This is a genomic window from Bacteroides sp. 3_2_5 (assembly GCF_000159855.2).
Taxonomy (GTDB): Bacteria; Bacteroidota; Bacteroidia; order Bacteroidales; family Bacteroidaceae; genus Bacteroides; species Bacteroides fragilis.
On record NZ_JH636044.1, the window covers coordinates 2,783,541 to 3,014,226 of the forward strand.

At 42.9% G+C, this 230,686-nt stretch carries 183 protein-coding genes, 8 tRNA genes, 5 pseudogenes, 1 CRISPR repeat array and 2 riboswitches (1 of these 199 running past the window's edge); of the genes and pseudogenes, 88 read left to right on the forward strand and 108 right to left on the reverse strand.

Annotated features, from left to right (window positions below; translation table 11 throughout):
• Positions 1-324 precede the first annotated feature (324 nt).
• Positions 325-397 (reverse strand) — tRNA-Lys (locus BSHG_RS06765).
• 522 nt (positions 398-919) lie between these two features.
• Here BSHG_RS06765 and BSHG_RS06760 point away from each other — a divergent pair.
• Entirely contained in the window at positions 920-2,062 is a 1,143-nt protein-coding gene (locus tag BSHG_RS06760) for an OprO/OprP family phosphate-selective porin (protein WP_008660247.1), read from the forward strand.
• Between the two features lie 144 nt (positions 2,063-2,206).
• On the opposite strand, the gene BSHG_RS06755 is transcribed toward BSHG_RS06760, so the two are convergent.
• The 7 genes from BSHG_RS06755 to BSHG_RS06725 all read right to left on the reverse strand — a co-directional run bounded on the left by BSHG_RS06755 (position 2,207) and on the right by BSHG_RS06725 (position 9,658).
• The gene (locus BSHG_RS06755; RefSeq protein WP_005793942.1) at positions 2,207-3,418 is read right to left on the reverse strand and encodes an MFS transporter; all 1,212 of its coding nucleotides are present in this window, start codon (positions 3,416-3,418) and stop codon (positions 2,207-2,209) included.
• 255 nt (positions 3,419-3,673) lie between these two features.
• Positions 3,674-3,746 (reverse strand) — tRNA-Lys (locus tag BSHG_RS06750).
• Positions 3,747-3,834: 88 nt separating this feature from the next.
• Positions 3,835-4,638 carry an MBL fold metallo-hydrolase gene (locus tag BSHG_RS06745; RefSeq protein ID WP_008660251.1) on the reverse strand — a complete coding sequence of 268 codons (804 nt, stop codon included), beginning with the start codon at positions 4,636-4,638 and terminating at the stop codon, positions 3,835-3,837.
• A gap of 78 nt (positions 4,639-4,716) precedes the next feature.
• Complete coding sequence (locus BSHG_RS06740; protein ID WP_005803520.1) at positions 4,717-6,105, reverse strand: MFS transporter; 1,389 nt, start codon at positions 6,103-6,105, stop codon at positions 4,717-4,719.
• Positions 6,106-6,254: 149 nt separating this feature from the next.
• On the reverse strand, positions 6,255-7,661 hold the full coding sequence (uxaC, locus tag BSHG_RS06735) for a glucuronate isomerase (RefSeq protein WP_008660254.1): 1,407 nt from the start codon (positions 7,659-7,661) through the stop codon (positions 6,255-6,257).
• Positions 7,662-8,052: 391 nt separating this feature from the next.
• Complete coding sequence (locus BSHG_RS06730; protein WP_005793935.1) at positions 8,053-8,586, reverse strand: FHA domain-containing protein; 534 nt, start codon at positions 8,584-8,586, stop codon at positions 8,053-8,055.
• A gap of 10 nt (positions 8,587-8,596) precedes the next feature.
• Positions 8,597-9,658 carry an SPOR domain-containing protein gene (locus tag BSHG_RS06725; protein WP_008660255.1) on the reverse strand — a complete coding sequence of 354 codons (1,062 nt, stop codon included), beginning with the start codon at positions 9,656-9,658 and terminating at the stop codon, positions 8,597-8,599.
• Between the two features lie 158 nt (positions 9,659-9,816).
• Between BSHG_RS06725 and rfbC the strand changes: the two genes are divergently transcribed.
• From rfbC to BSHG_RS06710, 3 genes are all read left to right on the forward strand, one after another.
• Entirely contained in the window at positions 9,817-10,365 is a 549-nt protein-coding gene (gene rfbC / locus BSHG_RS06720; protein WP_008660256.1) for a dTDP-4-dehydrorhamnose 3,5-epimerase, read from the forward strand.
• Between the two features lie 23 nt (positions 10,366-10,388).
• Positions 10,389-11,702, forward strand: coding sequence for a UDP-glucose dehydrogenase family protein (locus BSHG_RS06715; RefSeq protein ID WP_005787721.1), 1,314 nt, complete (start codon positions 10,389-10,391; stop codon positions 11,700-11,702).
• 141 nt (positions 11,703-11,843) lie between these two features.
• On the forward strand, positions 11,844-12,647 hold the full coding sequence (locus BSHG_RS06710) for a DUF4738 domain-containing protein (RefSeq protein WP_005787724.1): 804 nt from the start codon (positions 11,844-11,846) through the stop codon (positions 12,645-12,647).
• Positions 12,648-12,717: 70 nt separating this feature from the next.
• Here the strand turns inward: BSHG_RS06710 and BSHG_RS06705 are convergent, their stop codons facing one another.
• Both BSHG_RS06705 and serB read right to left on the reverse strand, forming a co-directional pair.
• Entirely contained in the window at positions 12,718-13,974 is a 1,257-nt protein-coding gene (locus BSHG_RS06705) for a DEAD/DEAH box helicase (RefSeq protein WP_005787725.1), read from the reverse strand.
• Between the two features lie 79 nt (positions 13,975-14,053).
• Positions 14,054-15,277 carry a phosphoserine phosphatase SerB gene (gene serB / locus BSHG_RS06700; protein ID WP_005793930.1) on the reverse strand — a complete coding sequence of 408 codons (1,224 nt, stop codon included), beginning with the start codon at positions 15,275-15,277 and terminating at the stop codon, positions 14,054-14,056.
• A gap of 271 nt (positions 15,278-15,548) precedes the next feature.
• Here serB and BSHG_RS06695 point away from each other — a divergent pair, with 271 nt between their 5' ends.
• Complete coding sequence (locus BSHG_RS06695; RefSeq protein ID WP_008660257.1) at positions 15,549-16,058, forward strand: thioredoxin family protein; 510 nt, start codon at positions 15,549-15,551, stop codon at positions 16,056-16,058.
• A 165-nt stretch (positions 16,059-16,223) separates the two neighbouring features.
• On the opposite strand, the gene BSHG_RS06690 is transcribed toward BSHG_RS06695, so the two are convergent.
• Genes BSHG_RS06690 through lon form a run of 3 tightly spaced genes read right to left on the reverse strand, consistent with a single transcriptional unit; the run spans position 16,224 to position 20,921 of the window.
• A complete protein-coding gene (locus BSHG_RS06690; RefSeq protein ID WP_005787732.1) occupies positions 16,224-17,321 on the reverse strand; it encodes an LptF/LptG family permease in 1,098 nt (365 codons plus the stop codon).
• Positions 17,322-17,325: 4 nt separating this feature from the next.
• Positions 17,326-18,456 (reverse strand): tRNA guanosine(34) transglycosylase Tgt, encoded by a 1,131-nt coding sequence (gene tgt, locus BSHG_RS06685; protein ID WP_005787735.1) that lies wholly within the window; start codon positions 18,454-18,456, stop codon positions 17,326-17,328.
• Positions 18,453-20,921: an endopeptidase La gene (gene lon, locus BSHG_RS06680; RefSeq protein ID WP_005787738.1), complete on the reverse strand. Its 2,469-nt coding sequence runs from the start codon at positions 20,919-20,921 to the stop codon at positions 18,453-18,455. Before lon ends, tgt begins: the two co-directional genes overlap by 4 nt.
• A gap of 184 nt (positions 20,922-21,105) precedes the next feature.
• Here lon and BSHG_RS06675 point away from each other — a divergent pair, with 184 nt between their 5' ends.
• Positions 21,106-21,819, forward strand: coding sequence for a tRNA1(Val) (adenine(37)-N6)-methyltransferase (locus BSHG_RS06675; protein ID WP_008660259.1), 714 nt, complete (start codon positions 21,106-21,108; stop codon positions 21,817-21,819).
• Positions 21,820-21,929: 110 nt separating this feature from the next.
• On the opposite strand, the gene BSHG_RS06670 is transcribed toward BSHG_RS06675, so the two are convergent.
• From BSHG_RS06670 to BSHG_RS06660, 3 genes are all read right to left on the reverse strand, one after another.
• Positions 21,930-22,004: transfer RNA gene (locus tag BSHG_RS06670), tRNA-Pro, on the reverse strand.
• 30 nt (positions 22,005-22,034) lie between these two features.
• Positions 22,035-22,109 (reverse strand) — tRNA-Pro (locus BSHG_RS06665).
• A 210-nt stretch (positions 22,110-22,319) separates the two neighbouring features.
• Positions 22,320-22,538 (reverse strand): hypothetical protein, encoded by a 219-nt coding sequence (locus tag BSHG_RS06660; protein WP_005787741.1) that lies wholly within the window; start codon positions 22,536-22,538, stop codon positions 22,320-22,322.
• 185 nt (positions 22,539-22,723) lie between these two features.
• On the opposite strand from BSHG_RS06660, the gene BSHG_RS23330 reads away from it, so the two are divergent.
• From BSHG_RS23330 to BSHG_RS22230, 3 genes are all read left to right on the forward strand, one after another.
• The gene (locus tag BSHG_RS23330) at positions 22,724-22,876 is read left to right on the forward strand and encodes a hypothetical protein (protein WP_162837734.1); all 153 of its coding nucleotides are present in this window, start codon (positions 22,724-22,726) and stop codon (positions 22,874-22,876) included.
• An 8-nt stretch (positions 22,877-22,884) separates the two neighbouring features.
• A complete protein-coding gene (locus BSHG_RS06650) occupies positions 22,885-23,226 on the forward strand; it encodes a DUF1622 domain-containing protein (RefSeq protein ID WP_008660261.1) in 342 nt (113 codons plus the stop codon).
• Between the two features lie 68 nt (positions 23,227-23,294).
• The gene (locus BSHG_RS22230) at positions 23,295-23,468 is read left to right on the forward strand and encodes a hypothetical protein (RefSeq protein WP_005777810.1); all 174 of its coding nucleotides are present in this window, start codon (positions 23,295-23,297) and stop codon (positions 23,466-23,468) included.
• 6 nt (positions 23,469-23,474) lie between these two features.
• Here BSHG_RS22230 and BSHG_RS06645 read toward each other — a convergent pair whose 3' ends face one another.
• Positions 23,475-24,752, reverse strand: coding sequence for a sensor histidine kinase (locus BSHG_RS06645; protein WP_008660262.1), 1,278 nt, complete (start codon positions 24,750-24,752; stop codon positions 23,475-23,477).
• Entirely contained in the window at positions 24,749-26,113 is a 1,365-nt protein-coding gene (locus BSHG_RS06640) for a sigma-54-dependent transcriptional regulator (protein ID WP_005793798.1), read from the reverse strand. The genes BSHG_RS06645 and BSHG_RS06640 overlap by 4 nt, the downstream gene beginning before the upstream one ends.
• A 362-nt stretch (positions 26,114-26,475) precedes the next feature.
• Between BSHG_RS06640 and BSHG_RS06635 the strand changes: the two genes are divergently transcribed.
• The 26 genes and pseudogenes from BSHG_RS06635 (at position 26,476) to BSHG_RS23120 (ending at position 61,290) form a co-directional block, all read left to right on the forward strand.
• On the forward strand, positions 26,476-27,948 hold the full coding sequence (locus BSHG_RS06635; protein ID WP_005787747.1) for a TolC family protein: 1,473 nt from the start codon (positions 26,476-26,478) through the stop codon (positions 27,946-27,948).
• 38 nt (positions 27,949-27,986) lie between these two features.
• On the forward strand, positions 27,987-29,237 hold the full coding sequence (locus BSHG_RS06630) for an efflux RND transporter periplasmic adaptor subunit (RefSeq protein WP_005787749.1): 1,251 nt from the start codon (positions 27,987-27,989) through the stop codon (positions 29,235-29,237).
• Positions 29,238-29,380: 143 nt separating this feature from the next.
• Positions 29,381-31,804: an ABC transporter permease gene (locus tag BSHG_RS06625; RefSeq protein WP_008660265.1), complete on the forward strand. Its 2,424-nt coding sequence runs from the start codon at positions 29,381-29,383 to the stop codon at positions 31,802-31,804.
• A gap of 149 nt (positions 31,805-31,953) precedes the next feature.
• Complete coding sequence (locus BSHG_RS06620; protein ID WP_008660266.1) at positions 31,954-34,299, forward strand: ABC transporter permease; 2,346 nt, start codon at positions 31,954-31,956, stop codon at positions 34,297-34,299.
• A 16-nt stretch (positions 34,300-34,315) separates the two neighbouring features.
• Complete coding sequence (locus BSHG_RS06615; RefSeq protein WP_008660267.1) at positions 34,316-36,643, forward strand: ABC transporter permease; 2,328 nt, start codon at positions 34,316-34,318, stop codon at positions 36,641-36,643.
• A gap of 14 nt (positions 36,644-36,657) precedes the next feature.
• Positions 36,658-39,060 (forward strand): ABC transporter permease, encoded by a 2,403-nt coding sequence (locus BSHG_RS06610; RefSeq protein ID WP_008660268.1) that lies wholly within the window; start codon positions 36,658-36,660, stop codon positions 39,058-39,060.
• A gap of 193 nt (positions 39,061-39,253) precedes the next feature.
• Positions 39,254-41,482 carry an ABC transporter permease gene (locus BSHG_RS06605; protein ID WP_008660269.1) on the forward strand — a complete coding sequence of 743 codons (2,229 nt, stop codon included), beginning with the start codon at positions 39,254-39,256 and terminating at the stop codon, positions 41,480-41,482.
• Between the two features lie 10 nt (positions 41,483-41,492).
• The gene (locus BSHG_RS06600) at positions 41,493-43,829 is read left to right on the forward strand and encodes an ABC transporter permease (RefSeq protein WP_008660271.1); all 2,337 of its coding nucleotides are present in this window, start codon (positions 41,493-41,495) and stop codon (positions 43,827-43,829) included.
• A gap of 28 nt (positions 43,830-43,857) precedes the next feature.
• Positions 43,858-44,532, forward strand: a complete 675-nt coding sequence (locus tag BSHG_RS06595) for an ABC transporter ATP-binding protein (protein WP_005787762.1) — start codon at positions 43,858-43,860, stop codon at positions 44,530-44,532.
• A gap of 170 nt (positions 44,533-44,702) precedes the next feature.
• Positions 44,703-45,869, forward strand: a complete 1,167-nt coding sequence (locus BSHG_RS23115; protein ID WP_005787764.1) for a TlpA disulfide reductase family protein — start codon at positions 44,703-44,705, stop codon at positions 45,867-45,869.
• Between the two features lie 133 nt (positions 45,870-46,002).
• Entirely contained in the window at positions 46,003-46,671 is a 669-nt protein-coding gene (locus tag BSHG_RS06585; protein WP_005787766.1) for a CRISPR-associated endonuclease Cas6, read from the forward strand.
• A 17-nt stretch (positions 46,672-46,688) separates the two neighbouring features.
• A complete protein-coding gene (locus tag BSHG_RS06580; RefSeq protein ID WP_005787769.1) occupies positions 46,689-47,315 on the forward strand; it encodes an NYN domain-containing protein in 627 nt (208 codons plus the stop codon).
• On the forward strand, positions 47,291-48,070 hold the full coding sequence (locus BSHG_RS06575; protein ID WP_005787771.1) for a hypothetical protein: 780 nt from the start codon (positions 47,291-47,293) through the stop codon (positions 48,068-48,070). The genes BSHG_RS06580 and BSHG_RS06575 overlap by 25 nt, the downstream gene beginning before the upstream one ends.
• 44 nt (positions 48,071-48,114) lie before the next feature.
• Positions 48,115-49,542: a CorA family divalent cation transporter gene (locus BSHG_RS06570; RefSeq protein WP_224223244.1), complete on the forward strand. Its 1,428-nt coding sequence runs from the start codon at positions 48,115-48,117 to the stop codon at positions 49,540-49,542.
• The gene (locus BSHG_RS06565) at positions 49,539-50,018 is read left to right on the forward strand and encodes a hypothetical protein (RefSeq protein ID WP_005815846.1); all 480 of its coding nucleotides are present in this window, start codon (positions 49,539-49,541) and stop codon (positions 50,016-50,018) included. The genes BSHG_RS06570 and BSHG_RS06565 overlap by 4 nt, the downstream gene beginning before the upstream one ends.
• Positions 50,019-50,031: 13 nt before the next feature.
• Positions 50,032-50,283, forward strand: coding sequence for a hypothetical protein (locus BSHG_RS23555; protein ID WP_008660279.1), 252 nt, complete (start codon positions 50,032-50,034; stop codon positions 50,281-50,283).
• Between the two features lie 614 nt (positions 50,284-50,897).
• Positions 50,898-51,440 carry a hypothetical protein gene (locus tag BSHG_RS23560; protein WP_225550653.1) on the forward strand — a complete coding sequence of 181 codons (543 nt, stop codon included), beginning with the start codon at positions 50,898-50,900 and terminating at the stop codon, positions 51,438-51,440.
• Positions 51,441-51,444: 4 nt separating this feature from the next.
• Positions 51,445-53,247, forward strand: a complete 1,803-nt coding sequence (gene cas10 / locus BSHG_RS06560; RefSeq protein WP_008660283.1) for a type III-B CRISPR-associated protein Cas10/Cmr2 — start codon at positions 51,445-51,447, stop codon at positions 53,245-53,247.
• Positions 53,240-54,379, forward strand: a complete 1,140-nt coding sequence (locus tag BSHG_RS06555; RefSeq protein ID WP_008660284.1) for a type III-B CRISPR module-associated Cmr3 family protein — start codon at positions 53,240-53,242, stop codon at positions 54,377-54,379. The genes cas10 and BSHG_RS06555 overlap by 8 nt, the downstream gene beginning before the upstream one ends.
• A gap of 19 nt (positions 54,380-54,398) precedes the next feature.
• A complete protein-coding gene (gene cmr4 / locus BSHG_RS06550; RefSeq protein WP_008660286.1) occupies positions 54,399-55,238 on the forward strand; it encodes a type III-B CRISPR module RAMP protein Cmr4 in 840 nt (279 codons plus the stop codon).
• 12 nt (positions 55,239-55,250) lie between these two features.
• Positions 55,251-55,661, forward strand: a complete 411-nt coding sequence (locus BSHG_RS06545) for a type III-B CRISPR module-associated protein Cmr5 (RefSeq protein WP_005787785.1) — start codon at positions 55,251-55,253, stop codon at positions 55,659-55,661.
• A gap of 2 nt (positions 55,662-55,663) precedes the next feature.
• Complete coding sequence (gene cmr6, locus BSHG_RS06540; protein WP_005787787.1) at positions 55,664-56,608, forward strand: type III-B CRISPR module RAMP protein Cmr6; 945 nt, start codon at positions 55,664-55,666, stop codon at positions 56,606-56,608.
• 19 nt (positions 56,609-56,627) lie between these two features.
• A complete protein-coding gene (gene cas1 / locus BSHG_RS06535; protein WP_008660287.1) occupies positions 56,628-58,898 on the forward strand; it encodes a CRISPR-associated endonuclease Cas1 in 2,271 nt (756 codons plus the stop codon).
• Positions 58,892-59,182, forward strand: coding sequence for a CRISPR-associated endonuclease Cas2 (cas2, locus tag BSHG_RS06530; RefSeq protein WP_005787793.1), 291 nt, complete (start codon positions 58,892-58,894; stop codon positions 59,180-59,182). Before cas1 ends, cas2 begins: the two co-directional genes overlap by 7 nt.
• A 447-nt stretch (positions 59,183-59,629) precedes the next feature.
• A CRISPR array of direct repeats spans positions 59,630-60,368; the repeat unit is 35 nt; unit sequence ATGTAGATGTATTCCAGTATAATAAGGATTAAGAC.
• Between the two features lie 371 nt (positions 60,369-60,739).
• Positions 60,740-61,121: pseudogene (locus tag BSHG_RS22245) on the forward strand (transposase); the annotation flags it as partial.
• A 13-nt stretch (positions 61,122-61,134) separates the two neighbouring features.
• Positions 61,135-61,290: a hypothetical protein gene (locus BSHG_RS23120; protein WP_008660288.1), complete on the forward strand. Its 156-nt coding sequence runs from the start codon at positions 61,135-61,137 to the stop codon at positions 61,288-61,290.
• Between the two features lie 55 nt (positions 61,291-61,345).
• Here the strand turns inward: BSHG_RS23120 and spt are convergent, their stop codons facing one another.
• Entirely contained in the window at positions 61,346-62,530 is a 1,185-nt protein-coding gene (gene spt, locus BSHG_RS06520; RefSeq protein ID WP_005787799.1) for a serine palmitoyltransferase, read from the reverse strand.
• Positions 62,531-62,749: 219 nt separating this feature from the next.
• Between spt and BSHG_RS06515 the strand changes: the two genes are divergently transcribed.
• The 3 genes from BSHG_RS06515 to BSHG_RS06505 all read left to right on the forward strand — a co-directional run bounded on the left by BSHG_RS06515 (position 62,750) and on the right by BSHG_RS06505 (position 66,031).
• Entirely contained in the window at positions 62,750-63,808 is a 1,059-nt protein-coding gene (locus BSHG_RS06515; RefSeq protein ID WP_005793782.1) for a diacylglycerol/lipid kinase family protein, read from the forward strand.
• 81 nt (positions 63,809-63,889) lie between these two features.
• Positions 63,890-65,647 carry an aspartate--tRNA ligase gene (gene aspS, locus BSHG_RS06510; protein ID WP_008660289.1) on the forward strand — a complete coding sequence of 586 codons (1,758 nt, stop codon included), beginning with the start codon at positions 63,890-63,892 and terminating at the stop codon, positions 65,645-65,647.
• Complete coding sequence (locus BSHG_RS06505) at positions 65,648-66,031, forward strand: GtrA family protein (protein ID WP_005787805.1); 384 nt, start codon at positions 65,648-65,650, stop codon at positions 66,029-66,031.
• Between the two features lie 79 nt (positions 66,032-66,110).
• On the opposite strand, the gene BSHG_RS06500 is transcribed toward BSHG_RS06505, so the two are convergent.
• The 3 genes from BSHG_RS06500 to BSHG_RS06490 all read right to left on the reverse strand — a co-directional run bounded on the left by BSHG_RS06500 (position 66,111) and on the right by BSHG_RS06490 (position 68,731).
• The gene (locus tag BSHG_RS06500) at positions 66,111-66,995 is read right to left on the reverse strand and encodes a carbon-nitrogen hydrolase (protein ID WP_008660290.1); all 885 of its coding nucleotides are present in this window, start codon (positions 66,993-66,995) and stop codon (positions 66,111-66,113) included.
• 11 nt (positions 66,996-67,006) lie between these two features.
• Entirely contained in the window at positions 67,007-68,122 is a 1,116-nt protein-coding gene (locus BSHG_RS06495) for an agmatine deiminase family protein (protein ID WP_008768885.1), read from the reverse strand.
• 81 nt (positions 68,123-68,203) lie between these two features.
• Positions 68,204-68,731, reverse strand: coding sequence for a ferredoxin domain-containing protein (locus BSHG_RS06490; protein ID WP_005803563.1), 528 nt, complete (start codon positions 68,729-68,731; stop codon positions 68,204-68,206).
• A 94-nt stretch (positions 68,732-68,825) separates the two neighbouring features.
• On the opposite strand from BSHG_RS06490, the gene BSHG_RS06485 reads away from it, so the two are divergent.
• The 4 genes from BSHG_RS06485 to BSHG_RS06470 all read left to right on the forward strand — a co-directional run bounded on the left by BSHG_RS06485 (position 68,826) and on the right by BSHG_RS06470 (position 70,999).
• Entirely contained in the window at positions 68,826-69,446 is a 621-nt protein-coding gene (locus BSHG_RS06485; RefSeq protein ID WP_005793776.1) for an ATP-binding cassette domain-containing protein, read from the forward strand.
• Positions 69,447-69,449: 3 nt separating this feature from the next.
• Positions 69,450-70,244, forward strand: coding sequence for an ABC transporter permease (locus BSHG_RS06480; protein WP_008660291.1), 795 nt, complete (start codon positions 69,450-69,452; stop codon positions 70,242-70,244).
• Between the two features lie 7 nt (positions 70,245-70,251).
• The gene (locus tag BSHG_RS06475) at positions 70,252-70,524 is read left to right on the forward strand and encodes a hypothetical protein (protein WP_005815829.1); all 273 of its coding nucleotides are present in this window, start codon (positions 70,252-70,254) and stop codon (positions 70,522-70,524) included.
• Positions 70,525-70,615: 91 nt separating this feature from the next.
• On the forward strand, positions 70,616-70,999 hold the full coding sequence (locus BSHG_RS06470) for a VOC family protein (protein WP_005793774.1): 384 nt from the start codon (positions 70,616-70,618) through the stop codon (positions 70,997-70,999).
• Here BSHG_RS06470 and BSHG_RS06465 read toward each other — a convergent pair.
• On the reverse strand, positions 70,992-71,405 hold the full coding sequence (locus BSHG_RS06465) for a DUF4891 domain-containing protein (RefSeq protein ID WP_008660293.1): 414 nt from the start codon (positions 71,403-71,405) through the stop codon (positions 70,992-70,994). The two genes, BSHG_RS06470 and BSHG_RS06465, sit on opposite strands and share 8 nt — an antisense overlap.
• Positions 71,406-71,511: 106 nt before the next feature.
• On the opposite strand from BSHG_RS06465, the gene BSHG_RS06460 reads away from it, so the two are divergent.
• The 5 genes from BSHG_RS06460 to BSHG_RS06440 all read left to right on the forward strand — a co-directional run bounded on the left by BSHG_RS06460 (position 71,512) and on the right by BSHG_RS06440 (position 79,365).
• Entirely contained in the window at positions 71,512-72,606 is a 1,095-nt protein-coding gene (locus tag BSHG_RS06460; protein ID WP_011202852.1) for a Nif3-like dinuclear metal center hexameric protein, read from the forward strand.
• Between the two features lie 5 nt (positions 72,607-72,611).
• Positions 72,612-73,436 (forward strand): zinc ribbon domain-containing protein, encoded by an 825-nt coding sequence (locus BSHG_RS06455; protein ID WP_005787827.1) that lies wholly within the window; start codon positions 72,612-72,614, stop codon positions 73,434-73,436.
• 237 nt (positions 73,437-73,673) lie between these two features.
• Positions 73,674-75,080 (forward strand): efflux transporter outer membrane subunit, encoded by a 1,407-nt coding sequence (locus BSHG_RS06450; protein ID WP_008660299.1) that lies wholly within the window; start codon positions 73,674-73,676, stop codon positions 75,078-75,080.
• Positions 75,081-75,098: 18 nt separating this feature from the next.
• On the forward strand, positions 75,099-76,238 hold the full coding sequence (locus tag BSHG_RS06445) for an efflux RND transporter periplasmic adaptor subunit (RefSeq protein ID WP_005787831.1): 1,140 nt from the start codon (positions 75,099-75,101) through the stop codon (positions 76,236-76,238).
• Positions 76,239-76,242: 4 nt separating this feature from the next.
• Complete coding sequence (locus BSHG_RS06440; RefSeq protein ID WP_008660301.1) at positions 76,243-79,365, forward strand: efflux RND transporter permease subunit; 3,123 nt, start codon at positions 76,243-76,245, stop codon at positions 79,363-79,365.
• 344 nt (positions 79,366-79,709) lie between these two features.
• Here BSHG_RS06440 and BSHG_RS06435 read toward each other — a convergent pair whose 3' ends face one another.
• Positions 79,710-80,159, reverse strand: a complete 450-nt coding sequence (locus BSHG_RS06435; protein ID WP_005793759.1) for a type I restriction enzyme HsdR N-terminal domain-containing protein — start codon at positions 80,157-80,159, stop codon at positions 79,710-79,712.
• A gap of 64 nt (positions 80,160-80,223) precedes the next feature.
• Between BSHG_RS06435 and BSHG_RS06430 the strand changes: the two genes are divergently transcribed.
• From BSHG_RS06430 to BSHG_RS06410, 5 genes are all read left to right on the forward strand, one after another.
• Positions 80,224-81,000 carry an AMP nucleosidase gene (locus BSHG_RS06430; RefSeq protein WP_005787839.1) on the forward strand — a complete coding sequence of 259 codons (777 nt, stop codon included), beginning with the start codon at positions 80,224-80,226 and terminating at the stop codon, positions 80,998-81,000.
• A gap of 18 nt (positions 81,001-81,018) precedes the next feature.
• Positions 81,019-82,038 carry a DNA polymerase III subunit delta gene (gene holA, locus BSHG_RS06425; protein WP_005787842.1) on the forward strand — a complete coding sequence of 340 codons (1,020 nt, stop codon included), beginning with the start codon at positions 81,019-81,021 and terminating at the stop codon, positions 82,036-82,038.
• Between the two features lie 1,204 nt (positions 82,039-83,242).
• Positions 83,243-83,698 carry a helix-turn-helix domain-containing protein gene (locus tag BSHG_RS06420; RefSeq protein ID WP_005793753.1) on the forward strand — a complete coding sequence of 152 codons (456 nt, stop codon included), beginning with the start codon at positions 83,243-83,245 and terminating at the stop codon, positions 83,696-83,698.
• A 72-nt stretch (positions 83,699-83,770) separates the two neighbouring features.
• Positions 83,771-84,547 carry a dihydroorotate dehydrogenase electron transfer subunit gene (locus BSHG_RS06415; RefSeq protein WP_008660309.1) on the forward strand — a complete coding sequence of 259 codons (777 nt, stop codon included), beginning with the start codon at positions 83,771-83,773 and terminating at the stop codon, positions 84,545-84,547.
• Positions 84,535-85,446, forward strand: a complete 912-nt coding sequence (locus BSHG_RS06410; protein WP_005787859.1) for a dihydroorotate dehydrogenase — start codon at positions 84,535-84,537, stop codon at positions 85,444-85,446. Before BSHG_RS06415 ends, BSHG_RS06410 begins: the two co-directional genes overlap by 13 nt.
• A 217-nt stretch (positions 85,447-85,663) precedes the next feature.
• Here BSHG_RS06410 and trmD read toward each other — a convergent pair whose 3' ends face one another.
• Entirely contained in the window at positions 85,664-86,341 is a 678-nt protein-coding gene (gene trmD, locus BSHG_RS06405) for a tRNA (guanosine(37)-N1)-methyltransferase TrmD (RefSeq protein WP_005787862.1), read from the reverse strand.
• A 76-nt stretch (positions 86,342-86,417) separates the two neighbouring features.
• On the opposite strand from trmD, the gene ligA reads away from it, so the two are divergent.
• Both ligA and dapA read left to right on the forward strand, forming a co-directional pair.
• Positions 86,418-88,415: an NAD-dependent DNA ligase LigA gene (gene ligA, locus BSHG_RS06400; protein ID WP_008660312.1), complete on the forward strand. Its 1,998-nt coding sequence runs from the start codon at positions 86,418-86,420 to the stop codon at positions 88,413-88,415.
• A gap of 103 nt (positions 88,416-88,518) precedes the next feature.
• A complete protein-coding gene (dapA, locus tag BSHG_RS06395) occupies positions 88,519-89,412 on the forward strand; it encodes a 4-hydroxy-tetrahydrodipicolinate synthase (RefSeq protein ID WP_005787869.1) in 894 nt (297 codons plus the stop codon).
• A gap of 151 nt (positions 89,413-89,563) precedes the next feature.
• Here dapA and BSHG_RS06390 read toward each other — a convergent pair whose 3' ends face one another.
• Positions 89,564-90,190, reverse strand: coding sequence for a chloramphenicol acetyltransferase (locus tag BSHG_RS06390; protein WP_008660317.1), 627 nt, complete (start codon positions 90,188-90,190; stop codon positions 89,564-89,566).
• Positions 90,191-90,212: 22 nt separating this feature from the next.
• Positions 90,213-90,573 (reverse strand): annotated as a pseudogene (locus BSHG_RS0220570) (MmcQ/YjbR family DNA-binding protein).
• Positions 90,574-90,872: 299 nt separating this feature from the next.
• On the opposite strand from BSHG_RS0220570, the gene BSHG_RS06385 reads away from it, so the two are divergent.
• Positions 90,873-91,766 (forward strand): formylglycine-generating enzyme family protein, encoded by an 894-nt coding sequence (locus BSHG_RS06385; protein WP_005787878.1) that lies wholly within the window; start codon positions 90,873-90,875, stop codon positions 91,764-91,766.
• A gap of 93 nt (positions 91,767-91,859) precedes the next feature.
• Here BSHG_RS06385 and BSHG_RS06380 read toward each other — a convergent pair.
• The 6 genes from BSHG_RS06380 to BSHG_RS06355 form a co-directional block, all read right to left on the reverse strand.
• Positions 91,860-91,933, reverse strand: a tRNA-Arg gene (locus tag BSHG_RS06380).
• Between the two features lie 22 nt (positions 91,934-91,955).
• Positions 91,956-92,029: transfer RNA gene (locus BSHG_RS06375), tRNA-Arg, on the reverse strand.
• Between the two features lie 18 nt (positions 92,030-92,047).
• Positions 92,048-92,121: transfer RNA gene (locus tag BSHG_RS06370), tRNA-Arg, on the reverse strand.
• Positions 92,122-92,201: 80 nt separating this feature from the next.
• Positions 92,202-94,502, reverse strand: coding sequence for a patatin-like phospholipase family protein (locus tag BSHG_RS06365; protein WP_008768894.1), 2,301 nt, complete (start codon positions 94,500-94,502; stop codon positions 92,202-92,204).
• Positions 94,503-94,671: 169 nt separating this feature from the next.
• On the reverse strand, positions 94,672-96,717 hold the full coding sequence (gene htpG, locus BSHG_RS06360) for a molecular chaperone HtpG (RefSeq protein ID WP_005793737.1): 2,046 nt from the start codon (positions 96,715-96,717) through the stop codon (positions 94,672-94,674).
• A gap of 130 nt (positions 96,718-96,847) precedes the next feature.
• Positions 96,848-99,382 (reverse strand): ATP-dependent Clp protease ATP-binding subunit, encoded by a 2,535-nt coding sequence (locus BSHG_RS06355; protein ID WP_005787884.1) that lies wholly within the window; start codon positions 99,380-99,382, stop codon positions 96,848-96,850.
• A 391-nt stretch (positions 99,383-99,773) separates the two neighbouring features.
• Here BSHG_RS06355 and gyrA point away from each other — a divergent pair, with 391 nt between their 5' ends.
• Both gyrA and BSHG_RS06345 read left to right on the forward strand, forming a co-directional pair.
• Positions 99,774-102,311, forward strand: coding sequence for a DNA gyrase subunit A (gyrA, locus tag BSHG_RS06350; protein ID WP_005787886.1), 2,538 nt, complete (start codon positions 99,774-99,776; stop codon positions 102,309-102,311).
• Between the two features lie 32 nt (positions 102,312-102,343).
• The gene (locus tag BSHG_RS06345) at positions 102,344-103,555 is read left to right on the forward strand and encodes a tetratricopeptide repeat protein (RefSeq protein WP_005787888.1); all 1,212 of its coding nucleotides are present in this window, start codon (positions 102,344-102,346) and stop codon (positions 103,553-103,555) included.
• A 349-nt stretch (positions 103,556-103,904) separates the two neighbouring features.
• Here BSHG_RS06345 and BSHG_RS06340 read toward each other — a convergent pair whose 3' ends face one another.
• The 19 genes from BSHG_RS06340 to tsaD all read right to left on the reverse strand — a co-directional run bounded on the left by BSHG_RS06340 (position 103,905) and on the right by tsaD (position 121,600).
• Positions 103,905-105,026: a universal stress protein gene (locus BSHG_RS06340; RefSeq protein WP_005787896.1), complete on the reverse strand. Its 1,122-nt coding sequence runs from the start codon at positions 105,024-105,026 to the stop codon at positions 103,905-103,907.
• 78 nt (positions 105,027-105,104) lie between these two features.
• Entirely contained in the window at positions 105,105-105,389 is a 285-nt protein-coding gene (locus BSHG_RS06335) for a hypothetical protein (protein WP_005787898.1), read from the reverse strand.
• Between the two features lie 209 nt (positions 105,390-105,598).
• A complete protein-coding gene (locus BSHG_RS06330; protein WP_005803584.1) occupies positions 105,599-106,435 on the reverse strand; it encodes a tetratricopeptide repeat protein in 837 nt (278 codons plus the stop codon).
• Positions 106,436-106,453: 18 nt separating this feature from the next.
• A complete protein-coding gene (locus tag BSHG_RS06325; protein ID WP_008660327.1) occupies positions 106,454-108,277 on the reverse strand; it encodes a BatD family protein in 1,824 nt (607 codons plus the stop codon).
• 35 nt (positions 108,278-108,312) lie between these two features.
• Positions 108,313-109,023 (reverse strand): tetratricopeptide repeat protein, encoded by a 711-nt coding sequence (locus BSHG_RS06320; protein ID WP_008660329.1) that lies wholly within the window; start codon positions 109,021-109,023, stop codon positions 108,313-108,315.
• A gap of 8 nt (positions 109,024-109,031) precedes the next feature.
• Complete coding sequence (locus tag BSHG_RS06315; protein ID WP_005787920.1) at positions 109,032-110,057, reverse strand: VWA domain-containing protein; 1,026 nt, start codon at positions 110,055-110,057, stop codon at positions 109,032-109,034.
• Between the two features lie 13 nt (positions 110,058-110,070).
• A complete protein-coding gene (locus BSHG_RS06310) occupies positions 110,071-111,054 on the reverse strand; it encodes a vWA domain-containing protein (RefSeq protein WP_005787921.1) in 984 nt (327 codons plus the stop codon).
• A gap of 51 nt (positions 111,055-111,105) precedes the next feature.
• A complete protein-coding gene (locus BSHG_RS06305) occupies positions 111,106-112,179 on the reverse strand; it encodes a hypothetical protein (RefSeq protein WP_005787923.1) in 1,074 nt (357 codons plus the stop codon).
• An 8-nt stretch (positions 112,180-112,187) separates the two neighbouring features.
• Entirely contained in the window at positions 112,188-113,057 is an 870-nt protein-coding gene (locus BSHG_RS06300; RefSeq protein WP_005793731.1) for a DUF58 domain-containing protein, read from the reverse strand.
• 56 nt (positions 113,058-113,113) lie between these two features.
• Entirely contained in the window at positions 113,114-114,109 is a 996-nt protein-coding gene (locus BSHG_RS06295) for an AAA family ATPase (protein ID WP_005787927.1), read from the reverse strand.
• Between the two features lie 243 nt (positions 114,110-114,352).
• On the reverse strand, positions 114,353-115,804 hold the full coding sequence (locus BSHG_RS06290) for an HU family DNA-binding protein (RefSeq protein ID WP_008660336.1): 1,452 nt from the start codon (positions 115,802-115,804) through the stop codon (positions 114,353-114,355).
• Complete coding sequence (locus tag BSHG_RS06285) at positions 115,797-116,087, reverse strand: HU family DNA-binding protein (protein WP_008660338.1); 291 nt, start codon at positions 116,085-116,087, stop codon at positions 115,797-115,799. The genes BSHG_RS06290 and BSHG_RS06285 overlap by 8 nt, the downstream gene beginning before the upstream one ends.
• Before the next feature lie 74 nt (positions 116,088-116,161).
• Complete coding sequence (gene rimO / locus BSHG_RS06280) at positions 116,162-117,460, reverse strand: 30S ribosomal protein S12 methylthiotransferase RimO (RefSeq protein WP_008660340.1); 1,299 nt, start codon at positions 117,458-117,460, stop codon at positions 116,162-116,164.
• Positions 117,457-118,416: a signal recognition particle-docking protein FtsY gene (gene ftsY / locus BSHG_RS06275; RefSeq protein ID WP_005787934.1), complete on the reverse strand. Its 960-nt coding sequence runs from the start codon at positions 118,414-118,416 to the stop codon at positions 117,457-117,459. Before ftsY ends, rimO begins: the two co-directional genes overlap by 4 nt.
• Before the next feature lie 149 nt (positions 118,417-118,565).
• Positions 118,566-118,724, reverse strand: coding sequence for a DUF4295 domain-containing protein (locus BSHG_RS22260; RefSeq protein ID WP_005777897.1), 159 nt, complete (start codon positions 118,722-118,724; stop codon positions 118,566-118,568).
• A 19-nt stretch (positions 118,725-118,743) separates the two neighbouring features.
• Positions 118,744-118,932, reverse strand: coding sequence for a 50S ribosomal protein L33 (gene rpmG / locus BSHG_RS06270; RefSeq protein WP_002560155.1), 189 nt, complete (start codon positions 118,930-118,932; stop codon positions 118,744-118,746).
• 26 nt (positions 118,933-118,958) lie between these two features.
• Entirely contained in the window at positions 118,959-119,219 is a 261-nt protein-coding gene (gene rpmB, locus BSHG_RS06265) for a 50S ribosomal protein L28 (protein ID WP_005787937.1), read from the reverse strand.
• Positions 119,220-119,340: 121 nt separating this feature from the next.
• Positions 119,341-120,573 carry a CinA family nicotinamide mononucleotide deamidase-related protein gene (locus tag BSHG_RS06260; protein WP_008660345.1) on the reverse strand — a complete coding sequence of 411 codons (1,233 nt, stop codon included), beginning with the start codon at positions 120,571-120,573 and terminating at the stop codon, positions 119,341-119,343.
• A 7-nt stretch (positions 120,574-120,580) separates the two neighbouring features.
• Positions 120,581-121,600, reverse strand: coding sequence for a tRNA (adenosine(37)-N6)-threonylcarbamoyltransferase complex transferase subunit TsaD (gene tsaD / locus BSHG_RS06255; protein ID WP_005787941.1), 1,020 nt, complete (start codon positions 121,598-121,600; stop codon positions 120,581-120,583).
• 32 nt (positions 121,601-121,632) lie between these two features.
• Between tsaD and BSHG_RS06250 the strand changes: the two genes are divergently transcribed.
• Positions 121,633-126,237: a translocation/assembly module TamB domain-containing protein gene (locus BSHG_RS06250; RefSeq protein WP_008660348.1), complete on the forward strand. Its 4,605-nt coding sequence runs from the start codon at positions 121,633-121,635 to the stop codon at positions 126,235-126,237.
• Positions 126,238-126,332: 95 nt separating this feature from the next.
• Here the strand turns inward: BSHG_RS06250 and BSHG_RS06245 are convergent, their stop codons facing one another.
• From BSHG_RS06245 to BSHG_RS06225, 5 genes are all read right to left on the reverse strand, one after another.
• Positions 126,333-126,713, reverse strand: coding sequence for a YccF domain-containing protein (locus tag BSHG_RS06245; RefSeq protein WP_005787945.1), 381 nt, complete (start codon positions 126,711-126,713; stop codon positions 126,333-126,335).
• Between the two features lie 92 nt (positions 126,714-126,805).
• Complete coding sequence (gene proS / locus BSHG_RS06240) at positions 126,806-128,299, reverse strand: proline--tRNA ligase (protein WP_005787947.1); 1,494 nt, start codon at positions 128,297-128,299, stop codon at positions 126,806-126,808.
• 294 nt (positions 128,300-128,593) lie between these two features.
• A complete protein-coding gene (locus BSHG_RS06235; RefSeq protein WP_005803598.1) occupies positions 128,594-129,328 on the reverse strand; it encodes a TIGR02757 family protein in 735 nt (244 codons plus the stop codon).
• Positions 129,329-129,459: 131 nt separating this feature from the next.
• The gene (locus BSHG_RS06230; RefSeq protein WP_008660351.1) at positions 129,460-132,693 is read right to left on the reverse strand and encodes a S41 family peptidase; all 3,234 of its coding nucleotides are present in this window, start codon (positions 132,691-132,693) and stop codon (positions 129,460-129,462) included.
• Between the two features lie 153 nt (positions 132,694-132,846).
• Positions 132,847-132,919 (reverse strand) — tRNA-Gly (locus BSHG_RS06225).
• Between the two features lie 64 nt (positions 132,920-132,983).
• Between BSHG_RS06225 and cobU the strand changes: the two genes are divergently transcribed.
• From cobU to cobC, 4 genes are read left to right on the forward strand one after another with little or no spacing between them, the layout of a single operon-like run.
• Positions 132,984-133,583, forward strand: coding sequence for a bifunctional adenosylcobinamide kinase/adenosylcobinamide-phosphate guanylyltransferase (gene cobU, locus BSHG_RS06220; RefSeq protein ID WP_008660354.1), 600 nt, complete (start codon positions 132,984-132,986; stop codon positions 133,581-133,583).
• Between the two features lie 22 nt (positions 133,584-133,605).
• Positions 133,606-134,643 (forward strand): nicotinate-nucleotide--dimethylbenzimidazole phosphoribosyltransferase, encoded by a 1,038-nt coding sequence (cobT, locus tag BSHG_RS06215; RefSeq protein ID WP_005793623.1) that lies wholly within the window; start codon positions 133,606-133,608, stop codon positions 134,641-134,643.
• Positions 134,644-134,655: 12 nt separating this feature from the next.
• Entirely contained in the window at positions 134,656-135,399 is a 744-nt protein-coding gene (locus tag BSHG_RS23130) for an adenosylcobinamide-GDP ribazoletransferase (RefSeq protein ID WP_005793621.1), read from the forward strand.
• Positions 135,400-135,401: 2 nt separating this feature from the next.
• Positions 135,402-135,947 carry an alpha-ribazole phosphatase gene (gene cobC, locus BSHG_RS06205; RefSeq protein ID WP_005793614.1) on the forward strand — a complete coding sequence of 182 codons (546 nt, stop codon included), beginning with the start codon at positions 135,402-135,404 and terminating at the stop codon, positions 135,945-135,947.
• Here the strand turns inward: cobC and cbiB are convergent.
• From cbiB to BSHG_RS06190, 3 genes are read right to left on the reverse strand one after another with little or no spacing between them, the layout of a single operon-like run.
• Complete coding sequence (gene cbiB, locus BSHG_RS06200) at positions 135,925-136,881, reverse strand: adenosylcobinamide-phosphate synthase CbiB (protein ID WP_005803605.1); 957 nt, start codon at positions 136,879-136,881, stop codon at positions 135,925-135,927. The two genes, cobC and cbiB, sit on opposite strands and share 23 nt — an antisense overlap.
• 35 nt (positions 136,882-136,916) lie before the next feature.
• Positions 136,917-137,930: a threonine-phosphate decarboxylase CobD gene (cobD, locus tag BSHG_RS06195; RefSeq protein ID WP_005803607.1), complete on the reverse strand. Its 1,014-nt coding sequence runs from the start codon at positions 137,928-137,930 to the stop codon at positions 136,917-136,919.
• Positions 137,923-139,410 carry a cobyric acid synthase gene (locus tag BSHG_RS06190; protein ID WP_008660359.1) on the reverse strand — a complete coding sequence of 496 codons (1,488 nt, stop codon included), beginning with the start codon at positions 139,408-139,410 and terminating at the stop codon, positions 137,923-137,925. Before BSHG_RS06190 ends, cobD begins: the two co-directional genes overlap by 8 nt.
• 618 nt (positions 139,411-140,028) lie before the next feature.
• Between BSHG_RS06190 and BSHG_RS06185 the strand changes: the two genes are divergently transcribed.
• From BSHG_RS06185 to BSHG_RS0220580, 7 genes are all read left to right on the forward strand, one after another.
• Positions 140,029-140,673, forward strand: coding sequence for a hypothetical protein (locus tag BSHG_RS06185; RefSeq protein ID WP_008660360.1), 645 nt, complete (start codon positions 140,029-140,031; stop codon positions 140,671-140,673).
• A 741-nt stretch (positions 140,674-141,414) separates the two neighbouring features.
• Entirely contained in the window at positions 141,415-141,762 is a 348-nt protein-coding gene (locus BSHG_RS06180; RefSeq protein WP_005793606.1) for a hypothetical protein, read from the forward strand.
• The gene (locus BSHG_RS06175) at positions 141,759-142,082 is read left to right on the forward strand and encodes a type II toxin-antitoxin system RelE/ParE family toxin (RefSeq protein ID WP_005793605.1); all 324 of its coding nucleotides are present in this window, start codon (positions 141,759-141,761) and stop codon (positions 142,080-142,082) included. Before BSHG_RS06180 ends, BSHG_RS06175 begins: the two co-directional genes overlap by 4 nt.
• A 127-nt stretch (positions 142,083-142,209) precedes the next feature.
• On the forward strand, positions 142,210-143,658 hold the full coding sequence (locus tag BSHG_RS06170) for a TolC family protein (RefSeq protein ID WP_371325557.1): 1,449 nt from the start codon (positions 142,210-142,212) through the stop codon (positions 143,656-143,658).
• Between the two features lie 30 nt (positions 143,659-143,688).
• On the forward strand, positions 143,689-144,687 hold the full coding sequence (locus BSHG_RS06165; protein ID WP_005777960.1) for an HlyD family secretion protein: 999 nt from the start codon (positions 143,689-143,691) through the stop codon (positions 144,685-144,687).
• A gap of 143 nt (positions 144,688-144,830) precedes the next feature.
• Entirely contained in the window at positions 144,831-146,003 is a 1,173-nt protein-coding gene (locus BSHG_RS0220575) for an ABC transporter permease (RefSeq protein ID WP_005803619.1), read from the forward strand.
• Positions 145,987-147,177 carry an ABC transporter permease gene (locus tag BSHG_RS0220580; RefSeq protein WP_032497425.1) on the forward strand — a complete coding sequence of 397 codons (1,191 nt, stop codon included), beginning with the start codon at positions 145,987-145,989 and terminating at the stop codon, positions 147,175-147,177. The genes BSHG_RS0220575 and BSHG_RS0220580 overlap by 17 nt, the downstream gene beginning before the upstream one ends.
• Here BSHG_RS0220580 and BSHG_RS06160 read toward each other — a convergent pair.
• From BSHG_RS06160 to BSHG_RS22275, 8 genes are all read right to left on the reverse strand, one after another.
• Complete coding sequence (locus tag BSHG_RS06160) at positions 147,140-149,578, reverse strand: ATP-binding protein (protein WP_008660361.1); 2,439 nt, start codon at positions 149,576-149,578, stop codon at positions 147,140-147,142. The two genes, BSHG_RS0220580 and BSHG_RS06160, sit on opposite strands and share 38 nt — an antisense overlap.
• Before the next feature lie 110 nt (positions 149,579-149,688).
• Entirely contained in the window at positions 149,689-150,261 is a 573-nt protein-coding gene (locus BSHG_RS06155; RefSeq protein WP_008660362.1) for a cob(I)yrinic acid a,c-diamide adenosyltransferase, read from the reverse strand.
• Positions 150,261-151,595, reverse strand: a complete 1,335-nt coding sequence (locus BSHG_RS06150; RefSeq protein WP_005803626.1) for a cobyrinate a,c-diamide synthase — start codon at positions 151,593-151,595, stop codon at positions 150,261-150,263. Before BSHG_RS06150 ends, BSHG_RS06155 begins: the two co-directional genes overlap by 1 nt.
• 71 nt (positions 151,596-151,666) lie before the next feature.
• Entirely contained in the window at positions 151,667-152,401 is a 735-nt protein-coding gene (locus BSHG_RS06145; protein ID WP_005803628.1) for a DUF6064 family protein, read from the reverse strand.
• Between the two features lie 34 nt (positions 152,402-152,435).
• On the reverse strand, positions 152,436-152,921 hold the full coding sequence (locus tag BSHG_RS06140; RefSeq protein ID WP_005787995.1) for a threonine/serine exporter family protein: 486 nt from the start codon (positions 152,919-152,921) through the stop codon (positions 152,436-152,438).
• Positions 152,918-153,685, reverse strand: a complete 768-nt coding sequence (locus BSHG_RS06135) for a threonine/serine exporter family protein (protein ID WP_005787997.1) — start codon at positions 153,683-153,685, stop codon at positions 152,918-152,920. Before BSHG_RS06135 ends, BSHG_RS06140 begins: the two co-directional genes overlap by 4 nt.
• A 126-nt stretch (positions 153,686-153,811) precedes the next feature.
• Complete coding sequence (locus BSHG_RS06130; protein ID WP_008660368.1) at positions 153,812-155,500, reverse strand: putative transporter; 1,689 nt, start codon at positions 155,498-155,500, stop codon at positions 153,812-153,814.
• A 32-nt stretch (positions 155,501-155,532) separates the two neighbouring features.
• Positions 155,533-155,784 carry a cysteine-rich CWC family protein gene (locus BSHG_RS22275; RefSeq protein WP_008768918.1) on the reverse strand — a complete coding sequence of 84 codons (252 nt, stop codon included), beginning with the start codon at positions 155,782-155,784 and terminating at the stop codon, positions 155,533-155,535.
• Between the two features lie 64 nt (positions 155,785-155,848).
• Positions 155,849-156,060: riboswitch (cobalamin riboswitch) on the reverse strand.
• Positions 156,061-156,343: 283 nt separating this feature from the next.
• Positions 156,344-156,591: riboswitch (cobalamin riboswitch) on the forward strand.
• Positions 156,592-156,646: 55 nt separating this feature from the next.
• On the opposite strand from BSHG_RS22275, the gene BSHG_RS06125 reads away from it, so the two are divergent.
• From BSHG_RS06125 to BSHG_RS06065, 13 genes are all read left to right on the forward strand, one after another.
• Complete coding sequence (locus BSHG_RS06125; RefSeq protein ID WP_008660371.1) at positions 156,647-158,719, forward strand: TonB-dependent receptor plug domain-containing protein; 2,073 nt, start codon at positions 156,647-156,649, stop codon at positions 158,717-158,719.
• Positions 158,720-158,722: 3 nt separating this feature from the next.
• Positions 158,723-159,640 carry a sirohydrochlorin cobaltochelatase gene (locus BSHG_RS06120; protein WP_005793582.1) on the forward strand — a complete coding sequence of 306 codons (918 nt, stop codon included), beginning with the start codon at positions 158,723-158,725 and terminating at the stop codon, positions 159,638-159,640.
• Positions 159,637-161,991 (forward strand): TonB-dependent receptor, encoded by a 2,355-nt coding sequence (locus tag BSHG_RS06115; RefSeq protein ID WP_008660373.1) that lies wholly within the window; start codon positions 159,637-159,639, stop codon positions 161,989-161,991. The genes BSHG_RS06120 and BSHG_RS06115 overlap by 4 nt, the downstream gene beginning before the upstream one ends.
• Positions 161,991-163,463: a PepSY-associated TM helix domain-containing protein gene (locus BSHG_RS06110; protein WP_008660375.1), complete on the forward strand. Its 1,473-nt coding sequence runs from the start codon at positions 161,991-161,993 to the stop codon at positions 163,461-163,463. The genes BSHG_RS06115 and BSHG_RS06110 overlap by 1 nt, the downstream gene beginning before the upstream one ends.
• Before the next feature lies 1 nt (position 163,464).
• Positions 163,465-167,403 (forward strand): cobaltochelatase subunit CobN, encoded by a 3,939-nt coding sequence (locus tag BSHG_RS06105; RefSeq protein WP_008660378.1) that lies wholly within the window; start codon positions 163,465-163,467, stop codon positions 167,401-167,403.
• Between the two features lie 4 nt (positions 167,404-167,407).
• The gene (locus BSHG_RS06100; RefSeq protein WP_005788013.1) at positions 167,408-167,968 is read left to right on the forward strand and encodes a hypothetical protein; all 561 of its coding nucleotides are present in this window, start codon (positions 167,408-167,410) and stop codon (positions 167,966-167,968) included.
• Positions 167,969-167,987: 19 nt separating this feature from the next.
• Positions 167,988-168,605, forward strand: a complete 618-nt coding sequence (locus BSHG_RS06095; protein ID WP_005793570.1) for a MotA/TolQ/ExbB proton channel family protein — start codon at positions 167,988-167,990, stop codon at positions 168,603-168,605.
• Complete coding sequence (locus tag BSHG_RS06090; RefSeq protein ID WP_005788017.1) at positions 168,571-168,897, forward strand: DUF2149 domain-containing protein; 327 nt, start codon at positions 168,571-168,573, stop codon at positions 168,895-168,897. Before BSHG_RS06095 ends, BSHG_RS06090 begins: the two co-directional genes overlap by 35 nt.
• A gap of 100 nt (positions 168,898-168,997) precedes the next feature.
• Positions 168,998-170,407, forward strand: coding sequence for a precorrin-3B C(17)-methyltransferase (gene cobJ / locus BSHG_RS06085; protein ID WP_008660382.1), 1,410 nt, complete (start codon positions 168,998-169,000; stop codon positions 170,405-170,407).
• A gap of 56 nt (positions 170,408-170,463) precedes the next feature.
• Positions 170,464-171,768, forward strand: a complete 1,305-nt coding sequence (locus tag BSHG_RS06080; RefSeq protein ID WP_008660385.1) for a bifunctional cobalt-precorrin-7 (C(5))-methyltransferase/cobalt-precorrin-6B (C(15))-methyltransferase — start codon at positions 170,464-170,466, stop codon at positions 171,766-171,768.
• A gap of 6 nt (positions 171,769-171,774) precedes the next feature.
• The gene (gene cobM, locus BSHG_RS06075) at positions 171,775-173,574 is read left to right on the forward strand and encodes a precorrin-4 C(11)-methyltransferase (protein WP_008660387.1); all 1,800 of its coding nucleotides are present in this window, start codon (positions 171,775-171,777) and stop codon (positions 173,572-173,574) included.
• Positions 173,575-173,576: 2 nt separating this feature from the next.
• Positions 173,577-175,505, forward strand: coding sequence for a cobalt-precorrin-5B (C(1))-methyltransferase CbiD (cbiD, locus tag BSHG_RS06070; RefSeq protein WP_008660388.1), 1,929 nt, complete (start codon positions 173,577-173,579; stop codon positions 175,503-175,505).
• A 266-nt stretch (positions 175,506-175,771) separates the two neighbouring features.
• Entirely contained in the window at positions 175,772-176,188 is a 417-nt protein-coding gene (locus BSHG_RS06065) for a hypothetical protein (RefSeq protein WP_005788028.1), read from the forward strand.
• 227 nt (positions 176,189-176,415) lie between these two features.
• Here the strand turns inward: BSHG_RS06065 and BSHG_RS06060 are convergent, their stop codons facing one another.
• The 20 genes and pseudogenes from BSHG_RS06060 to BSHG_RS23570 all read right to left on the reverse strand — a co-directional run.
• On the reverse strand, positions 176,416-177,624 hold the full coding sequence (locus BSHG_RS06060) for a hexokinase family protein (protein WP_008660391.1): 1,209 nt from the start codon (positions 177,622-177,624) through the stop codon (positions 176,416-176,418).
• 345 nt (positions 177,625-177,969) lie between these two features.
• The gene (locus BSHG_RS23775) at positions 177,970-178,131 is read right to left on the reverse strand and encodes an AAA family ATPase (RefSeq protein ID WP_080559960.1); all 162 of its coding nucleotides are present in this window, start codon (positions 178,129-178,131) and stop codon (positions 177,970-177,972) included.
• Positions 178,106-178,294 carry a hypothetical protein gene (locus BSHG_RS23780; protein ID WP_005815735.1) on the reverse strand — a complete coding sequence of 63 codons (189 nt, stop codon included), beginning with the start codon at positions 178,292-178,294 and terminating at the stop codon, positions 178,106-178,108. Before BSHG_RS23780 ends, BSHG_RS23775 begins: the two co-directional genes overlap by 26 nt.
• Positions 178,295-178,388: 94 nt before the next feature.
• Positions 178,389-180,599 carry a DUF4906 domain-containing protein gene (locus tag BSHG_RS06050; RefSeq protein WP_008660393.1) on the reverse strand — a complete coding sequence of 737 codons (2,211 nt, stop codon included), beginning with the start codon at positions 180,597-180,599 and terminating at the stop codon, positions 178,389-178,391.
• A 35-nt stretch (positions 180,600-180,634) separates the two neighbouring features.
• Positions 180,635-180,916, reverse strand: coding sequence for a hypothetical protein (locus tag BSHG_RS0220585; RefSeq protein WP_232282869.1), 282 nt, complete (start codon positions 180,914-180,916; stop codon positions 180,635-180,637).
• A 7-nt stretch (positions 180,917-180,923) separates the two neighbouring features.
• Positions 180,924-183,386, reverse strand: coding sequence for a DUF4906 domain-containing protein (locus BSHG_RS06045; RefSeq protein WP_008660396.1), 2,463 nt, complete (start codon positions 183,384-183,386; stop codon positions 180,924-180,926).
• Positions 183,387-183,562: 176 nt separating this feature from the next.
• Positions 183,563-184,774, reverse strand: coding sequence for a DUF4906 domain-containing protein (locus BSHG_RS06040; protein WP_008660397.1), 1,212 nt, complete (start codon positions 184,772-184,774; stop codon positions 183,563-183,565).
• A complete protein-coding gene (locus tag BSHG_RS06035; RefSeq protein ID WP_008660399.1) occupies positions 184,758-185,765 on the reverse strand; it encodes a hypothetical protein in 1,008 nt (335 codons plus the stop codon). The genes BSHG_RS06040 and BSHG_RS06035 overlap by 17 nt, the downstream gene beginning before the upstream one ends.
• 60 nt (positions 185,766-185,825) lie before the next feature.
• The gene (locus tag BSHG_RS06030; protein ID WP_230582655.1) at positions 185,826-186,701 is read right to left on the reverse strand and encodes a fimbrillin family protein; all 876 of its coding nucleotides are present in this window, start codon (positions 186,699-186,701) and stop codon (positions 185,826-185,828) included.
• Positions 186,702-186,714: 13 nt separating this feature from the next.
• Positions 186,715-186,864 carry a hypothetical protein gene (locus BSHG_RS23565; RefSeq protein ID WP_230582656.1) on the reverse strand — a complete coding sequence of 50 codons (150 nt, stop codon included), beginning with the start codon at positions 186,862-186,864 and terminating at the stop codon, positions 186,715-186,717.
• Entirely contained in the window at positions 186,864-187,715 is an 852-nt protein-coding gene (locus BSHG_RS06025; protein WP_008660402.1) for a fimbrillin family protein, read from the reverse strand. Before BSHG_RS06025 ends, BSHG_RS23565 begins: the two co-directional genes overlap by 1 nt.
• Positions 187,712-188,650: a fimbrillin family protein gene (locus BSHG_RS06020; RefSeq protein ID WP_008660404.1), complete on the reverse strand. Its 939-nt coding sequence runs from the start codon at positions 188,648-188,650 to the stop codon at positions 187,712-187,714. The genes BSHG_RS06025 and BSHG_RS06020 overlap by 4 nt, the downstream gene beginning before the upstream one ends.
• A 63-nt stretch (positions 188,651-188,713) precedes the next feature.
• On the reverse strand, positions 188,714-189,856 hold the full coding sequence (locus BSHG_RS06015) for a fimbrillin family protein (RefSeq protein WP_008660405.1): 1,143 nt from the start codon (positions 189,854-189,856) through the stop codon (positions 188,714-188,716).
• Between the two features lie 27 nt (positions 189,857-189,883).
• Positions 189,884-191,056 carry a fimbrillin family protein gene (locus tag BSHG_RS06010; protein ID WP_008660407.1) on the reverse strand — a complete coding sequence of 391 codons (1,173 nt, stop codon included), beginning with the start codon at positions 191,054-191,056 and terminating at the stop codon, positions 189,884-189,886.
• A gap of 31 nt (positions 191,057-191,087) precedes the next feature.
• Complete coding sequence (locus BSHG_RS06005; protein ID WP_008660409.1) at positions 191,088-192,074, reverse strand: fimbrillin family protein; 987 nt, start codon at positions 192,072-192,074, stop codon at positions 191,088-191,090.
• A gap of 15 nt (positions 192,075-192,089) precedes the next feature.
• Positions 192,090-193,109, reverse strand: a complete 1,020-nt coding sequence (locus BSHG_RS06000; protein ID WP_008660411.1) for a fimbrillin family protein — start codon at positions 193,107-193,109, stop codon at positions 192,090-192,092.
• 34 nt (positions 193,110-193,143) lie between these two features.
• Positions 193,144-194,091 carry a fimbrillin family protein gene (locus BSHG_RS05995; RefSeq protein WP_005793536.1) on the reverse strand — a complete coding sequence of 316 codons (948 nt, stop codon included), beginning with the start codon at positions 194,089-194,091 and terminating at the stop codon, positions 193,144-193,146.
• A gap of 15 nt (positions 194,092-194,106) precedes the next feature.
• Entirely contained in the window at positions 194,107-195,264 is a 1,158-nt protein-coding gene (locus tag BSHG_RS05990; protein WP_008660413.1) for a DUF3575 domain-containing protein, read from the reverse strand.
• A 23-nt stretch (positions 195,265-195,287) separates the two neighbouring features.
• A complete protein-coding gene (locus tag BSHG_RS05985) occupies positions 195,288-195,680 on the reverse strand; it encodes a hypothetical protein (protein WP_005793534.1) in 393 nt (130 codons plus the stop codon).
• 386 nt (positions 195,681-196,066) lie between these two features.
• Positions 196,067-196,252 (reverse strand): annotated as a pseudogene (locus BSHG_RS23570) (recombinase); the annotation flags it as partial.
• 284 nt (positions 196,253-196,536) lie between these two features.
• Here BSHG_RS23570 and BSHG_RS05980 point away from each other — a divergent pair.
• Complete coding sequence (locus BSHG_RS05980) at positions 196,537-197,766, forward strand: site-specific integrase (RefSeq protein ID WP_004311259.1); 1,230 nt, start codon at positions 196,537-196,539, stop codon at positions 197,764-197,766.
• A 19-nt stretch (positions 197,767-197,785) separates the two neighbouring features.
• A complete protein-coding gene (locus BSHG_RS05975) occupies positions 197,786-198,997 on the forward strand; it encodes a site-specific integrase (protein ID WP_004311260.1) in 1,212 nt (403 codons plus the stop codon).
• A 64-nt stretch (positions 198,998-199,061) separates the two neighbouring features.
• On the opposite strand, the gene BSHG_RS22285 is transcribed toward BSHG_RS05975, so the two are convergent.
• A complete protein-coding gene (locus BSHG_RS22285; RefSeq protein WP_004311261.1) occupies positions 199,062-199,355 on the reverse strand; it encodes a helix-turn-helix domain-containing protein in 294 nt (97 codons plus the stop codon).
• Between the two features lie 12 nt (positions 199,356-199,367).
• Positions 199,368-199,571, reverse strand: a complete 204-nt coding sequence (locus BSHG_RS22290; RefSeq protein WP_032849094.1) for a helix-turn-helix domain-containing protein — start codon at positions 199,569-199,571, stop codon at positions 199,368-199,370.
• A 661-nt stretch (positions 199,572-200,232) separates the two neighbouring features.
• Here BSHG_RS22290 and BSHG_RS05965 point away from each other — a divergent pair.
• The gene (locus tag BSHG_RS05965; protein ID WP_004327088.1) at positions 200,233-203,781 is read left to right on the forward strand and encodes an Eco57I restriction-modification methylase domain-containing protein; all 3,549 of its coding nucleotides are present in this window, start codon (positions 200,233-200,235) and stop codon (positions 203,779-203,781) included.
• Here BSHG_RS05965 and BSHG_RS22305 read toward each other — a convergent pair.
• Positions 203,753-204,439 (reverse strand): annotated as a pseudogene (locus BSHG_RS22305) (transposase); the annotation flags it as partial. The gene BSHG_RS05965 and the pseudogene BSHG_RS22305 overlap by 29 nt on opposite strands.
• Positions 204,440-204,671: 232 nt before the next feature.
• Between BSHG_RS22305 and BSHG_RS05960 the strand changes: the two are divergent.
• Positions 204,672-204,845 (forward strand): annotated as a pseudogene (locus tag BSHG_RS05960) (transposase); the annotation flags it as partial.
• Positions 204,846-204,848: 3 nt separating this feature from the next.
• Here the strand turns inward: BSHG_RS05960 and BSHG_RS05955 are convergent.
• From BSHG_RS05955 to BSHG_RS05925, 7 genes are all read right to left on the reverse strand, one after another.
• Positions 204,849-207,041 (reverse strand): hypothetical protein, encoded by a 2,193-nt coding sequence (locus BSHG_RS05955; protein WP_004311265.1) that lies wholly within the window; start codon positions 207,039-207,041, stop codon positions 204,849-204,851.
• A 2-nt stretch (positions 207,042-207,043) separates the two neighbouring features.
• Positions 207,044-209,245, reverse strand: coding sequence for a HEAT repeat domain-containing protein (locus BSHG_RS05950; RefSeq protein WP_004311266.1), 2,202 nt, complete (start codon positions 209,243-209,245; stop codon positions 207,044-207,046).
• A 6-nt stretch (positions 209,246-209,251) separates the two neighbouring features.
• Positions 209,252-211,426 (reverse strand): HEAT repeat domain-containing protein, encoded by a 2,175-nt coding sequence (locus BSHG_RS05945; protein WP_005651733.1) that lies wholly within the window; start codon positions 211,424-211,426, stop codon positions 209,252-209,254.
• Between the two features lie 30 nt (positions 211,427-211,456).
• A complete protein-coding gene (locus BSHG_RS05940) occupies positions 211,457-213,019 on the reverse strand; it encodes a DUF6850 family outer membrane beta-barrel protein (protein WP_004327091.1) in 1,563 nt (520 codons plus the stop codon).
• Between the two features lie 23 nt (positions 213,020-213,042).
• Positions 213,043-214,314, reverse strand: coding sequence for a DUF4876 domain-containing protein (locus BSHG_RS05935; protein ID WP_004312956.1), 1,272 nt, complete (start codon positions 214,312-214,314; stop codon positions 213,043-213,045).
• A 13-nt stretch (positions 214,315-214,327) separates the two neighbouring features.
• Positions 214,328-217,198, reverse strand: coding sequence for a TonB-dependent receptor (locus BSHG_RS05930; protein WP_004311273.1), 2,871 nt, complete (start codon positions 217,196-217,198; stop codon positions 214,328-214,330).
• Positions 217,199-218,108: 910 nt separating this feature from the next.
• Positions 218,109-219,989, reverse strand: a complete 1,881-nt coding sequence (locus tag BSHG_RS05925; protein ID WP_004327093.1) for a carboxypeptidase-like regulatory domain-containing protein — start codon at positions 219,987-219,989, stop codon at positions 218,109-218,111.
• A gap of 987 nt (positions 219,990-220,976) precedes the next feature.
• On the opposite strand from BSHG_RS05925, the gene BSHG_RS23575 reads away from it, so the two are divergent.
• Positions 220,977-221,138 carry a hypothetical protein gene (locus tag BSHG_RS23575; RefSeq protein WP_153862836.1) on the forward strand — a complete coding sequence of 54 codons (162 nt, stop codon included), beginning with the start codon at positions 220,977-220,979 and terminating at the stop codon, positions 221,136-221,138.
• Between the two features lie 108 nt (positions 221,139-221,246).
• Here BSHG_RS23575 and BSHG_RS05920 read toward each other — a convergent pair whose 3' ends face one another.
• From BSHG_RS05920 to BSHG_RS05910, 3 genes are all read right to left on the reverse strand, one after another.
• Positions 221,247-222,035 carry a ParA family protein gene (locus BSHG_RS05920; RefSeq protein WP_008660421.1) on the reverse strand — a complete coding sequence of 263 codons (789 nt, stop codon included), beginning with the start codon at positions 222,033-222,035 and terminating at the stop codon, positions 221,247-221,249.
• A gap of 75 nt (positions 222,036-222,110) precedes the next feature.
• Positions 222,111-222,515, reverse strand: coding sequence for a DUF3408 domain-containing protein (locus BSHG_RS05915; RefSeq protein WP_004315818.1), 405 nt, complete (start codon positions 222,513-222,515; stop codon positions 222,111-222,113).
• A 29-nt stretch (positions 222,516-222,544) separates the two neighbouring features.
• Positions 222,545-222,961, reverse strand: a complete 417-nt coding sequence (locus BSHG_RS05910; RefSeq protein WP_004327094.1) for a DUF3408 domain-containing protein — start codon at positions 222,959-222,961, stop codon at positions 222,545-222,547.
• Between the two features lie 121 nt (positions 222,962-223,082).
• Between BSHG_RS05910 and BSHG_RS22880 the strand changes: the two genes are divergently transcribed.
• On the forward strand, positions 223,083-223,292 hold the full coding sequence (locus tag BSHG_RS22880; protein WP_005829337.1) for a hypothetical protein: 210 nt from the start codon (positions 223,083-223,085) through the stop codon (positions 223,290-223,292).
• Between the two features lie 583 nt (positions 223,293-223,875).
• Here BSHG_RS22880 and BSHG_RS05905 read toward each other — a convergent pair.
• The 7 genes in view from BSHG_RS05905 to BSHG_RS05875 are tightly spaced (at most 28 nt apart) and all read right to left on the reverse strand, a layout consistent with a single transcriptional unit that may run on beyond the window.
• Positions 223,876-224,442 (reverse strand): DUF2284 domain-containing protein, encoded by a 567-nt coding sequence (locus tag BSHG_RS05905; RefSeq protein WP_004289236.1) that lies wholly within the window; start codon positions 224,440-224,442, stop codon positions 223,876-223,878.
• Entirely contained in the window at positions 224,439-225,197 is a 759-nt protein-coding gene (locus BSHG_RS05900; protein ID WP_004289235.1) for an ABC transporter ATP-binding protein, read from the reverse strand. The genes BSHG_RS05905 and BSHG_RS05900 overlap by 4 nt, the downstream gene beginning before the upstream one ends.
• The gene (locus tag BSHG_RS05895) at positions 225,194-226,174 is read right to left on the reverse strand and encodes a FecCD family ABC transporter permease (protein WP_004311292.1); all 981 of its coding nucleotides are present in this window, start codon (positions 226,172-226,174) and stop codon (positions 225,194-225,196) included. The genes BSHG_RS05900 and BSHG_RS05895 overlap by 4 nt, the downstream gene beginning before the upstream one ends.
• On the reverse strand, positions 226,175-227,314 hold the full coding sequence (locus BSHG_RS05890) for an ABC transporter substrate-binding protein (protein ID WP_004289233.1): 1,140 nt from the start codon (positions 227,312-227,314) through the stop codon (positions 226,175-226,177).
• Between the two features lie 11 nt (positions 227,315-227,325).
• Complete coding sequence (locus BSHG_RS05885) at positions 227,326-229,404, reverse strand: TonB-dependent receptor plug domain-containing protein (RefSeq protein WP_004311295.1); 2,079 nt, start codon at positions 229,402-229,404, stop codon at positions 227,326-227,328.
• Positions 229,405-229,422: 18 nt separating this feature from the next.
• Positions 229,423-230,523, reverse strand: a complete 1,101-nt coding sequence (locus tag BSHG_RS05880; RefSeq protein WP_004293828.1) for a YncE family protein — start codon at positions 230,521-230,523, stop codon at positions 229,423-229,425.
• A 28-nt stretch (positions 230,524-230,551) separates the two neighbouring features.
• A protein-coding gene (locus BSHG_RS05875; RefSeq protein WP_004311297.1) for a lipoprotein crosses the window boundary here: on the reverse strand, positions 230,552-230,686 show its end. The gene runs 1,956 nt beyond the window's last position; 135 of the gene's 2,091 nt are visible here — the last part of the coding sequence; its start codon lies off the right edge, out of view — the gene reads right to left on this strand; it ends in the stop codon at positions 230,552-230,554.

Here is a 230,686-nt window from a genome sequence, read left to right on the forward strand (position 1 = left end):
AACGTATAAAATCAATTTTTGCCTCATTCGTTCTATTGCTCCTCTGTTCGGTTTTACACCTGTCAATCAGACGATACTCCCATTTAGCGAACTGGTATGTGTACTCCTTTATGGCTAGACTTAGAGAAGTGATATATAAGAAGAAATAAAACAACTTCTAGATAGCAAATGGACGTACTTGTATAGGGCATTTAATTGAACTCATTTGGATTTTTGTATTATCAGAAAAGAGAAATTCTCCTCAGATTTTACATTATATCCTGAAATAATTAAAAAGGAAAAGCTCTAAAAAATGATTTTCAGAGCTTTTCCTTTTTTAACTTGTACACCCTCAGGGACTCGAACCCTGGACCCATTGATTAAGAGTCAATTGCTCTACCAGCTGAGCTAAGAGTGCATTGCCATCAAGCGTTCTTGATTTCGGGTGCAAAGGTAAACCTTTATTTTTAAATGGCAAATATTTAAGAGACTTTTTTAATACGGAATAATGTCTTTTATTCCGTATAAAGAATAAACTGTTGTTTTTAAGTATCAAGTTACAAATAATCACACAAAACAAATGATCTCATTCACAATGATGTATAGCAAAGAAAAAAATTTCAGATTAATATTTAGTAAAAAACAAATTATACTTTGAATAAAGAAAAATATCCTAAGGAGTTTTTTAGATAGGCTTTATAATACTCTCTATCGAATAATTCACGTAAACTATTATAATCCAACAGATATGGATATAATATTTTATAAGATCCACTATGCTGATAATTCTCCACATCAATTTTATTACATTAATATTATAATATTTCAAGCGGTTGGGCATACCATTATATCAATAATTTATAATATTCATTTCATCTATATTTCTTTTGATGTATTTTTGTAGTCGAAATAAACAGCAAAACTAAAAATCTAATAACGAATGAATTTATATTTAAAACACACCTTATTTTATCTATTAGGTATATCTTACGCTTTGATATCTTCAGCACAGTCTAATCCGGATAAACTACAATGTAAAGTGACAGGACGCATGCTTCTGGATGGCGGTGTTTATCTCAAAAATGATAATAATTTTGGTAATGGAGTTGAATTCAGTGATCTTCGGATAGGTGCAAAAGTCGCATATCAAAATTGGGATATGAAACTTGAAATAGGCTATACCGGCAATAAAGCGACAATAAAAGATGCTTTTGCAACGTACACATACAAGAACCATTCTATACAAGTCGGACAATTCTACGAACCGTTTAGTTTAGAAATGATGTGCAGCACTTTCGACATTCGCTTTAATCAATCTCCAGGAGCTGTTCTTGCATTAACAAACGGCAGGCGAATGGGAATCACTTATAGTTACCGAAACAAACGTCATTATATGTCAGGAGGGGCATTCATGGATAATGAAGTCAACAACCTAAAAAAAGCGTCACATGGATATGCTTTGGATGGCAGGGTAGTATATCGTCCGGTTTTAGATAGCAAGAAACTTATTCATATAGGTTTTGCGGCCAATTACCGCACCCCTAACGAATCCTTAAATGAAGAAGATAAAAACATATTTATCTATAAATCTCCTGGTGTGAGTACGATTGATAACCGAAATATTGCAATGGCTACTATTGATCATGCAGCGTATCAGATAAAATTTGGCACAGAATTACTGGTTTATTATCACCGTTTCTGCCTGCAAAGTGAATATATACGTACTCATGTGGAACGAGACAATGCTTTTAAGAACTATGTGGCACAAGGAGCCTACCTTCAGTGCTCTTGGCTTTTATCCGGAGAAACTTATCTGTACGATGAATCTATTGCATGTGCTGGTCGTCCGGAAGGAAAAAGTTTGGAGGTTTGTTCACGATTTAACTATTTGACACTCAACGATGAGGATGCCGCCATTTGGGGAGGAGAACAAAAAGATATCTCCATCGGACTCAACTATTATATTAATAAATATATAGGTATAAAATTAAACTATAGCTATCTGATGCCCGGAGCCAATATAAAAGAGATCAGCCGTAAAAACTTTAGTGTTTTTCAAGGACGATTTCAATTCATTTTTTAATTGGCTATTGCTTCCATCGTCTGATCATATTTCCTATTGTAATCCTATAGAGAGGCTGGATCACCATTTGCGATTCTTTACCGATGATAAGTAAAGAAGCACGAACGGTGATCAGCTTTTTATTTAGGATAACCAATCCCATATCTATTTACTTTGCTTTTCCAGATCTCTGACAGCCGGAATGCACATCATCAAAATTGAGGTAAATACAATTGCTATCCCACAACAGATAAAAATATTGGCTATTCCTAAACTATCAGCAATAAATCCGGTAATGAACAACCCAATGATAGAAGGCAATAAGCTCACGCTGTCAAAAAGGGAAAACACACGTCCTAAATATGCCGGTTTAAACTGAGTTTGCAGTAATGAGGTAAAAGGCCCGGAAAAAAATGGGACAACTATACCTTGTGCCACTGTTAATGCTGCAAAAAGTACAAAACCATCAGCCGGAAGTATTCCACAAAATGCCAATGCCGCACCAAGCAAAAAATAGGAAATAGCAATCAGCAAGGTTTTACGTATCTTTGGATTCCATACACCCAATAAGGCACCACCGGCCAACATGCCAGCACCGAAAAGAGTTTCTATCAAACTTACTTGATACGCTGTTCCCGAGAAATTTTTCAAAGTCATCAACGGCATCAATGCCACCATTGGCATAACAAAAAATGTAACCAGAACTTCAGTTACCATTACCCAACTGACTCCTTTATTACGCATAATTACATTAAATCCATCTCGCATATCATAAAGTACATTTTTAGCTGAGGTATTTTCTTGTTTAGGATTGGGAATATACACAAAAAGTAAAGCTGTACAAGCTATTATAGCTCCCAATACATCTAGAAGCATGACAAGACTCATGTCAAACGCAAGAAGCAATATGGCTCCAAGAGCCGGACCACCAATGTTACAAATCGACTGGATAGCTTGATTGATACCCGCAATGCGCATAAGCTCTTTTTCCGGTGCCAACAATGGTACAGAGGATTTCATGGCAGGCGTATGAAATGCACCGCCAACCGAACGCAACATAAGTAAAAGATATATATGCCATAATTCGATTATATCCAAATAGAACAGTAAAGCGATCACTCCGGAACAGAGAGCGACAAAGCTGTCAGCACCAATCATAGTCCATTTGCGATTCCAACGATCGACAAAGACGCCGGCAAAAGGGCCTAATAAAGCTTGTGGTAATAAAGCAGCGATAGTTGCAAATGACAATACCTCCGCAGATCCCGTTTTAAGACTAATCCACAAAACAATAGAAAACTGGGCAATAGAACTACTTAGTATAGAGAATAGTTGCCCTGTCCATATAATGATAAACTTTTTCTTCCAATTATTCATAATAAGTTTGATAAAGAATGAAATTATTTCCCTGTTGCATCTATACAGAAGAAGAAAGAATAGGATACCTCCCTGAAAAACCTAAGGTATATCTAAAATAGGATGGAACTGTAACTAAGCCAGCTCCAAATGATTGACGAGTATGTTAAACTGATAAGTTGTTTTCATCAAATTAATTTTTGCGGTGGCAAAGATAAAACAATATTTCAAAATGCCACCAAAAACAAAAAGGAGATTATTTATAATCTCCTTTTGTACACCCTCAGGGACTCGAACCCTGGACCCATTGATTAAGAGTCAATTGCTCTACCAGCTGAGCTAAGAGTGCTTGTTTCTCGTTTGCGGTTGCAAAAGTATGGCTTTTATTTTATACTACCAAATAAACAGACCTGTTTTTTACTCTTTTTTTCTCACATTTATTCAAACTCATAGAGCTCCGAAGGCGTATTTCTCTTTAAAGCAAGTAGTTGCACATCTTTCCCGACAATAATACCTTTACTCTTCAATTTCCACTCAACTGTCTTATATGCTAACTCCGGATGATTATTATCTTTACTCAGATGGCAAAGCCAAATATAACGAAGATGCTCCATTATGTTTTCCGCAAGAAAGTTGGCGGTATCTATATTACTCATATGACCTGTTTTACTTGAGATACGCTCTTTCAGATATGTCGGATAAGGTCCCATACGAAGCATTTCTTCATCATAATTAGCCTCAATGATCAGATAGTGGGCTTTGCAAATATATCGGGCAGCAGTTGGAGTAATCTCTCCCAAGTCGGTAAGGAATGAAAAAACCTTTCCGTCAATTTCTATACAATAACCTACATTATCTGTTCCATCATGCGGAACTTCAAAAGACTCGATACGAAAATCTTCCAATTGCATCGGTTCTTCTTTCTCCAAATAGCGTACAGAACCATGCAACTTTTCTGTCATACAATAGCTTTTATTGATTCCTGCATGTACACGTGCCGTAGTATATACCGGAATATTCAATTTCTCACCTAAATGTCCTACAGCTTTAATATGATCGGCATGATCGTGAGTAATAAATACTGCACGTATTGAGTCCATAGTCACATTTATGTCCTTCAGTGATTTTTTAATGGTACGAATTCCAATACCCGCATCAATCAGTATGCCATATTTTTCGGTACCTAGATAATAGCAGTTTCCACTACTGCCACTGGCCAGGCTTATAAATCTAATCTTCATTATTCTCTTCTTTTTAATGCAAATTGCCGGCAACTTTTATGGCAAATTGTCGGCAAATATACATAAAAAAGGAAACAATCAGACGTTAGTTTTCTTCTTTTTATCGATGAAATCAGTGATTTTTGCAAAAATAAGCAAAGCAATTGCTGCAACCAAACCGATTGCCGCAAAGTAATACCAGATGTAATGTGCATTCACACTGGCAACTTCCCAGGCCTCTCTGGATTCAAACAAAGTTGGATCCGGACAATACTTGGTCAGCAGAACGCCGGCAAGACCAAATCCGAAAATGGAAGATAAAAAAGAATGAAGATGACTAAACCCTAAATACATACCTTCCTCACCTTTGGGAGCCTGTAGAGAAAAATATTCCAGATAACGGGGAGATATAAAACATTCTGCCAAACCTTGAACTACAATACCGGCAATCATCATCAATGTAATGTTGCTCATTCCAGAAACAACTTCATTATCCAAAAGATTGCCGCATGCCATCAATAGAGCAGAGACCGGAATCAGAAACATACCAATATTCATTGAGGTAATAGCACTTCGTTTTGCCATCCAACGAGTTACAAAACTAACGCAACATACTACAACAAAAGGATTTACATTAGCAATCCATCCCGGTTTGGCTGTTTCACCTGCCATACGAATTACATACTTTGGCATCGTGGCATAAAGTTGGTGCTGCACCATCCAAAATCCCGTGATAATAAGTATTAGAATCAATAAACGCCAATTGGTGACAATACGCAAGAAACCTTGTCCGATCTCACGCATACTTTTTCCTTCTCCTACGGTATGAGTTGATTTATACAAAAAGAAAACAGCCAACAAAGCAATGAGAGTCATAAATCCGGAGAAATAGTTTATGTAAATATATGCCTGATCACCAATCATATTTCGGAGAGGATCGATAACTGTTTTTCCGGTAAAAGCACCGATGTTAACCATCATGTAGAAAATAGAATATCCACGTGCACGGGTAGCCTCGGTTGTTTCCTTGGCAACAGAAGCCGAAATAACAGACTTAATAAATGAGCCGCCTATCATGATTATAAATAAAACCGGCACTATCAACCAACGGAAAACGCTATCTGTCAATCCACTAAAATGGGTACTTGCCCCATAGCTCACCAACCCGGTACTTTCAAGCAATGTAGGCAATACTCCTAAACCAAAGTATCCGGCAGTTAATAACGAAAAGGCAACAAGCATTGATTTACGAAAACCAATCTTATCGGCATATGCTCCGGTAAAAATAGGAAGCAAGTATAATCCACCGGAAAAAAGACCGGAAATCATACTTGCTTCGAAATCATTAAAACCTAAAATAGTAGATAAGTAAATAGTGAGAACGATAAACACAGCATAGTAAGCCATGCGTTCAAACAGTTCGACTGTGTTGCTGACATAAAAGGCTCTTGTGAACCCTTTGGCAGCAGGCTGAGGGGAATTGTTCATTTATGTTTTTCTTTTTTTAAATTGATAATAGGACGCAAAGATAAGATTTTCTGCCAATGCGACACCCACACATCTAAAATAAAAGCCGGAAAAAGGCTTGCAAAGCGAATTCCCGACTCAGTTTATTGTAACAGATAAGATGACACTAATTAAAAATGAAAAAAGTTTTTAGCATTAAAATAACTGATATCTTCAACCATCTGACAGACACGCTCCATTTCCGATAAAGGTATCTCACCGTTTTCCACATCACACCCCAATAAATTACATAAAGTACGACGAAAATATTCATGACGAGGATAGGAGAGGAACGAACGAGAATCCGTCAACATTCCCACAAAGCGGCTCAATAATCCAAGAAGAGAAAGAGCATTTAATTGCCTTTCCATTCCATCCTTCTGATCAAGGAACCACCATCCCGACCCGAACTGAATCTTACCAGGTATACTCCCATCTTGAAAATTACCTATCATGGTGGCAATTACTTCGTTTGCACAAGGATTCAGATTATACAGAATTGTTTTAGTCAACTTACCTTTTGAATTCAGCCGATCCAGGAATTTACTCATGGCTTTAGCCGTAGCAAACTCACCTATTGAATCAAATCCCGTATCAGGACCCAACAGCTTGAACATTCGGCTGTTATTGTTCCGAATAGCACCGTAATGAAATTGTTGTGTCCATCCTTTTTCCCAGTCCATTTCACCGAGCACAATTAACATTGCCGATTTAAACTTCAAAACTTCTTCTTTTGTCAGTTCCGAACCGCCGTATATTTTATTGAAAATAGTTTTAATCTCACCTTCCGTATAGTCCTCAGCATAAAATTCTTCGATCCCGTGATCAGACAGCTTACACCCTTGCTCTGCAAAATAGTCGTGACGTTTACGTAAAGCTAAGATCATATCATTATAGTCAGAAATAGTAATCTCACTTATTTCTGACAATTTTTCTATATAAGTGCGAAAATCTGAAGGAACTTCCACAGCCATAACTTTATCCGGACGCCATGTGGGAAGCATCTTGATTTCAAATCCACTTTCGCGAGTTCTAATATGATATTCCAATGAATCGATAGGATCATCCGTTGTACATACGGTTTCCACATGATAACGTCGCATCATTCCGCGGGCAGAATATTCCTGAGAAGAAAGTTTCTCATTACATTCATCATAAATTTCACGTGCTGTTTTCGGATTTAGTACTTTATCAATACCAAATGCAGTTTTCAGTTCCAAATGCGTCCAGTGGTACAGTGGATTACGGAAAGTATATGGGACCGTTTCTGCCCATTTCTCAAATTTCTCCCAATCTGACGTTTCTTTACCGGTACAAAAGCATTCATCCACACCATTGGAACGCATGGCACGCCATTTATAATGATCACCGCCTAGCCATATTTCAGTTAAGGACTTAAACCGATAATCATCCGCTACCATTTGGGGATTTAAATGACAATGATAATCAATAATTGGCATCTTAGCCGCATGATTATGATATAATTCCTGAGCCGTTTCGGTTTGAAGCAGGAAATTTTTATCCATAAAATTTTTCATTCTTTTGTGCTTTTATTGTATAGAATAATTATCTAAGATATAACCAAGATTACACTATTGATTATAAGCAAAATACCTTCTATTTATATTTTGATTTCATCAATCGTTATCGAACACAAAATTAAAAAAATTACTTAGAGATACAAAAATAAACCGGATATTTATAGGATTTTGGTCTTAAAATAAGAAAGGAAAAACGTTTTATCAGAATGAAGGTTACAGGATGTTAACTTCCTACCTCCAATGAAGTTGACTTCCTATTTCCAAGAAGTTAACTTCCTACATATAGGATGTTAATATCGTATTCTTAAGATGTTAACTTCTTAAAATACGGATATCCCAAATGTTTGGTGTGCACCGCATACTACTGCTTATACCTTCTAATAGGAGGTCAAATTTCTTCTTTTTTTGCAGCACGAAGGATAAGAGTAGTGGCTCCAATAGTAATAATGGCTCCGTCATCAATGCGAATACGGTCTTTATCCCCCAAGATCTCGTTCATCAAGAAAGTTCCGGTCAGGCTTGGGGCATCACGAAGAGTATAAACCAATTCTCCTTGTCTGTTACGCTTCACATTAATAATACAGTGGCGTCTGTCCATACTCATATCACCGGTTTCAATCGGAGTATTAATATCTGTACCTACACAACGGCGGCCAATGATATTATCACCTTCTTGCAGAGGTAAAACTTGCTTGAAACCGAAGACATTTTCAATGACAACGATACAGCCAAACTCTTCTTTATATACATCTTCATCCAATTTCTCTTCCTTACGAGGAGCCTTCATCTTACTCTTCCCCAGACGAATACTGAATTGCTTACCACAGTGTTCACATACAAAAACCAATGACTGGCCTTCGCTATATTTAGTTTCATCAAAAGAAAGATAGTTCTCACATTTAGGACAAAGAATTCTTTTCATTATAAAATATTTATTTAGCTAACATCCAGGCGTTCTTATAAGCCTCGTTCTCTCTTAATTTCAACAATTGACGGTTGGCATCTTCACGATCGGCACATGACATAATACTCACGCGAATCTTACCGTCACCCGTCAATACTTTGGCACCTGTATATCCCTTGGCTTTAAGTTCACCTGCCATCGCCTCCGCATCTTTCGTATTAGCTACGCTGGCAATAATTATATGATATGGAAAAGTTTTTTCCACAACCTTAGTTTCGGTTGCTTTCATTGTCTTTTCCGGTTGGTTAACTTTCACTTCTTTTACCGCAACCGGCTTTACTACAGATACTTTACGAACAGTGGACGACTTTTTCTTCGCAGTTGCCGGTTTGGTTTGTGGGATGGCATCAACTGATTTTAGCATAACCGGAGTCATTGCCACCGATTGTTTCTCTATCTTTTCAAACAAATCAGTTGGCAGTAGCCGGGCATAATTTCCTTTTTCAATATATGTATTCTCTACCGGTGTTGACATAAAGAAAAACAATGCAACCGCTGCAATCATAGCTACGGCATTTCTCAAAAAGGCCCAGTTCGCTCTGAATTCATAACTTGTCTTTTTCTTAAGAACAGTCGGAAGAATTTGTTCTTTCTCCGGACGTCGCAAAGCCGACAACTCCTTCATCTCAAACGAGTCGAGCCCATAGAGGTAAGGAGTGGTAATTTTATTGTCGTAAGGAACAAACTCGTAAGTATTATGAATGGTATAGCGGATTTCTCCAATATTAGGAAGATCAGTTTTTCCATCCTCATGCAGAGCGGAGATAAGTTCTGCCACCTCTTTTTCTACCATTTTGGTAGCATCCGAGAAGTTAGTATCGTACACAGCCATATAAGATTGTACTAAGACACCATCATTCAACGTCAATTGAGGATTGAAACCAATAGTACGGGTAGGCGGGAGGAATAAATTCTCTTCAGCCACTCTCATAGCAGGAGCGTAGTGAGCTATAAATCCACCAAAACCGGGAACGATCACACAATCATTCTCTAATAATAATACTTCAATATGCTGTGCCAATTCAATCATGTGTGCAAAATTAACTGATTAATTCAAGATATGCCATAAAACCGCACATTTTATTATTAACAAATGCTAAACGCTGGCTTCCTTTCTTAGCCATCTATAACTGTCATATTAGAAAAAATGCCTACTTTTGCGCTACTTAATAATATCATCAGAAACGAATGAATTATATACAAACAGAAATAGATGGTGTGTGGATCATTGAACCGAAGATTTTTTTCGATCCGCGCGGATATTTCATGGAAGCATTCAAGCAACAGGAATTTGATGCTACTATCGGACAGATAAATTTTATACAAGATAATGAATCTCAATCTTCATTCGGCACGTTACGCGGACTCCATTATCAAAAAGGAACCTATAGCCAAGCCAAACTAGTGCGTGTCATCAAAGGTGAAGTGCTGGATGTGGCTGTCGATTTAAGAAAGTCATCACCTACATTTGGAAAGCATATCAGCGTATTGTTAAGCGACGAAAATAAACGCCAGCTTTTTATTCCCCGTGGGTTTGCCCATGGATTTTTAGTGAAAAGCGAAATAGCTATCTTTACTTATAAGGTAGATAATATATATGCCCCCCAATCTGAGGCTTCTATCCTATACAATGATCCGGCATTGGCTATCGACTGGCCTATTGCCGATTCTCAACTTGTCATGTCAGAGAAAGACAAGCAGGCAGGAGCCTTTCGGGAAGCAGAATATTTTGAATAGAAACCCTCAATAAATAAAAGAACATGAAAATTGCAATTGTCGGAACCGGATACGTAGGTTTGGTCACAGGAACCTGTTTTGCGGAAATTGGCGTGGATGTTACTTGTGTTGACACCAACAGCGAAAAAATAGAGGCGCTTAAAAAGGGGATTATCCCCATTTATGAAAATGGATTGGAAGAAATGGTCATCCGCAATACCAAAGCCGGTCGACTAAAGTTTACGACTTCACTGGAAAGTTGCCTGGATGATGTAGAAGTAGTGTTCTCTGCTGTCGGAACCCCACCTGATGAAGATGGAAGTGCTGATTTGAGTTATGTACTCGCTGTGGCACGTACCATTGGACAAAACATGAAGAAATACAAACTTGTAGTCACCAAAAGTACCGTACCTGTAGGTACAGCATGCAAAGTTCGTAATGCCATTCAGGAAGAATTAGACAAACGGGGTGCCAAAATAGAATTTGATGTAGCTTCCAATCCTGAGTTTCTGAAAGAGGGTAATGCAGTCAATGACTTTATGAGTCCTGACCGTGTTGTAATCGGTGTGGAATCGGAACGTGCAGAAAAATTAATGACTAAGCTATATAAGCCATTCATGCTAAATAATTTCCGCGTGATATTCATGGATATTCCCTCTGCCGAAATGACCAAATATGCCGCAAACTCAATGTTGGCTACTCGTATCAGTTTCATGAACGACATCGCTAATCTGTGTGAGTTAGTAGGAGCTGATGTAAATATGGTGCGTAGCGGTATCGGTTCGGATACTCGTATCGGACGTAAGTTCCTTTATCCAGGCATTGGTTATGGTGGGTCATGTTTCCCCAAAGACGTAAAAGCTTTGATAAAGACAGCAGAACAGAATGGATATCAGATGCGTGTGTTACAGGCAGTAGAAGAAGTGAACGAAAATCAGAAAAGCCTGTTATTCGACAAACTGGTAAAACAATATAATGGAAATCTGGAAGGTAAAACAGTTGCATTGTGGGGATTGGCATTCAAACCGGAAACAGATGATATGCGCGAAGCACCTGCATTGGTCCTAATTGACAAACTGTTGAAAGCCGGCTGCAAAGTACGGGCCTATGATCCCGCAGCAGCAAATGAATGTAAAAGACGAATCGGCGAAACCATATACTATGCACGCGACATGTATGATGCGGTTTTGGATGCTGATGCTTTGATGCTGGTAACCGAATGGAAAGAATTTCGTCTGCCTTCGTGGGCCGTTGTGAAAAAAACAATGTCACAACAGGTAGTCATGGACGGACGTAACATTTATGATAAAAAAGAAATGGAAGAACAGGGTTTTATTTACCATTGTATCGGCAAATAATACCTTATACCACCGCATCCTCACAAACCTGATAACAGAGCTGAAAAGTTAAGAGTTTTTTTGTAACCCCCAATTTACTTTTCAGCTCTTTTTTTATATCTTTATCGATATAAATGAGTAATTTTGCACAAAATTAAACAGATGATAAAGTACATTGCAACATTGTTACTGACGGTCTTATTCGTAGCATGCAATAATGGCAAAGGACAACAGCCCTCTGAAGAAAATGAAGACCCCAAGGCCAAAGAGATTCTCCAAGGCATTTGGCTTGATGATGAAACTGAAACTCCCTTGATGCGCATAATAGGAGATACGATTTATTATTCCGATGCTCAAAGTGCTCCGGTTTATTTCAAAATCCTAAAAGATACGCTCTATACCTATGGCAAAGACGTAACCCACTATCAAATTGACAAGCAGAGTGAATATTCTTTTTGGTTCCATTCTCTGGCTGATAATATTATCAAGCTCCATAAGTCGGAAGATCCTAATGATACATTGGCATTCTCCTTTAAGTCGGTTGAAATTATTCCGACCTATACAGAAGTCACTAAGAAGGACAGTGTGGTAATGTTCGATGGCGTCCGCTACAGAGCCTATGTATACATCAACCCCTCACAAATGAAAGTAGTGAAAACAACTTATTCGGAAGATGGTATCAGTATGGACAATATTTACTATGACAATGTAATGCATATATGTGTGTATGAAGGCAAGAAAAGTTTATATGCCAAGGACATTACCAAGCAAATGTTTGTAGATGTAATTCCAACAGATTTTCTGCAACAGGCCATTCTATCTGATATGAATTTTACGGGAATTGACCGCAAAGGCTATCATTATCAAGCACTCGTCTGTATTCCGGAAAGTCCGGTATGCAATCTTGTGAATCTTACCATCAGTTTCGATGGAAAACTAAATATAACGGCTGCAAAATATAAATAAACCGACCTGACCGAAGAATTACAAATAGCAAAAAGAGTATTAAGAGAAAAAGGGCAGAAAAGCTTTACGCTTATCTTCTGCCCGATCTGGGTGCCGTAGAACGTCCACCGTTATTATTTTTTCTATTTCCGTTCCGGAAGTTTCTTCCTCCTCTTCCTGCGTTAGTATACGAACGAGGATTATATTGAGGAGCTTCCCCCAATTCAGCCGGTACCGGTATCTTATAAATTTCTTTTTCGAGGAAATTCTCGATATTCTTAAAATTAGTTTGTTCTTTCTCATTCACAAACGTGAGGGCAACTCCATCATTGTTCGCACGTGCAGTACGTCCGATGCGGTGAACATAATCTTCACTGTCATGTGGAACATCGAAATTAATCACCAACCGGATATCATCAATATCTATCCCTCTGGATACAATGTCTGTAGCGACCAAAATGTTGATACGTCCCGATTTGAATTCATGCATAATAAATTCACGCTGTACCTGCTCAAGATCAGAATGCATTTCTCCAACATTCAACTTCATCATTTTCAGCGCCTTTGCCACTTCTTTTACTTTTATCTTTGAAGATGCAAAAATGATAACTCTTTCGGGCACCTCTTCCGCAAACAAGCTTCTTACAATACCCAATTTCTGATTTTCGTAACAGACATAAGCAGCCTGAACAATTTTTTCAGCAGGTTTCGATACGGCCAGTTTGACTTCAGCAGGGTTATTCAGGATAGTATTGGCCAATTGCTGAATCTTAGCTGGCATGGTAGCGGAAAACATAATCGTCTGGCGTTCTTTTGGCAAATATTTTACGATCTGCATAATATCCTCGTAGAACCCCATATCAAGCATACGGTCTGCTTCATCAAGAATAAAATAAGAAACCCGGGATAAATCAACGTATCCCAGACTCAGATGTGCAATCAGGCGTCCCGGTGTAGCTATAACCACATCGGCACCAAGCATCAAGCCTTTTTTCTGCTGCTCAAAAAGTATTCCGTCATTTCCTCCGTAAACAGCCACACTTGAAACAGGCATAAAATAAGAGAAGCCCTCCATTTGTTGATCTATTTGTTGGGCCAGTTCACGGGTAGGTGACATAATCACACAGTTGATGGCATCTTCCGGATGTCCACCTTCCGACAATTTATTCAATATAGGCAACAAAAAGGCAGCCGTCTTACCGGTTCCTGTCTGCGCTACAGCGATTAAGTCTCTACCTTCGAGTATTACTGGGATCGCTTGTTCTTGTATAGGAGTACATTCCTCAAAACGCATAGCGTCGAGTGCTTCAAGTACATTGTCATTTAATTGTAATTCGGAAAACTTCATCGTTTATTTTATTTGCTCGCAAAGATAGAAAATTCACTACGTAGTACAAATTTTTCGGGTTCTTTTATTCTTTCCACTCTTACATATTCAAATAAGAGTCCTTAAATCCCAGGAAGTAAAGTACGCCATCAAGCCCAATCGTATTAATAGATTGTTTGGCATTGGCCACAACTTTGGGTTTTGCATGAAAGGCAATGCCAAGACCGGCAACTCCCAACATAGGAAGATCATTAGCTCCATCCCCAACAGCAATGGTTTGAGCGATATCTACTTTTTCTACCTGAGCGATCAATCGCAGCAGTTCCGCTTTACGCTTTCCATCTACCACATCTCCCAAATAACGCCCCGTCAGCTTGCCGTCTACAATCTCAAGTTCATTGGCATATACATAATCAACACCGTATTTCTTCTGCAAATACTGTCCAAAGTAGGTGAAACCTCCCGAAAGGATAGCAATCTTATAACCATACTTCTTCAGAACATACATCAAGCGATCCACCCCTTCAGTTATTGGCAGACTCTCGGCAATTTCCTGCATTACAGATTCGTCCAGTCCTTTCAGCAGTGCAACCCGCTCACGAAAACTTTCCGTAAAGTCAATTTCTCCCCTCATGGCACGTTCCGTAATTGCTTTTACTTCAGCACCTACACCGGCACGTATAGCAAGTTCGTCAATTACTTCGGTTTCTATTAATGTAGAGTCCATATCGAAACAGATCAGGCGGCGCATACGGCGATACATATTATCCAACTGGAAAGAGAAATCCATTTCAAGTTCACTGGCCAATTTCATCAACTGTCCCTGCATAGCTTCTTTATCCCGGGGAGTACCGCGAACCGAGAATTCAATACAGGCTCGGGTATGCATTTTACGCTCATCCAATGGAATACGTCCGGTCAGACGTTTGATGGCATCAATATTCATGTCCTGCTCAGCTAAAATACGGGTAACCGCCGCAATCTGACGAGCCGTAAGTTTACGTCCCAGCAATGTAAGGATATAGCGGTTCTTACCTTGCATATTCACCCAGCTTTCATACTCTTCTTCGGTAATCGGATAGAAACGAATGGTTACTCCCAAGGAAGATGCCTTAAAAAGCAACTCTTTCATCATAAATCCCGAGAGTTGTTCCTCAGTCATACAGAGAATGCCCAGTGAAAGGGTGTTATGAATATCTGCCTGACCAATATCCAGGATAGTGGCATCGTATTTTGCCAATATCTCTGTTACGGAGGCTGTAAGTCCCGGACGATCTTCACCGGTAATACGAATCAGAATTAATTCTGTTTTTGATGGTTGCATAGCTGAATGTTCATTAAGTATCCTGCAAAAGTAGGGGAAAATTCCCAGTATTTATGCTAAATAACATAAAAAACTGCACTTAAAAAGAGAGAAAATTACTTGTTTATTTGGAAGTTGGAATAATATTTACTTACCTTTGCACCCGGTTTCTGAATTAAAGGCCTTGACAGTCAACAGATTCCTCTCTGTTGTGCCTAAAAAGACGATGTTTCGGGGAGAGACCACTGTTTTAGAGGACAGTCCCGGATAGTATTAACTAAAACCGAATTACATGAGGCATGTAAAATGGATTTTTGTTGTATTACTAATTAGTTCCTTGACTTCTTTCGTAGAAAAAGACAAACCCACCGGAGGTTTGAATGTGGGTGACGTAGCCCCTGATTTCACAATCGAATCTACGTCAGATGCACAGTACAATTTTGATTTGACCGACTTAAAAGGTAAATATGTGCTGCTTAGTTTTTGGGCAAGTTACGATGCACAGTCCCGGATGCAAAACGCAAGTTTGAGCAATGCGCTTCGATCAACTTCTCAAGATGTGGAAATGGTTTCCGTTTCATTTGACGAATACCAGTCGGTATTTCAGGAAACCATTCGTAAGGACCAAATAGTTACGCCCACCTGTTTCGCGGAAACTAAAGGCGAAAGCTCCGGCTTGTTTAAGAAATACCGTTTAAACCGGGGTTTCACTAACTATTTATTGGATGGAAATGGTGTGATTATAGCCAAAAACATCTCTGCTGCAGAACTTTCTGCTTATGCAAACAAAATCAAAGGTTGATTTTAAAGCGTAAGAAGAGAGTGGGGGTTCCCAACAGGATTTCGATCCCGGGAACGAGACAAAAGAGGAAATGAATACAACAAAAAATTCCGCCCGCACTTGTGGATTTCACAGGAGCAGGCGGAAATTCTTATTTTTAGACCCTTTGAATTCAAATGCAATCCATTATTTGGGAGCCTTTCTATATAGGTAAAATGCAATCAGCGCATACAGTAAATTAGGAATCCACATGGCGATCATCGGAGGCATATTTCCATTTACCGCAAAAGTAGATGCCACGGTCTGGAACAGGATATATGAAAAGCTCAGTCCAAGTCCTATTCCCAAATGCAATCCCATTCCCCCCTTTGTTTTTCTTGAAGAAAGAGATACTCCGATCACAGTCAGGATGAATGATGCAAATGACATGGCGATTCGTTTATGATACTCTATTTCAAACTCTTTGATATTGGCAATACCCCTTTGTTTCTGCTTATCTATATATGCACTAAGCTGAGGGCTGGTCAACATTTCCTGTTGATTACGCATAATCATGAAATCGGCAGGTTCCATCGGTATAATGGAATCCATCTTATCTCCACGGACAATAGTTTCCTTTAATCCGTCGAGATTACGAATCATATAATCCTTAATGGTCCATTTATTAACCGCAGTAGTATCATAAGTAATGCTACGGGCAGTCAAATGGGATACCAGTTTCTTATCTACGAATTTATCCAGCGAAAAACGGTTTCCTGTCTTATTGTAATCCTGATAGTTATCAATATAAGCAATCACGCCTGTGTCTATCTCCAACTGTATATTGTGTACATAAGTGGTCTTTTTCTTTTTCACGTATTTATCTTCAAAGTCCAGACGAGTCACACTGCCTCTTGGAATCACATACGATCCTAATATAAAGGTAGAAATCGCAATGATACCGGCCGATATCATGTAAGGACGCAACATACGTTTAAAACTCATACCGGTAGAAAACATTGCAATAATCTCGGAGTTCTCAGCCAGTTTAGAGGTGAAGAATATGACAGCAATAAATACAAACAACGGACTGAACAGATTCGCGAAATATGGAATAAAGTTCATGTAGTAATCGAAGATGATTGCCGACCACGGCGCACTCCGTTCCATAAACTTATCCATCTTCTCGTTGAAGTCGAATACTACTGCGATGGAGATAATCAATGCAATAGCAAATACATACGTCCCCAAGAATTTCTTGATGATATATAAGTCCAGGCGTTTAATAAAACGATTGCTTCTCATAAATTTATAGTCTTGTTGACACTCTTTTCACCATCATAGGTTTCCAGGTTGAAAAGTCTCCTGCGATAATGTGCTTGCGTGCTTCTCCTACCAGCCACAAATAAAACGCCAGATTGTGGATAGATGCAATCTGCATGGCCAGCAACTCCTGCGCATGGAATAAATGGCGCAAGTATGCTTTGCTGTACAGTGTGTCTACATACGAAGCACCGTCAGCTTCAATAGGAGAGAAGTCTGCTTCCCATTTTTTATTACGCATGTTCATGATACCGTCTTTCGTAAACAACATTCCGTTTCGTCCGTTACGGGTAGGCATCACACAGTCGAACATATCTACTCCACGTTCAATACCCTCAAGAATATTAACCGGTGTGCCGACTCCCATCAGATAACGTGGTTTGTCCTTGGGAAGTATCTCGTTCACCAACTCAATCATCTCGTACATCTTATCTACCGGTTCGCCTACGGCAAGTCCGCCAATGGCATTACCGTCTGCATCTTTCGAAGCTATGTATTCTGCAGATTGTTTACGCAGGTCGGGGTATACACATCCTTGCACGATAGGAAAAAGAGACTGGCTATAACCATATTTAGGTTCCGTCTCATTGAATCGTTGAATGCATCTGTCGAGCCAGCGGTGTGTCAATCCCAATGACTTTTTGGCATATGCATAATCCGAATCCCCCGGCGGGCATTCGTCAAATGCCATCATGATGTCGGCACCTATGATACGTTCGATATCCATAACCTTTTCAGGAGTAAAGATATGCTTGCTGCCATCAATATGCGAACGGAATTCGGCCCCTTCTTCACGCAATTTACGGATACCGGACAAAGAAAACACCTGAAAACCACCACTATCGGTCAGCATCGGACGGTCGAATCCATTGAACTTATGCAATCCACCGGCTTTTTCGAGTACATCCAGTCCCGGCCGCAAATAAAGATGATATGTATTTCCCAGAATGATCTGTGCCTGAATATCCTCTTTCAATTCAGTCTGATGTACTCCTTTCACACTGCCGATTGTACCTACCGGCATAAATATAGGGGTTTGTATTTGCCCGTGGTCTGTTGTAATCAGACCGGCACGGGCATTACTTTTTGCGTCTGTATATTGTAATTCGAATGTCATTCCTGGTTGGCTTTCTTTACGGATAAATCAATGGCATCGGCAACCTTCTCTTGAGTCAATGCAATGGCAAAGACCTCTTTTACATCATTCACATAATGGAAAGTCAGTCCTTTCAGATATATATCCTGTATTTCGTCAATATTCTTTTTGTTCTCGGCACTCATAATAATTTCTTTGATGCCGGCACGCTTAGCTGCCAGAATCTTCTCCTTAATACCACCTACCGGAAGTACCTTGCCACGTAACGTGATTTCCCCGGTCATAGCCAGATTAGCCTTCACCTTACGTTGTGTCAAAGCAGAAGCCAACGAAGTAGCCATTGTGATACCCGCCGACGGACCGTCTTTCGGAATAGCTCCTTCAGGGACATGGACATGGATGTTCCAGTTATCAAAGATCTCTTCATCCAGATTTAAGAGTGAAGCATGTGCTTTGATATACTCAAGTGCCAGCATAGCAGACTCTTTCATCACTTCACCCAAATTTCCGGTTAATGTGAGACGTCCGCCCTTGCCGCGGCTCAGACTGGTCTCAACAAATAAGATTTCACCTCCAACGGCTGTCCATGCCAATCCTGTCACCACACCGGCATAATCATTGCCTTGATATTTATCACGAGTATATTCCGGAGCACCTAGGAAGTCATACAAATCAGTCGGTTTGATTTCTGTTTTTAAGAAGAAACCATCTGTTGCATATTGGCGAGCCGATTTACGAAGAATCTTACCGATTTTCTTTTCCAACTCACGCACACCGCTTTCACGTGTGTACGATTCGATAATAGCTTCCAGCGTATCTTTTGGAATTTTAATGTCGGTCTTCTTCATTCCGTTTGCTTCCAGCTCCTTCGGCACTAAATGCTTTCGTGCTATTTCCACTTTTTCTTCCGTGATATAACCACTCACTTCAATCAGTTCCATTCGATCGAGCAATGGTCCGGGAATGGTATTCAAGTTGTTTGCCGTAGCAATAAACATCACTTTGGACAAGTCGTAATCCACATCCAGGAAATTATCATGGAAAGCCGTATTTTGTTCCGGATCAAGCACTTCAAGCAAAGCCGATGAAGGATCTCCCTGACGGTCGGCACTCACTTTATCTATTTCGTCCAGAATAAATACCGGATTCGAAGAACCCGCTTTAATCAGGTTTTTGATAATACGTCCCGGCATTGCACCGATATAAGTTTTACGGTGTCCGCGAATTTCCGCTTCATCGTGCACACCTCCCAATGACATACGGATATATTTCCGCTTCAAGGCTGCGGCAATCGATTTTCCCAGTGAAGTCTTACCAACTCCCGGAGGGCCGTATAAACAGATAATAGGAGACTTCATGTCACCCTTCAATTTAAGTACGGCTAAATGTTCCAGAATGCGTTCCTTTACTTTCTCCAGACCATAATGATCCTTATTCAGCGTTTTCTCGGCATTCTTTAGGTTTAAATTGTCGGTAGTATAAACTCCCCACGGCAGATTGAGCATTGTCTGCAGATAATTCAACTGCACACTGTAATCCGGCGATTGAGGATGGGTACGTTCCAGCTTGGCAAGCTCTTTCAGGAAAGTTTCCCGCACTTCGGTACTCCACTTCATGTGTTCTGCCTTTTGGCGCATCTCTTCTATTTCCTGTTCCTGGCCGCCGCCACCCAGTTCGTCCTGGATCGTTTTAATCTGCTGCTGCAGGAAATACTCACGTTGCTGTTGGTCAATATCCTCACGGGCACGCATCTGGATAGATGCCTTTATTTCGGCCAACTGCACTTCACGATTCAGGATTTCAAGCAACCGATAGGTACGTTCACGCAACGAATCAATGCGCAACAGTTCGATTTTCTCGTCCTTCTTCAACGGAAGGTTCGTACAGATAAAGTCCACCAGGAACATGTGGTTCGTCAGGTTTTTGATGGCAAACGCTGATTCCTGATGTAAAGTGTCCGATGATTTAATATATCGTATTGTCAAATCCTTGCAGGTTTCCACCAATGCCTGAAACTCCTTATCATCTTTTGAAGGGATTTCTTCTTCAATAATGTTCACTTCACCCTTCAGGTACGGATGTGTTTCAGTAATATTCTTCAGCTCCAGGCGTTTCATTCCCTGAATAATGACTGTTGTTGTCTGGTCGGGCATTTCGAGTACACGCACAATCTTACCTATGGTTCCGATCGGGTGCAAGTCCTCAAATGCCGGCTCGTCCGTTTCCGCCATTTTCTGGCAAACTACTGCAATATAGGATTTTTTCTTATCGGCTTCCCTCACCAATCTCAAAGATGATTTTCTGCCAACAGAAACAGGCATAAATACTCCGGGGAACAATACCATATTACGGAGGGGGAGTACCGGAAGAGTTTCACCAACCTTTATGTCAAACACTTGATCTTCGTTTCCGTCAAAATCGGCAATTAATGAAAATGCGTTATCATTCTGGTCATCCATCTCTCTTAAATATCTTTCTTTCTTCATTTCGTATAAATTAGTTTATGTCATATCAGCGAACATAAAACGTTCGCAAAGTTAATCGATTCTTCATTAAGAATAAAACATCTATTCGATAAAAACACAAAAACAATGCCAAATAATAATGTGGACGGAATGTCATATCACAATATTTACCTATTTTTGGCGAACTTAATTATTTCTTAGCTAAATGAGCCAACCTTTTTTTCAGTTTAAACAGTTTACTGTCTGGCACGATAAATGTGCCATGAAAGTAGGCACAGACGGTGTCCTGCTCGGAGCTTGGACCCCGGTAGAGTCCTCGGCACGTATTCTTGATATTGGTACCGGTACCGGATTGGTGGCACTTATGCTGGCCCAACGCTGTTCCGCTTCCGTTATTGCTCTTGAAATAGACGGAACAGCCGCACAACAGGCTGCAGAGAATATCACCCGTTCACCTTGGGGAAGCAGGATAGAAGTCGTTTGCCAGGATTTCAGGTTATACAGCAATAAGAATAATAGCCTGAAATATGATACAATCGTATCAAATCCTCCATATTTCACAGACTCCCTGAAGTGTCCGGACAGCCAGCGCAACACAGCCCGACATAACGATAACCTGTCTTATGAAGAGTTGCTGAAGGGAGTATCGAATTTACTTTCGCCAAATGGTACTTTTACAGTAGTCATACCGATGGATGCAAGTGATTCTTTTAAAGACATCGCATCTTCACAAGGCCTGTATCCATCCCGCCAGCTCTTGGTCATCACTAAACCGGGAGCACCCCCAAAACGTACCTTGATCTCATTTACATTTATAAAACAAGACTGCAAAGAAGAGAAATTATTAACAGAAGTTGCTCGCCACCGCTACAGTGATGAATACATTAAATTAACCCGGGAGTTTTATTTGAAAATGTAAAAGGCGTCGCTCTGTTCCAGTTGCATTATTCCGTATTATCGGAATTCCACCATAGCACAAAATGAAATAAGAGTAACCACATTGACATGTGCGATTACTCTTATTTCCTGTCGGGGTAGCGGGATTCGAACCCACGACCCCCTGCTCCCAAAGCAGGTGCGCTAACCGGACTGCGCTACACCCCGAGTGCTTTTTTCACAAGAACTTCATTTTCGTCGGGGTAGCGGGATTCGAACCCACGACCCCCTGCTCCCAAAGCAGGTGCGCTAACCGGACTGCGCTACACCCCGTTTTATAGGGAAGTTCCTTTCAAAAGCGGTGCAAAGATAGGGACTATTTTTTAATATACAATAGTGGAGGAACGTTTTTTTGATATTTATTTTTTAACACCCTGTCCGTCATATATTTGAATATGAAATAAAAAAAGAGGATTACTCATTAAAAGAGTCCCGGTTCTGATGGAATCGGGACTCTTTTACCAAACAAACGACAGAGAACAGTTACTCAAGATCCTCTTTTACTACTTCATCTATCTCCTTGAGCTTCTTCTCCTTTGACTTTTTGTTGCCGGCAGATTTCTTTTTGGTATCATCATACACATTGTCTGCACGGTCTTCCATCTCTTCACTCCAGTCGTCATACATATTTGTTGCCGGCTGGCCGGTAAGAGTGGTATTCTCTTCTGCGATAGGTACATCTCTGTTAATTACTTTTGCCATATGTTCTACATTTTATTATTATGCTATAAAGACAATAAAAAATAGAAAAAGTTCTCCGTGTTAATGAAGTTTGATACTATTAGATAGATTTTAAAGCGGTATTTCAAGTTATATTTCCGAAAGCAGTGAACTAAATGCCGTTTCAAATGTATAATACAGAAATATCACCATTAAAAACGAATGTCATGAGATTGAAAACTCCCAAACCGATACGGCTTATTGCCCTTGCCGGCATAGCCTTGTTTATAGACAGTTCTGTTTCCATTCCCTCTGTCAGCGTAAAGGACTGGACCGAAATAGACGAAACAGGTAACCCACTTTATCCACTACCCAAATAACAACTCTTATGCTTACACAATTTTTAAATCTACTTGCTACTATCATCAGCGTCATCAGTTTGCTGATCGTAACTTATGGCGCGCTTATTGCCATTATTTCTTTCATTATCAATGAACTGAAGAGAGTAACCGGAGCTTACACCCCGACCAATATCCGAAAGTTGAGAGCCGTGTTCGGCACTTACCTGCTATTGGGGCTGGAGTTCCTTATCGCTTCGGACATATTGAAAACGGTATTGGAACCTACAATGAACGAACTGATTATTCTGGGAGGTATTGTCGTTATAAGAACCATATTATCGGTATTCCTCAACAAAGAAATCAAAGAATTAGAAACAGAAAATAACTAAAACATAGTGAACCAACCATCTGTAATGGCGTTTATATCATTATTAATAAAAGAAAGGAGATCGGACTTATGAATACCGAAAAAGAGAAAACTTCATCAGAAGAACAAAAAAAGGCTGAAAAAGTGCTTAAAGACAAAGTTCCCGTACAGCAAACCGGAACCTACAGCGAAGCCACCAAGAAAGAAGTGCGCGACGCAGTAAAAGAGCTCAATCCGGACATGAGCGGATTGGATAGGGGTTAACAGCCCCTATCTTCCCGGAAACATCAGTGTAAAGCAGCTTCCTTTCCCTATCTCTGAGGAGACTGTAATGGTGCCGCCATGCAGATTCATGATCTGCTTACATAAACTGAGTCCGATGCCGGACCCCGATGGCTTGGTCGTAAAGAACGGAACAAATACTTTGTCTATCACTTCCGGAAGAATGCCTTCGCCGTTGTCACGCACCGTGAGACTGCAAACTTTTCCGGGGACCTGTTCCAACTCTACTTCTATCTGCGGTGCAGTATTTTGTCCGCAGGACTCTTTGGCATTTTTAATCAGATTGATCAGCACCTGCTCTATCTGGGCACGATCAATGTACAGAGTGGCCCCCCTGTGTGTTGCCGCAAAATGAATGAACGAATCAGGGAAGAGTTTCCTTAGGTCGGAAAAGAGTTCGTCCACCGCTACCGATGTGCAGGCAGGAGTGGGGATACGAGTCAACCGACGGTAGTTTTCCACAAAACCGAGCAGCCCTTTACTTCTCCGATGGATGGTCTGCATGGCTTGCAACATCACTCCGTATTCTTTCTCACTGAGCCGTTCGGGTATTCCGCGTTCACTCAATGTTTCGGATAATGAAATGATAGGAGTGATAGAGTTCATTATTTCATGGGTCAATACCCGTATCAACTTCTGCCAGGCTTCCATCTCGTTACGTTCCAATACCGAATGGATGTTTTTCAGGCTGACCAACAGCCTTTCCTTATTTTGTGCGGCAAACAAAGTACATGATACCGCCATCTCTACCGAGGCTCCTTGCTGCCGGATACGTACCACCTGCGTCTCGTTCCAGGAGGTGGTCAGCCACTCCTGAGGCAACCGGGATTCTTGTCCGACCAGTGCCACGGCCGCACGGTTCATCCATTCCACCCGGCCCGAACGGTCAGTCACCACCACAGCCGTATCTACCTTATTTAAAAGGTTCTCGTAATACTGGTGCTTGATCTCTTCCTCGAGCAGGCGTCCACGGAACAACCTAAGCGTCTGAGAAAGTTCGTCCGCCAGTTCAACCATCATCTTGCTTTTAAACGGCGGCTGAAAGTTCTGCGTCATGTCATTGAAGCGGATGCAGTCTGTCAGTCGTCTCATCATGCCTGCCAATTTCATCTGGATGGAATAGAGATGAACGCCTGTAGCGATCAGCAGGATGCCCACAATCAGAGTGCTGAACCATAATTCGTAACAGAACAGCAAGTATCCTCCGATGGAGAGCACCACCAACAATAAAATGTGCAGCACCACACTGATGGAATAGCGTTTCATAAGCCCAGTTTTTCAAGTTTGCGATAAAGAGCAAAACGGGTGATACCAAGATACTCGGCTGCCCGGGTGATGTTCCCCTCGCTCAGCCGCATGGCTTTCTCTACCGCTTGCCGTTCCAGCAATTCCAGATTGAGTACCTCTTCCTCTTTCTTTTGCCGGACAGAAGAGTGGAAAAGAAAGTTCTCAGGCTTCAGCAGGGAGCCGTCACCCAAAATCACGGCACGCTCTATGGTATGCTGCAACTCGCGTACATTGCCCGGCCAGTTATACTTCAGTAACTTATTCTTTGCCTCGCGCGTCAGCCCGTGCATCTCCTTCTTATATTTGCGGGCATAGCGCTCTAAAAAGAACTCGGCCAGCAGAATGACATCGTTACCACGCTCCCGTAGAGGAGGAATATGAATTTCTATCGTATTGATGCGATAGAGCAGATCCTGACGGAAATTACCTTCATCCACCATTGCCCTGATATCGGCATTCGTCGCACAGATCAGGCGGACATCGATAGGTACCGACTGAGTAGAGCCTAACCGGCTGATCTGCCTTTTCTCTATCGCAGTGAGCAGTTTCGATTGCATAGGGAGCGAAAGGTTACCTATTTCATCCAGAAACAGAGTACCCCCTGTCGCCACTTCCATGCGTCCCGCCTTTGCTTTGCGTGCGTCGGTGAAAGCACCTTTCTCGTATCCGAATAATTCGCTTTCGAACAACTGTTCGGGAATACTGCCCAGGTCGATCGTTACAAACGGTTTACCATATCGGGGAGAACAACGGTACAGCAAGCGGGCAATCACATCTTTTCCGGTACCGTTTTCACCCAGAATCAGGATATTGGCATCCGTCTCGCTTAACTTGTTGATGGTTGAAAACACCTCTTGCATAGCCTCCGATTCACCGATAATCTCATTTTCCGGTCCACCCTGTCCGCTCAGCACTTCTACCTGCTCCTTCAGCATATTCACTTCATGACGTGACTGCCGGAGTTTCATGCCCGAAGAGAGTGTAGCCAGCAGTTTCTCTTTTTCCCATGGTTTGGGGATAAAGTCCGTTGCACCTGCTTTGATGGCACGCACAGCCTTGTCCGTATCGGCATAAGCCGTCATAAAAATCACAATGGCCTGCGGATCGATCTTCAGAATCTGTTCCAGACTCTCAAATCCTTCCTGCCCACTGATGGCATCACGACTGAAGTTCATATCGAGCAAAATGATGTCCGGACCGAACGTGGTCATGAAGTATTCGATGCGATCGGGAGTAGTAGCCACCTTAATCTTCTCAGTATAAGGTTCGAGCAATAGATTGAGGGCGAACAACACATCCTCGTTATCGTCTACAATTAATATTTTTCCAAGCTGTTCCATGTTATATTACGAGCTAATTTACTTTCCTTTAAAGGATAAGATATACCAGTTGTACAACTCGTTGTGTACCAGTTGTACATCTCGTCATGCACCAGTTGTACAACTCGTCGTGTACCGGTTATACATCTCGTACATCTTATCTTACCATGTAATGATGCTAAAGTAAGCCGGATATATTCACTTACCTTTAGCCTGAGGGCAAAGGTACATATTATATCCATGTGTTGTGTGTGCTAATTCGCACTATTTTTGTGCGTATATGCACACGAAAGCAATAGGGAATAAAGATGCAAACTATTAATAAACAAAATATTACACGTATGGCACGGCTTTTGAATGGTTTATAGAAAAAGAAATGCACAATGAACTTGAAAACGATACTTATCATTGCCGGATGCAGTTATATCTTTCCGGCAACTGCACAGGAACGCACGATGGAGCTCTCGCTGGACGAAACCGTAAAGCTTGCCAAGCTTCAGTCACCCGACGCACAAACCGCACGCCACAGTTTCCGCTCAGCCTACTGGAACTATAAATATTACAGGGCGAACTATCTGCCTGCCTTGAGCCTGACCTCGGACCCGAACCTGAACCGGGCTATCAATAAGGTAACACTGGGAGACGGAACCGTGAAGTTTGTAGAACAAAACATGCTCAGCACCGACCTTACTCTGAATTTAACACAGAACATTCCATGGACCGGCGGTTCACTGTTTGTGGAAACGGCAGCACAACGAATGGATATCTTCAGCGACCACACGACAGCCTGGCAGACTTCACCTATTAATATAGGCTATCGTCAGTCGCTCTTCGGATATAACAGCCTGAAGTGGGATCGCCGCATCGAACCGGTCCGCTACCGGGAAGCAAAGAAATCGTATGTAGAAACACTGGAACTGGTAGCCACGCGTGCTACTCAAAAATTCTTTAACCTTGCCACCGCACAGAGCAATTACGAAACCGCCACTACCAATTACGCTAACGCAGACACACTCTATCAATATGCCCAGGGACGCTACAACATCGGTACCATCACCGAAAACGAAATGCTGCAACTGGAACTGAACAAACTGACCGAAGAAACCAACCGAATGAATGCCCGTATCGAGATGGACAACTGCATGCAGGAGCTACGCTCGTATCTGGGCATTCAGAGTGACGAGGAACTCAAGGTGAAAATCAACGACCACGTACCCGACTTCAGTGTAGAACTGCACGAAGCCTTATTACTGGCCAACGAAAACAGTCCGGAAATACAAAACATGATACGCCGGAAACTGGAGAGCGAAAGCAACGTGTCATACGCCCGTGCCAATGCCGGACTGAAAGCGGATATTTATCTGCGTTTCGGCCTGACACAAACTGCCGACAAGCTGGGAAGCGCCTACAAGAGGCCATTGGATCAGCAGTACGTCAGCCTGAGTGTAGCACTACCCATCCTCGACTGGGGACGGGGCAAGGGCAAAGTGCGCGTGGCACGCTCCAACCGCGACCTTGTGTACACACAGGTGGAACAAGACAAGACCGATTTCGAACTAAACATACGCAAACTGGTGAAACAATTTAATCTTCAGGCCCAGCGGGTCAGAATAGCCGCGCGAACCGATGAAACAGCTCAACGACGCAGCGACGTGGCCCGCAAACTTTATCTGCTGGGCAAGTCTACCATTCTCGATCTAAACGCTTCCATCACCGAGAAGGACCAGGCACGCCGCAACTACATAACGGCTCTTTACAACTACTGGAGTCTGTATTACACGTTGCGCAGCCTTACTCTTTTCGACTTTGAAGGCAAAACGCCGCTTACCGAGAATTATGACCTGCTGATAGACTGACCGGAATTATAAACTACAAATCGAAAAAACAAAATAATATGGATATTAAAATTGAAAAGAAACCCTGGTACATCCGCTATAAATTCTACATAGCCGGAGGAATTGCATTTGTCGCTTTCCTTGTTTACGTCATCATTCTGTCGGCCGGGCCGCGCAAGCTCCGCATCGAGTCGGAAAACATACAGATAGCCGAAGTCAAAGATGACAAGTTTATGGAATACGTCGATGTGGAAGGATTGATACAGCCTATTCTCACCATTAAAGTAAACACCCGTGAAGCGGGAAGCGTAGAGCGTATCATAGCCGAGGAAGGCAGTTTGCTCCAGAAAGGAGATACGATTCTGACCCTCTCGAATCCGGACTTGCTGCGTAGCATCGAAGACCAGCGGGACGACTGGGAGAAGCAACGCATCACTTATCAGGAGAAAGAAATCGAAATGGAACAGAAAAGCCTGAGCCTGAAACAACAGACGCTGGAAACCAATTACGAACTGGCACGCCTGAAAAAAAGTTTCACGTTGGACAAAGAAGAATTCCGCATGGGCATCAAGAGTAAAGCACAACTCGAAGTGTCGGAAGACGAATACAATTACAAGGTGAAGAATGCCGAACTGCAACGCGAAGGTCTTCGCCACGATTCGGCCGTGACCATCATCCGCAAAGATCTGATACGAACCGATATGGAGCGGGAGCGTAAGAAGTATGAACGGGCCACAGAGCGTCTGGGCAATCTGGTAGTGAAAGCACCCATCAGCGGACAGCTGAGCTTTGTGAAAGTTACTCCGGGACAGCAGGTGGGCTCCAGTGAAAGTATCGCCGAAATCAAAGTACTCGATCAATATAAGATTCATACTTCATTGAGCGAATACTACATCGACCGCATTACCACCGGACTGCCTGCTACTGTCAACTATCAGGGTAAAAAGTATCCGCTTCGCATCACAAAAGTTGTGCCCGAGGTAAAAGACCGCATGTTCGACGTCGATCTGGTCTTCACCGGCGAAATGCCCGATAACGTACGTGTAGGTAAGAGTTTCCGTGTCCAGATTGAATTGGGACAGCCTGAACAAGCCATCGTCATCCCACGCGGTAACTTCTATCAGGCCACCGGCGGACAGTGGATTTACAAAGCCAATGCATCTAAAACCAAAGCCGTACGTACGCCTATCACCATCGGACGCCAGAATCCGCAACAATATGAAATTACCGGAGGATTAGAGCCCGGAGATTATGTCGTTACAACAGGATATGATACCTTTGGCGAGGCAGAAGAATTAATACTTAAGTAATATAAAAATGAATCGAACTCACCACAGAATGGCACAGGGTTACACAGAGATAGTTCTCTCTTAATATCTTAATAAGCAAGAGGTTAAAACTCTTTCAGACTCTGTGTTACTCCGTGGTGAATCAAACTCAAAATCATACAAACATGAAAACCATAAGGCTGGCCTGGAAGGCTCTGGCACGTTTCAGAACATATACATTCATCAATATACTGGGCTTGGCCTTGAGTCTGGCTTGTGTACTTATCATCCTCCGGTATATCCATCAGGAGGTTACCGTAAATCATTTCTGCAAAGACCTTGAAAACACCTATCTGCTATATATCGAGTACGAAGATGGAAGGCGGACAATAAGCAGTAATGAAGATAGGAATAACGACCCCAACTTTATCGATCCGCTGAACGACCCGTCTGTCCTGAAAAGTACCCGATGGATTAACTTTCCGGAAGACAGGATTACAGTAGGGAAACAGATATATAATGTAAAAACCGTAGTGACCGACAGTGTGTTTCTGCAGATATTACCCTATCCGTCCGTGTCCGGCATTTCATCTCTGAAGTCTCCGAATGACGCCATCATCACCCGGCGATTGGCTGAAAGATTGTTTGGAAAAGAGAATCCTATTGGGAAAACAATGACTTACAGCACGGGGGACATCGTCACAGTTACGGGAGTAATAGGAGAGCCGACGACGAAAAGCTTTTTAGATTTCGACCTTATTATATCCGAACGATTGCAACATTCATGGTCGCGTTTAAGCAATAGTCTGGTACAACTGATACCCGGAACGGACTTTAAGAAACTGAACGTCAAGAACGAGAAGTTTATGAAGTTAAGGTGCCATATGGATGCACCGACCCGCCTGCAGTTCTTTCCATTAAAAGATTTCTATTTCGATAAGACTGTCCGCGTTTATAATAACAATATCCGGAAAGGCAACTACAATAATATCTTAGTACTTGCCGTTGTCACCATTGCTTTGTTGATAATCGGCTTGTTCAATTTCATCAACATCTATACGGTGATGATGCTCAAGCGTGCCAGAGAGTTTGGAGTCAAAAAAGTATATGGTGCCGGCGCAAAGGATGTATTCGCACAGATTTTCACTGAAAACTTTATCCTGACAGGCATGGCTCTATGCATATCCTGGTGCATTATCGAAATAACCGGTGGCATGATGGAACATGTGCTCCGGATACCGCAAACCTCCAATACGGAATTTAGTGCCACATTATCCGTAGGAATCCTGATTCTGTTGCCATTATTGACTTCTATTTATCCATTCATCAGATACAACTACGTTTCACCTTCCGTATCTATCCGTTCGGTAAATGCGGGAGGACATTCCATCGTATCCCGTGTGCTGTTTTTATTCGTTCAATACATCATCACCTTTGTACTTATTATTGTTTCCCTCTTTTTCACGAAGCAAGTCCGCTTCATGCTGTCTGCCGATCTGAACTATACCACCAAGGACATCATTCAATGTCAGTTATACGCCGAACGCTCTTCGTATGATATAAATATATCAGACGAAGAGTGGGAGAGACGGAAGCAGAGAGAGAAAAGTAATCTGGCCTACATCAAAGAAGAGATGGATCATTCCCCGCTCTTTATCCGTTGGGAATATGGAGAGAACCCGAATCAGCTGGATGACAATTATATCAATGTGCGGAATGCACAGCGGGACGAGTTCAAGCAAGTTATTTACAGCAGCCTGAGCAATAAATATATTGAACTGTTCGGCTTTCAGCTAAAAGAAGGCCGCCTATGGAATGATTCTGTCGACCAATGGACTGATTATAAAATGATCATCAACGAATCGGCCAAATCACTTCTGGAAATAGATAATATAGAAACAGCCCTGATTCAGCCTGAAAGGAGATTGTGGTGGTCCTTGTCAAAATCCGAAGAAATGAAGAAGAATCCTCCATATCAGGTTATCGGAGTGATCAAGGACTTCAAAATCGGCCATTTATCGAAAGCCACTCCTCCGCTCTTTATCGTTTACGAAGATCCGCGGGGCAGCTACAGAGACCGGTTGATGGCACAAATCGTTCCCGGAAAAAAGCAAGAAGCCATTGCCTTCCTGAAAAAGCTGCGCGATGAAATACTGGGCGAAGGTGAGTTTGAATACAGCTTTTTAGAAGACGAGATAGCGACCATGTATCAGGAAGACAAGCGAACTGCCGAGATATACTCCCTGTTCAGTATCATTGCCATTCTTATATCTTGCCTGGGACTGTTCGGATTGTCCATGTTCGACATCCGTCAGCGATATCGTGAAATAGCACTACGCAAGGTAAACGGCGCTACCCTGAAAGAGATCTATCCGCTTCTATTAAAGAAATACTCGATTATCCTGGGAATGGCATTCATCATTTCGGCACCTCTGTCCTGGTATATCATTTCGAAATATCTGGAAGGATTCGCCAACAAAGCTCCTATATCCTGGTGGCTGTTTGCAATTGCCGCCATAGTGACTGCTTTCATATCACTGGCCACTCTGATATGGCAAATACGGAAAGCTGCCAATATCAATCCGGCCAAAGTATTGAAAGGAGAGTAATAAATTTGTATTTTTGTGCGCATGCGCACTATGATCGTGCTAATTCACACAGTGTGTTTTAATATCACAAGCACATAAATAATAGTGTTTCAACAAGTTGGCTTTTTGGCATACTTCTTGAAACACTATTTGTAAAAACAAGAACCCGAATGATACGACATTATTTTAAAATCGCTTTCCGCAATCTGCTGAAATATAAAACCCAAAGTATTATCAGCATTATCGGACTAGCTGTAGGAATCACCTGCTTTGCCCTTGCTACACTATGGATACGCTACGAGATGACATACGACACCTTTCATCGGAGAGCCGACGACATCTACCTGGTAAGAGCACAACTCACAATCACAGACGGCACGCTCAGCAACTCAATGCCTTATCCGGCTATAGAGTATCTACGGAAGAACATATCTGAGATTGAAGATATATGTGGCATATCTCCGTTCAAAACCAATCTTCGATTCAAAGACAAGGGTGGGGATTTATTGGCCATTGAGGTGGACTCTGCGTTTATACGCATGTTTGATGTGCGTATCCTGCAAGGCAATGTCAATTTTCTAAAGAAAAAGAGCAACGAGATAGCCATAACCGAAGCGGTAGCGAAAGAATGGTTCGGCAACGAAAGTCCTCTTGGAAAAGAGATTGAGTTGGGAAGCCGGCCATGTAAAGTGTGTGCCGTTGTCAGCGGATGGTCGCAACATTCAAATCTTTCATACGGGGCCTTGCTTCCGGCACGCCACCATCCAAGCTGGCAAAGCAATTCAGCACAGATATTTGTCCGCATCTTGCCGGATACCGACAAATCAGCTCTTCAAAAAAGGATAAGCAGCCTCGATGCTTCCTCACAGGAGAAAGAGAGTACATTAGGTAAATTGAATTTTACCCCGATTACTTCGCTCCGCTATTCTGATTATCTGCAAAAAGACGAGATCGTTATTTCATTCAACTACATTCGCTATTTTGCAATGGCAGGAGTATTGGTCATTGTATGTTCATTATTCAATTATCTGACCCTGTTTGTCAGCCGTCTTCGAATGCGCGGTCGTGAACTGGGACTCCGAAAGGTTTGTGGATCTACCAACCGTTCGTTGTTCGCATTGCTATCTGTCGAATACCTGATTGTCTTGCTAGCCGGTTCTCTGCTGGGCATGGCTTTCATCGAGGCCTGCTTACCCCATTTCATAGAACTGGCTCAGATATCAGAAGCTACCCCGCTGTATACAGAAGTCATCATTTACATACTGGCAGTCATCGTTTTATCTTTCGGTATTTCACAAATTCCTCTATATTACTTCAGAAGCCGTACGTTACAGAGTAGTATTCGCAATAAAAAAGGAAGTCCCCAGCGCGGAATATTCCGCCGGCTCGGACTGATAGCACAATTGATCATCAGTCTGGGCTTCATCTTCTGCACCACTATCATGATGAAACAACTCTATTATCTGAAAAACACAGATCTGGGAATAGAACGCCACAATATAGGCAATGTTGCTGTCTGGATGAAAGGAGATATTAATGAATGGAGTTCTAAGATCGCCAATTTACCTATGGTGACTGAAGCTCTGCCTCCTCACTACTTCCCGATAGTCCCTACAGGACCTATGATGTATACAGATATTAACGGCTGGGACGGACTCAATGAAACCACTGATGAAACATATTCCGTCGGCCTGATACCTTCGGGCAAAGAGTTCTTCGACTTTTATGGATTGCAGTTGACAGAAGGGGAGTGGCTATCCGAAAAGAACTCTCCCGGAGATGTCATCATTAATGAAACGGCAGCACTGACGTTCGGATGGAGAAATCCAGTAGGAAAACAGTTCTACTCAGAATATGAACACAATCGGACATATTATACAGTAGTAGGAGTGGTGAAGGACTTCAGCTACCTGCCACCCACTATCGCTCCACGCCCTCTCGCCTTTGTCCGCACTGAAGAGCAGAAATATCTATGGTCTCGTGCCAGTATTCTTTTTAAGTTTACGGAAGGGAGCTGGGAGGCCTGCAAAGATACGATCCGGAAAATGAAAGAAGAAGATTTTCCCTCTTCGTTCTTGAGACTTTATAACGAGGAAGAGGAGTATAATAAATATCTGCGTTCCGAAAGTGCGTTGATGACCCTGTTGGGGATCGTTTCTATCGTATGCGTCATTATCTCTATTTTCGGCATCTTTTCGCAAGTAACTTTGTCGTGCGAACAAAGACGCAAAGAGATCGCTATCCGCAAAGTGAATGGAGCCACCATAGGAAGTATCCTGCAGATGTTCATCAAAGAATATTTCGTCCTTTTGCTTGTCGCGGCTCTTATAGCATTCCCGGCAAGCTATGGAATGATGAGAGTGTGGATAGAAAGTTACGTCAGACAAACTTCCACCCCATTTTGGATATATATCGTCCTGTTTGCAGGTATCGGTATCATCATCGTCATCAGTATCTTCTGGAGAGTGTGGAATGCAGCCAAACAAAATCCGGCGGAAGTAGTAAAAACAGAATAAAAAAGGATCTAATAATATGATACGACATTATTTGAAAATTGCATGTAGGAATTTGCTGAAATACAAGACTCAGAGTATCATCAGCATCCTAGGATTAGCTATCGGATTTACCTGTTTTGCGCTTGCTGTCTTATGGATACATTACGAAATGACATACGACACCTTCCATGAAGGTTTTGACCGTATTCATTTGGTGTATCAGAAATCGGCATTAAGTGACACAGGCGTTACAACAACAATTCCATATCCGGTATCCACTTCTTTAGAAAAGCAGTTTCCGGAAGTGGAAGATGCCTGCGGTTTTCTTTTTTATGAACAGGAAGTGACAGTAGACGATGGCGCTATCCGGCAACTGTATGAAATCAATGCAGACTCTTGCTTCATGCATATGTTCGGGATACAAGTACTCTCCGGCAGCCTTGATTTCCTGGAATCGGAAGAGCGGATAGCACTGACAGAGCATGCGGCCAAGGAACTTTTCGGTACGGAAAATCCGATCGGGAAGGAAATCAAACTGTATGGTGCCCCTAAAACCGTATGTGCGATCGTCAACGGATGGAACCGTCATACCAATTTACCTTTTTCTATTTTAACGGGAGGAATACGTCAATGGCATAATGCATGGTATCACGGAGGATTCCATGTATTTATAAAATTGCACAAAGAAGTAAATGCCGAAACTTTTCAGAAAAAACTGGAACAAACGAAACTCGAAGCAGACGGCAAGGGCGGCATACAGAATCTGATGGTTATGCCCATCAGTAAGTGCCACTATACTGTACTGGCCGACCAAAATGCCATCCAGTTCAGCTATATCCTATTCTTCTCGATTGTAGGCGGATTAGTTATTCTTTGTTCGCTGATCAACTACCTGTCTTTGTTTGTCAGCCGTTTACGGATGCGAAGCAGAGAATTGGCATTACGCAAAGTATGCGGTTCATCAGACCTCCATCTGTTCATCCTGCTTGTTACAGAATATCTGCTGATCTTGTTGGCCGCAGGACTTATGGGAATGGCCCTGATAGAATTGGTATTGTCTCCGTTCAAAGAATTGTCGGGAGTAAAAGAAGGAGATGTTTACTGGGAATCTTTTTTATACTTCGCCCTCGTCATCGGATGTTCTCTTGCCACATTCCTGCCTGTAACTTTCTACTTCAACAAACAAACGCTACAAAGTAACATACAGCAAAAGACCGTAAACAGATACGGGTATCTGGGACGTAAGATAAGCATTGTTTTTCAACTTTCTATCAGTATCTGCTTTATCTTCTGCATCAGTGTCATCATGAAGCAACTCTATTATCTCAGCACCACAGATATTGGTATAGAACGCAAAAATATAGCGACTCTAAGCATGTATCCGCAAAACAATCTATTGCCTGCCGCTGATAAAATAGAGCAGTTTCCTTATGTCACTCAGGTTCTGAAAGGACACTTTTCGCTGCTACCCAAAACTGCATCCATGGCTATGCACTTCAAGGATTGGGACGGAAAACAACCCGGAGATGCAGAGATCGATATGGAAGTACTGATGGAAAGTGAAGAGTTAGCACAGTTCTACGGCATCCGCCTTTTAAAAGGAAAGATGCTGAAAGAAGGAGAGAGGGATGCCGGCACTATTGTAATCAATGAGGCAGCGGCCAAAGCACTCGGATGGAATGATCCGATTGGGAAAAAACTAATCAGACCCAACGGAACAGGGACAACCGTTATCGGTTTGGTAAAAGACTTCCATACGACATCGCCTACCACTCCCATAAAACCTATCGCATTTATAGCCAAAGGCTTTTCCGGATTCGACCTGGGCAAAGGTGATGTACTGATAAAGTATAGAGAAGGCGAATGGCCCAAACTTAAAAAAGACATTGAACAGCTATGTCAGAAAGAATATCCGGAAAATAAAATCAGATTATCCAATATGGAGGAGACCTATGACAACTATCTCAAATCGGAGCAGACCCTTTTGAAACTACTGAGTCGTGTAGCTATTGTCTGTATTCTGATTGCTGTATTCGGAGTGTTCTCTTTAGTGACATTGGCATGCGAGCAACGGCGTAAAGAAATCGCTATCAGGAAAGTAAATGGTGCAACACTTGGCAACATCCTTTCGATATTTATAAAAGAGTACCTGATATTGTTACTCTGCGCCTCGTTCCTTGCTTTCCCGGTCAGCTACATGATCATGAAAGCATGGCTGGAGAATTATGTCGAACAAATCAGCATAGGCGTTTCGATGTATGTCACTATCTTTACGGGAATCGGTATCATCATAACCGCCTGTATCGGCTGGAGAGTATGGAAAGCCGCCCGTGAAAACCCGGCGGAAGTAGTAAAAACAGAATAAAAAAATCTAATAATATGATACAACATTATTTTAAAATTGCATGTAGAAACCTTTTAAAACATAAGGTACAGAATATCTTAAGCATTGTAGGCTTGTCTATCGGTTTTACAGCTTTCTTGTTAGGCGGGTATTGGCATCACTGGGAATATCATTTTGATAGTTTCCACCCTCAAAGTTCAAGGACTTATGCCTTGACTACCACCGGTATATTTAAAACAGCCGACGGATCTGTCGGAGAATTAAACCAGATACATCAGATGGTGGAAAAAGATCTGGTTACTTTCCCTGAAATAGCTAAAGTTTGCCATGTCAGCGAAGTAAAATACGAATTTGAGAAGGATACAAAAAGTTGGATCGGAATGAAAATAGACTCCACTTTCTTTGATATCTTTCAATGTAAACTGATCGAAGGGAGCTATTATAAAGTTCCATTTAACGTAAATCATGTGATTCTGACTCAAAAAATGGCCAACTTCTACTTTGGTGACAGTAGTTGCGTAGGGAAAGAGTTGAAAATCAACGACAAATTATCATATACCATTGCGGGAGTAATGGAAAATTATCCCCAAAACAGTGATTTCAAATTTGAATACCTGATTCTGGCCACTCCATCCCCCAATCAAGTCAAAAGAAATACGACTTATGTATGGTTACACCCTTCGGCCGATGCTGCACATCTAAGTAAAAAGATAGCAGCCTACAGAGTCAAAGAACCCGATACCAAATGGAGTAAATATTCTGAATGGCGCTTTCATTTGCGTCCGTTACCCGAAATTCATACCCGCTGCTCTCCTGAGCTGAAAGGCAGGCTCCAACATATCCGGATTTTGGCTACGGCGGGAATATTGGCCTTTGCCAGTGCATTAATGAATCTGCTTGTTCTATTCATTGGCCAGCAACAACGAAAAGCGCGCTATAATGCCACTTTTTCCACTCTTGGTGCTTCCATCTACAGTTTGATAGGGAAAAACTTACTTGAATTGACCCTCCCCCTGTTCATAGCATTTTTGCTTTCAATGGCATTTATCGAATTCCTGTTTCCGTTTTATAAGGATTACACCAGTTTGGTAGCAGAGAGCAGTAGCTATTATAATGGAGTCATCCAGAGTATCACCCGGCAAGAAGTACTGAAAGCATCCTATTGGATTTATCCGTTATGCTGCCTGATATTTCTGGTTTTAAGTACGGTTCCCATCGTCGGTCTGCTGAAACGAAACAGTCGGGGAACTTCGCTGGCACTTAGAAACGGATTGATAATCGGACAAATCTTCATCGGCTCTTTATTCCTCCTGACTTCTTGCATGTTCTACAGTCAGTACCGATTCATGAGCCGTACAGACAAAGGACTGGTCACCGATCACATCTGGCAGATCGACCTCGGATTCGATGCAACCTACAATACTGATTGTACCCCTTTTATAGAAGCACTAAAACAAAACTCAGCCATCGATGACGTAACGGCCCTGACACAGCCTCTCCTTGTTTTAAGAGGAGAGTGGTATTGCAGTTTTATCACTCAATTTCCCATAGAGGGACGTAATAATGTAGATGAAGCAACAGAAGATAATTGCATCGTTGTGCAAAAGAATTTCCTTTCCTTTTTCGGAATGAAGATGAAAGAAGGAGAATGGATACAGGATCAGGGGACAAGAGATATAGTTATCAACGAAACCGGTGCCCGCGAACTCAACATTCCTTCACTGACAGGACGTCTTATACTCAGTGATGACGAAGATTCGGAGAATCATGCAGTACCCACCAGAATCAGCGGTATTTTACGTGATTTCTACTACTGTCCGATGCAGTACCCGCTGTCGAAGGTCTTCTTTATGTATCAAAACAATGCTGATGCAGCAAGGGGGTACAATGGATTCAGGTATTTCTATATAAAGGTACATCCGGATAATGAAAAACAAGCACTGCAATACGCCAGGAGAATCTATTCTCAATACAGCAAAAAAGAAATCTCCGAGGATATGCAGATCATTCAACTTTCCACCTTAATGGAACTGTTCAATCGTCCGGAAAAGACGATGTTCCGTATCTTCCTGTTATTGGCAGTACTCTGTATCCTGATTTCTTCTTTCGGCGTTTTCTTCCTGGTATCGCTCTCTACCGAACAGCGTAAAAAAGAAATAGCCATCCGAAAGGTAAACGGAGCACAATTTTCAGATATCCTATACTTATTTCTGAAAGAATATTTATGGCTGACACTGGTCAGTAACGCAATTGCTCTGCCTTTAGGATATTTATTTATCAAAAGGTGGTTGGAAACCTATGCGTACCATACTGATATTCACGGATGGCTGTTTGTATGTGTATTCCTCTTCACCTGCATCATCGTTATTCTCTCGGTCATGCGACAAGTGGTAGTAGCTGCCAAAATCAATCCGGCGGAGTCGGTGAAAAGTGAATAAATGATTGCAGTGCGTATTCGCACTGCAATCGTGCAATATCACACAGAAACAGAGATAACAGAGAGATCCTAACAATCAAAGATACAATCATTTAGCAGTTTGGCATATTTATTGAAACTATAAAAGAGAAGTTTAACGGTAAAACACACGGTATTTACACAACAATAATTAAAACGAAGAAATCAATATATCTATGATACTACATTATTTAAAGATTGTTTTCAGGCAGATGGCTAAACGCAAAGCACAAACTGCTATATCTATATTGGGAATCACTGCCGGTTTGCTCTGTTTCAGTGTATGCAACTATTATAATCGTATTTTCAGTACAGGTAACAAGGATTTGGCAACTTACGAAAATCAAGCAGAAATATGCATAAAAGAAAGATCTTACCAAGTAAATATTCCGATAGAGGATTTTGAAAAGAAAATAGGTAAAGACAAATTTGAAGCAGTTGCTTTTTATGTAAATTCTTCATCTACAATCACATTAGATGAAACGGTATATTGTAAAGTGGACAAAACAGAATGTAATGCTGATTATTTCAAAGTATTTCCTACAGAATGTATAGACGGCTCCTTAAAACAGTTTGGTATTTCGGGTAACGAAGCTGTAGTAACGACTGAGTTTGTCAAACAATTCTGTGGAGGCGTCCCGCCGCTGGGAAAAACGATCCTTGACCAGAGAGGCAAAATACATACCATTATTGCCGTTATCAAGCCCTATCCGGCAGGGATGAATAATTATCACAGCAGCTACGATGTTTTTCTTCCACTACCTGAAAATGCTTCATTTGGGATACACAAACTACTGCTCAAACGCCCGGAAGATGCCGAACACATTTCACAATTACTGCCTAAATTGGGACTTTTTCCCAACCATCCGGAATGGATACCACAAATAGTGCTGGATAGCCAGACAGAACATAAGGCAGGCGCTGAATTATGGGTGGCTATTTTGGGGCTATTGGTTTTATTGGTAGGCATGATCAACTATTTCTCATTCAGTATAGGAGCATTTGCCAACCGTTACAAAGAGATCAGTCTACGTAATACGCTGGGTTCTACTTACTGGGGACTTTTCATATTGCTATTCCTTGAACAGGCTGTCATCATCCTGATCTGTGGAATAATTACCCTGGCCATTACTGAGAGCTTGCTACCTTGGTTTATAAGTACATTTTCTAATGAAATACAAAGAAACTTATACATAGATACACATCGATTGTGGGTTTATGAATGTCAATATATAGGAGGCTTGTTGCTTATCAGCTTACTGATCTCATTCATCTCTTCCTGGCACATTGCCCATAAGACAATAGCGCAAGGATTGAGGGGGGGGACAACTACCGGACAACGTCACATAATCCGTAACACGTTACTGAGCGTCCAGCTACTCTTCTCTTTTCTATTCATTGTAGGTACAGTCGGCATCCGTATGCAAATGAAAGAATACGATCTCTCAGCCAATCCCAATCTGAGCACAGAGGTAAAAAAAGAAATTATGGTAGTAAATATAGGCAGATACGATCGTATTCGAGAGCATCAACCGGAACTGATAAACTTCCTGCGCTCACGCCGTTGGAATGCCGAAACAGCCTACACTAACAGGGATTACAGCCAAGAGTATGGATTTACCGAACTCTGCTTCGTTTCGGATGATTTTTTTAATTTAATGAACATCAAATGCCATCACAAACCGGGAGAACCTTTTTGTTACGTAAACGAACAATTATACCAAACTTTGCAAGCTGATTCTACCTCCGAGTCTTTTCGCTTTCAAAACCAAGTATATCCGGTTAAAGGTTTAGTCCATATAGGTCCCGATTCTCCAAGTGCAAAGCAATTGGCTCTTTTACCACTTTCTGCCATGAATGACGAAATCGGGAAAATATATATACGATTGGTCCTTGATGCTCCTCGCAAGGAAGTAAAAGCAGAAATGAGCAAGGAGATGAATCAATATCTACCACAGAACGAACCTTTCGAGTTCATCAGTTTATATGAGGAACAAACCGGATTAGGAACTATCTCGGTGATGTGGCTGTTCGTTGTCTGCTCTTCCATTTGCTTAGTGATTACGGTACTTGGCGTTTATGGAGCTATCAGCATTGACACTATCCGTAAACAAAAAGAAGTTGCCATCCGTAAAATTAATGGTGCACGTTTACCGGACATCTATTGGTTGTTTGCTAAAAATTACCTGATTTTATTTTTAATAGCTTCGGTAATAGGAGGTTTAATTAGCCTCTTCGTCATGGTCATCGGCAGCCAGCATCGAGTCATATTGTTTGATTATGCCGATCCATGGCTTTGGATGGGTCCCCTCATGCTATTAATAGGCATAATAACAGCTACAATCAGCTGGCAGATATATTATATTGCACGGACTAATCCGGCAGAAGTAATTAAAAACGAATAAATCAGAGAAAATGAACTATATGATACAGCATTATCTCAAAACAGCAATACGCAACCTGCTGAAGTATAAGACACACAGCATTATTTCTGCCATTTGTCTTTCCGTTGGTATGACTTGTTTCAGCATCATCCACTTTTTTATCAATGAAATAGATGGAGCATCACGTAACATGCCCAATTTCGAACAAAGGATTTCAATCCGGATGATCAATTCCAACCATGAAGTAGGAGGATGGGGGTGGAGTCTCAATTCTTCTGAGATCCAGACCCTGACAGAACATCCCATACCGGGTATTAAGCAAATCTGCTTCCACTCTTTCCAAAGAGAAGCCGAAGTTGTATTCATCAATAGGGAGCAGGAAGAAAAGCCTTACATTATTTCATATATGGATACTGATCCTAATTTCTTTTCACATTATAATGCATCCTTCTTATATGGCAATGTTCTTCCCACAACTCCGGAAGAAGTTGTGTTGTCCGAAAGTTGTGCCCGTAAAGTATACGGAAAGAGCAACCCGGTAGGCACATTACTGAAAATAGTCAAGTTGAAGGAAAGCGAAAAAGATAAAAGCACATACTATAAAGTTGTCAATGTTATCAGGAATCTTCCCAAAACACTAAATGTTGAAACAGATATCTATTTCTCTCATTTGAGAGAAGAGAACAGACAACAAGGATACATCACAGAAGGTACACTGGAAACAGCAGACGGATTGAATAAAGCCAATGAAAGCCTAAAGGGGATAACAACTCTTCATAATAATGAAATGGCATATTTCATTGCGAACAAAGAAGCTGACTCGTATCACGATCCGCAGCGAATGATAGGCATAGCATTCATTACCTTCTTATCCTCTCTGATTCTGTTATCGGGTATGATAAACTTTCTAAAGTTCATCATACAGTCATTCTACAACCGTAATCGTGAACTGGCCCTGCGGAAAAGTCTGGGTGCCAGCCCCAAAAGTTTATTTGCCCTTCTATTCACCGAAGCTTTCTGGATGCTGACATTTTCTTTATTGCTCTCGCTGGTCTTATCCGAATGTACCTGTTTACTACTGACAACCTATATTCCGCCCAAAGAAATGATTCCAATAGATATCCAAACTCTATATGGCATTCAAGTTAAACTTTATATAGGGCTGTTACTGATCTGCACCCTTGTAATGCTATATCCCATCCAGCGTTTGCAACGGTCCGGTCTTGCCAGGCACATGAAAACTAACAGCCACCGGCACCTCTTTCGCAACATCATGATGTGCGTACAGCTATGTGTATGTATCTTTTTTCTGGGTATGAGTATCGCTATACATTTATTCAATAGTGTAGGAAGCGTTTTGTACCTTCCTCTATCAGACAAAGAAACAAATTCCACGCTTTGCCTTGAAATGAATAGTGTTACTCTCGGCAAAAATAAAGATGCGATTTTATCACAAATAAAGATGTTGCCGGGAGTGGAAAATATCAGTTCAGCTTTGATGAGCGGCAACTATAATTCGTTTCTGACCAGTGACTATGAGTCTGCCGATCACCGTACTCTCACTATCAGAGTCAGACAAGGAGATCCCAGTTACTTCCAGTTCTTCCGGATTCCTTTCCGGGGAGAGATCGTCGAACCTCATACAAGTAACGTGGTTTACATCAGCGAAGCCTTTCAAAAGCAGTTGGAAAATGATTCTGTAAGCGGAAATGTAAAATTAGGTAAAGAGAACTATCGGATAGCAGGTACATACAAGGCTTGTTACGGGGAGAACATTTCAGAACACAATCAATACAATATTTCTGTTTTCTTCCCGACTGAAGAGGCATCCGTAATTTATATCCGTTTTCGTGACGATATCAGTTTTGGTAAAGCCAAATCAGAAATAGAAAGGGTATGCCGTAATTACGTCCCAGAGTCATTGCCACTCGATATACAACGACTGGATATAAGAAGAAGTACAACACAAGGTATCAGAGACCTGATGGGCGATGCCTCACTGCTATTAGGCATCATAAGTGCTCTTCTGGTTATACTGAGCATATACTCAGCTATCTCTATGGACACAGTCAGCCGGCAGAAAGAAGTTGCTATTCGCAAAATAAACGGTGCAACTCCGAAAGTAATTGCTTTGATGTTCGGAAAAGCATATATAATCCAATTCATACTGGCCTATACCATCACTTATCCATTATTAAGGTTGCTTGTGATAGACATAACCAAGGATAGCCCGATCAGCAGTATTACCGGATTTACATGGGGGATTTACCTCTTCATTCTGATAGGTTTACTTATCTTTGTAACAACAGCCTATAAAATCTACAGAATCATGCATCTCAATCCGGCAGAAATAATAAAAAACGAATAATAATATAAACTCTTAAAAAATTACGATTATGATTAAGACAATCAATTTGCAAAAAATCTTCAAGACCGAAGAAGTTGAAACATGGGCATTAAATAACGTCAGCGTAGAGGTAAAAGAGGGCGAATTTGTCGCCATCATGGGACCTTCCGGTTGTGGAAAATCTACTCTTCTCAATATTCTCGGTTTACTGGATAATCCTACAGGAGGAGAGTATTATCTGAACGGAAAAGAAGTATCCAAATATACAGAATCGCAGCGCACCAATCTCCGCAAAGGAGTTATTGGCTTTGTATTCCAAAGTTTCAATCTGATTGATGAACTGAATGTATATGAAAATATTGAATTGCCCTTACTCTACATGGGTATTCCGGCCTCTGAACGTAAACAACGAGTGGAAAAAGCAATGGAGCGCATGGCCATTACCCATAGAAGCAAGCATTTTCCACAACAGCTTTCCGGAGGTCAACAACAACGTGTTGCCATTGCCCGCGCCGTAGTAGCCAACCCTAAACTGATTCTTGCCGATGAACCTACCGGTAATCTTGACTCTAAAAATGGTAAAGAGGTTATGGGACTATTGAGCGAATTGAATAAGGAAGGCACTACCATCGTTATGGTAACTCACTCTCAGCATGATGCAGGTTTCGCAGACCGGGTAATTAATTTATTCGATGGTCAAGTTGTAACAGAAGTTACTATTTAACACTCCTCAGACAGAATTACTCAGATTAACACGGATACGCAATTAAAAGAGATGTACCCGGTAAATCTGAGTAATTCTTGATTCATTTTACTTCTTGACACATTTGCATAATTGAGTGCTATATTCATGCAAATGACTTCCATATCACCTTTTACAAATTTGCATTGAATATGAAAACACAATTCTTCACATTGTTCTTCACCATTATATGTTTATCACTCCAAGCACAACAACCCTGTATTATTGAAGGAAACATCAATGGGATTCCTGATGGGACCGTTATCAGTTTGATGCGTCAACAGGGAACAGGTATGAAACGAATTGCCAACGATACAATCGATAATGGAAAGTTTAAGTTCATTATACATACTCTTAATAATCAGACTGAAGCTTTGAGAATAGTAAGTAAAGGAGAAGGCTTTCCCAATACATGGCTGGACGTATATGCCTCTCCGGGAGAAACGGTATCCATCATCGGCAGTGATAAACTACTCCGTACATGGAATATAGTAAGTAACATCAAAGAGCAGCAAGAAGAAAATCAATACACAAATGAGGGTTTCCGCAATTTGACAGACCAAAGACAACGATTACAAGCTTTATCATCAGATATGTGGAAAAAGATAGCTATATCGGATTCACCTAAAGAGAAAATACAAATGACGGACAGCATCCAAAATATACTGTATCCCCAACTAGACTCCCTCGAGCTGTTACTGTCCAAAGAAGAAATCAATTTAATGAAGAATCTTCCTGTTACCTCTATTTGGCTAGATCATTTGGAAGCATTAAGCCGTCAATCTGTCTATCTAAAAGGCTTTCCTATCTCAGAAGCTCAAGTATTGTATCAGCAACTAACATCAACACAACGCAACTCACAAATAGGAAAAAAGATAGAAGCTTGTTTAACGCCTACAAAAGCTAAGATAGGTGATGACATGCCGGATACCGAGCTGTCAAATATCGATGGAAACCACCACCGTCTATCCGATTATAAAGGAAAATACCTTTTACTTGATTTTTGGAGCAGAAGTTGTGGACACTGTATTGAATCACTTCCTGAGATGGAAATCTTATCCGATATGTGGAAAGAAAAAGTAACTTTTATCGGTATAAATATTGATGATGAGAAATCATGGAAAGAATTCTCTCAAAGAAAGAATATCAAATGGATCGACCTAAATGATCCCAAAGGGGCATTCGGATTGTATATCCGTTACAAAGCAAATGGCACTCCCTTTTATGTACTTGTAACGCCTGATGGAAAAATTACTGATATTTGGTACGGATATAATAAAGATAGCCTCTCCGAAAGACTGAAACAAGGGATAAAATAAGATATGTCACGGTATACCGTGACAAGAATCGTCCCCATGTAAAAAAGCAAGAAAATAAACATCGATTTTCTTGCTTTTCTGCTTTTTATTACCGAATATTGCTATCATTACAACCATAACAATTACAAATGATATGAAAAACACACATGTACTTCTTATAAAATTTAAAAATAAAATATCTGATGATGAAGTTCAATTCTTTAGAAGTTCAATTATACAAAAACTGGGTGACCAGCCAGATATATTATACCACAATCATGTAGAGAAAAATAAATATCGCTACTCTTATCCCTTAATACAATACAAGAATATCGAACAACAAGCAACAATCGTATGTATTGATCAAGGAACAAAAGCAATTGAGAAATTCTTTTCACAATGTGATTTCAACTTTCAACTGGGAAATAGAAAAGTCAATATGAAGTTTGCCTCTGTAACTCCTTACAAACTATTGATTGAACGACAATCAAAAATGATAAATTATCATATTCATAACTGGTTGCCTTTAAATTCGGATAACTACAAAAAGTATCAAAATATTAGCATTCTTTCAGAAAGAATTAATTTTCTGGAAAAGATTTTGATAGGTAATATATTATCATTTACAAAAGGAGTCAATTATTTTATTGACTTTCCACTACAATGTAAACTCCTTCAACTTAGTTTTGCCAAACTAATATCTAATAAAAATATTAAATTAATGTCGTTTGATGCAGATTTCCAATGTAATCTAAATCTTCCGGATTATATTGGAATAGGCAAACATACAAGCATTGGATATGGTACGATAACTCGAAACTAATACAAAAAAGACCAAAAATGATTGAATCTATCACATCAATAGGAATATTCATTGACGGAGGATATTTCACAAAAATAAATCAGGCTCTTGAGGAAAAATTGTCACTGAATATCGACATAACCTTTTTCTTTAAATTTATAAAAGAGAAAATAGCCTATGAATATAATTTAAACACTGAATTCTGTCAAATAACAGAAAGTCATTATTTCCGTGGACGGTACCGTGTTAACGATGCTAATAACAAACATTTGTTATTCAGTGAACGTAAGTTTGAAGATTCACTAATTGAAAATGATGTCATTTTTCATTACAAGCATTTACGTGAAATACAAAAGGAAGGTGAAATTAACGTTATAGAGAAAGGCATTGATGTATGGTTCGCTCTTGAAGCATACGAGTTATCACTCTTTCGAAAATTTGATTTTGTTATTCTGATTACAGGTGACGCCGATCACGAAATGTTAATAAAAAAATTAAAAGCTCTCAAAATCCATACAATTCTTTTAACATGGGATTTATCTCCAGAATCTGCAACTGCACGGCTGTTGCGGGAAGAAGCATGTAAACATATAGAATTAAGTGAAATCGCTATAGAAGATAAGGATCTAATAAAAAAGATATGCAGAAGCAAGCAAAAGAGATAAAAAAACATCTTTTCCTTTTGGGAGGACATGATTTAGAGATGCAAACTATAGTCCAGATATTGACAGATAGAAACGTCATATTCAAGGACCGTTATTTACAATGGGATAATGCGTTATTAAGTCAATACGAAGAAGAGATACAACAATATGGTAATAAAGAGCCGTTTATTATCTATGGTGTAGAATTGAAAGAGGACATCACGCCCCCCACTAACTATATTCGAATTGATCACCATAATGAATATGCTACCTATCCTTCGGCATTGGAACAAGTAGCTTCTATTCTTGATCACCCTCTCAATCGATATCAGACATTAGTTGCAGCAAATGATAAGGCTTATATTCCAGGAATGTTAGAAATAGGAGCCAGTCATGAAGAAATAAATCTAATCAGACAAGAGGATCGAAAAGCACAGGGAGTAATAGAGGATGACGAAAAGTTGGCTCAAGAAGCAATTACAAACGGAACAGAAAAAATTGGTAGTTTATATGTTGTGTTCACTACAGCGAACAAATTTTCACCCATATGTGACAGATTATATCCTTATGAAAAATTACTAATCTACACTCCGAATGAGTTAATATATTATGGAAAAGGGATAAATTCTATCCAGAAGATATTAAAGCGATACACCCCAATAAGTAATATCTTTTGGGGAGGCGGTATTAATGGATTTATCGGAACCGTACGCAACCGCCTAACAACAAATGAAATACTTAACATAGTCGAACAGATAAAACTATTAGAATTATGATATATAGTTATCACATATTTTATTTTCCATTTAAATGGGAAATTATGGGATTAGAAAATCAAGCATTTTCTGACCAAGTTAATTTGGACAACATTCAATATAACCGGAATTCTCATTGGGAACGCTCACAAAAGCCAGATCCTGGAGAAGAGGAGTCATTATATAACGAAAAGAACTATTATTATACATTTGTACACAATATATTATATGATGAAGAGCACAGTCCATTAAATCTAATTCACCATTTCGAACGCAAAGAACCTAAGCTAAGTAATCACATTTACTATTATATAAAGAAAAAAGGGCGTAATAATCCATATAAACTCATTGTAGACGCGATGAATATTAATCTATATGCTACAGGTGTCGGATTCTTGTCATTTTATCTAAAAAATGAAGATTGCACTCAAAACAGCCCGGAAGACATATTGGCTATCAATCAATATGGGCGCCGTATCATGCCCCCCTTTTTCAATGATACAAGACTACGAAATGAGATTTCAGAATACATTCGGATAGAAGGTTTAAATCAAACAGTTTATTTTGAAGATTTCAAATCATATACTCCCTATGACAGCTGGCAGCCTTCCTCGTCCATAAAAAAGCTAATTTGTGAATTAGTTACCAATTTATCAATTGACCCTATTATAGATGATCGTATGTTTGTGGCAACATGGTACAAAAACAATCAGCTATCTCAACAATTTACAAATAATGCGAAAGCTTACTTTGATAGCCAGGATCCATTTTCAGATTACTGGTATCGTTTTCTGTTTATAGATGGAAGTAATGCCACTTGCCAAAATGAGAAAATGAAAAAAGAACTATTGGAGGAACATACCTATTATCGTTGGCAACAATGGAGTTCACTTTATGGTATCAGTAAATATTCATTAGTATACCTTACTAATAATGAAGTACCCGATTACCTGATAGAATATTTTCAAACGATCTATGCACGTATGGCCGAACTAGTATTAGTTCAACGTGCTTCCATGTTAAGATTTTCCGGAGAAATCACTAAAGTAAGCCAATTATCCAATCAGGATGTAGAAGCCGTATCTAAACGGGTTAGTTCTTTATATAAAGAATATATTCGTTTCGTAAATCAAATCTATTTCCGTGAGATTACAGCTCAAGACCAAGGAATCGAAATGTACAACAAGCTTCACTCTTGCTTGCAAATGGAAAGTTATATAAAGGATTTAGATGGAGAAATAGAAGAACTGCATCAATACATTTCTTTAATGGAAGATCGGGAGCGAAACAAAAAAGCAAGTTTGCTTAATGATATTGCTACTTTATTTTTACCCATTACAGTAATTACCGGTTTTTGGGGAATGAATCAAATCAGTGAAGTGATGGAAGAAAATGGAGAACTCTCGACCGGCTTTATCATTCAATCTCTATTATTAATAATAGGTACACTTTGTGCCATATGTATAATCTATAAAAGAAAAAGAAAACTATGAATTGGAAATTAGTAGAATGTGAAATTGCACTAATCGTATCTTTGACAGTAATTGAGTGTGTGAATATGGGACAGAATTCTCCTAAAGACATTACATGTCTTACTGTGTTTTTTTGCATTATGATTGTTCTGTTGCCACTTATTGGTGTATTGCAACAATGGCATCTCTCATGTTTTCAGAATCGCCAGAAAGAAAAAGAGTATCAGGCTAAACAAGAAACTGATGAAAAGATGAAAACATGGCTACTCGCCCGTGAAGCAATTATCAAGGATAAAGAAAAAGAAGAGCTAACGAATAAGGTAAATGGACTACAACAAAAATGTGATTCCTTGATAGAAAACCAAGAAAATGAATTAAAAAAATTTTATCTTTCTATTCTTTCTATTATTGGCACTAAAGACGATCTGAAATCGATTGAGGAGAACTTCAAAAAGATGAAGGATTTCTTTGAAGAATATAAAAAGATAACTAAATAGAAAAAAGAATATTATGAATCAGTTAACCGCTATACTAAAACAACACACTCCAATGATCCATTTTCAACATAATGAATCAGGAGCAACCTTACGAGCATCAGAAGTTAAACCATTATTAGATAAATTCATTCTTACAAAACTCGGAAATGGAGATATTAGAGAAGGACGGCTTTATGCTAAAAAAAATAATTGGTTAATAGATAATGAAAAAAATTATGCATTAAATTATAAGTTAAGTATATCTCTACAAAAAAAAGTAGACTAGAATATTTAATAACTTCTAGTACATTTCCTCTACCAACTGAGCGTCCCTCTAATTTCTTTACGATCCAAAATAGTCCATATTTTGCTCAAGAAAAGTGCGTTGGTATAAATACAAACTCTACCATTATCTTAAAAAAAAGCAATAGTGACCCTCGTAAAAAAGAGGCTGAGTTTAAAGAAAAAAATTGGAGTCAAATAGACAAAAAAGGACTGGAATGGCAAGACTTTACTATAAAAATATTCTCTCTGAAAGGTGATTTAATAAATAAAATCCAAACATATTTACCAGCTTTCTTTATATGCCACAATTTTGGTACAAGAAACAACAAAGGTTTCGGTTCTTTTACTGTTGAATATATCAATAATCAAAAAAATATATGCAATGTAGAAGATACCTTGAAAGAAAATTTTGCTTTCGTATATAAGAAAAAAATAGCTTTGTCACGCCAAAGTACATTGGATTTTATCTATATCTACAATCAGATATTTTCAACAATAAAAAAGGATTACCAGATTCTAAAATCTGGATATAATTTCAGAAACGAATATATAAAATCACTTCTATTTTGTTATTTCGTTAGCAAATATCCTAATTATAGATGGGAAAAAAGAAAAATGAAGCAATTAATTAAAGCAAGAGGTTATGAATTGAAAGGCGATCATTCTCCCATTTCTGGAATAAGAGAGAACGACAACTCCTGGAATGATCCTAATCCTAATGGATATAATTATGCTTATATAAGAGCAATCTTAGGATTAGCAGAACAATATGAATTTCAATTAGAAACACCATATCAGAAAGCTATTGTCAAGATAAAATCGGCAAACAATTGTATCAGTCGTTACAAATCTCCTTTATTATTTAAAATAATAAACAACAGCATTTATTTGGTTGGTAATGAAATAAATACTGAAATACTAAATAAACCATTTCAATATAGCTATATAGAACAAACTAAAAATAAAAATATGAGAACAGGAAAGAGTGAAATAACAGAGCGGACAATGCATATAAATGAGATTGAAATGAACTATAATAATAGAATTAATTATCATTATACGCCAACCTCCTTTTCATTAATCGATTTTATGCAATATGCAATGTCTTATAAAAAAAATGGGAAAAACATTTTAAATTATATTCCTTTAAAACAATAACGCCATGAAATACATTGCAATCACTTTAGGACCAATTACCCGTACAATCGAAATGGCTGAAAGCACTAAAGAGCTTTGGGCAGCCAGTTATTTCTTCTCTTATCTTGCTAAAAAAATAGTAGAACCATTCGTGAAAAAGAATCGTACCTTTCAGCTACCTCTTATTAATGAAGAGATGCAAAAGCCCCATTGTGGTGCCGGTTTGTTTCCTGATCGATATATCTTTAAGTCTGAGCCTGGAGATTTGGAGCTGCTTAAACAACACTCAGATCAGGTATTAATAGAAATAGCCGGTCATATAGCTTCTCCTAGCTTGCCGGGCACAGCTAAAGATGTATCTCAAATATATCACTATTTAAAATCATATATTAAAATATATTTTATTGAACGCACATTAGAGTCGGACGATCCTTATGTAGTAATTCCGGCTTGTGAAAAATACCTTAATATTATTGAGAATCAAGAAACATTTCCTGAGCAGGAAGAAACCATGATATCCCATCAAAAAAGCGATTTCTTAAAATTTTTAATAACCAACGTCAACGGTAAAATATATCGAAAAGACAAAAATTCAATTCCTCGTTTTACTGGATCTTTTCTCACAAGAGATGCATTTGGTGATATGAACGGAGAAAGATTGTTTGAGTCCATCCTTGAAATATCAGCATCCGAATTAAACATAAACATCCAACAAAAAGCATTAGAAGTAATTACAGCAAACGAAAAAAACAAAGGTGAAAAATATAGCGATCAGATCTGGGATGCGGAAGAAATTATCCTAAACGACAACAAAGCACAACTGAGACCATATCATAAATATATTGCTATTATTAAGTCAGATGGTGATTCAATGGGGGAAACTATAAAAAGCATGGGAGCGTACAACATCCCTATAACCCAACTTAGTAAAGCTTTACTAAGCTTCAACATCGAATCTATTAACGAAATCGTAGCTTATGGAGGAAAGCCAATATTCATTGGTGGAGATGATTTACTATGTTTTGCACCTGTATGTTGCAATGGTAATAATGTATTCAATCTTGTCGAAAAACTGAGTACTTGTTTTGACCAATGCATAAATCAACACTTACAGCAATACATCAACGCTTGTTCAGAAGCTCAGAGGCCTTTACCAAGTCTGTCATTTGGCATTTCAATTACTTATCATAAATATCCCATGTTTGAAGCATTGCATACAACGGACTATTTATTAGAGATGGTGGCCAAAGATAACTTGTTTAAATATACATTAAGCAATAAGAATATACTTAATGAAAACATGAAGCGTTTCATTCTTAAAAATAAATTAGCTTTCTCTTTACAAAAACATAGTGGACAAATCTATCATACCGCAATGTCTAAGAAAGGAAAAAGCTATGTAAAGTTTAATATGTTACTTCAAAAGTACATACTGAAAAACAAAGATATGAGCAAGACGCAGGAATCAGAAAAGTTCCTCTCATCTGTCATCCAAATGATCAGAGCACATGCTGAAATATTACAAATCATTCTTCAGAATGAGGACAAGCGAACTGAAATGTTAAAGAACTATTTCGATAATAACTTTAATGAGTCTTGTCACCTAGGTTACACCGGTTTATTCGAAGATATCCAAACGCTTCTTTGCCTTAGATATCAAGAAAACATTCAAGATTATCAAAATAGAAATGAAATTATCCAGCAAAACACGATTCTGACATCAGATGAAAAAGAAATATTAATAGTTTCTCCTGCCATGGATGCTATCCATACGATTTTCACAGCTTTACAATTTATTCACTTCATAAATTATAATAAAGATGAATAGACACTATTTAATAACATTGACTCCGATGGATTGGTTTTTCTTTGGAGGAGAAAGAACATTGGATGATGGAAAGAGTGCAGATTATATATCGCATTCAAATAAGTTCCCTCAACAATCCGCTCTTTTAGGCATGATCCGTTACCAATTGCTGAAACAGCACAATTTACTGTCCCAATTTCCTTACACAGAGAATAAACCGACAGAAAAAGAGATAATGAAAACACTTATTGGAGAACAGAGTTTCAGGATGACCGAAAGAAAGGCTAAATCACTTGGCTTAGGCGTCATCAAACAGATTTCCCCACTCATGCTTATAGAGTGCAAGGATGATACCTCGTCACGCTCTATCTACTTTCCATTGCCATTAGACGATGGATACAAAGTATCATTTAATGAAACAAATAATGAAGACAAAGTTTTCTACAATGGAATTGAATGCCCGATTCCCAATGTTTACCCGGCTTCCGAAGAACAAGATTCCGGTAATCAAAAAAGAAAATTTTTCGATCATAAAACATACAATAATTATCTTTTCTGGTGCACCCAAGGAAATAATCAGATAAAAAAATTACTATCTGATGAAATATGGATTAGTAAAATGCAGATCGGCATTACCAAACATGTGGAAGAAGGTGAGGATAACAACAAAAGCTTTTATAAACAGGAGTTCCTTCAATTGAAAAAATCATTTATATATGCTTTTTATATCACCTTATCGGGAGAATCAGAGCTATCTTCCGATATTATACAATTAGGAGGTCAACGTTCTGTATTCCGCATGGAAGTAGAATCAATAGAAGAGAATAGCGATATACAAGAAAAATACCAAACAGCTGCTCAGTTCCTGACTCAAAGCGATCGTCTTCTAATATTGAGTCCAACTTATGTAGATAACCTAAAGGAACTTTCTGCTTTATGTAACTTTATGTGGAGCGACTCCATTGTCTTTCGCAATATTCAAACGACTAACGCAAGTAACTTTTATGGTAAACCTATCAAAAGCAGTAGTAAATACCACTTCTTAAAGCCGGGGTCAGTACTTTATTTTAAGCAAGGGAAACGCAAAGAAGTCGAGAAACTATTGATGGATTACACTTATCTTCGTTTATCCGGTTATAACATATATATATAAAAACTAAAAAACAAATCATATGACAACAAGAATGTATGTAATTAATACCTTGAGCAACATGCACGTAGGCAGTGGTGAGGTCAATTATGGAGTGATAGACAATCTAATTCAGCGTGACTCTGTCACTAATCTACCCAATATCAACTCTTCCGGTTTGAAAGGAGCTATACGCGAATATTTCAAGGAGAATGAAAATTTAGTAAGAGAATTATTCGGCAGTGCTCCCAAAGACGAAAAAACACTCCCCGGAAAAGTGCGTTTCTTTGAAGCCAACCTCCTGTCGATGCCAGTAAGAAGTGACAAGGTGCCCTTTCTGATGGCTACCTCAGACGAAGTACTTCAAGAATTGATAACCAAAATGAAGTTTTTTAATTGCGAAGAAGCCACTCAATACATATCCCATCTGTCCACATTGCTTGATAATATAAAAACACAAGCGCAAGGTACTGATTTTGCGTACGTGTTTGACCCTTTACTGCAAGGTGCAATCATTGAAGAAGTTTCTATACGGGCTACTTGCCCAAGCCACATTCCTCTTCAACCGTCTCTAAAGAAACTTTTAGGCGATAGACTGGTGATTTTATCACATAAATATTTCTCTATCCTATCCGATGACAATCATCTTCCAGTCCTGTCACGCAATAATCTTGAAAACGGGCAGAGCGCCAATTTGTGGTATGAACAGGTTTTACCGCGCTATAGCCGACTTTATTTTATGTTAATGGACGGAAATGCACAAAGTGAGTATCTGAAAAAATTCAGAGATACCCTATGTACCCCTTCTACCATTATTCAAATAGGAGCTAACGCCAGTATAGGGTACGGTTACTGCCAAATATCAGAATTATCACCTTTTTAATAAAAGCTAGAAATGAAAATCAGTAAGAAGCAAATTGAGTACGCTATTGAAGCACTCAGAGCGAACAATATTATCACCAACGACAATCAATATCCCAAGGTCTTTAAGGGATATATCTCTTCGTTTGGAGCAGCTGTCATCCAATCCGGCCTGATTCCGGCTATTATATTCTTTGAAAACGAAGATAATGATGCCAACGCTGACAGACATAAAATCATTGGAGTTTTAAAAGATATCATCAATGCTATGCGTCAGCAATATACCGTAACCGATGCAACCATACTTGTGTCAAGTCAGATTCCTGCAAATTATTCTATGGCACAGTATATCATAGAACATGGAAACACTGATCAACTGCTAAAAGAGATAACAGAAGCAGCTGTTGCCATGAAATTAGCATTAAGAATGTACAAAAGTGAATGATTATGCCTAAAAACTATACTTTACAAAACGCCTCCAATTTAGGTTGGCTATTCTATAAAGACTATTATAGACAAGAACCGAATGTAGATTTCATTTCTACACAAGGAAAAGAAAGTGATACAACTGCTGATTTTTTCAGAAAAACCAATCAGAGAATCACTGCTTATCAATTAAATTCCGAATCACCATTAGTTGCAGCATTCAACAACCATTTTGGTACACCGTTGCAACTAAAAACCATTTATCCGGGTTTAATAACAGGTAGCGGACTTCCGCATCAGACAGGTAGTAAAGGAGAATTTAAATTAGGATTTCAATTTGATTATACTACCGGACTTCCCTATATTCCCGGATCATCTATCAAAGGAACTTTGCGCAGTATGTTTCCTTTTTCATTGAAAGATAAAGGCTCTACTAAACGTATTCTACCGGAATATAGAAAAGAACGTATGGAATATATCCGAGACTTAATAATAGAAGTAACCAATATAAATGAAATTTCAGACACAGAAATTCAGGCATTAGAATATGCCATATTCACTAACAGTACTCCATCTGGCAAAACGATAGAATTCTCTCTTGAAGAAAAAGATGTCTTCTATGATGCTTTTGTTGCAGATTCAAAGGATGGAGTAATGTTAAGCGATGACTATATTACTCCTCATGGTGAGAATCCATTAAAAGATCCCAAACCTATTTTGTTCTTAAAGATCAGACCTGATGTAACAATAAACTTTTATTTCAAATTGTGTACTACTCACTTATACAAAGAAAAGGTATGTAGTTCAAAACAAATAGAAGAGATTAAAAAACAAAATGATTTCTCTTCTTCGGACTACAAAATGATTACGGCACACCAGAAGCGAAACCTATTTGAGAAAATTCTCCTTTGTATCGGAATCGGAGCTAAAACCAATATAGGATACGGACAATTAAAGAAACTCTAAATGAATTTATAATTTAAATATGCCCGATTATTATCATTCCATTACCACCCTCCATGCTCTACAGAATGCATGGAGGGCTGTGCGAGCCAAAAATGCGGCAGGAGGGATTGATGGATTCACTTTATCTCATTTTGAGAAGCGTTTGAACGATAATTTGATTGAATTACAACATGAACTTATTTCCCAAACATGGAATCCCGAACCTTACCTACGAATAGAAATTACTAAGAATGAAACAGAAAAACGTAAATTGGGATTATTGTGCATCAAGGACAAAATAGTACAACAAGCCATTAAAACAGCCATTGAACCTCAGTTAGAGAAAACCTTTTTAAATCTCAGTTACGGTTACCGCCCCAACAAAGGTCCGGAACGAGCTATCAAACGGGTCGTACACGATTTAAAGAAGTTAAAGAGTGGTTATGTAGCCAAATTGGATATAGACAACTATTTCGATACGATCAATCATGAACGGCTTTTCACTCGTCTTGCCAATTGGTTAAAAGATGATGAAACACTCAGGCTGATCCGCCTATGTATCCAAACAGGAATAGTTACTCCGCAACTGCAATGGCAAGAAATAAATAAAGGAGTACCTCAAGGAGCTATACTATCTCCTTTATTGGCAAACTTTTATCTTCACCCTTTTGATCAGTTCGCTGCCAATAAAGTCCCTATGTATATACGCTACGCAGACGATTTTCTAATCGCTACATCCACAGAAAAACAAATAAAAGAAGCTGTAGAATTAGTAAAAGAAGAATTGGAAAGCCAATTTTATTTACAACTCAATACACCGATAATACATAATTTCCATGATGGGATAGAATTTCTTGGAATCACAATCTCTGATACAGGTCTATCCATCACAGAAAAAAAGAAAAAGACGTTACAAGAGAGAATCAATTCAATCAAATTTATAAAATCGTCATTGTCCTCTCAAAGTAAAGAGACGCTTCAAGGTATAAAAAATTACTATGCCAAGTTGCTTCCTGAAAGTACTTTAAAGGAATTGGATTGCTTCTTAATGAACCGCCTCAATGCATTGATTATCCGAAACCAAAACTCTATTAATAACAAAAAAGAATTAGTTTCGAATCTTCAAAAAATAGAATTCTATTCAGAAAATAGTAATAAAAATAAATCTCAACTGATACAACAATTATGTAGTACATATATCGTACACTCTACAAAATCAAAGACTCGGTTAACCAGTACCCATATTGATAATACAAAGCTAATCACACAAAAAAAGAAAGAATATCAGAAACGTGAAAATGAAGGTGCAGAATTAGTGATAAGTATCCCAGGTAGCTACATAGGGGCCACTTATAAAGGAATTACGGTAAAATTACAAGGTAAGATTATTAATAAACCTTCTCCTGCTTTGAAACACATTACGGTAGTAGGTAAGGGGATAAGTCTCTCAAGCAATGCAATTACGTATTGCATGAACCACAAAATCCCAATTGACTTTTTCGATGGTAGAGGAAAACAATATAGTACTGTACTAAATCCTGTATTTTTGGATGGAACTTTGTGGAATAAACAAGTAGAACTTCCTTTGGAACAAAAAATAAAACTTGCTACTCAAATTATTATCGGTAAATTAAAAAATCAATTAAATCTGATTAAGTATTACCATAAATACCATAAAGATATTTTAGGAGGAAAGTTATCTGAAAAATATGTGGAAGTTGTATTAAAGATAGACAAGCTAATAGAGAAAGCTAAAAATTATTCTCAGAGAAATGAAAAATATACTGCAGAATTAATGGCCATTGAGTCACAGGCTGCTATAGCATATTGGTCGTACATACGAGTTTTAACAGCTGATGACGGGATTGATTTTATCCGCCGTGAGCACCAAGGTGCCACCGATTTACTTAATTCTTTATTAAACTATGGCTATGCTATTCTATATGCTCGTGTCTGGAAAAATATTCTTGCGGCCAAACTAAATCCATCCATCGGGGTACTTCATGCAAAGCAAGATGGCAAACCTACTTTAGTATTTGATGTTGTGGAGCTATTTCGTGCTCAAATGGTAGATAGAGTAGTAATTAGTCTTATTCAAAAAAAAGTCTCTTTAAAAATGCATGACGGTCTATTAAATGAATCATCCAAACGAGTTTTGATCCGATATATATTAGAGCGACTCAATCGGTATGAAAAATATAGAGGAGAAGAAATAACCTTCTCTCAAATAATTTTAAGACAAGCCCAAGAAATAGCACTTTTTATTTCTGGAGACAATTTAATATTTAAACCTTATGTTGCGAAATGGTAAAAGCTAAGAAAATTTTCTGTGTTGTAGCATACGATATTCAAGATGACCGAAGTCGTATACAAATATCAAAAATATTAGAAAAGTATGGAACACGTATCAACTATAGTGTTTTTGAATGTATGTTTACAGACAGACAATTTCAGAAGATCCAAATTAATTTAGAAAGATGGATTAACAGGCGTTATGACACTGTGGTATATTATCCGATGTGCATCAATTGCTATACAAGAATTATATATCAACCTATACGAAAAAAGATAATTAAAACCGTCGAAATAGTCTAAACCTCTTGCGAAAATCAGAATTTGTTTAATTCATTGATTTTCTGCTTATTCTTTTAAATGAAAAATAATATATAATGTATAAAAGCTACGAAAGAACTAGCTTTTTTGTATATTAGTAAATCATTTGCGAAAAAAAACAAATAAGCAATTCGTTCTTTGACATAATACAGTTATTATCTGATAATTATAAATATAAGATTAATCTTATTTTCGAAATAGGCTATAATATAACAAATGAAGCAGGCATTTGCGAATAATGAATCGATCATATCAAAGTGATAATCAATTAAATATCTCTATATTCTACAAATTATTTATTTAAATTACAGAAAAAAAGAGTACATTTGCGAAAATCAGTTCAACACTTCATCTATCTAACTGAATAATAAGTTATTATATATTTATACAGATAGAATACATATTTTATAATAATCTGATTATCAATATATGTAGATGTATTCCAGTATAATAAGGATTAAGACATAAAAGCATTCTCAATCATAAACGGAAAACCGTATGTAGATGTATTCCAGTATAATAAGGATTAAGACGCATTTTGGGCTTTTTCTGCTCTCTTTCTTCTTTTATGTAGATGTATTCCAGTATAATAAGGATTAAGACTTCAACAAATCGAATATCTCCATTCTTCTTTATTTCCGAATGTAGATGTATTCCAGTATAATAAGGATTAAGACGCTTGTTCTGTCATAATATTTCCCGATTTTGTCATGTAGATGTATTCCAGTATAATAAGGATTAAGACAAAAATTGTTAAATAATGCTTTTCAATTTGTCTTCGAATGTAGATGTATTCCAGTATAATAAGGATTAAGACCATTGAGGCATTCTAATTCCTCTTTGCTGAAAGGAATGTAGATGTATTCCAGTATAATAAGGATTAAGACAACTCGGCATTGGTTAGGAATTCTTCACATTTTATGTAGATGTATTCCAGTATAATAAGGATTAAGACAATGTTTCTCGGCCATAGTTTTCGCTCCATACTCTATGTAGATGTATTCCAGTATAATAAGGATTAAGACAGGACGCAAGATTTTCTACTTGTTCGCGAACGAATCATGTAGATGTATTCCAGTATAATAAGGATTAAGACTTTCCTGTCCCGGTGTGAGCTTGACGCGAACTTTCATATGTAGATATATTCCAGTATAATAAGGATTAAGACCAATGCCCAGAAATACTGCAAACTTTCCTTATTAGCATGTAGATGTATTCCAATATAAAAATTTAACTACATTAAATAGAATAAGGGGAGAAGTTCAGACATAACGGCTTGGATAAGATCGTCATGGACTTCGGTATTGCTTTTAACATTGGGAAAATGATCAATAAGCAGGAAAAGAAGAAGAGAGGCAGAACTAATTTATTGGTAACTATTTTAATAAGCTGTGGAATAGCTTACCAAAAATACACAAAGGCGATAATACTACGGGGCTGTCCAAAAAGCAAAGTGCCCCCCAAAAGTCGGATAGCCCCTTTTACCATTGTTTATTTCGGTGAAAAGCCTCATATTACCGTTGTGAAAAATTAACAGTAATAGTTAAGATAGTATTTAGAGAGTTAACCTCCAGCCAAAATGTTCTTTTCCGGTTCGTTTATCGGAAAAAATATCTCCCAACCATCTTGTTCGTGTTGTAAGTTACATTGTAGATGCTTTGGATATTAGTTACCTGCTCTCGGCTTATAATGGAGGAGGCACCAACAGCTATCATCCCCGTATGATACTCAAGGTCCTGTTTTATGCTTATCTGAACAATATCTATTCCTGCCGCAAAACCCAAAAGGCCTTGCAGAAGAATATTCACATCATGTGGTTGTCCGGTAATAGTACACCCAATTTCCGCACTATCAATGATTTCCGTGGCAAGGTTTAAAAGAACATATAAAATCATTGTTTTCTGCCCTTATTCTTCTGCTGTAAGAATCCGGCTATGTCAGTTTGGATGTACATAGCAGTCACCGATCCCGGTTATGGCAACGAACAAAACGATGAGTTTATGAAGAATATGGGTATAGAGGCTTTTATCAAGTACAATTATTTTCACAAAGAGCAGAAGCGGACCTGGAACAAGGATGCTAAAACCTAAAGAAGGCATCCATTGCTGGACACCTTCCTTCTATATTTATTCTTAATCGTTATTTTTATAAAAGATCAAGCGCCTTGAAACATTTCACTAACTTACCGATAGCAAAATCAATCTGTTCTTTAGAGTGTGTAGCCATCAACGAGAAACGAATCAACGTATCGTTCGGAGAACATGCGGGAGGCACAACTGGATTTACAAACACACCTTCGTCAAATAACATCTTAGTTACCATAAATGTCTTCTCCATATCACGTACATATAGAGGAATGATAGGAGTGGAGGTATGTCCGATCTCAAAACCAAGTTCACGGAAACACTTTAAAGAGTAATTGGTTATATCCCACAAATGCTCAATACGTTCCGGTTCGTTTTTCATAATCTGAAGTGCAGCACGAGCGGCAGCTGTAGCAGCAGGCGTATTACTTGCACTAAAGATATATGAACGTGAATTGTGACGCAAATAATTAATGATGGACTCGTCTGCTGCAATAAAGCCACCGATAGCGGCCAATGACTTACTGAATGTGCCCATAATAAGATCCACTTCTTTAGTCAATCCGAAATGATCACAAGTACCGCGTCCGTGATTACCCAAAACTCCCAGTCCATGCGCTTCATCTACCATGATATTAGCATCATATTTTTTAGACAAACGGACGATCTCAGGCAAATTGGCAATATCACCCTCCATACTGAATACTCCATCTACTACAATCAGTTTCACTGCATCAGGACGACATTTCTGCAACTCTTTCTCAAGAGATTCCATATCGTTATGCTTGAACTTAAGAATGGTAGAAAAAGAAAGGCGGCGTCCTTCAACAATAGAAGCGTGGTCAAGTTCATCACAGATCACATAATCTTCACGACCTGTCACACACGAAACCACACCCAGATTTACCTGAAATCCGGTAGAATAAATGATAGCATCTTCTTTACCAACAAATTCGGCCAATTCTTTCTCCAATTGAAGATGGAGGTCGAGTGTACCGTTCAGAAAACGCGATCCGGCGCAACCTGTACCATATTTGCGGGTAGCTTCAACAGCAGCTTCAATTACTTTCGGATGATTAGTCAGGCCTAAGTATGAGTTTGAGCCAAACATTAACACCTTTCTGCCACTCATTATCACCTCTGTGTTCTGTTCACTTTCGATACAACGAAAGTATGGATATACGCCTTTAGCCTTTATCTGCTGAGGGAGGTCGTATTTAGCTAACTTCTCTTGTAATAATCCCATGAATAGTTATTTATATAATTCGCTTATTGACTATCTTTTATATAATAGTCTAAATCCTTTTTCCTTAACAAGTGTTTAAAACAGGGGGCAAAGATAACAAAATATGTTTTTAGCTGTTCTTTTTCTATGAAAAAATATACTCTTTATAGTTTTAGAAAGCTGTGAAAGGGCAAAAATTAAGATATTTATATTACTTTTGCCGACCACAACATATAAATGATGGAACCAACTTGCATGAGCGAAAACAAGAAAAAAATAATATTCATCGTTAATCCAATTTCGGGTACACAAAGTAAGGAACTTGTTCTGAGTCTACTGGATGAAAAGATAGATAAGGAAATGTATACTTGGGAAGTTGTGTATACCGAAAGAGCCGGACATGCAATCGAAATAGCAGCAGATGCGGCAGATAAAAATACAGATATAGTAGTTGCTGTAGGAGGAGACGGAACAATTAATGAAATTGCCCGTTCATTGGTACACACCAATACAGCATTGGGAATTATCCCTTGCGGCTCTGGAAACGGATTAGCACGGCATCTTCAAATTTCAATGGATCCGCGTAAAGCACTTGAAATTTTGAATGATGGGATAATAGATATCATAGATTACGGAAAAATAAATGGTACAGACTTTTTTTGTACTTGCGGAGTAGGGTTTGACGCTTTTGTAAGTCTGAAATTTGCTAATGCCGGCAAACGTGGACTGCTGACTTATCTAGAGAAAACCCTGCAGGAAAGTCTAAAGTATCAACCTGAAACTTATGAATTGGAAACAGAAGACGGTACTTCCAAATATAAAGCCTTTCTCATTGCTTGCGGCAACGCTTCTCAATACGGGAACAATGCTTATATAGCCCCACAGGCCACTCTGACAGATGGTTTGTTAGATGTAACCATTCTCGAACCGTTTACGGTATTAGATGTTCCGGCACTAGCCTTTCAGCTCTTCAATAAAACAATTGACCAAAACAGTCGCATTAAAACTTTCCGTTGCAAAAAGTTATGTATTCATCGCAGTTCGCCGGGTGTTGTCCATTTTGACGGCGATCCGATGCAGGCTGACGAAGATATCAAAATAGAACTGATTCAGAAAGGACTGCGGGTCGTTGTACCTGGTGATAAAAAAAAAGATAATCCCAACGTATTACAAAAAGCACAAGAATATGTAAACGGTATTAAATTGATAAACGAAGCTATAGTAGAAGATATAGCACATAAAAATAAAGTTATTCTGAAGAAGAATAAGCAGCTGATACAAAAACTTACTAAAAAATAGACCTTTGGAAATAACACGGAATCCGAATTAATATGTACTTTTGCAGACTACTTTAACAAAAATATAAATAATATATTAAATATGTTCAGAACGCACACGTGCGGAGAGTTAAGAATCTCCGATGTTAATAAACAAGTCAAGCTGTCGGGATGGGTACAGCGCAGCCGTAAAATGGGAGGTATGACTTTTGTTGACCTTCGTGATCGCTACGGTATCACTCAATTAGTATTTAATGAAGAAATAGACGCTGAGCTTTGCGAACGTGCCAATAAATTGGGTCGTGAATTCGTCATACAGATTGTCGGAACCGTAAACGAACGTTTCAGCAAAAACAGTCATATCCCGACCGGTGACATCGAAATCATCGTTTCGGAACTGAATATCCTGAACTCAGCCATTACTCCTCCTTTTACTATTGAGGACAACACCGACGGTGGTGATGATATCCGCATGAAATACCGTTATCTGGACTTACGCCGTAGTGCTGTTCGTTCAAATTTGGAATTACGTCACAAAATGACGATCGAGGTTCGCAGTTATCTCGATAAACTAGGTTTCTTGGAAGTGGAAACTCCGGTATTGATCGGTTCAACTCCTGAAGGAGCACGTGACTTTGTAGTTCCTTCCCGCATGAATCCGGGACAATTCTACGCATTACCGCAATCTCCGCAGACACTGAAACAGCTATTGATGGTTTCCGGTTTCGATCGTTATTTCCAGATAGCCAAATGTTTCCGTGACGAAGACCTGCGTGCCGACCGCCAGCCTGAGTTCACTCAGATTGACTGCGAAATGAGTTTCGTAGAGCAGGAAGATGTGATTACTACATTTGAAGGAATGGCCAAACACCTGTTTAAGGTGATCCGTAATATCGAACTGGCCGAGCCATTCCCACGTATGCCTTGGAGCGAAGCAATGAGATTGTACGGTAGCGATAAACCGGACATTCGCTTCGGTATGCAATTCGTCGAATTAATGGATATCTTAAAAGGGCACGGTTTCTCTGTATTCGATAATGCCACATATATTGGCGGTATTTGTGCCGAGGGTGCAGCCGGCTATACCCGTAAGCAACTGGATGCCTTGACCGAATTTGTGAAAAAGCCACAAATCGGTGCAAAAGGTATGGTCTATGCCCGTATCGAAGCTGACGGTACTGTGAAATCAAGCGTTGACAAGTTCTATACACAAGAAGTTTTGCAACAATTGAAGGAAGCATTCGGTGCCAAACCCGGTGACCTAATCTTGATTTTATCGGGAGATGATGCCATGAAAACTCGTAAGCAGCTTTGTGAATTACGTCTAGAAATGGGTAATCAATTGGGATTACGGGATAAAAACACATTTGCATGTTTGTGGGTTGTGGACTTCCCTCTATTTGAATGGAGCGAAGAAGAAGGCAGATTAATGGCTATGCACCATCCGTTTACCTCACCCAAACCGGAAGATATCCATCTGCTGGATACAAATCCTGCTGCTGTGCGCGCTAATGCTTACGATATGGTAATCAATGGTGTAGAAGTAGGAGGGGGATCAATCCGTATCCACGATAGCCAGTTGCAGAACAAAATGTTCGAATTACTCGGATTTACCCCGGAGCGTGCGCAAGAGCAGTTCGGCTTCTTGATGAATGCCTTCAAGTTTGGTGCGCCTCCTCATGGCGGACTGGCTTACGGATTAGATCGTTGGGTATCTCTTTTTGCCGGACTGGACTCAATCCGTGACTGCATTGCATTCCCGAAAAATAACTCCGGTCGTGACGTTATGTTGGATGCTCCCGCAGCACTCGATCCGTCACAACTGGAAGAACTGAACCTGATTGTAGATATTAAGGAGTAAGTGAAAGAGTCGGTACGCATTTTTAGATTTGCCGTAATTGGTACGCTCAATGCATTAATCACAGCTTTTGTTATTTGGTTGATGATGGATGAATTGTCATACGATTACATTCCGGCCAATATTACAGCGTACATAGTAGCCCAAATTCATAACTTTATTTGGAGTAAATATTGGATCTTTCCGATTGAAAATAAAAAGAACAACATCTGGAAGCAGATGTTGTTCTTCTGCTCTGCTTTCGGATTGGCATATAGTGCCCAGTTCTTGTTTTTAGTCACACTTGTAGAGTGTGGAGATGTAAACGAGTATCTGGCACAATTCCTGGGGCTGTTTATCTACGGAACAGTAAACTTCATCGTTAATAAGAAGCTTACATTCAGATAAAATAGTGCTTAAGATAATGAAAAATCCCGCAGAGTGTAAAAAACTCTACGGGATTTTTTTATCAGAGAGAGAAATCATTTCAATCAATAAAACGTTTTGTTAAATTCCCATATTCATCTATCCTCCGATCACGAAGAAATGGCCACCAACGACGCACATTCTCCGAACGTTCAAGATCCACCTCAACAATCATATTTTCAGAGCGGTCATTTCCCGCCTGAGCCAGGTATTCACCCTGCGGTCCGGCAACAAAACTATTTCCCCAAAATAATATCCCGTTGGTCTGTCCTGACGGATCAGGTTCGTGACCGACACGATTGACTGAAATCACCGGAAGCCCATTGGCTACCGCATGCGCACGCTGAGAAATAATCCAAGCATTGAGCTGACGTTTCTTTTCGTCATCTGTATCTGTACTCTCCCAACCGATAGCAGTAGGATAAATCAAAATCTCAGCTCCTTTCAACGCCATCAGGCGAGCAGCTTCCGGATACCATTGATCCCAGCAAACCAACACACCCAACTTGCCTAAAGAGGTCTGAATCGGTTCAAAGCCAATATCTCCCGGAGTAAAATAGAATTTCTCGTAATAAGCCGGATCATCAGGAATATGCATCTTACGATATTTTCCGGCAATACTTCCATCCCGGTCAAAGACAACAGCTGTATTATGATATAGTCCCGGAGCACGTTTCTCAAACAAAGAAGTAACAAGCACTATCCGATTGGCTGCCGCCAGTTCGGAATAGAATCCGGTAGAAGGGCCAGGAATGGGTTCTGCCAGTTCAAATAAATCCGTATTCTCTGTCTGGCAGAAATACAAAGAATTATGAAGTTCTTGCAGAACAACAAGTTGAGCGCCATTAGCGGCACATGCTTCAATACTTTTAGCCAGGTTCATCAGGTTTATCCTAATATCTGATGTGTTAGCCTGTTGAATGATTCCTACTTTTATTTTTCTCATACTTTAATTTATTATTTAATGACTCCTGTTGGATATTGCATCGTCACACAATGCAAAGATCCATGCTGCTTAATAAGTGCACGGCAATCAATGCCTACCACTTCGTATGTCGGAAAAGCCTCACACAGCACTTCTTTCGCCAATTTATCATTTTCCGGTTGATTATAAGTCGGATAAAGCACAACATCATTCATTATCAAAAAATTGGCATACGTTGCAGGCAATCTCTCTCCCTCTACTTCTATTTTGTCTGCCATAGGCAATGCCAATAAACGATAAGGAGCACCTGATGTAGTGCGGAACGTTTTCAATTGCTCTTCCATTTTGCATAGCGCCTCGTAATGTTCATCTTCAGAGTCGGTACACTTTACATACGCAATAGTATCCGGAGAACAAAAGCGAGCCAATGTATCTATATGGCTATCCGTATCATCTCCCGATAAGTATCCATGATCGAGCCATAAAACCCGTTGTAAATGGAATACTCTGCAAAGATATTCTTCTATATCAACACGATTCATCGGCGAATTACGATGTGGAGACAATAAACATTCGGAAGTTGTGAGCAAAGTACCGGCTCCGTCACTTTCGATGGAACCACCTTCGAGTACAAAATTCAGACAATCTTTATATTGCCCTTTCAGCGCACCGGCTTCCACTGCCCGGCGAGTTATCTGATTATCTAAACGAGCCTCAAACTTTTCTCCCCAACCATTGAAAGTAAAATCCAGCAAACTTGCTCCACCTGTATCCATCAAAGTAATTGCTCCATGATCGCGCGCCCAAGTATCATTCGTGTCGCACTTCAGGAAACGTACATTATCCATATTCACCGTACCAATGATCTGCTTACGCACCTCCTCAGGATAGGGGGTGACAATAAGCAAAAGTTCACGTTTCGCAATCTCACGGGCTATATTTATAAAACATTCCTGAACTTCAGCCAACATATATGCCCAGTCTGTCCCGGCATGCGGCCAAGTTAGTTGTATACCACTTTGCAGAAACCACTCTGCAGGCAAGAAGGGGGCTAACATCTCTACTTGATCATTAACAGTTAAACCAAAGTTCAATTGCAAATCTTTCTCTGTGCCTCCTGAAGTAGGAAGACCAACCATTATTCCCATTTTTTTTAGTTTTTAAAGAATAAATCATAAATAGCGAACGGACACTACACCAATAGTAATAAATGCCACTCGCTACCTATATTACTTAGGTTTACGATCGAAAAAAGGATTCTTGGAAGAAGCACTAACCGGGATAGCCATTACCTGATGACATCCTTTCAACCACTCAAGACGTTGGGCAGCCAATCCGGCTGAGAACATGACACGGGTATCTACGCGCAAATCAGCCGCTGTAGCGCATGCCGAACCAATTGCAATGCCTACATCAATGCTATTCAACGCACAGGGGACACCTTCAGAACGTCCGGAACATGTAGCATATCCACAATGACCGCAATTCAATCCTTGAGCTTGCTCACGCGTACCTATTAATAAGATACACTCAGCCTGAAGAATATTATCTGCATCCCGCAAAAAGAATTTCATACCAAACTCTTCGAACATGGCTTTCAACGTATCCGAGAGTTGCTGTATTTCTTCACCGGTAACAATTGCAGTTTCTATGATGTCAATTCCTTTTCCCTTAGGGGCCGTACGGGCAGCAGTCATCATCTGCCGTGCCACATTTAATACATGTTCGTGGCGACTGTCTCGTTCGTTCAGTATCATATCTCGTTCATTAATTAGTGACACAAAGATAAAAGAAATCCCGCACATATTATGAATTTTGACTAACTTTGCAAGATAGATTTAAAGATACACGATGTTACAAATAGACAATGCATGCATTGCTTTCGGCGAGGATATACTCTTCTCGGAATTTTGTATGCGACTAAATAAAGGCGAGACAGCTTGCATAGCAGGTCAATCAGGACGTGGAAAAACCTCTCTACTCAATGCAATTATGGGATTTGTCCCATTAAGAAAAGGCAAAATCAAAGTAGGAGGTATCTTGCTTGAACCTACTACTATCGATGCCATACGCAGACATATAGCTTGGATTCCACAGGAGTTAGCCCTGCCCTCCGAATGGGTAAAAGAAATGATATCGCTTCCTTTTGCATTGAAAGCCAATCGACACATCTCTTTTTCCGAAGAAAAGCTTTTCACTTGTTTTGATGAATTAGGACTGGACAAAGAGCTCTATCAGAAACGGGTAGGCGAAATATCGGGTGGTCAGCGCCAGCGCATTATGATAGCCGTTGCAGCCATGCTGGAAAAACCTTTGATTATTGTAGATGAACCGACATCTGCACTCGATGCCGGTTCCACAGACAAAGTTTTAGCTTTCTTCCGTAATCAGGCAGAAAAGGGAACGGCTATACTCGCCGTTTCTCATGACCGGACATTCGCTTACGGATGTAACCAGCTAATCACACTGTAGAATATGGGAACTATTGATATATCTTACTTTAATCTGCTTATAGGGCTACTGTTATTGGTAATCCCACTTTTTTATCTTTGGAAGTTCAAAACCGGATTACTGAAAGCCACCCTGATAGGGACAGCACGCATGATTGTGCAACTCTTCCTGATAGGTATGTACCTGAAATACCTTTTCCTGTGGAATAACCCATGGATTAACTTCCTGTGGGTTATCATCATGATTTTTGTAGCCGGACAAACAGCTTTGGTACGTACAGGACTTAAACGTGAAATACTCCTGATCCCTATATCAGTAGGTTTCCTCTGTAGCGTTGTGCTGGTGGGCATGTATTTTATTGGCATTGTATTACAACTGGATAATGTATTCAGCGCCCAGTATTTTATTCCCATTTTCGGAATCTTAATGGGAAATATGTTATCAAGCAACGTGATTGCCTTGAACACTTATTATAGTGGATTGAAACGTGAACAGCAATTGTACTGTTACCTGTTGGGCAATGGTGCCACTCGTCAGGAAGCACAGACACCATTCATACGGGAAGCGATTATCAAATCTTTCAGCCCACTGATTGCCAATATCGCGGTTATGGGATTAGTAGCACTTCCAGGCACGATGATCGGGCAAATTTTGGGAGGCAGCAGTCCGAACGTTGCCATAAAATATCAAATGATGATTATGGTCATTACTTTCACAGCCTCTATGTTATCATTAATGATCACCATCTCGCTGGCATCCCGTAAATCGTTCGATGAATACGGACGTATTTTGCAAGTAACCAAAGAATCTCAAAAGTAGCCGTACTATGACATCAACCGACTCCATTTTACAATTAATAAGTGAAATACATATCCCGGGATTTTTTATTACCGTAGACTTCCTGCAAATCGGAGAGGCTATTCCTCAAGGAATAAGCGGCTTTTTAAAAGAAAAGTACGATAAAATATCTCATGGTGCCAGCGGAAGAAAATTTATTTATCAAGAATCAGGTTGGCGCATGGCATTTACATTCTATCCTACCGACCGGGTAGTCGATGAGAAATATGCAATGAAGAACAAAATGATAAAGAAGCGATAATTGTATGATTATTGATATAAATCAAAGCATAACTATCAATATTTACCTATATTTGTGCAAATATTAATAATTAATCGATACTATCAGGAATATGCACATCAGTCACATCGCCATCTGGACTACCCGTTTAGAAGAACTTAGAAATTTCTATATCACTTATTTCAACGGAACAAGTAATGAAAAGTATATCAATCCTAAAAAAGGATTTGAATCTTATTTCATCAGCTTTGATCAGGGATTTGCTTCTCTGGAAATTATGCAAAGAGAAGATATCACAACACCTGCATTAAAAGACTGCCTCGGGTTAGCTCATTTTTCCTTTTCTGTCGGTAGCAAAGAAGCTGTATTGGAACTCACAGAACAACTCCGTAAGGATGGTTTTGTTATCGAGAGTGAGCCACGAACCACCGGAGACGGCTATTTTGAAAGTGCTATTCTTGATCCTGAAGGAAACATAGTAGAAATCACTATTTAACGCGCCTTGCAAGTGCAGGTATATAACGGAGTTGGACGTATTGTTCACCCGGATTGATATAGCCGTTATCCATCAAGATTTTCTTAACCTTGAAATCTTTCAGTCGGTAACGGATATATCGTTGTGCATTCCCAGGCTGTTGTTCCACAAACGACAGAAGATCGATTGTCCCATCATTCCGAATGACGACTTTAGCCTTAGCCGTACGGAAAGTAAGCACATCGTCCTTTTTCAGCTCTTTCATATGATATTTATCAAGCCAAAAAATGGCTGTCGCACGGGGAAGGCTATCGGCCTCCTCTTGCAATTCATCTTCTTCATCGATAGGAGATATAGTAGCTTCTTTGTGTTGCTGGCATGAAATAATAAAGAAAAAAGAGAAAAGTAACGGTAAAAATGCCTTCATTGGTTTGAGTCTTTATAAATTAGGAGGTAAATATATTAAAAAATCAATAAAAGCAAGGCAAGATGCTATCTTTTTCTTATATTTGCAGGCAAATTTTCTACTAAAAATGAAAATTAAAGAAATAGTAAGCGCCCTTGAACGGTTCGCGCCTCTGCCATTGCAAGACGGATTTGATAATGCCGGCCTGCAAATCGGATTGACAGATGCGGAAACAACAGGGGCTTTGTTGTGTCTTGACGTTACCGAAGCTGTGTTGGATGAAGCCATCGCGTCCGGATGTAATCTCATTATATCCCATCATCCTCTTATTTTTAAAGGTTATAAATCAATCACCGGTAAAGATTACGTTGAGCGATGCATTCTGAAAGCAATCAAAAACGACATCGTTATTTATTCGGCCCATACCAATCTGGATAATGCTCCGGGCGGAGTCAATTTCAAAATAGCCGAGAAGATAGGATTAAAAAATGTACGTATACTCGACCCTAAAGAAAGCAGTCTGATAAAATTAGTCACATTTGTTCCGTCTGCCCAGGCTGAAGAAGTCCGTAATGCTTTGTTCACAGCAGGATGTGGATGTATAGGCAATTATGATTCGTGTAGTTATAATACAGAAGGGGAGGGAACTTTCCGTGCACAGGAAGGGAGCCATCCTTTCTGCGGAACAGTGGGAGAACTTCATCGCGAAACAGAAGTGCGGATTGAAACGATCCTGCCTGAATATAAGAAAGGAGAAGTTATCCGTGCATTGCTTTCCAAACATCCATATGAAGAACCGGCTTATGACTTATATCCTCTCCACAATAGTTGGGCCCAAGTCGGATCAGGAATTGTCGGTGAATTGGAAGAACCGGAATCCGAACTCGAATTCCTGAAGCGAATAAAGAAAAGATTCGAAGTCGGATGTTTGAAGCACAACAAACTTACAGGCCGCCTGATTCAGAAAGTATCCCTTTGCGGAGGGGCAGGAGCTTTCCTTATTCCGCAGGCAGTCCGTAGCGGAGCTGATGTCTTTATCACGGGTGAAATTAAATATCACGACTATTTCGGTCGTGAAACTGACATTTTGCTTGCTGAAATAGGACATTACGAAAGCGAACAATATACAAAAGAAATTTTTTATTCTATAATACGGGATTTATTTCCTAATTTTGCACTCCAATTTAGTAAGGTAAACACGAATCCCATTAAATATTTATAAGTAAAATGGCAAGAGAAGCTAAAAATGAACCGAAAGAGTTGACAGTGGAACAGAAGTTGAAAGCTTTGTACCAGCTGCAAACAACATTATCTAAGATTGACGAGATTAAAACGTTGAGAGGTGAACTTCCATTGGAAGTACAAGACCTTGAAGACGAAATTGCCGGTCTGAGTACACGTATCGACAAAATCAAGTCGGAAGTAGACGAACTCAAATCAGCTATCGCCGGTAAGAGAGTGGAAATTGAAGCAGCCAAAGCTTCGGTTGAGAAATATAAATCACAGCAGGACAATGTTCGTAATAACCGCGAATATGACTTCCTGACAAAAGAGATCGAATTCCAGTCTTTGGAAATGGAACTTTGCGAAAAGAGAATTAAAGAATTTACTGCAGAAGAGCAGGAGAAATCTGAAGAAATAGAGAAAAATACCAAAGCACTGGAAGAACGCCAGAAAGACCTCGACCAGAAGAAGAATGAACTGGATGAAATCATCGAAGAGACCAAACAGGAAGAAGAGAAGTTGAGAGACAAAGCAAAAGATCTCGAGACAAAGATAGAACCCCGCCTGCTTCAATCTTTCAAGCGCATCCGTAAAAATTCGCGTAACGGTTTAGGTATTGTATACGTACAGCGTGATGCATGTGGTGGTTGTTTCAATAAAATTCCGCCTCAGAGACAACTGGATATCCGTTCACGTAAAAAAATTATCGTTTGCGAATACTGTGGACGTATCATGATTGACCCGGAACTGGCAGGTGTAGAAATAGAACACAAAGTAGAAGAAGCACCGGTTACCACCAAAAGAGCTATCAGAAGAAAAGCTGAATAAAGCTCGATAGTCCGATTCCGGAGGACTAGTGAGACATATTATAATACTATTTAAACCCATAATTTTACTATAATTCCTAATTGAATTTTAGTAAAGTTATGGGTTTTTGTTTATGAAATACCCATTTACTTTTTAAAGAAAACAGATTCCCTTTTGAGCGTAGCCATTCTCTTGCAGAGCGGATAAACAAATACTTCTTTTCGTTGTTATGTTTTCATTTCTAAATAACCTAAGCTTATGAAACTACGAATAGGAAGTATCACATTCTTGCTGTTTCTTTCATCCGTTGCCTTTCCACAGGCCACGAGCCGCTATCTGGACAAACCATTACCACAAGGATGGGAAGAAGATACACAAATATTTCAGCAAGTATTGCCAGTGGACGACCAATGGTGGAAAGCATTTCAGGACCCCGTTCTCGACTCACTCATCTCCGTTGCAGTCAAGCAGAATTATTCGGTACTGACTGCGATTGATCGTATCAATATGGCAAAAGCCAACTTAAGAATGGAACGTGGAAATTTTTTCCCAACAATCGGGTTGAATGCCGGATGGACCCGCCAGCAAAGCAGTGGCAACACCAGTGACTTGCCACAATCGACTCAACATTATTATGATGCCTCGCTCAATATGAACTGGGAGTTAGACCTCTTTGGAAGCATACGCAATCGCGTAAAAGCCCAGAAAGAGAACTTTGCGGCCAGTAAAGAAGAATATACCGGCACAATGATATCACTTTGTGCCCAGGTAGCCTCAGCATACATCAACCTGCGGGAGTTGCAACAAGAATTGGCCGTAGTGCAAAAGAACTGTGCATCCCAAGAGGCGGTATTAAAAATTACAGAAGTAAGATACAACACCGGACTCGTATCTAAACTGGATGTGGCACAGGCTAAGTCGGTGTTCTTCAGTACCAAAGCATCGATTCCTCAAATCGAATCGGGCATTAATCAATACATTACGACCCTTGCCATACTATTGGGTACTTATCCCCAGGAAGTGCGGCCAGCTCTAACCGCTCCCGGAACATTACCGGACTATATGGAACCTATCGGAGTGGGGCTTCCGGCCGATTTGTTACTTCGCCGCCCGGACATACGCAGTGCCGAACGAAGCGTCAATGCACAAGCCGCTTTAGTAGGAGCGTCTAAGTCGGACTGGTTGCCTCAGGTCTTTCTAAAAGGATCGGTTGGTTATGCAGCAAAGGACCTGAAAGACCTGACCCATCATAAAAGTATGACCTATGAAATTGCTCCGGCACTGAGTTGGACGCTTTTTAAAGGAACTCAACTAGTGAATGCTACCAAATTGGCCAAAGCACAATTGGACGAAGCTATCAACCAGTTCAATCAGACAGTATTGACCGCCGTACAAGAGACAGACAACGCTATGAACGCTTACCGGAATTCTATCAAGCAAATAGTAGCTTTGCGCGAAGTGCGCAATCAGGGACAAGAGACCCTGACTCTCTCGCTGGAACTTTACAAACAAGGATTGACCCCATTCCAGAACGTACTGGATGCCCAACGCTCACTGCTCAGTTATGAAAACCAGCTGGTTCAAGCCAGAGGATATTCTCTGCTGCAACTGATAGCTATGTACCAGGCATTGGGAGGCGGATGGTCCGGAAACCTGAATAATTAACTATAAAGACTTGTCATAATGAAAAAACTAATGTATATTTTCCTCATCCTCCCTTTGATAATGAGCGGATGTAAAGGGAAAAAAGAAACCGAAAGAGGAGGGATGCCTACTCCGGAAATCAGTGTGGCATATCCACTCGTACAAAACATTACCCTAACAAAAGATTATCCGGGATATCTGACTACCGAACAAACAGTAAATCTGGTAGCCAGAGTCAACGGTGCCTTGCAGTCCGCCTCTTTCACACCGGGAACTCGTGTGAAGCAGGGGCAACTCTTATTCGTAATCGAACCAACGATCTACAAAGATAATGTAACTCAAGCCGAAGCGCAACTGAAAACCGCACTTGCACAGTTGGAATATGCCCGTAACAACTATAGCCGCATGAAAGAGGCTCTAAAAAGTGATGCGGTCAGCCGTATACAAGTATTACAAGCTGAATCGAATGTAGCCGAAGCCACTGCAGCAGTCAGCAATGCCGAAGCTACTCTGAATACTGCACACACCAATCTGGGCTATTGCTATATCCGTGCCCCTTTCAACGGAACTGTCAGCCGCTCGCTTTACGATGTGGGCAGCTATATCAGCGGAGCCGCACAACCTGTCACTTTGGCTACGATCTATAAAGACGACCGCATGTACACCTATTTTAATGTTGCCGACAACCAATGGCTTTCAATGCTACTCTCTCAAAACGGTAAAGAAAAGGAACTCCCCAAAAATGTCATCGTGCGCCTGGGTGAGAACGGCACACAAAACTATCCGGCCACATTGGATTATTTATCGCCCAATGTCGACTTGAACACAGGAACACTCAACGTGCGCGCCAATCTGGATAATCCGAAAGGTATTCTGAAAAGCGGACTATACGTCAGTATCACATTGCCTTATGCCGAGGCAAAACAAGCAGTGCTTGTTCCGGAAGCTTCCATCGGTACAGATCAGTTGGGGAAATACCTATACATCGTAAACGATTCGAATATAGTACGCTACAGGCATATCGAACCGGGACAACTGGTCAATGACACATTGCGCCAGATAAAGAGCGGACTTTCACCCAAAGAACAATATGTCACCACAGCACTGATGAAAGTACGTGATGGCATGAAAGTCAAGCCCGTATCAGTCAATCACGAGTCATCAACCTCTAATCGTTAACTGCATGTTTTCAAAGTTCTTTATCAATCGACCTATATTCGCCACGGTACTGGCATTGATCATCGTGGTGGCCGGATTGGTAACATTAAATATATTGCCTGTCGCACAGTTTCCGGAGATAACTCCGCCTACAGTACAGGTATCTGCCTTCTATCCGGGGGCAAATGCTGAGACCGTAGCCCAGACTGTCGGCATTCCCATAGAACAGCAAGTAAATGGCGTAGACGGTATGCTGTATATGAGCTCTACAGCGTCCAGCTCGGGTGCCTATTCGTTGACCATTACTTTTGCTGTCGGTACAGACATAGATATGGCCACTGTACAAGTTCAAAACCGGGTAAGCGTAGCACAATCTTCGTTACCGGAACCTGTCATCGTTCAGGGAGTAACGGTACAGAAGCAATCGTCCAATATTGTGATGTTTCTCACGATGCAGGCACAAGACTCTGTATACGACGGGCTTTACCTTACGAACTACGCTCAGTTGAATCTGGTAGACCAATTGACACGTGTACCCGGCGTAGGGGCTGTCAATGTAATGGGAGCGGGCAATTACAGCATGCGCATCTGGCTCGATCCGGAAGCAATGCGCATCCGTAACCTCTCGCCGGCACAAATCTATCAGGCTATCCAGTCACAAAACATAGAGGTCAGTGCCGGTTATATCGGACAGCCTATTGGCAAAAACAACAATAATGCCTATCAGTATACCTTGAATGTACAAGGTCGCCTGACGTCTCCCGAAGAGTTCGGCAACATTATTATCCGAACTGAAGAAGGAGGGAAAATGCTCCGGCTAAAAGATGTGGCGCGCATCGACCTCGGCAGTTCTTCGTACAACGTAGTGTCCAAACTAAAGGGACACCCTACTGCTGCCATCGCTATCTATCAACAACCGGGTTCGAACTCGCTCGATGTCTCTAAAGGAGTCAAGGCAAAAATGCAGGAGCTTGCACAAAACTTCCCGGCCGGAGTCAGCTATAACGTGACCTTGGATACGACCGATGTCATCAATGCATCCATTGATGAAGTACTCGTTACTTTTCTGGAAACAACCTTATTGGTGGTACTCGTTATCTTCCTGTTTCTACAGAACTGGCGGGCTGTCATCATTCCATGTATCACCATTCCGGTATCACTGATCGGTACACTGGCAGTCATGGCGGCACTTGGATTTTCAATCAATACTTTAACTCTATTCGGATTGATACTTGCCGTAGCAATAGTGGTGGATGATGCGATTGTGGTAGTAGAAAATGCTTCACGTTTGCTGGAGACAGGACAGTATTCTCCCAAAGAAGCCGTCACCAAAGCAATGGGAGAAATCACAGGACCAATTGTCGGAGTGGTATTGGTATTATTGGCAGTTTTTATCCCTACCACATTAATCAGCGGCATCTCCGGACAACTTTATAAGCAATTTGCCCTAACCATTGCTGCATCTACCGTATTAAGCGGTATTAATTCGTTGACACTGACCCCGGCATTATGCGCACTGTTTCTGGAGCATAACAAGCCATCCAATTTCTTCATATACAAGGGATTCAATAAGGTATATGATAAGACACAGAATCTATATGACCGTATTGTGAAGGGATTACTCGTCCGTCCCGGCCTTGCGTTGATCTCTTATGGTATTATTACGGCAGTGGCTGTTATCCTGTTCATGAAATGGCCTTCAACCTTCGTCCCTGATGAAGATGACGGCTACTTCATAGCTGTCATCCAGTTGCCACCGGCTTCAAGTCTGGAACGCACACAGGCTGTGGGTCGGAAAGTCAATCAGATTCTGGACAGTTATCCTGAAGTAAAAGACTATATCGGTATCAGCGGATTTTCTATTATGGGAGGTGGCGAACAGTCCAACACAGGTACTTATTTCGTTGTCTTGAAAAACTGGGACCAACGGAAAGGAAAAGAGCATACTGCTGCGGCTGTGGTCGAACGTTTCAACGAGATGGCTTATGGCATCCAGGAAGCACAGATATTCGCAATGGTACCTCCGGCCATTCCCGGATTAGGAGCTTCAGGAGGGTTACAGCTACAATTGGAAGATCGCAATAACCTGGGGCCGACTGAAATGCAACGGGCTGTCGAAACCCTGATGGCTACTTATCACACTCAACCCGCTCTCGCATCCATATCCAGTATGTACCAGGCCAATGTACCACAGTATTTCCTGAATATCGACCGCGATAAAGTACAGTTTATGGGCATTCAGTTGGATAACGTATTCTCTACACTGAGTTATTATATGGGAGCGGCCTATGTCAATGACTTTGTTCAATTCGGACGTATCTATCAGGTAAAGATAGAGGCCGGAGAACAAGCTCAAAAAGTAATTGACGACGTGCTGAAACTCAGCGTCCCCAACGCCAAAGGAGATATGGTCCCATTTTCATCCTTTACCAAAGTCGAAGAGCGCTTGGGGATGGACCAGATCAGCCGTTACAACATGTACTCGACAGCATCTATCACCTGCAACGTGGCTTCGGGAAGCAGTTCGGGTGAGGGAATACAGCAAATGGAAGACCTGATTAAGGACCAACTGGGTAACGAGTTTGGCTACGAATGGACCTCGGTAGCCTATCAGGAGACGCAAGCAGGCAACACAACCACCATCGTATTCATCATGGCATTATTGGTGGCATTCCTGGTACTGGCAGCCCAATACGAAAGCTGGACAAGCCCCTTATCAGCAATTATGGGATTGCCAATGGCTTTATTGGGAGCAATGATAGGTTGTTCTGTCATGGGGACCCCTGTGAGCATTTATACTCAGATCGGCATCATTTTACTGATCGCCCTTTCTGCGAAAAACGGAATCCTCATTGTTGAATTTGCACGCGACTTCCGTGCCGAAGGTAACTCTATTCGCGATGCCGCCTATGAAGCCGGGCATGTCCGGCTGCGTCCGATCCTGATGACCTCTTTTGCATTCGTATTGGGAGTGATGCCTCTTCTGTTCGCCACAGGGGCCGGGGCGCAAAGCCGTATCGCACTCGGCGCAGCTGTTGTTTTCGGTATGGCCCTGAACACGTTACTGGCAACGATATATATCCCGAATTTCTACGAGCTGATGCAAAAGTTCCAGGAAAACGTATTGGATCGCAAGAAAAAGAAATAGTCCTCTATTTCAAGTTCTCTATTGTAAAAAACGTCTTTTTCATTTCACAGCCTATTGTCACCGGACAGAGTTTCGGGTGTCAATAGGCTTTTTTATAGTTGTCAAAAAGTCAACCAAGCATTTTCATCTTAGCGCCATACCGATACAATGAAAATTAGCTTTTGAAACAAAAGTATTGATTACAAGCCGTTTATTATACGAACAATCCATCATTACGAAGTTAACTTTAATAGTGTGTTAAAGTTAACTTCGTAATGATAAACAATTAACTTCTTGCATTTACGATATTAACTTCCTGGAAAGAGGATAATAGATGCCGGAAAGAGTCATTAACATTGTTAATTTTATAAAGCGTCATAATCTGGAATATCCGACAGAAACGAATAACTTTGAGTATCATAATCCATCCGGCAACAATAGTGTTGCATCCCATTACTGACAACCAGATAATCAACTTTCAAAACCATATTATAGCGGGTGATCTGATCAAAAACAGCCTGCGTAATCTCAATGTGGGGAGCTTTATATTCAACAATCATTCTGGCACTAAGATCGCGTTTGTATAGCACTGTGTCACATCGTTTTTTAGTCCCGTTCAGGTTCAGCAGCACTTCATTTGCCATCAAAGACGACGGATACCCCTTATGAACAATAAGAAAGTGTACAAAGTGCTGACGGACCCATTCTTCAGGGGTCAATGCGACATAACGACGGCGAATCACATCGAAAATAACATTTTTTCCATTTCGAGTGGCGATTTTAGTGTCAAATACTGGTAGGTTTAACGATAACATTTACTATTTTTGTAAGTTAAATAATGGCTTCCTGCTATTGGAAGCACAAATTTAATGGAATCTTATGAAAACAAAGCAAGAAATCGTAGCTAATTGGCTACCCCGTTACACCAAACGTAACCTGGAAGACTTTGGAGAGTATATCCTGTTGACTAACTTCAACAAGTATGTAGAAATATTTGCAGAGAAATTTAATGTTCCCATTTTGGGTAAAGACGCCAATATGATCTCTGCCAGTGCAGAAGGAATCACAATCATCAACTTTGGCATGGGAAGTCCCAATGCCGCCATAATTATGGATCTGCTGAGTGCCATCTCTCCAAAAGCCTGCCTGTTTCTGGGAAAATGTGGCGGAATCGATAAAAAAAATAAAATAGGTGACCTGATTCTGCCAATTGCCGCTATCCGCGGTGAAGGTACCTCAAACGACTATTTCCCGCCGGAGGTTCCGTCCCTGCCGGCATTTATGCTGCAGCGTGCCGTATCATCGGCTATCCGTGACTATGCTCGCGATTATTGGACAGGAACAGTCTATACAACCAACCGCCGTATTTGGGAGCATGATGACACCTTTAAAGAGTATCTGAAAAGAACTCGTGCAATGGCAGTTGATATGGAAACGGCAACTCTGTTCAGTTGCGGTTTTGCCAATCATATCCCGACCGGAGCTTTACTACTCGTATCCGACCAGCCTATGATTCCGGAAGGAGTGAAAACTGATAAAAGCGACAACATCGTTACCAAAAACTATGTAGAGGAGCATGTAGAGATAGGCATCGCCTCGCTACGAATGATCATTGATGAAAAGAAAACTGTAAAACACCTGAAATTCGACTGGTAACGCCACACTTATATTTATATGGCCAAACAAGAACTGACTTGCGATGACATCCTCAAAGAACTGAGGGCCAAGCAATATCGTCCCATCTACTATTTGATGGGAGAAGAATCGTATTATATCGACTTAATAGCCGATTACATTACCGACAACGTACTGACGGATACTGAGAAAGAGTTTAACCTGACCGTAGTATATGGTGCAGATGTGGATGTGGCGACTGTGATTAATGCCGCTAAGCGCTACCCGATGATGTCAGAACATCAGGTAGTGATAGTAAAAGAGGCACAAGCCATCCGCAATATAGAAGAACTATCTTATTACCTGCAAAAACCGTTAAACTCAACAATATTAGTGGTTTGTCATAAACATGGCGCTCTGGACCGCAGAAAGAAGTTAGCTGCAGAAATTGAAAAAACAGGTATTCTTTTCGAATCCAAAAAGATAAAAGAAGCACAGCTGCCTGCATTTATCAGTTCATATATGAAACGTAAAGGGATAGACATGGAGCCTAAAGCTACCGCAATGTTAGCTGATTTTGTGGGTACGGATCTTAGCCGTTTGACGGGTGAACTGGAAAAACTGATCATCACATTACCCGGCGGTCAGAAACGCGTAACTCCTGAACAAATAGAGAAAAACATAGGGATAAGTAAAGACTATAATAATTTTGAATTGCGTAGTGCACTGGTCGAAAAGGATGTACTCAAGGCCAATAAAATAATAAAATACTTTGAAGAAAATCCTAAAACAAATCCGATACAAATGACGCTTTCTTTACTATTCAACTTTTACTCAAACCTAATGTTGGCCTACTATGCACCGGATAAATCAGAACAGGGAGTGGCTACCATGTTAGGGCTTAAAACCCCGTGGCAGGCCCGCGATTACCTGACGGCAATGCGGAAATACACTGGAGTGAAGACAATGCAAATTGTAGGAGAAATACGATATGCAGACGCAAAATCGAAAGGTGTAGGCAATACCTCGATAAGCGATGGAGATATTCTTCGTGAATTAGTATTCAAGATTCTTCATTAAAAAACAATTTATTTCAGTATCTGCTCCCTATATCATACTTTTACCAATATCGAAGTGTGGTATGGGGAGTAAATGTATCCTCCGTAATCAAATACCTTCTTCTCTGGTGGTAACTAACCTATTTTTTTACATTCTTACTTAGCCTTTTGTTATTCTGCCTCCTTAATGCCGAACCTAATCAAAATAAGGGTCTATTTCCCATAAAATAGATTTCTCAGTAAAAGCAGTATGATACATTCCTTATCCCAAAGGCAGAAAAGGATAAAAAGAATACAACACATACTATATAATAGAAACACAATGAAGCTAACCCTTATTGAAGATACCAATAAATATTCATAGCCTTATCATGATGCTAACAGAATATCATAACCTGTATCATAATGTCATTTTCATACATAAAGTATCTATATTTTCTGGAATAGAAAAAAAATCAGCCTAACAAAACGCACATATAACGCTGTATATCAATTATTTATAATAAATCAAAGCCTCTCAGAATTGAATAATTTCATTTAAACGAGCATTTATATGGAAATAATGCAATATTTTGGCATTATAGCCTATATGTAAAACTATGAGTGACAAATTTTACTTGAAGGGTTCTCCAGTGACAAGAAAAAATAGATAAATATCTACTATTTGTTGCATATTTAACGATAGGATATGACAGTTGTGAAGTGTGTATGTAACACAATATATATTCACAAAAGTAATATCTTTGTTTTTATACAATAAAATCATGAATTACATTTGTGATTACAGTTTCATTACATATATACATTTACAATTGTGGATGTAATAGGAGAGTGGTTAACACTTATTTTAATACCAGCTAATGATTAAATACTCAATAAGAAAAAAAACAATATATCAATCTAATATTCAGGTAATAGTCCAAGATACAGAAACATTTGTGATATAAAGAGCATCAAAGCATATAGCAACGTATAAAAGTGATTGTTTTTCAGACATATATAAGTTTTATATAAACTAAAAATTCAATGAATATTACAATCATACACATCGATACCCAAAATATTAAGAGCAATATATCACACTCTCTTTACAAATCTAAAATATTAATATTGTATTTGTAATTTGCTTTTGTGATTTTTATTTTTTACTTTTGTGCGAAGCTAAATAAACGCTTTACTTTTGTGAATCAACTAATAAGTCATACATTTGTAAATCTTCAAAGGATATGGAAATAAAAGATAGGATTAAAATTATCATGGAAAAAGAGAATATGGCTTCCGGTGCTTTCGCCGAAAGCATAGGTATTCAGCAATCCACTCTCTCTCATATTTTGAATGGGCGGAACAACCCCAGTTTGGATGTTATTATGAAAGTACATCAGAAATATAACTATGTAAAATTGGAATGGCTGTTGTATGGGCAAGGCAATATATCCGAAGAAAGCATCCAATCAGCTTCTGATTTTCAACCTTCCTTATTTGCTGAGAATGCCATAATTCCGCCCAACGGGACAGTTACTCCGGAAAATCGCAGGGAAATGCCGTTAGAAAGTTCCCAAAACACCCCGAAAGAGATTGTAAAACAAGAAATTAGATACATAGAAAAGCCTTCCAGAAAAATAACTGAAATAAGAATTTTCTTCGATGATAATACGTATGAGACATTCAGAGGAGAAAAATAAGACAGATAAATCACTGTTTGCACAATTTCCCGTATCTTTGCAGGACGAATACGAATTTACTTTCAACAATACATGAAAAAATTTATTTTAGACCTGACAGTAACTGAGAATCTCAGATTGCATACCAACTATGTGCTGCTGAAATTGACCTCTCAGACCGTCCTCCCGGATATGCTACCGGGACAGTTTGCGGAAATTCGGATAGATGGTTCACCCACCACTTTCCTGCGTCGCCCCATTTCTATTAATTATGTAGACAGACAACGCAACGAAGTATGGTTTCTGATCCAACTTGTAGGTGATGGAACAAAACGTCTTGCGCAAGTAAATCGAGGAGAGATTATCAATGTAGTACTCCCACTCGGAAATAGCTTCACAATACCCGAAAAGCCTTCTGATAAGCTATTATTAGTGGGCGGAGGTGTAGGGACTGCCCCTATGCTCTACTTGGGTGAACAACTTGCTAAAAACGGCAGTAAACCAACATTCCTTTTGGGGGCACGCAGCAACAAAGATCTGCTCCAATTAGAAGATTTTGCCGCTTACGGAGAGGTCTATACTACAACCGAAGACGGCAGCCATGGAGAAAAGGGATATGTGACCCAACATTCCATACTGAATAAAATAAAATTCGAGCAGATTTATACATGTGGCCCGAAACCCATGATGATGGCAGTAGCCAAATATGCCAAAGATAACGATATCAATTGCGAAGTATCATTGGAAAATACAATGGCATGTGGCATAGGAGCCTGCCTCTGTTGCGTTGAAAACACCACAGAGGGGCATTTGTGCGTTTGTAAAGAAGGTCCTGTTTTCAATATAAATAAACTATTATGGCAGATTTAAGTGTAAACATTGGTAAACTACAAATGAAGAACCCGGTAATGACAGCTTCGGGTACATTTGGATATGGTGAGGAATTTGCGGATTTTATTGATATAACGCGAATAGGCGGTATCATTGTAAAGGGTACTACTCTTCACAAACGTGAAGGCAACCCGTATCCCCGCATGGCAGAGACCCCTTCCGGTATGTTAAACGCTGTAGGACTGCAAAATAAGGGTGTAGAATATTTCTCAAATCACATTTATCCCCGGATCAAAGACATTCAGACCCACATGATTGTAAATGTTTCCGGATCAGCCATTGAAGACTATGTAAAGACTGCAGAGATCATTAATGAACTTGACAAAATTCCTGCTATCGAATTAAACATCTCTTGTCCTAATGTAAAACAAGGAGGTATGGCATTTGGGGTGACAACTAAAGGAGTATCAGAAGTTGTACAAGCAGTGCGTTCTGCTTACAAAAAGACACTTATCGTCAAGCTATCTCCCAACGTTACAGATATAGCAGAAATGGCACGGGCAGCCGAGGCCAACGGCGCCGATAGTGTATCATTAATCAATACATTGCTGGGAATGGCCATCGATGCTGAGCGCAAACGCCCCATCCTTTCAACAGTGACAGGTGGCATGTCCGGTGCAGCAGTAAAACCCATCGCACTAAGAATGGTGTGGCAAGTTGCTAAAGCAGTAAATATTCCGGTCATAGGACTAGGCGGTATCATGAATTGGAAAGATGCTGTCGAGTTCATGCTTGCAGGTGCTTCAGCCATACAGATTGGTACGGCAAATTTCATAGATCCGGCTATCACCATCAAAGTTATAGATGGTATAAACGATTACCTGGAAAGACACGGATGCAAGTCTGTTTCTGAAATTATAGGTGCACTTGAGGTATAGTCAAAAACACATCATACCCCTTCGCTGCAGTTTGACTTTAAAATGCTATCCAAATGCGGATACGCTTATCTCAGTCTGCTCACGAAATCAATCGAAGCACCCCGGATCGGAAAGTATGAGTTTGCTCAAAGACTATTCCTTTTATTAATAATATATTTCATAAAAAAAGAATGCCTTTCTCCATTAGAAAGGCATTCTTTTTTATATACAACATAAGTTAATCTTCCAACAGATCCGGACGCAGTCTCCTAGTACGTTCCAACGACTGTTGAAGTTCCCATTCCTTAATCTTCGCTTCGTGCCCTGAAAGCAGAATCTCGGGTACTTTCCACCCCTTATATTCTGCCGGACGAGTATAAACAGGTGCCGCCAACAAATTATCCTGGAAAGAATCAGAAAGGGCGGACTGTTCATCAGAAATCACACCCGGAATAATTCGAACGATAGCATCCGCCATAACGGCGGCAGCCAATTCACCGCCGGTCAAAACATAATCTCCAATACTGATTTCTTTTGTGATCAAATGCTCCCGGATGCGATAATCGATACCTTTAAAATGCCCGCATAAAATGATAAGATTACCGGATAAAGACAAACTATTAGCCATCTTCTGATCAAACTGCTCTCCATCAGGTGTGGTAAATATCACTTCATCATAATCACGCTCTGCTTTCAGGGCATTAATACACCGTTCAATAGGTTCTATCTTCATCACCATACCGGCAAAACCTCCAAATGGATAGTCATCCACCCGGCGATACTTGTCTTCGGTATAATCACGTAAATTGTGAATATGAATTTCAGCGAGTCCTTTGTCCTGGGCCCGTTTCATAATAGAACAATTGAAAAAGCCCTCAATCATTTCGGGCAAAACCGTTATAATATCGATACGCATAATCTTTAATTTTTCGCAAAAGTACAAATATTTGAAGAGAAACCCGTATTTTTGCCTAAAACAATCCTAAGAATATATGACTGTAAAAGAAAAAATAGAGCAACTCCGTCTCCAACTCCATCAGCATAATTACAATTATTATGTGCTGAATGCCCCGGAAATCTCAGATAAAGAATTCGACGATTTAATGAGGGAACTTCAGGACCTGGAACAGGAACATCCGGAATATAAAGACGAAAACTCACCTACTATGCGTGTAGGTAGCGATATCAATAAGAATTTTACCCAAGTAGCGCACAAATATCCGATGCTTTCATTGTCGAATACATATTCGGAGAATGAAGTAACCGACTTCTATGACAGAGTGCGTAAAGCTTTGAATGAAGATTTTGAGATTTGTTGCGAGATGAAGTATGATGGTACCTCTATCTCTTTAACTTACGAAAATGGTAAACTGATCCGCGCGGTAACCCGCGGTGACGGTGAAAAAGGGGACGATGTAACAGACAACGTAAAGACCATTCGGAGTATTCCTCTCGTCCTACATGGAGATAATTATCCGGAAGTTTTCGAAATTCGTGGAGAAATCTTGATGCCATGGGAAGTTTTCGAAGCATTAAACCGGGAAAAAGAGGCCCGCGAAGAACCTCTCTTTGCAAATCCGAGAAATGCCGCATCGGGAACATTGAAATTACAAAATTCCGCCATCGTGGCTTCCCGTAAGCTGGATGCCTATCTCTATTATCTGCTTGGCGATAATCTGCCGACTGACGGACATTATGAAAATCTGCAGGAAGCAGCCAAATGGGGATTTAAGATTTCCCCGTTAATGCGTAAGTGCCAGACACTACAAGAAGTCTTCGACTTTATCAACTATTGGGACGTAGAGCGCAAAAACCTGAACGTTGCTACAGACGGAATCGTACTGAAAGTAAACAGCCTCAAGCAGCAAAGGAATCTTGGGTTCACAGCCAAGTCTCCCCGCTGGGCCATTGCCTATAAATTTCAGGCTGAACGTGCACTGACCCGCTTGAACATGGTAACCTATCAGGTAGGGAGAACCGGCGCCGTAACACCGGTAGCCAATCTCGACCCGGTACAACTTTCGGGCACAGTAGTGAAACGCGCATCATTGCATAATGCGGATATCATTGAAGGACTCGATTTGCATATAGGCGATATGGTCTACGTAGAAAAGGGAGGAGAAATCATCCCCAAAATAACCGGTGTGGATACGTCGGTCCGCTTCATGATCGGTGAAAAGGTAAAATTCATCACTCACTGTCCGGAATGTGGCAGTAAGCTGATAAGATACGAAGGAGAAGCCGCCCATTATTGTCCGAATGAGACCGCCTGTCCACCACAAATCAAAGGAAAAATAGAGCACTTCATCAGCCGGAAAGCAATGAATATAGACGGATTAGGACCTGAAACCGTTGACATGTTCTACCGTTTAGGACTGATTCATGACACAGCCGACCTCTATCGACTGACGACAGATGACATCAGAGGCTTGGACCGTATGGGAGACAAATCTGCGGAAAACATCATTAAAGGAATCATGCAGAGCAAAGAGGTACCTTTTGAAAGAGTAATTTTTGCATTAGGTATTCGTTTTGTAGGCGAAACGGTAGCTAAAAAAATAGCCAAATCTTTTAAAGACATAGAAGAATTGGAAAATGCAGATCTGGAAACTCTGATCAATATCGATGAAATCGGTGAAAAAATAGCTCGGAGTATCCTTAACTACTTTGCGAATGAATCAAATCGTAAATTGGTAGGCCGATTAAAAACAGCAGGATTGCAACTATACAGACCTGAAGAAGACTTGAGCGGACATACCGATAAATTGGCCGGACAATCCATTGTCATCAGTGGAGTATTCACCCACCATTCAAGAGATGAATACAAGGATCTTATCGAAAAACACGGTGGCAAGAACGTGGGAAGCATCTCTTCTAAAACCAGTTTTATTCTGGCCGGAGACAATATGGGACCTGCGAAATTAGAAAAAGCAAGTAAACTGGGAATTAAAATAATGAACGAAGAGGAATTTTTAAAGCTTATATCGTAACATTTTTCTGCAATAATCTTATTTTATATATTATTATTGCTGTAAAAAAAGAAAATATTCGTACTTTTGCGAGCAAAATATTTAGAGATTATTATTAATACTCATGATACAGACTAGATTGAAAGGAATGGGGGTAGCGCTGATTACTCCTTTCAAAGAGGATGAAAGCGTTGATTACGATGCGTTAATGCGACTGGTAGACTATCTGCTGCAAAATAATGCAGATTTTCTGTGTGTGCTGGGAACTACAGCCGAAACTCCGACCTTGAGTGAAGAAGAAAAAAAGAAAATCAAAAAGATGGTAATCGACCGTGTCAACGGAAGAATCCCCATCCTGCTGGGAGTCGGAAGTAACAATACACGCGCAGTTGTAGAGACACTCAAAAACGACGATTTCACCGGAGTAGATGCTATCTTATCCGTTGTCCCTTACTACAATAAACCCTCACAAGAAGGAATTTATCAGCACTATAAAGCAATTGCAAGCGCTACAGAGCTTCCCATCGTATTATATAATGTTCCGGGACGTACAGGAGTTAATATGACCGCAGAGACCACTTTGCGCATTGCTAAGGACTTTCAGAATGTTATAGCCATTAAAGAGGCTTCTGGTAATATCACCCAGATGGATGATATCATTAAAAACAAACCGGCTAACTTTGACGTTATTTCCGGAGATGACGGTATTACTTTCCCGCTGATTACATTGGGAGCCGTAGGAGTCATTTCGGTTATTGGAAACGCCTTTCCACGTGAATTCAGCAGAATGACCCGTTTGGCGCTGCAGGGCGACTTTGCCAATGCACTGACCATACACCATAAATTTACGGAACTGTTTAACCTCTTATTTGTAGACGGAAACCCAGCCGGAGTAAAATCCATGTTGAACGCTATGGGAATGATCGAGAATAAACTCCGTTTACCACTAGTACCGACACGCATCACCACATTTGAAGCGATTCGTAAAGTACTCAATGAACTGAATATAAAATGTTAACGACCAAAGTAATCCCGAGGTATCAATAATTTTTTCATCAACTTACGGAATAAAGGAGAGTGCGTCATAACTTACCACAGAATTTTGACACATTCTCCTTTATTTTTCCTAATTCAGCTGAAGCGTCCCATTTAGTATATTTATATGATATTTATTTCTTTGTTGTTTCTAACTTCTCGATAAGTTCTGCCACATTACGCCCATCCATAAGAGCGTGATGACCGGAAATTGAAATTGGAAGCAGGTATACACCATTCTCTTTTATTAATTTTCCAGTGGAAATGCGCGGTACAGAATCACCTCTGCCAAAAGAAACAGCATGTTTCATCTCTGAAAATGCGAACCAAGGCAAAGCCGAATAGCGGATAAGATCTAACCGGCCTATATTTTCGGAAAAAGACAGGCCAGTACTGTTTTTCACTCTTTCTATTTCTTTTTCAGCATTTTGTATAAATACTTCAAGGTCTGCATCGTATTCAAAAAAACCGAAACCGAATGTTCCATCTTCACGTCCTATGGTAGGTGATAAATGGATAAAATCATATTTCACTACTTGTTCGCCTTCAATGCGTAATTTAAAAGCCTCTACTTCATTTACACATTGCAGCAGAAAATGTACAGAGTACAAAAAGAAAGATTTTTTCTCATCCTTACTTTGATGGTAGGTATTCGTAAAGTCGACCAAAGTAGTGATCCCAAAGAATGGGTCGTCAAAAGCAGAAAAGAATTTAAAATGTTCTTTTCTATTCCAATTTTCTAAATCAATAAGCTGTTTCATGCAGTATATTTATTTTTTTCGTTCAGTATATTATTTCCCTCTCTCGTCTCGCCAAGGAAGATACAACAATTTCATACGATTGCTTTACCAGGTCCTTAATCATTTTATCCGGAACGTCTTTAGACACTAATCCAATGTTTTTTATTCATGTGATAGCCCGGTTGTACTCCTTCATATTTGTCTAGCAAATCCTCTATCTGTCCGGCATTACATTTTATATTACAGAAATCGAATGCGTCTATATTCACAAAACAGAACCATTTATCCATTACATAAAAGACGAGTAAATCTCTGTCATATTCAGATGTTGCTTTTTTAAAGGGCATCCGGTCATGCACACCTTTAAATGAAAGGCAATATTCTCTAAATTCTTCTACATTCATAGCCTATTCTTAAATCTTCTCTGCCATATATCCTTGATATTCTGTATTGCAAATATAAGGAAAGTACCGTTTGCAACGAATAGCCAACAATACTTTTTTATTGTTTTTCAATGAGATAAAGCTGTTACAGTTTCATTCTTCTGCGCTTTTCCTTTGCTACTGTCGGTATAGAGTGGATAACACCACCATTATAAAATCCCTAAACGTTAAACAAAGTTATATCATACACCTTATAAGGTCACTACATTAATTAAATTTTATACATTTAACAGGTTACTAATAATTTAATATTCAAATAAATGAAAACACTCCTAAATATTAAACTCCATTTATCTAAAAAGAATATATTTACCATCTTAGTTTTTATTCTTGTTTTAGGTGGTACTACCGGTTGCATTCAACACAAATCCGACCAGAAACGACTGCCTGCTCTTTCTTTTACTGTAAATGGAGAAAGCTTTGAAATGATTCCGGTAGAAGGCGGAACCTTTATTATGGGAGGCACAAGTGAGCAAGGTAATGATTGCGAAAACAATGAAAAACCAACGCATGAGGAAACTCTACCGTTCTTTTATATCGGGAAGTATGAAGTTACCCAGAAACTGTGGAAAGCAGTTATGGGGACTGATTTCGATCAATCATACAATTCAGGATGTGAAGATTGTCCGGCAGAGTATATCAGTTGGAATGACACGCAAAAGTTTATAAGCAAATTGAACACCCTTACAAACAAAACATTTCGCCTGCCTACCGATATTGAATGGGAATATGCCGCACGCGGTGGCAAGTATAGTGAAAAATACAAATACAGCGGAAGTAATGATATCGATGAAGTTGCCTGGTATATTGAAAATTATCAAAAAAGTAAATATGGAGACAAAGGGACTACACATCCGGTAGGTATGAAAAAGCCTAATGAATTAGGATTGTACGACATGAGTGGCAATGTATGGGAATGGTGTGACAATTGGTACACTCAAGAATACTCTCAAAACGGTAAATCTGTCCATCCCGGATGGCCATTTAATGGTACATCTGCCTTTTTCCGCCGGGTCTTGCGAGGTGGTAGTTGGGGTGGTACTGCAAAAGGCTGCCGAGTGTCATATATTGACTATGACGTGCCAAACTATCGTGATGAATATGGAGGTTTTAGGCTTGTTTTAGTACCGGACTCAGTACAGACTGCCAATTAAAAAGAGGAATCCCTCAGAATTTAGGTATGATCCAATAAAAGAGATAATGCAAGAAAGCAAAAAACCTCCATAATTTGATTATGGAGGTTTTTGTGATCGCGACAGGATTCAAACCTGTAACCGGCTGATCCGTAGTCAGCTACTCTATTCAGTTGAGCTACGCGACCGTTTATCGTTATTTTCTTAGAGTGACCGCGACAGGATTCAAACCTGTAACCGGCTGATCCGTAGTCAGCTACTCTATTCAGTTGAGCTACGCGGCCATTTGTTAAACCTTAAAGTGATCGCGACAGGATTCAAACCTGTAACCGGCTGATCCGTAGTCAGCTACTCTATTCAGTTGAGCTACGCGACCATTGTTTTTGTTTAACGGGTGCAAAGATACGGCCTTTTCTTGAATTTGCAAGCTTTTGGGGAACTTTTTTTGCAAATAAATTATTCGATGAACCGGTAATTAAACAGTTGCCAGCCGAGTGTCAGCCCTACATTCCACTCCCTTCTTGGTGAGCTATAATGATTTACATATGCAGAGATAGCTCCAAATGGTAATTGACAAACCACTGAAATTTCTCCTAAATATTCGAATCGGGAAAATGCTTTTCCATAATAAGCCTTATTAATGGAGTTCCGTTCAATTGGGAAAATAGGCAAAAAACCATAAAATTCTCCACGGACATGAAACATCTGGTTTAAACGATAAATGGGACGTATTCCGGCAGCAACATATTGATTGGCACGGAAAGCTTCGTTATACGTCAATTTACTATGTGCAGTGGGGGCAAACTCACTAGCCTGCATCATAGTGGCCGTATAGTTCTCTGAGAAGTTCTTAGAGGCATAAACTGCGTCCAGATACCATCCCAATATCCAATTAGCACCCATCTTATGATATTTCTCCTTCATATATGACAACTGTAACCACGAATGCTTTTCTTTTACGGGCTTTTTATTCTCCGAATTAACCCCCGGACGAAAACTTTCATTTCCCGTAAATATCTGAGCAACCAAGGCCTCTCTTGCACCTTGAATCGGGAATTGCCTGGAGTTCAGTGTACTGCCATTAAAACTAACGGAACCACCAAACAGGCGATATCCGCTCTTATCATATTTGTCCTTATCAAAATCAATCACATTATTCTGAAAGTATCGATCCTCTATCTGCGCAATTCCAAAGCCCAATTCCAATCTTTTGCTGGATAAGAAAGGAAGAGCGACCTTCAATTTCAAGAATCGTTCATCCTTCTGATTAAAAGCCGGCTTATCGTTTTTAGAGAAAAGCTTATCTTTTTTAAAATAATCGAAAGTACTGATGGAAGCGATAAAACGATAGGATGTCGGGATAGTAGTGGCAAAATCGACTTTGGCCATGAACTGAGCATTATTATATATTTTGCCCAACTGTCCGTCAAGCGTAAACTCTTTCGAATAATAGTTCAGATTCTGGTATGCAAGTCCCAGATAAATCTGATTGGAGCTGGTCGTAGACACATTACCTCCCACACGAACCGAAAATTCATTCTCCATCTTTATTTTCAGATGCAAATCGTACGTATCATCTTCCGGATTGAAAACGGCATGGGGAATAATCTCCGAAATCATGTTATCCGAAAGTAAACGGAAATATCCCCGTTTCAGATCCTCATACGTAAATTCTTTATCGTCCGAGGTATGAAACTCTTTCTTTATGTACACCTGTTGGTGAGTATTAGCTCCGTCGATATAGATGTTCTTAAATCTGAGTTCGGGATAATTGCTTTTATACACCAACCGCCTTAAACGGATATTATCCACATTAACCCTACGGTGAATACGGCTTTTGATGGAGTCCATCAGGCTCATTGTACGGTCATATCCTATTTTCTCGAGCTCATCGATGCGTTGGAAGTCCATCAGACTTACATCATTATATTTGAAAGTCATCAAAATACCGGCAGAATCAGGAAGAGAGTAGTCTGTCTTCTGCATAACCATATTTTCTATCTGGCTCATCAGATCATTCTCTTTCGGCTTTCCCGGATTGGTAGATACAACGCTACCGATAATGATGTCCGGATGAAAATCCTCACGCATCACGTCGGTTGGAAAATTATTATAGATTCCACCGTCGTAAGCCAACATGCTGTCTATCTCGATAGGCTTGAACATAAAGGGAAAACTCATAGAAGCCCGTACGGCGTCACCCAGATCACCACGCTTCAGAATCAGCTGCTTCTTGTTATACACATCCGATGCGATACAACGAAATGGTACAAAAAGTTTATCAAAGTCACCGTCACATGCAGCCGTAGCGCGCGCATACAGATCGATAAAGACAAGGTTCATCTGGATAGGATTAACAACACTGGTCGGCAGAAACTGCGGCTTCAGGCTCAACGAGTCCTTAAAGGAAAAGCGTATATTGAAAAACTCCGGCGTGGGAAGATTCTTCTTAAAATAGTACATGTATTTTTCTTCCACCTCACCGGAATACCATCGCTTGAAATCCTCTGATTTCAGTAAGGTTTCCATGTCGTCAGGCGAATACCCCATGGCATAAAGAGAGCCCACAATGGCTCCCATAGAAGTACCGGTTATATAATCTATCGGGATATTATTCTCTTCTAGAGCACGAATAATTCCAATATGCGTCAGTCCTTTAGCACCGCCGCCACTCAATACCAATCCGACTTTCTGTGCCTGGACAAGCATTGGCAAAAACAGTAAAAAAAGAAATAACAATAAAAGATTTTTCTTCATAAGGTCCAGCAAAACACTATATAGAGGGTTAAATCATCGTTCAAATATATACAATAGTTTCCAATTTACCGACAGCTGACATACATTTCTAATGAAAAAAGAGCATTACGATACATTTTCATGCACGTAATGCTCTTTGAATGATATTATGAAATTAAAAAGCGGCTGCTTAAATCAGCTCAATGCTTCTTTTTACAAAGTTATTTAATGCTTCACCTTTCAGCATATTGTTTTGCAACAACGCCAGATCGATCAACTGACGTACCACTTTGTTTTTGCCTGCATATCCGGCAAAAATAGAATCTTTCTGCTGCTTCAACTCATCCCATTTCTTATCCAGATCATTGAGTTCATCTTTCTCCGCAGTAGGGATATCTTCGTCTTTCTTGCCTTCTTGCTTTTTCTTGAGTGCATCACGACGTTTTGTCACATCTTCCAGTTCCGTCTGTATAGGAGCAATGGCAGCACTGCACTCTTTTTCTTCATCAGCCAATACTTCTTTCACTAATTTATGGTCTGAATTCAATACCAGATTAAACATATCGGGCATTTCACCATAGAAACTCATGCCAGCCTGAATATTGGCCATTTCCTTCATACGGCGCATATATTCGCTCTGGGTTATCATCACGGGAGAGCCGTTTTCGCCTAAAGCCTGAGTCATGACATTAAATTCAACCTTTTCCATTTTCGGCAACTGACTCTTGAAGGCTGCTGACAGAGCTTCTTGTTTTGAAGCCTCAAGCACATCGCTCTTCTTATCTTCTTTCACAATCAGGTTGTCGACAACATCACTGTCTACACGGGTGAAGCGAGATTTCTCCAGTTTCTGTTCGAGCATACTTACCATGGCCACATCCAGTTGCCCGTCCATCAACAGCACATTGTAACCTTTATTTTTGGCAGCTTCGATATAGGCAAACTGTTCGTCCTTATTATTGGCATACAGATAGATCAGGTTTTTATCTTTATCTGTCTGATTATCTTTAATCAAAGTCTGGTACTCCTCAAAGGTGTAATGTTTGCCATCCGTATCGGTGAAAAGGGCGAATTTTTGTGCTTTATCATAGAAATCCTCTTGAGTGAGCATTCCATAATTAATAAAGATTTTTAAATCATTCCACTTCTCTTCGAACTGAGCGCGATCATTCTTAAAGATAGATTGCAGACGGTCTGATACCTTTTTCGAAATATAGGTAGAGATCTTCTTCACGTTCGAATCACTTTGCAGGTAAGAACGGGATACATTCAAAGGAATATCCGGTGAATCGAGCACACCATGGAGCAGAGTAAGGAAATCCGGAACAATACCTTCTACAGAATCCGTAACATAAACCTGATTACAATACAACTGAATCTTATTCTTATTCAAATCAATATTGCTCTTTACCTTCGGGAAGTAGAGGATACCGGTCAGATGGAACGGATAGTCTACATTCAAATGAATCCAGAACAAAGGTTCGTCTGACATCGGATAAAGCTCACGATAGAATTTTTTATAATCTTCGTCCGACAATTCACTCGGTTTCTTTGTCCACAAAGGAATGGTGTCATTGATGACATTATCTTCCGCCGTCTCTACTTGTTTGCCGTCTTTCCACTCTTTCTTTTTACCAAAAGCGATGGGAACGGGCAGGAAGCTGCAATATTTCTTCAGGAGGGCAGAGATGCGTGACTCCTCGAGAAACTCCTTGCAATCATCATCAATATACAATACGATATCTGTACCACGATCCGCTTTCTCCACCTCTTCAAGTGTAAACTCCGGACTACCGTCGCAAGTCCATTTTACGGCCTGTGCACCTTCTTTATATGATTTGGTGATAATTTCAACCTTCTTGGAAACCATGAATGCAGAGTAGAACCCAAGTCCGAAGTGTCCAATGATGGCATTCGCATCGTTTTTATATTTTTCAAGGAAATCGTTAGCTCCCGAAAAGGCAATCTGGTTGATATATTTATCAATCTCTTCAGCAGTCAAACCGATACCACGATCGGAGATGGTAATGGTGTCTTTGCCTAATGAAACGTGAACGGTCAAATCACCCAGTTCGCCCTTAAATTCACTGATAGAAGCCAATGTATTCAACTTCTGAGTGGCATCAACGGCATTGGATACTAATTCCCGCAGGAAGATTTCATGGTCACTGTACAAAAACTTTTTGATGATAGGGAAAATGTTCTCTGTTGTAACCCCAATATTACCTTTTTGCATAATAACGTATATTTTTTAAATGATCTTGGTTATTAATAATTGAATTTCTTTATTGCCTGAATAGAGACAAAAAAAATGCCAGACCATGCTGGTCTGACATTTTGACGTATGTTTGAAAGAAACAGTCGGATTATTCAGCCGTTTTGGCTTCATTCTTCATTTCCAACTCACCCTTTTCTTCATTTAAAGAGACAGTGATCGTATCTCCTTCATTCAGATCAGCCGAAATGATAAGTTCCGATAAGCCGTCTTCCAGATAGGTCTGGATGGCACGCTTCAGCGGACGTGCACCGTACTGGACATCATAGCCTTTTGAAGCGACAAACTGTTTAGCCTTGTCTTCAATGACCAGTTTATAGCCGATAGATTCGATTCTGTTATACAGTCCTTTCAACTCAATATCGATAATCTTCGTTATAGCTTCTAATGACAACTGGTCAAAGGTGATGATTTCGTCAACACGATTTATAAATTCGGGTGCAAACGATTTATTCAGAGCCTTCTGAATCACGCTGCGAGAGAATTCTTTATCGTCAAGACGGCTTTGAGTGGCAAAACCGACTCCACGCCCAAACTCTTTCAACTGGCGGGTTCCGATATTCGATGTCATGATAATAACAGTATTCTTGAAGTCAACCATTCTGCCATAACTGTCAGTCAGCCGACCTTCGTCCATCACCTGGAGAAGCAGATTGAACACATCGGGATGCGCCTTTTCTATTTCGTCAAGCAATACGATAGAATAGGGTTTACGGCGTACTTTCTCTGTCAATTGTCCGCCTTCCTCGTATCCTACGTATCCCGGAGGCGCTCCAACCAAGCGTGAGACTGTGAATTTCTCCATAAACTCACTCATATCGATACGGATCAATGCATCCGAAGAACCAAACATATATTTAGCCAATTCCTTGGCCAGATGAGTTTTACCAACGCCGGTAGGGCCTAGGAACATAAATGTACCAATCGGTTTATTCGGATCTTTCAGTCCGACACGGCTGCGCAGAATGGCCTTGACCAGCTTTTTGATAGCATCGTCCTGAGCTATCACCTTCGATTGCAGGTCTTCTTTCATGCCTGCCAACTTGATGCCTTCCGCCTGTGCCATACGCTGTACCGGAATGCCGGACATCATTGATACGACATTTGCGATTTCTTCCTCATCCACCGTCTCACGATTATCCTTCAAACGTTCCTCCCAGTCTTTCTTCATCACATCCAACTGGACAGCAAGTTCTTTTTCCTTATCGCGAAAACTGGCAGCAAGTTCGAAATTCTGTGATTTGACAGCCTCGTTCTTGTTATTTTTAGCTTCTTCGATCAACTTCTCCTGATCTTCTATTTCCTTGGGTACACTCACATTGGTAAGATGTACACGCGAACCGGCTTCATCGAGTGCATCAATAGCTTTATCCGGGAAGTTACGGTCGGTTATATAACGGTCTGTCAACTTGACACAAGCTTCCAATGCCGCATCCGTATAATTTACGTTGTGATGATCTTCATATTTATCCTTAATATTACGAAGAATCTGCAACGTTTCGTCAGCTGTAGTAGGCTCTACCATTACCTTCTGGAAACGACGCTCCAACGCCCCGTCTTTTTCGATATTCTTCCGATATTCGTCAAGGGTAGTGGCACCGATACACTGAATCTCTCCACGCGCCAATGCCGGTTTCAACATGTTGGCAGCATCCATCGATCCGGCTGCCGATCCGGCACCTACAATGGTATGTATCTCGTCAATGAACAGAATCACATTCGGATTCTTCTGCAATTCGTTCAAGATGGAACGAATGCGTTCCTCAAACTGTCCGCGGTACTTGGTACCGGCAACAACCGCAGTCATATCGAGTGCAACCACACGCTTGTCAAACAGAATACGGGACACCTTTTTCTGTATAATACGAAGTGCCAGACCTTCCACTATGGCCGATTTTCCGACTCCCGGTTCACCGATCAAAATGGGGTTATTCTTCTTACGGCGACTTAATATCTGTGCCAGGCGCTCGATTTCCCGCTCACGTCCCACCACAGGGTCAAGACGGCCTTCCTCGGCGGCCTTAGTCATATCAGTACCAAAATTATCAAGCACCGGAGTATCATTAGTCGGCTTCCTGGAGGCAGTCTGCGCCTGTTGCTGACGTTCACCGGATCCATGGGACGAACGGGATTGATTCATCTCTTCTTCGTCATCATCATCTTCTGTAAATCCCATGCCGGCACTGATATCCGGCTGTAAGGACAATTGTTCGAATACCTGCTGGTAATTCACATGATTCGCTTCAAGAACCGTTGCTGCCAGATTATCCTTATCTTTAAGGATGGCCAGCAGTACATGTTCCGTATCTGCAACTTGACTTTTCATCACTCGTGCTTCTAAAATACATAGTTTCAATATCTTTGCAGCTCCATTTGACAATGGAACATCGGCATCAGGCAACAGCATGTCGTCTGCATGCTCTTTCAGTATGGCCTCAATCTGCTTCTTTATGTCGGTCAGGTTTGTTTTGAGTTTAGACAATATCTCGATTGCTTTTCCCTCACCATCGCGAAGCATACCAAGCAATAAATGCTCAGGCCCTATATAGCTACTTTTCAGGCGATTTGCCTCTTCTTTGCTATATACGATAATATCGGAAACTTTTTGTGAGAATTGATTATTCATACTTATCTTCCTTCTTCTAAGAGGTTATTCACTGGCAAATATACGCATTTCATATTGTTTGCATGCGCTTCATTTGCTTTATTTATTATATAACAAATGTCGTGCCATTATTTCCTTTGTTCTTATACATTATAATATAATAAAACAATTAAGTATAGAAAAAAACATTAGATACTGATAAAAGCACCTCCGACACCCGGATGTCGTGATGCCTGACACCCGGGTGTCGGAGGGTACGAGACCCGGGTGTCACAGACCTAAAGAATAAGGGTAGGGCACTCTTACAAAAAGCAAAAAACTTTCTTCGTTAAAGTTTTCGTATATCAAGGAAAAGTAGTACTTTAGCGTGGTTTTTGATAAACCGCAAATGTATAATTAATAATCTTTTTAAATGCTTGAACAAGACAGAATTATAAAGATTAACATCGAGGAGGAAATGAAGTCATCGTACATTGACTACTCCATGTCGGTCATCGTTTCACGTGCCCTTCCCGATGTTAGAGATGGATTTAAGCCCGTTCACCGCAGAATTCTCTACGGAATGATGGAACTGGGAAATACGTCAGACAAACCCTATAAGAAATCAGCCAGAATCGTAGGTGAAGTACTTGGTAAGTATCACCCGCACGGAGACTCTTCTGTATATTTTGCGATGGTACGTATGGCTCAGGAATGGGCAATGCGCTATCCGCTGGTAGATGGGCAAGGTAACTTCGGTTCTGTAGACGGCGACAGTCCTGCTGCCATGCGTTACACTGAAGCACGTCTGAACAAATTAGGTGAAGAAATGATGCAGGACCTCTACAAAGAGACTGTAGATTTCGAACCTAACTTCGATAATACGCTGATGGAACCCAAAGTGATGCCGACACGTATCCCGAATTTGCTGGTTAACGGTGCTTCCGGTATTGCTGTAGGTATGGCAACCAACATGCCGCCCCATAATCTGTCTGAAGTCATCGATGCCTGCGAAGCATATCTTGACAATAAAGATGTGACCGTAGAGGAACTGATGGAATATGTAAAAGCGCCCGACTTCCCTACAGGAGGATATATATATGGCATAAGCGGCGTACGTGAAGCCTATCTTACGGGACGCGGACGCGTGGTTATGCGCGCGAAAGCAGAAATCGAGTCCGGACAGACACATGATAAAATCGTCGTTACAGAGATTCCCTACAACGTGAATAAGGCAGAATTGATTAAAGCAATTGCCGATCTTGTCAATGAAAAAAGAATAGAAGGTATATCAAATGCCAACGACGAGTCCGACCGTGAAGGTATGCGCATCGTTATTGATATCAAACGGGATGCAAATGCAAGTGTAGTGCTGAACAAGCTCTATAAAATGACAGCCTTGCAGACGTCATTCGGTGTAAATAACGTTGCACTGGTCAACGGACGCCCTAAAATGCTGAACTTACGCGACTTGATTGTTTACTTCGTAGAACATAGACACGATGTGGTAATTCGTCGTACTCAATTTGACCTGCGTAAGGCCAAAGAACGTGCACACATCTTGGAAGGTCTGATTATCGCTTCGGATAATATTGACGAAGTAATTCGTATCATCCGCGCCGCCAAAACACCAAACGATGCAATCTCCGGACTGATGGAACGCTTCAACCTGAGCGAAATTCAGGCACGCGCCATCGTTGAAATGCGCCTGCGCCAATTAACAGGTCTGATGCAAGATCAGCTCCATGCTGAATACGAGGAGGTTATGAAGCAGATAGCATATTTGGAAAGTATCCTGGCCGATGATGAAGTATGCCGTAAAGTAATCAAAGACGAATTGCTGGAAGTAAGAGCTAAATATGGTGACGAACGCCGTTCTGAAATCGTTTATTCATCAGAAGAATTCAATCCGGAAGACTTTTATGCGGATGATCAGATGATTATCACCATCTCACACATGGGATATATCAAACGTACACCATTGACAGAATTCCGTGCTCAAAACCGCGGTGGAGTAGGCTCGAAGGGTACTGAAACCCGTGATGAAGACTTTGTTGAGCACATCTACCCGGCAACAATGCACAACACGATGATGTTCTTTACTCAAAAGGGTAAATGTTACTGGCTGAAGGTATATGAAATACCTGAAGGAACAAAGAACTCTAAGGGCCGTGCTATCCAGAACTTGCTGAACATTGACTCGGACGATGCTGTTAATGCATATTTGCGTGTGAAGAGTTTGAATGACCAGGAATATATTAACAGTCATTATGTACTGTTCTGTACCAAGAATGGCGTTATAAAGAAAACATCTTTGGAACAATACTCACGCCCGCGCCAGAATGGTGTCAATGCAATTACTATACGTGAAGACGACCGAGTAATAGAAGTGCGTATGACCAACGGAAACAACGAAATCATCATAGCCAACCGTAACGGACGCGCAATACGTTTCCATGAAGCAGCAGTTCGCGTAATGGGCCGTACAGCTACCGGAGTTCGTGGTATCACACTGGATGACGACGGACAGGATGAAGTAATAGGCATGATTTGCATTAAGGATCTCGAGACAGAGTCCGTAATGGTTGTCTCCGAACAAGGCTATGGTAAACGTTCTGATATTGAAGATTATCGTAAAACAAACCGTGGCGGCAAAGGTGTGAAGACCATGAATATTACCGAAAAAACAGGTAAACTGGTTACAATCAAGTCTGTAACAGACGAAAACGACCTGATGATCATTAATAAATCGGGTATTACAATTCGTCTGAAAGTAGCTGATGTCCGCATCATGGGCCGTGCAACTCAAGGAGTCCGTCTGATCAATCTTGAAAAACGTAACGACCAGATCGGTTCTGTATGTAAAGTTACATCCGAAAGCCTGGAAGATGAAGTTCCGGAAGAAGAAAGAGAAGGAAATATTCCAAGCGATCCGGAAACGAATACACCGGTAAATGAAACAGAAGAATAGACATAATATTAATAATTAATCAAACAACAATCATGAAAAGAGTATTATTTTCAATGGTTTTACTGATGGCAGTAAGTTTTGCATTCGCTCAGGAGAAAAATGTAAAAGAAGCGAAAAGCATTGCCGGAGAAGTAAAACCTGACTTCGCAAAAGCTGAACAACTGATTAACGAAGCATTAACTAACCCTGAAACAAAGGATAATGCGGCAACTTGGGACGTAGCAGGTTATATTCAGAAAAGAATCAACGAAAAGGAGATGGAAAATGCTTATCTGAGAAAACCTTATGATACATTGAAGGTATACAATAGCGTACTGAATATGTACAATTATTACGTTAAATGTGACGAACTGGCACAGATTCCTAATGAAAAGGGTAAAATTAAAAACAAATACAGAAGCGCCAACTCAAAAACAATTCTGGCAGAACGTCCTAACTTGATTAACGGTGGTATTCAATACTTCAATTTAAATAAGAACGAAGACGCATTAAAATATTTTGCAGCTTATGTAGATGCAGCTACACTGCCTATGATGGAGAAAGAAAACTTGCTGGAAAAAGACACCATTTTGCCACAGGTAGCATATTATGCCACTTTGGCTGCAGATAGAGTAGGTGACAAAGATGCTGTCATGAAATATGCTCAATATGCTCTGAAAGACAAAGAAAATGGCCAATTTGCAATGCAATTGTTGACAGATGCTTACAAAGCTAAAGGTGATACTGCTAAATGGGTAGAAAAATTGCAGGAAGGTATTGTTAAGTTCCCTGAAAATCAATATTTCTTCGCAAATCTGGTTGACTACTATAGCAGCTCCAACCAAAATGATAAAGCAATGCAGTTTGCTGATGATATGTTGGCTAAAGATCCGAATAACAAATTATATCTGTATGTGAAGGCATATCTGTATCATAATATGAAAGATTATGAGAAAGCAATTGAGTTCTATAAAAAGACTCTCGACATAGATCCTGCATATGCAGAAGCATGCTCAAATTTAGGTTTGGTATACCTGTTACAAGCACAAGAATATGCTGACAAAGCACCGGCAGATATCAATGACCCGAATTATGCAACAGCACAAGCTGAGATCAAGAAATTCTACGAAGCTGCTAAACCGTATTACGAAAAAGCAAGAGAGCTGAAACCTGATCAGAAAGATTTGTGGTTACAAGGTCTTTACCGAGTATATTACAACCTGAATATGGGACCGGAATTCGAAGAAATCGAGAAAATGATGTAATGATCAAATAGATCTTTTTTCGCAAAGATTTTTGTGAAAGGGGTTGCCTGATTCGAGAAATTGGGCAGCCTCTTTTTTTTGCTTGATCTGATCCTGAACAATAGCGTAACACAAAAAGAGAAATAGGTGAAATCTATTTCTTATTCGTTTCATGGTGAATGAAATGACTAAAACCTGTCAGGATGCAGGTTCTTATTTTTTTAAGAGCTAAAGAAGGCAAAATTAGCAAGATGGAAATAGGGATTAAATAAAAGAGGCAATTTACTATATATAAGTAAATTGCCTCTTTCTTATTAAACATAATGTTGATTATTCCATTAATTTAAAGCTTATTTTTTTAGGTGTCTGATCATCCGTTAATAACTAACAACGGTGTATCTGAATGGAAGATCATCTTACGAGCAATACCGGGATTGAACAAACGGGAAAATATATTCCGTTTATAAGAAGTTAATGTGATAATGTCAATCTGATTTGTTTTAATGTAATTATCCAAACTATTCAGAAAATCATTACTCATCACCACATCATAATGAATCTCAAGATCCGGATATTGCTTTTGGAAATAATCCTTAATACCAGCTAATTTTATTTCATTCCATGTATCTTTTACATCCGATAAATGAATAAGAGAAACAGAAAAATGAAATGGGCTAAGTCCATTGATGAATGAATCGAAAGCAATCAAATCACGTTGGTCAAAGTTCGTCATAAAGGCAATCCGTTTCACTTCATTGAAACGATTGAAAGGAGTATTTTCGGGAATAGCCAGCACTGTAGTATGACTACGTTCAATTATCTCGGCAGTTACACTACCAATAAGATCAATATCCTTCTGATTCTTACCTCGAGTACCCATTATAATGATTCTGGGACGATGTTCTTTATTATATCTGAGTATTTCTTCTTCCGGGATACCTTCGCGCAAGACACACGTATATTTGACATCAGGAAACTCCCCGGATGCTACTTTTTGCTTAATCTTCTCCGACAGAGTATTCAGATCATCATGTACTTTATGCAATACATTCTTCACAGTCTCTTCATCACTAATCTGATAGTTAAATACATCTCCATATGGCAATGATGAAGCATAAATTGGTGTAAAGTAGACATGCAGCAAGATAACCTCCGCATCAAAAGATTTGGCAAAATTGAAACCAAATTCACAAGCTTTCATTGAATAGTTAGAGAAATCAACCGGAATAAGGACCTTCTTAGTGCGATGCTCCACTTTAGGGGTCTTCTCTCCTACTATACTTTCAGCAAGCCAGGCAGAACTCTCGGTAATCTTCAATGCACGCGGCAAATCACTTTCTTTAATACGTAAACGCACACCGGATGAAACAACTGGCTGTATCTGGTTTACATTGTGAATATACGTCTCTATACCCTCATTCTCAAGAACATTCTTCAATATCTGAGCTTTTGTATAAGTCAGAATAGCTAAAGTTACTAATTTCTCTTCCATAATTCGTTTATTTATTGAATTCAACAAATAAGAAATCCCAATTGTTTTGCCAATTGGGATTCTGACTTTATCTCTTATTTAAACCTGCACAGATTCGGTAGCTTCTTCTTTACTCATATTTAATTCATCCAATATTCTTAATGCCCGATCGAGCACAGTGGTATCATCAATCATAACCAATCCACCATCCGGACCAGGCTCAAGATGTATTCCGACACTTTTCCCTTCCTTAAAATTATGACCACCAAAGAAGTTTCTCACTGTATCGACGTTTAAATTGAGTTCGTCTGCTATTCTATGCATGCTACCGCTAGGCAATGAATCTTTAATTTTACGGAGTTCATTAAATGTTATTGTTCTCATGTCTCATAAATTTAATGGTTAATACTATGTGACTTTATTATCACGCTATAAACTTAAGGAAAAAAAAGATAAAACAAAACAAAAGCTTCTCTTTTTTCGCTAAAACAATCTAAATCAACGATAACTTGTTATAATACAATAAAGTCCGCCTCCAATAAATCTTAGATTATTGAGGGCGGACTTTGATGAAATATTTATAGATTCTATTCTTAAATAATTTCAATTGAACCAACCGGCACCCATCCCACTTTTCCATCTTCAAGGCGGATTTCTTTCCAGTCTTTCATTGAATCATCTTTAATGTTAACCTTATGCCCTTCATGAAGAATAAATAGGCTGGTACCATTTTCACTAGGTGTACTTCTAACCGTTACGCTCGGGCTCATTATTATCGCAGTATCCCTGTTCAACAACTCTTCTTTCTGCTTAGAAGCAAAAACATTTGCCATTACAACAACTATCAAAAAGATAATGCCTGTAATAAAACCGACTTTCTTCAACACCACTTGTTTCGAGAAAATAAAGAAATATAGAGAGACAATTAGCAGCAAGAAACTCACAATCCCCCATATGGCCCATGAATCCACGCTCATACTATTAATTAATGCCTTTGTCCATGTAACAAAGAATATCTCAGGAACAACTTCTACTTTATCTACAGTCTTACCACGAGCTATCTCCAAATTGGCACGAATATCTCCGTTACCGGGCTGAAGCAACAAGGCCTTTTCATAGTTTAAAATGGCTTTTGCTATCTCATTTATTTTATAATAGCTATTACCAAGATTATAGTATACATCGGCCGACTCGCCTTTACGCAAAAGTGATTCATAAATCTGGATTGCAGACGCAAAGTCATTTCTGATATATGCACTATCTCCCTCAGCTTTTGTGGCATCTTCTAATTTGGAACCGGAAAACTCTGCATTATGGATACTGACAGTATCTCCCTGTATCATCTGAGTAGAATCTGTTGTTAACGAATCCTGCCCGAAAGAAGTTACTGCCATTAACAAACCCAAAGCAATAAACAATATTTTTTTCATGACTTATTCTTCTCTAAATTAGCGTTTTATTGAATTTTCCATTTTACTCATAACTTCCAATGACGATGAATAAACTTTATCCATAGCCTGGCTCTCATCTCCTGGAGCAAAACGTGCAAACTCACATTCATTCAGAGCATTCAGGAAATCCTTTATTAGTTCGTCACTGACTCCATAATTTCTAAGTTTCTCTTCTACATTATCTTTAGACAAACGAGAAACCGGAATATTAAGTTTATCACTGATATATCCCCATAGAGCTTTAAGTACTTCATCATAAAATGCCTCCTTGCTATTCTCCGCAAGCAATTTACCAGCTAACTTCATTCGTTTAGTAGCCACTTTATTGGCTTTCTTTGTACGCATCTTGGCTACATTGGCATTCTCGGCAGCCTGTTTGCGATAAACTATAAAGAAGACAATAAACACCACGGCGGGAACAATGTAGAATAGCCAATAAAGTAAAGAGCCAAACAAAAGATTATCTTTTGGCTGAAGCTTCACATCATTTAGTTTTATATAGCGAATATCTTCACCCAATACTTTCAGATCTTCTTTATTAGTAAAGTTGGCAATAACTTGATCTGCATTTCCTGCTCCTTTTTCCACCTTAACCTCATAATCTTCGGTATTCAGTGTTTTATAGGATTTCGACTTGATATCAAAATAACTGAAGGATACTCCTGGTATTTTATAAACTCCTGCATGTCTCGGAATAGCAAGATATTCAATAACTTTATTACCGGAAAGTCCTTCTTGGGTCAAACGAACTTTGCTATCCACCTTTGGATCATATACATCAAAATCTTCCGGGAATTTTATTTCCGGATTTGCAATTAATTTTAAATTACCGGTTCCCGAAATCACTAACTTTATTGTGATAGCATCATTCGTTTTCACTTCTTTAGAATTAATGGAAGAAGTGATACTAAACTCCCCTACTCCTCCGGAGAAATTGGCAGGTTTACCTGCCGGTAACGGATTCACATTAACCGTAATCTTAGGAGTTACAATCACCTTACTTACATTCACATAATTGCTTCCACCATTAAAGAAAGCATCAAACGGATCATCAGATTGTACAGCTTTGGCAATGGTAGCATCAAAACGTGCAGGCTCAATAGTCAGTTTTCCAGACTGCTGTGGGAACAATACAAATTGACGATACACTGTCGTAAAATAGTTCTTTCCCTTATAATGTTCCTGTGACCATTTTGCATTAGCAGGCATCTCTATTTCTTGTGAATGAAATCCCTTAAAATCAGGAAGCTTCACATTCTCAAAGCGAAGTTGAGACTCTCTTGTGTAAATCTTAAAAGTTAATAGAAAGGCTTCCTGCTCATATACATTCGTTTTATTGGCCGTCGCAGTTATAAGTAAGTCTTGGTTAGAAACAGAGGAAGACATTCCACTTTGATTGCCAGACGATGCAGTTCCTTTGCCATCTGCCGTATTCCCGGTTTTATCCGGAGGAAGAACTTTAATTTTTACCGAATTAGAAACCATCTGATTCCCGTCAGCCGTAATCGTTGCACCCGGAATAGAATACTCTCCTTCAGCCGTAGCCATTAAGATATAAGTAAAGGTAATACTATTATTAGTAACCCCATTAATCGATTGCATACGTTGTGAACGGTTAGGTCCCATTAACACCTCAAATCCTTTAATAGAAGGCACACGAAAATCTCGTACTTTTATCGTATTTACCGTATACGATAACCTGAACTGGTCACCTACTACTACAGCATCGGGGGCAGATGCAGTAAACACTACCTTTCCGTCAGCCTGCGCTTGCGTAGTCATGGCTACCAGTGCAATCAATAAGAAAATCAATTTTCTCATTTCATCTGAAGTTTTTATCATCAATTATTTTATTATTACCAGTCTTTTTCCAGACGTCTTCCTTGAAGAGTCTGTTGCTTTTTCACTTTATCCTGAACCCCTTTTTCATCTTGCATCACAGAATTGAGCAGCTGTTCCGCATTCTCCTTAGACATTTCGTTATCATTTTTCTCTGATTTAGGAGGTTGTTGCTGTTGTTGATCTTTATTTTGATCATTCTGCTTATTCTGATCTTTTTTATCTTGTTGCTTTTGTTGATCATCTTTATTCTGATCCTGATTCTGATCTTGATTCTGCTGATTTTGCTGTTGATCCTTCAGCAACTTTTGAGCTAATGCCAGATTATAGCGGGTTTCATCGTCTTTCGGATTATTTCTCAAAGACATCTTATAAGCTTCAACCGCTTTTTGATAATCTTTACCAGACTGGAATAACACTCCCATATTATGATAAATTTGTCCCAGTTTAGCCTTATCTTTTTCTATACTGGTTGCCGCAACGTATTGTTCCATCGCATCTTTGAACTTTTGCTGCTGCGACAACGTATTACCCAAGTTGTACATGGAAATAGTAGACTTAGGATTTGCCTCTAATGCTTTACGGTAATTAACTTCAGCATCCACAAAAACACTGTCTTTAAACAGACGATTGCCTTTACGGATATAATCACGCTCGGCATTTTGTGCAAACGCACCCGCAGAAAGCGATAGCAACAGAGCAAACAATATATATTTATTTCTTGACATATACATTACTACTTATTAGAAAACAACCTGATGTTCTTAAACAATGGATTTTTGCGGTCCAGAATCAACATTTCCACCAATAACAAGAGCAATATCATCCATGCAATCACTTGGAACTGTTCATTGTAATCTGTATAAACCTTAGATTCAACATCCGATTTAGCCATTTTATTAATCTCTTGATTAATAGCTTTCTGAGCAGAATTAGAATTATCTACACGAACATAAATACCATTCCCTTCCTTTGCTATCTCTTGACACATTGCCTCATTCAGACGAGTTACAATTACATTCCCTTCACGGTCACGACGAAAATCGTTACTGCCCTCAATCGGAATGGGAGCTCCATCGGGTAAGCCTACTCCCAATACATTCACCTGAATTCCCTTTTTAGCCGCCTCTTTGGCAGCTTCAACAGCTCCCCCTTCATGATTTTCACCATCGGTAATCACCACAATAGCACGTCCCACTCCTTCTTGCGGAGTAAAACTACGGGCAGCAAGATTGATAGCAGCACCGATAGCTGTACCCTGTTTAGATATCAACGAAGGACTGATTGATTCCAAAAACATTTTAGCAGAAATATAATCGCTTGTTATAGGTAACTGAGTAAAGGCATCTCCTGCAAAGACAATCATTCCTACCTTGTCATTCTCCATACCATCTACCAATTTAGATATAAGCCGTTTAGCTTTTTCTAAACGACTGGGCTGAACATCTTGGGCAAGCATAGAATTTGAAATATCCAATGCAATCATAACCTCCACCCCTTTGCGCTTTACTGTCTCCAATTTAGAGCCGAATTGCGGACGAGCCAATAGTACAGCAAATAGACCTATGGCAGTAAATAACAACCAGAATTTTACATCCGGACGATATTTAGATACATCAGGCATCAATTGTGCCATCAACACCGGATCTCCGAATTTACGAATAGCCTTCCTCTTTCTATAATTAGAATAAAGGTAGAAGGCTGCCAGCAATGGTAGCAGCAGCAACAAATATAAATATGCAGGTTCTTCAAATCGAAACATCTTTTTATCAATTTTATGGTATCTTCTTCAATATTGAGTTCCGTAACAGTACCTCAAGCAATATACATAAGAATGCAGCTAACGCAAACCAACGATATTCTTCCTGACGTTTACTGTACTCTTTCACATTCAACTTTGTTTTTTCCAATTTATCAATCTCTTCATAAACCTCTTTCAGCTTCGAATTACTGGTAGCACGAAAATAGTTCCCATCCGTAGTACCTGCTATTTGAGTAAGAGTCTTCTCATCAATCTCTACCGGAGTATTAATATACTGTGTTGTACCACCAACCCGTACCGGATATGGAGCCATACCGTTTGTTCCCACACCAATAGTATAAACACGTATACCAAAACTCTTCGCAATTTCAGCAGCGGTCAATGGAGAAATATCTCCTTTATTATTGGTACCATCCGTCAACAAAATAATCACTTTTGATTTTGCTTTACTATCTTTCAACCTGGTTACTGCATTGGCAATTCCCATACCAACTGCTGTTCCATCTTCAATAATATCGCACTGTATCCCCTGAAATAAGTTAAGTAATACAGCATGATCTACTGTCAAAGGACACTGAGTAAAACTTTCACCGGCAAACAGTGTAATTCCTATGTTATCATTCGGGCGACCGTTGATGAATTCCGCAGCCACATCTTTGGCAGCTTCCAACCTGTTGGGTTTCAAATCTTCTGCCAACATACTGGTCGACACATCAATAGCCAACATAATATCAATACCTTCAATTTCGCTGTTCTGCCAGCTGTTTGTTGTTTGGGGACGTGCCAAAACCAAAATAATCAATATTAGAGTGATGATACGCAGACCAAACGGTACATGAAGCAGATAATTCTTGTAACTTTTAGGGGCATGCGCATATACTCGTGCATCAGAAATCTGAAGAGTCGGCTCAGTCTTTTTCCGCTTCATTATGTACCATACAATATATGGCACAAGCAACAGCAGCAAAAACAAATATTCAATATTGGCAAAAACCATTCTATTTATAATTTACTATTTCTTATTTTAAACAATAAAAGTCAAAATCTATTATCCAAATAGATTATAGAGTTGCAACCCAATATAGACGAAGGTCGCAATAAGAGCTGCCGACAGGAATACGATACCACAGATCAGCAATATCTTCGTACGTAAAGATCGTTTCTCTATTATCGTGATTTCAGTAGGTTGCGGCTTCTGATTCTCTTCTTCCAATTGTTTCGTTTCATTTATAAAGTCAATTGCATTGATCAAATTCGCATCATTCTCATTCATCTGCGGATCATGCTTGGCAAACTTTACTAAATCAGCTGTCTGGAATAAATATTTCAAATCTGATATAGCTTCTTTATCATTAAATTCCAGCAGTTTATCTATTATTTCAGATGAAGTCATCTCCAATGCATTAAAGCCAAATCTATTTTTAATATATGTACGAAGAGCATCTGTCAATTCAGTATAATACTCCTTCGATTGTCCTTTTTGCCAAATTTTCTCAGTCTTTATTCGCTCAATCTCTTTCATCGCCAATTGATGCGGAGGCAACTTAGGTTCAACTTTCACTTTACGAATAATAGGCTTATTATCACGGATACGGATGATCAGATAAATAAGCAATCCGAGCAATGGTAATGCCAGAAAAGAGCAAGCAATCAAACCATACCAATCCTCCCAGGCAAAGGGAGCTTTCATGACAGTCTTCTGACCAAAAAATTGATCAGGATGTAACGTATCTACAGGCATTGAATATACCTTCAATGCCAACGCCTTTGATTTATACTCTTTATTATCAATCTTTACTCCCATAGGAGGAATATAATATAATGCCGAATCAAAAGAAGTTACCGTATATTCTTGAGTAATCAGCATTCTCTGGCGATCATTCAAATATTGTGTATCAGGTTTAGCAATATCCACAATTTCCACACCACGTACCAATGTATCTGTAAATGACGGAAAAACAGCCCTCTGCTTCGCATCCATCGCTACTTGTAATTGCACTTTCGCCTGTTCTCCTATCAGAATTTGCAAAGAGTCTATTTTGGCATCCACAGTCACTGACTGTGCAGCAATTCTGCCAGAAACCAGAAATAACAATACTATCAGCAATATATATTTATTCATCTTTCCCGTTAATTTCGTTTAGCAAACAAATTCAGTAATGCTTTGACATAATCCTGATCAGTACGTACCGAAACAGAATCGACATTACTTTTGGTAAACGTTTCATCTAACTCAGTTTGTTTATTCACCCACCATTCATGATGTGCCCTACGTACTCCAGCCGAAGATGTGTCGATCCATTGTTCATGTCCGGTTTCCGCATCTTTAATCCGCATCAGACCTACTGCCGGCAACTCGGCAACTCGCCTGTCATATACTTGAATGGCAACTACATCATGTTTCCTATTCGCTATGGTCATTGCATTCTTAAAACTTTCCTGATCGATAAAGTCAGACAGAATAAAAGCGGTACAACGTCTTTTCATTACATTCGTCAAATATTCCAAAGCAAGACGTATGTTGGTCCGACGACTATCGGGCTTAAAATCAATCAATTCACGAATGATATATAGAATATGCTTACGTCCTTTTTTAGGAGGAATAAACTTTTCTATTCTGTCTGAGAAGAAAATAACTCCGATTTTATCATTGTTCTGGATAGCAGAAAATGCAAGAGTGGCTGCAATTTCTGTCACCATGTCCTTCTTCAGCTGTTTTACAGTGCCAAATTCCAAACTGCCGGAAACATCTACCATCAACATTACCGTCAACTCGCGTTCTTCTTCAAACACCTTCACAAAAGGTTTATTGAAACGCGCTGTCACATTCCAGTCAATGTCACGGATATCATCGCCAAACTGATATTCGCGCACCTCGGAAAAAGCCATACCTCTACCTTTAAAGGCTGAATGATACTGGCCTGCAAAGATATTGTTAGACAGTCCACGCGTCTTTATTTCAATCCGACGAACTTTTTTTAGAATTTCACTTGTTTCCATCTATTTAATTGAGAATTGAAAATTGGTAATTGAGGATTGTTCATTCTCAACTAAAATTAAGGCACTTCTACCTTATTCAATATTTTGCTGACAATTTCATCAGAAGTCACATTGCTAGCCTCCGCTTCATATGTCAATCCGATACGATGACGAAGTACATCATGCGCAACAGCACGTACATCTTCTGGAATCACATAGCCACGACGTTTGATAAACGCATATGTACGTGCAGCCAAAGCTAAATTAATAGAGGCACGAGGTGATCCACCGAATCCAATCATATCTTTCAATTCTTTCAAATCGTATTTTTCCGGATAACGTGTAGCAAACACGATATCTACAATATAACGTTCAATCTTCTCGTCTAAATAAACTTGACGAACCACTTTACGTGCCTCGATAATCTCTTCAGCCTTCAAGATAGGCTTCACATTAAATTTCTCTCCATTGATATTTTGGCGAATAATTAATTTCTCCTCTTCCTGTTTCGGATAATCAATAATCACCTTTAACATAAAACGGTCTACCTGAGCTTCCGGAAGCGGATATGTACCTTCCTGTTCTATCGGGTTCTGAGTAGCCAAAACAAGGAACGGTTCAGGTAACAAGAATGTTTCTTTACCAATAGTTACTTGACGTTCCTGCATTGCTTCAAGCAAAGCACTTTGAACTTTAGCGGGAGCACGGTTTATTTCATCAGCCAATACAAAATTAGCAAAAATCGGACCTTTCTTCACTTGGAAACTTTCATCCTTCTGACTGTAAACCATCGTACCGACAACGTCAGCTGGCAATAAGTCAGGCGTAAACTGTATGCGGCTGTATTTTGCATCGATCAACGAGGCCAATGTCTTAATGGCCAAAGTTTTTGCCAAACCAGGTACACCTTCAAGCAGCACGTGTCCATCAGAAAGTAGTCCGATTAACAGTGACTCTACCAAATGTTTCTGACCCACAATGATTTGGTCCATGCCTGTTGTAAGATTGGTAACGAAAGCACTCTGTCTTTCAATCCGCTCGTTCAATTCGCGGATGTCAATTGATTCAGCCATAAATACTAATTATTTTATTGTTTAATTTTCTTTTTAATAATATGAGCAAAGCCTATGTTGTAAGGCTTTTTAATTTCGATTCCAAAAGTACACTATATCTTTAACCATTCCAACTAATTTTTATTAAAAAACAATGCGAAGTCTTTAGATTAAGGTACTTTCATACGCTTTTGTATTTGTATAACATAAACACAACACCCGAATGTATAAACTTGTATACACCCGGGTGATCACATTAGACTGTCATTTTTTAACCAATTCCGGTATTTTAAGTACAGTACCATACGGTACATTATTCGGATTCTTAATCACTCCCCGATTATGTTTAACGATATAGGGCCATAAATCTTTTGTACCATAAAACCGTAGAGATACCCTAGTCAGAGTTTCACCTTCTTTAATTGTATAAGTCGCCTTAGTACCGGTAATTGTATAATTCACTGAATCCGGCTTGACCGGGATTGCCACTGTTTTAGTGCTCTTTTCCCGGGATACCGATTCACTTTCTGAAGTTTTATCTACTTTCTCCGACACATTGACACGCTCAGACATCTGTTTTATCTCCTGTTGATTCGGAGTCTTTGCTACCACCTTGACAATAGTATCCGCTTTTGCAACAGTATCCAATGGAATTTCCCGTATCGGTTCTTTTTTCTCTACAGTCTCTGTGGTTATTGACTGTTCCGATTCTTTTTTAGAAAACAAATCCGGATAATAAATAAAAACTAATGCTGCACCGCAAAGCGACATAACAAATACTATAATTACTATTAAGTAAGGAACAGGAGATTTTTGGTTTTCCGGTTTAACTTCCTTCTTTGGGCGCTTTTCTTTTTTTACAGGGATAGTCGATACTTCTGCTTTTTGAATCTCCCGTGCTATAATTTCTTCGGCAGTCAATTTAGGAGAACCTTCGTCTTCTATCACCTTTTTTAAATTATCTGTAGTTTCTTGCCCTGTATCTCCAGTGAACTGGATTGGCTCTTCAGAATTTTCCACTACTTTATCCAATCCACCCTCTTCTCGAACCTCAGCAATGGATGAACCTTCTACTACAGCTTCACTACCTTTATGTATGCTAACATCTTCAACAGTTTCAAGTATGTCAATATCATCTACAACCTCTGTCCTTTCGGATTCCTTCATAACTTCCGAAACGTCTTCTGCAACTTCCACATCTGACGACACAACATCCTGCCCTTTTGAGGTTTCCGGTTCTATTTTCCCATTCGCCTCTGTTTCAACCACCTTCTCCTCTGCTTTTGCTTCCTCTCTCTCTACGGTCTCTGTTATTAACGGAAGCTCAGTTGTTTCGGATATATTCCCTGATTCTTCCTCCAATTCCTCTATTGGCGTATCTTCCAAGACTGTATTCTCATTCAGCACTACTGTTTCGAAATGTGAAAAAGGTCTATTTATGATATCTCTTAAAGAAGGGTCAGGAGTAAAAGAAATCTTAGTATGTTCCTCTATTTTAATACGTTCACCCGTATTGACATTTACACTTTCACGACTATTGACCCCTATCAATTTGAATGTACCCAATCCTTTGATTTTCACATATTGATCAGCGTCCAAAGCTTGTTCTATCAATAAGAAAAACTCCCGGACGAAAACATCAGCATCTTCTTGAGAAACCTCATGTCTGTTAACCAGTAGTTCAACAAGATCTTGTATAGTCAACTTTTCATTCATACGGAAATGTTTCTTTAAACTTATCTTTTAATATAGGACTCGGCTTAAACGCCAGTACTAACTTGGGTGGAACCAACAGTCGCAACTTAGTGACGGGATTGATGACAATACGTTCTGCTTTCTTTTTTACCTCAAAAGTACCAAATCCCTGTATTCCTATAGCATTGCCTTCCTGCAATTCCTGAGTAATATCAGACAGCAGAGATGTTATCAGTTCAGAAGTATATTTTGTATTATACCCCAATCTGCGAGAAAGTTCAGAAGTAAATTCTTTATTATTCAAAATCCTACAATTTTAAAAATATGTTGCTATATTAATCAATCCAGATCAAAAAACAAATTCTTCAGGAAATATATTTAAATTATTTCACCAAAAAGATCGAATTCATCGGAATCAATCACTTGTACTTGATAAAAGTTACCAATCATTAAATTATCCCCTTCACACCTTATTAAAACTTCAGGATCTACTTCCGGAGAATCAAACTCTGTACGCCCAATGTAATATTCACCTTCTATACGATCAATAATGACTTTCATTTTTTGTCCAACTTTTGATGCACTTAATTCAGTAGAAATTCCTTGCTGAATAGCCATTAACTCATCCAATCGTGCCTGTTTTAGCTCCTGAGGAATAGAGTCTTCATAATTAGCCGCAGCATATGTTCCTTCTTCTTCTGAATAAGTAAAAGCCCCCATCCTGTCAAAGCGCACTTTACGTACAAACTCTTTCAATTCCTCAAAATCCTCTTCTGTCTCTCCTGGATGTCCCACCATCAACGTCGTACGCAAATGAATCCCGGGAACTTCCTTACGAAATTGTTCAATCAACCGGTAAGTCTCCTTTTTCGTCACATGACGACGCATACGTTGCAGCATATTATCACTGATATGCTGTAATGCAATATCCATGTATTTACATACATTATCTCGTTCACGCATCACTCGGAACAACTCTTCAGGGAAATGTGCCGGATATGCATAATGTAAACGTATCCATTCTACACCCGGAATCTCAGAAATGCGTTCGATCAACTCCGGAAGCATTTGCTTCTTATATAAATCCACTCCATAGTAAGTTAATTCCTGAGCAATTACCTGAAACTCCTTTACACCATTGGAAACCAAATATCTCACCTCATCCAAGATTTCTTCTATAGGACGAGATACATGTCTTCCTGTAATAATCGGTATAGCACAATAAGAGCATTTACGATCACAACCCTCTGATATTTTCAGATAAGCATAATGTTTGGGAGTGGTAAGAGTACGCTCAATATGAAGCTCCTCATGGTAAGCTTTGCCCAAATCCTGTAACAACCCCTTCCAATTGAATTTTCCATAAAACTTATCAACCTGAGGAATCTCAATCGCTAATTCCTTTAAATAACGTTCCGAAAGACAGCCCATTACAAAAAGTTTCTCCAAATTGCCTTCTTCTTTTTCTTGTGCAAACTCCAGAATCATATTAATCGATTCTTCTTTTGCATCACCGATAAAACCACAGGTATTGATAACAGCTATCTCTCCTGTCGGTTTTTCCGAGTCATGGGTTACATCATATCCGGCTTCTTCCAATTGACGCATCAACTGTTCTGAATCCACCAGGTTCTTTGAGCACCCTAATGTTATGATATCTATAGTTTTTCTTTTCATGCATTCTCTCCAAATAAGGAGTCTACAAATTCTTTCTTGCGGAACACCTGTAGGTCTTCCATACCCTCACCCAATCCGATATATTTCACCGGAATCTTAAACTGATCTGAAATTCCGATAACAACGCCACCTTTTGCCGTCCCATCCAATTTGGTTATAGCCATAGCAGTTACTTCTGTTGCAAGTGTGAATTGTTTTGCCTGCTCAAAAGCATTTTGTCCGGTCGAGCCATCAAGCACCAACAACACCTCGTTTGGAGCATCAGGCACTACTTTCTTCATTACATTTTTAATTTTCGTCAGCTCGTTCATCAAGCCAACTTTATTGTGCAAACGTCCTGCTGTATCAATAATCACCACATCAGCGTTATTAGCTACTGCAGAACTTAACGTATCAAACGCAACAGAAGCCGGATCGGCCCCCATCTTTTGTTTAATGACCGGAACATCCACTCTCTCGCCCCATATCACTAATTGCTCCACTGCTGCTGCACGAAAAGTATCGGCTGCCCCCAAATATACAGATTTACCGGCTTTCTTAAATTGATAAGCTAGTTTACCAATAGTGGTTGTTTTACCAACTCCGTTTACACCCACCACCATAATAACATAAGGCTTTTTCTCTACCGGAACATCGAAATCGGCAACATCATCCGAATTATTTTCAGTCAGTAATGCAGCTATTTCTTCACGAAGAATCGAATTCAACTCTTGTGTATTTACATATTTATCTTCTGCTGCTCGTTTTTCGATACGCTTGATGATATTAAGAGTAGTCTCTACCCCTACGTCCGATGTGATAAGAACCTCTTCCAGATTATCCAGCACTTCATCATCCACCTTCGATTTTCCGGCCACCGCACGGGCAATCTTGCTGAATACACTTTCTTTGGTTTTAGATAATCCTTTATCTAAAGTTTCCTTCTTTTCCTTTGAGAAAAAACTAAAAAATCCCATGATTACAATTATTTGTATAATACATTATGCTACAAAGATATAATAAAACTGGCGTAAAGTAAAAAATGAAGCGAATAAAATTGGCAAAAAAAATCCCCTCAATGAATATCAGTGAGAGGATTTTTCGGATTGCTATTTATGCAACCGGCTTATTTCTTAAAAAAGTCTTGTACTTTTTCGTTAGGAACCATTTGTTCATCAAAAATGTAAGCTCCAGTTTTCGGAGATTTAACCATTTTGATAACCTTAGTATAAGCACGACCTTCTTTAGATCCTTCGTGCAAACTTGCTACTGTTTTCTTTGCCATGGGTTATACTCTTTCTTTATTATTTAATTTCTTTGTGTACTGTTACTCTTTTCAGAATTGGGTTGTACTTCTTCAACTCAAGTCTTTCAGTAGTATTTTTTCTGTTCTTAGTTGTGATATAACGAGATGTTCCCGGCATACCGCTATCTTTGTGTTCTGTGCATTCCAGAATCACCTGAACTCTATTACCTTTTGCTTTCTTTGCCATAATCAGTTTCTCCTCTTTTTAACGTTTTAGCCAACAACTTTAATGGTTTTCCAATCACAATACCCTTTGGCAACCGCATCATTCAAAGCAGCGTCCAAACCTTTCTTATTAATAATACGCAAACCAGCAGCACAGAGGCTCAGGCTGATCCAGCAGTCCTGTTCTACATAGTAGAACTTTTTGTTAAACAAGTTCAAATCAAAGGTTCTTTTAGTTCTTCTCTTTGAGTGTGAAACATTGTTGCCAATCATGGCTTTCTTTCCGGTAATTTGACAAATCTTCGACATTTCTATCTTATTTTTATAGTTTTAATCTATACTTCTTTCAAACAGAGCGCAAAGTAAGCACTTTTATGTATATAAAACAAGTATTTCCTAAATAAATTCATTATTGAGCGGTAATTTTTCTTCATTTCACCAATTTTCGAAGCAATAGAAGGGCATTATTGCTTGCTCTCTCCACATTCATCTCTCTTCCACGATTAGTTTCCTGCTTCATAGTGCAAATTTCACTTTTATAGGCAGCAGCAATCCAAACTGTACCAACCGGCTTCTCTTCAGTCCCCCCACTGGGACCTGCGATTCCAGACGTAGCTACAGCACAGTCAGTTTTTAGCGCTTTCATCGCACCTTTTACCATTTCAATGACCGTTTCCTCACTTACCGCACCTCTTTTTTCAAGCGTTTCCATCGATACACCCAGCAACTCCGTCTTTACTTCATTGGCATACGCTACTATGCTTCCTTTAAAATATTCCGAACTGCCGGCAACCGAAGTGATACGGGCTGCAATGCTTCCACCGGTACAACTTTCTGCGGTAGAAAGAGTCAAATTCTTCTTCTTTAAAAGTTCGCCTATCAAAATTTCAATCGGAGTATCTTCCTCATCCAAAATATCTTCTCCTAAAATTGCCTCAAGTTTGGCACTCTCAGTATCTACACAAGCTTCTACCTCGCTACGATTCTGCCCGCGTCCCGTCAATCTTAAACGAATCAAACCCGGTTTTGGTAAATAAGCCAGTTTTAGACAAACAGGTAATGCCATTTCCCAAGATTCCAATTTCTCAGCCAACACCGATTCGGGATAGTTTTGTACAGTAAATGTTCGATGAATAATTGCATCCGTACGAAACTTTGCACACAAACGTGGAATAACCTCTTCACTCATCACAGTGGTCATTTCCTGAGGAACTCCCGGCATAGAAACAAGTACCTTACCATCTTTCTCAAACCAACTGACAGAAGCACTCCCTACCCGATTATTAATAACGATGCAATCTTCAGGTACCATTGCTTGACTTTTATTCAACGCATTCATCGGTATTTTTCCCGCCAATACCCGTTTTACGTTTTCAAAGGCAGCCTCGCTAAAGATCAGTCTGGTACCGAAGTATTTGCAAAGAGTCTGTTTGGTAATATCATCTTTGGTGGGCCCCAAGCCCCCTGTCACTAGTACAATATTTGCCCTTTTCATCGAAGCATCTACAGCTTCAATAATCTCATCTGCCCGATCTCGTACAGACACGACACGAATCACCTCTATACCTACTTTATTTAATTCGCGCCCCATCCATGCCGAATTGGTATCAGTCACCTGTCCTATCAACAGTTCATCACCAATAGTTATTATCTCCGCAAACATAGGACTCTTACAAAGTTACACGTGAATAAGCAGGCTGTTCTATAGAGCAGAAATCTTTATCCTGATATTTAAAATATCCGGTGATAGCGATCATTGCGGCATTATCTGTAGTATAGCTGAACTTGGGAATAAAAATTTTCCAACCATATTTCTCTGCATGCTCACGAAAGGCATTACGCAAACCGTTGTTAGCAGAAACACCGCCCGCTACAGCCACTTCATTAATTTTATATTGCTTGGCTGCTTTACGAAGTTTATCCATCAAAATGTCTACTACCGTTGCTTCAAGCGAAGCTGCCAAATCGTTCTTATGGTGTTCGATGAAATCGGGATCCTCTTTCATCCAATCACGCAGAGAGTAAAGAAACGACGTTTTCAATCCGCTAAAACTATAATCCAAACCAGAAATATGAGGTTTACTAAAAGTATAAGCCTTCGGATTGCCCTGACGTGCCAAACGGTCAATTATAGGTCCCCCCGGATAACCAAGTCCCATTACTTTCGAACATTTATCAATTGCTTCTCCGGCAGCATCGTCAATAGTCTGTCCCAGAATCTCCATATCATTATATGCTTTCACCAATATAATTTGAGAATTACCTCCGGATACCAGCAAACAAAGGAATGGAAAATCGGGCTGTTCATTTGCTTCTCCTTCCTCTTTAATAAAATGCGCTAACACGTGTCCTGTCAGATGATTAACATCAATCATCGGGATATTTAATGAACGTGCAAAACCCTTTGCAAAAGATACTCCAACCAGCAATGAACCCATCAACCCAGGCCCCCTTGTAAAGGCTACCGCACTCAACTCTTCCTTGGTCACTCCTGCACGCTTCAACGCTTCATGCACCACAGGTACTATATTCTGTTGGTGAGCACGCGATGCCAATTCCGGTACTACTCCACCATAAGCTTCGTGTACAGCCTGGCTAGATACCACATTCGATAACAAATAACCATCTTTAATAACTGCAGCTGATGTATCGTCACAGGAAGATTCAATTCCTAATATAATTGTACTCATACGCTTTTTGATATTTAAACGATGCAAAAGTAATGATAAAAGTAGGATTCATAACGAACTATTTTATATTTTTGTTCTCAAAATCAAAACAACCGCCTATCAGAACGCTGAAGAAGACTGTACGTTGGGTTATCGGTATCATATTAGGTATATATATCGGAACTATTATTTTGCTGAATATTCCATATATTCAGCGAAATATGACTACGTTTGTCACAAAAGAACTATCCCGGACTTTGGGTACAGAACTGACTATCGGTAAGATAGACATTGGATTATTAAACCGTATCATTATAGATGATGTATTGCTTGACGATCAATCGGGAAAAGAAATGCTCAAAATTACACGTCTTTCTGCCAAATTTGATATTATTCCTTTATTCAACGGAAAAATCACAATCAGCAGCGTGCAGTTATTTGGCTTTAATATCAACTTGAATAAGCCCGCTCCGCACATGGAGCCAAATTTTAAATTCGTCTTGGACGCATTTGCATCCAAAGATACAGTAAAAACAAAAAAGGACATTGATCTACGTATTAATTCCATATTAATACGCCGTGGTAAACTATCCTACGACGTATTATCGGAAGAAGAAACGCCCGGAAAGTTTAACCCGCAACATATCAAACTACACAATATCATTGCCAACATTTCACTCAAGGCACTTCAAAACGATTCGATCAATGCAGCCATCAAACGCCTGAGTGTAGACGAACAATCGGGCTTTGAACTACGAAAGTTGAGCCTGAAAGTCATTGCTAATAACAAAGGCATGAAAATAGAAAATTTCGCAATAGAAATGCCGGGTACCGAAATGAAAATGGATACTATCCGAATGGAATATGACAGTTTGAAAGCACTCAACCATTTTGCCGATAACGTTCGCTTCTCTTTCCGTACTTTACCATCTCATGTGACTTTGAATGACATTTCAGCTTTTGTCCCGGCATTATCCAATTTTAAAGAAAAACTAGATCTCAACATTGATGTAGAAGGTACGCTCAATCAACTGAATTGCAGAACATTGGAAATCAACGCAGGAGATAAGTTCCGACTAAAAGGAGATGTATCTTTACAAGACTTATCACGTCCTCAAGACGCTTACGTTTATGGACATCTGGCCAATCTCTCTGCCAACAAAGAGGGAATCGGATTTTTAGTGCGCAATCTAAGCCCGCACTACAATGGCGTTCCCCCTGTATTACAACACTTAGGAAATACCTCTTTTCATGGTGAAATATCAGGGTACTTTACAGACTTGGTTATGTACGGCCTGTTCCGTACTGACATAGGCTCCGTCCAAACCGACTTAAAGCTTAGTTCCGATAAAGCTAAAGCGCTGTTTTCTTATTCAGGAGGCGTAAAGACCACCGATTTTGAGTTAGGGCAACTGCTAGGAAACAAGCAATTGGGCAAGATTACCTTTAATCTGGATGTCCGAGGAAACCACTACAAGAGCCAATATCCTTCCATTACGTTAAAAGGTTTGATAGCATCCCTCGAATACAGTAATTATAAATATGAAAACATCACGCTGGACGGAGAATTCAAACGCGGTGGTTTTGACGGTAAAGTGGCATTGAATGACGAAAACGGTTCGGTACATTTAAACGGCAACATCAATGTAGTCGAAAAAGTCCCTACTTTTAACTTCAATGCAGTCATAGACAAAATACGTCCACACGACCTGAATCTGACAAAGGAGTATCCGGATGCAGAATTTTCTTTGAAGCTAAAAGCTAATTTCCGGGGTGGTTCCATCGATGAAATGATGGGTGAAATCAATATAGACAGCTTACAATTTACCGCACCAGAGAAGAGCTATTTTCTGGATAATATCAACATCACTGCAACCCGCCAAGATAAAGAGAACCAATTGAAACTAACCTCCAGTTTCTTAAAAGCAAGTATCGAAGGCAATTACCTGTATCATACGCTTCCGGCAAGTGTTATGAACATTATGCGGCGATATATTCCTTCACTAATTCAACCGGATAAAAAGCCTATTAAAACCAATAATAACTTTAGTTTCGATATTCACATATTTAATACAGAACTGTTGTCGACAGTATTTGACATCCCATTGAAAATATATTCACACTCGACTGTGAAAGGTTACTTCAACGATCAGGCACAACGCTTGCGTGTAGAAGGCTATTTTCCACGTTTACAATATCAAAACACGTTTATCGAGTCAGGTTTGGTACTTTGTGAGAATCCTACCGATCAGTTCAAAGCAAAGGTCCGGTTCAATAACCTAAAGAAAGAAAGTGCTGTAAGCATCTCTCTGGACGCACAAGCCAAGAATGACACTATAAATGCCAATATCAACTGGGGTAACAATGCCATCAGTACTTATAGCGGACGATTATCTGCCGCCGCCAGTTTCTTCCGCGCAGCCGAAGAAAAGTCCCCACTGAAAACTGTCGTAGATATTAAACAGACAGACATCATCCTGAATGATACTCTATGGCAGGTTCATCCCTCACAAGTTGTCGTCGATTCAGGAAAAATAGATGTGAATGATTTCTATTTTTCACATCAGGACCGTCATATCCGTATCAATGGACGCATTTCAGAACAAGCCAAAGATACATTAAAAGTAGAACTAAAGGACATCAATGTAGGCTACGTGTTCGATGTGGTAAACTTTGACGATGTGGACTTCAAAGGAGACGCTACGGGAACAGCATATGCCAGTGGCATTTTAAAAGAACCGGTCATGAACACCCGCCTGCATTTTAAAAACTTCACCTTTAATGATGCCTCACTGGGGGCTATGGATATTTACGGTGCGTGGAAGAACGACATGCGCGCTATCTTTCTTGATGCACACATGGAAGAAGAAGGAGTGTCGAAGACGCATGTCATCGGGCATGTCTATCCGTTAAAACCGGAAAGCAAACTAGACTTGAATATAGAGACGGAGCATACGAATATCCAATTTCTCCAATACTTCATGCGTTCCATTGTTGAAGACTTGCATGGACGTACCAGTGGTAAAGCCCATTTCTACGGAAAGTTCAAGGCACTCAATATCGAAGGAAACCTGATGACGGACGCATCCTTAAAAATAGGAATACTGAATACTTCGTTCACCGTAACAGACACCATCCGTTTGTCCACCAGTGGTATTAGCTTCGATAATATACGCATAGCAGATATGGAAGGACATCAGGGTACTATGAACGGCAAACTGAATTTCCGGCATTTCAGGGACCTAAGTTATCATTTCGAATTCAACGTGAACAACATGTTACTTATGAATACGAAAGAAAATCCGGATATTAACTTTTACGGAAAAGTATATGGGACCGGTAATGCAATGTTGATTGGAAACCCGCAGGAATTACAAGTCAATGCAGCTGTCACTACCAATCGTAACACCAATTTTGTCTACATAACCAACGCAACAGCTTCAGCAGCCAGCAACCAGTTTATTAAGTTTGTCGATAAAACGCCCCGCAGGTTTGTGCAGGATTCCATTAATGTAATGTCAGAATACGATCGGTTACAGCAAGAGATGGAAGAGGAAGAATCCAAAACGGATATTCGACTGAACCTGTTGATAGATGCTACTCCGGATGCTACAATGAAAATTATCATGGACCCTATTGCCGGAGATTACATCAGCGGTAAAGGCTCCGGTAACATACGTACAGAGTTCTTTAATAAAGGAGATGTGAAAATGTTCGGTAATTACCGTATCAACCAAGGTATCTACAAATTCAGTTTACAAGAGGTCATCCGCAAAGATTTTATCATTAAGGACGGAAGTAGCATCACTTTCAACGGTCCCCCATTGGATGCGACACTTGACATTCAGGCTAGTTACACGGTAAATTCAGCTTCACTGAACGACCTGATTCCCGATGCTTCGGAAACAATTACCCAACAACCTAATGTGAAAGTGAATTGCATCATGAATCTGACAGGAATTCTCTGGCGTCCTAACATCAAGTTGGGAATTGAACTCCCCAATGAACGGGACGAGATACAGACACTGGTACGCAATTATATTAGTACAGACGAACAGATGAACATGCAAATTCTCTACCTGTTGGGCATTGGCAAGTTCTATCCGCAGGAAAGTACCGGAGGTACCCAAAACTCCAACATGACATCATCGGCCCTGTTCTCTACCCTATCCGGACAGTTAAACAATCTGTTGTCACAAGTATTCGATAACAACAACTGGAACATCGGCACTAATCTCAGTACAGGTGACAAGGGTTGGACGGACATGGAAATAGAAGGCATCTTATCCGGGCAGTTGCTGAACAACCGCTTGCTAATCAACGGGAATTTCGGCTACCGGGACAATCCATTGGCAAATACCAACTTCATTGGAGACTTTGAAGCAGAATGGTTACTCAACCGTTCGGGAGACATACGCCTAAAAGCATACAATGAAACGAATGACCGCTATTATACGCGAACCAACCTGACTACACAAGGAATCGGTATCATGTATAAAAAGGACTTCAATAAATGGAGTGAGCTTCTTTTTTGGAATAAATGGAAACTGAGAAACCTGAGACGGAAGCAAGCTGCCGCTAAGGACAGCATACCGAATGATTCGGTGAAAGAGACCCAAAAAGCGAAATCGGAAATGAAAAGAGAGCATCCAATGTAATGCTCTCTGTCTTTTTACTGATGACAAAACTACCAAATAAAAATGAAACAGCTCTTAGAGTAAAACTTGCTAAATGCGCCGAAAGAGCATTTCATTTAGAAACTTTTGTCGACAATCACCTTTCCGAAAGGAGTCAAAGCGAGTCCGGCTAACTTAAAGTGCTGCTTTCCGAACGGTATACCGATAATGGTAATACAAAGCAAAATCCCCCATCCCAAGTGAGAGAGGCTGATCCAAATTCCACCTAGAAACAACCAGATGATATTCATTATGATACTGAGGCAACCTCCAGAATCAGGAGTACTTCTCACCTCTTTGCCAAATGGCCATAAAGCAAGTCCGGCCAATTTCAATGTCTGAAAGCCGAATGGAATACCAATAATGGTAATCATCATTAAAAGACTTGAAATAAGATATTCTATCGCAGTAAAGATGCCGCCACAAAGCAGCCAGATAAGATTTAACAATGGATTCATAGAATTATCAGATTAATGATAAAAAAGAAAAAGGTCGGAAGTTCACATTTCGGGTACCTCCAACCTTTTCTTTCTATACCTTATATTAATGATTAATAAGAACGAGCAAATATCACACGGCAAGCAGACGGTTTTCCTGTCACCATACACTTACCCGGCTCTTTGTCACCTTCAACAAACGATTCGAACGGAATGCAACGAATCGTCGCCTTTGTCTCCTCTTTGATCTTTTCCTCCGTCTCCACTGTTCCATCCCAGTGAGCCAGGATAAAGCCGCCTTCTTCGATTTTCTCCTTAAACTCATCATAGCTATCCACCGTAGTGATACGTGAGTCACGATAAGTACGTGCTTTCTTATAGATGTTAGCTTGGATCTCTTCCAGCAGATTCTGAACATACGTCTCAATTCCATCGCAAGTCACAGTCTCTTTCTCCAGAGTATCACGACGCATTACCTCCATCGTATTGTTCTCCAAGTCACGTCCACCCATCACCAGACGAACAGGCACACCCTTCAATTCATAATCGGCAAATTTAAAGCCCGGACGTTTATTGTCAGCATTATCATATTTCACTGAAATGCCCAATTGCTTCAATTTTGCCACAATACCTTCTACCTTAGCATCAATCAGCTTCAACTGCTCGTCATTCTTATAGATAGGAACGATCACTACTTGGATCGGAGCCAGATGCGGAGGAAGTACCAGACCGTTATCATCCGAGTGAGTCATGATCAGTGCCCCCATCAGACGGGTAGAAACACCCCAAGAGGTAGCCCATACATATTCAAGCTTGTTCTCTTTATTTACAAACTGAACATCGAATGCTTTTGCGAAATTCTGTCCCAAGAAGTGTGAAGTACCACTCTGCAATGCCTTACCATCCTGCATCATTGCCTCGATGGTATACGTGTCAAGTGCACCGGCAAAGCGCTCATTAGCCGATTTCACACCTTTAACTACCGGAACTGCCATATACTTCTCTGCAAACTCGGCGTATACATTCAACATACGGATAGCCTCTTCTTCCGCCTCTTCGCGCGTTGCGTGTGCTGTATGACCTTCCTGCCACAAGAATTCCGCAGTCCGGAGGAATAATCGCGTACGCATTTCCCAACGGAAAACGTTAGCCCACTGATTACATAAAATAGGCAGATCACGATATGACTGGATCCAGTTTTTATAAGTATTCCAAATGATTGTTTCAGAAGTCGGACGAATAATCAACTCTTCTTCCAATTTTGCAGCAGGATCGACCACCACACCCGAACCATCTTCGGCATTTTTCAGGCGATAATGTGTTACTACGGCACACTCCTTGGCAAAGCCTTCTACGTGTTCAGCTTCACGACTCAGAAATGATTTCGGAATCAGCAACGGGAAATAAGCATTAACGTGTCCGGTTTCTTTAAACATGTCGTCCAGCTGACGCTGCATTTTCTCCCAAATAGCGTATCCGTAAGGCTTAATCACCATACATCCACGCACAGCCGATTGTTCTGCCAAATCGGCTTTCACCACCAAATCATTGTACCACTGCGAATAGTTTTCGCTGCGTTTGGTCAGGTCTTTCAGTTCTTTTGCCATTATATTTTTCTTCTTTTAAAGTTTTCTATCTTCAAAACAGGATGCAAAAATACTAAAAATGGGTGAACTGTGCTCATTCTTTATCTATAATTTTAAGAGAGGTCATACCAAGGTTATATATAAATCAGCCGGTTTATGGATCGACAACCGGCCGGTTTATGGTTTCTCTAAAGACAAGAGATCACCATTTCCTGCCCTTCTCTTCCAACGGGAACCATACATATTAGAGAATTAACGCATTCTTTATCACCCAAAGAACAGATCGTCAAAACAAAGAGTTGCTTATGAACGTACCTAACTTTTCACCGGTTCGTTGATACCAAATCCGAAAAGAGCAAAATCTCCCTTTACCGGATCATCCGGCCATATCTCCCGCAACGCATCAGTAATGCAACGTGCTGTTTTCAGGCATTTACGTGCATTGGTCAATCCAAGATCAGTCGAGATGCGATGTACATGAGTGTCAAGAGGGATAATTAGATCTGAGGGACTGAAACTCCGCCAAATACCGAGGTCGACAGGAGAATCCCTACGAATCATCCAACGCAGAAACATACACATTTTCTTTGCTTCGGAAGCACTTGACAAAGCAGGCATCCCATTGATATGTCCGAACACCGATTGCAATCTTTCCAATGGCGTACCGGAAGAGAGAGAATGGCACAAATAGGATTCCAGATCTCCATGCTCCCGGTAGGCAGCATACAAAGTCTGGCAGAGTATATAGAAATCATTCCAGGAGTAATAGCGATAAAAACTGGATGTTACTCCCCGATATTTCCTCCATTCTTCACTTAATATATATCGATATGGAGCATTCAGGAAAAGCTCGTGATCAATCCGGTCACCACTTTTGATAATGGCCTTTCTATTACCGGTAGCGATCCAGGAAGCGATCAGTCCGGAGATCTCAATATCAGCTTTATCAGTATACCGATGGGGAAACTGTATCGGATCATCCATAATAAATTCTTCCACCTCATATTTATCCGCTAAAAGCAAAAGCTTTTCCTTTAGTTCTTGTTTCATATAGACTTTAAAAACTGTACATTAAAAAAACGCCACAGATTGTATGGATTCATACAGAAATAGGGAAATAAGTCTGTGGAAATCCATAGAATCTGTGGTGAACAAGCCTTTTGCTACAAAGGCTTATAAGTTTATTTACTAAAATCTCTCGGAGCAGGTACCGGAGGCAACGGTTTACGATCTTTAAGCTGTTTCATAACCTCTTCGATGGCTCTGTTCAGTTGCTGGTCTTCTCCATTCCACTCCTTCACCGGATCATTGTCAATCAAAATATCCGGATCTACTCCATGGTTCTCAATAATCCATTTCCCGGTCTTCGGGTCATAGCTCGTAAAGAATGGCACACGTATGTCCGTACCATCCATGTATGGCAATGATCCGCTGATACCCACAATGCCTCCCCAGGTACGAGTTCCTATCAACTTACCCAAGCCAAGTGCGCGGAAACCCCACGGGAACAGGTCGCCATCTGAAGCGGAGTATTTATTAATCAAACAAACCTTCGGTCCCACCTGTACAGCATCAGGCACTGTTCCCACATGGCTGGTACCTCTACCCATAGTCAGACGATAAGGTTCACGGGAAAGACGTTCCAAAATCATTGGTGAAACATTACCTCCACCATTGGCACGATCATCGATAATCAACCCTTCTTTATCAAGTTGCGGATAGAAATAGCGGGCAAACTCGTTCAAGCCTTCCGGCCCCATATCCGGAATATAAATATATCCGATACGTCCGTTGGAAGCCTGGTCCACCTTCTTTATATTATCCTGTACCCAATTGTAATGTTTCAAAGGATATTCATTGGCAAGCGGACTGATCACAACCTTACGTGCTCCGGAAAGCTGAGGTTTGGCATTCAGCGAAATTTCAGTAGGTATCTCTGCTTTACCCACCAGTAAAGAATACATATCTTTAACCGTATTAGTCGGCACACCGTCAATAGCTACGATGTACTCTCCCACTTTCACATCAACACCCGGTTCCGTAAGCGGAGAGCGCAGTTCTTTGCTCCAAGATGCTCCGGGGAATATCTTCTCCAGACGGAAAAAGCCACTCTTGTCGCGAGTTATTTCCGCACCAAGCAAGCCGGTATTGATCCGTTTGGGCTGTTCCGTTTCTCCCGGATTGACATAAGCATGCCCACAGTTCAATTCACCTATCATCTCACCGATAATGTAATTCAGGTCTAAACGAGTTTTAACGTAAGGCAGCAAGACCGCATATTTTTCTTTAATTGCTTTCCAATCTACACCGTGCATGCTCTCCTGATAGAATCCGTCACGATAGGCACGCCAAGCTTCATCAAAGATTTGTGCCCACTCTTTCGGATAATCCACAGTAATCTTCATATTGCTTAAATCGACCGGAGCGGTCAGTTCTGTCTTACCCGAAGGAAGATTGGTCACATAAATCTGACGGCCTTTAAAGAAAAGTGCCTTTTTACCATCGTAAGTAACATCCATCGAAGCTCCATCGGCAATCGATTCCTCTTTCTGACTTGCCAAGTCATACATTTTCGTACCACCGCGTCCCCAGTAGTACACCTTGTTGCCATCCGAATAAAAGTTACCATAATAAGACGGAGACAAGGGCAAGCGAACGATGCGATCGGTAATGCCATCCGGATCGAACTTCACCAACGAAGCATCGGCCACTTCCTTCTTATCTGCCGGTTTTTTATCCCCGCTTTTGGGGGTAGCATTAGATACAGCCACTTCCGCATCTTTCTGCATGAAAGGAGACGATGTATCCTTAGACAGCAAAGCGATGTACACACCATACATATTATTATATACATGGTTCCATTCCAATGATCCGTAAGTCGGGTTAAAATCACGGGCAGAAGAGAATATCAGATACTTTCCGTCGGCACTGAACACCGGAGAAGAAGAGTTATACCATTTGTCGGTCACCGGATATTCTTTCTTTTCCGCAATGTTGTAGACATATACGACATTGATTTCATTTTTACCCATCCGTGTATAAGTCAACCACTCACTGTCCGGAGAGAAAGTAACTCCACCCGGCACTCCCACCGGATCTTGCAATAATAAAGAAACTTTCCCGGAAGCCACATCCAGCAGATTAACTCGGTTCTTACGATCCATATACACTATCTTCTTAGAATCCGGACTCCATTTAAAGTCACGGATATATGTATCGTTCTTATGAGTTAACTGCATCGGTTCGCCACCTGCCGCATTCTGCAGATAAAGTTCGGTTTCCCCTGTGGCATCAGAGATATAAGCAATCTGTGTTCCGTCCGGTGACCACTGTGCATCACGATCGTGAGCTCCCGGCGAACGAGTTATATTTTTTGTAACCCCTTTCTCTACCGGCAGATTGAATACTTCACCCCGGCTTGTCACTACCATCCGTGCTCCATCCGGTGAAAGGCTGGCCGCAGTCACATAATTCGCTCCCTCTTTCAAATCGGTGCGGGCATAGATATTATCAGAAGCCAGTGTAATGTTTACCTTTTCAGCTTTCCGGGCCGCAGCATCCATCTTATAAATATATCCGCCGTTTTCAAAAACGATGGTATTGCCATGGACGCTTGGGAATTTCACATCATACTCAGTGAAGTTCGTCACCTTTACAGTCTGTTTGGTCTTCGTATTGTATGCGAAGATATTCATGATACGGTCACGGTCGGAAAGGAAAAAGATTTCATCGCCAATCCACATCGGAAAAATGTCCTGAGCTACATTATTGGTTACATTCTCCACTGTTTTGTTTCCCGGATTATACACCCAGATGTCATCGGCCATACCGCCTTTATAATACTTCCAGGTACGAAATTCGCGCATCACCCGGTTGTATGCCAATTGTTTTCCGTCCGGTGAATAGCTGCAAAAGCCTCCCTCGGGAAGAGGAATGACTTCTGACAATCCGCCTTCTTTATCTACTGTAAAGAGTTTACCGGAGAATCCGTCGCTGATGCGATTACGATACACGATACGTTGTCCGTCCGGAGTCCATGTCATAACAATGTTGTTAGGTCCCATACGGTCACCCAAGTCGTCACGGCTATTGGTAGCCGTGTAGGTTATCCGTAGTGGTTCGCCACCCGTTGCAGGCATGGTATACACTTCTGTATTTCCATCGTACTGCCCGGTGAATGCAATCGTTTTGCCGTCCGGAGAAAACCGGGGAAACATTTCGTATCCCACATGGGAAGTCAGGCGTTGTGCTTCACCTCCCGAAGCAGGCACTTTATACAAATCGCCCGCATACGAAAATACGATCTCATTTCCGTTCGTAGCGGGGAAACGCAACAACCGTGCTTCTCCTGCAGCCGACAGCAGCATAGGAGCACCTGCCAGAACGAAAATAGATAGGATTAGTTTCTTGTTCATGTGATTATCTATTAAATTGATTCACAAAGGTAAGAAAAGAACAAAGAGTGACAGAAGAAATACATAAAAAAACCGCAGATCCATCATTCTTTTCCTACAAAAAGACTGGAGAAATCTGCGATATTCTATTTTAGTTGAGGAGATAAACTTTTGAGCGGTAGGCGAGGGTCGAACTCGTGACCTGCGGCTTGGGAAGCCGCCGCTCTGCCAACTGAGCTACTACCGCATGTGTTGCTTTTATTTTGTAAAGCCATGCAAAGATAAATATTGTTTCCGAAATACCCATAGCAATGGCACAATATTTTGCATCCGGGAATGAAAATATAAAATATTACCGTACATTTGCTAACCAAAAATACACAGATAGATTCATGAAACAGATCATACTCATCACCGGAGGAGCCCGTTCGGGCAAAAGCAGCCATGCCGAACGCCTGGCGCTATCCCTCTCTCCTAATCCGGTTTACTTGGCCACCTCACGTATCTGGGACGAAGAATTTCGTCAAAGGGTATTGCGCCATCAAGCCAACCGCGGACCGGAATGGACCAATATAGAGGAAGAAAAAGAATTGAGCCGCCACACTTTGGAGGGGCGTGTAGTGCTGATCGATTGTGTAACCCTCTGGTGCACCAATTATTTCTTTGATCTCGAAGCAGACACCGACAAGGCACTGACTGCTGTTAAAGCCGAGTTTGACCGACTGACACAACAGGACGCGACCTTTATTTTTGTCACCAACGAAATCGGCATGGGAGGAACTTCAGAAAACCTGATACAACGAAAGTTCACTGACATGCAAGGATGGATGAACCAGTATATAGCCTCCCGGGCCAATCGGGTAATACTAATGGTATCGGGGATTCCTGTGAAAGTAAAAGACGAAAAGTAAATGATAGAATAACCCTTATAAAATGAAAACATTTCAAATCACCAGACCGGACGAAACCATCCGGGAAGCACTGACCGACAAAATAAATAATCTGACCAAGCCCAAAGGCTCTCTGGGAACACTTGAAGAACTGGCCTTGCAGATCGGGCTTATCCAGCAAACACTTACTCCCGAGCTGAGACATCCTCAAAATATCATATTCGCAGCCGATCATGGCATTGTCGACGAGGGAGTCAGCCTCTCTCCCAAAGAGATCACCTGGCAACAAATCAGCAATTTTCTTCACGGAGGGGCAGGTGTCAACTTCCTTTGCCGCCAGCACGGATTCGAGTTGAAGATTGTAGATGCCGGAGTGGATTACGACCTCCCATACGAGAAAGGAATCATCAACATGAAGGTACGCAAAAGCTCGCGTAACTATCTGTACGAGGCAGCCATGACAGAAGAAGAAATGAATTTGTGCATCGAGCGCGGAGCGGAAGTAGTCCGTCAGTGTCATGCCGAAGGGTGCAATGTGCTTTCTTTGGGCGAAATGGGTATCGGCAACACTTCTTCGTCTTCCATGTGGATGACGTGCTTCACCCATATTCCTCTCGAACTGTGTGTCGGAGCAGGCAGCGGACTCGACAATGCAGGCGTCCGTCATAAATATAATGTATTGCAGCAGGCACTGGACCATTATCAGGGAGACGGAAGCGCACACGACCTGATCCGCTATTTCGGCGGACTGGAAATGGTAATGGCAATAGGCGCCATGCTTCAGGCAGCCGAGTTAAAGATGATTATCCTGGTAGACGGATTCATCATGACAAACTGCATCCTTGCAGCCTCCCAACTTTACCCTGAGGTATTGCATTATGCCATCTTCGGTCATCAGGGAGATGAAGCCGGACATAAGCTGGTACTTGATGCCATGGGAGCCAAGCCATTACTGAATCTGGGTTTACGTCTCGGAGAAGGAACCGGAGCCATCTGCTCCTATCCTATCATTGACTCTGCCATACGGATGATCAACGAGATGGACAACTTTGCACATGCAGCCATCACCAAATATTTCTAATAAGATTTGCCGATGAATATATTAGCAGCATTTATCTTTTTTACCCGCCTCCCCTTCTGGCGTATCCGCGAAGTTCCGGCAGAATGTTTTAAACACGTTGTGCCTTACTGGCCTTTGTCCGGATGGCTCACGGGCGGCATCATGGCAGGAGTACTTTGGTTGAGCGCACAGATCCTCCCCTTCTCCGTTGCCGTATTGTTGGCACTTGCCGCCCGGTTATTGATCACCGGTGCCCTACACGAAGACGGGTTGGCAGATTTCTTCGATGGATTCGGAGGAGGTACGAACCGGGAGCGGATTCTCTCCATCATGAAAGATTCGCATATCGGCAGCTACGGTGTCATCGGGTTGATTTTCTACTTCCTTCTTCTATGGAGTCTTTTGATGTCGCTCCCCCTCTCCTTCGCATGTATTACATTGATTGCAGGCGACACGATAAGCAAGCTGACCTCATCACAAATCATCAACTTCCTGCCTTACGCACGGAAAGAAGAAGAAAGCAAGGCCAAAGTAGTATATAACAGAATGTCAGGCGGAGAATGTGCTTTCGGTCTGTTATGCGGTATACTTCCTTCAGCACTCCTGCTACCGTACCGATACTGGATGGCTATCGTATTTCCGCTGGTCATGCTGTATCTGCTTTGCACACTGATGAAACGGAAATTGCAAGGTTATACCGGCGACTGTTGCGGGGCACTGTTTCTTCTAAGCGAACTGTCTTTCTACCTGGGAATAGTTATACTAATGTTTATATAGTCATGGAAGTCATATTAATCCGCCATACCTCTGTCGATGTTCCTAAAGGAGTCTGTTATGGCCAGACTGATGTACCTTTGCGAGATAGTTTTGAAGAAGAAGCCTCAATTACGGCTCAACAACTACAGAACGATGTATTTGATGCCGTATTCACAAGCCCGCTGAGTCGTTGCACCCGCCTGGCAGACCACTGCGGTTATCCGGATGCCATTCGTGATGCCCGGCTGAAAGAGCTGAACTTCGGTGAATGGGAGATGCAGGAGTTTGATAAAATATGTGATCCGCGACTGGAGGAGTGGTATAACGACTACTTCCATGTAGCTGCTACAGGCGGAGAGTCTTTTATGATGCAGCTTCAACGGGTATCGGAGTTCCTGAATGAAGTGAGTGGAAAAGAGTATAAACGCATAGCCGTCTTTGCACATGGAGGGGTGCTGATTTGTGCACAAATCTATGCAGGGATACTGAGAATGGAAGACGCTTTTAACGCACTGACACCTTACGGCGGAGTGGTCCGGCTGCAACTTAACTCAAAGACAGAAGAATAGTCAGCCACACCAACACAACCATCAGTACCTCTGCCTGCCGATTGACACAGACGGCTTTCTTCATATCCTCGGTTGTCAATGCCCGTTCATTGTTGCCTATAAAAGGCTTCCACACCTCTTCGCCGAAATAATAGTGGGGCCCGCCGAAACGGCAATTCAGAATACCGGCCAAAGCTGCTTCGGGATAACCGGAGTTTGGGCTGGCGTGCCGGCTGCCATATTTACCCACGAACCTGAGCAAAGAAAACCGTCCGCTGACGAGGATCATCAACAAAGCCGTCAGGCGGGCAGGAATATAATTGGCAACATCATCGATCCGGGCAGCTATACAGCCGAATTGACGGTAACGCTCGTTGCGGTAACCGATCATAGAGTCAAGTGTATTCACCATCTTGTACGCCATCATGCCGGGCACTCCCAACACTGCATACCAAAAAAGTGGTGCAATTACCCCATCACTCAGATTTTCGGCTAAAGTCTCCAAAGCTGCGGTACGCACCTCTTGTGCAGATAGTGCAGAGGTATCCCGTCCCACAATGCGGGCCACTTGTTTACGCCCCTCGTCCAATGAACGGTCTACGGCTTCGAAGACCATCCGGACCTCACGTATCAGGGTTGTACCTGCCAGGCAACAAAAGATCAGCAGTGTTTGTATCAGCGCTGTCAGTATGATGGAATACTCTCCGATCACTTTAAAAAAGAGGAAGGTAAAAAAGTAGACTCCCGCAATCAATGCTACCGACATCATTCCCCCTTTCCAAACGCGGGCCCTCCCCGCATTCAGACACTTCTCTCCCCAAGCTATCAGTTTACCGAATCCTACCACAGGGTGTGGCAACCAGGACGGATCGCCTTGCCAGCGATCGAACAACCAGGCTAACGGTAACGGAAACAACCTGCAAAAATACACAAGGCTAATATACCAAAAGAACATTCCATCCATACTTTCTCTATCCTATCAGTCAGTCATTACTCCGCCATCCACTTCGCAATCGCTCCCACCAGTTCGTCATTCTCTTCCGGTGTCTGGGTGGCAATGCGGAAGAAACGTTCGTCCAGCCCTTCGAAGTTGGAAGCATCCCGAATCAGAATCCCTTCTTCACGGGCCAGATATTCCTTTAAAGCAGCAGCTTTTCCGAAACGCAGGCACACCAGCATAAAGTGAGTATCGGTAGGCCAGACCTCTAACCCGCCTATCGCCTCGAGCGAACTTTTCAGGCGGGCACATTCCGCCAGATAATCTTTCATGGAGAGACCGGCCGGGATGCCTTCGGAAAGCAGGTAGAGTCCTGCTTCGATGGCAAGCTGATTGACCGACCAGGGCATCCGGTTCGTACGCAGACGCCCTATCAGTCCGGGATGCGCAGTGACATACCCCAACCGAAGTCCCGGAATGGCATAGCGTTTGGTCATCGAATGTAGAAGGATCACATTGGGAAATCCGGCAGCTTCCTGCGCCGTAAAAAGCTCTTTCAGCGTGAAATACTCGTATGACTGATCGATCACGAAACAGACCCGGGGATGCTTTGCGATCAGTTCCGTCAGATACTTCTTATCACGCACCTCTCCGGTCGGGTTGTTCGGATTGCAAAGCCAGACCATACGCACGTCCTCCGGCACTGCATCGAGTGTGTACAGTGATGTGACCTTGTGCCCATGCATGCGGCAGGCATCGGCATACTCACTAAACGTAGGCATCAGAATGGCCGTGTTCGTTCCCCGAAAGGTCTGCGCTATCAGATAAATGGCTTCCGTAGCACCATTCGTCACGCAAACCGAAGCGGCAGGCAGAGCGTGGCGGTCCGCCAGACGGGCCTCCAGCGTATAAGGTTCCGGTTCGGGATAAGCGGATATGGCAGAGATGCGCCCGCACAAATGTGCACGCAGTCCGTCGAGGTTCACCTTATTATATACGTTGGAACTGAAATTGCTCCGTATCGGGTAGCGGTATTTATAAGAATCGTCTCCGTGTCCTTCAATCATTGTCTGTCAATATTTGATAGATAAGCGGCAAGTCGACGTGCTTACGGACATGGGCTGCCAGTTTATCGTATTGTTCTTCTTTAAATGCTTTGTAATCAAAAGCCGTCTCTTTCAGTTTATCGGCGAAAGGCTCCAGCAGGTAATCGATAACTGAAGGATTGTCGAGAATGCCATGTATGTATGTTCCCATGCAGGTGCGGTCTACAAAATACCCATCCTCCCTTCCATCCGCCAGATGGTTGAGTGGAGAAACAGGAACATCCGCAAGGGGCGTGGTCGTTCCCATGTGTATTTCGTATCCTTCGCAGACAGCGCTGTCTTCAAGAAAACGAAACCGTACCTGGCGGGTAACCTTCTCTCCCTGCATGCGGGTGCTGACAGGCAGTAACCCCAATCCCGGCAAGCGTTCTATCTCGCCTTCCACATGATCGGGATCGCAAACCTCCCTACCCATCAGTTGGTAACCTCCACAAATGCCCATTACTGTGGCACCTTCGCGGTGGGCACGGACGATGGCCTGCGCCACTCCGTTGCGGCGCAACTCATACAGATCGGACAAAGTGCTTTTCGAACCGGGCAACAGGATGATATCCGCTTTCATCAACTCGTCCGTATTGTTGGTGTAGAACAGGTGTACACGCGGATCGCGCTCCAAGACATTGAAGTCGGTGAAATTGCTTAAATGACGAAGCAACACGACAGCCACATTCACTTTGCCTTGTCCGGCACGGATATTCTTGGTCTGAAGCATCACCGAGTCTTCTTCCTCAATATAGATATCTTTATAGTAGGGCACCACCCCAACCACCGGAACACCACAAAGATCTTCCAGCATCTTTACCCCCGACTCGAAAAGGCGGATATCTCCACGGAATTTATTAATCAATATCCCCTTGATATGCTTCCGCTCTTCCGGCCGAAGCAGCATCACCGAACCGTAAACACTGGCAAACACTCCTCCACGGTCTATATCCGCCACGAGAATCACATCTGCCCCGGCATGCATAGCCATAGGCAGGTTCACCAGATCGCTGTCACGAAGATTGATCTCGGAGATACTCCCCGCTCCCTCCATCACTACCGGATTATATCGGACAGCCAAACGGTCGAATGCGGCATGAACCTCTTTTCGCAATTCCTCCCGCCCTTCACGGCGGAAATATTCGTAAGCATTCCGGTTACCAATGGGGCGTCCGTTGAGCACCACCTGTGAAGTATGATCGGACGATGGTTTCAGAAGCAACGGGTTCATATCCGTATGGCAAGGCACACCTGCGGCCTCGGCCTGCACGGCTTGCGCCCTTCCTATTTCAAGTCCTTCGGGAGTGGCATAAGAGTTCAATGCCATGTTTTGTGCTTTGAATGGTGCCGGATGATAACCGTCTTGCAGAAATATACGGCAGAAAGCTGCGGCAATGATGCTTTTGCCTACATCGCTACCGGTTCCGGCCAGCATCAAAGGGTGTAAGTTCTTATTCATATCGTGTTCGTCACGTTAATGGGTGACAAACTTAGTGAAAATATTCGGGGAGAGCAAGTGGGCGTATCAAAAACTCACCACAGAGAGCACAGAGTAACACAGAGAGGGGGTATGTCGAAACTCGTATTCACAACAGATTTATACAGATAAGTATCATTAGTTATCAACAGATTAAGTCAGTTCCATGGAACTCTGTGTTACTCTGTGGTGGATAATGACACATCTCCAATCCATGCAGTGTGCCTCCATGTGGAAGTTATAACAGTCTCAACTTTCTTGTCACATTCTTTGCTATTCCCACAAAATTCTTTATCTTTGTCATTTGAAAGCCGAAGAGAAATGCGGCATATTGAAACGTTTTGTGCGGAAAGAAAAGTACCAAATTTAATTAATGCATAAAAACAAGAACTTCAATAAATCAGTTTCATACGTGCGACGTAGGGTCGGGCGTGTGAACATATTTATGAAGTTCTAGGTATTGGTACTACCTCTTTCCGCGTAAATATGAACTCAGCGCCCGACTTCTTATATATATAAGGTATACATAAGGATGTGGACGTTCATAAAATCAGAAAGGTATGAACAGACCAATCAAAGAAGTAACAAGGAGGGGCAGGCATGGCTAACTGGATAACCCTCAAACAACTGTCGGAGAAACGCGGTATTGCCGAATCCGACCTCCGCACATGGGCAAACTTGGGATATATCGCTTCATCGAGGATAGAGAACGTCCTAATGATTGATGACGAAAGCCTGACCCAATATCTTGATGTTCACCAGACCAAAGATTTAGGTGAGAACTATCTGGAAAAGATTATCAAAGAAAAGGAACTGGAACGTGAAGTACTCCTCTCACAATGTGACGACGAACTATTTCTATTGAAAACCCAGAAACTACACCAACCGCTTTTTCATATCCTCATTCAGGAACTCGGCCAGTTGATTACAGACGATCATGAACGGGAAATATTCCTTTCCGTCTCCGGTGGCGAACCCATCGCACGGGTGGCGAAACGTAACAAAATGACGTATGCACGAGTGGCGACTTGCTATAGTTCCATCCTCCGGACTCTAGGTGAACATAAGGGACGAATCGCCACATTTCGCAGTCGGACGATGGAACTGATGTTCGATAAATGCAATACGGTCACACCCGTAAATACTCCCCTATCAAACCTTGTCGGCGCGCATGCCTATAATGTTTTATCATTGTCCGCAAAGACGGAAACATCGAGCTGTCACCAGAGATCGCTGCACTGGTAATATAAAAAAGATAGAACCGAGTATCCCGAAGGGAATTGAAACAGATACAAAATACCCTCTTATCAAAATGATAATCCAAACGCTTCAGATTCGCTTTTTCCCGTACAAAGTACCAAGGATGGGCTAAAATCGCCGTATTTTCGCATCAAGAAAATACCGTTAGAGACCAATACATCAATTACGAGAACAAAAGGATACCTACTTTGCATTATCGTTTAACAACAGAAACAAAAACCAATAAAATATCACATTTTTATCAATCATCAACCTATCACTCTACGAGAGTAACCAGAGAAATAGGATCACTGTTTTCACTCCCAAATAAGAACAATATATGTAATGGAAGAAAACATATAGAGATATTGGGCAAAACTCTTATTCATTTTTGAAAAACACAACCGTCTTTCGGAGTAAATGCTTACTTCTTTTGGTCGAAATATCGGCTCTTCGAAGTGAAAACACAGACTCTTCCCCTTCCCAAGCCCGGTTTTCCGGGCAAAGAAGCAGAAAGTTCCGGGACATTCTCCCCTATATGGGTAAGAAAACAAAAAGGGATAGTTAGCAGAAAATGCCATTACCTGTCTTTTTGATCCAGAAAACATTTTATAAGGTACCAATTTGACAAACGAATATGTTATAATGAACTTCACCACAGATTACGCTGATTTACACAGATAAATATCATTCGCTATCAATTAATTTATTATCTTTGTATTTGTACTAAAAGAAACAAGATGTATTATGAAAGAGCCTGAAAAATACAAGCAACCAGAAGAGGAAACCACCCGACTGTCCGAGCCGACAGTAGCTTACAATAGTATGGCTTATCTCGAATTAGAAGCAGAAAAAGCAGAACTGATCCGGACTATTGCCAACATAGACAGTAAAGAAATCATCGATAAAGTGAAACAGAAACTTCACGATGTACTCGGTTTGAAAGAAAAAACTGTTGTTAAAAAAACAGTCCCTTGCCAACTCACAGAAGATGAAATTAAAGAAGAAATAGAACAAGCAATAGATGAAATACAACAAGGACAAACAATCAGTAGCCAAGAAATGCACACTACTTTTAAACACTATCTATTATGATGAAGATAGCATGGACAATTCGAGCACAAAAAAGAGTTATTGAAATTCTAGAATACAGCCAACAAGAGTTTGGCAACAAAGCAGCCGATCGCCTGGCAAGAACCATTGAGCAAAAAACGTTGCAATTAATCAATAACCCATTCCGAGGACCTGTAGAACTGATACTTGCCAAAGAAAAACAGATTAGCTGCCGATATTTACTCGTAAATCCTTATAAAATTATATATTATGTAGACGAAAAGGAAGAAACCATATTCATCGTAACTTTGTTTCATACACACCAACATCCTTCTAAGTTGAACAGAGAAGTCGGATTATAAAGACGGCATTCCTTTTATCTTCTGAACAAACCTCCCCCCTCGTCTGTTACAAGGACTCATAAACCTAAACCGTAACAGACGTATGGAAAAAAAGAAAATACCCGTCGCACTGATGATAGCGGCAGGAATGCTCTTATACAATAACACCGTCGCGGCGCAGAGCCTCCCTCCCACGCAGGAAACTTCGCAACATCAGCTTAGCTTTAACGAGGCGCTGCAACTGCTGCACAAAGGCAACCAAAGCCTGAAGATAGCCGACAAAGGCATCGACATAGCCCGTGCCGAACGTGGGAAGCTGAATGCTTTCTGGATGCCCAGCCTGCAATCGACCGGAGCATTTGTACACCTTTCGGAGAAGATAGAAGTGAAGCAACCACTTTCTCAATTCACCGATCCGGCCAAAGACTTCGTACATTCCATCTTGCCGGACGATAAAATCATATCGTCCATACTCGATCAAATCGGGACGAACACCCTCATCTTTCCGTTGGCACCGCGCAACCTGACCACTGTCGACCTGACCGCCGAATGGGTATTGTTCGCCGGAGGCAAACGTATTCATGCCACTAAGATAGGCAATACGATGATAGACCTTGCCCGTGAGAACCGGGCACAGACCGATGCCACCCAACGAACACTGCTTGCCGAAAGCTACTACGGATTGCGCCTGGCACAAGAAATTGTCGGTGTCCGCCTGGAATCGTACAAAGCACTGAAGTTGCATTACGAGAACGCATTGAAACTGGAGTCCACCGGTATGATAGATAAAGCGGCACGCCTCTTTGCCCAAGTCAACATGGACGAAGCACTGCGTGAACTGGAAGCCGCCCGCAAGGAAGAGGCAGTGGTGCAACGCACCCTCAAGACCTTGCTGAATCTGGAGACGAGCGGAGACATCTCACCTTCCTCTCCCTTGTTTATCAACGATACTCTTCCTCCGAAGATGGAGTTTATGCAGGTAGTGGGCATCAGCAACTATCTGCTCAACCAACTGAGTCTTCAAGAACACATGGCCAAGCAGCAGGTCCGCATCGACCAGAGTGGCTATCTGCCCAATATCGCCCTTTTCGGCAAACAAACTCTTTATTCACATGGCATACAGAGCAACCTGTTGCCCCGCACCATGATCGGGGTAGGCTTCACCTGGAACCTTTTCGACGGACTGGAACGGGAGAAGCGAATCCGGCAATCACGCCTGACACAACAAACCCTTGCACTAGGACAGGAGAAAGCGCGTGACGACCTGTCCGTCGGGGTAGACAAACTATACACCGGCCTGCAAAAGGCACTCGACAACGTGCGGGCGCTGAACACCACCATCGAACTGAGTGAAGAACTGGTACGGATGCGGAAAAAAGCCTTCGCCGAAGGAATGGCCACTTCGACAGAGGTAGTAGACGCAGAAACCTTACTTTCGAAAACAAAAGTAGCCAGACTGGCGGCCTACTACGAATATGACGTGACGCTGATGAATCTGCTGGCACTGTGCGGAATACCGGAACAGTTCGGAAGCATGAAGGACGTCACCTCTCTTCCCATTACGGAGAACAGAAGAAATGAAATAGAAATCGAATGAACGGAGTAACCAATAAAACAATAATAAGAGATGGAGAATTCAGAATCTAAAAAAGGCAGAACCTTAAGTATCGCATTCATCGTTGTACTTGTGGCAGTAGCACTCTTCACCGTCATCGGAATGATTGCCATGCGCCACCAGCCTCTCGTCTTGCAAGGGCAGGCCGAAGCTACCGAGATTCGCATCAGCGGCAAACTGCCGGGACGCATCGACACCTTCCTGGTTGAAGAAGGCCAGTGGGTGAAACAAGGAGATACGCTGGTAGTCATCAACAGTCCGACTGTAGAGGCCAAGTATCGCCAGGTGGACGCATTGAAACAAGTAGCCGTAGAACAGAACAAGAAGATTGACGCCGGAACCCGCAAGCAGATCATAGCTACGGCGCAGCAATTATGGAACAAAACTCAAAGCGACCTGACATTGGCACGGACAACGTACAACCGTATTCTCACTTTATATAAGGACAGTGTAGTCACTTCTCAACGTAAAGATGAAGTGGAAGCCATGTACAAAGCCGCACAAGCGGCCGAACGGGCTGCTTACGAGCAATATCAAATGGCTGTAGACGGAGCACAAAGTGAAGATAAAGCCTCGGCCCGCTCGATGGTCAATGCGGCCAACAGCACGGTTGATGAAGTTTCATCACTCCTGGTGGATGCCCGCCTGATCGCACCGGAAGATGGACAAATAGCAACCATCTTTCCTAAACGGGGCGAACTTGTCGCACCGGGCACTCCGATCATGAACCTGGTGGTGATGGATGATATACACGTGGTACTGAACGTAAGGGAAGACCTGATGCCGGACTTCCGTATGGGAGGTACATTCATTGGGGATGTGCCCGCCCTGGCCCAAAAAGGAATCGGGTTCAAGATATATTATATCAGTCCGCTGGGTAGTTTTGCTACCTGGAAGTCGACCAAGCAAACGGGCAGCTATGATTTACAGACATTCGAAATCCACGCTCGTCCCACCAAGAAAGTGGAGGGGCTGCGTCCGGGAATGTCGGTACTGGTAGAAATCAAATAGAGAAATGAATACGATTCACCACAGAAGACACAGAGACTCACAGAGTTTTAATCTCTTGTTTACAGGATGTTTAAGAGAAAAGATATTCTCAGTGGGACTCTGTGCTACTCTGTGGTAAATCAAAACTCAAAGACAATCTAATTATGCAACACTCCCCTATAACCCGTGTCATACAACGTGAGTGGCAACGGATGACCTCTCGACGCCTCTACTTCGGTGTCTGCCTGGTACTTCCGTTGTTCACGCTCTTTTTCATGGCTACCATATTCGGCAACGGGCAGATGGAAAATATCCCCATCGGCATTGTCGACCGGGACAACACGGCCACTTCGAGAGATATTACCCGGCGGATGTCTGCCGTACCCACCTTCCGGGTAACCCGCCACTTCGTTGACGAAGCCGAGGCACGCAAAGCGGTACAGCAGAAAGAAATATATGGTTATCTCTCGATCCCTCCCCGCTTTGAACAAGATATGATATCGGGGCAGGACGCCACTCTGAACTATTATTATCACTATGCCCTGCTCTCGGTAGGAGGTGAGTTGATGGCCGCCTTCGAAAGCTCGCTCGCACCCGTAGCTCTCTCCCCCATCGTGATGAAAGCTGTGGCGCTGGGAGTGAACGAACAGCAGATAGAAACCTTTCTACTCCCCGTGCAAGCCAACAATCATCCCATTTATAACCCGTCGCTGGATTACTCGGTCTACCTGAGCCAGCCTTTCTTTTTTGTACTCTTTCAGGTGTTGGTACTGCTTATCACGGTATATGCCGTAGGAAGCGAAATAAAGTTCGGTACAGCCGGTCAATGGTTACAGGCGGCGGGCGGCGACATCACGGTTGCCGTTACGGGCAAGCTGTTGCCTTATACGCTTATCTTCAGCCTGATCGGTATATTGGGCAACTTTGTCATGTTTGGCATCCTGCATATACCTTTTCAAGGGAGTTGGCTGCTGCTCAACGTCATGACAGTGCTCTTTATCATTGCCACCCAGGCACTGGCATTGTTCATCTTCTCCCTGTTCCCTGCCGTGGCAATCATCATCAGTATCGTATCCATGGTCGGCTCGCTGGGAGCTACTTTATCCGGTGTCACCTTTCCGGTACTCAACATGTATCCGTTGGTGCGCGACGCCTCTTATCTGTTTCCGGTGCGCCATTACACCGAAATTACACAAACCATGCTCTACTATGGCGGCGGATTTATCCACCTATGGCCTTCGGCAGTGATACTCTGTATCTTCCCGTTATTGGCGTTGGCGATGCTTCCGCACCTCAGACGAGCCATAATCAGTCGTAAATATGAAAACATCCGGTAAACTTTCGCAGATTTCCTTTATCATCGCACGTGAGTTTCGTGCCATCAGCACCAGCTATGCCGTACTGTTGGTACTGATGGGAGGTATCTTTGTTTATGGGTTGCTCTATAACTATATGTATGCTCCCAATATCGTGACCGACGCTCCGGTGGCAGTGGTCGACAACTCGCACAGCAGCCTTAGCCGGCAATACATCCGTTGGCTCGACGCCACGCCGCAAGTAGCCGTATACGCACAAGCCGTGGACTATCGGGAAGCCCGCGAATGGATGAAAGAGGGCAAGGTACAAGGCATTCTGTACATTCCGCATGATTTTGAGACCCGTGTCTTCCAGGGACGCGAGGCTGTATTCTCACTATACGCCACCACAGACGCCTTTCTCTATTTTGAAGCGCTGCAAGAAGCCACTTCACGTGTATACCTTGCCATCAACGATGCCCATCGCATGGACGGTGCCGTATTCCTCCCCCCGCAGGGACTGCTTGCCGTGGCCATGGCCAAGCCCGTAAACGTGGCCGGCACCGCACTCTATAACCACACCGAGGGGTATGGTTCTTATCTGATTCCGGCTGTCATGATGGTCATTATCTTCCAGACCTTATTGATGGTTATCGGTATGCTGACGGGTGACGAGTATCAGCACCGCGCTACAGAACCGTTGCTTCCGGGGGGCAGGACAGCGGATAAAAGCGGACTCTGGGGAGGGGCAATGCGTCTCGTTGCCGGAAAGACTTTTGTGTACTGCGGACTTTATACGGTCTTCTCCATGTTCTTGTTAGGATTATTACCCCACTTCTTCAGCATTCCCAATATCGGAAACGGACTGTACATTACCGCTATGATGGTACCTTATCTGATGGCGACCTCTTTCTTCGGGCTGGCAGCCTCGCGTTACTTCACCGATTCGGAAGCTCCGCTGCTGATGATCGCTTTCTTCTCGGTAGGCTTGATTTTCCTGTCCGGAGTCTCCTACCCGCTGGAACTGATGCCATGGTATTGGCGCATGGCACATTACATCCTCCCGGCCGCACCCGCCACGCTTGCTTTCATCAAGCTAAACTCGATGGGAGCCGATATGGCAGACATACAGCCGGAATACATTACACTGTGGATACAGGTGATCGTCTATTTCGGGCTCAGCGTGTGGGTATACAAGAAAAAGCTGGAAGCGTGAACCAGAAGCGTGAACCCTTCCCCAACTCGGAGATTACGCCAATGTGTCCGCCCATCTTCTCGATAATGCTTTTGCACAGGGGAAGCCCCAACCCGGTACCTTGTACAAAACTGTCCACTTTCATAAAGCGGTCGAAAACAGCTTCCTGATTTTCAATGGAAATACCGATACCTGTATCTTCTACGAACATTTCAAGTTGCTGCCGGGCATCGATCCGATAGCCGACAGTGATGGTGCCTCGATGCGTAAACTTAATCGCATTGCTCATAAAGTTGGTAACCACCTGATTCAGATATCCGCTGTCGGCACTGAACCAGGCATCGAGCGGTGAGTCCTCGTCAATCTGCAGTTCGACTCCTTCGGGCACCTTGTTCCTCATCTTCTGCACCATCATGGCACAGAACTGATAAAGGCAGACAGGTTTCGGCATATACTCAAACGATCCCGCATCGATCTTTGAAAGATCGATGATATCCGAAAACAATTGCAGAAGCAATGTATTGTTTTTCTGTATGGTCCGGCGGAACTCTTCCTGCTCTGCCGGATCGTCAACCGTCATCAGAAGATCGGAGAAGCCTACAATGGCATTCAGCGGCGTACGTATTTCATGACTGATGTTTGCCAGGAAAGCAGACTTCAGCCGATTGGACTCTTCCGCCTTGTCCCGTGCGGCCCGAAGCTCCGCTTCCGTCTCTTTCTGAACTGTTATATCATAGTTCACCTCTACCAGTTCCAACCGTGGATTGGGTGACTGATAGGCAGTCACCATAGAAGACTTGTGTATCCAGTTCCACCGATCCGAACCATCTGCCGGACGAATACGCAGATCACCGTCAAAGAAGCGTTCCGTACCCGCTTTCGCCTTTTCATAAAAATCGAGCACTGACTTACGGTCATCAGGATGCATGTGTGAAAAGATACCGATAATGTCCGCCAAAGGTGTATCATGGCTTTCTCCCAGATTACGATACCACTGGCGGACGGCGAATCCGGTGTGATCCAGCAGATTGATTTTGGCATACCCCACTTTGGAATAATCAGAGATAATAGAGAAGAAGTTCTCAAAGTCGTGCACCTTACTCAGCGCATTGTTGCGCTCCGTATTATCGATATTGACCAACAGGTAGTTTGACAGGTTGTCTTCCGCATCATAAAGCATCAGGCTCCGTATGTCGAGATCCATCACTCCTCTTCGCTCCGACTGAAAAAGCCTGCGTTCTTCATCGAAATCGTATTTCAGATGAAATGTACCGGGACGGCCTGCCCGAAGGCTTTCATGTATATCCCGGGTCATATTGGGACTTTCAAACAGGTTCAGTCCGATGATCCGGCTCTTATCGCCGACACCGAATATCTCGAGGTTCCGGTTATTGCAGTCCAGCAACATACCTTCCTTATTATATAGTTCGAGACCCACCGGAATATTGGTGAATATATCGTGAAACAATTTCTCACTGTGCATCACCCGCTCTTTGATCATGCGCAGCTCCATGCAGATACTAATGATATTTGCCAGCGAAGAGAACCATTGATAATCTTCACTGTTCCACTTCCGGTATCCGTCTACGATGTCGATACCCATATATCCCCATACCCCTTCCTCACGCATCAGAGGTGCCAGCATCATCGAGTTTGTCCCGTTTTCGGCCAGTACTTCGCGATCACGCACGGCAAGCGGAGGCAGTTCGTCGGGTGAGTTCAAAATAACGGGACGATTAGCATGTATCTGCTGATAGAACCAGGGAGCATCTTCCGAACAGATATTCTGTAGTTTCTCTTTCAGGGTGATCACGTTACAGGCCGCCACTTCATAAAGGCAGCTTTGATTTCCGTTTTTCCAGTTGTAGCGCACGATGTAGACCCGGGCACCTTTAAAGAAGTACAGAATGTCAGCCAGCATTTCTTCAAACAATTCGTCACCGGTATCATTACTCAAAAGTTTCAGGAGCGAGTTGGCAATGGAGTTCTGGCAATAGAGCAAATTGTTGATGCGCTGATTCCATGCACATTGATAACCTTGTGTCTCCGGACTCTCTATCCGCTGGCCATATCCGGTGGCAATCAATTGCCCTTCTTCATTCTCCTCCTCCATGCTCAACGCACAATGTATCCAGAATACATTACCGCGACCGGAAGTCACAGGAAAGGTCTGTTCGAACACCCCCTTCCGAGGTATGGAGGTAAACTCATCCGTAATGCGCTTACGATAATCCTGTCGTACGGTAGACATCAACTCGTCAATGTCTAACCATTCACTACTGACTTCCAATGATTTAAGCAGGGTTTCCGAAATAAAACACTTTCCTGTAGTGAAGTTCACTTCCCACCATCCGATCTGTGCCGAAGCACAAATCCTGTTTAGTTTGGCTATGTCGCCCAAAGGATTTTTACTAATTATCATGTTTGCTTTGTTTTGGAAGGGAAACAGTTACTGCCCGAGTGTTTTCACTTCGTTTTTATATCATCCTCCCTGTCCCTCTGCCGGAAAGGATTTGGAACGGATGCTTGTTTTTATTTCTTCTTTGTCTTATATGCGAAAGCCTGCCAGCGTTCCTCCGGCCAGTCCTGTTGTTGCATGTCGAAGCGTGCCATTACAAAAAACAGATCGGACAGACGATTGATAAAGCTCAGAATCTCTTCCGGAACAGCATCTTGCCGATTCAAGGTCCAGAGCCGCCGCTCTGCACGGCGGGCTACGGTACGGGCAAACTGTAACTGAGCAGAGACAGGTGTGCCACCGGGCAACAGGAAATAACCGTTCTCTTTCAGTCCGGCAGTCATTGTATCCATCTCTTGCTCACAGAAAGCCGCCAGTCCGGGCGACAGCACATTCGGATTCTTATCGCGAATGGCGGATGGAGTAGCCACATGACTCATAACTACCATTAACTCTCTTTGGAGGTGGTGCAGCAACTTCTGCCAGTCATGCTCCTGAGGGAGCAATGAACGGATAATGCCGATCACTGCATTCAATTCATCGATGGTCCCGTTCGCCTCGATCCGGATATCATCTTTCTCTACCCTTTCTCCGCCATGAATGCCGGTTGTTCCCCGGTCACCGGTCCGTGTATAGATTCGTTTCATCATTCAAACAATTTAAGTAAATCGATCTCCCCCCAGTATAGATGCGTATAGCTGGCTATCACGTTTTTATATCGGAACACAGGTGTACTGACAGGCATTCTCTTGGCATTGTATACCTGAGTGACAGATTCCAGTGACTCTTCCGGTTTCGGCTCGAATTGTGTATAGTGAAACTCGTGTCCGCGAAGATGTTGTCCGTTATAATCGAACTGCCGGTACCCCAGAGTCAAGCGCCTGTCAGCCTTACGATTCGAGATAAAGAACGGAAGTACCCCTGCCTGCAACCCGACCTCACTGTCCGAGTGCTCCGACCGGTCAAGGAGAATGCCTTTAGAGAGATAAATCATTCCTCCGCATTCGGCAAGTACTCGTCCACCGGACTCCGCGTAGTTACGTATAGACTGCATCCTTTGCCAAGCCTGACGCAATTTCTCATAATGCTTTTCCGGATAGCCTCCGGGAAGATAAAGCAAGTCCGTACCTTCTGGCAACGGGCGATTATCCTCCGGATTAAAGAGAATAACGGTTCCCAGGCGGCAAAGCACATCCAGATGTTCCTGATAAATGAAAGAGAAAGATTCCGAATTGCATGCCACGGAGATCTTTAAATCTTCCTGTAGAGAAATATTTGAAACAGGAGGTATCGGAGCAGGAAGTTTCGTTTCCTCAAGCAAACGGTTATAGTCGATGTACTTTTCCATTAATCCGGTCAGCTCTTCCAGTGCGTCCGTTCCTTTCGAATGGCTGAAATCCAGCCCCAGATAACGTGATTCCTGTACCAAGCTCTCCTGTTTGGGTAAATACCCCAAACAGGCAATTCCCAACTCGGTACAGACTTCCTGCAACATTTCGTAATGGCGCGGAGACCCTACCCGATTGAATATAACACCCGCTATCCTGATCTCGGGACGAAAGTGAATGAAGCCCGAAAGCAAAGGAGCCACCGAATAAGCGGCCGATTTGGCATCGACCACCAATATGACAGGTAAATTCAGTAATCCGGCCACTTCTGCCGAGGAACCCCGGTCACGGTCGTAACCGTCATACATCCCCATCATACCCTCCGTGATGCAGGCATCGGCTCCTGTGGCATAACGGGCATAAAGCTCCTTTACATGTCCGGCCGAAGCCATAAAGGTATCCAAATTGATGGAAGGACGTCTGCAAACTGCCGTATGATATTTGGTGTCGATATAGTCGGGACCGCATTTGAAAGGTTGAACCTTCAGTCCCTTCTTAATCAACAGAGCCATCAATCCACGACTGACCGTTGTCTTTCCACTGCCCGAAGAAGGAGCCGCTATCAGAAATTGAGAAATCATCCTACATTCCATTATTGTCGGTTTTTATCCTACAAAGATACGGATATTTCTCTGTGAGGGTGCATCTTTACCGGTAAAAAGTGCTACGGCTGCTTGCCCGGCATCAACTCCAGAAACAGGGTGGTGGTAAGTAAAATTCCGATAGATACGCATACAAAGACAAGCAACCAATTAATGTACTTTGCTTTAGGCTTTGTATCGGCATGCAGGTTGTTGAGGAAATACTCCCGGAAAAATAGATATAAGGCAGGGATCGTTGCACTGGCCAAAAGGAAATCCTCCGGAATATTAAAGAAGTAAGTCTTCGATAAGCCGATCAGCGACCAATGGCACAGGAACAGCACCAAAAACATATTTACCTTACGGGAGAACAACAAAAGCAGACCGATCGTGAAAACTGTTACCGAGCAAGGCATTACCGGCGATGTAATGCCTGGAAAAATAAGTCCTCTCGCAATGGATACCAAAGGATATACAAATGGTAAAATCAACAATACGTACGAAAGGATATCATATTTATATGTACGTTCGAAAGTAGTATATCCGGTGATGGCATCCCATACCCATATCGTGGCCATAACCACCCAGAACATAGCCAGCGCCCCGTTATAACTGCGCTCGTCGCAACAGATGGCATAATATGCGATAGCAATCCACAAATACAGAAAAATCATATATAGCTTCATGCCCATCTTTACCCACGGACGGGGATTCTTTATAAGCATCACTGTCAACAGCAGGCCGGCGACAATGATCAGCAACTGATAGATCCATGTAGCAGAATTATAATACGCAATAGTTTTCCAGAAAATCTCCATAAAATATAGATTCTTTATTTAATAGATAAATTGATTAATGCCGTGTCAGGGAAAAAGCTTTGTGAGGAAGCAGAAACATGGGGAAGGTAGCTCCTACTGCCAACATAAAGATAACGGTACAGGTAACCAGGCCATTAGAGAAAAACGTCTCCATGTATTTGCCCAGACGCTCCGGTTCGTTCATTGTTTGCAGACTCATAATCAACGAGAACACCATATTGTAGGCAAACTTACCCGGAATCATCGGGAGCAATGCCGGTATATAAAGCACAGTCATCGGACAATACACCTTCCGCCCGAGCCACAAACTGCCAAAGCCGATAACCAATGCCCCGAACAAAGAAGCCGTGGCAATGTCGACACCCAGGAAAGTCATCAGGCAATAACGACAGGCATGTCCGGCTGCCGCAAGTATCGCAATCATCTTGAAAGCCCGCAACGGAGGATCGGATATGGCTCCAAAACCAATACCCGCTATTGCGGCAAAAAATCCATCGGAAAGAATATCTAAAGCTATCATATCAAACTGTTTTTAACCATTAACAATGTAAACGACAGGCCTATCGCAATGCTGACAATCAGTAGCGCGGCTTCCGTCAATCGGGCAAATCCCGTAAGGATGTATCCCTCTACAATATCAATCACACCGTTGATCAACGGTACACCCGGAACCAGATAAAGCACGCTGGTGGCAAGAGCTATCTCCGAAGTGGTATCAAAAATCAGTGCCGTCGATGCACAAAGCGACGCAACAAAAGCGGAAACAATGAAAATAATATAATGATTGATTTTCTTCTTCTGCATCTGTTGCTTCAGGAAAAGTCCGGTGATGGTAGCCGAAAAGACAATGCCCATAGAAATAATATCGCCACCAAACAACTTACAGAATGAAGCATTGGCAAATCCGACCAGTAAAAGAACAAATAGCGGATCTATTTTCGGTGCCGATATGATTTTGTTGAACTTATCCGACAATTCGTGTAAAGACAGATGTTTGTCGTAAACCTCCCAGCTCAAGGCACTCAACTCTGAGTTGTGTTCAAAACTGATCGGATGGGGAGGGATATCAATCACTTCATTGCAAGCTTCACGCGTCTCGTTGTCGATGATAGTCAGAATGATGTTTTTGTGAAACACACTCAACTTCACATCCACTCCATAGGCTTCTCCGATACGCTTTGAATTACGGATCACACGGGAGGTATGCACACCTGCTCCCATCAAATGGGCCGAATATCCGGCAATGAACTTGGATATGGAAATCAAAGATTCATTTGTAGTCATAAAATTGCTCACTTTTTTAAATCGGGCGCAAAAGTACAAAAAAGAAAGGAAAGAGAAAGCACATAAGTCATTTCATTTCACCAGACTCTCCTTGTCACATTGCTTATCTTTATTATTATTTAGAACTCAACCTAACGAAAGAATTAATAATTGTGCCGTAAGCACACGCAGGAACATCGTCAGCGGATAGACTGTAGCATAACCTACTGCCGGCGCATCACACGATGTCAGATCATTGGAGTAGGCCAACGCCGGCGGATTCGTTGTGGAACCGGCCAACACCCCTATCAACGTATAATAGTTCAGCTTGAAAGCATAACGTCCGATAAAACCGGCCAGCAGCAGGGGAACGATTGTTATAATCATACCGTAAGCGATCCACACATATCCGCCTTCATGGATAATGGTTTCCACAAATCCGTCGCCAGCTCCGAGACCGACACAAGCAAGAAACAGCGAGATGCCGATTTCCCTTATCATCAGATTGGCACTCATAGTGGTATAAGTAATCAGCTTATACTGCGGGCCGAAACGGCTGATAAGAATCGAAACAATCAACGGGCCTCCTGCCAACCCGAGTTTAACCGGTTGGGGAATTCCGGGAAACATAAACGGGATGCTACCCAGGATACATCCCAAGGCAATACCCAGAAAAATAGGAATCAGATTCGGATGATTCAGGCGTTTCATCGAATTACCCAATACCTTTTCTGCATGACTCACCGCCAACTCACTGCCGACAATCGTCACACGGTCTCCCATTTGTAATTGCAACTGGGGACTTGCCACCAGATCCACTCCCGAACGGTTGACGCGGGTGACACTGGCACCAAAATTATTACGAATCTTCAATTGCGCCAATGTCTTACCGTTCAGTTCGGGCTTGGTTATCAGAATTCGGCGTGAAATCAGTTCTTTGTTCAGCTGTTCCCATTCCACTTCGATCGGTTTGCCGAAAAACGCAGTGATCGCCTCTATATCTATCGGAGTCGCAATAACCAATATTTCATCACCCAGATGAAGCTCAGTATCGGAATTTACCAATTCCGACTCTTTCTTTCCATTCAAATGCCGGATACGCGATACCACAAAATTACGGTTTACCAATGGACGTATATCCTTAATACGTTTACCGTGAAGAGCTTCATTACGGACCTCCAATGAAACAGGACGTACTGTCAACTCTTGTAAATGTCCCAGTCCCTGTTCGGCTTCGGCTTCCTCCTGCTTGATATTAATACGGAAAAGGTATTTAAGGCCTAACAGCGACATGATGCATCCCACTACGCCCAACGGATAGGCTACAGCATATCCCAAAGCAATCTCCGGTGCATCTATCCCGGTCAGGTCACTGTTGGCCTGTTGCGCAGCACCCAATCCGGGTGTGTTGGTCACCGCTCCCGATAAAATACCTACCATGGTGGTAATCGGTATTCCGGTTATAAAATGCAATGCAAGGGTAATGATGACTCCTGCAAAGACAACGATCATAGCCAACATATTGAGGGTGAATCCTCCTTTCTTAAAAGCGGAGAAGAATCCGGGCCCCACCTGCAATCCGATGGAATATACAAATAAGATAAGTCCGAACTCCTTCAGAAAGTGCAATAAATGCTCGTTCAGATTCAGATTAAAATGTCCGAAGACAATGCCGACAAACAAAATCCAGGTAACTCCCAGAGAGATGCCTGCTACTTTTATTTTACCCAGCATAATGCCAAACGCAATGACCAGCGACAGGATAAGCACGGAATGTGCCACTCCTCCACCCCAAAGGTTGGGGTATCCCTCAAACAGGTTTCTTAAAAGTTCCATAGTATAAAAAGTTATGTTGATTGAATACTTGTTTACATATCCCCGGAGAGTCGATCAGTTACTTCACCCACACCATCCGTACAAGAAAGATTTGCCTTACAGGCCAATTCCCCTTCTTGTATTTTCTTTAGGCAATCGTGACACAAACAGTCCGGGAAATGCTCCTTGATATAAGCACGTTGCAGCGAGTCGAGCTTTACCGTAGCACAATGACATAATAATATATTGTCGTGCCGGCATTGAAACACAGCACCACAACACGGACATACCTTTTTCACAGGCACACCACCTTTCTTTTTTTCCTGATTAAATACTTTTTTCGTACTGCTTTCCTAATCCCACGAGTAAAAACAGCCTTTGATGAACGGCAGGTCTTCTGACTGACTTCTAATCTTGAAGCCTTCCCGACGGAGGTATTCCCCCCACGTCAGTGGCGAAAGGATTGTTTCAAGATATCGATGAAGCTTCACAGCAGCGGGACTGTCCGGGATTTACACCCGATTCCCTTTTAATCCGAATGACGAAAGTCTTCATTCGAAACCAATTCGGGACAAAGATAAGGATAAAAACCAATAGATGAAGAATTGTTAATGAAAAATATAAGATTCATCTTCCTTTATACACTCCGACAGCGAGAATCCGGCTCCCTTTCCATCAGTGCCTCAATAAAGGCTGAATCGGCATCTTCCTCTTTTAGAGCCTCTTTTTCATCAAAATAGAGATTCTAAAAGGAGGATGCAGAATGTCAAATTTCCAAAAACAAAGCGTCTATCAGGACTTTTTTATATGTACCTATTAATCGGTATATTTTTTAATTTATTTCTATATAATCTAATAAATGTATATATTTGCAGCCGCTTAGGTGATGCATACCGGACTTTCTGTTCGTTGCATAAAAGGGAATCGGGTGTAAATCCCGAACAGTGCCCGCTACTGTGATCCCCCTGCTCTTCTACTGTTGCCATCATAATCGGAAGAAGATAAGAAAAGCATTTCTACATATACCACTGTCATAGCCTGTAAAGCATGACGGGAAGGTAGCTTTTCAAAAAGGGATAGTCAGGAAACCTGCCGAAGCAGACATAGATAACAGTGCCCTCCCGGGGTCAGGAAGGCCGTTTACTAACACATTATTCAAAAACATCAATGAACAAAAGATGCTTACTGACCATCCTCTTGGGAGGATGCGCGGCAATGGGTGCATTTGCACAACAACACGCGACAGGCAAGAAGACAGAGATGAGTGTTGACCTGAATCCTGTAGTTGTAACAGGTACCGGTACACACCAAAGGCTCAAAAACACACCGGCACCGGTGGAAGTAGTAACCGCCAATGAAATAAAGAAAGCCGGTATCACAGACTTTCAGCAGGCAATGACCATGCTGGTTCCTTCTCTTTCGTTCTCTACCAACTCAATGGGATCTTACCTGATGATGAACGGACTCTCCAATAAATATGTGCTGATTCTGATCAACGGACGTAAACTGACCGGAGATACATCTAATAATATCGACCTCTCACGCATTGATATGAGCCGTGTGAAACGCATCGAAGTGCTGGATGGTGCCGGTTCGTCACTCTATGGCTCTGACGCCATTGCCGGTGTGATCAATATCATCACCAACGAACCGAAAGAACTGATGCAGGTGACTTCTACCACCCGATATGAAGATCATCGCCAACTGACACAAATGGTAAATGCGGATATTGCAACAGAAAAGTTCGGCTCATATACCTCCTATAAACACGAACAAAGTGCAGGATGGCAGAACAGCGATCTGGCATATGTTACTGATAAAAAAGGTAATGTATCGACAGTACCGACCGTATCAGCTACATCCAATGGTTTCCATTCTAATCTGGTAAACCAGAAATTCACGTTCGAACCGACTGAAAAGCTCTCGTTCTATGCTAACGGAGGATACTATTGGAAGTTGACGGACCGCCCTGTATACACAGCGGATATCGATGGAGGTTCCAAGTATGATCTACATTACGAATCGTATAACTTCGGTTTGGGAGGACGTTACAAAATCAACAAGCGTTCTTCCATCCAACTCGATTTGATGAATGATAACTATATGCAGAACTACAAATATACTGTAGCTGACGATAAAAATAAGATTGCTATTGGAGATTACGCCAAAACCAAAGAGCAGCACTTTTATGATGCAGAGCTAAAGGGAATCTTCAACTTTGCCAAAAACAACATGACGGTACTGGGAGTGGATTACCGCTCTGAAAGCCTGGATCGTCCCAGTGCAAGGGTGGACAAGTCAGTGTATACGGCATCCGCTTATGCGCAACACGAAATTAAATTATGGAATTGTCTGACCGGTATTGCCGGCGTACGCTATGATTATCACGAGCTGGCAGGCGGACGCTTCACTCCGAAAGTGGCTGTGATGTATTCAGTAGGTGCTTTCAATATTCGTGGTACTTACTCCACCGGTTACCGCGCCCCCGGTCTGGACGAACTTTATTATTATATGAATAAAGGTACAACTATCACTCAAGGTAATAAAGATTTAAAAGCAGAACACAGTAATTATTATTCTGTAAATCTGGAATACAATACAAACCGCCTGAATGTTTCTGTTACCGGTTATTTGAATTATATCGGAGATATGATCAATTCTACTACATACAAACTAGCAGATCTTCCTAACGGTGAGGAATTACGTGCAGCAGCCCAGAAAGAATTTAACCTGACAGATGCCGAGGCCAAAAAACTCGCCAATTACAAACTTTATGGCAACCTCGACAAAGGTGTTGTCAGAGGTTTTGAAGTAAACGCAGCCACCAACCTCGGCGCAGGCTTCAGCCTGAACGGAAACTATGCTTACGCTTATGCACGTGGCAAGAGTGTGGACGGTGTATGGGGTAACATTGAACGCTCGGTACGCCACACCGGAACCGTAGCAGGAAACTACACACATGCATGGAACGACTATATGCTGAACGTAAATATCAACGGTCGTTTCCAAAGCAAACGTTTCCACCCGGGACATAGCTACGGTGACGCTCCGGGCTATGGCGTATGGAACTTGAATGTAAAACACTCACTGACAGGTTTCCAACACTTGGGACTGGACTTCGGTATGGGTCTCGACAATATTTTCAACAAACGTGATACTCGTCCTAACGGTGTGAACTACGCACTCCTCTCTCCGGGACGTATGGCATATGTAAGTTTAACCCTTCGTTTTAAGAAATAAACAATGAAAACATATATTCTCTCTTTATTCTTGTTAGTTTCCCTCTTCTGCTCTGCGCACGAAGGGGGGAACTTCGTGGCCTCCGATATGCTGGCCGGCATGCAGCCGGGTGATAAAGCCGCCTTGCTTATGGTACACTTCGGCACTACCTATGATGACACCCGCACCAAGACGATCGATGCCATCAATGCGAAAGCCAAAGAAGCATTTCCACAAATGGAAATGCGTGAAGCTTATACCTCACGTATCGTAATGCGCCGCCTCAAAGCTCGTGGCATTGAAAAACCTAATCCGCTGGAAGCGCTGCTGAAACTTCTCGGAGATGGCTATACACACGTCATTGTGCAAAGCACCAATATCATAGAAGGCGTTGAAATGGAATCATTGAGGCGTGATGTTGCTTCAGTAGCCCGTTTTTTTAAAGAGATCCGGGTAGGTAACCCGCTGCTCTATTCGGTAGAAGATGCTGAGGCAGTAGTAGATATCCTCGGTGCAGGCAAACCGGAAAAAGGAAGTGTAGTACTTGTGGGTCATGGAACCTACACTCCCAGTACCGCCACTTATGCAATGATCGACTACATGCTGAAAGCCAAAGGATTAAAAAACTTCCATGTAGGCACTATCGAGGGTTATCCGACTTTCGACACCATGCTTCAGCAACTCAAAGATAACAAAACGAAACAGGTTACGCTGGTTCCGTTCATGTTTGTGGCAGGTGATCACGCCAATAACGATATAGCCGTCGACTGGAAAGAAGCCCTTGAAAAAGAAGGTTTGAAAGTAGATGTACGTATGCAGGGGTTGGGCGAAATACCCGCCATCCAACAACTGTTTATCGATCATGCCCAATTTATGCTAAAGCATGAAATGGTGGATATAATGAAGAAAAAAGACAAATACTCAAAAGACAAAGACGAATGAAAAGAATCATATTAGCTGCATTGGGGAGTGCTTTATTACTTCCCTCACAGGCACAACAGAAAAATAAAGAATATACTAACTTCAACGATTCTGTATTTTCAATCAACGAAGTAGTAGTGGCAACCAACTACAGACGCAAGACCGATGCTTTGAAACTGGATGTTCCGGCAAAGTTCATTCCTATTTCAACCAACTCCATTACTTCCGGAATGCTTGAGAAACGAAACATCCGGGATATACAGGAAGCCTCCCGCTTCCTTCCCGGTGTGCGCTTTCGTACCTCTTACGGAGCGTTTACCCAATTCTCAATCCGTGGATTCGATAATTCTGTAATCATGGTAGACGGGGTACGTGACGAACGCTCGTCTATTGACAACTCTTATCCGTTCATGGACTTATCGGCTGTGGAAAGCATCGAACTGTTAAAAGGTCCGGCTTCAGTACTCTACGGACAATCCGCTGTGGGTGGTGTCCTCAATATTGTCCGCAAGGCTCCTGTAAGCAAGCAAAGTGTCTATGCCCGCCTGGCTTATGGCAGTTACTATAACAAGCAGGCCACAATGGCTTTGGGCGGTAAACTGATAGGACCATTGAACTACCGTGCCAGCGTCAATTGGCAGGATCAGGAAGGATGGAGAAGCAATGCTACCAAACGTCTCTCCGGCTATCTGGCCTTAGGAGGGCATTTGACAGAAAATGACGAATTGGATATCCGTATCGGAGCTAACCGCGATTTCTATCCGACAGAAATCGGTTTACCTCCCACAATGTCTTATGACATCCTCTCAGCCACAGACGGCAGCAAATATCTGAGTAAGGGAGATGCCCTGCCCGGACTGAACAAGAAAGCCCGCTACAACAGTGAATCGGACTTTATGTACAACCGTGGATTCAATGTTTCCGCCATGTATAAGCACACATTCAGCGAAGCTTTCAAATTGATGGAGAAATTGTCTTATACCTATGACGACATTGACTACTTCGGTACCGAATCACTGGACTACCTCACAAGCGACCGTCCTATCTATGATCATTATTACATGACCAAAGACAAACAGGGCAATGATACCAAAAAGTATATCTGCCTGGACTCCATCTACTACAGTTACCCGCTACGCTTTTCACATATCGCTAAAACTGTGAACAATCAATTGGAGGCAAGCGGAAAGTTCTATACGGGAGACGTTGCACACAACTATTTGGGCGGTTATTCTTTTGTATCCTTGATGCGTGACTCTTATATGGCCTATGGCAATGGAAGCACCGGAGCCACCGGTCCCGGAACCACAGGACATGGCTCGGTATACAACCCTCACAGCATTGGTTGGATGGAAGCTCCTTTCAGATTTGTTACTGCACAGAAAACATTTACCCACGGATTTTATCTGCAAGACTTGGTGGAATTCAGTGATAAACTGAAAATGATGCTGGCCGGACGTTACGATCTTTTTATGTATAAGACTGCTAACCTGAACACCAGTGACGGAGGACGCCATTATGATAAACCGGATGACGATGCTTATAATAAAATAACCAATGGTGCCTTCACCTTCCGTGCCGGATTGGTATATCTGCCTATTGAAAAACTATCTGTTTACGGTTCATACGGTACTTACTTCAAGCCTATCCGCGCATTTTATGACGCTAACACCATTTATATCGACAAGGATGGAAAAGAGTTCACTCCCGTAAATGGTAAAGAGGTATTCAAGCCGGAGAAAGGTTTCCAGGTAGAAGTGGGTGCACGATACGAGATCACACGTACATTGCAGACTAACGTAAGTTTGTTCTATATCAATAAGGATAATATCCGCCAGACTCTTGCCAACAAAGGCGATATTTCCAACGGCGTAGAACTGGACAAGAAAGTTGTGGGACAAGTAGGCAGAATGGATTCCAAAGGATTCGATATTGACATTACCTGGAGTCCCATCTACAACTTGTCGATGAGCGCCGGATACGGATATACCGATGCAAAGGTACGCGATTTAGCCGACAACCCTTATATGCCGACCACTTCAAGCAAAGGCAAACAATATGCCTACATTCCTAAAAACACATTCTATGCTTTTGGCGCTTACACCGTATCCAAAGGCGTGTTAAAGGGACTGGGAGTAAACTTTTCTACCAGTTTTCAGGACAAAGTATACCGCAACTCGGATAATACGAGCTCGTTCGATGCTTACTGGCTGACCGACCTCGGTTTCTCTTATACATTAAAGAGCAATGTGCGCCTGGGAGTCAACATCAATAATCTGTTCAATAAAGAATACTGTAATCAGGCACTTGGTAATCAGTTAATACCAAGCATGCCTCGTAACTTCATGCTTTCCGCATCTTATACTTTATAATGATGATCACGAAATTCATGTATACCATTCACAGGGTACTGGGCACACTGCTCAGTATCCTGTTTTTAGTTTGGTTCCTATCGGCTTTTGTCATGATGTACCACGGATTTCCACGTGCATCACAAGCTGAAAAATTAGAAAAGCTGGAGCCTCTGTCTCCTTCTCTGCCTTCTGTCAGTGAAATTACTTCTCGCCTGCCCGAAGGAGAAAAAGTTAAGGGAATCCGTTTAGACCGATACCTCGGACAAACCATATTCCATATCCGTACGGACAAAGGTGAACACAATCTTCCGGCCGACTCCGTTCAGGCACTTCCGGTTATAGACGGAAGCCGCATCCACCGGGTAGCCTCTCTATGGTGTAACGCACCGATAGACAGAATCGATACTTTGAACCGACTGGATCAATGGATACCCTTCGGCAGTCTGAAAAGAGAGTTTCCCATCTATAAATTTCACTTTGCCGACACAGAAAAGCACCAGCTATACATTGGTTCGCAAAGCGGAGAAGTCTTGCAGTTCACTACCCGTAACGAACGTTTCTGGGCATGGTTGGGAGCCATTCCTCATTGGGTTTATTTTACTTGGCTCCGCCAAGATGCCGCTTTATGGAGCATTACGGTAATCTGGTTATCCGGTATCGGATGCCTGATGACTATTGCCGGATTGTGGGTAGGTATTGATGTATGGCGTCGATCACGAAAGCAAAAAGGAAAATTCTCACCCTATCGCAAAAAGTGGTATCACTGGCATTATGTAACGGGAATTGTTTTTGGACTTTTTGTTCTGACATTCTGTTTCAGTGGTATGATGTCACTGGCGGAAGTGCCGGCATGGATCAGCAAACCGGTATTGGACAGGAACCCCACACGGGAAATAAAGAAGGGAGCACCCAAACCGGATCAGTATCTATTGGATTATCGGCAAATACTAACCGAATATCCGGACGTACGTCAGGTGGAATGGAGTAATTTCCGTTCAAAACCCTACTACATAGTAAAACGAAGTGAAGGAGATCTGTACATCGATGCCTCCGACTCTCTGCCCCATCCGTTGAAATTGGACAAAAAACAGGTTACTGACGCAGTAAGGACAATCCATGGGGACAGCATCCATCTGAAGGTCGAATTGATTGATAAATTCGAAACTTACTACCGCGACATGAGTAGGATGTATCGCGACCGCAGTTTATTACCGGTATGGAAAATCACAGTAGACGATCCCGACCACAGTTGTTATTATATTCATCCGGAAACAGCCACAGTCCGATACGTCAATAGCACTGCCCGTTGGAAATACTGGATGTATACCGCTTTGCACAGACTACGCATACAAGGACTGAACTCCTCTCCTACACTTCGTAAAAGTGTACTGTGGGTATTGCTGCTTGGCGGCACGGTTTGTTCATTAAGCGGAGTTGTACTCGGAGTGAGATATATCGAACGAAAATGCAGAAAGAAAACAAGAAGATAACATGAAAGTATTGACCTTATTTCGTCATAAAAGAACACTGTACATAGCCGGAAGCGTATTGCTTCTGGCTATTGCCTTTACTATCGGCTACCGCTATTGGATGGCCCCGACACGGATCCTGATTGTCAATCCGCTACCGGCACAAGCTGCCGACATAGTATTGAACAACGATAGCCGGAATATAGAAGTTACTTGCATACAAACCGAAAAATTGGAGTCCTTTAAGGGCTATGATGCCGTAGTTCTCTATGGACGCAGCCTCAACCTGAACGATCGACAAATGAAGGAGGCGGAACGTGCCGCATCGGCCGGTATTCCACTTTTCACGATTTCACTGCGTAACTTCAATACAATTATCAACAGGAATATCACCCCTGAGCAGGAAGCCATGCTTATGCAATATTTCGGGGATGCCTGCCGACAGAATTACCGGAACGGATTACGTTATCTCCGACACATTGCCACACCGACACGCTGGAACATTGAAACTTTTGATGCCCCTCTTCGCCTGCCCAACAATCTATTTTATCATCAAGAATATGGAAAATACTTCGAGACTCAGAAAGCCCTTGAACAATATCTGCGTCAAAAAGGTATTTTCCATGAAAACGGACCTAAAATCGCTTTCATCTCCGGAGTCAGTTTTCCAATGGAAGGTAACAGAGCACATGTAGACACATTAATATCCAAAATGACACAAGCCGGATTTAATGTTTATCCCATAGCAGGAAAGGAAAAGCGGGAAAAGATGCTACGCTCTCTACATCCGGATGCATTGGTTTACCTTCCCATGGGAAGACTTGGAGATGATTCGCTGATTAACTGGCTGCATACCGAAAATATCCCCATTTTCAATCCTTTCCCCCTTATTCAGTCACGGGAAGAGTGGCTTGATCCGATGAAACCCGTCAGTGGCGGAACCCTTACAGCTCGTGTCCTCGTCCCCGAAATAGACGGAGGAATGACACCTTTGTTAATTGCTACACAGAATTTACACAAAAGCGGATATTATCTGCACGAACCGGAAATGGAAAGAGTGGATAACTTCATCAGCCATGTACACAAATATCTGGATTTACGTACTAAACCCAACTCGGATAAACGCATCGCCATCTGTTACTTCAAGACACCGGGCAAAGATGCATTATTGGCCAGTGGAATGGAAGTGATTCCGTCACTTTACAACTTTCTGAAAAGGCTACGCACCGAAGGTTATGATGTCAGCGGACTTCCTGCTACTGTCGAGGAGTTCGGCAAACAAATCTACCGGGATGGAGCTGTAATGGGTTCATACGCTGCCGGAGCTCAAGAAAAGTTTCTACAGACAGCCCATCCGGTTTGGCTGACTAAAACACAGTATGAAAAGTGGGTACATGAAGCAATCGAACCGGATAAATACAAAGAAGTTACTGAACGTTACGGAGATGCTCCGGGCCATTTACTGACCGGAACAAACACTCAAGGAGAAGCACAATTAGCCATTGCCTGCCTCCGCTTCGGCAACATCCTGCTTTTCCCTCAGCCCCGTCCTGCATTGGGGGACGATGATTTCAAACTCGTTCATGGCATGCCGGTCGCACCGCCGCACAGTTATCTGGCACCTTACCTATATGTACAAAAAGGGTTTCAGGCAGACGCGTTAATTCATTTCGGCACGCATGGCAACCTTGAATATACTCCGGGGAAAAATGTAGCCCTTTCTCATAATGATTGGGCAGATGCTTTGGTAGGTGACTTACCTCACTTCTATTATTATACTACCGGTAACGTAGGTGAAGGTATCATTGCCAAACGTCGCACTCATGCTGTGCTTGTCACCCACTTGACTCCTCCCTATGTGGAAAGCGGAATGCGTCAACGATACACTTCTTTACTGGAAGACATTCACAAAATACTTTCCGAAGACATAGAGAAAAACCGGACTTTGGGAATCCGCATAAAAAAAGAGGTCATAAAGTTGGGGCTACATCGTGACCTCAAATTAGATTCTGTATCCAGTCGTCCTTATACCGCCGAAGAACTGGAACGTATTGATCTATTTGCCGAAGAGATAGCCAATGAAAAAACGATTGGAGCTTATTATACCCTCGGTGAAACCTATTCTGCGAGAGACCTGCTTACCACCACACTTGCAGTCAGTGCCGATCCTTTAGCCTATCAAATGGCGAAACGTGATCGCGATAAAGGTAAAATTACGACCGAACAGTTACAAGATTTTGGCTACATCACCCATCACTATTTACCCATAGCCAAACAACGGTTAATCCCCTTGTTACAAAATCCGCCTAAGGATACCACAGGGATCGCCCCCGAATTGCAAGAGGCACTCCGTTATCATGCGCTTTTAGTTTCATCCACCGGTAACGAATTGAACGCCATGCTACGCGGATTAAAAGGTGGCACAGTATTTCCGGCTCCCGGTGGAGATCCGGTACTCAATCCGAATGTCCTGCCGACGGGACGGAACATGTATAGTATCAATGTAGAAACAACTCCGGGCATATTGTCATGGGAAGAAGGCAAACGATTGGCAGAAGCCACACTGAAAGCCTATCGTGAGAATCACAACGGAGAGTATCCACGAAAAGTAAGCTACTCTTTTTGGGCCGGTGAATTTATCACGACCGAAGGGGCTACGCTGGCACAAGTATTCTGGATGTTAGGCGTAGAACCCATACGCGACAAAATGGGACGTGTGGTCGATCTACGCTTAGTGCCTTCCTCAGAGTTAGGCCGGCCAAGAGTTAACGTCGTCGTACAAGTGTCGGGACAACTACGTGACATAGCGGGTTCCCGACTGACTATGCTAACCGATGCCGTTCGCCTTGCTTCGGCCGCAGACGACAAAGCATACCCTAATTATGTCTCTTCCGGTACACGCTTGCAGGAAAAACTGCTGGTAGAAAAAGGAGTATCACCCAAAAGAGCACGTGAGATGTCAGTCATGCGTGTATTTGGTCCTGTCAACAGCGGATATAGTACCGGTATGATGGCATATACGGAAAAGAGTGACCGATGGGATCATGAATCGGAGTTAGTAGACGGATATCTGAACAATATGGGAGCCGCCTATGGTGATGAAGAGAGCTGGGGAGGTATGCAAAAAGACCTTTTTGCTTCCGCCCTTTCCGAAACTGATGTAGTGATACAACCCCGGCAAAGTAATACCTGGGGACCACTTTCACTTGACCATGTATACGAATTTATGGGAGGTCTGTCGTTGACAGTGAAGACACTGACCGGTAAAGAACCGGATGCCTTAATGGCTGACTATCGCAATCGAAACAACAAACGGATGCAGAATATCAACGAAGCAATCGCTGTAGAGGCGAGAGCTACCGTGCTCAACCCAACTTTCGTGAAAGAACGGATGAAAGGAGGTGCCACCACCGCGCAAATGTTCGGTGAAATATTCCGTAATATCTTCGGATGGCATGCCACCCGTCCATCGGCAATGGATAAAGAGATCTTCAACGATCTCTATAAAATGTACATTGTAGATGAAAACCATTTGGGTATCCGGGACTATTTCCAAAGAATTAATCCGGCTTCTTATCAGGCAATGACCTCAGTCATGCTTGAAAGTGCCCGGAAAGGATACTGGAAAGCGAGCGACGAACAATTGAAAGTAACAGCCCGACTACATGCGCAAATCACCCGCGAAGCCGGTGCCGCCTGTACAGAATTTGTATGCGATAACCGAAAGCTTCAGCAATTTGTAGAAGGTCACTTGGACAACAATGACTCTGAAAGTTATCGTCTGGTTATGCAAGAAGTCCATCAGGCAGGAAACGAAAAAGGAAAAGATATCGTATTGAAAGAGGAGAAACTCACGAAAACGGAAAACCGGAAAAAGAATGTGGTAAATGGCATCCTTACCGGCGTTATTGTTCTTTTAGTATTCGGTGGAGTAATATACCTGCTGAAACGTAAAAAATAAGTTTATGGAACATATCATTCATTTACTAATCGGTTTCATCGTTTTAAGTTTCCTTCTCAAAACCGGTTTCTATCCGCGATGGGGAATCTGGTTGTCAGCACTTGTCTATACGGTTTTCCTTATTTGTATAGGTCCATGGGCTACGGAACAATCGCCAACAGAGATAAACTCTCTGCTGGCCTCTGCCCCACACATACTGACCCTTTCAGTATATGTCACGCTCGAAGCCTCAATAATGATCGCTTTTTGCTTCAACTGTTTTGCAGATACCTCAAAACAGCGGACACTTTTCCAACGGACAGTTACATACATATTGAATTTTTATCCCGGACTGCTAATGGCGGGCATACTAACCTATCTGCTTATACAGTTGTTCTTCGCTTTTCCGGGAGTCAGCTTCGGACTGATCACCGGCATCTCTTCAGTTGCTGTTTTTATACTGATATCCGGACTGAGCCTACTCTTGAAAAACATAGTAGGAGAACGGAAATTACGACTTGAAATACTCTTTATCACCAATCTGTTTATCGTACTGCTTAGTGTCGTTAGCACAGGAAACAACTAAAGAAATAACAATTATAAATATGGAAACAATATCAAATGCGCTTTTCTGGATATCCAACGGGCTACTTGTCCCGGTAGTAGTTCTGTTGTTACTATTCTTTGCGCGTGCTGTACTGCTTGCAGGCGGCTTCTTCGGAGAATTTTATCGTAGGGTACATACTCAAAAATCTCTTGCCGAGCAGTTGGAAGAACTGACTCCCGACAATATCGAAGAAAAAGCGGATTCCCTTACCGGAGACAGAAGTACCCCCGTGCAACGCTGTGTATACAAGCTTTATACGCATCGGGACAATGCAGCTTATTGTGAGCGATTGCTTGCTAACTTTGAAGTAGATGCCGAACAAGAATTGGGACGTTCACGTACATTTGTCAAGCTGGGTCCCATGCTCGGGCTAATGGGTACATTAATCCCAATGGGTCCCGCACTTGTAGGTCTGGCCACAGGAGACATTGCTTCAATGGCCTACAATATGCAAGTAGCATTTGCCACCACTGTAGTAGGTATGGTTATAGCCGCTATCGGAGTGGTCACCCTGCAAATCCGGCAACGTTGGTATGCCCGTGAAATAAACGACCTTGAATTTATCAGTAAAACCCTAATCCATGGCACGAAACAAACTTCTACACAACCAGAATGATACTGACCCAATGGGAACAGTAGCCAACTTATTCGATGTAGCCATGGTTTTTGCTGTGGCATTGATGGTAGCACTCGTCAGCCGATTCAATATGACCGAAATTTTCTCCAAAGAAGATTATACGATGGTAAAGAATCCCGGACAAGAGAACATGGAGATTATCACAAAAGAAGGTAAAGAGATTAAACGATATACTCCATCCGAACAGAAAGAATCATCCGGTAAACGAGGAAAGAAAGTAGGTGTAGCCTATGAACTCGAGAATGGAGAGATCATTTATGTCCCTGAATAAAGGGCAGAAAAAGGATTAATCCGTATCTTTGCCGTTCAAGCCGGTATAGGTATAGTTCAAGCCGGAAATGAATCCAAGAATTTCACTATAGATTATCATTATGAAACAATCCAAAATTATCGTAGCCGGCATTGGGCCGGGAAGCGAACAAGATATCACTCCTGCCGTGCTCGCCGCTGTACGCGAAGCAGATGTAGTGGTGGGATATAAATATTATTTCCGTTTTATACGTGATTTTGTCCGTCCGGACGCCGAGTGTATCGACACCGGGATGAAACGCGAACGTGCCCGCGCCGAACAGGCTTTCGAATATGCCGAACAAGGAAAGACCGTTTGTGTCATTAGCTCCGGAGATGCCGGTATCTATGGCATGACACCCTTGATTTACGAAATGAAACGCGAACGTCAGAGTAACGTAGAGATCATTGCCTTACCGGGAATCAGCGCTTTCCAGAAAGCGGCCTCACTACTTGGTGCACCGATCGGGCATGACTTCTGTGTCATCTCTCTATCAGACCTGATGACACCATGGGAACGTATCGAGCGCCGTATCCTCGCTGCAGCCCAGGCCGACTTTGTGACGGCTGTATACAATCCCAAGAGTGATGGGCGCTATTGGCAAATGTATCGTCTGCGCGAAATCTTTCTGCGCGAAGGACGCTCACCGGAAACCCCTGTAGGCTATGTTCGGCAGGCTGGTCGTGAAGAACAGGAAATACACATCACCACTCTCGCCGCATTCGATCCGGAAACTGTGGATATGTTTACGGTCGTTCTGATTGGTAACTCACAAACATATACATTTAACCAAAACATAATTACTCCACGGGGATACTATCGCGAAACACGCAGTGAAGCAACCGGTATCGGACAAGACATCATGATACGCAGTTTCCGCACCATCGAGACGGAATTGAAGAACCGTGATATTCCACTCGACCGGAAATGGGCCTTATTGCATGCTATCCATACGACAGCCGACTTCGAGATGGAACGTCTGCTTTACACTGATCCCAATGCTGTGGCCTCTCTCTATGACGCCATCCGTACAGGATATCTGCGGACTATTGTAACAGATGTAACGATGGCAGCTTCCGGCATCCGTAAAGGTGCATTGCAGCGTCTGGGTGTAGAAGTGAAATGTTACTTGAACGATGAAAGAGTAGCCGAAATGGCAACTTCAAAGGGGATCACCCGTACACAAGCGGGCATCCGCCTGGCTGTGGAAGAACATCCCGATGCACTCTTTGTCTTTGGTAATGCCCCCACAGCACTGATGGAACTTTGTGATCTGATCCGGAAAGAGAAAGCGCAACCGGCAGGTATCGTAGCCGCTCCCGTAGGGTTTGTCCATGTAGAAGAGTCAAAACACATGACAAAGCCCTTCACCCGCATCCCCAAACTGATTGTGGAAGGACGCAAGGGCGGAAGTAATCTGGCTGCCACCCTGGTAAATGCCATTCTTTGCTATCCCGATGCGGAACAACTCAGACCCGGAAGAGACGTATAGCAGACGACCAGTATACAGACGTTTTATTTATTAGAATCGTTCATTATATAAAAAGAATGAAGACCTCAGAAACAACCCGACCTACTCTTTCTTCTCTCCCTGTCGGGAAGAGAGCGGAAGAGGGTACACCCCATAACCTTTTCACCGTTATAGGTCTCGACGACAGTCCTTCGCCTTACCTCTCACCTTCCGTCAAAGCATTGATAGACCAAGGATGTGTCTTTTCAGGAGGAGCGCGCCATCACGACATTGTTACCCCACTGCTCCCTGCCGGAGCAAAGTGGATCGACATCACCGTTCCTCTCGACCAGGTATTCGCCCGTTATGCAGGACATCCCCATATCATTGTCTTTGCTTCGGGTGACCCTATCTTTTTCGGCTTTGCCAACACGATCCGCCGACGTCTGCCCGATGCGGAGATTCGGCTCTATCCCTCTTTTAACTCTTTGCAAACGCTGGCACACCGATTAGTGATGCCCTACGATGATATGCGCACCATCTCCCTTACCGGACGTCCATGGCATGGATTTGATCGTGCATTGATAGAACGTACTCCCAAGATGGGAATCCTCACCGATCGCGAACATACGCCTGCTACCATTGCAAGCCGGATGCTGGACTATGGTTACAACGATTATACCATGTACATAGGTGAACATCTGGGACATCCGGCAAAAGAACTGATTCGCGGGATGACGCTTGAAGAGGCAGCCGCAGAAACATTTGAATATCCCAATTGCCTGATTTTAACTACAGGTGACGGACTGCAATCTGTAAACGGAGGAATACTCTCCCCTCGCTTCTTCGGCATCCCCGACGAAGCATTCGAACTGCTTGACGGACGTGCCCGGATGATCACCAAAGCCCCTATCCGCCTGCTCACCTTGAGTGCCTTGGAACTAAACCGACGGACTTCTTTCTGGGATATCGGCTTCTGCACCGGCTCCGTCTCTATCGAAGCCCGATTACAATTTCCCCATCTGCATGTCACATCTTTTGAGATCCGCCCCGAAGGCAAGCGACTGATGGAAATCAACAGCCAGCGTTTCGGTACTCCGGGCATTACCACCGTCATCGGTGACTTTCTTGAAACAGATACCGCCATTTATCCCTGTCCCGATGCAGTTTTTATCGGCGGACATGGCGGACGGCTGAAAGAAATCATATCCCGGGTCCGGCATAAGCTTCTTCCCGGAGCACGCATCGTTTTCAACTCCGTATCCGAAGAAAGTAAAACGCATTTCATCGAAGCCGCCAACGAATCCGGACTCTGTTTTCTCGGCGGAACAAGAGTCGCAATAAATGAATATAATCCAATAGAGATCCTGGTGGCTTCAGCTCCGGACTCTCCTTATCTATAAAAATATATGAAAACAGCCATTATTGTCATATCAGAAGCCGGCATAGCACTGGCCAAGACACTGGAACAGGAACTTCCCGAATCAGAGATCTTTTCTACCGGCACAGACACAGATTGCCACTCTATTTCCAATCTTCAGGAGGCCGTTCCTGAGATATTCCATAAATTCGATGCTATTATCTTCATCGGAGCTATGGGAATTTGTATCCGTGCCATTGCTCCCCATATTGAAGACAAGCATAAAGATCCCGCCGTTGTCTGTGTAGACAGCACAGGACGTTATGCTGTCTCTGTCCTGTCCGGACATATTGGTGGAGCCAACGGACTGACCCGGTATGTGGCAAGCATTCTGGGAGCCGAACCTGTGATTACCACCCGGAGTGACCGTACCGGTCTTTGGGCTCTCGATACTCTTGGCAAAAAATACGGTTGGCAAACAGTCCCGGCCGAATCATCGGATATGAATCATCTGATCACACTCTTTGTCGATTGCAAACCAACAGCTCTATTACTCGACATTCGCGACGAAGGCACAACACAGTTGGAACATACCTTGCCTCCTCACGTCGATGTATTCTACAAATTTGAGGATATGGATCTCCGGAAATATGACTTGCTTCTGCTTGTCACTCCATTCATTTACAACACCTCTGACACTCCGGCACTCTACTACGTCCCACCGGTATTGCATATGGGAATCGGACTGGCCCGCGATGCCCATCCGGTGGATACTGTCATTACCCATCTGATGGATGTTGTGGTGCAAGCCAACATGATCCCTCTTGCCATACGTACCGTATCTTCCATTGAAGAAAAAAAAGACGAACCGGTGCTCAAACTACTTGCAGAGGCTTATCAGACCCGGCTTTACACCGCCAGTCAACTCAGCAAAATAGAGGTGCCCACTCCAAGTGAAGTGGTCAACAAGCACATGGGTACTCCCAGTGTATCCGAAGCCTCTGCCCTACTCTCTTCCGGAGGCGGTCCCTTACTCCTACCCAAACAAAAAGGCACTAACTTTACTGTAGCCATCGCCATGGACGCTGCCTCCGTACGTCAAGGACACATCGAAATTGTCGGAGCCGGTCCCGGCGATCCGGAGCTGATCTCCGTACGCGGACGTCGCTTTCTCGAAGAAGCCGACCTGATACTTTATGCCGGCAGTCTCGTCCCCCGCAAACTGACAGAATGTGCCAAAGCCGGTGCTACCATACGCAGTTCGGCTTCCATGACTCTCGAAGAGCAATTTGCCTTGATGAAAGAGTTTTATGACCGTGGACAGTTGGTAGTCCGTCTGCATACAGGCGACCCTTGTATCTATGGTGCCATCCAGGAGCAAATGAATTTCTTCGACCAATATGGTATGCATTACCACATCACTCCGGGGATCTCTTCATTTCAGGCCGCTGCCGCTGCTCTCCAATCCCAATTCACCATTCCGGAGAGGGTACAGACCATCATCCTCACTCGCGGTGAAGGTCGTACACCGATGCCCGAGAAAGAGAAACTCAGCCTGCTGGCACGTTCGCAAAGCACCATGTGCATCTTCCTCAGCGCAGGCGTAGTCGATCAGGTTCAGCGAGAGCTCCTCGAGCACTATCCGCCCACTACACCTGTAGCTGCCTGTTATCATCTGACCTGGAAAGACGAACGCATCTTTCGCGGACAATTACAGGATTTAGCTAAGATCGTAAACGAAAACCATCTGACTCTGACTACCATGATTGTCGTAGGCGATGCCATCGATAATCGGGAAGGACTGTCACGACTATATTCTCACCAATTTAAACACTTATTCCGTAAATAATCATGATACTTATATTTGGAGGAACCACTGAAGGACGGGCTGCCGTCAATGTAATCGAAGAAGCCGGGAAACCTTATTATTACTCAACCAAAGGTGACGAACAGGATATCTACCTGCATCATGGCATACGCCTGAGCGGCGCCATGACCCGGAGAACCCTGAAAGCTTTCTGTCGCCAAAACGACATTCGCCTTTTGATAGATGCCGCCCACCCCTTTGCCGAAAAGCTGCATGATACAGTAACCGATGTTGCGCATGATCTCGGCATTCCCTGCATTCGATACGAACGCATTTACGACCGCTCTTACCTCAACCCGATTTTCGAAGACAACTGCGACCCTGATGATTTGCCTTTTAAATTTGAATATGACAATCGGGATCTGTTGCGCGAGTTGAAGAAAGAAAAAGAGGGTCACAGATTTCTTTTCCTGACAGGCGTCCAGTCCATCGCCCGATTCAAATCTTTATGGACCAAGAAGAAGTATGAATGTTACTTCCGTATTCTCGACCGTGACAGCTCCCGTGAAATAGCCCGTCAAGCCGGATTCCCAGAAGATCATCTGGTGTACTATCATCCCGAAACGGAGAATCTGTCCCAACTCCTGCAAGAACTGTCTCCCCAGGCAGTCGTCCTGAAAGAGAGTGGGAAGTCCGGAGGATTCACCGAAAAGAAAGACATGATCCTGGAATATGGGGCAACTCCTTACATCCTTCTCCATCCCGAATTAGAATATTACGATATAACAGTAGACGGAGTAAACAGTCTCCGCCGTACCCTTGAGAAAATGCTGCCCGATTACTTCCCATTGCGTAGCGGACTCACTACCGGGAGTTGTGCCGCAGCCGCTGCCATAGCTGCTTTTCGAAAACTGAAAAATCCCATACTCGAGGATTTTAACCGGAATATCCATACCGTCCTTCCCAGTGGCGAAACGATTGAGATTCCTTGCCAATCCGTATCCGGAACATTCTCCGACGAGAAAATTGAAGTCAGCGCTACCGTCATCAAAGATGGAGGAGACGACCCCGATGTAACCAGTGGGCTGCCGATTGTAACCACTTTAACCCTGAACCTCGCAGAAGCGAAACAGGCTAATAACGCACCTGTACAAACTCCGGAAACATGGGAATTCGTCTTCCATGGTGGCCCGGGTGTAGGAACAGTTACCCTGCCGGGACTCGGGCTCGAAGTAGGTGGTCCGGCCATTAACGCCACTCCCAGGCAAATGATTATCGACAATCTGAGGAATTGCATCCGGTACTACTATCGATACCTGCCAAACGTTCCCATCCATGTCACCATCTCAGTTCCCGGAGGTGAAGAAGTCGCCGCACGTACTTTCAACCCCCGGCTGGGTGTCGTAGGCGGAATCTCCATCATCGGTACCAGCGGTATTGTGAAACCCTTTTCTTCCGAAGCTTTCGTCCGTTCCATTCGTAAGGAGATGGAAGTGGCACGTGCTACAGGTGCTTGCCGTATTGTCATCAATTCGGGAGCCAAAAGCGAAAAATATATTCGCAATCTCTATCCGGAACTTCCGCCGCAGGCTTTTGTACACTATGGCAATTTCATAGGCGAAACGATCGGAATTGCAGCCGAACTCGGCATCTCGCGGCTGACCTTGGGAGTGATGATGGGTAAAGCTGTGAAACTGGCGGAAGGGCACCTCGACACACACAGCAAGAAAGTCACCATGAACAAGGAGTTCCTCAAAGAAATTGCCCGACGGTGTGGATGTACCCCCTCCAGCATAGAGGCAATCGACCATATCATTCTGGCACGTGAACTTTGGAACATCCTTCCTGAAACCGAACTGCAGGCTTTCTGTTCCCTGTTGATCGAACAATGCCACCGCCACTGCGATGTGCTGCTCCCCAATGGAGAACTAACCATCCTTCTGATTACCGAAGAAGGAAAAATCATACAGTAAGTTCCTGTCTAAGTTAAATCGGTCATAAAAGATCGATTTAACTTAGACTGACAAACAACCAAGAGCATACCTTATTTTGAGGTTAATCCACTGAATGTTAGCAATCTCTATTTTTCAATTTCTATTATGATCCTTCCCATTCAATAAAATTTAAACCGAATACAATAAAAAAGCAATGTAATCCAAGCAGTAATACAAGGTTTATTGCATTTATAGAATATAATTATCAAAACATGAAGTTTAATAGAAAGGAAAAAACTTTTATTATGAAGAAAACTTATTTATGGACGGCCATGCTTTGCACGGCAATAGCATTTTCGGCATGCAAATCCAATAAAGCCGGACAGGACACCGCAAGCGAAGCAAAGACTGAAGAAGCAGTTATACCGGGAAGTGATAAAGACGAACACGGTTGCGTCGGCTCTGCCGGATACGTATGGAGTGAAGTGAAGAAAGATTGTATTCGTCCCTTCGAAGCAGGACTGAAAATCAGCGAAACCCAAAAAGACAATGCTACTTACGCCACTTACATCGTATTTGCTGCCGACTCTGTGCAAGCAGAACTCTACACACCCGAGTCTGAAGGAAGTATCCTGCTCGAACGTGCGGACAACCAATGGAAAAACGATACGATCAGCGTCAGTTGCAAGAACGGTCAATGGAGCATTTCTAAACAGAAATAAAAAAACACCTCGCCCCGAAAAAGCTGTCTCAAATTAGATAATCGCTAATTTACCGGCCGGTAACATCGTCATCTCAATTTTTCTTTGCAATGTAGAAGCCCGATCCGGGCGCATCCACTCTACGCAAAATAAGTCCATCCCGGTCAGACTAACCTCGACGGGCGAGGTTTACAGTTTGTATTTGTCCCGATGAATATTTCATCAGGGCAAATACAAACTGTCTACAATCAGGATAATGCCGCAATCCCCGTTCCTATCAGATTGGCATTATCCATACTATTAATATGAACTTCGACATCTTCCAGTTCAAGCTCACGAAGAAGTTCCTGCAATTTCTCCATTACAAGGATATTATAGTTTTTATCTTTCCGACTTTCACTCCAGAAAAGACTGCCCTCGGCAATCAGACAAACCCGATGGATATCTCGATTATACGATTTCAGCAATGCGATTAATCCGGCAAGAGAGGCAGCGACGAGCTGGGCCGATCTGTTATAGATCCAATGGGCTACCTGAACATAGATATCTTTGTGTATATCAGGATAATTCATAATAGCAGTCAGTTTCCTTGCATCAAATTTCTCTTCAAATTCTTCCAAAGGGAAAGCTGCTTTCAGGATATCTCCCAGATACATGCCGGATACCGCTTTCTCAAAACGCTGTTTACCCAAACTGTCAGAAGTTGCGTCAACAGTATCGTCCACCGCAGTCAGGAAGGGAGGATAAAAGTTTCCCGATTCCAGATTGACCGGAATCAAGCCTTGTACGTGACATTCCGGGTCCAACTTCGTTATCTTGTCAGACGGAATAAAAGTTGCCATATTTGTACCTGTCCCTACAATCAGGCCAATATAAGCATCATAGCTTTTGTCGGTAAGCCCGGCAAATAAACTGGCAATCGTGTCATTCAGCACTTTAACTCCTGTAAATCTGATTTTATTTTTTTCATTCAGGTAGTCGAGTAAGGGTTTCCCAACAAACTGTCCCACCATTTCCCGAATGTCTACCCCCTTGGTCCAACGAAGCAATCTTGCATCGCCTCCCGGTATCGATTCGGTCGGATAAGAAAAACAATAACCGATAGGCATTTCCTCTTCCCGCTTTATTTCAACAATCAGGTCGGCCAACTCTTTGAACAACTCTTCACGGGTATAACCGGGCGACTTCATAATCGACATATCCTTCTTCCAACCATTATTGGGATAGATGATTGGCTTTTCGGTTGAGAAATCGACAATTGCCACTCTATAGTTGGTACCTCCCAGGTCCAGAACCAAAGCCTTGCCTTTAACATCGGTCGCCTTAGGTAAAATAAAGGTAGGAATACATTGTATTTCAGCATTATTCTTATTTAATCCCTCTTCCACTTTCTCCCGGAATGTGTGTGCGATTCCTTTCAGTTGTTCATTGTCCAGTTTGAAAATATTCTTCTCCATGATATTAATTTTATGTATGGATTATCTTATATCTGTAAATAACAACTGAAGATGAATTTTGCTCAAAAGGCAATTTGTTTTAATGCTTTCATCACAGAGTAGCACGGAGTGGACCCTACAAGATCGACTCTGTGTTACTTTGTGGTAATCAGTCTCCGTTCCTATTCCTGTACACAACGAGTGGTGTGCGCATCATAATCCTGTTATCCAGCAACCGCGATTATATTATCGGATATCCGGTGAACCTCAAATAAGTGCGGTTCTCCGTTGCGTCATACTTCAGCAACATTCCTCCATCTGACAGCGCAGTGGCTGGAATACTGCTATTATAACCGGCCAGCACCTTTAGATCTGCTTCTGTGGGTATACGCCAGCCTGCCGGACAAGGATCGTGTACCGTTTTCGACCCGTCGAGAGCATATTCAGCACACTGAAAGGATTGAACATCCCCTCCCAGTTGCGATAGTTGAAGTGATAACCGTCATATCGGCGGGTAAACTTTTCCATCGTTTCCTCGTACGTCTGTCCGTTCGCACAGGGTAGTATAAGCCGGATGAAGGCTGATGTCCTGCAACTGGTTCAGATTACTGAAGTAACCCTCTGTATGGAGTTTCTCAAAATTTTGTATTCCAATCGGAAGTTTACGAGAGATCATAGAATCTACATTCATATCCACTTTATTTTTAGATCATCGCTATTATGCACAAAGATCGAAATTGTTTTCCGTTATTCCAGTATGTCAAAGATCGAAATTGATTCCTCTGTCAGTCCTTTTCCTGTATGCAACGCAAAGGAAGCATCGCACTCAAAGTCCCTTCATTATTAATTCCATTGATACCTCTCCGTTGATCAGATGCTGTAGAAACCAACTGTAAATGCCTCGCCTGATAAGTATTACCATTTTTAGCACAATTACAACACCATATAAAATCGAAATAACCTATTTGGACAAACACTCTGTCAGCATAATATCCACACAATCGGAAATAGGTAGTCTTCGACTGATCCGTCTCATCATAGCGCAATACAAAACCTTTATCGGCTCCTTGCGTATTATAATTATTCATATTCATATTATTAGTCGAATAGCTCGGCAACGTCCCATTATACCCCTTATCACTGAACAAAGAGTAATACTCCTCCGCCTTCGCTACCCGCCATCCCGCCGGACACGGATCATGCACAGTCTTAACGGTAGCCCAGGCACCGGATATCGAACTGGTGACATCATCTGTGAACCAATACTGGCTTCCCGACGGTTTATAGGCAGTCAAAGGATTCCGGTATGCCATCTGATAACCGGCTCGTCCGTTGTATGACGGATCGAATGGTAAAAACTTCACCCCGTCCGACCCATATAAACTCATGATACCCACTATCGGTTCCGTTATCTTTGCCGGTAAATTCACCGTTTTAATCGGCTTATTCGAATAACTGCTCGGATACGGGTCTTTTCTCCCCCACTGATATTGAAATCCATGTGTTTTAAACTTCTCTACATCCGAAGGAGGAACTCCTGTATACCCTGCCATCGCCCCCAAATCCCGGTCCATCATCGGCCGTTGATCCGAATGGTTGCCATACGTAAACTTCAGTTTTCTTTTAGTCAACGGTTCCTGCACATCCACATTACCCGTAGCGTCCGGATGATAATCCGTCACCCACACATGCCAGCTCCACAGTATGTTATCACTACTATCATAAGCCGCAATCACACCGCTTCCGCCCGTCGTGCCCGGAGCCACCCGGCAATAAATGCGGCATTGCCCCTTATCGGTAACGGGATTCTGTCCCACTGCCGTTCCGTCCGTACGCTTGATGTCTACAATGTTCGTATGGTCCTCAGCAGAGTTGACGATACCCATCACCGGCTCGCCGATGTCCCCGTCCTCTTTCGTCTGCCAGAGAAGTTTCACCTTAACGATGCCTCCCCCTTGGCACCAGCCCTTCAAGGTTTCATTCGTTTTCTCTGTTCCGTCACTCTGATAAACCAACGGGTCGAAGCAGAAACCCCCACCGGGAGCCACCATAAAGCAATTGGCCGTCGGAACCGGATTGTCATTGTTCTCAGAAGCGGGCACGGGATCGATGTAGGTCACACGTTTGTCATTCGTCGGGATACCCGTATGGCTAAAACTCACCGCATAGCTGTACTCCGTATTATTGTTCAGGCTGAAATCCGAGGACGTTTTCCCGCCGATGTACACACGATAATCCAGTTTCTTTTTGGGATCCGTGGTATTCACGGCTACAAAGTTCAGAAAAGAGCTTCCCTTCGGCGCGTTCGCTTTCGTGCGTTGCAGATCGGAGTTTGCCGCAGGAGATTCGCCGCGTACATTGGCCGGGATCCAGCAAGAATAAGAATTGCCTTTACTCATATCGATCTCTACTGTATGAAACTGGTCCAGAATAGAGGGATAAGTGCCATTCGAGTCTGCTGTGGGAACCAGCGTATAGTTCAACGGGACGCTCTGCAACAGGACTTGTTTCAGTTCATAACCGCTCACGGTGTAGTTCCAGCTCACCGTCAGTCGTGCAGCCAGGCGCTTCAGCAAGAGGCGGGTATCATAACTGCCCTCCGGACTCTGAATGACAGCCTTACCGTCAGTTCCCGTCACCACGTTTACATGTTCCAGATGGAGCACATAAGGCATGGCGTCGATAGCGTCTGCTGTCGAAGGATCGATCTGATTGATTATCGAAGCATCTATATCCATACTCTTTACCCCCTTTGTACTTTCTGTATCTTCCAGATTCTTACCAACTAAAGTTTTTACCGCATCCTTGTTTCCACGTGCCACCACCAGCAATTGACAGTCATTCATCACATTCAGCGTCACATCCAGGTGGGTGCCGAGTTCTACAGTGCCATAACTGTTACCATTCTGATAGGTCCCGTTTCTATTGTATTGGAGTATCTCCAGATTATACAGCTTAGTGGGAACGGCCGGGACGCCACGGGTAACTGCGTCCACTGCCTGAGTTACATCAAAAGCGGCAGCACCTGTTTTTAACGGCGAGCCGTTGAGGCGAGCCGTTGAGGCGAGCCGTTGAGGCGAGCCGTTGAGGCGAGCCGTTGAGGCGAGCCGTTGAGGCGAGCCGTTGAGGCGAGCCGTTGACCTCCTTCATTATTTGAATCTTCGGCAAAGCCGAAGACCAGCGATACCGTCACCTCTTCACCTTCAGGAAAAGGAACAGTACCCTCCGGACGATCTTCACATCCACTCAACCCTCCAAGAAGCGTCATGCCTCCCAAGAGCATTAACCATTTATTCTTCCAAATCTGTTTCATATCATTATTATTCTTGTACACATCGAAACGGATAAGGCTCACCGATCATTCCCCAAGCATTATTCGGAGTACTCAATTCTCCTGCTGCTATTTTTGTATAATATATCCGGTAATTATTGCCATTCTTTGCTATCGTATTCGTTCCTTCGTATCCGGCTGCACTTCCATTAAATATCAATTTTCCATCGCTAAAGGATCGGTATGCCGTAACCGGAAACCAGGCTGTATTATCTTCTGTACGAGGAGAGGGCACACCATTCCCACCGGATACATTATACAGACGTCCACCCCGATCGTGTGTACTACCATTTTCCACAAACGTTCCATTCACATTAAACCAATATGCCTGGCTCTTGCCCCAGCCATTATACACTGTTTGATGGGGAATCTTCCATCCTGCCGGACAAGGGTCATAAAGAGTTTTAGAGTTATTATACAAATACTGATAGTCCGCAGTAGTTTCATTCAAACTATACCAAGAGCATTTGCTTTGGTTCTGATCGCTGCTCGAACCTGTTATAATATGGTCGGGATGTTCAATGACATATTGCAGCGTATTGCCATTTACTAATGTTATATCGGAGTAAGCGACCTTTTCCAGTTGTACCCCTCGTCCTTCTCCATCATAAATAACATTGAGTTCATTCGCCGTTCCGTCTGTCGACCCCAAGAACGGATCCTTGCGTCCCCAATAGTACAAATAGCCTATCCGCCTTGCAAATTCCAGCAATGAAGCATTCTCACCGGGAAATCCTCCGGCAGTCGCGCACAGGTTTCGGTCCATAATCACCTTCCCGACATGCATTCCACTGCTTTTGAAAGCCGCAGTGGCATATTGATGCACGCTTCCGTTCTGTGTCAACTGTTGTGCCTGGGCATAAGTGACAGAGGAAGTAATCCCCTGCGGTACATAATCGGTTATCCAGAGATGCCAGCTCCATACTATTTTACTGCCGGAATAGGCGGCAATCAAGGCATTTCCTCCTTTGCTCACCGGCACTTTGACGTGGATACGGGCTTTTTGCAAATCACCTCCGTCAGTGATACGCGCCAGATTCGAATGGTCGTCTCCACTGATGGCATACCCCATCACCAAATCGCCCGATGTAGCATCGTCTTTCGTCTGCCAGACCAACTTAACATCCGTTATTTTTTTGTTATCGGCCAGCGTCGAACCATCCGTCAGATGTGTATTCCAACCACTCAGCGGAACATTGTAACCATTCATCTTCGCTTCATGCTTATACGGATTAAAACAGATATTCGTACCGGGTTTCATCATGAAGCAGTTGGATGTCTCCACCAGATTGGTGCTTTGCACCGGACTTTGGTCCAGCAGTTGAATGCGTTTATCCGTCTGGTAAGCCGTCGATTTGACGGAAAGTTTCCACGTGTAATCCTTGTTTTCATAGAGGTTGAAGTCCGTTGATTCCTGTCCGCCCAAGTAAGCACGATAATAGAGCCGTTCTTTCTTGACGGCATTGTCCACCACCAGTTCTACATACGATGCGGCGGTGGGGGCATTCTCTTTTGTACGGTAATAAGGTGAAGTGGCCTTCGCCGAAGTGCCGCGCACGTTGGCAGGTATCCACACGGTCTTCTTTCCCGCCGCCAACTCTGAGGCATTCGTCAGCCGATAGTAATCGATAAACTCAACTACTTCGGACGGATAGGTCATACCCCACTGCGTCTCCACCGGTGATGCAAGCAACCGGAAGGCTGCGGGGATCTGGCAAAGTTTCACCTCTTTCAGGGCATAACCCGCGTTTTTCAGCGCAGCATCTATTTCCCAGTTCACCGTCAGCCGTGTTGCCAGCCGCCTGAGCAGCAGACGGGCGTCATAGCTCCCGTCCGGACTTTGAAGTTTACCATCGCTCGTCACGTTCACGCACGGCAGATGGAGCATATAAGGCATCTTGTTGATATCATCCTGCGTAAAACCTTCGGCGGGAATCGTCTTTTTGAAAAGATCGGCGTCCATCACCTGTTGTTGCACATTGGCGAGGCTGCCGCCGATACTCGGGGTCGTATTTCCTTTCCCGCAGACAATCACCACCAACTGGCAGTTCGTGGCCGGTGTCAATGTCACCAGGGTAGAGAAATCCGTTCCCGCAGTGATCTGCTCTTTGGATTGCACACTGCCCATCAGAGTCCCGTCAGCCTTATATTGCATCAAATAGAACTGGTACAGCGCATCCGGATGACTCGGTTCCGTTGCACGGGTCCGCACGGCAGGCACCGGCCGGGCGGTGAACGCACCGTCCTGCCCGGAATCACTCCCCCGTGTGTCGGCAGAGGCAGAAAGGTTATACCCGTCCTCTTCATCGGCAAAGCCGAAACATAGGGATACCTCCACGGGCTTCGTGTCGGCATCGACCGGCACGACATCCGCCCGCTCTTCACAAGCCGCTATGCCCAACAGGCAGACAAGCACCGGTAGCTTCCACAGATTTTTAGAAGTATGTTTCATATTGGTATGTTTGTTTTAAGTTCACCACAGATTACACGGATTTTCACTGATTAATTATTTATATTCCGATTAATTATTTATATTTCACTGATAATCAAGCTCAATCGAATCAAAGATTCGGTGTTGATCTGTGAAAATCGGTGTAATCTGTGATGAATCAAGTTCATTTCTGTCTTTTATTTGAAAACTACATTGTTCACCGGAAGCACCTCCACAGCATCAAACATCACTACGTTACCGTCCGTGATCGTCACACGCACATCGGCGCTGTTGGCGCCACTGATATTGACGGTGAGGTTATAAAGGTAATCTCTGCGGATGTTGTAGTCAGTCATCAGGTTGCCGCCCAAATGCAGGAGATAGTTCACGCCGATAGAGTCTTTTGCGCCCGCATACACATATTTACCCGACAGCTTGATGTACGTACAGTAGTCCAATGTTCCGTCCGGCCCTTTAGCCGGAATGCTCTTTTCCATAAACGAGGCGGCTGTTCCCATTCCCCGTAAGTTTTCCGGCATATAGAATTCGAAAGAAGAAGACGAAGCCCAATTAGTAGTGATCTCTGTTCCGTTTGTGGATGTGATAGCCGTAGAACCATCGTTATCCGCAGGATACTTATCTTTAATACTTCCGCCTCCCCGCGTATAGAGCGCCATGTGTGTGGGTACATTGTAGAGGGAGACGGACTTGACGACAAGGTTACTCGGATTCTTTGGGTCTGCCAGATCTCCCATTTTCTTCCAGGACAAGGAAATCGTGGCGTAAGCCCGCCGCAAGGGAACCACCAGCGGTATCACACCCGGTTTATTGGGATCGGGCTTATATTCCAGCGGCCCCGATGTCAACAGGGACGGCTTGTTCCTATAACCGGAAAAGGGCACCGTTTTCGCCTTCAGTTCCGCTTCGGTTCCGGTGAAGCCGCTCAGGAACGACTGGTCCACATTGGCAATGACATAGAAGCGACTCTCCGCCTGGACGAAAGCAACATCATCATTCTTGGTGTTGACCTCAATCGTCTGATTGCTTCCCGGATTTCCAATCGTACCAAAAAAAGCTTTCTGCTTCAGCTTTGACACTCCGCTCTCGGTGGCGTATTGCAGCACCCAGATCGTGTTAACAGGAATATTGTTAATCTCTCCGCGCGTATCCACCGTCAGCTCCGGAGGCAGTTTCAGAACTAATCGAAGCTCCTCGGAAGTCTCTACGGATTCCTCGCTGCATCCCGCCAGCAAGCCGGAAACCGTCCATAGGCCGGAAACCGCCAGCAGGCAACCGAGTGCCCATTTGCCCGTCCATCGTCGTATGTATTGTCTTTTTGCCATTCTGTTTTGATCTGATTCTAAATATGATAATTGTATATGAATATGCCGGTTATTTTCCCATTTCATCCGAATCGAGCGTTACGGTCGATTCATATTCGCCTATCGCCAACGTCAAGTCGGCGGGGTCGAGTATGCCATAGAACGTCAGTGTGAAGTCGAACGTATAGGTCATGCCCGGCAGCAACACCTTCTGGATCTCCGCCGGATAAGTCTCGGTCAATGTCTTATCCCCATTATCTTTGTAACCTACCGTCAGATTCACATCAAAAGAAATCATGGCCGATCCGTCTACCGGAAGCACCACAACCGGCGTACTGACTCGTGGAATGGTAACTGTTTGCCCTGTCGTATTATATGTGAATCCGGTGAAGGTCTGAGTAGTGGCAAATGTTTCATTCGCTACCGTCCCCCAGGCAGTACTGCCCAACGTGTAAGGCAACGACGCCCGGAGTCCTCCCATCTTGAAGGAGTTCACCACCAAGCTGGTAGGAGTAACCGGATGGGTTCCACTTTTTGCCGCCACACTCACTTTAATCTGTGCTCCCAAGCGTTTAAAGGGAGCCGGCAGCACTACGTCCATCATGTTTTCTCCCGTTTGGTTGGGTTGCACCACGATCCCTTTCAGGCTGGTGTACATAAAGTCTTTTCCGTTCGACACCTGAATTGTACCGTCCGTTTTCAGTTCGGGCACTTCCGTCGAAGAGTTGTACGATACCAGATAAAGGTCGTACGTTCCGCGATACAGATAGAGTTCGCCCGTAGCCACTCCACCCTTTACCGTATATACTTTATGATCCAGCGGTTCCGTCGTCGTGGTAGACGCACCTGCGGGGAAAGCATAGATACAGAAAGTCTTTCCATCCGCCATATCCGTTGCCGCATCGGCACGGGTCGAAGCCTCGTCCGCCTCCGCCCGGTAAAGAGAGAAGCGGAGCGATACCGGATCTCCCTCCTCCGTGCCGGGTTCCCCGGGAGCCTGTTCCGAACATCCTGTCAGTCCCGGCGCTCCCAGCAAGCAAAGGCAACACCCTATCCAAAGTTTCAGTCTTTTATTCATCGTTTCTTGTTTTAGTTCACCACAGAGTACACAGAGTAACACGGAGTGGATCGTTTTCCACTAAATCCCGATACTCGTGTTCTGGTTCGCATCGTTCTTCCAGTCCTCTATCTGTACCGAGCTCAGGGTACCTCCCATTTTGTCCACCGTAATCAGATAGACATAATGCTTTCCCGCCTCCCACTGCGCTGTCAGCGATTGGGTTTCAAACGTATGCGCTTTCGCGGCAGCTTCTCCGTCCACACATACTTTGAGCCGGAACGAGAGCACCGTTTCTTCTTTCGCCATCGGCGCCACGAGGCAGGTCACGTTCGGTCCTTTCTGGTTTTCTTTCAGCTTCAACTCCACGCCACTCGCCTGCGCCAGTGTCAGTGTCGAAATATCCGACAGACTGTTCAGCAATCCGCTTTTCAGGTTCATCGTCCCGATGCCTGTCCGCAGACGGTTGGTTCCGCTCAGCACATCCACCTGTATCAGCTTTAGCGCTTCGGTGGCCGAAGCCGACTTCACGATATGGAAACTGACTTTGGCCAACGCGTGCTTCATCTTGAAGCTGACGGTTCTCGAGGAAAGTGTTGCCGTGACGGGGGCTGTCCCCGTATCCGTACCCACACCGTAGAGATAATCGGCCTGCCCGGTAGCGAGAAAATCAGTCAATGACGACGGAAGGTTCACCGCCGTCGTATGTTCACCGTCACCGGACGCTTGGATGGCTGCGGGAGGATAATAGGCGTATAGCAAGGCATCACCCGAAGTGCTGTTCATGATCGTCTGCTTGTCCGGAGTCCAGACTCCTTCTTTCAAGGAGAATGTCATCAGTGGATTGTCTCCATACGCCTTGTGTGCGGTATTGGTGGCATACACGTCCACCTCGGTGATAGCGGTTGCTTCCGCACGGGTGATGCTCTCCTCTCCCTCCACTTCGATCCGCTGCAATTCCAGCGCGCCTTCATCGGCGGCGAATCCGTCGTCCGAGGCGCATGAAGCCGTCAGGCATATCCCCGCTCCGAGGGCAAGCGCCATGTAGAGGCGATTCGCCGGCTTCTTCATTCGATTGTATTTTTGTAGGTTCATATCCGTTTTCGTATCTGTTTTTCATTAAGTGGCGTTTCCCACGTCTGTCTCCGTTGTCTCTACGAATCGTTCTACGGTGATACCGTTCAGGATCAATTCATTGGTGGACGTAAAGTTATACTGGTAGTTGTATCCGGCCTTCAAGGTATGGGCCGCCTTATCGGTGTACTTCTTCTCCGTTTCGCCGCTGTCGCCGGCCTTCACCTTGATCACAAACGTTCGGGAACCGGGCTTGACGATGGCCACATACGTATGCTGCAGAGCGGAAGTTCCCGCTGCCGAGGCGCCATAGGCGTTGATCGTCTCCGATGTAGAGACATCGGTGGCAATCCCCGTACCCTCCAGGCTTGCCGTGCCGGGAAGTTTCTTGTCACTATCATTATTTCCATACTTCACCACCAAGGTCACCTTCGCCGCTTCCGGAGCGAACGAGAACGTAGCCTTATTGCCATCGAGTACTCCTTTAGCCGTCAGCCGGTTGCTTTGCCAGAAATTGATGGCTGTGTGCTGATCGGCTAGAATCCGGGTGAACGCCGTAGGATACGAAGCCGTAAACGTTTCACTACCGGTGGTGGTAAGCGCTGTTTGTCCGCTTGCGGGTTGCCAGGTGCCGGTTGTGCCGGTGACCACCCGTTGGTAGTTGGCAGATTTCGTGCCATCCGTAATCCGGATGACATCACCCGCTACAAATTCTCTTTTATCATAATCATCGGCATGCGCATCCGTCGCACGGGTAGCGGGATTCCCCACCTCCGCCGATACTTCCAACGGACGGGGCAAAGCATCCTCTTGCGAGCAGGCGGCCAGCAGAACCGGGAAGAACAGGCAGAGAGCCGCCCCGGATACCGATAGGATTCTATTCTTTTTCTTTTTCATGGGGTTACATCAACTAAGGTTCCTGTTTGCGATTCCCCGCTTTGCCACTCTTTGATCTCCTGACCGGTGGGAACCAGCACATTATTTTTCAGGGTGAGCGTATAGGTGTAGTGGCTGTTCGCCGCCCTTGCGCAAGTGAGGGTGATGTCATAGACCACTCCGTTAGCATCCGTCACCGATACCTGTATCGACTGTTGGGAAGTAAGCGGGGCGATAATGCCATGCCAGGTATATTTCGCATCGCCTGTACCGCCGGGGTGATACAGGTAGACGGTTTCATCCTTGCTTGCTCCTCCGGAGTAAAGCCCCTTCCCGGTTACGGTCATACTCGTAAAATCCTTGGACAGTGTATGCTTTCCCGAAAATTTCAGGGTCAGCTTCACGCCTTTGTGCACAAAGGCGCTCTCGCCTGTAAAGGAGAGGGTTCCGTCACGGCCGATCGCCACCTTCTCAGGAGTCTCCAGCAGATTGCTCAGGCGGTAGTCCTCACCTCCCGCCTTTCGCTGGTCGGCACGGATACCCGAGTATTCGATAGGGTAACTCGCCTGGTAGGTGGCTCCGGACTCAACGAGCAGCTCCGTACCCGTACCCGTCACCGAAGGTTTCCACTCGCCCGTACTGTTGCCGGAAGAAGCGGAGTTCAATGTATAGTCCACCGGAGTGGATGACGAACCGTTCCGCGAGCGGATGATACGGATTTTGTCACCTGCGGCAAAGGTGCTGCGGTCGTAACCGTTGTCGGCTGCCACGGCACGGGTCCCGGCTGCCACGGCCGCCCGGGTCTCAGACTCCCGGCCTTCACCGGAAGCGCAGATCGCGGCGGACACCGTAAGCGGAGTCCCTTCGGGCAACGAAGGGGTCAGCGCATTGTCCGAACAGCCTGCGGTAAGCAGCAGGCAGCCTAAAACCGTTTGGTATAATCTATCTGTTTTCATACTGAATCATTCATTCTGAATCATTTGTCATTCTGAACCATTTATTGTTCTGAACCATTTGTTTCATTGCCAGCCGGGATCTACGTCACTGCTCCCCCCGGAAACTTCCGTCCACCCTTTTATATCGACAGGTTGCAGGCTGATTCCCCGTTCGCCGAGCGTCAAGGTATAGACGTAGCGGTATCCTTTCTGCCATGCCGGGTTGAAGGCATTGGTCGAGAGGGTAAGATCCCGTTCGGTAACGTCCGAGCTTTGTTCACCCAGTGTCAGCGTCAACGTCACCTGCGTGCCCGAAGCTGCCTCAGCCTTCGGAGCCACCAACCCGTAGGCCACTGTAACGGGGCCCGAGGTGCCGACCTGTTGCGGACGGGCCGATGGGGTAAAAGAGATTTCACCCACCGCGTCCAGTCCGGACAAAGCGCCATCCGTCAGGGACATCGTGCCGGCCGATCCGGATCCGGAAGCAGTCGTACAGTAGAAAGGAGTAGCGCCGCCCGCTGCCGTAAGCTTAATCTTCTTTACATAATCGTATGTCGGATCCGGGGTGCGGTCGTTCGCGTTCTGAATGCGGAACACGACTTGCGACAAGGCGTGTTGCAGATAGAGGGTCGGCGAAGCAGACAGGCTGTTGGCGGTAACCGCCGTAGCCGAACCTACGGTAGCGCTGCCGGAACCGTAAAGATAATCGGTGGTAGAGCAGTCGTAGGTATTTCCTCCGTCGAAGGTTTGCCCGGCAGGCACGCTGACGGGGAGAGCAGGCAAGACAGTACTGCTGCTGCCACCGCTACCGCTGCCACTGCCGCTACCACTGTTGCCTCCGCTACCACTGCCGCCATCGCTCTTCAAGGCTGTCGCAGCGGGTGCCCAGGCATAGACCGTTGCTTTTGCAAGGCTGACGTAGGTAGAAGGAGTGCTCGTCCAATTGGTACCGGAAGCCGCTTTCGTGAAGGTCGCTCCCCCGGCGTTGCTGCCCGGATAGAGACTGCCGTCCGCAGCGGCGAGGTAGATGCCAATGGTGCTGATCCGGTCTGCACCCGTACCAACATCGTTGATCATGCTACGGGTGGAGGCGAGCGTGGCACCGGCATGAACACCGGGCTGCAAGAGGACGGCATCGCCGTCGGTGAGAACGGAGTTCTCACCGGAACAGGCTATGCAAAACAGGGATGCGGTCCCAAGGAGCAAAAGAATGAATACGTTCTTCATCTATTATCTTGTTGAGTTTTTCTTCTATCACTTTATATCCAGATCTGTGCTTGAAGCAACCGTTGTCCATTCCGTCACGGTCACACTCGAAATGACGAGTTCGGAGCCACTGAGCTTGACGGTGTACAGGTAATTCTTTCCGGCCTCCCATGCACTGTTGCTACTAGGCAGGGCGACTTTATAATCCTGGTTGTCAATCGTCAGCGTAGCTTCCACGGTCGACTTATCGACCGTGCTTTCAGGCAGGACGAGGATACTGGCTTTCTTGGCGTTATTTTTGGCGGTGGTTGCAGCAGAAGCATCGCTACTCTCTGCTTTGGGCAACGTATAGTTTGCTATATCACGTGTATAGGTCACTGCCGCCGGACTCTGACCCACAGTGATCGTACCATCCTTAATTTTCATGGTAGGGCTACCTCCATTATTTAATATAGTTGTACCTCCACTTTTATTGGCTAATACCAGTCTGGTGAATGCACCGGTATTTTTATAGGTATGATCCGCATATACCCGGAAGCTGACCATCGCAAGGGCGTGCTTCATGGCGAGCGTCACCTTTCCGGTTTTATTCGTATCACCGTTTTTATAGCTGGCTTTCACCGCAGTACTCTGATCGGCATACATATAGTCCACCTCTCCGGAGGCTGCGAGGATCTTAGCGCTACCGGAGGAGTTACTCTCCGAATTGTCAGTGGATTGAAAGTCGATCGTGGCGTTAGCCTCTCCGCCCTTCCCCGGAAATACAGAGATATTGATCGTGGAATTATCAGTGTATTCGCCACTCGAATCAGTAGCCTTCAGCGCAGTACCGCTACTCTTAAATTCACCATTACTATCCAGTTGATACGCCGGATAATGCGCATAGATCGTAGCCTCTTCCGCCGAAAGATAGATTTTATCGGTCGCACTGCTATTGCCCCATGCCGAAGAGCTGTAAGTGTACAACCCATAGTTATTCGTTGTCTTATTCGTCGTTGTGCTGTTGGCATACACCGCGATGCTTCCTAATGCATTCCCTACAGCCGATGCATCCGAGCCGGCATCTATCGCGCCGCGTGTCAACACCACCTGTGGCGACACCTGCAATTCCGCCACCCCGGTATCCTGTCCTTCGGGCAAGATGCTTTCACTGCATCCGACAGCCAACAGCAATGCCGGAAGGGCCATAAGCCAATGATATTTCGTTTGGTTAATCATCATGTTCGTTTTATCTTTTTTTAAATTCATGTATCTAATCCGCATCCAGAGTGCCGTCAACAGTCACCGGAGCCCACGCCTGCACCGTTACCGAAGTGATTCCCAGTTCATGGTCGCCGATGTTCAGCGTCACTACGTGTGACATGCCCGCCTGCAACGGATTTTTCCCGCTTGCGTTGGAATCACCGAACGTAAGCGACACATTATCGAATGTACCTATTGATGTTTCTACTTTCAGCGTATACGTGCTGCCGCCCTCGAGCGGCGGAACCTGTATCTTTCCCACTTCCACAGGAGTGGTGCCGATCACTTTTTTCCCTCCGTCACTACTGACGTCCAGAGTCAACCCGACAGGATGCTCCGTAGTAGCAGTGAACGCGGGGATACCGGTAGACAGAGGTAGAGAGACACAAGGTTTCGCCTCGTTCACCTTGATTTTAGTGATCTGCACCTCTACTCCGTCAGCGATAGCCTTGCAGGCTTTGAAGCTGAGCTGGGTGAGCAGATGACTGAACTGCAACGGACGGTCCGGTTTCCATCGGTTCCCGGCAAAGCGCTCGCCTTCCCACTTGTTTCCCCGAAGTTCGGGGGCATAGAGCAAGTCGGTTTGGCCTGTAAGTACAAAAGAGGCCACACCGCCTGACGGAACGGCAGTCGGAGAGAAAGCGGTCAGGTAGAGCCAGTCGCCCGAGGAGGGATATACCGGTACGTCACTCCCCCCTGCCGTTTTCCATTCCATCTTACCATCCGTCTTGACGGCAGCATTCCATGTACCCTCGCACGCCTCCGACAGAGAAGCATAGTCACCCTTAGCCGTGGAAAGCGCCACGGTAGCTTCGAACTCCTGTTCGGGCAGATTACCGGCATCAGATGCCCTCGACAGCACTCCGTCACGGGCGCAAAGCTGTACCTGTACCCTTTCCTCGGACAAGGAAGAGTAGCCGGCATCCGCACAGCCGGCAACCCATACGCTCAGCAGAACGAAAAGGCTTGGCACTATAGAAGAGTGTTTCGTTGACATGACCCGCAAGAATGATTATTCTAAATCTGCGCTACCCGCAGCACCCGATTTCCATGGAGTTACAGTCGCTGTAGCTGACACAACGGTTGCTCCCGAAGCCTTCTTCGGCTCTTTCACCGTCAATGTGATCAGATGGGCTTTACCCGTCTCCGTAGTCAGATCCTTGCCTGAATCATTCGCATCCTTAACGGGCACATTGTGGAAAGGAATATCGGTTCCACCTACAGTGATAATCGCACAAACCGTAAGTTTGGATGCGGGACGGATCATGACCGGTACGCCTACTTTCACACTCTCTTTCCCCAATGTGTTGTTGGAGATACCCGGAACCGGAAGAGTTCCGCTATTTACATTATCCCAAACCACGTCACCACTCTTCGCGTCTACACTGACAGGGCGATAGGCTTCCTGCACTTCAATGCTTTTCAGGCTGACAGTTTTATCGGTCCATTCACCCTCCGAATCCGCCGGTTGCAGTTTCATGGCAAAATTCAGCTGGGTGGTCAGGTGACCGAAAGTGAGAGCAGCGGTTTGTACACTGTTACTATTGCCTGCTTCCGCTTCCGGAGCGTACATCACGTCCTGCTGTCCATCGGTCTGCAGAAGTGTGACCACAGTTCCATTAACCTCACCGGCAGGAGATACGGCAACCAGGAAGGAGTTCTTTGTTTTGTCCGCAACGTCATAATAAAGCGTGGGATTCAATCCCAATTTAACGGCACTGCTCCCTACCGTGAAGGTAGCGTTCGAGACCGTAGCACGGGTGGTCAAGGTGTTATCTGAAGCGTCAAGTACGTTTTTTGCGACAGCGGTAAACCCCGTCCAATCACTCGCCGTTCCGTCATGCATCAGCACCGTAGCCGTCACGGAACTACCCTCGGCCACCGCCGCGCGGGTCTTCACCATGCCCTGCACGCTTTGCGACACTTGGATAGGAGTCGCGTTCACCGGATTCTCGGGCAAAAGGTCACTGTCATTGCTTGAGCAGCTTGCCAGCAAAAGGGCCATAGCCGCCACACTTAGTTTCGTTTTCATTGTTTTCTAAAAGTTTTATAGTTAATAAATATGTTTATTGTTCTGTTTCGGCAGACCGATTGTCCACCAGTTCCCCACTGCCGGAGTCACCCTCCTGCCACCGTCCGACCGTAGCGACAGCTACAATCTCCACCGGATCGGGAATGACGGGATCGGGAAGTTCCACCCGGACGGTATAAGCCGTTCCGCCTTCCCCCTCCCCGCCTTCGAACCGTACGGGAAGGGCACGGTATTCGCGGTCGTGTGTCCGGTCATCGTCTACCGAAAGTACCAGGTCGATGGTCAGCGTAGCGGAAGGCTGTACCAGCACATAGCCCGGCAGCGTCAGCTTGTTGCCGTCAAACGGAAGGCCCTCCGCCTCTTCGCCCGCTTCATAAACGGGCACGCTCACCGTGCGCTCACCCGGCAAGAGCGACTCTTCGGCCAGGGAGAGGGTCACCTCGTCCGTCAGTCCGTTCAGATGGAGCGACCGCACGCGGAGCGCCCCGGTATCTTCGGCCTCTACCGTGAGTGTAAAGATCAGTTGCGTCAGCAAGTGCCGATACAGGAGCGATTGGCTGTCGGACTCCCCGAAAGGAGCGGAAAGCGATCCGTTCTGTTCGCCCGTCAGCATCAGGTCTTCTTCTCCCGTCAGGCGGTAAGTCAGCCGCCCGTCAGCCGTCAGCGGTGCCGGAGGATAGTATCCCCGCAGATAGAGCGCCGAGCCGTCCGACGGATAGTAGCGTTCGGGCATCAGGCGGATCTCGTTGTCCGTGGCAATGCCGTCCCAGCTCCCGTCGTACTGTCCAGTACGTACACCGTAAGCGACACACACCGGGGTATCGCCGAAAACGTCCACCGTCGCACGGGTACGGATACCCGTAAAGAGACGGATGGGAACCGGCTCCGGTTCCGGACGCGGTTCGAGCGAGCGCTCCGTACACGAGAAGAGAAGCTGGGAAAGAAAGGCAGCTTTCAGTATGTATTTCAGTTTGAGTATCATATTCCCATTGTATTTCTAAAACCTATATCCCAGCCCCAGGTTGATCCCCGTCAGACCCCAACGGACGAAGGAGGCCGGATGGTGATAGTATGCATGGGGAGGTTCGTTATCATAAGCCTTGGCGGACGAATGGAGGTATCCCCCGCGCACTCCCGCCTCGATGCCCCAATGACGGGACAGGGGGACATACACGCCTGCGGAGAGTCCCGCATGCCGGTAACGTCCGGTGCGGCTTCTGCCTGTGGCGTCCGTATCGCCTGCGGGCGAGGGACGGTAATCGAAATCGCCCGACTGACCGTAGACACCCAGATAGAACCAACGGTAACGCCCGTCACCTTTCAGCCACAAACGGGGCTCGAGGCTGTAGCCGGAGACGCCCCAGAAACGGTGATCGCGCCCGCCTTTCCAGTCTGAATACGCCGCAGAGGCCATCACAGACCAACGGCGGGCAAAGTGAAGCTCCAGCGCCAGGTTGGGCCTGAAAGCTCCCAGGCGGCCTTCCGCCGTCAGCCCCGACCAGTCGGCAAGGTTCGTCTTCAGGGAGAAGAGCATCCGACGCGGGTTTTCTGCTCCCGACCCCGCAACCGTACCGGGATGACCGGCCGGACCGACCGGTACAAAAAGAATGGGGGGCGGGCACGGGCGGTTGTCCGGAGCAGATGGGACCGCAGGAGGCAAAAGCGGATATCGGGAGGCATACATGCCATAGTTGCGGCGGGCGGCGGATAAAATATCCGCACCCGCAGGCTCGCGCAGGCAGACAATCACCACGTCGCGCTCTTCGCCGGGATAGCAAACGGCATGGTTGTGAGTCACGAAATACTCCTCTTTCATGCCCTTGCGGGTGATCAGTTCGGACTTCACACGGCTGCTACGCACATAGGCCAGCCAAAGATTGTCGTGTACGCTCCCGCCCGAAGTGCAATGACCGTCTACATAGATACGCATCTTCCCGTCGGCGATAGGGCCACGGAAAGAAGAGACGGCGGCAAACAGGCGTTTCAGCTCGTGATTGTTGCCTTGATAGTCGGCATACAGAACGTCACGCCCCTGTACAAAACGGAACGTGTGCAACGAATCGCAGTCCGAAACCGCACGTGTGCCGACACCCCGACCGCAGACCGGTGCGGAGAGCAAAAGGATATATCCGAGCAGCAGTAAAATTCTGTTCATGGCGGCAATCTCTAAAAAACGGTTTACAAACAAAGTTCTGTCAAATGGATTTCACTGAATATGCTGCGCATCATCTGGTTGACAACCCCCATACGGGAGGCCACCGACCCATAACGGCCATAGACACGCTGCTCGTCTACATCCGGAGAAACCGGACACACCCCCTCGTGCAGGATCAGCAACAAGGACAGCAGGTCGATGGAGCCCAAAGGCTTGCACAGTTCATAAGAAACGGGACTATCGGGAGATTCCGGGCATATACAGCGAATCAGCCCTCCACGCTCCAACAGGGGAAGGAGGACAGAAACATTCCGGAAAGCGCAATCGGAAGAATCAGGAGGACAAGATATGCCGGCATCACGGTAATAGATGTAACGAAGCACCCTGATAGCCTCCTGGGTTAAAATTGTAAGCATAACTTTTTGTTTTGTTTGTGAAGACCGTTACTTTGTAGGTAACGGCATCGCTTTATTGCTGCAAAATTGGACATTATTTTTCACACAAACAAATAAAAAGGCAAGTTTTTCAATAAAAAGATAATTAATTTTAAAAAAGATGCATGCTTAGCATTAGTTTTCCCTATTTTCTCTTAAAAAAGCAATAAGAAGGGTTGTCCGCGTTGGTGTAATTTAACGTGGATGAACATTTTATTGCCATCATCGGATGCCTTTTATTGTTTAAATCTAATTATTCGGTTTAGAACGCTGTCTGTTTCAGATATTTGTTAAATGCCGTTACCTACAAAGTAACAGACTACCTACACTACTGATTATAAGCGTAATACCTTCAATACATTCTACCTTCAAACCGCACTTAGCACATAGTTGAGTATCTTCCTGTTTGTCCGGTCTACTTCCTTATCACCGAAAGGTTTCAGGTAAGTTTCCGTAACTTTCACCGAAGAGTGTCCCAGCCCACGGCTGATCACTCCCACGGGCGTCTCCTGATGAAAGGCAATCGTGGCCCACGTGTGACGCGCGGTGTAAGTAATATTTAGAAATGCAATAAAAAACAGAATGACGATAATTAAACGTAAAACGTTTATAATTAAGCATTTTGCGAGAATTGCAGAACAGACAGACCTGCAAAAGAAAACAAAATATTGCGACGTTTCAGTTACCAGACTGTTAGCCGCCTGTTTCGGAAACGACGGCAGGTAACCGAATTTTTACCGATAAGAACAAAGCGGATTTGTATTCACTGTTTCTCAATGTTTTGCATGCCAAAGGACGCTTTTCAAAGGAGTATTTTTACAACCTAAAAAAGAGCGTTATGAAAGTGGAAAAATTCAAGGTGCTGCTCTACCTGAAAAAGAGCGAGCCGGACAAGACCGGCAAAGCCCCGATCATGGGACGGATCACCCTCAACCGCACGATGGCGCAGTTCAGCTGCAAGCTCTCCTGCACCCCCGGGCTGTGGAACGCGCGTGAGAGCCGGCTGAACGGCAAGAGCCGGGAAGCGGTGGAGACCAATGAAAAAATAGAAAGACTGCTGCTTGCCGTACACTCGGCCTTCAATTCCCTCATGGAAAGAAAAAGGGATTTCGATGCCGCCGCGGTCAGGGACATGTTCCAGGGCAATGCGGGCATGCAGATGACCCTGCTCAAACTTCTCGACCGGCATAACGGGGAAATGAAGGCCCGTGTCGGTGTGGACCGTGCGCCCACCACACTCTCGACCTACCTCTTCACCTACCGCACGCTTTCCGAATTCATCAAGGCGAAATTCAAGGTTCCGGACCTTGTCTTCGGGCAGCTCAACGAGCAGTTCATCCGCGACTATCAGGATTTCATCCTTCTGGAAAAGGGATATGCCGTGGACACGCTTCGCGGCTACCTGGCCATCTTGAAAAAGATCTGCCGCATCGCCTACAAGGAGGGCCACTCGGAGAAATACCATTTCTGCCACTTCAAGCTGCCCAAGCAGAAGGAGACAACACCGAAAGCACTCAGCCGTGAGAATTTCGAGAAGCTGCGTGATCTGGAGATACCGGAAAAACGCAGGTCACATGTCATCACCCGGGACCTCTTCCTCTTCGCCTGTTACACCGGCACCGCCTATGCCGATGCGGTAAGCATCACCCGGAAGAACCTCTTCCGGGATGACGAGGGCAGCCTCTGGCTGAAATACCAGCGAAAGAAAACCGACTACCTCGGACGTGTCAAGCTGCTTCCGGAAGCCGTCGCGTTGATTGAGAAATACCGGGACGATACCCGCGAGACTCTTTTCCCGCCGCAGGACTACCACACGCTCAGGGCCAATATGAAATCCCTGCGCCTGATGGCAGGGCTGAGCCAGGACCTTGTCTACCACATGGGACGGCATTCTTTCGCCTCGCTGGTCACGCTCGAGGAGGGAGTGCCGATAGAGACCATCTGCAAAATGCTGGGACACTCCAACATAAAGACCACCCAGATATACGCGCGCGTAACCCCGAAGAAGCTGTTCGAGGACATGGACAGGTTCGTCGAGGCAACCCGCGATTTGAAACTTATCCTTTAATCCCTAAACAATCATTATCATGCGCAGTACATTCAAGCTCTTATTCTACATCAACCGTAACAAGGTGAAATCGGACGGCACGACCGCCGTCCTCTGCCGGATCAGCATCGACGGAAAGAAATCGGCAGTCACGACAGGCGTCTATTGCAAACCCGGGGACTGGGACAGCAAGAAGTGTGAAATCAAAACAGCCAGGGAGAACAACCGCCTTGCCGCCTTCCGCAGCCGGTTGGAAGAGGCGTACGGGAACCTGCTGAGGAACCAGGGAGTGGTCACGGCCGAACTGCTCAAGACCACCGTGTCAGGCGCCAATTCCGTACCGGAATACCTCCTGCAGGCCGGAGAGGTGGAACGCGAACGGCTCAGGGTCCGCTCCAAGGAGATCAACTCCACTTCCACCTACCGCCAGTCGAAGACCACCCAGCTCAACCTCAGGCAGTTCATCGAATCCCGCGGGATGAAGGACATCGCCTTTTCGGACATCACCGAGGAGTTCGCCGAATCGTTCAAGGTCTTTCTCAAGAAGGAGCTGGGACACAGGAACGGACACGTGAACCACTGCCTGTGCTGGCTCAACCGGCTCATCTACATCGCCGTGGACCGGGAAATACTAAGAGCCAATCCGATAGAGGACGTGGCATACGAGAGGAAAGAAACACCTAAACTAAGGCATATCAGCCGCAGTGAACTGAAGCGGATGATGGAAACCCCGCTGCCCGACCCGATGATGGAGCTGGCACGCAGGACGTTCATCTTCTCCTCGCTGACCGGTCTGGCCTACGCGGATACGAGGGCTCTCCATCCCCGTCACATCGGAACGACTTCGGAAGGAAGAAGGTATATCCGCATCCGCCGCGCCAAAACGGACGTGGAGGCGTTCATCCCGCTGCATCCCATAGCCGGACAGATACTGGAGCTTTACAACACCACGGATGACGACAGGCCGGTATTCCCGCTGCCGGTCCGCGACGTCCTCTGGTATGAGGTACATGGAATGGGCGTGGCATTAGGCATGAAAGAGAACCTGTCCTACCACATGGCCCGGCATTCGTTCGGGACCCTGACACTGACCGCAGGTATTCCGATAGAGAGCATCGCCAGGATGATGGGCCACACGAACATCGACAGCACGCAGGTCTACGCCCAGGTCACCGACCGGAAGATATCCTCGGACATGAACCGGCTGATGGAAAGAAGAAAGCCCGCGGCCGGCAAGGAAGCCGCAGGCTAAATAAAAACTGCCGCCGGAATCGTAAATGCAATTCCGGCGACAATCCTTAAACTTAAATACGATATTATACCAATGCAGGGTGATAGTTCTCCTCCAGCAGCCTCTCGATGTCCGACTGCCTGTACAGGATCTTCCCGCCAAGCTGGATATAGGGAATCCGTCCTTGGTCCCTGTAATCCTGCAGGCACCTGCGGCTGATCTTCAACATCCCGGAAAGCTCCCTGTCGGTCAGGAACCGTTCCCCGTTGAAGGGAGGACGGTTGTCACGAGCAAGACGTTCCACTTTTTTCTCCATGTCGTCCAGCAGGGCAAAGAACCTGCGGACACGTTCGTTCTCCTTGTCGATAATGCCTTCCATCTCTTCCGCTCTTTAAAGGTTTCCGTTCTTCCTTCTTTCTCTCACCTCCTTCTCCTTGCGTCTGATGCCGACGTAGACCATCAACTTCTCCACATCCCCGGGCTTGTAATAGAACTTGCGCTGGAGGCGGGTGAACGCCAGCCGTCCGGTATCGCGGAGAGTCTGCAGGGTACGCGGCGAGATGTCAAGGCGCAGGCAGACATCCTGGCCGTCCAGTCACTCTCCGGGTTCCTTACAGCGGTTTCTCTCATACAATCTGTCCACACGTGCGGACAGGTTCTCGGCGCGCGCCAGCATCCTCTCAAGGACACCGGCCTCGATGTAGCATATTTCCATATTTTCAACTCGTTTAAATATCAGTGCGAATATAAGGGAAGAAACCATGAGAGGCAAGCACGACCGGCACACTGGCAGGAATAGTCATGGATAGTCGGTTTTTGTCATATGGGAAGGAAAAAGAAAGCCGAAGCAGGTCTGGATCCACTACCCCCTTTGGGTATGTGAAAGGAACGTTGTGGTGAAAGAAAAAACTCCTTTTCACACATGGATGAGGCAATGCCGGAAGTCCGGCAATAAAAAATGTGGCTTCTCTATCCGGGTAAATGCCATGATTACAGACTTCTTCCTGTTCCTATACCATCAGGTCGGTTACCTTCAGGTTAACAACTTATCCAACCTGTGATAGATCCGGATGTGAAAAGATTACTTTGGCTGGCTATTACAATATAATAAGTAGAATCATGTCAAATCTACTGCTGCTATTGTTTGTTGATAATGGCTGGCAGTAGAACAAACTTTCGTTAAACCAATACGTTCATTCTTTATTATCAAGTTTTTAGACTACCTTTGTATTTTATTAACTCATTTACCAAACATTATGGGACTACTCAAACCGAATCAAGTTTTGAACAAAGCATATAGACAGGTTGCGATTGAAACAACAGATTTTGACTTATTCAAAAATGCCCTTCGCACATTGAGAGACAATATTGTGGATGGGCAAAGAGAACACACGCAAAAAGAACATTTACGTAATTTTCTGAGTGAAACGTTCTACAAGCCATACTACATGGCTCCCGAAGAAGATATTGATTTGGCTATCCGATTGGATAAAACTATCAAGTCCAATATAGGGTTATTGATTGAAGTAAAGAGTACCACCAACAAAGGTGAGATGATTTCTAATGACAATCTTAATCGTAAGGCTTTGCAGGAATTATTGCTATACTATCTTAAAGAACGTGTCAATAAGAAGAACAATGATATTAAATATCTCATCGCTACTAATATTCATGAATTCTTTATTTTTGATGCCCATGAGTTTGAACGCAAATTCTATCAGAACAAACAATTACGTCGTGAGTTTCAAGACTTTGTGGATGGACGCAAAACCAGTAACAAAACCGATTTCTTCTATACTGAAATTGCAACAACCTATATTGAGGAGGTGAAAGATAGCCTTGAATACACTTACTTCAACTTACAAGACTATCAACACCTGCTTGATAGAACAGACAGTAGCGCTTCACGCAAACTTATCGAACTTTATAAGATATTCAGCGATACACATCTTTTGAAGCTATCGTTCCAAAATGACAGCAATTCGCTCAACCGTGGATTCTACACTGAGCTGCTACACATTATTGGTATTGAGGAACGCAAAGAGAATAATAAAACCGTGATTGTACGCAAAGCTGTGGAACGGCGTGACGAGGCTTCATTACTAGAGAATACTATTAACCAACTGGATGCAGAAGATTGTTTGCGTCACATAAATGGTCGTTTGTATGGGAATGATTATGAGGAACGGTTATTCAATGTTGCAATGGAATTGTGTATTACTTGGATGAATCGTATCCTTTTCTTGAAACTGTTGGAGGCTCAGATGTTGAAATACCACAATGGAGATGCAATCTATAAATTTCTTTCAATAACTAAGATTCATGACTATGATGATCTCAACACACTCTTTTTCCAAGTGCTTGCACGTGACATGGGCAGCCGCACACACTCCATTATGCGTGATTTTGCTTACGTTCCCTATCTTAACAGTTCTCTTTTCGAGGTGACAGATTTGGAAAGTAAAACAATTAAGATAAACAGCCTTTCACAACGTACGGTACTTCCTGTCTTGGCGAGTAGCGTATTACGAAATAAAAAACGCAATCTACAAGTCAACGCATTACCCACCCTGCAATATTTGTTTGCTTTTCTCGACGCTTATAACTTTGCGAGCGAAGGCAGTGAAGAAGTGCAAGAAGAGGCTAAAACACTCATCAATGCTTCTGTTTTAGGGCTTATATTCGAGAAAATAAATGGTCACAAGGATGGTTCAGTATTCACTCCAGGCTTTATCACTATGTTCATGTGCCGTGAAGCAATCACCAAGACCGTGTTGCAAAAGTTTAATGGTTATTATGGCTGGAATTGTACCACCCGTATAGAACTATACAACCATATTGACAATATAGTCGAAGCTAATGAACTAATTAACAGTTTGCGACTGTGTGATCCAGCTGTTGGTTCGGGTCACTTTCTTGTGTCTGCTCTCAATGAACTGATACTCTTGAAATACGAATTAGGTATTTTGGTAGATGCTACCGGTAAGCGTATCCGCAAAGCGGACTATCAACTTGCCATTGAAAATGACGAGCTGATTGTTACCGATACCGAAGGTAATTTATTTGCTTACAACCCACTCAATGCGGAAAGTCGCCGCATGCAGGAAACTCTTTTCAAGGAGAAGCGTCAAATCATTGAGAACTGTTTATTTGGCGTTGATATTAACCCCAACTCTGTGAAGATTTGCCGCCTACGACTGTGGATTGAATTGTTGAAGAATGCTTACTATACGGCTGAAAGTAATTACACTTATTTAGAAACCTTACCAAATATCGACATTAACATCAAATGTGGAAATTCTTTGCTTCACCGATTCGCTTTGACAGACAGTATTCAGACCGTACTGCGAGAGTCTAGTATCAGCATCAGCCAATATAAGGAGGCTGTAGCTAAATATAAAAATGCCCAAAGTAAAAGCGAAAAGCAGGATTTGGAAACGTTTATAACAGAAATCAAGTCGAAACTGAAAACAGAGATCAACCGCCGGGATGCACGATTGGTTAGATTGAACAAACGCCGCTCTGAGTTGGCAAACTTACAAGCGCCTCAACTGTTTGAACCGACAAAAAAGGAAAAGAAAGCGTCGGACAAGCGCATTGCCGATTTAAAGAAAGAAATTGCGACTTTAGAAAATATATTTGAGGAAATACGCTCCAACAAAATTTATCTTGGTGCATTCGAATGGCGTATAGAGTTTCCAGAAGTACTTGATGCCGAAGGCAACTTCTTGGGATTTGACTGTATCATTGGCAATCCACCTTACATTCAGTTACAATCTATGGGTAAGAGTGCCGATGTATTAGAATGCATGGGTTACATAACTTATGCACGCACTGGTGATATTTACTGCCTCTTCTATGAGTTGGGTATGAACCTGCTTACTCCCAATGGTTTTCTTTGCTATATCACGTCTAATAAATGGATGCGTGCAGGGTATGGTGAAGCCTTGCGAGGTTATTTCGCAAGCAAGACCAATCCTATTATGTTGGTAGATTTTGCAGGTATAAAAATATTCGATGCAATAACGGTAGAAGCAAATATTCTTTTATCTCAAAAAGCAGCAAATATTTTTAACACACAAGCTTGTTTGGTACAAGATTCGAATGGCTTGAATAATTTGAGCGATTTCGTGCAGCAACAAGGCGTGAAGTGTAACTTTGCAGATTCTATCCCATGGATGATATTGTCTCCCATTGAACAGAGCATCAAGCAGAAGATTGAGTCTGTGGGAATACCCTTGAAGGATTGGAACATCCAAATCAACTATGGGATAAAAACTGGTTTCAATGATGCTTTTATCATTTCTACCGAAAAGCGTGATGAGATACTAGCGAATTGTCAAACAGAAGATGAACGTGTTCGGACGGCTGAACTTATACGACCGATTCTTCGTGGCAGGGATATCAAGAGATATGAATATGAATGGGCGGACTTGTGGATTATAGCCACATTTCCTTCGCGGCATTATGATATAGAAAGTTATCCTGCGGTGAAAAATTATCTTCTGTCAATTGGCATAGAGCGTTTAGAACAAACAGGAGAAACTCATATTGTTAATGGCAAAAAAATAAAAGCCCGAAAGAAAACTAGTAACGAGTGGTTTGAAACACAAGATAGCATCAGTTATTGGGAGGATTTTTCTAAGCCAAAAATTGTATGGAAAATAATCGGAAACCAAATGGCTTTTGCATATGATGCCAACAATTATGTAATGAACAATGCCTGTTATATTATGACAGGCGATCATTTGGATTATCTGTTGGCAGTATTGAATTTTCCAATAACTGAAGTAACCTTCGTGTAATCATACGAGTCTGTGATTTCCTGCGTTTACGCAGTTTGCTATAAGCAAGATAGGCACGGCGTACATCAAGATACTTGTTACGGGGACGTTGTATGTGCAAGGTCTGGCAATGTTTGCACAGATGACGATGAAGCCATACAATACCTTCCCATAAGAGTTTGGTATCAGTAGGAAAACGCAGATGACTTTCATAACAGGTGGCATCGGTCATACAGACATGAAGGTTCTCAAGATAAGGTTTCCAATGCTCGGCAAGAATGAGCTGGAGGGGCTCAACGTCAAGGCGATGCGCTAGTTCCTGACGAATTGCACTAACGATTTTAGGATTGGTTAGTGGATGAAGCGGATCAATCTGAACACCACAAAACAACTGGTAATGAATATTACCGTTTAAATGCTCAATCAGTTGTGCATCGGAAAAGTTGGTATAGGACTTCAAGACCATCAAGGCTATTTTACCTTCGGGAGAAAAATAACTTTTACGACCCAAAGCAGAGGACTTCAAATGCATTTGTCGGGTCAGTTCCGAGAAAGGAAACAGAGCATGGAGGCGACCTAATTCACTCGTTGCAAAACTTTGACGATATTTTTTTAGCATATCGAACTCGGTAAAACCTAAACGAGGTTCGATTTCTGAGATTTTTTGTATCTTTACCATGTGTTTTTATTTTAGATTACCCCCGTTTTGGCCGTCAAACCGTTTTTTGGGGGGAATGCTTAAAGATACAAAAAAGGCAACTAACTCGCAATGAATTAGTTGCCTTAAATTTTATTATTTTAGGAATATCCCTGTTTTAATGATTGGTGTCTGGAACTGGTTGAGGAGTTATACTATAGACATTTACTGAATGTCCCTGTATAGTGTCGATAATATTAAAGAAAAACTTGTTATCTCCCTATATGCCAAAGGAATGAGCGTGTCAGACATAGAAGAGGAGATGCGTGAAATCTATGAGATAGAACTGTCCACATCAGCTATTTCCATCATCACGAACAAAGTCAACCAGGCTGCTCAGGAATGGCAGAACCGCCCTTTGGATCCGGTCTATCTCATCGTTTGGATGATTCTACCTATTTTGACTTTTCAGCCTATTAATTGTTTTGGTAACTTCGTTCATTAGCTTTTGATTGGAAGTTCTAAATGTGTTAAGTTCTTTGATTATATCTGCTTTATTATAGTATAAATTATACCAGCCTAATGTTTCAGCAGCCAATATGCGAAGTTCTTCTTCTTGGCTTTCATTTTTTATAATGTTCAGTAATGGCTCAATAGCTTTAGCAATAGGTTTATTTCGGAACCTACTTATTTCGCTTTGTATCTGTTTGGTAGTACTTTCCGGACTGTCAATAAGTGCAAAATCTCTTTCAAGTCCTTTCTTTTGGCGAGGAAGGTATTCTAACAATTCATTCACATAGGAAGAATCGTAGAAAGACCAATCGGCAGCCTGTTTCTTCAATTCATTCAAAGCCATATCATGGTCGAACGTGTTGATAGCACTAAAAATTCTGAAACGATGGCGGTTTTCATGTCCGCGTAATAAATAGCTTTCTATCCATGCCGGCAACAATTCCGGATTGCAATTCTTTTCAACGTATTCCACCGCATAACGACGGATCAGTTCATAACTGTCGTTCATGGCTGTCTGCAATACATCGGCAACCTCTGTCGGATAGTTCAAAGCTAATAGGCGTAATGCTTCCAACCGCACAACGAAATAGTTCGATTCGTGGTAACTTTTCTTCAGCAACTCAACGAGACCACTATAATTTGCCATTGACAATTGACGGAGCGCCATTGCCTGCATGTCAGCCATAGGGGAATTCAGCTGTTTTTTCCAGAATGTAACATTTCCTTCCTGCGCAACTAAAGCTTGGTTGATGTCCATATCCAGCCCGGCATTATTGGTGAAGTGAAAAGTCGGGTCACCGATCAGATGATTTTCCAAGAAGCAGGTAAAACGAGTGAACTGCCCGATGCGCATACCGGCAGCTAACAAGCCGAGAAATTCATCCGGCCATTTATCTTGAATGGTGTTAACCGTACATCCCATAGTAGCAATGGTCTTACCCTTATTGAATATATAAGAGCCTACAATGTTGTCATCCAAATGGAAAGAACCGTTGAAACAAGCATCGAACAATATAAAACGCGCATTAGGAGTCAAAAGACGAATATCTTCAGTATAGATATCCATATTACGGTTTACAATGGAATCCGATTTTATTTTCTCCTCATCGAAAGCTTCCGCACACCAACTTTCAGGCACCCCATACTGCTTGGCATATTCTTTGATAGCAGCTTCACGCCCATGTTTCTTGGCGTATGAAGGCACTTTGCTTCGCAAGAATATTTTGGCATTCTCAATACTCAAATTAATACCGGAACCATTTTCATAGCCATTGATATACTGCATGGTGGGGCCACCGTGGTGATGGAATAGCATGACATCTAATCCTTCGCGCTGAATCTCGTTCAAGTATAATGGTTTCATCGGATAGCGCATGTTAAAATCATAGAACTTCACTGTATTACCCGATTTGAATATTTGCGGCAATTGCTCACGTAAGGCTATTTGCTCACCGCTCCATGCCAAAGGATCTTCAGAATTGTAACCATGGCCACGGGCCATAGTCAGTTGGTCAAATGCATTTTGCTTTGCTTTTTCGGCAACTGCCTTTTTTAAGTAATCGCGTAGCATCTGATAACGGTTCTCACCTTCTAAATGTAATGGACGGATACGGGCCGAATAAATATCCGGTGAAATATACTGTTTAGAATCAGCACGCAATGTCATATAATGATAGTCAGGTATCAAACTGTCTTGTTTAATATAATCAAATTTTAATCCGAAGTCATCATAATAACGGTCGGAAGGAACGCTTGATTTCTGCCAATTGGCTTTGGGAGACCTTTTGAAAGCCGAAGATAGATGATGTGCATCACGAATCATTGGAATAGGGATGTCACCTATAAATACGCAACCCTCCAAAGGCGTTTTCTCATTCTCATGCAATTTGACAAGTTGCTCACGAATAGGTTCGGGCCTTTTCCAATCATCAATTAGCAAGTAAGTACCTAAACCTTCTTTTTCTATACTGGTACGATAAGCATCAATTTCACTTTTCGCTTCATCATAACTTTTCTGATCGACTACAATTGCAAAAGTAGTCTTTGTTTTTATACTAGGATGTACAACTGTTTGCGCCTGCATATCCTGTAAGCACAAAGCGGTAATTGCCAAAAGGATGTATTTATTCATATTTATAAACTTAATCTTTTGATTGTCTGTTCAAGCTCTGCTTTTAAATCTTCCGGAAGATTGGCTGTTTGTTGCATCTTCTTTATTTCTTCAAGAATGTGTGGCCGTTGTACAGAATTAGTAAACCAACCTAATGCTTCGGCCATTACTACACGTACTTCCTGTGGATTACCGGCATCACGAATTACATTCAAATAATCATCCACGTGGAAATGGAATGTATAGTTACGCACATTGCGGATTGCACTGATACGTTTTGCTTCCGGTGCAGCTACATCCATCAAGGTCTGATGGACTTTTGCCTCTTGTACAAACATTCTTTCCAGGCTTCTTAGTAATCGTTTTTTCTCTTCGTTTTCATTCAAACGGTCAACTTTTGCATAAAAGTCTTCTATTGTCTTTTCTACTTTCTCTTTCGGATAAAGGCTTAAAGCCTTGTTGGCACTCATTTGTACGCGTAAGCGTTCATTATGTTCGACCAATGCTTCCACAATAGCGGGCAATAAGGAATCGTCACCTACAAATCCAGCATAAATGGCACTTTGGCGAGCTACCATTTCATAAGTATCGTTCAAACCTTCGCGTAATGCTTCGATGAAGTTGTCGTCCTGATAACGGCTCAACAACTTGATAGCTTCCATACGAACCGTATTGAAGCCACTTTCCCGGTACTTCTTCAGGAGCAACGGAGATAATTCCTTTTGGGTATCGGCGTCAGCCAGCATACGCATGGCCAAACTTTGTACATCAGCGTATGGGCTGTTTAACAAATTCTTCCAATAGGCTTTGTCATCTTTGTGTATTGTTATATCGGTACTTAAAGTATTGGCTTCGATAGGAGCAAAACGGAAAGTGGGATCACCAAACAAATGACCTTCAAGTGATACGATTAGCTTATTGTATTGCCCGGCTCGTACACCATGGGACAACAAACCAATCATTTCAATAGTCCAGCGGTCTTGCAATACGTTACGGGTATTTCCTTGTGCTACTAATGTCTGACCGTCATTAAAGATATATTGTCCTGCTATATAGTCGTTTTCGTGAAAAGAACCGTTGTAGCACGCATCAAACATTATCATCTTCGGATTAGTGGAAAGATTTCTCTTCATTAAATCTTCCGTTACGATACGTTCATCAGCGTAGTGAAGAGAGTCTGCTTCCCAGAACTTAGGATTGTCCAGGTCTTTAAAAAACACCTCATTCACTTGTCGTTTTTCCTGCATCTGAATACGTAAGGTGTCTTTGTCACGTTTTCCAACATGGGACATGACTGCATTATAAAGTGTACTCTTCAACATTTTATAACGATTATTGAAATCAGTGCATGCCAATTCATCATTAATAAGCTGCCCTGTTGGCATTCCATGTTCATGAAACATAAATAAGTCAAGGTCCTTTCGTTGCAATTCGCTGAATAACTTATATTTCATAGGGTGTTTCATTCGGAAGTTCCAATGTTTGAATCCCATTTGACGACCAAAAGCTAATGGAAAGTTCTCCATATAAGCTTTTTCGTCATCCATCCATACAATCAGGCAATCGGAATTGTAAGAAGCACCATTGAATGAGAATACCCGATCTAATTGATTATGCTTATCTGCCTTGGCAGCAGCAGCTTTCTTCAGATATGAGGCAATGGCCGCATATTTATCCCCTTCCTTTTTTTCCGGATACTTGATACGAGCTGAATAGAAAGTAGGATTTAGCCGCTGGGGACTGTCTTCTGTCAATTTGTAGTAGAAATGCTGATGATTTACTGAGTCTTGCCTGATGAACTCAAACTTTAAGTTCAGATCATCATAAAAGCGGTCGGTAGGTACGGAAGACTGATCCCAAGGAAAGGCTTTCTCATTCATTTTGAATGCAGTAGTCATGTGTTGCGCATTACGTACCAATGCGACAGGCACATCGCCGATTAAAACCAGACCTTCCAATGAAGGGCATTCTTGATATGTTTTGATGATTATCTGTTTGACTTGATCTGGATTTTGCCAGTCACCGCTGATCAGATAAGTTGCCAAACCATCATCTTCAACCGCAGTTTTGTACTGATGCATGGCATCTTTGGTATTTGCATAAGTTTGGTTATCTGTTATGATAGCAAAAGCGGTAGGTTGTTTGACCAATGGCTTTATGACTGTTGTTTGTGCATTTCCTGCCAATGGCAAAAGAAATGCCAGATATATTATTTTTTTAATCATGGCCAATTAATTTTTAAGTCTGTAATATGTACGGTCGGCTTCTTCACGAAGGTTCTCGGATAAGCTCTTATCTTTTCTCAGTTGATCGCATACCCGAAGGATGTCAGGCTTCCGATAAGAATGAGTGAACCAAGCAAAAGCCTCCAATAAACAGGTTTTTAGCTTTTCACTTTCACTGGAGTCGGTAAGTAAAGCCAAGAGGCCGTCTACACAGGCATGTGCCATATGATTTTTCAGAGAATTGCAATAAAGGATGCGCCAACGTTCGGAAGTTTCTTTGCTTAATAACTCTTTTTGCATGCTACGACTATTATTGGCATTCTCCAAAACCTTACGCATCTCCTCCTTGTCTTGCAACACATAGGTCTCAGCCATTACTTTATCAATTGCCGCCTGTACGGCTGCCTGATCAAAGACTTGAAGCCCCAAACTCACATTAAATGCCACACGCTCGGATAGGTTGTCTTCTACATAGGCTTTGATTTGCGGATAAACATACTCGTTCAGTCCCACATGTTGCATCATACGAACAGAGGTGCGACGAATAAATTCATAGGAATCCGTAATGGCCAAGTGTAAGACTTCCCGGAAGTTTTTGTCACTAATCTTCTCAAGCAATGCCAAGCAGGTGAAACGTACCATCATGAACGAGGAAGTTTCAAAAGTTTTTCTTAATAAATCAGAAATACCCGGATAGTCATTGCGATAAAGGTTGTGCAAAGCAAAATTCTGTATGTCGGCATAGGGCGACTGTAATAACTCCAACATGCGGGACTCGCTATATGGTTCTTTGAACAAAGCATTGGCATCTACCTCATTGATAGATTGAAAACGTAGAGTAGGGTCACCGGTAATGTGCGATTCGAGAATATTCGTCAATTTAGCCCATTGCCCCACTCGTGCTCCCATACCTAACAGGCCGAGCATCTCGTTTGCCATTTTATCTTGCAGTACATTGACTGAATTGGCAAAAGTAGTTACGCATTTTCCTTCCGACATGATATAACGTCCGGCAATGTAATCTTTTTCCCGGAAATCACCATTATAGCATGCATCGAAAATTACCATACGGCTATTAGGCTTAAACTCTGTAACTTCCGACAGGATAATACCGGTGCGCAGGTCTAGTAAAGAATCTTCTGCAATTACTTTGGGATCATCATAGCCTGCAATCCAAGTAGTGTCCAAACCGTATGTGTTTTTCATCATATCCAGCATTTCGTCGAAAGACTTTTTGTTGTTTTGCTTTCTACGCGCTAAACCACGATAATAGTACTTCATTGCATCTACATGAGCATTCCACCTATTAGTAGCGGGACTACCGGAAAGATATTGACGTTCGGGCATACCATGCTCATGAAAAATAGACAAGTCCAGATCTGTGCGTTTCAGCATATTAATGACATCGTCCTTGGGATAATCGCTGAAATTATAACGGATGAAACGGGCCCGTCCCTCTTTATCGAATACGCCCGGCATTTGTTCGCGAATAGTAAAGGTTTCCGGTGTCCATGCAGTCAATGAGTTAGAGTAAGAGCCATCACCTGTATAGGAGAAGAATTGGTCTAATTTATTGTTTATCTGGTGCTCAGCCACCACTTTTTTAAAATAGCGGCTGATTTGCGCATGCGGTTCTTCGCCGTTATCAACAGCTTTGACACGTGCAGAATATATGTCACACCGAATTTGCTGTGGAGATTTTATAGCCAAATTATAATAGAAGAAATTATTTTCGACACTGTCCTGTTTCAAAAAATCGAATTGTAGGTCGAAATCATCGTAGAAACGGTCGCTGGGCACTGAAGAATCTCTCCAGTCATTGTTTTTCTCATCCATTTTAAAAGCGGAAGTCATATGCTGGGCTTTGCGGAGCATTGGAATAGGGATATCACCGACAAATACCACTCCTTCCAATTTATCCTTTTTGTAGAGCTTAACAATAACTTTCTTTACATCTTCCGGTTTATTCCATTCATTGTATACGATGAACGTAGGCAACCCTTCCATTCCTAGAATCTCCTGATAGGCTTTAAGCTCGGCTTCACAAGCCTGAAATGTCCCTTTATCTGTAATTACAGCAAAAGAGGTGTCCTTTACTTTCACAGCCGGTTTAACAAATGTCTGTGCCCGCAGAGATAATATGCTGCAGAGCATCAAACTTCCAGTTATTAATTTACGCATGTTTTGTAATATAGATTTCGTTATGTAGCATTAAAAATTACATCCTAAACTTATCGATAAATGAGTACGCCCATCATAATCATAGTCAGAGGTATTTACACGATCGAATACAACTTTTGCAAATAAGTTCATACGTCTGTTTTCTCTGACTTGTTGCGAATACGTTATCGACCCGCCAATACGATAGTAATCACAGGTATAATAATTAGTCAGCCCTTGTTGTAATTCGGTTACAGTTGGATAGTCTGCATGGCTGCCACCATATACATATTCACCTCCCAGATTATTGTTATACGCAACATGAACATCTATTAAAAGCCTGCGATTCAAACTATTGCCTAAAACAAAATTTTTTTTGCCACCTAAGCCTAAAGATAAATTTTCTGCATTCTGTACAGAATTAGGCATTAAATATTCATCGTCTTGCTTGGTATAATTCACATTTAATTCTGCTTTCCAACTATATTCATTCCCGCGGTTTCTGCTTAATGCATAATTAAGAGAAGCGGTTTGTGCCTTGTACGTAGAACGGATGTTATTATATAATTCCACCCAGCCACTTTGTGATTCAGAGTTATCGCGTTGAGAAATATACTGAATACCATCGATGTTACGATTTGTATATGTGGTTCTCATATAATTGGTATAGTCCTTTCCTTCCTGAATCATCGTTAAAGAAACATGAGCAGTTTTATCTTTTACACCGGCTATTTTTTTAGGAGTCGTATAGCTCTGCTGAACAGTTTCCGCTTTTACATCGTAACTGCCCTCAAGCAGTAAATTGAAAGAGGGCATACTGAAGTTGTACTGGAGAGCTCCACCGAAACGGTCTCCAATATAATTGCTGGTTACACCGCTGCCTATTCCTTTTATGGCTGTTCCCAAACCGTATAATATATAATAGTCCTGATCCACATAAGAGTTGACATTACTCATTCTTGAGTCTTCCTTGATAGAACTATACTTGAAACTTGCACCAAACTTGTGTGAATTATTCAACTTGTAAGTAATCCCCGGCGTCAGTCCCAGCGTATAAAAACGGGTATCCACACGCGGGTCGCGCTGTTTGGCAGCTAATGTAGCTACATAATTACCTTCCAACCCCAATGCCCAATGATTACCAAGTAAAGGAGTAGCTGCACGAAACTTCAGATCGTAATATTGATTTCTCCATTTGCTTAAGTGCTGGTCTGCGACATAGTAAGGCATTCCCCTGAATGGATCGGCAATGGAGGCGTTATATCCGGCATCTGTCAGATTTTTTTGTGCAAAATTAAATGCTCCCCACACATATGCATTTTTCAGATTGATAAAGCCTTCACTGGATACACCTACGATAGCCTCTTTCTGCCCCTCTTGCGGACGGCAATAGTTTCCGTCCTGTAAGTCATATCCCAATATAACATTCGAATAATTCTGAATATCATCGAATGGCATACCGGCAGCATTCTGTGAATGAGACCATAGTCGTCTTGTTTTCAATTGTTCCATAGCGGCGGGAGAGAAGCCCTGTGCCGCTCCCACCATACTTACAAGGCAGGCTATCATTACCAGCAGGCAGCTTTTCATATAGTTCATATATTGTTTTTTCATTGTTCTGTCTTTTTAGTTAATTATTACAATGTGTGATTCCATGAAGGCATTTTTGCTCCATTACGACGCATTACAGGAACAACGCCACGTTCAAAGTCATCCGTACTGTTGTTTGTATCCTGATATATATATGTACCTGTTTCTTCGCGAATAATAGGATTACCTTCTTCGTCTGTGGACAATTTGCGAGCAATACCTAAACCGCAATAAGTAGCTCCTACCCAAGTAATACCTGCATCAAGTACACCGGGGACACGTTTTGCATTCATCTTTGACTCATTGTTTACTGCTTCAACAGCATCCAATACATATTTAATAGGTATTTTTGCATAATAAACATTGCTGTTCGGTTTGCTAAGATCTGTTGTCTTCATATTTTCATCGTTGACCGGATCCCAAGCTTCTCCTTCAGGAACACGAAAAATCACATAAGCACCTCCGAATACGGATGTCAAATATTGTGGTATACTTCCCATCTCTGCTTTTCCTTGGTAGAAAACATGTTGCATATCATAAGCTGCCTGGTCAGGGAAGTTTGGATTATTCATATTAAACTCAAACTCAGAACTACTGCCGTCTATAGGACTTTGAGGGTTATAGATGTCCAACTGATGGTTAGCGGCAAATTGAGAAATGATGCAAGATTCACCTGGCGCTAACGGATATTCGGTTCCATTTCCTGGAAATTTCCACACACGTTCTCCATATGCATAATTATTACCGTCCGCTTCCGGCCAAATAGGTAATTTAGTGGTAGCTGTACCCGGAGTTAAATTTGCGAAATAAATACCGTCCAAATACAAAATGTCAGCAGAGTTATTGTATATCTCATAGAACTGGTCTCGGAAATAGACTCCTCCTTTTTCCGGACGGCTACCGCAATAATAAATCTCCTTGAATATTAATGGGCTCACTTTAAGCCCTTGTACTTCAATATTCAATGCGCTACCATGCTTAAATAATGCCGCATTTACAGAATTGCCATTGATGTAGTATTCATTGTTTTCTGTATCGATCGCTGTACCGGATACTGTTACCGAATAAATTCCGGGGATAATTCCGTCAACTTTCACACTATTATCAGTTACTTCTTTTACATAATGTAAATCTTCATCGTAATTGTCGAACTTTACAGTCAGATCTTTCAGTGTGGATATATTTTCAACGGTAATATCCAAATATACATCCACTGTGATAGGATTCACTTCTGCTGTGCCAGACATGTCCCTGAACGAATCGCATCCTATCAAAAGGGTACTTGCCAATGTAAACAAATATATTAAATATTTTTTCATAACTTCCTAAACATTATAAAGTGAGTGATAATTCCAGCCCAAAGAAAAATCGGTTATTCAATTGAATATATGAACCCGGATTACGTTTGGATTCTCTGCGCGGATAACTTCTGAACATATTGTTGGCAAAGAAAGAAACACGTAGCATATTGCTAATTTCTTTAGTTACATTCAAGTTAAAACAAAAATAAGGACTGTATGATTCTTTTATAGCATTATTATGACTTACATTATTCAACATATATCCATATCCTGCATCCTTTACTTGCTGGGTAGTGGTATATTTCCCCTTGGGAAACATATTTACAGACGCATCTTCCAATGCTAAATAGCCCACAGGTATAGAATCGTTTCCAAATGTATTCCAATTAGACTGCTGCCAAATAGCTTGTGCTGTCATCGTAACAACAAAACCGATACGCGGGATATTGTGAGTGGCACGTAAAGTCGTTACAAATTGTTGTTTGTAACTTGCATTGCCTTCTTGAGAATAAATGGCCACCGGTTTACGGGCTGAAGCAGCATCTTCGCTATTGTCATAGAAGCTATAACCCTGACGCCAACTCTTAGTACGCATCCATGAGCCATTTATTTGGAAGGCCGTACGGATAGCATCAATACGTCCGATATTCAAATCAAATTCTAAACCTTTAGTTTCTATATTTAAATTATTAGTTGGTTTTGCATAAGTAGACAATACCGGTAGGCTACTACTAAGCTCTATCCCGTTTTCTGTGCGCTGGTATTCATTGTAGATAAATGTATTGAAGGTGTTGAAGGTTTGGCTCATTACATAACCATCCTTCAGACGCTCCTTATAAGCTATTACATTCAGATTGGTTTTACCCACTCGTAAATTAAAACCGACTTCTGCTTTATGATTTTGGGCAATCTTCAAATCTGAGTTATCTACTTGCCGAACTTCTGTGGTAGTCATAAACAAGCGCTGGCTTTCCGGAATATTTTCATTGGTAAGCTCATTTATATTGATATATTCAAAATATGCATTTTCTGGATATAAATAGAGAAGAGAAGGCATCTTTGCAGCAATACCGTAACCTCCCTGAAGACTTAATAGATTCGGAATCAAATCAATGGATGCATTTACACGTGGCGAGAAAATGCCTCCTACTACTGAGGTATGATCATAACGCACACCAGCCTGAATGTTCAAATCATGCGTACCGCTTATGGACCATTTGAAATTATCTTCCACATATGCACCAAATTGGTTAATGAAAGGAATATCCTTATAGTTACGTGGACGGAAAGATGAATTATGACCGTATTGACTACGATAAGGAGGAGTACTTGGGTCATAAGTTTTTCCTTTACCAACGTTACCGTCACTCCGGAAATCCGCACCAATCAAGATGCGGTTGTTTACATGACCGCTCGCCTTGAATAGAGAACTCGTCACTTTAGCAAACAAATTAACTTCACGACTATCGATCTCATAGTGTCCCAAATAGCTGCTTGGTAGATAAACAGCATAATGATTTATGTCTTCCGGTCCAAAATTAGTAATTTGATTACCATTGGCATCATAGATATGCTGACCTGCAAAGTTACTAAGTACCGCACCGTTTGTAGTGGTCATGGAATAAGGAGATGTAGCAGAACTGTATACGGTTTCATAATAACTGTCTTTATCCATATACGTACCTGACAATACATAGCGTAGTGTTTTTAACCAGCCCTTATTTATATTCCATGTACCATTGGTATTCAAAGTAAAACCTATATCGCGGCCTTCCGAAGCTGTTTTAGTTTGTTCATCATCAGGATTACGTTCACGTTGATCCTTACCATAAATAAAATCAAAGCTGGAATTGGTACGTAACTTATTATTAAAGAAAGTATTTGAATAGAGCAACTTTGTTGTGGCACGCTGATAGTGCTGGTAACTGGATATTGGATTATTCGTATTATAAGCATAATCTGCACTTACATTTAAAGCGCCTTTCTTTTTTCCAAGTTCAAAACCGGTTCCCATAGACACCTGATAGATATTGGGATTGGCTTTTGCTTTGACACGTAGCGGCTCACGACCAGCTTTTGTATTAATAATTACTGCTCCTGAGGTCAGATCACCATATTCAACAGAAGGGATACCACGAACGATTTGTATAGACTCTATATTTTCAGTAGAAATACTACGAACATCGGTTCCACCAGCCGGCGAGGCACCTCCGGCCAATGAAGCGGGTGTTTCCGTACCACTTAATACCGTAGGGCTCATCGCAGATAGATTAGCATTATTTGAGATGGGGGCACCATCACGAATTATTGCGGTGCCCATAGCATTCATCGGAGCTTCCGGACCACTGGAACTGGAAACTTGACGGATGTTAATCTGTTGTGCCGAACTCATATCTTGATTCTGTGAAATTCCACCTGGCATCAATGACATTACATCATATAAACTGGTCGCTTGCATATGGTCCATAGCAGAGCGGGAAATGTGAGAAGATGTGGATTTGCCTGAACGGCTGTTGGTTGCAGTTACTGTAACTTCTTTCAACTTAAAATCCTCATTCCTCATTGTAAAATTAAGAACCAAATCCTTATTTACATTTATTAAGGTGTCAATGGAGACTTTGCCCAAATATTGAATTTGCATACGAATTTTACCAGTAGGTACGTTTTCCAGTATGTATCTACCATTTTCATCAGAGGTTGTCCCTAGTGCAATTTCAGGAATAGACACAGCTGCAAATTCTAAAGGCAAACGCTTGTTGTTGTGGTCGTACTCATAAACAGTGCCTGTAAGTTTTACTTTGTAATTGTTTTGCGATTTGATAGGGAGGGCAATTCCTATGCAAATAAGTATAAACAAGTATATAATATTACACCCCAAAATACCTTTTTTCATAAGTAACATCATATTTATTAATAATGCAAAATTATATGTAAATTTTAAATTAAAACAAACCATTGTGTGTAACAAAACTAAAATTATTAAAAATACATGTTGTTTTTGTTGGTGCCGTTGCATAATCTCACAGACCTCAACCGTCTGTTGTCTAACAATATAGCAACTGCATTATATTTAGGAAAATCCAATATATATTAGTACTTTATTTAAGTTCCATACATAGTAATACGGATCTTGAGTGATTAAAAGCAAACTGCAAATCTAAATAAAAAACGGGATGGTTGTAGTTCTGATATGCTATATCTTAATACAACGCAGATAAATACTTATATTTTCATTGATAGATCTAACTAAGTTAAAAAACGGATTTTCTCCAAAATTCTTCTGATAGCTCCGTTCCAGCCTCATATTTATCGCACTTTACAGAAGCCCCAGTTCAAATATAAGGAAACTGTATCTCTCTTCGATAAAAGATCTATTTTAGGACGCAAAATTAGATATTACAAAAGATTATAAAAATACCATTTTTTGGGTATAAAAACGCATCTAATACCTATATATAGGTATTAAATATCATTGGCAATGTATGTTCCATTTCATTAAGCAAACAATTTTTTGTATAAAATACAAATAGTACTTTTTTACCCACTTAAAAAGTGCAAGAATGTATAAAAGTCCATGTGTCAGCTATAATAGGGGCATGAATAGGCATCCGTTCCATACCTGTCCCTATTTGAATCGGTCACCCCACAGTGACCGGACATTACTCACCCAATTCGGATTCTCATTACAGTAGGCAACGAAAATCTGTATCAAGTTCCAAAGCCCGAGAATCATTCCATTAAACCTGGCAGGAATTGTGACAACATGTCTGCTTGAAACAGCTACTATTATGGTATCATGCTGTATTGTTATGCTATATACCATGTTCTAAGTCAAAACTCTTTTTTTTTAGAATTGAAGGTTTAAGGCTCCATCCGAAAGTCAATATCACTTTCTCAAAATTCTTTTCTACAGCACCCTTTGTATAAGTTAGGATGTCTTTCTCTAGAAAATTTTTGAAATCAGATGAACTCATGTCTCTAAAAATGTTTATATATTCTTTTTTAAGAAATTCATTTATGGCATGTGCCGATATCTTTTTTTGCGTGCACTTTTCTATAACATATAAGTTGCTTGGTACCGGTACCATCGTGTCCAGCCCCATGAAGATATTACAGTCTACCATAAGAGTATAAGCGCCGCTCTCGGCAAGAGGTGCGGAAATGCAGTAATTGGCTTGCTCAAGCAGAGAATCCACCAGTTCTTTTGTGGAAGAACTGATACTATTGGCCAATTGTTCATATCCTCTTAGATTCAGTTGGGATATGGTCTTTTCGATAGCCGGGATGAATTTCATTCCTGGACCCAGGTTCAAATCAAATCTTTTGTAATAGACAAGAAGCTCATTCCAATCTTTGTACCGTGAAGGTTTGATGATATTTACATTGTCTATACCATGTTGTTTAAGATACTCGCCGGAGGAAAATGCATCTTCTTTGAAGGTCTGTGTGTTTCCATCCGGGAAACTTAAATAGATGGTCTTATATGTGTCTCCAGTGTTGGTCCTTGCAAAAGCTTTACATTCCTCACCTTTGAGATAATATGCTGTGGTGATGTCAAAACCATTACCGCTGGCATCATTGTCATAGCAACAATTCCACTTTACCTTATCAGATGGGAATATACGGCTTATATTCTCTATTTGGGATTTGGTGACATATCCCCCCGTGCTTATGAATGCGCATGTGGTTTCTTTAGTATAATGGTTTATTTCGTAGAAACTCATTGCGTCAATAGCGGATTCAAAGAGATATATGTCTGTAACCTTGTCAAAAGGAACAAAATTGGCCATCCAACAGCTTTGTGCCTTGTCACCACCCGTGGCAAAGGCTTTATAATTGGTATTGGTCTCTGCAAAATAGTTCCTCATTTCAAAGTTAAGGATTTCCATCTGGGAGGGTTTGCGGAATGGAAAGCCGATATGATTGTTTTTTCCTACCTGGTAGATGAACAGTCTATTGGCGAAATCCTCCACAGTCTGTGGAGAGAGCTTCCTTTGGACGGTCAAATATGGATTATCCTTTTTGATAGGACGAGGATTCCAATAATTCAAATTGGATTCAATATCATTTGGATTCAGTCCCAGCAGAGGATTGTTTACCGTTTCGGTATCTTCATTGGTGATCTGTTGAGTAGGCATTGGTACACCATCAATGACGAAGAGAGGCTGGGTTCCTCCTGTGACGGAGTTGACACCTCTGATTCTGAAAGTCATTCCGCTTGACAATGAACCGTCTGTGGGGATAATCTGTACTCCGCTGATTTTGCCTTGTAGTGCTTGCAACGTCTGCGTAGAACTACTGTTTACAATATCTTTTATATTCACAGAAGCAACGGCGGTTGCAATATCACTTTTTCGCTGGCTACCATAGCCTACAACAACCACCTCATCCATCTCTGTGACTGAAGGGTCTAGAATGATATCAAATCTTCGGTTCTTTCCGATAGTGATAGTTTTGGGCTTATATCCCAGATAACTGATGACCAGTTTTTCAGAAGGAAGTACTTTTATCGTGAACTTTCCTTCTAAATCGGTGATTACTGCATTGGTGGTACCTTCGATATTTATCGTGGCACCGATAAGAGGTTCACTCTTCTCATCCAACACTTGCCCTGAAATAGTTACTTGCTGTGCTAATGCTACAGTGAAATGTAGTATTAGAAACAATGTGCTTAATAGTACTTTTCTCTTCATAGTGCAGATATTAAAGTTTATAATAAGGATTAATACAATTAGATTTAAAATGGTAGTGCAAATAAAGCGAATTATAATATCCATGTTTTGACCTATTGTACTTTTCTCTTGACCAAATTACAGACTTTTTCTTCAAAGGTAATCGCTTTCTATTAATTTCATTTATCACCGCGTAAAATTATTCGATTGGACTTTTTATAGTGAGTATTATCATGGGGAGTATTAAAAAAGATTGGATATGAAAAATAGTATGTTAAATCATTCTGTTTTCTCAAATATGCAGTGGGGTGTGAGCGCAAGGAAAAATATCTGTAGAAATTGATAATAATGTATTTTATTCAAACTTTCCATTTATCCAAACTCTATCAGTTATCTGCACTTAAATCAGGCTTTGATATTTCAAGAGTTTGGATAAATGATTAAGGATTCAGTCTGCATTAATACCGAACATAGCAGTCAGTGAACGATTGATACCTTACGTTCGCATCGTGCGAAGTCTATTCCTTTCCACACGGTTTTGCGTCCGGCTGAAGATGCACACTCGGCTTGCGCCTTGTTCCTTTGCTGTTTCTTTATACTTGAAGTTCTACAATTCGTTTCACAAAGAATTACCCTGTGGAAGTCTGCCCGCTTTCGCGTAGGGTGACGTTGAAACCTTTATCCAGGGCATTACACCATGGCATTCGCTTTCTCCACAATCCTTTACCCGCACCTCATTCGGCCGCTCTTACAATTGGCCACCCATCGGTTATTGGCTGACGGGAGAGATACGGGCTTACCAAGTTTCGCACAAATAACTGACGACCGACTTAGACTCCGCCTATCCACCAGCAGTGCGACATCCGTGTAGCACGATGTAACAGCGTACTATCCTGACTGCTTGCCTTTTGGAATGGCCCATAAATATCCGTGAGCTAATTCATAGTCACGATGGTACGGCGATTCACTTAGGTTACTCATATCAGTCAGCTTTGACATTCTTCGCCTATGATGCTTAGGTTGGAACGTCGTTGTCAAGAGGGCTTCGCACCCGACCGTTGCCAGTCACGTACGCCTCTTCAGGCTACTATTGATGGAACAATAGGTTCAGACACGATGCTGAACAATTACTTGTGTGACCTCTTGGCGCACATTACACTACTAAGGTAATGCTTTTATAGGAGAAGTCACATCTGTAAAAAACTTATTATCATGCAATTATCTTACTTTATCTTAGGCTAAAAGCCCTTATTCAAGGTGTCTGTATCCTATCATCCGCTACCGCTCGGTATCGGATTCCTCCAGACCGATGGCATGGCATATCTCCTCCACCAGTTCAGGAAGGCCGGAGTCTTTCTCCTGACGGGGATCGGGTGGAAACAGCGTGGAACGAAAGACACCCTTACAGACAGGGTCCGCCTCCTTGTTGTAGCGGAGGGTGTTCGGAATGTGTGAGGACAGCAGCCGCAGCCCCATCCTGTGGATGACCCGGTTCCAGGCATCATACAAATTCTTCCGTCCCCTTCTATCCACCATGTTCCAGAACAGCCGGATTCCTTTCAAGTTGCAGTTCCCCTTGGCGATCAGCTCCTCTTCCAGCACCTTGGTAAACTGCAGGGAACTCTGCATGACGATATTGTCCGCCTTGAGCGGGACAAAGATATAGTCCATCGCGGCAACGGTATGAACCACCCCCTCGCTGCGGAGCGTTCCGGGAAGGTCGAAGAGCACGATATCGAAAGTCTCCCCTTTTTCGTCCATATAACGCCGCAGGTCTTCCACGGCCTTTTCCGGGTCGCTTTTGATGACCGGATAGGCAGGCTTACGGATTCTTTCGTACTGCCGGTACAGGTTCACCTTCAGGTCGTCATTTTTCATGACATTCTCCATGTCCCTCTCACGCATCAGGGCGATGCTGTGCTGCGGGGAGTCACAGTCCACAACCGCCACACGCACGTCTTTGCGGTAATGCAGGACACTGGCCAGCAGTACCGTAAAGACGGATTTTCCCACGCCACCCTTCTGGCTGGCGATGGCAACCAACAACTCTTTTTCTTTTTTCATCATACTTCTTTTTCATTAAAAGTTAAACACTATTGTTTCAGAAACAAAAATAATGCTCCCATCGGGGGAGATCCCCTGTCATGGGGGACGAGCCTTTATGACCGGGCCGGGCAGGGACTCCTCCAGAATCATGTCCGTCGTTTCCCTGTATTCTTCCAGATGCCGCGAGACAAGGTGGTTGATGAACCCCTCCAGAGTGACCTTTCCGTTTCTCGAGGCTCCCGCCAGGATGGACAGTTTCCGGTGCAGGGCGGCGGGAATATGCAGCGACCGACGCTGCACGCCCGCAATGCCATGCAGGTATTCCTCCCCGTAGACGGACGGTTGCATGGGGCCATTTTTCCTTGCGGGACGTATAATGTCGTTACCGGACGTTCCACGTCTCTTCCGGGGACAGGCAGGCGCTTCCCCCATGATCTCACGGATGCGGTCCGCGTCCATCCCGCCAAGACCAATCCGCTCTTTTACGTTCTTTCCTGTCATGATATGCCTTCTTGGACAATGACAACGTTTTATCGGCGAGGTGTTCCTCCCGGCTGTCCGTCCTCATCCCAGGGACGGTAGACCTCACCGAGCAGGGAGGCGATGTCCTCCCTGTGTTCCTCCATATGGAGTTCCAACAACCGGATGATAAAACCGGAGATGCTGCCGCAGCCGGCGGCCCTGACCAGCATGGCGATCCGGCGGTGCAGTCTCCCATCAATGTAGGCGGTCTTCCACTCAGCGGCTCTGGGAGCGGGAACCAGAAACCTCCTCTTGTATTCCTCCGGACCTGTCACTTTCCCTGCCCGGACCTGACTTCCATGACTTGGTATCTCCACCACTGGTTCCAGGGATGGGGAAACGGGAGCTGACAGAAGGTTCCCCGTGAGTCCGACCCTCTCGAGAACGATATCGGAAAGCCGGTTCTTTTCCTTTTCTGAATCCATATTTTAAAATCTTAAATTATTAAATTACACAACTGGTATTGTCTCGGAATACAAAATAAAGGAAGAAGAGAACAGGATGAAACCACCTGTCACTTATAGTCATCCAAAGTCAGTTATTGTCATGATACACATGACGGGGGGGACGGAGATGCCGTTCCGTTCGGACGGTTCTTCCTATGCGGAGGCGACATCAGAGGCCCGTAGTGGTGTGGAAAAGCGAGCGGGATTCCGTTTCCTTGTCCACCGTTCCTTTTTAATCCTTATGGGCAGGCGTGAGAGCGCGCATCCGTCCGGATACGGATTCTTAAATTATCGGTCTATGGGAGTGTAAAAGTATTAATCCGTTAATGGAGAATTATGAAGGAAGACCATAAGGTGTACACGGCTACATTCTCCATTTGCAGAAGTGTAGAAGTAGTAATCCATTAATGAAGATAATGCAGAAAAACCATAAACCATATACGGCTCACTGCCGCTCTCCATTTGTAGATGTGTAGAAGTAACAATCCATTAATGGACAATAGGGCATGTAAAGGGCAGATTTCCCGTATATTCGCCTCCTTATTCCCGAATTATGGACGTAAGTCATATGATTATGGAGAGATATCCACCCTTTTATGGGGAGAGCAGCCGGCAAACACCTGATGGAAATGCCTCGTAAATCACAGGAGAATAGCCATACAATGGGCTAATACACAATAATTATTGGATAAATGTGGTCCGCTCCTGCGGACAGCAAGTTGTGTTTTCGTTTAACGAAAACAGGACGGTTTAACGGAGAATACACCGATAAACCGTTACTTATTTCAAGCTCCAGCGTCGCTTTTTACATATCTAACTATAATTCATTTGAAATCACAAAACAGATTGAACCGAATGTGGTTAGTTTGTCTGTTTATTTCATGTCCGAATCATTAGTATGCTATGTTGCAAAGTTCGTATTCATTATGAAAAAATCCGCTTACGAGAACAAGATATTCAGGTAATTTGCCATCCTTTCCCCAAAGAAGTTCGATGTTAAAAAGTTCAGAAAGCGTTTTGGCTATGTCAAATCCGAAGGCTTCGAGTGACGGACGCACTTTTTCCGGGTGTCGGCATGGTGTGCCGCAGTTACGCGTACACTCGTTATCTGAGCAGTGAAGACATTTACCTATATAGGCAAATGAACGCCCTCCATATTTCCGTTCCATATCCAATAATTCGCTCTCGATTCGTATCCGTTCCGGTAAAATGAGTTTTTGTGTATATTCAATCGGAATATCTTTGTCTTCAGGGATTATCTTCGTTGCCATAAGATGTGCATACTTGTATTGTCGGAGAAACGATTCCGTATCAAAATCAAATGGAGGACACCCCCAACTTTTACCGTAATTGGTACATTGTTTGCAAAGTTCAAGAAAATGTGGTTCGTCACGGAATTCGGCGATGTATCCTTCAACAGTGATGTCTGAAGTAAAATTTTCTACAGTGTATATACTCATTGTTTCAAAATCATTGTACCGCATAAGGAGTCGAAACGGATGTTTTCATTTTGGAAAAGTCTGTCAATGTATCCGCTTTTCTGCATTTCAGACGCGGTCAAGCAACTTAAATTCGGGGTATCTAACAATGCTATCGAATCGCACATGGACAACGCGATGTCAAGTTCATGTGTCGAGAACATGATACATTTTTTCTCGTCGTGGACAAGCCTACGAAGCAACGCCACAAGTTCGTAGCGATTAGGCATGTCAAGAAAGGAAGTCGGTTCATCAAGGAGAATGATAGGAGTATCCTGTGCCAATGCACGAGCAATCATCACACGCTGGCATTCGCCATCCGACATTTTATCCATCGTGCGGTTTGCATAAGCCTCCATTCCCACCGAAATGAGCGATTGCATGACTATCTCCTTATCTGTTTCTTGCATCCTACCTATCCAGTTGGTATAAGGAGCACGGCCTATGGCTACGACATCCTTGCACCGCAGGTTGGCGATGCGCGTGCGCTCGGTCGTGACGACAGCCAGCGTTTTTGCCATATCTTCGGTTTTCATGCAGGCGATGTCGTGCCCGTCGAGAATGATTTTTCCGGAATAACACCGGTTCAGACCGGCTATGGCGCGGAGCAACGTCGATTTTCCTGTCCCGTTTCTTCCGATAAGGGCTGTCAGTTGACCTTTTTTTATCGTGGCATTTACCTCGTGGAGCAACGAGTTTTCTTTGTAACCTATGGAAAAATGCTGTAATTCTATCATGCGGTGATGGATTTGTTGCGTAAAACCACCCATACGACGATTGGGATTCCCAATAGAGCTGTAATGGCGTTGATCGGCAAGGTGAATATTTTAGAAATGATGTCGCAAAGAAGCAATATCGATGCTCCCGAAAGAATTGTTCCGGGCAGAAGGACATGATGATCGCTATTTTGGAAAAGCATTCTTGTGACATGAGGCATAGCGAGACCTATGAAACCTATCGGACCGCAAAAAGCGGTTATCGTTCCGGCGAGCAGCGTTGTCGAGAGAAACAACAGGCTGCGTGAACGCCGAATATTCAGTCCCATTGTTACGGCATATTCCTCTCCGAACAGCAGGAGGTTAAGCGGTTTGATGGTCAGTACAGCCAACAGCAGTCCGGCAAACACCGATGGAACAAGAATCAGAAGTTGTCCGGAGGTGACGTCACCCAAAGCCCCCATCGTCCAAATGACAAAGGCTTTCAGCGATTCCTCTTTGCTGAGGTACTGCAATATCTGCACGACAGCACCTACGCCCGATGAGAACATCATGCCCAGAATCAGGATTACCATGATGTCTTTTATTCGCTGTCCGACGGCAGTTATCACGAGCAACACGACAGCCGCACCCACCCACGCTGCTCCGGCAATGCCTATTGATGAACCGATCCCGGCAAGTACCACAAGTGCCACACCGAGACTTGCACCGGAACTGATGCCAAGGACATAGGGACCGGCAAGAGGATTACGGAAGAGGGTCTGCATCTGAAGACCGCTGACCGATAAGGCAGCCCCGGCCAACAGTGCCACTATAGCTTTTATGAGGCGTATGTTGAGTACGATTTTTTCCGTGGCACGGGAACAATTTCCCCCGGTCAGTGCTGCCCATACATCGCGGATCGGAATGTTGACAGCTCCCACGGCCAAGTCCAGTAAAAAAAGACCGACCGTGAGCGTAATCAATATGGAGAATAATATAGTCGAACGGGAACGCATCTATTTCAGTTGCTTGTAATACACACACTCTTCCTGCACCAGTTCAGGATGGAATATCTTCACGAGGTCGCGGAGCACGATGTCAGGATTCACGACGGCAGACTCGTAATAGTCGTTACCCCCGGCTGTGTTGGTACGGGCGTTGTTGTTATACACCTCTCCATTTTTGAAACATCGGGTATCGGTGAATTTCGGACATGATGCCTTCAAGTCGTCAAGGGAGTTCGCCATTCCCACGTTCAACCACATGTCCGCATCCGACGCGAGCAGATATGCTTCTTCTAAGTCAATGGGGATAGAAGCGTTTCCCGTGTTCTTCTGGTAGATATAGCGGCCTCCCGCATCAGTAATCAAGCGGGCTACATAACTTTGGGTTGAAGGCATGAACCACGAGTCGCCATAGGGAACATTAAGCATAACCGAAGGAGTGCCGAGGGTACTGTCGGCCACTTTCTTTTTCAAGGCGTTGTATCTGACCGGGATTGCGGCAAAGGCTTTTTCACCCTTCTCACGTTTTCCTGTGACTTCTGAAAGCACTACCATCCATTCGGCCTTGCCGAGAGGCGACTCTTCAAGATAATCGCCGACATACATGAACGGTATGTCGAGTTCTTCGAGTTTGCTTTCCATTGCGCTTGCGCCGTTCACCCCATAGAGCAGAACGAGGTCGGGATCGAGCGAGAGCAGCAACTCGTAGTTGATGTTCCCTTCATAGCCGACATCGCCAATACTGTCGCGGCGGGCTTGGATGTCTGGGTTGGAAATGTAGTCGATTCCCGAAACGCCGGTTATACACCGGACTTCACCGATTGCGTCAAGCATGGCGATATGAGTGGAAGACATCGCCACGATACGTTTGGCGTCTCCTTTGAGTACCTGTCCTGCAAACCCTTCGGGAACCTCTTCACCGTTGCGGACGATAAACAGCCATGTGGTTACACTGTCCGCTCCCTGCCAGGGATTCCTGACGGTTATCAGTACGCTTTCCTTCCCGCCCGCCCCTTTGATGTCGAAGCCGGAGGCATATTCGGGAGCATAAAGCAGCAGGTTGAAATCATTGATTTTTGAGCTTTTGTTGTGGCAGCCTGTAAATGCCAGAGAAAGCAACAAAATCAGGCTTAAATTCTTTAATGCGTTCATATTGATGCAGATTATCGTTTACTATTTTTGTTTTTTCCGAACTTGGGTGTTATGCCGATGAATATCTCGAAATTGATGCCCGGCATGGGACGGGACAATACGGAAAGGTATTCTTCATCGAACAGGTTGTTGATGCTGCCCTTTAGCGACAGATCGGCCCATCGGAAAGAGAGCTGTTTTTCCAGTGTCACGTTATTCATGAAGTAAGGGGGCAGATAGCCCGTCAGGGTATAGTCATTACTCGACATGGTATAACGCTGGCTGTAATAACACCATTTGTAAAGCAGGCTCCATGTCCGCCATGACAGACGTCCGGTCACCGTTGCGGAAAACTCCGGCACGTATGGCAACTGTTTGCCGACGGATTGGTCTGCCGGACTCATCGGTTCGCTCTCGTTGATCGAGGGAGTCCACGAGAAAGTTCCGTTCATATCCAGTTTCCAGTCCTTTCCGAGCATTATATCAAGGTGGGCGTTGGTCTCTGCCCCGTAAGCATGTACCTTTTTGAGGTTTCTGGGGGAGAAGAATCCCTTGGTTGTGGGTAGCCAGATGATCCAGTCGTCGATGTGCGAATCGAACCAGTTGATACCACCGCTCAAAGCATATACATTTTCTTTCCCCACCGAGAACGACAACCCCACGTCGTATGTGAAGCCGTGCTCGCTTTTCAGGTCGGGATTACCGCCCGGCAGAAAATAGAGGTCGTTCAGCGTGGGAAAACGGTAGTTCCGGGAGATGGATGCTTTCGCCACGATATTGCCTTTTTTCGACAGTACCCCGTCGATGAAGAAAGCCGGGATAACCGGGGCCCATTCCGTACCGAACATATCCTCGCGAAGGACAAGCGAGGCGGCAAAACGATCGACAGGCCGCCATTTCGCAGAAACGGAACCGGAAAACTCGACACGTCCCTTGTCATACCCGACAACAGCCTTGTTACCTTCCTGCGAGATGATATTTTTGTCCGCGCTTTCCACCAAATGCTGGTGTACGGAAACACCGGCCGTGAACAGCCATTTCTCTGAAGGAGCATAATCCCCGTCCGCACTTCCGTAGAACGTGTTAATCTTACTGCGTGAGCGGGTCATCGAAGCCATTTCGCCGTTTCCCTTGTCCCGCTTGTAATCATAGGCCATCCATGTGTGTATATAGCCGCCTTTTACACCGACCTTCCATTTCTCCCGCACGCGATCCCACGAGAGGACGCCGCGAAACGTCTGCTCCCTTTGGCGGTTCTCGAAGTCCATGTCGTTCCCGTAATCCGTGCTGAGCATCGCCAGTTCCCGGTTGGAATTGATATACCAGGCGTTTAGCCCGAACTTGTCGCCTTCGCCCGTGTTATAATAAATTTCCTGCAAGACGTGCAGATCCTTATAAGCCCCGCTGCGGTTGCGTTCCGTCGGGTAATAGGAACCGATGATGTTCTTGTCCTCGTCATAGATGTTTTCCTTCTTGTCCCGGTTTCGGTATTTGTAGTCGTTGGGGGAAGAGGAATACACCACACGGGTGGAGGACTGCCAGTGTTTGTCACCGTAGGTCAGGCGGAGAAACTCGTCGAACGTGCTGAACGACCCCACTCCCTGCACGTACTGCAACCCGAACCCTTCATGGTTGGCCGGAGAAGTGGAGAGCCTGACCAGACCACCCAAGCCGCCGCCCGTTTCGTTTACCGATGACGTTCCGTGCAGCAGCGAGGCATCATCGATAAAGTAAGAAGGGATGGTGGAAAAATCCGTCATGCCCAGCATCGGGTTGTTAATGCGCATACCATTCCACGTCACTTGGGTATGCGAGGGAGAGGTACCCCGGAAAGCCACGGTGGATAACGTGGCGCGTCCGTAGTTCTTGACAAAAACGGATGAGTTGAATGTCAGCACATCGGCCATAGACAAGGCGATGTTCTCTTTCATGGCGATGGAATCGAAACGGGTTCGTTGCACGCCTATATCCTTCATAGGTCGTTTGCCCACCACCGTAACCTCCGGAATACGTAGTACCCTTTTGGTAATGCTGACGGAATTTTTCTGCTGGGCGGCAAGCAGAAAGGGCAGGCTTACCCCCACGAACAATAGAATAAGATGTCTTTTCATTTTTGTCCTCCTTCCTCGTTATTTCCAGCAGAAAGCTCCCGGAATGATTCCCACGTAAAATTCATCGATCAGCTTGCCTTGCGGCGAATAGCGATACACGATACCTTGTTGCTGGTAATCAATAGCGTCGGCCACATATACCTCCCCGTTGTTGGGATTGACCGTAAGGCCGTAGTATTTGGTGTCCCGAAACTCCAGAAAAGGCCGGACGGGAACACGGTCGGCTTCCACCGGCATTCGCCAAATATCGTTGTTGATCCAGTAAAGTGTATCCCGTGTACCGTTGAGCTGGACTTCCGAAGGCCAGTCGCCCAGCTTAAACTTGAACTGTTTCTCTACGGTGAAAGTCTCGGCGTCTATACGATAGAGAGACGGTGCCTCGTAACCGTATGGGCTGCCCTCGTAACCGCCATCCGTGATGGTCCACATCTTGTTGTATTTGTCCATGACCAGCGAAGTAGGTTGTATGCCGATGGTCAGTTCGTCCACGACCTTGTCCGTCTCCGTGTCGATTTTCAGGATGCGGTTCTGGTACGACCAGCAGTTCACATAGACGTACTTGCCGTATTGTACCATTTGTTCGGTGGAACCCGATTCCATGTCCATGTCTGGACATTCGATATAGCCGGTAATCTCGTATGTCTTGGGGTTGATGATGAAGATACGGTAGTCCCATATCTGCGTCACATAGGCTTTCTCATCCGACAGAAAATGGATATACCGGGGTGAGGTGAAACCTGTGATACGGCCCACTTCCTTGAAAGTATTGATGTCGATGGCGAAAATCACATGCGAGTTGTTCACCACGATCCAGCCTATACCGTCCCGGATAACCATAGACTGGGCCACATCGCCCAACTTGAACCCGTTGGCACGGTAAAACACTTCATTCTCCACTTCGCACGTGGCGGGATCGTAGTAGGAAAGCGTGGCATTGCTGTACTGGAAATTCCCCTCGTTGGTAATGAAAAGACCAGAGGCCGATACAGAGAAATCTTCCATCTCTCCGTAATCCCATTTCATGCAACTGCCGAAAACTGGCAGGCAGAAAAGAAAAAGGCAAATCCGTTGTATTGTTCTGCTCATTGTCATTCGGATAAAAAAGAGTACCCGAATCATTACGGGTACTCTGGTTAAGGTATAAGGTTTAATCCTGCTGCGTATATTGTTTGTCCTTCATATTTTGGAAGGTTGGGTTATACCCACATTTCGTCACGCTCCAACTTTCCCCCGTAATCATTCCGTTTTCTATAAACTTGCCGAAGAAAGTGTAGTCGGTAAA

Excerpts from the sequence above, each read along its gene's own strand:
- BSHG_RS06695 (WP_008660257.1), top strand. The coding sequence starts at position 15,549 with ATGAGGCATGTAAAATGGATTTTTGTTGTATTACTAATTAGTTCCTTG.
- BSHG_RS06485 (WP_005793776.1), top strand. The coding sequence starts at position 68,826 with ATGTTACAAATAGACAATGCATGCATTGCTTTCGGCGAGGATATACTC.
- BSHG_RS05890 (WP_004289233.1), bottom strand. The coding sequence starts at position 227,314 with ATGAACGCATTAAAGAATTTAAGCCTGATTTTGTTGCTTTCTCTGGCA.
- BSHG_RS06155 (WP_008660362.1), bottom strand. The coding sequence starts at position 150,261 with ATGAAACGAATCTATACACGGACCGGTGACCGGGGAACAACCGGCATT.
- BSHG_RS05915 (WP_004315818.1), bottom strand. The coding sequence starts at position 222,515 with ATGACAGGAAAGAACGTAAAAGAGCGGATTGGTCTTGGCGGGATGGAC.
- BSHG_RS06650 (WP_008660261.1), top strand. The coding sequence starts at position 22,885 with ATGCTTACACAATTTTTAAATCTACTTGCTACTATCATCAGCGTCATC.
- BSHG_RS06450 (WP_008660299.1), top strand. The coding sequence starts at position 73,674 with ATGAAACTACGAATAGGAAGTATCACATTCTTGCTGTTTCTTTCATCC.
- BSHG_RS06605 (WP_008660269.1), top strand. The coding sequence starts at position 39,254 with ATGATACTACATTATTTAAAGATTGTTTTCAGGCAGATGGCTAAACGC.
- BSHG_RS06340 (WP_005787896.1), bottom strand. The coding sequence starts at position 105,026 with ATGGAAGAGAAATTAGTAACTTTAGCTATTCTGACTTATACAAAAGCT.
- BSHG_RS05895 (WP_004311292.1), bottom strand. The coding sequence starts at position 226,174 with ATGCGTTCCCGTTCGACTATATTATTCTCCATATTGATTACGCTCACG.
- BSHG_RS22285 (WP_004311261.1), bottom strand. The coding sequence starts at position 199,355 with ATGGAAGGCATTATCGACAAGGAGAACGAACGTGTCCGCAGGTTCTTT.
- BSHG_RS06595 (WP_005787762.1), top strand. The coding sequence starts at position 43,858 with ATGATTAAGACAATCAATTTGCAAAAAATCTTCAAGACCGAAGAAGTT.
- BSHG_RS22230 (WP_005777810.1), top strand. The coding sequence starts at position 23,295 with ATGAATACCGAAAAAGAGAAAACTTCATCAGAAGAACAAAAAAAGGCT.
- BSHG_RS23120 (WP_008660288.1), top strand. The coding sequence starts at position 61,135 with ATGTCAGTTTGGATGTACATAGCAGTCACCGATCCCGGTTATGGCAAC.
- BSHG_RS23560 (WP_225550653.1), top strand. The coding sequence starts at position 50,898 with ATGAAGCAATTAATTAAAGCAAGAGGTTATGAATTGAAAGGCGATCAT.
- BSHG_RS05940 (WP_004327091.1), bottom strand. The coding sequence starts at position 213,019 with ATGAAAAAACAATATATGAACTATATGAAAAGCTGCCTGCTGGTAATG.
- BSHG_RS06315 (WP_005787920.1), bottom strand. The coding sequence starts at position 110,057 with ATGTTTCGATTTGAAGAACCTGCATATTTATATTTGTTGCTGCTGCTA.
- cobJ (WP_008660382.1), top strand. The coding sequence starts at position 168,998 with ATGAAACAATCCAAAATTATCGTAGCCGGCATTGGGCCGGGAAGCGAA.
- BSHG_RS06470 (WP_005793774.1), top strand. The coding sequence starts at position 70,616 with ATGCACATCAGTCACATCGCCATCTGGACTACCCGTTTAGAAGAACTT.
- cobT (WP_005793623.1), top strand. The coding sequence starts at position 133,606 with ATGAAAACATTTCAAATCACCAGACCGGACGAAACCATCCGGGAAGCA.
- BSHG_RS06295 (WP_005787927.1), bottom strand. The coding sequence starts at position 114,109 with ATGGCTGAATCAATTGACATCCGCGAATTGAACGAGCGGATTGAAAGA.
- BSHG_RS06345 (WP_005787888.1), top strand. The coding sequence starts at position 102,344 with ATGAAAAGAGTATTATTTTCAATGGTTTTACTGATGGCAGTAAGTTTT.
- BSHG_RS06235 (WP_005803598.1), bottom strand. The coding sequence starts at position 129,328 with ATGAAACAAGAACTAAAGGAAAAGCTTTTGCTTTTAGCGGATAAATAT.
- BSHG_RS06640 (WP_005793798.1), bottom strand. The coding sequence starts at position 26,113 with ATGGAACAGCTTGGAAAAATATTAATTGTAGACGATAACGAGGATGTG.
- BSHG_RS23555 (WP_008660279.1), top strand. The coding sequence starts at position 50,032 with ATGAATCAGTTAACCGCTATACTAAAACAACACACTCCAATGATCCAT.
- BSHG_RS06035 (WP_008660399.1), bottom strand. The coding sequence starts at position 185,765 with ATGAATAAAAGACTGAAACTTTGGATAGGGTGTTGCCTTTGCTTGCTG.
- BSHG_RS06420 (WP_005793753.1), top strand. The coding sequence starts at position 83,243 with ATGGAAATAAAAGATAGGATTAAAATTATCATGGAAAAAGAGAATATG.
- BSHG_RS06500 (WP_008660290.1), bottom strand. The coding sequence starts at position 66,995 with ATGAGAAAAATAAAAGTAGGAATCATTCAACAGGCTAACACATCAGAT.
- BSHG_RS06645 (WP_008660262.1), bottom strand. The coding sequence starts at position 24,752 with ATGAAACGCTATTCCATCAGTGTGGTGCTGCACATTTTATTGTTGGTG.
- BSHG_RS06675 (WP_008660259.1), top strand. The coding sequence starts at position 21,106 with ATGAGCCAACCTTTTTTTCAGTTTAAACAGTTTACTGTCTGGCACGAT.
- rpmG (WP_002560155.1), bottom strand. The coding sequence starts at position 118,932 with ATGGCAAAGAAAGCAAAAGGTAATAGAGTTCAGGTGATTCTGGAATGC.
- BSHG_RS06580 (WP_005787769.1), top strand. The coding sequence starts at position 46,689 with ATGATTGAATCTATCACATCAATAGGAATATTCATTGACGGAGGATAT.
- BSHG_RS06025 (WP_008660402.1), bottom strand. The coding sequence starts at position 187,715 with ATGAAAAAGAAAAAGAATAGAATCCTATCGGTATCCGGGGCGGCTCTC.
- BSHG_RS06725 (WP_008660255.1), bottom strand. The coding sequence starts at position 9,658 with ATGATTGAATTGGCACAGCATATTGAAGTATTATTATTAGAGAATGAT.
- BSHG_RS05920 (WP_008660421.1), bottom strand. The coding sequence starts at position 222,035 with ATGATGAAAAAAGAAAAAGAGTTGTTGGTTGCCATCGCCAGCCAGAAG.
- BSHG_RS06690 (WP_005787732.1), bottom strand. The coding sequence starts at position 17,321 with ATGAGAAGCAATCGTTTTATTAAACGCCTGGACTTATATATCATCAAG.
- BSHG_RS06625 (WP_008660265.1), top strand. The coding sequence starts at position 29,381 with ATGAAAACCATAAGGCTGGCCTGGAAGGCTCTGGCACGTTTCAGAACA.
- BSHG_RS06385 (WP_005787878.1), top strand. The coding sequence starts at position 90,873 with ATGAAAACACTCCTAAATATTAAACTCCATTTATCTAAAAAGAATATA.
- BSHG_RS06455 (WP_005787827.1), top strand. The coding sequence starts at position 72,612 with ATGGCAAGAGAAGCTAAAAATGAACCGAAAGAGTTGACAGTGGAACAG.
- BSHG_RS06150 (WP_005803626.1), bottom strand. The coding sequence starts at position 151,595 with ATGGAATGTAGGATGATTTCTCAATTTCTGATAGCGGCTCCTTCTTCG.
- BSHG_RS06325 (WP_008660327.1), bottom strand. The coding sequence starts at position 108,277 with ATGAGAAAATTGATTTTCTTATTGATTGCACTGGTAGCCATGACTACG.
- BSHG_RS05995 (WP_005793536.1), bottom strand. The coding sequence starts at position 194,091 with ATGATACTCAAACTGAAATACATACTGAAAGCTGCCTTTCTTTCCCAG.
- BSHG_RS06320 (WP_008660329.1), bottom strand. The coding sequence starts at position 109,023 with ATGTCAAGAAATAAATATATATTGTTTGCTCTGTTGCTATCGCTTTCT.
- BSHG_RS05880 (WP_004293828.1), bottom strand. The coding sequence starts at position 230,523 with ATGATTCGGGTACTCTTTTTTATCCGAATGACAATGAGCAGAACAATA.
- BSHG_RS05985 (WP_005793534.1), bottom strand. The coding sequence starts at position 195,680 with ATGCTTACAATTTTAACCCAGGAGGCTATCAGGGTGCTTCGTTACATC.
- BSHG_RS06185 (WP_008660360.1), top strand. The coding sequence starts at position 140,029 with ATGGCTAACTGGATAACCCTCAAACAACTGTCGGAGAAACGCGGTATT.
- BSHG_RS05955 (WP_004311265.1), bottom strand. The coding sequence starts at position 207,041 with ATGAATAAATACATCCTTTTGGCAATTACCGCTTTGTGCTTACAGGAT.
- BSHG_RS05975 (WP_004311260.1), top strand. The coding sequence starts at position 197,786 with ATGCGCAGTACATTCAAGCTCTTATTCTACATCAACCGTAACAAGGTG.
- BSHG_RS06125 (WP_008660371.1), top strand. The coding sequence starts at position 156,647 with ATGAACAAAAGATGCTTACTGACCATCCTCTTGGGAGGATGCGCGGCA.
- ligA (WP_008660312.1), top strand. The coding sequence starts at position 86,418 with ATGACTGTAAAAGAAAAAATAGAGCAACTCCGTCTCCAACTCCATCAG.
- BSHG_RS0220585 (WP_232282869.1), bottom strand. The coding sequence starts at position 180,916 with ATGAAACAGATTTGGAAGAATAAATGGTTAATGCTCTTGGGAGGCATG.
- cobU (WP_008660354.1), top strand. The coding sequence starts at position 132,984 with ATGGCACAATATTTTGCATCCGGGAATGAAAATATAAAATATTACCGT.
- BSHG_RS23775 (WP_080559960.1), bottom strand. The coding sequence starts at position 178,131 with ATGGAAAAGTTTACCCGCCGATATGACGGTTATCACTTCAACTATCGC.
- spt (WP_005787799.1), bottom strand. The coding sequence starts at position 62,530 with ATGGGATTATTACAAGAGAAGTTAGCTAAATACGACCTCCCTCAGCAG.
- BSHG_RS06120 (WP_005793582.1), top strand. The coding sequence starts at position 158,723 with ATGAAAACATATATTCTCTCTTTATTCTTGTTAGTTTCCCTCTTCTGC.
- BSHG_RS06305 (WP_005787923.1), bottom strand. The coding sequence starts at position 112,179 with ATGAATAAATATATATTGCTGATAGTATTGTTATTTCTGGTTTCTGGC.
- BSHG_RS06635 (WP_005787747.1), top strand. The coding sequence starts at position 26,476 with ATGAACTTGAAAACGATACTTATCATTGCCGGATGCAGTTATATCTTT.
- BSHG_RS05930 (WP_004311273.1), bottom strand. The coding sequence starts at position 217,198 with ATGTTACTTATGAAAAAAGGTATTTTGGGGTGTAATATTATATACTTG.
- rfbC (WP_008660256.1), top strand. The coding sequence starts at position 9,817 with ATGAATTATATACAAACAGAAATAGATGGTGTGTGGATCATTGAACCG.
- uxaC (WP_008660254.1), bottom strand. The coding sequence starts at position 7,661 with ATGAAAAATTTTATGGATAAAAATTTCCTGCTTCAAACCGAAACGGCT.
- cbiB (WP_005803605.1), bottom strand. The coding sequence starts at position 136,881 with ATGTTCTTTTGGTATATTAGCCTTGTGTATTTTTGCAGGTTGTTTCCG.
- BSHG_RS06705 (WP_005787725.1), bottom strand. The coding sequence starts at position 13,974 with ATGAAGTTTTCCGAATTACAATTAAATGACAATGTACTTGAAGCACTC.
- BSHG_RS06045 (WP_008660396.1), bottom strand. The coding sequence starts at position 183,386 with ATGAAACATACTTCTAAAAATCTGTGGAAGCTACCGGTGCTTGTCTGC.
- BSHG_RS06140 (WP_005787995.1), bottom strand. The coding sequence starts at position 152,921 with ATGATAGCTTTAGATATTCTTTCCGATGGATTTTTTGCCGCAATAGCG.
- cbiD (WP_008660388.1), top strand. The coding sequence starts at position 173,577 with ATGATACTTATATTTGGAGGAACCACTGAAGGACGGGCTGCCGTCAAT.
- BSHG_RS06565 (WP_005815846.1), top strand. The coding sequence starts at position 49,539 with ATGAATTGGAAATTAGTAGAATGTGAAATTGCACTAATCGTATCTTTG.
- BSHG_RS06020 (WP_008660404.1), bottom strand. The coding sequence starts at position 188,650 with ATGAAAACAGATAGATTATACCAAACGGTTTTAGGCTGCCTGCTGCTT.
- BSHG_RS06755 (WP_005793942.1), bottom strand. The coding sequence starts at position 3,418 with ATGAATAATTGGAAGAAAAAGTTTATCATTATATGGACAGGGCAACTA.
- BSHG_RS06480 (WP_008660291.1), top strand. The coding sequence starts at position 69,450 with ATGGGAACTATTGATATATCTTACTTTAATCTGCTTATAGGGCTACTG.
- BSHG_RS06250 (WP_008660348.1), top strand. The coding sequence starts at position 121,633 with ATGATAAAAGTAGGATTCATAACGAACTATTTTATATTTTTGTTCTCA.
- BSHG_RS06110 (WP_008660375.1), top strand. The coding sequence starts at position 161,991 with ATGATGATCACGAAATTCATGTATACCATTCACAGGGTACTGGGCACA.
- cmr4 (WP_008660286.1), top strand. The coding sequence starts at position 54,399 with ATGACAACAAGAATGTATGTAATTAATACCTTGAGCAACATGCACGTA.
- lon (WP_005787738.1), bottom strand. The coding sequence starts at position 20,921 with ATGAAGAAAGAAAGATATTTAAGAGAGATGGATGACCAGAATGATAAC.
- BSHG_RS06630 (WP_005787749.1), top strand. The coding sequence starts at position 27,987 with ATGGATATTAAAATTGAAAAGAAACCCTGGTACATCCGCTATAAATTC.
- htpG (WP_005793737.1), bottom strand. The coding sequence starts at position 96,717 with ATGCAAAAAGGTAATATTGGGGTTACAACAGAGAACATTTTCCCTATC.
- BSHG_RS23575 (WP_153862836.1), top strand. The coding sequence starts at position 220,977 with ATGATGCTTAGGTTGGAACGTCGTTGTCAAGAGGGCTTCGCACCCGAC.
- BSHG_RS06080 (WP_008660385.1), top strand. The coding sequence starts at position 170,464 with ATGAAGACCTCAGAAACAACCCGACCTACTCTTTCTTCTCTCCCTGTC.
- BSHG_RS06175 (WP_005793605.1), top strand. The coding sequence starts at position 141,759 with ATGATGAAGATAGCATGGACAATTCGAGCACAAAAAAGAGTTATTGAA.
- BSHG_RS23780 (WP_005815735.1), bottom strand. The coding sequence starts at position 178,294 with ATGAATGTAGATTCTATGATCTCTCGTAAACTTCCGATTGGAATACAA.
- BSHG_RS06105 (WP_008660378.1), top strand. The coding sequence starts at position 163,465 with ATGAAAGTATTGACCTTATTTCGTCATAAAAGAACACTGTACATAGCC.
- BSHG_RS06335 (WP_005787898.1), bottom strand. The coding sequence starts at position 105,389 with ATGAGAACAATAACATTTAATGAACTCCGTAAAATTAAAGATTCATTG.
- cobM (WP_008660387.1), top strand. The coding sequence starts at position 171,775 with ATGAAAACAGCCATTATTGTCATATCAGAAGCCGGCATAGCACTGGCC.
- BSHG_RS0220575 (WP_005803619.1), top strand. The coding sequence starts at position 144,831 with ATGCAACACTCCCCTATAACCCGTGTCATACAACGTGAGTGGCAACGG.
- BSHG_RS06040 (WP_008660397.1), bottom strand. The coding sequence starts at position 184,774 with ATGAAATGGGAAAATAACCGGCATATTCATATACAATTATCATATTTA.
- BSHG_RS06065 (WP_005788028.1), top strand. The coding sequence starts at position 175,772 with ATGAAGAAAACTTATTTATGGACGGCCATGCTTTGCACGGCAATAGCA.
- cmr6 (WP_005787787.1), top strand. The coding sequence starts at position 55,664 with ATGCCTAAAAACTATACTTTACAAAACGCCTCCAATTTAGGTTGGCTA.
- aspS (WP_008660289.1), top strand. The coding sequence starts at position 63,890 with ATGTTCAGAACGCACACGTGCGGAGAGTTAAGAATCTCCGATGTTAAT.
- gyrA (WP_005787886.1), top strand. The coding sequence starts at position 99,774 with ATGCTTGAACAAGACAGAATTATAAAGATTAACATCGAGGAGGAAATG.
- BSHG_RS06475 (WP_005815829.1), top strand. The coding sequence starts at position 70,252 with ATGACATCAACCGACTCCATTTTACAATTAATAAGTGAAATACATATC.
- BSHG_RS06290 (WP_008660336.1), bottom strand. The coding sequence starts at position 115,804 with ATGAATGAAAAGTTGACTATACAAGATCTTGTTGAACTACTGGTTAAC.
- BSHG_RS06000 (WP_008660411.1), bottom strand. The coding sequence starts at position 193,109 with ATGAAAACGAAACTAAGTGTGGCGGCTATGGCCCTTTTGCTGGCAAGC.
- BSHG_RS23130 (WP_005793621.1), top strand. The coding sequence starts at position 134,656 with ATGAATATATTAGCAGCATTTATCTTTTTTACCCGCCTCCCCTTCTGG.
- BSHG_RS06490 (WP_005803563.1), bottom strand. The coding sequence starts at position 68,731 with ATGATACTGAACGAACGAGACAGTCGCCACGAACATGTATTAAATGTG.
- BSHG_RS06710 (WP_005787724.1), top strand. The coding sequence starts at position 11,844 with ATGATAAAGTACATTGCAACATTGTTACTGACGGTCTTATTCGTAGCA.
- BSHG_RS06180 (WP_005793606.1), top strand. The coding sequence starts at position 141,415 with ATGAAAGAGCCTGAAAAATACAAGCAACCAGAAGAGGAAACCACCCGA.
- BSHG_RS06430 (WP_005787839.1), top strand. The coding sequence starts at position 80,224 with ATGAAAACAAAGCAAGAAATCGTAGCTAATTGGCTACCCCGTTACACC.
- BSHG_RS06575 (WP_005787771.1), top strand. The coding sequence starts at position 47,291 with ATGCAGAAGCAAGCAAAAGAGATAAAAAAACATCTTTTCCTTTTGGGA.
- BSHG_RS06760 (WP_008660247.1), top strand. The coding sequence starts at position 920 with ATGAATTTATATTTAAAACACACCTTATTTTATCTATTAGGTATATCT.
- BSHG_RS23330 (WP_162837734.1), top strand. The coding sequence starts at position 22,724 with ATGAGATTGAAAACTCCCAAACCGATACGGCTTATTGCCCTTGCCGGC.
- BSHG_RS06445 (WP_005787831.1), top strand. The coding sequence starts at position 75,099 with ATGAAAAAACTAATGTATATTTTCCTCATCCTCCCTTTGATAATGAGC.
- BSHG_RS06555 (WP_008660284.1), top strand. The coding sequence starts at position 53,240 with ATGAATAGACACTATTTAATAACATTGACTCCGATGGATTGGTTTTTC.
- BSHG_RS06730 (WP_005793935.1), bottom strand. The coding sequence starts at position 8,586 with ATGAAAAGAATTCTTTGTCCTAAATGTGAGAACTATCTTTCTTTTGAT.
- BSHG_RS06390 (WP_008660317.1), bottom strand. The coding sequence starts at position 90,190 with ATGAAACAGCTTATTGATTTAGAAAATTGGAATAGAAAAGAACATTTT.
- BSHG_RS06115 (WP_008660373.1), top strand. The coding sequence starts at position 159,637 with ATGAAAAGAATCATATTAGCTGCATTGGGGAGTGCTTTATTACTTCCC.
- BSHG_RS06435 (WP_005793759.1), bottom strand. The coding sequence starts at position 80,159 with ATGTTATCGTTAAACCTACCAGTATTTGACACTAAAATCGCCACTCGA.
- BSHG_RS06600 (WP_008660271.1), top strand. The coding sequence starts at position 41,493 with ATGAACTATATGATACAGCATTATCTCAAAACAGCAATACGCAACCTG.
- BSHG_RS05900 (WP_004289235.1), bottom strand. The coding sequence starts at position 225,197 with ATGATAGAATTACAGCATTTTTCCATAGGTTACAAAGAAAACTCGTTG.
- BSHG_RS06355 (WP_005787884.1), bottom strand. The coding sequence starts at position 99,382 with ATGAATAATCAATTCTCACAAAAAGTTTCCGATATTATCGTATATAGC.
- tgt (WP_005787735.1), bottom strand. The coding sequence starts at position 18,456 with ATGACATTCGAATTACAATATACAGACGCAAAAAGTAATGCCCGTGCC.
- BSHG_RS22260 (WP_005777897.1), bottom strand. The coding sequence starts at position 118,724 with ATGGCAAAGAAAACAGTAGCAAGTTTGCACGAAGGATCTAAAGAAGGT.
- BSHG_RS06545 (WP_005787785.1), top strand. The coding sequence starts at position 55,251 with ATGAAAATCAGTAAGAAGCAAATTGAGTACGCTATTGAAGCACTCAGA.
- BSHG_RS06245 (WP_005787945.1), bottom strand. The coding sequence starts at position 126,713 with ATGAATCCATTGTTAAATCTTATCTGGCTGCTTTGTGGCGGCATCTTT.
- BSHG_RS06260 (WP_008660345.1), bottom strand. The coding sequence starts at position 120,573 with ATGTTTGCGGAGATAATAACTATTGGTGATGAACTGTTGATAGGACAG.
- BSHG_RS06615 (WP_008660267.1), top strand. The coding sequence starts at position 34,316 with ATGATACGACATTATTTGAAAATTGCATGTAGGAATTTGCTGAAATAC.
- BSHG_RS06740 (WP_005803520.1), bottom strand. The coding sequence starts at position 6,105 with ATGAACAATTCCCCTCAGCCTGCTGCCAAAGGGTTCACAAGAGCCTTT.
- BSHG_RS05910 (WP_004327094.1), bottom strand. The coding sequence starts at position 222,961 with ATGGATTCAGAAAAGGAAAAGAACCGGCTTTCCGATATCGTTCTCGAG.
- holA (WP_005787842.1), top strand. The coding sequence starts at position 81,019 with ATGGCCAAACAAGAACTGACTTGCGATGACATCCTCAAAGAACTGAGG.
- BSHG_RS06745 (WP_008660251.1), bottom strand. The coding sequence starts at position 4,638 with ATGAAGATTAGATTTATAAGCCTGGCCAGTGGCAGTAGTGGAAACTGC.
- BSHG_RS06145 (WP_005803628.1), bottom strand. The coding sequence starts at position 152,401 with ATGGAGATTTTCTGGAAAACTATTGCGTATTATAATTCTGCTACATGG.
- BSHG_RS06310 (WP_005787921.1), bottom strand. The coding sequence starts at position 111,054 with ATGGTTTTTGCCAATATTGAATATTTGTTTTTGCTGCTGTTGCTTGTG.
- cas2 (WP_005787793.1), top strand. The coding sequence starts at position 58,892 with ATGGTAAAAGCTAAGAAAATTTTCTGTGTTGTAGCATACGATATTCAA.
- serB (WP_005793930.1), bottom strand. The coding sequence starts at position 15,277 with ATGCAACCATCAAAAACAGAATTAATTCTGATTCGTATTACCGGTGAA.
- BSHG_RS06495 (WP_008768885.1), bottom strand. The coding sequence starts at position 68,122 with ATGGGAATAATGGTTGGTCTTCCTACTTCAGGAGGCACAGAGAAAGAT.
- BSHG_RS06515 (WP_005793782.1), top strand. The coding sequence starts at position 62,750 with ATGGAACCAACTTGCATGAGCGAAAACAAGAAAAAAATAATATTCATC.
- BSHG_RS06610 (WP_008660268.1), top strand. The coding sequence starts at position 36,658 with ATGATACAACATTATTTTAAAATTGCATGTAGAAACCTTTTAAAACAT.
- BSHG_RS06585 (WP_005787766.1), top strand. The coding sequence starts at position 46,003 with ATGAAAAACACACATGTACTTCTTATAAAATTTAAAAATAAAATATCT.
- BSHG_RS05950 (WP_004311266.1), bottom strand. The coding sequence starts at position 209,245 with ATGATTAAAAAAATAATATATCTGGCATTTCTTTTGCCATTGGCAGGA.
- BSHG_RS06465 (WP_008660293.1), bottom strand. The coding sequence starts at position 71,405 with ATGAAGGCATTTTTACCGTTACTTTTCTCTTTTTTCTTTATTATTTCA.
- BSHG_RS06365 (WP_008768894.1), bottom strand. The coding sequence starts at position 94,502 with ATGAAGAAAAATCTTTTATTGTTATTTCTTTTTTTACTGTTTTTGCCA.
- BSHG_RS06165 (WP_005777960.1), top strand. The coding sequence starts at position 143,689 with ATGGAGAATTCAGAATCTAAAAAAGGCAGAACCTTAAGTATCGCATTC.
- BSHG_RS06440 (WP_008660301.1), top strand. The coding sequence starts at position 76,243 with ATGTTTTCAAAGTTCTTTATCAATCGACCTATATTCGCCACGGTACTG.
- BSHG_RS05885 (WP_004311295.1), bottom strand. The coding sequence starts at position 229,404 with ATGAAAAGACATCTTATTCTATTGTTCGTGGGGGTAAGCCTGCCCTTT.
- BSHG_RS06300 (WP_005793731.1), bottom strand. The coding sequence starts at position 113,057 with ATGGAAACAAGTGAAATTCTAAAAAAAGTTCGTCGGATTGAAATAAAG.
- tsaD (WP_005787941.1), bottom strand. The coding sequence starts at position 121,600 with ATGAGTACAATTATATTAGGAATTGAATCTTCCTGTGACGATACATCA.
- BSHG_RS05980 (WP_004311259.1), top strand. The coding sequence starts at position 196,537 with ATGAAAGTGGAAAAATTCAAGGTGCTGCTCTACCTGAAAAAGAGCGAG.
- BSHG_RS06010 (WP_008660407.1), bottom strand. The coding sequence starts at position 191,056 with ATGATGATTAACCAAACGAAATATCATTGGCTTATGGCCCTTCCGGCA.
- cas10 (WP_008660283.1), top strand. The coding sequence starts at position 51,445 with ATGAAATACATTGCAATCACTTTAGGACCAATTACCCGTACAATCGAA.
- BSHG_RS0220580 (WP_032497425.1), top strand. The coding sequence starts at position 145,987 with ATGAAAACATCCGGTAAACTTTCGCAGATTTCCTTTATCATCGCACGT.
- BSHG_RS06660 (WP_005787741.1), bottom strand. The coding sequence starts at position 22,538 with ATGGCAAAAGTAATTAACAGAGATGTACCTATCGCAGAAGAGAATACC.
- BSHG_RS06330 (WP_005803584.1), bottom strand. The coding sequence starts at position 106,435 with ATGAAAAAAATATTGTTTATTGCTTTGGGTTTGTTAATGGCAGTAACT.
- BSHG_RS05990 (WP_008660413.1), bottom strand. The coding sequence starts at position 195,264 with ATGAACAGAATTTTACTGCTGCTCGGATATATCCTTTTGCTCTCCGCA.
- BSHG_RS05945 (WP_005651733.1), bottom strand. The coding sequence starts at position 211,426 with ATGCGTAAATTAATAACTGGAAGTTTGATGCTCTGCAGCATATTATCT.
- ftsY (WP_005787934.1), bottom strand. The coding sequence starts at position 118,416 with ATGGGATTTTTTAGTTTTTTCTCAAAGGAAAAGAAGGAAACTTTAGAT.
- BSHG_RS06570 (WP_224223244.1), top strand. The coding sequence starts at position 48,115 with ATGGGATTAGAAAATCAAGCATTTTCTGACCAAGTTAATTTGGACAAC.
- BSHG_RS06410 (WP_005787859.1), top strand. The coding sequence starts at position 84,535 with ATGGCAGATTTAAGTGTAAACATTGGTAAACTACAAATGAAGAACCCG.
- BSHG_RS06015 (WP_008660405.1), bottom strand. The coding sequence starts at position 189,856 with ATGAAGAACGTATTCATTCTTTTGCTCCTTGGGACCGCATCCCTGTTT.
- cobD (WP_005803607.1), bottom strand. The coding sequence starts at position 137,930 with ATGATTGAAGGACACGGAGACGATTCTTATAAATACCGCTACCCGATA.
- dapA (WP_005787869.1), top strand. The coding sequence starts at position 88,519 with ATGATACAGACTAGATTGAAAGGAATGGGGGTAGCGCTGATTACTCCT.
- BSHG_RS06135 (WP_005787997.1), bottom strand. The coding sequence starts at position 153,685 with ATGACTACAAATGAATCTTTGATTTCCATATCCAAGTTCATTGCCGGA.
- rimO (WP_008660340.1), bottom strand. The coding sequence starts at position 117,460 with ATGAAAAGAAAAACTATAGATATCATAACATTAGGGTGCTCAAAGAAC.
- proS (WP_005787947.1), bottom strand. The coding sequence starts at position 128,299 with ATGGCAAAAGAACTGAAAGACCTGACCAAACGCAGCGAAAACTATTCG.
- BSHG_RS06170 (WP_371325557.1), top strand. The coding sequence starts at position 142,210 with ATGCTCTTATACAATAACACCGTCGCGGCGCAGAGCCTCCCTCCCACG.
- BSHG_RS06715 (WP_005787721.1), top strand. The coding sequence starts at position 10,389 with ATGAAAATTGCAATTGTCGGAACCGGATACGTAGGTTTGGTCACAGGA.
- BSHG_RS05935 (WP_004312956.1), bottom strand. The coding sequence starts at position 214,314 with ATGAAAAAATATTTAATATATTTGTTTACATTGGCAAGTACCCTTTTG.
- BSHG_RS06415 (WP_008660309.1), top strand. The coding sequence starts at position 83,771 with ATGAAAAAATTTATTTTAGACCTGACAGTAACTGAGAATCTCAGATTG.
- BSHG_RS23565 (WP_230582656.1), bottom strand. The coding sequence starts at position 186,864 with ATGAAAAACAGATACGAAAACGGATATGAACCTACAAAAATACAATCG.
- BSHG_RS05925 (WP_004327093.1), bottom strand. The coding sequence starts at position 219,989 with ATGAAGAGAAAAGTACTATTAAGCACATTGTTTCTAATACTACATTTC.
- BSHG_RS23115 (WP_005787764.1), top strand. The coding sequence starts at position 44,703 with ATGAAAACACAATTCTTCACATTGTTCTTCACCATTATATGTTTATCA.
- BSHG_RS06130 (WP_008660368.1), bottom strand. The coding sequence starts at position 155,500 with ATGGAACTTTTAAGAAACCTGTTTGAGGGATACCCCAACCTTTGGGGT.
- BSHG_RS06620 (WP_008660266.1), top strand. The coding sequence starts at position 31,954 with ATGATACGACATTATTTTAAAATCGCTTTCCGCAATCTGCTGAAATAT.
- BSHG_RS06160 (WP_008660361.1), bottom strand. The coding sequence starts at position 149,578 with ATGATAATTAGTAAAAATCCTTTGGGCGACATAGCCAAACTAAACAGG.
- rpmB (WP_005787937.1), bottom strand. The coding sequence starts at position 119,219 with ATGTCGAAGATTTGTCAAATTACCGGAAAGAAAGCCATGATTGGCAAC.
- BSHG_RS05965 (WP_004327088.1), top strand. The coding sequence starts at position 200,233 with ATGGGACTACTCAAACCGAATCAAGTTTTGAACAAAGCATATAGACAG.
- BSHG_RS06190 (WP_008660359.1), bottom strand. The coding sequence starts at position 139,410 with ATGAATAAGAACTTACACCCTTTGATGCTGGCCGGAACCGGTAGCGAT.
- cobC (WP_005793614.1), top strand. The coding sequence starts at position 135,402 with ATGGAAGTCATATTAATCCGCCATACCTCTGTCGATGTTCCTAAAGGA.
- BSHG_RS05905 (WP_004289236.1), bottom strand. The coding sequence starts at position 224,442 with ATGAGTATATACACTGTAGAAAATTTTACTTCAGACATCACTGTTGAA.
- BSHG_RS22880 (WP_005829337.1), top strand. The coding sequence starts at position 223,083 with ATGATACACATGACGGGGGGGACGGAGATGCCGTTCCGTTCGGACGGT.
- cas1 (WP_008660287.1), top strand. The coding sequence starts at position 56,628 with ATGCCCGATTATTATCATTCCATTACCACCCTCCATGCTCTACAGAAT.
- trmD (WP_005787862.1), bottom strand. The coding sequence starts at position 86,341 with ATGCGTATCGATATTATAACGGTTTTGCCCGAAATGATTGAGGGCTTT.
- BSHG_RS06005 (WP_008660409.1), bottom strand. The coding sequence starts at position 192,074 with ATGTCAACGAAACACTCTTCTATAGTGCCAAGCCTTTTCGTTCTGCTG.
- BSHG_RS06060 (WP_008660391.1), bottom strand. The coding sequence starts at position 177,624 with ATGGAGAAGAATATTTTCAAACTGGACAATGAACAACTGAAAGGAATC.
- BSHG_RS06460 (WP_011202852.1), top strand. The coding sequence starts at position 71,512 with ATGAAAATTAAAGAAATAGTAAGCGCCCTTGAACGGTTCGCGCCTCTG.
- BSHG_RS06095 (WP_005793570.1), top strand. The coding sequence starts at position 167,988 with ATGGAAACAATATCAAATGCGCTTTTCTGGATATCCAACGGGCTACTT.
- BSHG_RS06230 (WP_008660351.1), bottom strand. The coding sequence starts at position 132,693 with ATGAACAAGAAACTAATCCTATCTATTTTCGTTCTGGCAGGTGCTCCT.
- BSHG_RS06100 (WP_005788013.1), top strand. The coding sequence starts at position 167,408 with ATGGAACATATCATTCATTTACTAATCGGTTTCATCGTTTTAAGTTTC.
- BSHG_RS06090 (WP_005788017.1), top strand. The coding sequence starts at position 168,571 with ATGGCACGAAACAAACTTCTACACAACCAGAATGATACTGACCCAATG.